Source organism: Sphaerochaeta associata (genome assembly GCF_022869165.1).
Taxonomy (GTDB): Bacteria; Spirochaetota; Spirochaetia; order Sphaerochaetales; family Sphaerochaetaceae; genus Sphaerochaeta; species Sphaerochaeta associata.
Window position 1 is genome coordinate 1,266,776 of record NZ_CP094929.1, and the last position, 230,686, is coordinate 1,497,461.

Annotated in this window: 213 protein-coding genes, 8 tRNA genes, 3 rRNA genes and 1 pseudogene (2 of these 225 cut by a window edge); 118 read left to right on the plus strand and 107 right to left on the minus strand. The window is 51.1% G+C overall.

Annotated features, from left to right (window positions below; genetic code table 11):
* The 12 genes from MUG09_RS05810 to MUG09_RS05865 all read left to right on the plus strand — a co-directional run.
* Positions 1-649: the 3' portion of a DeoR/GlpR family DNA-binding transcription regulator gene (locus tag MUG09_RS05810; RefSeq protein ID WP_244774425.1), read on the plus strand. The gene continues 116 nt to the left of window position 1, outside the view; the window shows 649 of its 765 coding nt (coding positions 117-765); its start codon lies beyond the left edge, outside the window; it ends in the stop codon at positions 647-649.
* 2 nt (positions 650-651) lie between these two features.
* Complete coding sequence (locus MUG09_RS05815) at positions 652-1,572, plus strand: TIM barrel protein (protein ID WP_244774427.1); 921 nt, start codon at positions 652-654, stop codon at positions 1,570-1,572.
* 3 nt (positions 1,573-1,575) lie between these two features.
* The gene (locus MUG09_RS05820; RefSeq protein WP_244774429.1) at positions 1,576-2,406 is read left to right on the plus strand and encodes a hypothetical protein; all 831 of its coding nucleotides are present in this window, start codon (positions 1,576-1,578) and stop codon (positions 2,404-2,406) included.
* A 160-nt stretch (positions 2,407-2,566) separates the two neighbouring features.
* The gene (locus MUG09_RS05825; protein ID WP_244774431.1) at positions 2,567-3,553 is read left to right on the plus strand and encodes an ABC transporter substrate-binding protein; all 987 of its coding nucleotides are present in this window, start codon (positions 2,567-2,569) and stop codon (positions 3,551-3,553) included.
* A gap of 68 nt (positions 3,554-3,621) precedes the next feature.
* The gene (locus tag MUG09_RS05830; RefSeq protein ID WP_244774433.1) at positions 3,622-4,740 is read left to right on the plus strand and encodes an ABC transporter ATP-binding protein; all 1,119 of its coding nucleotides are present in this window, start codon (positions 3,622-3,624) and stop codon (positions 4,738-4,740) included.
* Positions 4,740-6,485, plus strand: a complete 1,746-nt coding sequence (locus MUG09_RS05835) for an ABC transporter permease (protein ID WP_244774435.1) — start codon at positions 4,740-4,742, stop codon at positions 6,483-6,485. Before MUG09_RS05830 ends, MUG09_RS05835 begins: the two co-directional genes overlap by 1 nt.
* Before the next feature lie 49 nt (positions 6,486-6,534).
* Complete coding sequence (locus MUG09_RS05840) at positions 6,535-7,773, plus strand: AGE family epimerase/isomerase (RefSeq protein ID WP_244774437.1); 1,239 nt, start codon at positions 6,535-6,537, stop codon at positions 7,771-7,773.
* 16 nt (positions 7,774-7,789) lie between these two features.
* Complete coding sequence (locus MUG09_RS05845; RefSeq protein WP_244774440.1) at positions 7,790-9,388, plus strand: hypothetical protein; 1,599 nt, start codon at positions 7,790-7,792, stop codon at positions 9,386-9,388.
* Between the two features lie 20 nt (positions 9,389-9,408).
* Entirely contained in the window at positions 9,409-10,602 is a 1,194-nt protein-coding gene (nagA, locus tag MUG09_RS05850; RefSeq protein ID WP_244774442.1) for an N-acetylglucosamine-6-phosphate deacetylase, read from the plus strand.
* Between the two features lie 28 nt (positions 10,603-10,630).
* Positions 10,631-11,374 carry a 6-phosphogluconolactonase gene (locus MUG09_RS05855; protein WP_244774445.1) on the plus strand — a complete coding sequence of 248 codons (744 nt, stop codon included), beginning with the start codon at positions 10,631-10,633 and terminating at the stop codon, positions 11,372-11,374.
* A gap of 142 nt (positions 11,375-11,516) precedes the next feature.
* Entirely contained in the window at positions 11,517-14,177 is a 2,661-nt protein-coding gene (locus MUG09_RS05860; protein ID WP_244774447.1) for an EAL domain-containing protein, read from the plus strand.
* Between the two features lie 97 nt (positions 14,178-14,274).
* On the plus strand, positions 14,275-16,890 hold the full coding sequence (locus MUG09_RS05865) for a tetratricopeptide repeat protein (protein ID WP_244774449.1): 2,616 nt from the start codon (positions 14,275-14,277) through the stop codon (positions 16,888-16,890).
* 132 nt (positions 16,891-17,022) lie between these two features.
* On the opposite strand, the gene MUG09_RS05870 is transcribed toward MUG09_RS05865, so the two are convergent.
* Positions 17,023-17,295: an RNA recognition motif domain-containing protein gene (locus MUG09_RS05870; protein WP_013606721.1), complete on the minus strand. Its 273-nt coding sequence runs from the start codon at positions 17,293-17,295 to the stop codon at positions 17,023-17,025.
* 326 nt (positions 17,296-17,621) lie between these two features.
* Between MUG09_RS05870 and MUG09_RS05875 the strand changes: the two genes are divergently transcribed.
* The 3 genes from MUG09_RS05875 to MUG09_RS05885 all read left to right on the plus strand — a co-directional run bounded on the left by MUG09_RS05875 (position 17,622) and on the right by MUG09_RS05885 (position 19,215).
* Positions 17,622-18,014 carry a (deoxy)nucleoside triphosphate pyrophosphohydrolase gene (locus MUG09_RS05875; protein WP_244774452.1) on the plus strand — a complete coding sequence of 131 codons (393 nt, stop codon included), beginning with the start codon at positions 17,622-17,624 and terminating at the stop codon, positions 18,012-18,014.
* A 55-nt stretch (positions 18,015-18,069) separates the two neighbouring features.
* Positions 18,070-18,975 carry an alpha/beta fold hydrolase gene (locus MUG09_RS05880; RefSeq protein ID WP_244774453.1) on the plus strand — a complete coding sequence of 302 codons (906 nt, stop codon included), beginning with the start codon at positions 18,070-18,072 and terminating at the stop codon, positions 18,973-18,975.
* 72 nt (positions 18,976-19,047) lie between these two features.
* On the plus strand, positions 19,048-19,215 hold the full coding sequence (locus MUG09_RS05885; RefSeq protein WP_244774454.1) for a hypothetical protein: 168 nt from the start codon (positions 19,048-19,050) through the stop codon (positions 19,213-19,215).
* Positions 19,216-19,262: 47 nt separating this feature from the next.
* Here MUG09_RS05885 and MUG09_RS05890 read toward each other — a convergent pair whose 3' ends face one another.
* Entirely contained in the window at positions 19,263-20,615 is a 1,353-nt protein-coding gene (locus MUG09_RS05890) for a COG3014 family protein (protein ID WP_244774455.1), read from the minus strand.
* Between the two features lie 165 nt (positions 20,616-20,780).
* Between MUG09_RS05890 and MUG09_RS05895 the strand changes: the two genes are divergently transcribed.
* From MUG09_RS05895 to MUG09_RS05925, 7 genes are all read left to right on the plus strand, one after another.
* Positions 20,781-21,392, plus strand: coding sequence for a penicillin-binding protein activator LpoB (locus MUG09_RS05895; RefSeq protein ID WP_244774456.1), 612 nt, complete (start codon positions 20,781-20,783; stop codon positions 21,390-21,392).
* 8 nt (positions 21,393-21,400) lie between these two features.
* Entirely contained in the window at positions 21,401-22,426 is a 1,026-nt protein-coding gene (locus MUG09_RS05900) for an LPP20 family lipoprotein (RefSeq protein ID WP_244774457.1), read from the plus strand.
* Between the two features lie 13 nt (positions 22,427-22,439).
* Positions 22,440-23,024 carry a hypothetical protein gene (locus tag MUG09_RS05905; protein WP_244774458.1) on the plus strand — a complete coding sequence of 195 codons (585 nt, stop codon included), beginning with the start codon at positions 22,440-22,442 and terminating at the stop codon, positions 23,022-23,024.
* A 3-nt stretch (positions 23,025-23,027) separates the two neighbouring features.
* A complete protein-coding gene (locus MUG09_RS05910; protein WP_244774460.1) occupies positions 23,028-23,789 on the plus strand; it encodes a hypothetical protein in 762 nt (253 codons plus the stop codon).
* A gap of 10 nt (positions 23,790-23,799) precedes the next feature.
* On the plus strand, positions 23,800-24,360 hold the full coding sequence (locus MUG09_RS05915; RefSeq protein ID WP_244774462.1) for a hypothetical protein: 561 nt from the start codon (positions 23,800-23,802) through the stop codon (positions 24,358-24,360).
* 117 nt (positions 24,361-24,477) lie between these two features.
* Positions 24,478-24,888 carry a rhodanese-like domain-containing protein gene (locus tag MUG09_RS05920; protein ID WP_244774465.1) on the plus strand — a complete coding sequence of 137 codons (411 nt, stop codon included), beginning with the start codon at positions 24,478-24,480 and terminating at the stop codon, positions 24,886-24,888.
* Positions 24,885-25,505, plus strand: coding sequence for a hypothetical protein (locus MUG09_RS05925; RefSeq protein WP_244774467.1), 621 nt, complete (start codon positions 24,885-24,887; stop codon positions 25,503-25,505). Before MUG09_RS05920 ends, MUG09_RS05925 begins: the two co-directional genes overlap by 4 nt.
* Here MUG09_RS05925 and MUG09_RS05930 read toward each other — a convergent pair.
* The 4 genes from MUG09_RS05930 to MUG09_RS05945 all read right to left on the minus strand — a co-directional run bounded on the left by MUG09_RS05930 (position 25,482) and on the right by MUG09_RS05945 (position 32,353).
* Positions 25,482-28,244, minus strand: a complete 2,763-nt coding sequence (locus MUG09_RS05930) for a diguanylate cyclase (RefSeq protein ID WP_244774478.1) — start codon at positions 28,242-28,244, stop codon at positions 25,482-25,484. The genes MUG09_RS05925 and MUG09_RS05930 overlap by 24 nt on opposite strands.
* Positions 28,231-30,471, minus strand: coding sequence for a putative bifunctional diguanylate cyclase/phosphodiesterase (locus tag MUG09_RS05935; protein WP_244774479.1), 2,241 nt, complete (start codon positions 30,469-30,471; stop codon positions 28,231-28,233). The genes MUG09_RS05930 and MUG09_RS05935 overlap by 14 nt, the downstream gene beginning before the upstream one ends.
* Positions 30,472-30,542: 71 nt before the next feature.
* On the minus strand, positions 30,543-31,601 hold the full coding sequence (locus MUG09_RS05940) for a 4Fe-4S binding protein (protein ID WP_244774480.1): 1,059 nt from the start codon (positions 31,599-31,601) through the stop codon (positions 30,543-30,545).
* Positions 31,598-32,353, minus strand: a complete 756-nt coding sequence (locus tag MUG09_RS05945; RefSeq protein WP_244774481.1) for a tryptophan-rich sensory protein — start codon at positions 32,351-32,353, stop codon at positions 31,598-31,600. Before MUG09_RS05945 ends, MUG09_RS05940 begins: the two co-directional genes overlap by 4 nt.
* A 116-nt stretch (positions 32,354-32,469) precedes the next feature.
* Here MUG09_RS05945 and mgrA point away from each other — a divergent pair, with 116 nt between their 5' ends.
* Genes mgrA through MUG09_RS05965 form a run of 4 tightly spaced genes read left to right on the plus strand, consistent with a single transcriptional unit; the run spans position 32,470 to position 35,058 of the window.
* Positions 32,470-33,495, plus strand: a complete 1,026-nt coding sequence (mgrA, locus tag MUG09_RS05950) for an L-glyceraldehyde 3-phosphate reductase (protein ID WP_244774482.1) — start codon at positions 32,470-32,472, stop codon at positions 33,493-33,495.
* Positions 33,496-33,552: 57 nt separating this feature from the next.
* On the plus strand, positions 33,553-34,029 hold the full coding sequence (locus MUG09_RS05955; RefSeq protein ID WP_244774483.1) for a glutathione peroxidase: 477 nt from the start codon (positions 33,553-33,555) through the stop codon (positions 34,027-34,029).
* Positions 34,029-34,502, plus strand: coding sequence for a MarR family winged helix-turn-helix transcriptional regulator (locus MUG09_RS05960; protein WP_244774484.1), 474 nt, complete (start codon positions 34,029-34,031; stop codon positions 34,500-34,502). Before MUG09_RS05955 ends, MUG09_RS05960 begins: the two co-directional genes overlap by 1 nt.
* A gap of 1 nt (position 34,503) precedes the next feature.
* Positions 34,504-35,058 carry a lipocalin family protein gene (locus MUG09_RS05965; RefSeq protein WP_244774486.1) on the plus strand — a complete coding sequence of 185 codons (555 nt, stop codon included), beginning with the start codon at positions 34,504-34,506 and terminating at the stop codon, positions 35,056-35,058.
* Positions 35,059-35,124: 66 nt separating this feature from the next.
* Here MUG09_RS05965 and pflA read toward each other — a convergent pair whose 3' ends face one another.
* Complete coding sequence (gene pflA, locus MUG09_RS05970) at positions 35,125-35,889, minus strand: pyruvate formate-lyase-activating protein (protein ID WP_244774488.1); 765 nt, start codon at positions 35,887-35,889, stop codon at positions 35,125-35,127.
* 11 nt (positions 35,890-35,900) lie between these two features.
* A complete protein-coding gene (pflB, locus tag MUG09_RS05975; RefSeq protein WP_244774490.1) occupies positions 35,901-38,111 on the minus strand; it encodes a formate C-acetyltransferase in 2,211 nt (736 codons plus the stop codon).
* 114 nt (positions 38,112-38,225) lie between these two features.
* On the opposite strand from pflB, the gene MUG09_RS05980 reads away from it, so the two are divergent.
* Positions 38,226-38,945, plus strand: a complete 720-nt coding sequence (locus tag MUG09_RS05980) for a Crp/Fnr family transcriptional regulator (RefSeq protein ID WP_244774493.1) — start codon at positions 38,226-38,228, stop codon at positions 38,943-38,945.
* On the opposite strand, the gene MUG09_RS05985 is transcribed toward MUG09_RS05980, so the two are convergent.
* Together MUG09_RS05985 and MUG09_RS05990 are read right to left on the minus strand one after the other, a co-directional pair.
* Positions 38,942-39,478, minus strand: coding sequence for a permease (locus tag MUG09_RS05985; protein WP_244774495.1), 537 nt, complete (start codon positions 39,476-39,478; stop codon positions 38,942-38,944). The genes MUG09_RS05980 and MUG09_RS05985 overlap by 4 nt on opposite strands.
* Positions 39,475-39,960 (minus strand): permease, encoded by a 486-nt coding sequence (locus tag MUG09_RS05990; protein WP_244774498.1) that lies wholly within the window; start codon positions 39,958-39,960, stop codon positions 39,475-39,477. Before MUG09_RS05990 ends, MUG09_RS05985 begins: the two co-directional genes overlap by 4 nt.
* A gap of 226 nt (positions 39,961-40,186) precedes the next feature.
* On the opposite strand from MUG09_RS05990, the gene MUG09_RS05995 reads away from it, so the two are divergent.
* Complete coding sequence (locus MUG09_RS05995; protein WP_244774499.1) at positions 40,187-40,630, plus strand: CBS domain-containing protein; 444 nt, start codon at positions 40,187-40,189, stop codon at positions 40,628-40,630.
* Positions 40,631-40,732: 102 nt separating this feature from the next.
* The gene (locus tag MUG09_RS06000; RefSeq protein ID WP_244774500.1) at positions 40,733-41,956 is read left to right on the plus strand and encodes a DUF438 domain-containing protein; all 1,224 of its coding nucleotides are present in this window, start codon (positions 40,733-40,735) and stop codon (positions 41,954-41,956) included.
* 28 nt (positions 41,957-41,984) lie between these two features.
* On the opposite strand, the gene MUG09_RS06005 is transcribed toward MUG09_RS06000, so the two are convergent.
* The 3 genes from MUG09_RS06005 to MUG09_RS06015 are packed head-to-tail and all read right to left on the minus strand — an operon-like array spanning position 41,985 to position 45,373.
* On the minus strand, positions 41,985-42,257 hold the full coding sequence (locus MUG09_RS06005; protein ID WP_244774501.1) for a hypothetical protein: 273 nt from the start codon (positions 42,255-42,257) through the stop codon (positions 41,985-41,987).
* A gap of 8 nt (positions 42,258-42,265) precedes the next feature.
* The gene (locus MUG09_RS06010) at positions 42,266-43,252 is read right to left on the minus strand and encodes a polyprenyl synthetase family protein (RefSeq protein ID WP_244774502.1); all 987 of its coding nucleotides are present in this window, start codon (positions 43,250-43,252) and stop codon (positions 42,266-42,268) included.
* A gap of 6 nt (positions 43,253-43,258) precedes the next feature.
* On the minus strand, positions 43,259-45,373 hold the full coding sequence (locus MUG09_RS06015; RefSeq protein WP_244774503.1) for an NAD(P)/FAD-dependent oxidoreductase: 2,115 nt from the start codon (positions 45,371-45,373) through the stop codon (positions 43,259-43,261).
* A 470-nt stretch (positions 45,374-45,843) separates the two neighbouring features.
* On the opposite strand from MUG09_RS06015, the gene MUG09_RS06020 reads away from it, so the two are divergent.
* Both MUG09_RS06020 and MUG09_RS06025 read left to right on the plus strand, forming a co-directional pair.
* Complete coding sequence (locus tag MUG09_RS06020; protein ID WP_244774504.1) at positions 45,844-47,151, plus strand: hypothetical protein; 1,308 nt, start codon at positions 45,844-45,846, stop codon at positions 47,149-47,151.
* A 98-nt stretch (positions 47,152-47,249) separates the two neighbouring features.
* Positions 47,250-47,855, plus strand: a complete 606-nt coding sequence (locus MUG09_RS06025) for a LysE family translocator (protein ID WP_244774505.1) — start codon at positions 47,250-47,252, stop codon at positions 47,853-47,855.
* A 219-nt stretch (positions 47,856-48,074) separates the two neighbouring features.
* Here MUG09_RS06025 and MUG09_RS06030 read toward each other — a convergent pair.
* The 8 genes from MUG09_RS06030 to tig form a co-directional block, all read right to left on the minus strand.
* Positions 48,075-48,159 (minus strand) — tRNA-Leu (locus MUG09_RS06030).
* Between the two features lie 100 nt (positions 48,160-48,259).
* Positions 48,260-50,038, minus strand: coding sequence for an oligoendopeptidase F (pepF, locus tag MUG09_RS06035; RefSeq protein ID WP_244774507.1), 1,779 nt, complete (start codon positions 50,036-50,038; stop codon positions 48,260-48,262).
* Positions 50,035-50,640: a non-canonical purine NTP pyrophosphatase gene (locus tag MUG09_RS06040; protein ID WP_244774509.1), complete on the minus strand. Its 606-nt coding sequence runs from the start codon at positions 50,638-50,640 to the stop codon at positions 50,035-50,037. The genes pepF and MUG09_RS06040 overlap by 4 nt, the downstream gene beginning before the upstream one ends.
* 4 nt (positions 50,641-50,644) lie before the next feature.
* On the minus strand, positions 50,645-51,643 hold the full coding sequence (locus MUG09_RS06045) for a hypothetical protein (RefSeq protein ID WP_244774511.1): 999 nt from the start codon (positions 51,641-51,643) through the stop codon (positions 50,645-50,647).
* A gap of 51 nt (positions 51,644-51,694) precedes the next feature.
* A complete protein-coding gene (locus tag MUG09_RS06050) occupies positions 51,695-52,681 on the minus strand; it encodes a DHH family phosphoesterase (protein ID WP_244774512.1) in 987 nt (328 codons plus the stop codon).
* Position 52,682: 1 nt separating this feature from the next.
* A complete protein-coding gene (clpX, locus tag MUG09_RS06055) occupies positions 52,683-53,912 on the minus strand; it encodes an ATP-dependent Clp protease ATP-binding subunit ClpX (protein ID WP_244774513.1) in 1,230 nt (409 codons plus the stop codon).
* The gene (locus MUG09_RS06060; RefSeq protein ID WP_425314089.1) at positions 53,912-54,499 is read right to left on the minus strand and encodes an ATP-dependent Clp protease proteolytic subunit; all 588 of its coding nucleotides are present in this window, start codon (positions 54,497-54,499) and stop codon (positions 53,912-53,914) included. Before MUG09_RS06060 ends, clpX begins: the two co-directional genes overlap by 1 nt.
* 111 nt (positions 54,500-54,610) lie before the next feature.
* Positions 54,611-55,960: a trigger factor gene (gene tig, locus MUG09_RS06065; protein ID WP_244774515.1), complete on the minus strand. Its 1,350-nt coding sequence runs from the start codon at positions 55,958-55,960 to the stop codon at positions 54,611-54,613.
* A gap of 268 nt (positions 55,961-56,228) precedes the next feature.
* Between tig and MUG09_RS06070 the strand changes: the two genes are divergently transcribed.
* Positions 56,229-56,600 carry an arsenate reductase family protein gene (locus MUG09_RS06070; RefSeq protein WP_244774516.1) on the plus strand — a complete coding sequence of 124 codons (372 nt, stop codon included), beginning with the start codon at positions 56,229-56,231 and terminating at the stop codon, positions 56,598-56,600.
* Here MUG09_RS06070 and MUG09_RS06075 read toward each other — a convergent pair.
* A complete protein-coding gene (locus MUG09_RS06075; protein ID WP_244774517.1) occupies positions 56,578-57,129 on the minus strand; it encodes a GNAT family N-acetyltransferase in 552 nt (183 codons plus the stop codon). The two genes, MUG09_RS06070 and MUG09_RS06075, sit on opposite strands and share 23 nt — an antisense overlap.
* Positions 57,130-57,235: 106 nt before the next feature.
* On the opposite strand from MUG09_RS06075, the gene MUG09_RS06080 reads away from it, so the two are divergent.
* Complete coding sequence (locus tag MUG09_RS06080; RefSeq protein WP_244774519.1) at positions 57,236-58,189, plus strand: pectinesterase family protein; 954 nt, start codon at positions 57,236-57,238, stop codon at positions 58,187-58,189.
* Between the two features lie 2 nt (positions 58,190-58,191).
* Here MUG09_RS06080 and MUG09_RS06085 read toward each other — a convergent pair whose 3' ends face one another.
* Positions 58,192-59,217, minus strand: a complete 1,026-nt coding sequence (locus MUG09_RS06085) for a YeiH family protein (RefSeq protein ID WP_244774520.1) — start codon at positions 59,215-59,217, stop codon at positions 58,192-58,194.
* Between the two features lie 116 nt (positions 59,218-59,333).
* On the opposite strand from MUG09_RS06085, the gene MUG09_RS06090 reads away from it, so the two are divergent.
* Complete coding sequence (locus tag MUG09_RS06090; protein ID WP_280529388.1) at positions 59,334-60,182, plus strand: LysR family transcriptional regulator; 849 nt, start codon at positions 59,334-59,336, stop codon at positions 60,180-60,182.
* A 72-nt stretch (positions 60,183-60,254) separates the two neighbouring features.
* Here the strand turns inward: MUG09_RS06090 and MUG09_RS06095 are convergent, their stop codons facing one another.
* The 8 genes from MUG09_RS06095 to MUG09_RS06130 all read right to left on the minus strand — a co-directional run bounded on the left by MUG09_RS06095 (position 60,255) and on the right by MUG09_RS06130 (position 64,657).
* Positions 60,255-61,085 carry a Fic family protein gene (locus tag MUG09_RS06095; RefSeq protein WP_342345921.1) on the minus strand — a complete coding sequence of 277 codons (831 nt, stop codon included), beginning with the start codon at positions 61,083-61,085 and terminating at the stop codon, positions 60,255-60,257.
* Positions 61,056-61,127: transfer RNA gene (locus MUG09_RS06100), tRNA-Gly, on the minus strand. The genes MUG09_RS06095 and MUG09_RS06100 overlap by 30 nt, the downstream gene beginning before the upstream one ends.
* A gap of 42 nt (positions 61,128-61,169) precedes the next feature.
* Positions 61,170-61,251, minus strand: a tRNA-Leu gene (locus MUG09_RS06105).
* Between the two features lie 37 nt (positions 61,252-61,288).
* Positions 61,289-61,361: transfer RNA gene (locus MUG09_RS06110), tRNA-Lys, on the minus strand.
* 34 nt (positions 61,362-61,395) lie between these two features.
* Positions 61,396-61,469, minus strand: a tRNA-Arg gene (locus MUG09_RS06115).
* Positions 61,470-61,487: 18 nt separating this feature from the next.
* Positions 61,488-61,559, minus strand: a tRNA-His gene (locus MUG09_RS06120).
* Between the two features lie 138 nt (positions 61,560-61,697).
* On the minus strand, positions 61,698-63,959 hold the full coding sequence (locus MUG09_RS06125) for an AAA family ATPase (RefSeq protein WP_244774524.1): 2,262 nt from the start codon (positions 63,957-63,959) through the stop codon (positions 61,698-61,700).
* Positions 63,956-64,657 carry a hypothetical protein gene (locus MUG09_RS06130; protein ID WP_244774526.1) on the minus strand — a complete coding sequence of 234 codons (702 nt, stop codon included), beginning with the start codon at positions 64,655-64,657 and terminating at the stop codon, positions 63,956-63,958. The genes MUG09_RS06125 and MUG09_RS06130 overlap by 4 nt, the downstream gene beginning before the upstream one ends.
* 64 nt (positions 64,658-64,721) lie before the next feature.
* Here MUG09_RS06130 and MUG09_RS06135 point away from each other — a divergent pair, with 64 nt between their 5' ends.
* A complete protein-coding gene (locus MUG09_RS06135; protein WP_244774529.1) occupies positions 64,722-66,074 on the plus strand; it encodes an MATE family efflux transporter in 1,353 nt (450 codons plus the stop codon).
* Between the two features lie 53 nt (positions 66,075-66,127).
* Positions 66,128-66,838 (plus strand): Bax inhibitor-1/YccA family protein, encoded by a 711-nt coding sequence (locus tag MUG09_RS06140; protein ID WP_244774531.1) that lies wholly within the window; start codon positions 66,128-66,130, stop codon positions 66,836-66,838.
* Between the two features lie 45 nt (positions 66,839-66,883).
* Here the strand turns inward: MUG09_RS06140 and MUG09_RS06145 are convergent, their stop codons facing one another.
* The 3 genes from MUG09_RS06145 to MUG09_RS06155 are packed head-to-tail and all read right to left on the minus strand — an operon-like array spanning position 66,884 to position 68,859.
* Positions 66,884-67,597: a PHP domain-containing protein gene (locus tag MUG09_RS06145; RefSeq protein ID WP_244774534.1), complete on the minus strand. Its 714-nt coding sequence runs from the start codon at positions 67,595-67,597 to the stop codon at positions 66,884-66,886.
* On the minus strand, positions 67,581-67,931 hold the full coding sequence (locus MUG09_RS06150; RefSeq protein WP_244774543.1) for an iron-sulfur binding hydrogenase: 351 nt from the start codon (positions 67,929-67,931) through the stop codon (positions 67,581-67,583). The genes MUG09_RS06145 and MUG09_RS06150 overlap by 17 nt, the downstream gene beginning before the upstream one ends.
* Before the next feature lies 1 nt (position 67,932).
* Positions 67,933-68,859: a CBS domain-containing protein gene (locus tag MUG09_RS06155; protein WP_244774552.1), complete on the minus strand. Its 927-nt coding sequence runs from the start codon at positions 68,857-68,859 to the stop codon at positions 67,933-67,935.
* 104 nt (positions 68,860-68,963) lie between these two features.
* Here MUG09_RS06155 and MUG09_RS06160 point away from each other — a divergent pair, with 104 nt between their 5' ends.
* From MUG09_RS06160 to MUG09_RS06170, 3 genes are all read left to right on the plus strand, one after another.
* Positions 68,964-69,701 (plus strand): pseudouridine synthase, encoded by a 738-nt coding sequence (locus MUG09_RS06160; protein ID WP_244774555.1) that lies wholly within the window; start codon positions 68,964-68,966, stop codon positions 69,699-69,701.
* Between the two features lie 13 nt (positions 69,702-69,714).
* Complete coding sequence (locus tag MUG09_RS06165; RefSeq protein ID WP_244774557.1) at positions 69,715-70,824, plus strand: aminopeptidase; 1,110 nt, start codon at positions 69,715-69,717, stop codon at positions 70,822-70,824.
* Between the two features lie 165 nt (positions 70,825-70,989).
* Entirely contained in the window at positions 70,990-72,678 is a 1,689-nt protein-coding gene (locus tag MUG09_RS06170; protein ID WP_244774558.1) for an ammonium transporter, read from the plus strand.
* A 59-nt stretch (positions 72,679-72,737) separates the two neighbouring features.
* Here MUG09_RS06170 and purU read toward each other — a convergent pair whose 3' ends face one another.
* The 7 genes from purU to MUG09_RS06205 all read right to left on the minus strand — a co-directional run bounded on the left by purU (position 72,738) and on the right by MUG09_RS06205 (position 77,251).
* Positions 72,738-73,610, minus strand: coding sequence for a formyltetrahydrofolate deformylase (gene purU / locus MUG09_RS06175; protein WP_244774559.1), 873 nt, complete (start codon positions 73,608-73,610; stop codon positions 72,738-72,740).
* A gap of 14 nt (positions 73,611-73,624) precedes the next feature.
* Positions 73,625-73,831 (minus strand): exodeoxyribonuclease VII small subunit, encoded by a 207-nt coding sequence (gene xseB, locus MUG09_RS06180; protein WP_244774560.1) that lies wholly within the window; start codon positions 73,829-73,831, stop codon positions 73,625-73,627.
* A gap of 2 nt (positions 73,832-73,833) precedes the next feature.
* Positions 73,834-75,030, minus strand: coding sequence for an exodeoxyribonuclease VII large subunit (gene xseA / locus MUG09_RS06185; RefSeq protein ID WP_244774561.1), 1,197 nt, complete (start codon positions 75,028-75,030; stop codon positions 73,834-73,836).
* Complete coding sequence (locus tag MUG09_RS06190; protein WP_244774562.1) at positions 75,023-75,688, minus strand: hypothetical protein; 666 nt, start codon at positions 75,686-75,688, stop codon at positions 75,023-75,025. Before MUG09_RS06190 ends, xseA begins: the two co-directional genes overlap by 8 nt.
* A gap of 67 nt (positions 75,689-75,755) precedes the next feature.
* Complete coding sequence (locus tag MUG09_RS06195) at positions 75,756-75,923, minus strand: DUF362 domain-containing protein (protein ID WP_013606780.1); 168 nt, start codon at positions 75,921-75,923, stop codon at positions 75,756-75,758.
* Positions 75,924-76,445: 522 nt separating this feature from the next.
* Positions 76,446-77,012 carry a 4Fe-4S binding protein gene (locus MUG09_RS06200; protein ID WP_244774563.1) on the minus strand — a complete coding sequence of 189 codons (567 nt, stop codon included), beginning with the start codon at positions 77,010-77,012 and terminating at the stop codon, positions 76,446-76,448.
* Complete coding sequence (locus MUG09_RS06205) at positions 77,009-77,251, minus strand: 4Fe-4S binding protein (RefSeq protein WP_244774566.1); 243 nt, start codon at positions 77,249-77,251, stop codon at positions 77,009-77,011. Before MUG09_RS06205 ends, MUG09_RS06200 begins: the two co-directional genes overlap by 4 nt.
* Before the next feature lie 161 nt (positions 77,252-77,412).
* Between MUG09_RS06205 and MUG09_RS06210 the strand changes: the two genes are divergently transcribed.
* The 9 genes from MUG09_RS06210 (at position 77,413) to MUG09_RS06250 (ending at position 87,770) form a co-directional block, all read left to right on the plus strand.
* Positions 77,413-79,737 carry a DNA topoisomerase III gene (locus tag MUG09_RS06210; protein WP_244774568.1) on the plus strand — a complete coding sequence of 775 codons (2,325 nt, stop codon included), beginning with the start codon at positions 77,413-77,415 and terminating at the stop codon, positions 79,735-79,737.
* 415 nt (positions 79,738-80,152) lie between these two features.
* Complete coding sequence (locus tag MUG09_RS06215) at positions 80,153-81,205, plus strand: TAXI family TRAP transporter solute-binding subunit (RefSeq protein ID WP_244774569.1); 1,053 nt, start codon at positions 80,153-80,155, stop codon at positions 81,203-81,205.
* Between the two features lie 79 nt (positions 81,206-81,284).
* Positions 81,285-83,189, plus strand: coding sequence for a TRAP transporter permease (locus tag MUG09_RS06220; RefSeq protein ID WP_244774570.1), 1,905 nt, complete (start codon positions 81,285-81,287; stop codon positions 83,187-83,189).
* Between the two features lie 117 nt (positions 83,190-83,306).
* Entirely contained in the window at positions 83,307-84,323 is a 1,017-nt protein-coding gene (locus MUG09_RS06225) for an aspartate-semialdehyde dehydrogenase (RefSeq protein ID WP_244774575.1), read from the plus strand.
* A 34-nt stretch (positions 84,324-84,357) separates the two neighbouring features.
* Positions 84,358-85,533, plus strand: coding sequence for an NAD(P)/FAD-dependent oxidoreductase (locus tag MUG09_RS06230; RefSeq protein ID WP_244774577.1), 1,176 nt, complete (start codon positions 84,358-84,360; stop codon positions 85,531-85,533).
* A gap of 12 nt (positions 85,534-85,545) precedes the next feature.
* Positions 85,546-85,839 (plus strand): (2Fe-2S)-binding protein, encoded by a 294-nt coding sequence (locus MUG09_RS06235; RefSeq protein WP_244774579.1) that lies wholly within the window; start codon positions 85,546-85,548, stop codon positions 85,837-85,839.
* Positions 85,823-86,149 (plus strand): (2Fe-2S)-binding protein, encoded by a 327-nt coding sequence (locus MUG09_RS06240; RefSeq protein ID WP_244774581.1) that lies wholly within the window; start codon positions 85,823-85,825, stop codon positions 86,147-86,149. Before MUG09_RS06235 ends, MUG09_RS06240 begins: the two co-directional genes overlap by 17 nt.
* Positions 86,146-87,237, plus strand: coding sequence for an NAD(P)/FAD-dependent oxidoreductase (locus tag MUG09_RS06245; RefSeq protein ID WP_244774584.1), 1,092 nt, complete (start codon positions 86,146-86,148; stop codon positions 87,235-87,237). The genes MUG09_RS06240 and MUG09_RS06245 overlap by 4 nt, the downstream gene beginning before the upstream one ends.
* Before the next feature lie 5 nt (positions 87,238-87,242).
* The gene (locus MUG09_RS06250) at positions 87,243-87,770 is read left to right on the plus strand and encodes a 4Fe-4S dicluster domain-containing protein (protein ID WP_244774586.1); all 528 of its coding nucleotides are present in this window, start codon (positions 87,243-87,245) and stop codon (positions 87,768-87,770) included.
* Here the strand turns inward: MUG09_RS06250 and dapB (MUG09_RS06255) are convergent.
* Both dapB (MUG09_RS06255) and dapA (MUG09_RS06260) read right to left on the minus strand, forming a co-directional pair.
* On the minus strand, positions 87,767-88,990 hold the full coding sequence (dapB, locus tag MUG09_RS06255; protein WP_342345922.1) for a 4-hydroxy-tetrahydrodipicolinate reductase: 1,224 nt from the start codon (positions 88,988-88,990) through the stop codon (positions 87,767-87,769). The genes MUG09_RS06250 and dapB (MUG09_RS06255) overlap by 4 nt on opposite strands.
* Positions 88,991-89,172: 182 nt before the next feature.
* Positions 89,173-90,033, minus strand: coding sequence for a 4-hydroxy-tetrahydrodipicolinate synthase (gene dapA, locus MUG09_RS06260; protein ID WP_244774590.1), 861 nt, complete (start codon positions 90,031-90,033; stop codon positions 89,173-89,175).
* Between the two features lie 188 nt (positions 90,034-90,221).
* On the opposite strand from dapA (MUG09_RS06260), the gene MUG09_RS06265 reads away from it, so the two are divergent.
* From MUG09_RS06265 to MUG09_RS06290, 6 genes and pseudogenes are all read left to right on the plus strand, one after another.
* The gene (locus tag MUG09_RS06265; RefSeq protein ID WP_244774592.1) at positions 90,222-90,971 is read left to right on the plus strand and encodes an FCD domain-containing protein; all 750 of its coding nucleotides are present in this window, start codon (positions 90,222-90,224) and stop codon (positions 90,969-90,971) included.
* Positions 90,972-91,379: 408 nt separating this feature from the next.
* On the plus strand, positions 91,380-92,153 hold the full coding sequence (dapB, locus tag MUG09_RS06270; RefSeq protein ID WP_244774595.1) for a 4-hydroxy-tetrahydrodipicolinate reductase: 774 nt from the start codon (positions 91,380-91,382) through the stop codon (positions 92,151-92,153).
* On the plus strand, positions 92,150-93,061 hold the full coding sequence (dapA, locus tag MUG09_RS06275; RefSeq protein ID WP_244774597.1) for a 4-hydroxy-tetrahydrodipicolinate synthase: 912 nt from the start codon (positions 92,150-92,152) through the stop codon (positions 93,059-93,061). The genes dapB (MUG09_RS06270) and dapA (MUG09_RS06275) overlap by 4 nt, the downstream gene beginning before the upstream one ends.
* A 5-nt stretch (positions 93,062-93,066) precedes the next feature.
* Positions 93,067-94,224 (plus strand): annotated as a pseudogene (locus MUG09_RS06280) (LL-diaminopimelate aminotransferase); the annotation flags it as partial.
* Positions 94,225-94,292: 68 nt separating this feature from the next.
* Entirely contained in the window at positions 94,293-95,558 is a 1,266-nt protein-coding gene (locus tag MUG09_RS06285; RefSeq protein WP_244774601.1) for a diaminopimelate decarboxylase, read from the plus strand.
* Positions 95,555-95,974, plus strand: coding sequence for a YbgC/FadM family acyl-CoA thioesterase (locus MUG09_RS06290; RefSeq protein ID WP_244774604.1), 420 nt, complete (start codon positions 95,555-95,557; stop codon positions 95,972-95,974). Before MUG09_RS06285 ends, MUG09_RS06290 begins: the two co-directional genes overlap by 4 nt.
* On the opposite strand, the gene MUG09_RS06295 is transcribed toward MUG09_RS06290, so the two are convergent.
* Positions 95,967-96,956 (minus strand): hypothetical protein, encoded by a 990-nt coding sequence (locus tag MUG09_RS06295; protein WP_244774606.1) that lies wholly within the window; start codon positions 96,954-96,956, stop codon positions 95,967-95,969. The genes MUG09_RS06290 and MUG09_RS06295 overlap by 8 nt on opposite strands.
* A 118-nt stretch (positions 96,957-97,074) precedes the next feature.
* Between MUG09_RS06295 and MUG09_RS06300 the strand changes: the two genes are divergently transcribed.
* Complete coding sequence (locus MUG09_RS06300) at positions 97,075-97,662, plus strand: carbohydrate-binding family 9-like protein (RefSeq protein ID WP_244774608.1); 588 nt, start codon at positions 97,075-97,077, stop codon at positions 97,660-97,662.
* Positions 97,663-97,685: 23 nt separating this feature from the next.
* On the opposite strand, the gene MUG09_RS06305 is transcribed toward MUG09_RS06300, so the two are convergent.
* The 4 genes from MUG09_RS06305 to MUG09_RS06320 are packed head-to-tail and all read right to left on the minus strand — an operon-like array spanning position 97,686 to position 100,159.
* Positions 97,686-98,486 carry a tRNA threonylcarbamoyladenosine dehydratase gene (locus MUG09_RS06305; protein ID WP_244774609.1) on the minus strand — a complete coding sequence of 267 codons (801 nt, stop codon included), beginning with the start codon at positions 98,484-98,486 and terminating at the stop codon, positions 97,686-97,688.
* Positions 98,443-99,114 carry a TatD family hydrolase gene (locus MUG09_RS06310; protein ID WP_244774613.1) on the minus strand — a complete coding sequence of 224 codons (672 nt, stop codon included), beginning with the start codon at positions 99,112-99,114 and terminating at the stop codon, positions 98,443-98,445. The genes MUG09_RS06305 and MUG09_RS06310 overlap by 44 nt, the downstream gene beginning before the upstream one ends.
* A gap of 35 nt (positions 99,115-99,149) precedes the next feature.
* Entirely contained in the window at positions 99,150-99,461 is a 312-nt protein-coding gene (locus tag MUG09_RS06315; RefSeq protein WP_244774614.1) for an AzlD domain-containing protein, read from the minus strand.
* On the minus strand, positions 99,458-100,159 hold the full coding sequence (locus MUG09_RS06320; protein WP_244774615.1) for an AzlC family ABC transporter permease: 702 nt from the start codon (positions 100,157-100,159) through the stop codon (positions 99,458-99,460). The genes MUG09_RS06315 and MUG09_RS06320 overlap by 4 nt, the downstream gene beginning before the upstream one ends.
* Before the next feature lie 76 nt (positions 100,160-100,235).
* Between MUG09_RS06320 and MUG09_RS06325 the strand changes: the two genes are divergently transcribed.
* The gene (locus MUG09_RS06325; RefSeq protein ID WP_244774616.1) at positions 100,236-101,000 is read left to right on the plus strand and encodes a hypothetical protein; all 765 of its coding nucleotides are present in this window, start codon (positions 100,236-100,238) and stop codon (positions 100,998-101,000) included.
* On the opposite strand, the gene MUG09_RS06330 is transcribed toward MUG09_RS06325, so the two are convergent.
* The 5 genes from MUG09_RS06330 to MUG09_RS06350 form a co-directional block, all read right to left on the minus strand.
* Positions 100,997-101,986, minus strand: coding sequence for a bifunctional methionine sulfoxide reductase B/A protein (locus MUG09_RS06330; RefSeq protein ID WP_244774617.1), 990 nt, complete (start codon positions 101,984-101,986; stop codon positions 100,997-100,999). The genes MUG09_RS06325 and MUG09_RS06330 overlap by 4 nt on opposite strands.
* Before the next feature lie 19 nt (positions 101,987-102,005).
* Positions 102,006-102,899, minus strand: coding sequence for a DUF1295 domain-containing protein (locus MUG09_RS06335; protein ID WP_244774618.1), 894 nt, complete (start codon positions 102,897-102,899; stop codon positions 102,006-102,008).
* A gap of 37 nt (positions 102,900-102,936) precedes the next feature.
* Positions 102,937-103,359 (minus strand): hypothetical protein, encoded by a 423-nt coding sequence (locus MUG09_RS06340; RefSeq protein ID WP_244774619.1) that lies wholly within the window; start codon positions 103,357-103,359, stop codon positions 102,937-102,939.
* 2 nt (positions 103,360-103,361) lie between these two features.
* Positions 103,362-103,760: an FMN-binding protein gene (locus MUG09_RS06345; protein ID WP_244774620.1), complete on the minus strand. Its 399-nt coding sequence runs from the start codon at positions 103,758-103,760 to the stop codon at positions 103,362-103,364.
* A 131-nt stretch (positions 103,761-103,891) separates the two neighbouring features.
* Positions 103,892-105,772, minus strand: a complete 1,881-nt coding sequence (locus tag MUG09_RS06350) for a DeoR family transcriptional regulator (RefSeq protein WP_244774622.1) — start codon at positions 105,770-105,772, stop codon at positions 103,892-103,894.
* Between the two features lie 213 nt (positions 105,773-105,985).
* On the opposite strand from MUG09_RS06350, the gene MUG09_RS06355 reads away from it, so the two are divergent.
* The 4 genes from MUG09_RS06355 to MUG09_RS06370 are packed head-to-tail and all read left to right on the plus strand — an operon-like array spanning position 105,986 to position 110,340.
* Positions 105,986-107,440, plus strand: a complete 1,455-nt coding sequence (locus tag MUG09_RS06355) for an L-fucose/L-arabinose isomerase family protein (protein ID WP_244774624.1) — start codon at positions 105,986-105,988, stop codon at positions 107,438-107,440.
* 11 nt (positions 107,441-107,451) lie between these two features.
* Positions 107,452-108,012, plus strand: coding sequence for a TRAP transporter small permease (locus MUG09_RS06360; protein ID WP_244774632.1), 561 nt, complete (start codon positions 107,452-107,454; stop codon positions 108,010-108,012).
* Entirely contained in the window at positions 108,009-109,292 is a 1,284-nt protein-coding gene (locus MUG09_RS06365) for a TRAP transporter large permease (RefSeq protein ID WP_244774634.1), read from the plus strand. The genes MUG09_RS06360 and MUG09_RS06365 overlap by 4 nt, the downstream gene beginning before the upstream one ends.
* Before the next feature lie 37 nt (positions 109,293-109,329).
* Complete coding sequence (locus tag MUG09_RS06370) at positions 109,330-110,340, plus strand: TRAP transporter substrate-binding protein (RefSeq protein WP_244774636.1); 1,011 nt, start codon at positions 109,330-109,332, stop codon at positions 110,338-110,340.
* Positions 110,341-110,400: 60 nt separating this feature from the next.
* Here the strand turns inward: MUG09_RS06370 and MUG09_RS06375 are convergent, their stop codons facing one another.
* From MUG09_RS06375 to MUG09_RS06385, 3 genes are all read right to left on the minus strand, one after another.
* Positions 110,401-111,117 carry a metallophosphoesterase family protein gene (locus MUG09_RS06375; protein WP_244774638.1) on the minus strand — a complete coding sequence of 239 codons (717 nt, stop codon included), beginning with the start codon at positions 111,115-111,117 and terminating at the stop codon, positions 110,401-110,403.
* 128 nt (positions 111,118-111,245) lie between these two features.
* Entirely contained in the window at positions 111,246-111,863 is a 618-nt protein-coding gene (locus MUG09_RS06380; protein ID WP_244774641.1) for a lysoplasmalogenase, read from the minus strand.
* A gap of 195 nt (positions 111,864-112,058) precedes the next feature.
* Positions 112,059-112,132 (minus strand) — tRNA-Pro (locus tag MUG09_RS06385).
* A gap of 177 nt (positions 112,133-112,309) precedes the next feature.
* Between MUG09_RS06385 and MUG09_RS06390 the strand changes: the two genes are divergently transcribed.
* From MUG09_RS06390 to MUG09_RS06460, 15 genes are all read left to right on the plus strand, one after another.
* Positions 112,310-112,879 carry a TetR/AcrR family transcriptional regulator C-terminal domain-containing protein gene (locus MUG09_RS06390; protein ID WP_244774643.1) on the plus strand — a complete coding sequence of 190 codons (570 nt, stop codon included), beginning with the start codon at positions 112,310-112,312 and terminating at the stop codon, positions 112,877-112,879.
* 94 nt (positions 112,880-112,973) lie between these two features.
* The gene (locus MUG09_RS06395; RefSeq protein WP_244774645.1) at positions 112,974-113,738 is read left to right on the plus strand and encodes a fimbrial biogenesis chaperone; all 765 of its coding nucleotides are present in this window, start codon (positions 112,974-112,976) and stop codon (positions 113,736-113,738) included.
* Positions 113,739-113,780: 42 nt separating this feature from the next.
* A complete protein-coding gene (locus MUG09_RS06400) occupies positions 113,781-117,083 on the plus strand; it encodes a hypothetical protein (RefSeq protein ID WP_244774648.1) in 3,303 nt (1,100 codons plus the stop codon).
* Positions 117,084-117,159: 76 nt separating this feature from the next.
* Positions 117,160-117,489, plus strand: a complete 330-nt coding sequence (locus MUG09_RS06405) for a hypothetical protein (protein ID WP_244774650.1) — start codon at positions 117,160-117,162, stop codon at positions 117,487-117,489.
* Entirely contained in the window at positions 117,486-118,580 is a 1,095-nt protein-coding gene (locus MUG09_RS06410; RefSeq protein WP_244774652.1) for a V0D/AC39 family V-type ATPase subunit, read from the plus strand. Before MUG09_RS06405 ends, MUG09_RS06410 begins: the two co-directional genes overlap by 4 nt.
* On the plus strand, positions 118,577-120,568 hold the full coding sequence (locus MUG09_RS06415; RefSeq protein WP_244774653.1) for a V-type ATP synthase subunit I: 1,992 nt from the start codon (positions 118,577-118,579) through the stop codon (positions 120,566-120,568). Before MUG09_RS06410 ends, MUG09_RS06415 begins: the two co-directional genes overlap by 4 nt.
* A 24-nt stretch (positions 120,569-120,592) precedes the next feature.
* Positions 120,593-120,943, plus strand: coding sequence for an ATP synthase subunit C (locus MUG09_RS06420; RefSeq protein WP_244774654.1), 351 nt, complete (start codon positions 120,593-120,595; stop codon positions 120,941-120,943).
* A 3-nt stretch (positions 120,944-120,946) separates the two neighbouring features.
* Entirely contained in the window at positions 120,947-121,249 is a 303-nt protein-coding gene (locus MUG09_RS06425) for a V-type ATP synthase subunit F (RefSeq protein WP_244774655.1), read from the plus strand.
* 9 nt (positions 121,250-121,258) lie between these two features.
* Entirely contained in the window at positions 121,259-121,855 is a 597-nt protein-coding gene (locus MUG09_RS06430; RefSeq protein WP_244774656.1) for a V-type ATP synthase subunit E, read from the plus strand.
* Positions 121,852-123,630 (plus strand): V-type ATP synthase subunit A, encoded by a 1,779-nt coding sequence (locus tag MUG09_RS06435; RefSeq protein ID WP_244774657.1) that lies wholly within the window; start codon positions 121,852-121,854, stop codon positions 123,628-123,630. Before MUG09_RS06430 ends, MUG09_RS06435 begins: the two co-directional genes overlap by 4 nt.
* Positions 123,620-125,041, plus strand: a complete 1,422-nt coding sequence (locus MUG09_RS06440) for a V-type ATP synthase subunit B (RefSeq protein ID WP_244774658.1) — start codon at positions 123,620-123,622, stop codon at positions 125,039-125,041. Before MUG09_RS06435 ends, MUG09_RS06440 begins: the two co-directional genes overlap by 11 nt.
* A gap of 9 nt (positions 125,042-125,050) precedes the next feature.
* Positions 125,051-125,749, plus strand: a complete 699-nt coding sequence (locus tag MUG09_RS06445; protein WP_244774659.1) for a V-type ATP synthase subunit D — start codon at positions 125,051-125,053, stop codon at positions 125,747-125,749.
* Complete coding sequence (locus tag MUG09_RS06450) at positions 125,733-126,215, plus strand: universal stress protein (RefSeq protein ID WP_244774660.1); 483 nt, start codon at positions 125,733-125,735, stop codon at positions 126,213-126,215. Before MUG09_RS06445 ends, MUG09_RS06450 begins: the two co-directional genes overlap by 17 nt.
* Before the next feature lie 10 nt (positions 126,216-126,225).
* The gene (locus MUG09_RS06455) at positions 126,226-126,678 is read left to right on the plus strand and encodes a PTS sugar transporter subunit IIA (RefSeq protein WP_244774661.1); all 453 of its coding nucleotides are present in this window, start codon (positions 126,226-126,228) and stop codon (positions 126,676-126,678) included.
* 127 nt (positions 126,679-126,805) lie between these two features.
* A complete protein-coding gene (locus MUG09_RS06460; RefSeq protein WP_244774662.1) occupies positions 126,806-127,792 on the plus strand; it encodes a hypothetical protein in 987 nt (328 codons plus the stop codon).
* Here the strand turns inward: MUG09_RS06460 and MUG09_RS06465 are convergent.
* Together MUG09_RS06465 and MUG09_RS06470 are read right to left on the minus strand one after the other, a co-directional pair.
* Positions 127,783-128,973, minus strand: coding sequence for an iron-containing alcohol dehydrogenase (locus tag MUG09_RS06465; protein WP_244774663.1), 1,191 nt, complete (start codon positions 128,971-128,973; stop codon positions 127,783-127,785). The genes MUG09_RS06460 and MUG09_RS06465 overlap by 10 nt on opposite strands.
* An 11-nt stretch (positions 128,974-128,984) precedes the next feature.
* The gene (locus MUG09_RS06470; RefSeq protein ID WP_244774664.1) at positions 128,985-129,665 is read right to left on the minus strand and encodes a lactate utilization protein; all 681 of its coding nucleotides are present in this window, start codon (positions 129,663-129,665) and stop codon (positions 128,985-128,987) included.
* 121 nt (positions 129,666-129,786) lie between these two features.
* On the opposite strand from MUG09_RS06470, the gene MUG09_RS06475 reads away from it, so the two are divergent.
* On the plus strand, positions 129,787-131,466 hold the full coding sequence (locus MUG09_RS06475; RefSeq protein ID WP_244774667.1) for an MBL fold metallo-hydrolase RNA specificity domain-containing protein: 1,680 nt from the start codon (positions 129,787-129,789) through the stop codon (positions 131,464-131,466).
* On the opposite strand, the gene MUG09_RS06480 is transcribed toward MUG09_RS06475, so the two are convergent.
* Entirely contained in the window at positions 131,463-132,065 is a 603-nt protein-coding gene (locus MUG09_RS06480; RefSeq protein ID WP_244774676.1) for a GNAT family N-acetyltransferase, read from the minus strand. The genes MUG09_RS06475 and MUG09_RS06480 overlap by 4 nt on opposite strands.
* 497 nt (positions 132,066-132,562) lie before the next feature.
* On the opposite strand from MUG09_RS06480, the gene MUG09_RS06485 reads away from it, so the two are divergent.
* The 6 genes from MUG09_RS06485 (at position 132,563) to MUG09_RS06510 (ending at position 139,715) form a co-directional block, all read left to right on the plus strand.
* Positions 132,563-134,103 (plus strand): 16S ribosomal RNA (locus tag MUG09_RS06485).
* A 133-nt stretch (positions 134,104-134,236) separates the two neighbouring features.
* A tRNA-Ile gene (locus MUG09_RS06490) sits at positions 134,237-134,310 on the plus strand.
* A gap of 87 nt (positions 134,311-134,397) precedes the next feature.
* Positions 134,398-137,331: ribosomal RNA gene (locus MUG09_RS06495) — 23S ribosomal RNA — on the plus strand.
* 71 nt (positions 137,332-137,402) lie between these two features.
* Positions 137,403-137,515: ribosomal RNA gene (gene rrf, locus MUG09_RS06500) — 5S ribosomal RNA — on the plus strand.
* Together the 16S, 23S and 5S rRNA genes with 1 tRNA gene alongside form the textbook arrangement of a ribosomal RNA operon.
* Positions 137,516-137,614: 99 nt before the next feature.
* Positions 137,615-138,340 (plus strand): sulfite exporter TauE/SafE family protein, encoded by a 726-nt coding sequence (locus MUG09_RS06505; RefSeq protein WP_244774678.1) that lies wholly within the window; start codon positions 137,615-137,617, stop codon positions 138,338-138,340.
* Positions 138,341-138,518: 178 nt separating this feature from the next.
* Positions 138,519-139,715 (plus strand): ATP-binding cassette domain-containing protein, encoded by a 1,197-nt coding sequence (locus tag MUG09_RS06510; RefSeq protein WP_244774687.1) that lies wholly within the window; start codon positions 138,519-138,521, stop codon positions 139,713-139,715.
* Positions 139,716-139,773: 58 nt separating this feature from the next.
* On the opposite strand, the gene MUG09_RS06515 is transcribed toward MUG09_RS06510, so the two are convergent.
* From MUG09_RS06515 to istA, 3 genes are read right to left on the minus strand one after another with little or no spacing between them, the layout of a single operon-like run.
* Positions 139,774-140,139, minus strand: a complete 366-nt coding sequence (locus MUG09_RS06515) for a hypothetical protein (protein WP_244771476.1) — start codon at positions 140,137-140,139, stop codon at positions 139,774-139,776.
* Positions 140,129-140,920, minus strand: a complete 792-nt coding sequence (gene istB, locus MUG09_RS06520) for an IS21-like element helper ATPase IstB (RefSeq protein WP_244771475.1) — start codon at positions 140,918-140,920, stop codon at positions 140,129-140,131. The genes MUG09_RS06515 and istB overlap by 11 nt, the downstream gene beginning before the upstream one ends.
* The gene (gene istA, locus MUG09_RS06525) at positions 140,917-142,380 is read right to left on the minus strand and encodes an IS21 family transposase (RefSeq protein WP_244771474.1); all 1,464 of its coding nucleotides are present in this window, start codon (positions 142,378-142,380) and stop codon (positions 140,917-140,919) included. Before istA ends, istB begins: the two co-directional genes overlap by 4 nt.
* A 181-nt stretch (positions 142,381-142,561) precedes the next feature.
* Here istA and MUG09_RS06530 point away from each other — a divergent pair, with 181 nt between their 5' ends.
* From MUG09_RS06530 to typA, 8 genes are all read left to right on the plus strand, one after another.
* Positions 142,562-142,945, plus strand: a complete 384-nt coding sequence (locus MUG09_RS06530) for a P-loop NTPase family protein (protein WP_244774689.1) — start codon at positions 142,562-142,564, stop codon at positions 142,943-142,945.
* Between the two features lie 54 nt (positions 142,946-142,999).
* Positions 143,000-143,302, plus strand: coding sequence for an ArsR/SmtB family transcription factor (locus MUG09_RS06535; RefSeq protein WP_244774691.1), 303 nt, complete (start codon positions 143,000-143,002; stop codon positions 143,300-143,302).
* Entirely contained in the window at positions 143,293-144,297 is a 1,005-nt protein-coding gene (locus MUG09_RS06540) for a permease (RefSeq protein ID WP_244774693.1), read from the plus strand. Before MUG09_RS06535 ends, MUG09_RS06540 begins: the two co-directional genes overlap by 10 nt.
* A gap of 15 nt (positions 144,298-144,312) precedes the next feature.
* Positions 144,313-144,612, plus strand: coding sequence for a thioredoxin family protein (locus tag MUG09_RS06545; RefSeq protein ID WP_244774695.1), 300 nt, complete (start codon positions 144,313-144,315; stop codon positions 144,610-144,612).
* Positions 144,609-145,019 (plus strand): arsenate reductase ArsC, encoded by a 411-nt coding sequence (locus MUG09_RS06550; protein ID WP_244774705.1) that lies wholly within the window; start codon positions 144,609-144,611, stop codon positions 145,017-145,019. Before MUG09_RS06545 ends, MUG09_RS06550 begins: the two co-directional genes overlap by 4 nt.
* Before the next feature lie 42 nt (positions 145,020-145,061).
* Entirely contained in the window at positions 145,062-145,952 is an 891-nt protein-coding gene (locus MUG09_RS06555) for a DMT family transporter (RefSeq protein ID WP_280529390.1), read from the plus strand.
* Between the two features lie 165 nt (positions 145,953-146,117).
* Positions 146,118-147,314, plus strand: coding sequence for an MFS transporter (locus MUG09_RS06560; protein ID WP_244774706.1), 1,197 nt, complete (start codon positions 146,118-146,120; stop codon positions 147,312-147,314).
* 18 nt (positions 147,315-147,332) lie between these two features.
* Positions 147,333-149,174 carry a translational GTPase TypA gene (typA, locus tag MUG09_RS06565; protein ID WP_244774715.1) on the plus strand — a complete coding sequence of 614 codons (1,842 nt, stop codon included), beginning with the start codon at positions 147,333-147,335 and terminating at the stop codon, positions 149,172-149,174.
* Between the two features lie 54 nt (positions 149,175-149,228).
* On the opposite strand, the gene MUG09_RS06570 is transcribed toward typA, so the two are convergent.
* Both MUG09_RS06570 and asnA read right to left on the minus strand, forming a co-directional pair.
* Complete coding sequence (locus MUG09_RS06570; RefSeq protein WP_244774728.1) at positions 149,229-149,981, minus strand: exodeoxyribonuclease III; 753 nt, start codon at positions 149,979-149,981, stop codon at positions 149,229-149,231.
* Positions 149,982-149,989: 8 nt separating this feature from the next.
* Positions 149,990-151,024, minus strand: coding sequence for an aspartate--ammonia ligase (gene asnA / locus MUG09_RS06575; RefSeq protein WP_244774729.1), 1,035 nt, complete (start codon positions 151,022-151,024; stop codon positions 149,990-149,992).
* A 91-nt stretch (positions 151,025-151,115) separates the two neighbouring features.
* Between asnA and MUG09_RS06580 the strand changes: the two genes are divergently transcribed.
* From MUG09_RS06580 to MUG09_RS06595, 4 genes are all read left to right on the plus strand, one after another.
* The gene (locus MUG09_RS06580) at positions 151,116-151,736 is read left to right on the plus strand and encodes an HAD family hydrolase (RefSeq protein WP_244774730.1); all 621 of its coding nucleotides are present in this window, start codon (positions 151,116-151,118) and stop codon (positions 151,734-151,736) included.
* A gap of 177 nt (positions 151,737-151,913) precedes the next feature.
* Positions 151,914-153,242: a GH1 family beta-glucosidase gene (locus MUG09_RS06585; RefSeq protein WP_244774731.1), complete on the plus strand. Its 1,329-nt coding sequence runs from the start codon at positions 151,914-151,916 to the stop codon at positions 153,240-153,242.
* 955 nt (positions 153,243-154,197) lie between these two features.
* Entirely contained in the window at positions 154,198-154,959 is a 762-nt protein-coding gene (locus MUG09_RS06590) for a ParA family protein (protein ID WP_244774732.1), read from the plus strand.
* A 738-nt stretch (positions 154,960-155,697) separates the two neighbouring features.
* Entirely contained in the window at positions 155,698-157,314 is a 1,617-nt protein-coding gene (locus MUG09_RS06595; RefSeq protein WP_244774733.1) for an alpha-amylase family glycosyl hydrolase, read from the plus strand.
* Here MUG09_RS06595 and MUG09_RS06600 read toward each other — a convergent pair.
* The 4 genes from MUG09_RS06600 to MUG09_RS06615 all read right to left on the minus strand — a co-directional run bounded on the left by MUG09_RS06600 (position 157,309) and on the right by MUG09_RS06615 (position 163,057).
* Positions 157,309-159,429: a glutamine synthetase III family protein gene (locus tag MUG09_RS06600; protein ID WP_244775368.1), complete on the minus strand. Its 2,121-nt coding sequence runs from the start codon at positions 159,427-159,429 to the stop codon at positions 157,309-157,311. The genes MUG09_RS06595 and MUG09_RS06600 overlap by 6 nt on opposite strands.
* A gap of 88 nt (positions 159,430-159,517) precedes the next feature.
* Entirely contained in the window at positions 159,518-160,591 is a 1,074-nt protein-coding gene (locus tag MUG09_RS06605; protein ID WP_244774735.1) for a hypothetical protein, read from the minus strand.
* Between the two features lie 61 nt (positions 160,592-160,652).
* Complete coding sequence (locus tag MUG09_RS06610) at positions 160,653-161,723, minus strand: hypothetical protein (RefSeq protein ID WP_244774737.1); 1,071 nt, start codon at positions 161,721-161,723, stop codon at positions 160,653-160,655.
* Positions 161,724-162,130: 407 nt separating this feature from the next.
* Positions 162,131-163,057, minus strand: coding sequence for a hypothetical protein (locus MUG09_RS06615; protein WP_244774739.1), 927 nt, complete (start codon positions 163,055-163,057; stop codon positions 162,131-162,133).
* A 313-nt stretch (positions 163,058-163,370) separates the two neighbouring features.
* Here MUG09_RS06615 and MUG09_RS06620 point away from each other — a divergent pair, with 313 nt between their 5' ends.
* Positions 163,371-164,525 (plus strand): hypothetical protein, encoded by a 1,155-nt coding sequence (locus MUG09_RS06620; RefSeq protein WP_244774741.1) that lies wholly within the window; start codon positions 163,371-163,373, stop codon positions 164,523-164,525.
* Here the strand turns inward: MUG09_RS06620 and MUG09_RS06625 are convergent.
* The 4 genes from MUG09_RS06625 to MUG09_RS06640 are packed head-to-tail and all read right to left on the minus strand — an operon-like array spanning position 164,522 to position 168,944.
* Complete coding sequence (locus MUG09_RS06625; RefSeq protein ID WP_244774743.1) at positions 164,522-166,540, minus strand: ATP-dependent helicase; 2,019 nt, start codon at positions 166,538-166,540, stop codon at positions 164,522-164,524. The genes MUG09_RS06620 and MUG09_RS06625 overlap by 4 nt on opposite strands.
* Before the next feature lie 6 nt (positions 166,541-166,546).
* Positions 166,547-167,029 carry a COG2426 family protein gene (locus MUG09_RS06630; RefSeq protein ID WP_244774745.1) on the minus strand — a complete coding sequence of 161 codons (483 nt, stop codon included), beginning with the start codon at positions 167,027-167,029 and terminating at the stop codon, positions 166,547-166,549.
* Positions 167,030-167,040: 11 nt separating this feature from the next.
* Complete coding sequence (locus MUG09_RS06635) at positions 167,041-168,159, minus strand: DUF362 domain-containing protein (RefSeq protein WP_244774747.1); 1,119 nt, start codon at positions 168,157-168,159, stop codon at positions 167,041-167,043.
* Positions 168,156-168,944 (minus strand): RsmB/NOP family class I SAM-dependent RNA methyltransferase, encoded by a 789-nt coding sequence (locus MUG09_RS06640; protein WP_244774749.1) that lies wholly within the window; start codon positions 168,942-168,944, stop codon positions 168,156-168,158. Before MUG09_RS06640 ends, MUG09_RS06635 begins: the two co-directional genes overlap by 4 nt.
* A 62-nt stretch (positions 168,945-169,006) precedes the next feature.
* On the opposite strand from MUG09_RS06640, the gene MUG09_RS06645 reads away from it, so the two are divergent.
* The gene (locus MUG09_RS06645; RefSeq protein WP_244774751.1) at positions 169,007-169,678 is read left to right on the plus strand and encodes a cytochrome c biogenesis CcdA family protein; all 672 of its coding nucleotides are present in this window, start codon (positions 169,007-169,009) and stop codon (positions 169,676-169,678) included.
* A gap of 9 nt (positions 169,679-169,687) precedes the next feature.
* Complete coding sequence (locus MUG09_RS06650) at positions 169,688-170,362, plus strand: TlpA family protein disulfide reductase (protein WP_244774753.1); 675 nt, start codon at positions 169,688-169,690, stop codon at positions 170,360-170,362.
* Here the strand turns inward: MUG09_RS06650 and trhA are convergent.
* From trhA to MUG09_RS06680, 6 genes are all read right to left on the minus strand, one after another.
* Positions 170,349-171,014, minus strand: a complete 666-nt coding sequence (gene trhA / locus MUG09_RS06655) for a PAQR family membrane homeostasis protein TrhA (protein ID WP_244774755.1) — start codon at positions 171,012-171,014, stop codon at positions 170,349-170,351. The genes MUG09_RS06650 and trhA overlap by 14 nt on opposite strands.
* A gap of 127 nt (positions 171,015-171,141) precedes the next feature.
* Positions 171,142-171,885, minus strand: coding sequence for an amino acid ABC transporter ATP-binding protein (locus tag MUG09_RS06660; protein WP_244774758.1), 744 nt, complete (start codon positions 171,883-171,885; stop codon positions 171,142-171,144).
* Positions 171,878-172,738 (minus strand): amino acid ABC transporter permease, encoded by an 861-nt coding sequence (locus MUG09_RS06665; RefSeq protein ID WP_244774760.1) that lies wholly within the window; start codon positions 172,736-172,738, stop codon positions 171,878-171,880. The genes MUG09_RS06660 and MUG09_RS06665 overlap by 8 nt, the downstream gene beginning before the upstream one ends.
* A gap of 167 nt (positions 172,739-172,905) precedes the next feature.
* Entirely contained in the window at positions 172,906-173,688 is a 783-nt protein-coding gene (locus MUG09_RS06670; RefSeq protein ID WP_244774763.1) for a basic amino acid ABC transporter substrate-binding protein, read from the minus strand.
* Between the two features lie 175 nt (positions 173,689-173,863).
* Positions 173,864-174,613, minus strand: a complete 750-nt coding sequence (locus MUG09_RS06675) for a basic amino acid ABC transporter substrate-binding protein (protein ID WP_244774766.1) — start codon at positions 174,611-174,613, stop codon at positions 173,864-173,866.
* A gap of 93 nt (positions 174,614-174,706) precedes the next feature.
* Positions 174,707-175,171 (minus strand): divergent PAP2 family protein, encoded by a 465-nt coding sequence (locus MUG09_RS06680; protein WP_244774768.1) that lies wholly within the window; start codon positions 175,169-175,171, stop codon positions 174,707-174,709.
* Between the two features lie 82 nt (positions 175,172-175,253).
* Here MUG09_RS06680 and MUG09_RS06685 point away from each other — a divergent pair, with 82 nt between their 5' ends.
* The 3 genes from MUG09_RS06685 to icd all read left to right on the plus strand — a co-directional run bounded on the left by MUG09_RS06685 (position 175,254) and on the right by icd (position 179,671).
* A complete protein-coding gene (locus MUG09_RS06685; RefSeq protein ID WP_244774770.1) occupies positions 175,254-176,441 on the plus strand; it encodes an MFS transporter in 1,188 nt (395 codons plus the stop codon).
* A 63-nt stretch (positions 176,442-176,504) separates the two neighbouring features.
* Positions 176,505-178,442 carry an aconitate hydratase gene (locus MUG09_RS06690; RefSeq protein ID WP_244774772.1) on the plus strand — a complete coding sequence of 646 codons (1,938 nt, stop codon included), beginning with the start codon at positions 176,505-176,507 and terminating at the stop codon, positions 178,440-178,442.
* On the plus strand, positions 178,442-179,671 hold the full coding sequence (gene icd / locus MUG09_RS06695) for an NADP-dependent isocitrate dehydrogenase (protein WP_244774774.1): 1,230 nt from the start codon (positions 178,442-178,444) through the stop codon (positions 179,669-179,671). The genes MUG09_RS06690 and icd overlap by 1 nt, the downstream gene beginning before the upstream one ends.
* Here icd and MUG09_RS06700 read toward each other — a convergent pair.
* Complete coding sequence (locus MUG09_RS06700) at positions 179,663-180,349, minus strand: HAD family hydrolase (protein ID WP_244774777.1); 687 nt, start codon at positions 180,347-180,349, stop codon at positions 179,663-179,665. The genes icd and MUG09_RS06700 overlap by 9 nt on opposite strands.
* Positions 180,315-181,610, minus strand: a complete 1,296-nt coding sequence (locus tag MUG09_RS06705) for a citrate synthase (protein WP_244774779.1) — start codon at positions 181,608-181,610, stop codon at positions 180,315-180,317. Before MUG09_RS06705 ends, MUG09_RS06700 begins: the two co-directional genes overlap by 35 nt.
* Positions 181,611-181,783: 173 nt before the next feature.
* On the opposite strand from MUG09_RS06705, the gene MUG09_RS06710 reads away from it, so the two are divergent.
* On the plus strand, positions 181,784-182,110 hold the full coding sequence (locus MUG09_RS06710) for an ArsR/SmtB family transcription factor (RefSeq protein WP_244774781.1): 327 nt from the start codon (positions 181,784-181,786) through the stop codon (positions 182,108-182,110).
* Between the two features lie 4 nt (positions 182,111-182,114).
* On the opposite strand, the gene MUG09_RS06715 is transcribed toward MUG09_RS06710, so the two are convergent.
* A complete protein-coding gene (locus tag MUG09_RS06715) occupies positions 182,115-182,585 on the minus strand; it encodes a nucleoside deaminase (protein WP_244774782.1) in 471 nt (156 codons plus the stop codon).
* 84 nt (positions 182,586-182,669) lie between these two features.
* On the minus strand, positions 182,670-183,893 hold the full coding sequence (locus MUG09_RS06720) for an argininosuccinate synthase (protein ID WP_244774783.1): 1,224 nt from the start codon (positions 183,891-183,893) through the stop codon (positions 182,670-182,672).
* Positions 183,894-184,111: 218 nt separating this feature from the next.
* Here MUG09_RS06720 and MUG09_RS06725 point away from each other — a divergent pair, with 218 nt between their 5' ends.
* Complete coding sequence (locus tag MUG09_RS06725; protein ID WP_244774784.1) at positions 184,112-184,852, plus strand: ABC transporter ATP-binding protein; 741 nt, start codon at positions 184,112-184,114, stop codon at positions 184,850-184,852.
* The gene (locus tag MUG09_RS06730; protein ID WP_244774785.1) at positions 184,849-186,504 is read left to right on the plus strand and encodes an ABC transporter permease; all 1,656 of its coding nucleotides are present in this window, start codon (positions 184,849-184,851) and stop codon (positions 186,502-186,504) included. Before MUG09_RS06725 ends, MUG09_RS06730 begins: the two co-directional genes overlap by 4 nt.
* Here MUG09_RS06730 and MUG09_RS06735 read toward each other — a convergent pair.
* From MUG09_RS06735 to hflK, 3 genes are all read right to left on the minus strand, one after another.
* Complete coding sequence (locus MUG09_RS06735) at positions 186,486-187,157, minus strand: haloacid dehalogenase-like hydrolase (RefSeq protein ID WP_244774787.1); 672 nt, start codon at positions 187,155-187,157, stop codon at positions 186,486-186,488. The genes MUG09_RS06730 and MUG09_RS06735 overlap by 19 nt on opposite strands.
* Positions 187,158-187,234: 77 nt before the next feature.
* Positions 187,235-188,239: a protease modulator HflC gene (hflC, locus tag MUG09_RS06740; RefSeq protein WP_244774789.1), complete on the minus strand. Its 1,005-nt coding sequence runs from the start codon at positions 188,237-188,239 to the stop codon at positions 187,235-187,237.
* Complete coding sequence (hflK, locus tag MUG09_RS06745; RefSeq protein ID WP_244774792.1) at positions 188,236-189,219, minus strand: FtsH protease activity modulator HflK; 984 nt, start codon at positions 189,217-189,219, stop codon at positions 188,236-188,238. Before hflK ends, hflC begins: the two co-directional genes overlap by 4 nt.
* 131 nt (positions 189,220-189,350) lie before the next feature.
* Here hflK and metG point away from each other — a divergent pair, with 131 nt between their 5' ends.
* On the plus strand, positions 189,351-191,570 hold the full coding sequence (gene metG / locus MUG09_RS06750) for a methionine--tRNA ligase (protein WP_244774795.1): 2,220 nt from the start codon (positions 189,351-189,353) through the stop codon (positions 191,568-191,570).
* 72 nt (positions 191,571-191,642) lie between these two features.
* On the plus strand, positions 191,643-192,680 hold the full coding sequence (locus MUG09_RS06755; RefSeq protein ID WP_244774797.1) for a lipid II:glycine glycyltransferase FemX: 1,038 nt from the start codon (positions 191,643-191,645) through the stop codon (positions 192,678-192,680).
* Here MUG09_RS06755 and MUG09_RS06760 read toward each other — a convergent pair.
* A complete protein-coding gene (locus MUG09_RS06760; RefSeq protein ID WP_244774799.1) occupies positions 192,646-193,971 on the minus strand; it encodes a Mur ligase family protein in 1,326 nt (441 codons plus the stop codon). The two genes, MUG09_RS06755 and MUG09_RS06760, sit on opposite strands and share 35 nt — an antisense overlap.
* A 505-nt stretch (positions 193,972-194,476) precedes the next feature.
* On the opposite strand from MUG09_RS06760, the gene rpsF reads away from it, so the two are divergent.
* Genes rpsF through dnaB form a run of 6 tightly spaced genes read left to right on the plus strand, consistent with a single transcriptional unit; the run spans position 194,477 to position 198,562 of the window.
* Entirely contained in the window at positions 194,477-194,758 is a 282-nt protein-coding gene (gene rpsF / locus MUG09_RS06765; RefSeq protein WP_244774802.1) for a 30S ribosomal protein S6, read from the plus strand.
* Positions 194,759-194,781: 23 nt separating this feature from the next.
* Positions 194,782-195,270, plus strand: a complete 489-nt coding sequence (locus tag MUG09_RS06770) for a single-stranded DNA-binding protein (protein WP_244774804.1) — start codon at positions 194,782-194,784, stop codon at positions 195,268-195,270.
* Positions 195,271-195,312: 42 nt separating this feature from the next.
* Positions 195,313-195,603 (plus strand): 30S ribosomal protein S18, encoded by a 291-nt coding sequence (gene rpsR / locus MUG09_RS06775; RefSeq protein WP_244774806.1) that lies wholly within the window; start codon positions 195,313-195,315, stop codon positions 195,601-195,603.
* 15 nt (positions 195,604-195,618) lie between these two features.
* The gene (locus MUG09_RS06780) at positions 195,619-196,587 is read left to right on the plus strand and encodes a DUF115 domain-containing protein (RefSeq protein WP_244774808.1); all 969 of its coding nucleotides are present in this window, start codon (positions 195,619-195,621) and stop codon (positions 196,585-196,587) included.
* Positions 196,588-196,599: 12 nt separating this feature from the next.
* Positions 196,600-197,172, plus strand: coding sequence for a 50S ribosomal protein L9 (rplI, locus tag MUG09_RS06785; protein ID WP_244774810.1), 573 nt, complete (start codon positions 196,600-196,602; stop codon positions 197,170-197,172).
* Between the two features lie 4 nt (positions 197,173-197,176).
* The gene (dnaB, locus tag MUG09_RS06790; RefSeq protein WP_244774812.1) at positions 197,177-198,562 is read left to right on the plus strand and encodes a replicative DNA helicase; all 1,386 of its coding nucleotides are present in this window, start codon (positions 197,177-197,179) and stop codon (positions 198,560-198,562) included.
* Here dnaB and rseP read toward each other — a convergent pair.
* The 9 genes from rseP to MUG09_RS06835 all read right to left on the minus strand — a co-directional run bounded on the left by rseP (position 198,552) and on the right by MUG09_RS06835 (position 207,663).
* Positions 198,552-199,937: an RIP metalloprotease RseP gene (rseP, locus tag MUG09_RS06795; RefSeq protein WP_244774814.1), complete on the minus strand. Its 1,386-nt coding sequence runs from the start codon at positions 199,935-199,937 to the stop codon at positions 198,552-198,554. The two genes, dnaB and rseP, sit on opposite strands and share 11 nt — an antisense overlap.
* Positions 199,934-201,049, minus strand: coding sequence for a 1-deoxy-D-xylulose-5-phosphate reductoisomerase (gene dxr / locus MUG09_RS06800; RefSeq protein ID WP_244774815.1), 1,116 nt, complete (start codon positions 201,047-201,049; stop codon positions 199,934-199,936). Before dxr ends, rseP begins: the two co-directional genes overlap by 4 nt.
* Positions 201,050-201,056: 7 nt before the next feature.
* The gene (locus MUG09_RS06805) at positions 201,057-201,896 is read right to left on the minus strand and encodes a phosphatidate cytidylyltransferase (protein WP_244774817.1); all 840 of its coding nucleotides are present in this window, start codon (positions 201,894-201,896) and stop codon (positions 201,057-201,059) included.
* Complete coding sequence (uppS, locus tag MUG09_RS06810; RefSeq protein WP_244774819.1) at positions 201,893-202,591, minus strand: polyprenyl diphosphate synthase; 699 nt, start codon at positions 202,589-202,591, stop codon at positions 201,893-201,895. The genes MUG09_RS06805 and uppS overlap by 4 nt, the downstream gene beginning before the upstream one ends.
* 1 nt (position 202,592) lies before the next feature.
* A complete protein-coding gene (gene frr, locus MUG09_RS06815) occupies positions 202,593-203,147 on the minus strand; it encodes a ribosome recycling factor (protein WP_244774821.1) in 555 nt (184 codons plus the stop codon).
* A 60-nt stretch (positions 203,148-203,207) separates the two neighbouring features.
* A complete protein-coding gene (tsf, locus tag MUG09_RS06820; protein WP_244774822.1) occupies positions 203,208-204,059 on the minus strand; it encodes a translation elongation factor Ts in 852 nt (283 codons plus the stop codon).
* Positions 204,060-204,070: 11 nt separating this feature from the next.
* Positions 204,071-204,961, minus strand: coding sequence for a 30S ribosomal protein S2 (rpsB, locus tag MUG09_RS06825; RefSeq protein WP_244774823.1), 891 nt, complete (start codon positions 204,959-204,961; stop codon positions 204,071-204,073).
* Between the two features lie 178 nt (positions 204,962-205,139).
* A complete protein-coding gene (locus MUG09_RS06830; RefSeq protein WP_244774824.1) occupies positions 205,140-205,721 on the minus strand; it encodes a Maf family protein in 582 nt (193 codons plus the stop codon).
* Positions 205,714-207,663 carry an ABC-F family ATP-binding cassette domain-containing protein gene (locus MUG09_RS06835; RefSeq protein ID WP_244774825.1) on the minus strand — a complete coding sequence of 650 codons (1,950 nt, stop codon included), beginning with the start codon at positions 207,661-207,663 and terminating at the stop codon, positions 205,714-205,716. Before MUG09_RS06835 ends, MUG09_RS06830 begins: the two co-directional genes overlap by 8 nt.
* Positions 207,664-207,775: 112 nt before the next feature.
* Here MUG09_RS06835 and aroE point away from each other — a divergent pair, with 112 nt between their 5' ends.
* Positions 207,776-209,260, plus strand: a complete 1,485-nt coding sequence (gene aroE / locus MUG09_RS06840; RefSeq protein WP_244774826.1) for a shikimate dehydrogenase — start codon at positions 207,776-207,778, stop codon at positions 209,258-209,260.
* A 1-nt stretch (position 209,261) separates the two neighbouring features.
* Here the strand turns inward: aroE and MUG09_RS06845 are convergent, their stop codons facing one another.
* From MUG09_RS06845 to MUG09_RS06865, 5 genes are read right to left on the minus strand one after another with little or no spacing between them, the layout of a single operon-like run.
* Entirely contained in the window at positions 209,262-211,163 is a 1,902-nt protein-coding gene (locus MUG09_RS06845; protein WP_244774828.1) for a hypothetical protein, read from the minus strand.
* Positions 211,151-212,812, minus strand: coding sequence for a DNA repair helicase XPB (locus MUG09_RS06850; RefSeq protein WP_244774830.1), 1,662 nt, complete (start codon positions 212,810-212,812; stop codon positions 211,151-211,153). The genes MUG09_RS06845 and MUG09_RS06850 overlap by 13 nt, the downstream gene beginning before the upstream one ends.
* Positions 212,812-213,861: a chorismate synthase gene (gene aroC / locus MUG09_RS06855; protein WP_244774832.1), complete on the minus strand. Its 1,050-nt coding sequence runs from the start codon at positions 213,859-213,861 to the stop codon at positions 212,812-212,814. Before aroC ends, MUG09_RS06850 begins: the two co-directional genes overlap by 1 nt.
* 1 nt (position 213,862) lies before the next feature.
* The gene (locus tag MUG09_RS06860; protein ID WP_244774835.1) at positions 213,863-214,390 is read right to left on the minus strand and encodes a shikimate kinase; all 528 of its coding nucleotides are present in this window, start codon (positions 214,388-214,390) and stop codon (positions 213,863-213,865) included.
* Positions 214,391-214,392: 2 nt separating this feature from the next.
* Positions 214,393-214,866, minus strand: coding sequence for a hypothetical protein (locus MUG09_RS06865; protein WP_244774837.1), 474 nt, complete (start codon positions 214,864-214,866; stop codon positions 214,393-214,395).
* A 65-nt stretch (positions 214,867-214,931) separates the two neighbouring features.
* Here MUG09_RS06865 and MUG09_RS06870 point away from each other — a divergent pair, with 65 nt between their 5' ends.
* The gene (locus MUG09_RS06870; RefSeq protein WP_244774839.1) at positions 214,932-216,083 is read left to right on the plus strand and encodes a deoxyguanosinetriphosphate triphosphohydrolase family protein; all 1,152 of its coding nucleotides are present in this window, start codon (positions 214,932-214,934) and stop codon (positions 216,081-216,083) included.
* On the opposite strand, the gene nrdR is transcribed toward MUG09_RS06870, so the two are convergent.
* Complete coding sequence (nrdR, locus tag MUG09_RS06875) at positions 216,080-216,544, minus strand: transcriptional regulator NrdR (protein WP_244774841.1); 465 nt, start codon at positions 216,542-216,544, stop codon at positions 216,080-216,082. The two genes, MUG09_RS06870 and nrdR, sit on opposite strands and share 4 nt — an antisense overlap.
* A 249-nt stretch (positions 216,545-216,793) precedes the next feature.
* On the opposite strand from nrdR, the gene MUG09_RS06880 reads away from it, so the two are divergent.
* From MUG09_RS06880 to MUG09_RS06890, 3 genes are read left to right on the plus strand one after another with little or no spacing between them, the layout of a single operon-like run.
* Positions 216,794-217,453, plus strand: a complete 660-nt coding sequence (locus MUG09_RS06880) for an ACT domain-containing protein (protein WP_244774842.1) — start codon at positions 216,794-216,796, stop codon at positions 217,451-217,453.
* A gap of 10 nt (positions 217,454-217,463) precedes the next feature.
* The gene (locus MUG09_RS06885) at positions 217,464-217,943 is read left to right on the plus strand and encodes a nucleoside-triphosphatase (protein ID WP_244774843.1); all 480 of its coding nucleotides are present in this window, start codon (positions 217,464-217,466) and stop codon (positions 217,941-217,943) included.
* Positions 217,927-218,631, plus strand: coding sequence for a queuosine precursor transporter (locus MUG09_RS06890; RefSeq protein ID WP_483315930.1), 705 nt, complete (start codon positions 217,927-217,929; stop codon positions 218,629-218,631). The genes MUG09_RS06885 and MUG09_RS06890 overlap by 17 nt, the downstream gene beginning before the upstream one ends.
* On the opposite strand, the gene MUG09_RS06895 is transcribed toward MUG09_RS06890, so the two are convergent.
* Positions 218,624-219,430, minus strand: a complete 807-nt coding sequence (locus MUG09_RS06895) for an inositol monophosphatase family protein (protein ID WP_244774844.1) — start codon at positions 219,428-219,430, stop codon at positions 218,624-218,626. The genes MUG09_RS06890 and MUG09_RS06895 overlap by 8 nt on opposite strands.
* A gap of 43 nt (positions 219,431-219,473) precedes the next feature.
* On the opposite strand from MUG09_RS06895, the gene mfd reads away from it, so the two are divergent.
* Positions 219,474-222,761, plus strand: a complete 3,288-nt coding sequence (gene mfd, locus MUG09_RS06900) for a transcription-repair coupling factor (RefSeq protein WP_244774845.1) — start codon at positions 219,474-219,476, stop codon at positions 222,759-222,761.
* Between the two features lie 8 nt (positions 222,762-222,769).
* Entirely contained in the window at positions 222,770-223,507 is a 738-nt protein-coding gene (trmB, locus tag MUG09_RS06905) for a tRNA (guanosine(46)-N7)-methyltransferase TrmB (RefSeq protein WP_244774846.1), read from the plus strand.
* A 96-nt stretch (positions 223,508-223,603) separates the two neighbouring features.
* Here the strand turns inward: trmB and MUG09_RS06910 are convergent, their stop codons facing one another.
* From MUG09_RS06910 to MUG09_RS06930, 5 genes are all read right to left on the minus strand, one after another.
* The gene (locus tag MUG09_RS06910; protein WP_244774848.1) at positions 223,604-225,688 is read right to left on the minus strand and encodes an elongation factor G; all 2,085 of its coding nucleotides are present in this window, start codon (positions 225,686-225,688) and stop codon (positions 223,604-223,606) included.
* Positions 225,689-225,859: 171 nt separating this feature from the next.
* On the minus strand, positions 225,860-226,183 hold the full coding sequence (locus MUG09_RS06915) for a helix-turn-helix domain-containing protein (protein ID WP_013606915.1): 324 nt from the start codon (positions 226,181-226,183) through the stop codon (positions 225,860-225,862).
* Positions 226,184-226,347: 164 nt separating this feature from the next.
* On the minus strand, positions 226,348-228,378 hold the full coding sequence (gene fusA / locus MUG09_RS06920; protein WP_244774851.1) for an elongation factor G: 2,031 nt from the start codon (positions 228,376-228,378) through the stop codon (positions 226,348-226,350).
* A gap of 53 nt (positions 228,379-228,431) precedes the next feature.
* A complete protein-coding gene (locus MUG09_RS06925; protein WP_244774853.1) occupies positions 228,432-230,537 on the minus strand; it encodes a heavy metal translocating P-type ATPase in 2,106 nt (701 codons plus the stop codon).
* 79 nt (positions 230,538-230,616) lie between these two features.
* Positions 230,617-230,686 carry the 3' end of a chloride channel protein gene (locus tag MUG09_RS06930; RefSeq protein ID WP_244774855.1) on the minus strand. Its footprint extends 1,244 nt past the window's final position, so 70 of the gene's 1,314 nt are visible here — the last part of the coding sequence; its start codon lies off the right edge, out of view; its stop codon occupies positions 230,617-230,619.

Consider the following 230,686-nt stretch of genomic DNA (forward strand, 5'->3'; position numbering starts at 1 on the left):
CTTGGATGAATTGGAGACGAAAGGATTGCTGGTACGAACCCATGGGGGAGCAGTACCTGCGGAAACACAGGGAAGTTCACGATTCATTTCCCAAACCATCAATGAATATACCAACCAGAAGATAGCGATTGCCAAGCTTGCATCTACGTTCATTAAAAGTGGACAGTCCATTATCATCGACAATGGAAGCACTACACTGCACATAGCTCAGTATATTGCCGATCTGCCCATCACCGTTACTACAAGCTCCTTATTGGTTATGCAGGAGTTGATGCACGCTGAGAAAGTAGACCTTTTAATGGCTGGCGGCATTCTCCGAAGGCCGTCGATGGGGTTGATGGGAAATTTCTCCAAGGAGTTTTATCGACAAATCCATGCTGATTGGTGTTTTCTTGGTGCTGCCGGGTATTCTTCCAGGCATGGTGTCTATTGTACGAACCTCATTGAGGCCGACACGAAACAAACCATGATCCAAAGTGCTTCCAAAGTCTGTCTCCTGGTCGATAGCTCCAAGATGGAGCATCTTTCCCTGGCAAAAGTGTGTGATTGGAATTCCATCCACTACCTCATCACCGATTCCATTTCTGAAGAGATCAGAACGGTCATTGAAAGCCAGGGAGTGAAAGTAATGGTTGTGGATGAAGCCTGATTATGCAAAAACACGTAATGTCTCTCGTTGGATTTTCTTCTGCATCAGAAATTGCAGCATATAAAACTGCATTCCCGTCGATGCATTATGAACTATCCTATAAGATGAGCGAGCAACTCTTATCTGAAGTCAGTCCCATGCTTGCAGGTCGCATCGCATCGGTGCATGCTTGTTGCCCGGCCCTTCCCATTTTTCCAAATTTTGGAAGTCATGATGAGCAAGTAATTGCACAAAGCTATGATGCCATCTGCAAAAGCTTTGAAACTGCACGGTCCTGCAATGCCGATATTGTGGTGCTCCATCCGGGATATGTCTGTGATCGGGCAATGCCGTCATCCAACGCTGCAAGGAAACAACTGCTTGACGACCCCTCTTTTTCCCGGTACATAGTGCATGCCGATGGTGCCATTTGCGGCGCTGACTATCCGAACCAGGACATCTACCGCTACCATGCCGTTCAGGCTTTCAAGCAACTTGAGCATGTCGCGCAGGTTGCCAGAACCTATGGAGTCAAACTGGCCGTCGAGAACCTGAATCCTCGTGTGGGGTATCTTTTCCAAACCCCATGGGAAATGGAGCGGCTTGCTGCCCTTCAGGATGTGTATCTGTGTTTGGATGTCGGCCATTTATGGATATCAAGCTTTGTTTATGATTTTCCTTATCTACCTGCTATTCAAAGAATAATTGAAACCGACAAGGTTGTTAACTGTCACTTGCACAGTAATGCCACCAATACGGCGGCAAAGCATTTCTCTGATGACCACCATACATTCGATAAATACGGTTTTCCTGCACGCCAAGTGCTTGAACTGTTGGCAGGAACCCATGCAAACCTGACACTGGAGATGGTGGAGGATTTTGACTATAACACCCGCTTTCTCCTTAAGGAAATTGCTGCAATACAACACGGTGGACAGGAGTAGGGGATGCAAGTTCTAGAGCAACTGTGTATTGGCAAAAGAGGTAAGGCTGAATTATGCGAGGATGGCGTGTTCGTCAATGCACACTTTGCCGCTGTTGTTGATGGATGTACCAGCCGTCTCCAGTTGGTTTCTACACAGCGAAGTAGTGGGATCATTGCAAAAGAGAGTATACTCTCCTGCCTATCCACATTGGACCCTGCAGCGACTATGGAGCAGGCATTTCATGCAATGAACGCATCAATACTCTCTTGGTATCAAAGCCAAGGGGTAGAGGAGGAGGCCTATTCCAATCCTGCAAAGCGTTGCTCGGCATATGTTTCTCTTGTGAGCAGGTTCCATAGGCAGGTATGGGTGCTCGGCGATTGCCAGGCTCTTGTCGGCTCTGTTTTAACGACGCGTCATAAGGCTGTCGATACTCTTATGGAGGATGTTCGTGCACTGTTGGTTGAACATGCGATGTTGCAGGGTCAAACCGTTGAATACCTTTTGGCAAATCCGCAGGTGATCCAGGCAAAACTTGAGGAATTCATGCAACTGCAACCAGCTTTTCAGAATTCCGTATTTCCATCATCTTACAGATACACTGTGTTGGATGGTTTTTTCTCTGATTACCAACACGTACAGATTGTGAACCTCCCCGATGCTCCGACCATAGTCGTACTGGCAAGCGATGGGTATCCTCAGCTCCATCCAACCCTCGCAGCGACTGAAGAAGCGCTGGAACTGCAATTACGCCAGGATCCCTTGATGGTTTCCACCTTCAGAGCGACAAAACCACTCATTGCAGGAAATCTTTCGTTTGACGATAGAAGTTTTTTGCGTATTATTGTTTAAAATTGCTATTTCTGATTGTATATCCGGAAAAGAAAAGTTGATATGCGTTAATAGATAAAAAAAGAAAAATAAAACTTGCGTTTTCTTTCATGTCGCCCATATACTATGGAAAATTTACTTTCTTGGTTTCAAGAACGTACCAACACATAGGAGGCATGGTATGAAAAAGGCGCTTATTGTTTTCTTCACTCTGATTCTTTTCTTCAATCCCTTGTTCGCACAAGGTGCAAGTGAAACGAAAAAGGTTGACAAGCTCACCATCTGGAGTGGAGCCAGCGAGGATGAGGCAGAAGCTCTCGTAAAGAAGTTCAACGAAAAGCAACCGGGTATCAATGTAAGCATTATCCGGGCTGGCTCCGGGGAATTGGTGAATCGGCTCTATTCCGAACAGCCAAAACCAGATGGAGATATTCTTTTGATGGTTGCAAAGGAAAATATGGAGCTTGCCTATGATTTCCTGGCACCGTATAAATCCATCAATCATGCCAAGATTGATGTATCGGTTCGCGATAGTGCAGACGTGCCGAGATTCTATGGATCCTCCATGCCGCTTCAGGCGATTATGGTAAATACCAATCTGTTGAAGAGTTCGGACTATCCAAAGTCCTGGGCCGACCTTGTCGACCCCCGCTTCAAGGGTGAAATCATTCTTGCAAATCCGGCTCTCTCGGGTTCTGCCTATGCTCAGGTCTACATGCTCTACAAGTTGTATGGGAATGATTTCCTGGCAAAACTCGCAAAGAACGCAGTATTTACAGCAAGCTCCACTGCAGGTCCGGAGTCTGTAGCGCGCGGTGAGTATGCAATCACCGTCACAGGTGAGTCCAATATCGGTAAATATATTGGCGAGGGTTCTCCTGTCACCTATGTCTATCCTGCGGAGGGAACAGGTGCACGCTTTGACGCTACCGGAATTATTGCAAACGGACCAAATCCCGAGGCTGCAAAATTATTCATGGACTTCATCACCAGCTTGGAAGCGTACGAAATCATTCGTTCAACACGTAACAGAAGAGTAGTGACCACCGAGTTGCCCGGACCTGAGAATCTGCCGGCGCTCAGTGAAATAAAGCTCTTCCCCTACGATGATCTTGAAGCAAAGAACATCAAGGAAACCTTGATCAACGATTTCTCGAATATGATGTAATGTTCATTCCTGCCTGGGGATTCACCCAGGCAGGAATAGTCAAGTAACTACAGGAGTACCTACCAATCATGAGTCTGAACCTGACATATAAACACGTGAATAAAATCTTCGGGGAACAATCCAAGAATCCCGTACATGCTTTGAAGGATGTTTCCTTTGCCATTGAACCCGGTGAGCTCTTTTGTCTTCTCGGTCCCTCCGGGTGTGGAAAAACCACGCTATTACGCTCAACTGCGGGATTGGAGTCGATTACAGACGGTCAGATACTCTATGGAGATAAGGATATGACCCTTATTCCTCCTTTCAGAAGAAATATTGGCATGGTATTCCAGAGCTTTGCTCTGTATCCACATATGAATATTTTCGAAAACGTAGCCTATGGGCTGCGTGTTCGAAAGACTGCGGATGACATCGTCCGGAAAAAAGTCACAGAAGTGATGGAGTTGGTCGGCCTGACCGAGGAGTTGAAGCGCAACCCCTCTCCAACAGGACTTTCCGGTGGCCAGCAGCAGCGTGTTGCAATCGCCCGGGCGCTCGTGTATGACCCGGATATACTGTTGCTTGATGAACCGCTCGCCAATTTGGATGCCAAGCTTCGTCGTTACATGAGGGCTGAGATAAGAAGAATTCAAAAGGCTACCAACATTACCACCATTTTTGTTACTCATGACCAGGAAGAAGCAATGGCTATCGGAGACCGGTTGGCTGTCTTGCGCAAAGGTGTAGTGGAGCAGATTGGTTCTTCCAATGAACTCTATACCCGCCCGAACAATGCTTTTGTATCAAACTTCATTGGCAAAATGAATTTCTTCAATGCAAAGCTTTCCGGACAAGGAAAAGCCACTATTGTAGGTACTCAAACGACTATTTCAGTGCGTCCTGAGAACATTCGATTCAGCAACAAAAAGATTGTGGAAAATGGAGCCTCTGTTCTGCTCGGAGCACGTCCCGAACAACTGGAAATCTGCAGGGAGAAGACCCCTGAAGGCATCAGGGGAACCGTACAGATCATACAGCATCTGGGACAATTCGTCAGATACGAGGTGGTTCTGGATTCGAGTATAAGCGATGCCTCGATGGAGATCGATATGCCCTATATGGTGGAAGGTGTTTTCGAACGTGATTCAGTGTACGTAAAAGTGAAGGAAGGCTTGCCGTTCATGTTCCTGCCGGAGGTTCGAAACTAATGAATATCAATAAGTCCACACCTCCAGTCAACATAAAGGGCAGTGATGAGAAAAGCTTGAAGAAGTTTTTGCAGAAAGATCTGACTCCCTATCTTGTTTTTGCAGTTCCTCTTGCCTTTATGGCAATCTTCCTTGTGTACCCGATGGTGGTGACCATGCTCAGGGCATTCATGCCTTCGGGGAACAAGTTGGTTCTGGGATCCTTTTCTTTGCAGGGATTTACCAAATTCTTTGAAAGTGCGATGTATCAGAAGGCATTGCTCAATTCGTTTATTGTAAGTCTTGCAGTTACGTTCTTCTGTGTTTTGATCGGTGTTCCTATGGGCTATTTTGTGGCTCGTGTGAAAATGCCCGGTAAAAATTTGATGCTGAGTCTAGGAATTCTCCCGATAATCATGCCTTCCTTCGTTGGAGCTTTCACCTGGGTGATTCTTTTGGGCAGACAAGGGGTGGTTCGTCACTTCCTGAATTTCATATTTGCTCCTCTCGGCATAGAAGTACCGACAATTTATGGTATGTTCGGCATGATTCTCTGTATGACGCTGACGTATTACCCGTTTGTGTTCCAACTCTCCTACGGTGCTTTTGCCTCGGCAAACTCATTGTTGGAAGAAGCAGGCATGCTGATGGGTGCCGGTCGATGGCACATCTTCAGAACCATCACCTTTCCCTTGATTCTCCCCAGCCTAGGCGCAGGTGCTTTGCTGGTTTTTGTCAGGGCAATTGGAAATTTCGGTATCCCTGCGATTATCGGCGGAGACAAATATGTACTTCCTACGTTGATTTATTTCCGGGTCAATGGTTTTTGGGACCTCAATGGTGCTGCTTCCATTGCAGTTGTCAATGTGTTGATTACCGCCTTGGTTTTGTATCTTCAGAAAAAGGTGATCAATAGACACGAGTATGAGACCATTTCGGCAACACACTCGGAAATCAAGCTACATGAAGGAAAGGCTATCAGAATTATTGCCATCGTGTATTGCATCATAATTCTTGTGGTTTCACTCTTGCCTCAGATTACCATCATCGTGATGTCTTTCTTTGAGAAGTGGGTAGGTCTCTTCCCTGAAGGTTTCACATTCAGAAATTATCTTCGGATTCCCCAATATTCAAACAAGGAGCTCTTCAACACCTTCTACCTATCTATCCTGGCAACGGTATTGGCAGCGGTATTGGGAAGCCTTATCGCCTACATCACAGAAAGGAAGAAGCCCAAGGGGGCTGCCTTGCTCGATCTATCGATCATGGCCCCATTCATTCTTCCTGGTACTGTTGTCTCTGTTGCCCTGCTTTCGGCTTTCAGCGGCAATAGTCTGATCAAATTGACGGGTACCTATACCATCATCGTCATCTCTTACATGGTTCGTCGCACTCCATATGTATATCGCTCGGTTGCAGCCAGCCTTTCGCAATTGAATCCTTCGCTGGAGGAAGCCTCCACCATTGCAGGGGCTAACTGGTTCTATACATTCCGCAGGGTTAGTGTTCCTCTCATAATGCCGGCGATTATTAGTGGGTCGATTCTCACCCTCACAACGTTGTTGCAGGAGTTGAGTACTACCATTCTGCTCTACAGCTCACGAACCAGAACGGTTCCCATTCAGATTTATGGAGCCGTAGCTGATGGCAAGCTTGGAGAAGCAAGTGCACTCTCGGTCATCTTGTTGGTGGTCGTATTTGGAATCGTCTACCTGATGAATCATAAGCAAGGGAAATCCATTGCCTCAAGTTTCAAAATGGGTTGACCCGTATTTCGGTACCGAAGGAGACTTCGGTACCGGGTTAGGACTTACTATGGACATCGATTTCTCATGGTTCAAAGACCATCTATTGTCCCAGATTCTTCCATTTTGGGATTCAGCATTTGATGATGCATACGGTGGGGTGTTTACGTGTTTCACGAATGATGGAAAGCAAAAGGTTTCAGATGACAAGTTCACGTGGTCCCAAGGAAGGATGTTGTGGTGTCTTTCGTACCTTTTGGATCACCCTCATTGTTCTGAAGGCCTTGATGACGCAACGCTCATGCGCTACAGAAAACGATGCGATGCACTCTACAGCCTGCTGAGCGAGCATGCACTGCTGGGCGGTGAGGATGAGGTCTGTGCTTTCTTGCTTGATCGTACGGGGCAGGCAAAGCCATGCGCCTCCGATGGCAGCAAGTATGCAAGCATGTATGCCGACTGTTTTGTAATCATGGGTTTCTCCCGTTATGCCCTGCTTGCCAAGCGAAAGGACATTGGTTTGAAAGCTCTCGGCATCTATAACAAAATGAAGCAGGTTATGGCACGGGGTATCATCAGAACCGAGCCCTACCCACTTCCCCCTGGCGCGACTGCGCAATCGATTCCCATGATTATCTGCAACACCGCTCATGAGCTGGCAACGGTCCTTCGAGCGCTGGGATTGCCCGAAGCCTCTGATGTCCACAAGGATGCCCAAACTGCAGCCCATTCCGTGCTTCAGGTTTTTGCACAGAATCGAACCATGCAGATTCGTGAGGTGGTCTACAAGGAAGCTGGCAAGGAACATGGATTGCTGGCCAGGCATCGCAATCCCGGGCATGCAATTGAATGCATGTGGTTCTGCCTTGATGCGCTTGGTGACGAGTATTATGAGGTGCTTTCTCCCTATGTATTATCATCGCTCGAACTAGGATGGGATGAAGAGTGGGGAGGTTTGCTGCGCTATGTGGATACCGATGGGGGAGAACCGAAAGGAGTGTGTGATGGTTCGGCATTCTCCCGACTCGTGGCGTCCACTTGGGATCTGAAGCTCTGGTGGCCTCATGTAGAAGCACTCTATGCATGTGCCCGTTTTTATAGGGTTGCCAAAGATGAGCGTTTTGCTCTTTGGTATGAGCGTTTGAAACAGTACACCTATTCCACCTTTCCTTCTGACAGAGGAGAAGAGTGGATTCAGATACGTACACGGAAGGGGTTGCCCCAAGAGCGAATCGTCGCACTTGGGGTGAAGGATCCCTATCATATACTTCGTATGCATCTGCTTATATTGGATATGAATGTAGAGTAATTCAAGGATATTGACCATGAAATATGAAGAGTTGTCGGAAATTGAAAGAAAAGCGCTGAACACGAGCATGTTCAAGGCATATGATATCAGAACAAAAAGTGCAGAGCTTCATGCACCATTGATGCTGCGTCTTGTCAAGGCCATCGGCCGGTACTTCATCGAAGTCCTGCAGGTGTCTTCTGTTGTTGTTGGAAGAGACGCACGACTGGCAGCTCCACCATTACTAGAGCTTGCCATTGAAGTATTTGCTGACATGGGTTTGGATATTGTCGTAAATCCATTGCAGATTTCCACCTGTCAGTTTTATTACAGTTGTATGCAGAACCCCCAATCAGCAGCAGTCATGTTTACTGCAAGCCACAATCCGGGAAGCTATATAGGAATGAAGGTAATGGCTCCTGGATTCCAGACCTTGGCTATGGGAAGCGGCCCCAAAGGAGGTATTACCTGTATCCGGGAATTCTATTGCGATAACTCCGACCAATGGTCCTCATCGAAGAAGAGAGGGTTGGTGAAGGTGCACCGTTATCTGGATGAATACATCTCATACTCCCTGAAACTCGCCGGCTTGGAAAAAGATTCTCTGAAGGGCACTTCCATTTTAGTAGACTACCTGTGTGGAGCTGCAGGCACCGAGGTTACCGAGGCTCTGCAATTTGCAGGTGCTGCAGTGCGTGCAAGGAATCTGATTCCAGATGGCCGGTTTCCCGCAGGTGATCCGAATCCTATTATCGCACAAAGTATTAAGCCGACATGGGACATGATGAGAAGTGGGGAATTTGATTTTGGATTCTGTTTTGATGGTGATGGTGATCGAATGGACATCATGACCAAGGAGGGTGAACAAATTACCCCATCGTTCAACCTCTCAATCCTGATTCCACATATCAATGAGTTCTTCAAGAAAGTGCATGCCTCTGGTTTCTTTGGAACTTCTGCATGGGACCCTCACATGTATTACGATGTGAAGGCAAATCCTCTCTCTGTCGTGTATCAAGCGAAGAGCGGCATTGGGGTTCATATCATTCGAAACGGACACTCCTTTATCAAGGAGGCACTTCGAAGGAACCTGAAGAAGCAGTATTTTGTGGCCAGTGAGGAATCCGCTCATTATTATATGAATTTTCCCTATAATCTGGACGACTTTTCTCAGGGCTTTGCCGCAACTGAAAACACGTTGTACTTCACCTTGCTCACTGCCAAAGTATGGGCTGCTTCTCCCGAGCTTTATATGCTAGCCCTTAAGCGGCAACAGAGTATTTTTAGAGAAAGGGAGTGGCCGTGCCATTTCTTCTCTGATGAGTACCTGGAACCGGTTGTTGCAGAAGTGGAAGACTTGTTTCGTAAACAAGGTCTTAAGGTTTTTACTGCAATGGAGGATGGAAGCAGTTTGGACGCGACACTCATGCGTCGCGGGCTTCCGGAGCACATTGATGTACAAACCGATCTAACCGGGGATTGGCTGCAAATAGCCCAACGCATCAGTCGTAGTGAGGAAGGAATGGCTCGCTGGGAAGTTGCTTCAAACAGCCAAAAGTGTTGTGAACAGGCGGTTGCCGACATTAGAAGCATTACTGATCGCTATGTAAACGCAAATCTAGCCATCTACGAATGAGCCAAGGAGGGCTTTGGCCGATGCAACTCTTCATCAATGCCAGTCTTATCTTGGAAGATAGGATTGAGGAAAACGGATATTTGGTGGAAGAGCAGGGGCGCATCCTTGCATTTGGACCGATGTCTGCTGCTCAAACCTGGGCAAAGAAAGCAGGCTCCACCATCGATTGCCGCCACCAGTACCTCTCCCCCGGCTTTGTGGACATCCACACCCACGGCTCGGGAGGCTTCGACTACATGGACGGGACGGTCGAGGCCTTCGAGCAGGCTGCGAAAGCGCACCTGCGCTACGGGGCCACGACGATTCTGCCCACCACCCTTGCCTCCACGGACAAGCACCTCTATCAGACCCTTGATGTATTCAAGCAGGCAAGCGCATTGACCGAGGGAATGCCGCACCTGCCGGGCCTTCATCTGGAAGGGCCGTACTTCAGCCCGCTGGAGAAGGGTGCGATGGAACAGCGGCACCTGCGCCTGCCCGACGAGCGGCACTACCTGCCGGTTGTCGAGTACGCCGAAGGGCTCATCCGCCGCTGGTCGCTCGCCCCCGAGCTTGAGGGGGCCCTTGCCATGGCGGACAAGCTTGTTCCGATGGGCATCCATCTCTCGGCTGCACACACCGCCGCCACCTACGAGCAGATGAGCGAGGCCTTCGACCACGGCATCAACCACCTGACGCACTTCTATTCGGCGATGTCCACCATTACCCGAAGGAACGGGTTCAGGATCCTGGGGGTCGTGGAGAGCGGCTACCTCATCGACGGGCTGACGCTGGAGGTGATCGCCGACGGCATGCACCTTCCCCCGGCCCTGCTCAGGCTCGTCTACCAGGCCAAGAAGAGCGAACAGATCTGTGCGTGCACCGACAGCATGAGGGCCGCCGGCCTGCCTGAAGGGCCCTCCATCCTGGGCCCGATCGAGGGGGGCACTGCGGTGATCGTCGAGGACGGGATCGCCAAGATGCCGGACAAGAGCTGCTTCGCCGGCAGCGTCGCAACGTGCGACCGGATGGTCCGCGTCCTCATGCGTGATGCAGGACTTTCCTTGTGGGAGGCGGTGAGGGCGTCGTCTCTGCTGCCTGCTTCCTTCATGGGGCTGGGCGACGTTACCGGCTCGATTGTCGTCGGCAAGCAGGCCGACCTCCTGGTCTTCGACCGGGACATCACCATCGAACGAGTATTTGTATCAGGAAAAGAGGTGCAGCCGAGAGGCTGACCGAACCAAGAACCAGAGGAGACAACGTATGAGCATTACCATTACGATCGCCGAGACGGCGCAGGAGCTGGGCCTGAGGGCGGCTGCGAAGATAGCCGACCTGCTCAACCAGGCGATAGAGGCGAGGGGGGAGGCGAGGATCATCCTCTCCACCGGGGCGAGCCAGTTCGAGACGATGGAGGCCCTGACGCAACAGGCCGTCGACTGGAGCAAGGTGGAGATGTTCCACCTGGACGAGTATGTGGAGCTGGGCGAGAGCCACATCGCAAGCTTCCGCAAGTACCTGAAGGAGCGCTTCGTATCCAAGGTGAACCTGAAGGCCGCCCACTTCGTCAACGGGGAGGGCGATGTGCAGAAGAACATCGCCGCCTTGAGTGCCGAACTGAGGAGGAAGGTGGTGGACGTGGGGGTCATCGGCATCGGGGAGAACGCCCATATCGCCTTCAACGACCCGCCGGCCGACTTCGAGACCGACCTTGCCTACAAGGTGGTGGAGCTGGACGAGCGGTGCAAGCAGCAGCAGGTGGGCGAGGGGTGGTTCAAGTCCTTGAAGGATGTTCCCAGGCAGGCCGTCACGATGTGCCCCCGCCAGATCATGGCGTGCCGGCATGTCGTCTCCTCGGTCCCTCATGCAGTGAAGGCCGAGGCGGTCTACAACACCATCACCCGGCCTGTGGACCCGATGGTTCCGGCAACCCTGCTGAAGACCCACCCGGATTGGAATTTGTTCATCGACATCAATTCCGCCTCAAAATTGGTTGCTTTAGCCTGAATGTATTCTTGATAGGACACTCTTGGAATATTCAATAATATTCCAGGAGTTCTTTGCTTCACGCTTCCTCCATCGCTTCTGCTGTGGTATCCTACTCTCGTAGTGATTCAGATGCCCCGCTGGTGTGTACAAGGGAGACGCAATGGTCCTGCATGGAAAGATACCCAGGCGCATTCTACGCTTGATGTTTTTACTGGTCCTTCCGATAACGTTGGTCTGTTTCACCCTGCTCTTTGGATATGAGCGCTCTCTCAAGGCACAAGCCTCGCTCACCCTGCAGGCAGAGCAGCAGAAAGGCACACTCATCATTACCAATCAGATCGAGTCGGTATTTTCACAATACGTGTCTGATTTATTGGTGGTCTACAACTCAAATGAGTTCTCGGACTATGCACAGGATCCCAACGAGACGACGCTTTTGGATTTGGCCAGGCTGTTTGTCAGAATAACAAATCAGAAAGAGTATATTTTTCACCAGCGATTCATCGACACGCAAGGGAAGGAGCTTATCCAGGTGGATCGAAACCCCGGTGGTCTCATTACCTTGGTAAGTGAAGAGCAATTGGAGGACCTGCATAAGTTTGAACTATTCTTGTCTGTTCGCAATCTAGCCCCACGGGTGCTCTATATATCCAAGGTAACCGCTGAAACGGATGAGAAGGGGAATCAAAAATCAGTCATCACCCTTGCATTGCCCGCTTATCGTGGATCGGTGTTTCTCGGTGTGGTAGCCATCGATTTCGATGCATGCCATCTACTCTCCTTTATGGCAGCCTATCAGGGTACATTGAACAAGGATCTGAGCTTCTCCCTTATAGACCCGCAAGGAAGAGTGCTTCTCAGCGGTGAAAATTCATGCCTGGCCCTTTACGAGACCAATAGGAATCTTTTTACCGAAATCCCGGAACTTCGCTCCTCCCTTTATGATTCGGATCAAGGTTCGGTTGTAATAGGAAATGTTATTTACACCTATCAAGCCGTCTATCCCAGAACCTACGAGCGGCTCTCCTGGAACCCGGGTCGTGTTCGTCTTTGGACGCTGGTAAGCTCATTCAACACCGCCGATGTTCCGCACCTGACCCACGAATTCCTGCTCTCCCATGGTTCCGTTAAATATGCAATTAGTGTATTGGTCTTTGTATTGGGCAGCATATTGGTTGTCTTTTTTCAGGTACGTGCAGGTGACAAACAGCAAATGCGCATCAGCTCCCTGATTGCAGAGTATGCCACCAACGGCATTGTCGTGTGTGATGCGCAGCAGAACATCACCTTCTGCAACCAGGCTTTCGAGGAGTTGTCGGGGTACACGCAGAATGAGCTGATAGGCAGGAGCTCCCATCGATTGAGGCAGGATCTTCAAGTGGTCACGCATACTCGGCATCAGGAAGAGATACATCCGGCGTGGGTGTTTCATCGCTCCGGCAACAAGTTCTTGACCAGCCTGTCCATAACCCATCTCTTCACCAGGGGGAACAAACTCGAGTACAGTGTAGAAGTGTACAGTCCCTCCCAGTGGACACCCTCTGACATCAGCGAGCTGTGTGAGTTGGCAAACCATGACCCCTCGCAGTGTTTTTCATCGGTTTTTTCCTTATTGAACCATAAGACCACGGTGAGTTGTCTGTGCATCAGGGTGCAGAACAGCAAGGAATTGGGTATGCTGCTCAATCAGAGCGAGCGTGTCAAGTTTTCTCAAAGTCTGGCCGCTACGCTTTCAACGCTTCTGGGCACGACAATAGGAGTCCATGCTTTCTCCTTTGATTCCTATTTCGTTTTCCTTAAGGACACCGAACTGGATGAATCAATGTCCAAGAAGATTCAATCACTGGTAAGAACGTTCCAAGAGCCTTACAACACCTTGGACATCCGCTTGGATTGCGGAATTTCTCATTACCCCTCCACCTCCTCAAATATCTTCGATCTTTTGGTGGATGCATATCTGGCAAGCCAGATGGTGGAGAAACTGAAGAACGGGCGGTATGTTTTCTATACAAGTGATGTCAAAAAGCGTTACCAACGACATACAGCAATCCGCGATGCGCTTTCGACTGTCTTCAATACCGATCAGATGCGGTTGTACTATCAGGCTCAGCTCTCCGTTGAAAGTGGAACCATCATCGGGGCGGAAGCCTTGATCAGATGGGAGCATCCGGTTCTAGGAACCGTTAGCCCCGACGAATTCTTGCCGATACTTCAAGAGCAGCAACAACTTGACCATTTGGGACGATTTGTTATCACAGAGTCCATTCAATTTCTCAGCCGAAATCTAGCATTTCTGCGAGCAGCCTGTCCGGCCTTCTCCCTGTCCATCAATCTGAGTCCCGAGGAGTTTTCCAACCCATCCCTGATTGATCTTTTGGGTTCCCAACTCAGGGAGCATCGTATTCCCGACAACTTTCTGACTGTTGAGTTGACAGAGCATACCGCAGTAGAGAACCTGACTTCTGCAAACTCAACCTTGGACAAACTGCATGCCCAAGGCATAGCCATCGCCATCGATGACTTCGGAACGGGCTTCTCTTCCCTCTCGTATATCATGGAACTGTCGATTGATATGATCAAGATCGACCGTTCATTCATTTCCCGTTATCCGGACTCACAATCCATCACCATCTACAAGACGGTTTTGCTCCTGGCCAAGGAAGTTGGGGCCACGGTGCTGGCCGAAGGTGTGGAGAAGGCCGAGCAACTGGCATTTCTCGCTGAGATCGGATGTGATCAGTATCAGGGTTACTATTTTTCCAAAGCCGTTGATGAGGCAGTATTTCTCAAGCAAGTTGAACAAGTTACCATAAAAACATAAAACCAAGAAGGTGCCTATGCATAAAAGCAGGTTGCTTTGCGTATGTGGGTTGGTTATTGGGTCCTTACTCTTTGCCTCTGTACCGTATCGTGAACTTATGGCCGGTTACGGCATGAGCGATGAGGACATAGAGTTTGCAATGCAGTACATGGACGATGCCGGTATCGGGCAGAGCGGGCATGCAGAACCTGAACCCTTGGAATATCAGCCATTTGTCGATGAGTACCAGATTCCGGATTTTGATGAAGGGACCGAGGACCTGTTGCTCTTGCAGGCAAAGAAAGTGTATGCAGAATTGACCAGTCGACTCACTGCGAGGGAAACTGGTGCGCTTCGTTCCCTGTTTCCTCATTCTCCAACCTTTGACGGCCAATCCATGCCGGGTTTCTCTCTGCAGGATATTTCGCTGATGACAAGCACACTGCTTGGATCTGCTGTTGATGCTCATTTGGCGGCAGCCCTCTGTACGGCGGCCTTTTCCTTCTGGCCTGATGAGAGTGCCATAATTTCGAATTACGCAGTCTCACTGGCCTCGCTCGTACAACGCGGTCATTCTCTACCGCTCGGAGAGGAGGAGATCATTACCATTGCCTCCTATGCAGTCAATCGATCCCTTGACCATGGACGTTGGAGCGGGGCAAGTGTACGCAGGCTGCTCAATGTGGGACAACTCTTAAGTGGTTTCGGTCGCTATGATGAGGCCCTGGCGGTGTTGGAAAAGGCGTATTCACTCGATGCCAGCGACAGTGAAGTCTGTGTCGCCCTTGCAAGCATCTACCAAAAGCTGGGACAAACGCAAAAGGCGAAAAACCTGCTTGCCAAGCGGCAGTTCCTGCCGTCTGCAACCATGCAACAGAGCAAGGCCGTCAAAGCGGATGCCGATATTGTAGCTGATTACCTCGGGCTTGGAGCCTCCGTGCCTGTGGAAGCGATGGAGCCTGCATTTGCTGCTTTGGAGAGTCAGGAGATTGTCACCGCTGCTGATTTCCTCAAGGATTTGGTCCCCCAAGAGGCAGAGAAGGTACGCAGGTTTGTCAGCTCTTTGGTCCACGAGCAAATCTACAAGCTCCCCAATCCTGTATTACTTACCCAATACGCCACCGTACAGGCGGTCAACGCCCCTCTGGGAAGCAGCGCCCTGGTAGAATTCACCCAAGCACTTGCAATCTATGCTGTACGAAGTGTTGCTGCGACGGCGGCTTATCAGGCAAAGATGTTTGAGAATCTGGGAGTTGATTTCAGGCTGAAGGTCGACCCGATGAAGATGCTTGCAAATCCTCAAGCGTATGAGCATTACACCGAGGATATGGTCATCGAGTACGATGATGCCGCACTTGATGAGAAGATTGCTGAAATCGAAGAGGCCGCCATGGATTTTGAATCCCTTATTGCGCAAGGCAATGTTGGAGCGGTAATGAGAACCCTCTCAACAATCGATCCTTCCTACGGACTCTTCGACCTGCGTCCCCACGACTACGCCGATGCGCAGAATATTGTGTTCCAACAGCAGAATTTTCTTGCAATGCAACAGGTGTACCAATTCTACACATCCTATATCGGGCGATTGACATTGGAAACGCTCAAGGTCGTACAAGATAGCCTTCATGCATATGATGAATCATATAAAGCACTGTCCATGAAAGAAAATGCAGATCTACAGAAAGCCGAGGGCATCGAGGATGATGATCAGCGGGCTCTGGCCGTCCATAAGGTGCATACCACCTATATTCCGCAATACAATGGGATTGCAAACCGATATTTCATGCAGGCCTCGAACGCATCGGTTCCCGCATATAAGAAACTTGAACGGATGGTCCAGCCCATGTACCAGAAGGTGTTTTCCCACATTCTTCTCATCAGCGACCCGCACGTACGCGAAGAGAAAGAGCTGATGCTTCGCTCTTTCATCCTCACCTATGTTACGTTGGCTTTGGAAAACATCCTGAGCAGCTACGCCGGGTACGAGTACAAGGATCCTTGGGACTGCGGGTGTGATTTTGCATCCTTGCGCCAGGCAGCCGATCGAGAACAGAACGAGCGCGATAAGCTGGAGAAAGAGAGGGAGGCGCGCGAACGTGAAGGAAAGAGGCAGTTTGACTCCAAGGAAATACCTCCGACTTCACCGCTTTACAAGAAATTGGATGCCTATGGCACCGACCTTTCCATCCCATTCATTCCCAGCCTCAAGGGGCGCATCAGCTGCGCCCGTACCGAAGCTGTTTTCACCGCCGACTTCTCCCCTGTCGGGGGGCCGAATCTTGACTACACCTTCAGTCAGAGTGCCAATAGCGGGGCAACCAATCATAGCGGCGGTCTGAGCATGGAGCTCGCCGACGGAAAAGCCTCCCTCTCGCTCAGAACATCGGTTTCTACGGATGGGAAGGGGGTGGTGACCGATTACCAGTTCAAAGGCAATCTGGATGTATCCGCATCAGCAGGACCTGCAAGCGCAGGCATAGGAGCAGAACTTTCCTACGGTTCTCAATCTGGATGGCAAAGTGATCTCCAGGCAAACGCATCGTTATCCGCCCAGACCTTTGCTGGCTCAGCCAAGGCTGGATATACCACATCGGTGAATGCTGGCAGCAACCTCACCGCTTCGTTTGAGAGGAATTTGAATCCGTTGCAGTCTCTCAGTGAAAGTGCATTCAATCAGTTGTCCGACATCGATGATGCTCCTAAACCTATATGGTCGGGCAGGTTCACTGAATAATGGAATACTAGGGTTGTAGAAGGTAAGATATACAAAATACCAAGATAGGAATAAACATAGTGTTTGGTTTAGCATTTGCTGAAAGAAAAAGGGAATCCCGAAGGATTCCCTGATGTGCTCGATCAAGCGCTCTTAGTAGCGGTTGAAGCTCGGGCGGGGCTTGGCGATGGCTTCGTTGACACGAAGGTTACGACCACCAAAGTCCTGGCCGTCAAGCTGGCTGATGGCGGCGATAGCAGCAGAATCGTCTTCCATCTCTACGAAACCGAAGCCCTTGGGGCGGCGGGTCTCGCGGTCAATGATGATGTTTGCACTCAGTACGGTGCCGTACTGTGCGAACAGGTCGCGAAGTTCCTCTTCGCTGGTGTTGTAACTCATGTTACCAACATAAATTTTCTTTGCCATTCAAAGCATCCTTCACAGGCCATTGCCTGTACAATAGAGTATTTGCTCTTTTTGGCGCAGTCTCGAACGTTTAACCTGTCTGCTAGTGGATTCAGTGAAGAACGCATACATACAAAGATAGGATAAGGGACTAGCTGCAACGCAAAAACCAAAGCAACTGTACGGTAGCATGCCCAAATACTCTTGTCAATGAAGGCCCTCCGCCTCTTTAAACATTTTTTGCAAATATGTAAGAGAAAAGTGCGGCAATATGTGCCGAAAACAGTACAGGGGGTAAAGACTTTATCCTGCTGGAAACCCTTTGCTTGAAATGATACCATCACTGTATGAAACACATCGAAGTAGCTGCAGCGGTTCTGCTTGAAGATAATGCAGTCTTTGCCGCACAACGCGGCCATAGTGGTCCGCTTGCCGGTCGTTGGGAGTTCCCTGGGGGAAAGCTGGAGGAGGGAGAGGATGGTACAGTTGCCATCGTCAGGGAGATCGAGGAGGAGTTGAAGACACAGATCGAGGTTGTACGTCATTTAATCACCGTCGAGCACCAATATCCGACATTTTTTCTGACGATGCATGCCTATCTTTGTAGACGGATTTACGGAGATCTTGAGCTGTCGGAACACATAGCCTCGTGCTGGATCGGCAAGGATGATCTTCTCACGCTTGATTGGGCGGAGGCGGATATACCGGTTGCCCGTGAGGTGGAAAAACTGCTCCGTTGAACTGCCCTTGATTCCTGCCGGTTCTCCAGCGATACTGAAGTCAAGAGAGGGTTTTGTGGAAAGTGTCCTGATTCCATCATTCGACAAGTTTTTTATCTCCTGCAACCTCTATAGGGTTGAACCAAGCAAGGCTGTAGTGCAAATCATCCACGGGGCTGCAGAGTACAAGGGCCGCTACCATGTCTTTGCAACCTATTTGCAAAGTCAGGGATACAGTGTACTGGTCAGCGATCAAAGAGGACACGGGAATTCCATCGATGCGCGTTTTGTGCGAGGTTTCATGCCGTCTGTAGAAGTATTGGTCGAGGACCAGTGGTATATAACCCGATTCCTCAAACAAGAGTTTTTTGGACAACCCATTCATCTGCTGGCACACTCGTTTGGTTCAAACATCGCCCGTCTCTATCTGCATTCCCATGATGAGCATATCGCTTCCTTGGTGATGACCGGTTCTCCGTGTTACGTGCCGGGAATCAGGATCGGGATGGCCTTTGTCAAATTGCTGATGCTGTTTCTTTCACCACACGGCTATGGCTTCATCTCAGGCAAACTTACTACCAGCGCCTCCTTGAAGTGGGTTTGTTCGGACCCGTCCGTCATCGAAGAGCGAAGAATTGATCCGTATCGGAAGAACTTTCGCTATCAGCTGGCGGCCATACATACCATTTTTAACTCGGTGAATGCATTGCATACGTATCCAAATCGCCCGATCAAGCATCCATCACTGCCGATTCTCTGTATATCGGGCTCTGAAGATCCTGTTCCGGGTTTTGCAAAAGGCTTGGCCGATACCCAAGCCTCGCTGAAGCGGATAGGGTATACTCGGATCTTCATGAAAGTATTCCAGGCGATGCGGCATGAGGTGCTGATGGAAAGGGAGAAAGAGCTGGTATTTACCCTGATCACCCAATTCCTGGACGGTAAATATCAGGGCGCAAGGCTTGACGATTGGCAGTTGTGATACGATTGTATAAGAAAGCATTGTTTTCTTTCAGGGCAAAGCCCGATTTCATCTTGTAAGGAGCGATGGATTATGAGAAAGAACACACGAGAAACGATTAGAAGGCCCAAGGATTGGGAAAGCGACCCGGCGTGGGATTCTGATGGAAAAGAGGTTTTCACGGAGGGGGGCAGGAAGCCTAAAACCAAAACAATAGAAAAAGATGAGGTGTTCGAGGCTGATAGGGGGGAAGATTCCTGACTGCAGTCAAATACACATGCATCCTCCCAAGCGATTGGGAGGATTTTTTATGGGGCGTAATAGGTTTCACACAGGTTCAAGGCATTCAGCTTCACTTCTTGGTTGGGAAGGGTCATGGTGTGCAATACCCGTCCGGATGCATTGAGGAAGGAGAACTCCAGGTCATAGACACCAGGATCCAGGTCGATGGAACCTACCCATGCCTCTGAAGGCAGGAAATGAGTGGAACGTACATCAGCACGCTCAGAGACATCCTGGGCGACACGGAAGATCAAGCCCAACAGCTCCTCGGCGGCTGTTACCTTTTCATCCTGTTGAGCAACAGAATCATAGATGGCGATACCCACCGCTTTGGCCATGGCACGCAAGACTGCCTTGGTCTTGGCTAATTCACTCTTCGATCGGAAGGTATCGATCGCAACATCACTGATGGATTCAATCTTTTGCAGGACGGTCTCTTCCTGTCCCGTTGCCTTGACCCTTATGCTCTGCACGTTGGAGTATCGTCCCACCAGAACAGGGTAGGCGATTTTGGCATGATTGGTCGGGCTGACAGAGAAGTACTCCCACCGCTCCTGTTTTTGCGGAGCCTGTCCGCTGAATGAGAGGAGATGCAGCCGTGCCTTACCCTCTTGAGGATCGCTTTGCTCGACCGAAGAGGGAAGGGAGAAGCGGTATAACTGCGGTTGGGAGGCAAACGCATGCTTTACTTGCTCCTTGGCGTAATATGCCGTTGAACTCTCACCTAATGACTGAGCAACAAGAGAGGCCAGGTAGTTGGTGAGTGCGCTTGTTGAGAAGGAGGCTGCAAAGGTTTCTGTATTGACACCCCCCAAGCCTTGCTGCGAGGCATAGTCACGAACCTGTTTTCTGTACTGTTCGTATTTCTGCTTCAGCAACGCCTGCTTCTCCATGCTGCGGTTGAGTTCAACCAAGGCGGACTCTTCCTGGCCGAGAGCAAGGAAATTCAAAGCCTTGAACAGGTTCAGGTAGATATCTTCATACTCCTCACCTTGATAGGCCTTGGTGTTGTCGTTGACGATGAAGGAGGCGATATTGGCTGTGATGCTCTGGGTATAGGCTTCACGGATAAGCCGTTCCGATTCGGAGAGCAGGTTGTTCGACTCCTGGTAGTTTTTATTCAGACGGGCGAGCATGCCTAAATCGTAGTTGACGATGATCGGTCCCTGGGCTTTCAGCAGACTGGGGGCCTGCATCTGAAGATTTTGGTAGGCTTTGTCATAGTTCCCTTGCATGATATGCATTTGGGAGCTGGAGAGATCAACATAGGATGAACATCCAAGGAACAAGGTTGGACAGAGCAGCAGCAGGCAGAGCAAACGGGTCGTAAAAATCATGTGGTGTGTAGTTCTCATACCTTGGTTTGTTCCCTTCGCCATGGCAACAATGTAGCATTCCTGCCTCATGCACGCAACAAGACAGTACTCAAAAAATGGGGCATTTGTATGTTTAAACCTCTTTTATTCTACACAATGGGCCGCTTATCTGGTACACTTTGTAACGAAACACGCCCTTTATGGGTTTTGGAACAAGGAGAGCCTGAAATGAAACGAACCTTGTATGGGAGCCTGCTCCTTTTTATTATGATGATGTTGCTTCTCTCCTGCCAATCGGGCGTTTCGGTGAACCGGCTCAGCGCTGATGCCGACATCGATTTGAGCGGGAACTGGAACGATACCGATATCCGTATTGTCTCTGAAGCCTTGGTTGAGTCGAGTTTCTCCTCACCGTGGATAACGCAGTTCCGGATGAAGCATCCAGGAAAGAATCCGGTGGTCATCGTCGGCACCTTCCTCAATCGCAGCAGTGAGCACATCGATACATCCATTATTGCGAAACGTTATGAGATGTCGTTGATCAATTCCGGTAAAGTCGACATGGTCGCCGACCAGTCCTTCCGTGCCTCTGTACGCGATGAACGGGAAGAGCAGCAGTACTTCGCAAGCGAAGAGACCGCCAAGGCCCTGGGTAAGGAAATTGGTGCCGATTACTTGTTGCAGGGAGCGGTTCGAACCAATCTCGACCAGAGTGGGAACCAAACAGTCCGGACCTACTATGTCTCTGCCGAGTTGATCGACATCGAAACCAACCGCAAGGTCTGGGTTGGTGAAGAGACCATTAAGAAGCTCATTAAACAGAGCAAGTACAAGTTCTAGGAGGCCCGATGACCAAACTTGGCAGATTCGCACTCCCGGTCTTGGTTTTCCTGATGCTCGTCTCCTGTACTCAGTTGGATGGCTCCCGTTCTGGTGCTCCGATGTGGTTGGATCGTGCATATGACGGAAAGTATAATGAAGAGACATACCTGTGTGCGGTCGGTTCAGGTTCGACCAGGGAACGGGCCGTCGAATCGGCGCTCTCCTCATTGTCCCAGATTTTCAACGCCCAGGTTCGTTCGGTCACCGAGGTGACCAGTCTTTCCAGCAGGGAGACCGATGTTGCAGGAAATGTCACCTTCGCAGAGTCTTCAGATATGTTGGAGATCGGGTCTGTCACTTCCCGGACGGAGCAAATCATCGGAGCGGAGGTCGTCGGCACCTATACCGACGCACTGGGAAGGGTGTATGCCCGGGTAGCCTTGCATCGAAAGCGCACTGCAGATCTCTATCAGAACCGTATAGCAGATCTTTCGACCTCGTTGGCGCAAGCGCGGACGAAGAGTGCTCTCGCCTCGGATGACGTACGTTCTTATTTACTGTTGTTGCAGGCCAAGAGTCTTGCCCGCGAGCAGCAATCGCTGTATGACCAGTTGCAAGTGCTGCTTCGTCAGCCTCAGAAGCAGGTACTGCTCGGCTATGAGCGCGAGCTTGCAGCCCTCGCAGAGCGAATACAGGTCAAGGTGGAAGTCTCCTCTGACAGCCTCAGCACTCCAGTATTGCAGGCGGCCTTCGAGAAGGGACTGCAAGATTTTGGATTCAGGATTTCCGATCAAGGACAGGGTCCGGTCCTCACGGTTGTGTATACTGTAGAGCCCCTTGAGATGGCTGACAGCCCGTATCGATATGCCAGATACACGCTTGCTGTTCAGTTCAAGCGTGGCTCCGAGACCTATCTTTCCTACGAAAAAAGTGAGCGGGAAGCAGCTCTCTCACAGGTCGATGCGGTGGCAAAAGCCTTGCGGTCGGCTGGTAAAAACGGTGTTGAAGAATTCTTTAGCCTCATGCTGACAACGCTTGGGGATGAAACGTAGTGGAGGTTTCACAATGAAAACAAAGTATGCGGTAATCGCACTCGTATTGCTGGCACTTATCTTAACCGGATGTGCATCAACCAAAGTAAAAGACGCTCCGGCTCCCGCCCGTCCTGTGATAATCGGTGCTGAAGGCATCCCCCAGCCTGAGTGGGTGTACAAAACCATTTCCACCCAGGATGTCCATTTTGAGACCGGGTATGGAAAGATGAGCGACAAGCAGAATTCCATCAAGCGTGCTACCGTTGAAGCGAAGAACAAGATTGCTGCATGGGTGAGTACCACCGTCAAGGAAGTGGTGGTAACCTATGTCAATGATGCAGGCAGCGGGGACAACCGTCAGGCCCTCGATGCCATGGAAGTAATCAGCCAGCAGGTTGCGGAGGCCACGCTCAGCGGAGTCACCACCGAAGAGATTTGGGTTGATGCAGAAGGGGCTGTGTGGGTTCTCTGTTCCATCCCGATGGCTAACATAGAGAAGAATTTTGAACCCGCTGCCGATGCTGTAGCGGAAGCCTTTGTTGAAAGCGACGCAGCAGCTGCTGCAAATGCAAAAATGAAGGATGCGTTCGCCAACCTGCTCAAGGGAGCAATGTAAGCTTTGGCGGCTAAGAGTGGCCATGTAATGCTCTCTTTGCTCATACTCCTGGCTTTCAGCAGCTGTGCTACGGTTGGCCGGGAGGGGGGCTCTGATGTACTTGCTTCGCTGGATGTCAGCAAGTACCCGGGCAATGTATATGTAGGCATCTCAGGTCCCTACTCAACAAAGGAGAGGATGGTTGAAGAGGCCATCCTCTCTGCTGCAAAAAGCATCCATCTCAATCAGGCCATCGCCTTGGACAGTCGTCTGGTTACCTCCTATCACTCAAGCGTTGGACTTACCTCCTTTGCTGTGGATGAGGCCGCATACTTTGACGATACCGCCATGGCACAGACCATTGAGGCCCTCAAGGTCCTCTCGGTTCAGTTTGACGAACAGGCAGGGGCAGTGGTTTTGGTTGCCTATCCAGAGCAGAAGGAGCAGAAGCGCATCTATCAATCGATATATGATGACCAAGGAAGACCCACTTGGTTGAAAACCTACCCAAAGGTTGAAGGGTATCGATTTGGAATCGGGTCTGCAAAGCGCTACTACTTTCTCAATGACTCATTGGAAGCGGCCGACTTCGCCGCCGCCCAGAATTTACTGGATTTGAAGACCGACCATGCACTATCGGTGGAGAAGGTCAGCACCCATGATGAGGTGATGCAACGCGATCTCTATCAGGCCCAGCGGGGTCTTTTGTCCGGTTTTACCATCCTTGCCCGCTATTATGACAAGGAAACGCAGACATACTGGAGCTTGGCCTCCTGCTATGAATAAGGATGTATCCATGAAACGAAGTGTTGTTGTAATCCTGCTTGGCGTATTGCTTCTTGCAAGTTGCGCCACTCCCAAAATTAATCCTGATGGATCGCCGTACTGGACGACCCATACCCCTAAGAGCACTCGGACCATGCACTACGAAGTAGGCTCGGCAAAGCAATCTACGCCTCAGTTGAGTCAGCTGCGTGCCGAATCAGCAGCCAAGGATGCCATCGGTCGATGGGCCTCCACCAATGTGGATAATGCATTGGTGACCTTCATCGAGGAAGCCGGAGAAGTGCTGAAGACGCAGCAGATGCTGGAAGTCCTTCAGAACCTGAGTATCCAGACGGTCAACATCGGTCTCAGAGGCGTTACCTTTGAAGAGCGCTACACCGCACCCGACGGTACCGTATGGGTTCTTGCCTCCTATCCGGTCAAGAACCTCAAGGATGCCTACAAGCAGCAGGCGGTCGAGCTTCAGCAGCGCATGGCCCTTGCCGAGGCACAGGCACAGGCTCAAGTGCTCCAAGCAGAAGCCATGCTTGCATTCCTTGATGCACAGCTTGAGAAAGAAATCGAAGAGTAACCAGTCCATTGCATGTTTCAGGAGCCGGGAGGATTTTCTCTTGGCTCTATTTTTTTGTGTCCACCAGTTGACGTATTGTCGGTATTTTGCCATCTTGAGCAGAGGAGAACCCAGTAAATGAGTAAGATATATATCATTCTGCTAATCATTCTTGTTGTGGTGCTGTTCGTTTCCTTCAAGAATCAGCAGGCAAAAACCGTGCCGGCAAATGCTGCACCATATAAAAAAATATCAGCCGATGAGGCTATGAACATGATGCAAAGCGGTCAAAAGGTGACCATCGTCGATGTCCGCACGCCCGCTGAATTTGCAGGCGGTCATATCCAAGGGGCCATCAATGTTCCCAACGAGAACATTGCCTCCAGCACAGTGCCCGCACTTCCTGACTTGGATGCAACCATTCTTGTCTACTGCAGGAGCGGTTCACGCAGTGCGCAGGCTGCGAGGAAATTGTTGGCGGTCGGATACACGAATGTCATTGATTTCGGCGGCATCATCAATTGGCCGTACGGGGTGGTTCGGCAGTGAACGGAACACTGTTTCTCAAGCATCCCGAGTATCTGACGGTACAGGATGAACAAGGCGCTCTTTACCACGGTGCCGACCAGGAGTGGTTCGGCCTGTTATGGCAACGTAAAGCCGGCTGCGGACCAACCACCGCCAGCCACTTGGTGTTGTACAACCGATCAGGCTCTCCTCCAATCCAAAAAAATGATATGGTTGGCTTGATGGAAGCCATGTGGACCCATATTACACCCGGCATCATGGGGGTTCATCTGGTGAGCCAGTTCACCAAAGGCCTTAAGGAGTACCTCGATGAGCAATCGCTTCTTTACAGCATCACCAGCCTGAAGGTATTGAAGGATCGTTCCCGAAGGGTCTCGTTTGAGCAAATCACCGCCTTCATCGAACAAGAGCTGCAAGCAGACCAGCCTGTGGCGTTTCTTAATTTGTCGGCAGGGGAGGTGAAAAACCTTGACTCCTGGCATTGGGTCACCATTGTGGGGTTGGAACGACGTGAGAGCGAAACGTACATTCATGTATATGATGGGGGTACACAGTGGGTCATCGATCTGAGGCTATGGTACGAAACGACAACAAGGTCGGGAGGCTTTGCCAGCCTACAGAGAGGTGAGAATCTGTGAGACCATGACAGGATCGACTTCAGTTCCTGCCAGCTTGTTCAAGACAGCTTGTTTTGTCTCCATGGACGCTTCATCCAAGCCTTCACGCTCCCAAACCTCGGCGAGTCGGAGTACTCGGGAGATATAGGGTATTTCCTCACCATGCAAACCTTTCAGATAGCCCGAGCCATCCCACCGTTCATGGTGGTGCAGCACCAAGGGAGCCAAATCGATGGTTTCCTCGAAGGTATTGAGAATCCTGAAGCCGGAGATGACATGCTCCTGATACTGGCGCTGCATTGCTGAATCCCTGCCCTTGGCGTTGATTAGCTTTGTGTCCAGTACAACCTTTCCTATGTCGTGGTAGAAGCCGGCACGGGTTATCAGGCTTACATCCTCGCTGCTGGCATGCAGCAGCTCTCCAATACGCTTGGCATGTTGTTGCACCCGTAGTGCATGCTCCCTCTCCTTGGGTGCCTTGGTAAAGAGCATATTGGTAAGTACTTCCAACTGCTGGCGCTGGGTTTCGGTTCTCCCGAGGGTTTTTTGCCGGTACATTCTATCCTCGGCGGCATCGAACAGGTCGTGAATCCTCTCTTCCTTGAGCGTTTTTGTCGCCCAACCAAGGGCAATGCTTCTTCGCCCTGCAAGTACTCCTTTGGAGTCGAGATTGTGCAGGATCCGATCTACAATTTCTTGTGCTGTGTTACTACCGGTATTCGGAAGGAGAATGACAAACTCATCCCCACCGATACGGCTGATGATATCGCTGCTTCTGCAGGATGAGGAGAGAACCTTTGCCACATCGGTCAGCAAGGTGTCTCCTGCAGTATGGCCGAAGATATCATTGGTGAGTTTCAAACCGTTTACGTCTCCGACAATGATTGATATCGGATATGCTCTCTTGTGATCGATTGCGACGAGCGTCTCGTCGAAATATGCCCGGTTGTATAATCCTGTCAGCTGGTCATGGAAGCTGAGATACTCAATTTTTGCAAGGTTCGCCTTGCGTTCGGTGTTGTTGGTAAAGGTGACGACGGCACCGACTACTGCATCTTCCTTGATCTGAGGGTAGGAGTAGCACAGCACATCGAAGCAGGACCCGTCCTTTCTCCAAAATACTTCATCTTCCATCTCCACCCCAATCCCCGTAAGAAGTGTCTTTCTGATCGGGCAGTCGTGTTCGTTGATGAGAGTCCCATCGACAGTACTGTGGTGGATGAGCGCATGGATGTTCTTGCCCAACAACTGCTGTTCACATTCGTATCCGAGCAATGAAAGACAACTGGCATTGCAGAAGGTGCACAACCCTTGTTGGTCGATGCCGAAAATACCTTCGGCGGTGGAGTCGAGGATCAGGCGCAGACTCTGCCGGCTTGCAGCAAGTTCCTCCTCCTTTTGCTGTTTAATCATGGATGTATGAACACTGCCGAAGAGTAGTTTTATTTGGTAGCTGTCCTGCTCCTTGTAGCCGACAGGACTGTTTGCAAGCAGGACGATGCCTGCAAGTTCATGATCGACGGTGTAGGCAACGGTACACAGGGAAGTCAGCTCATTACAGGAGATGTCAAAAAAGTCGAAAAGAGGGCACTTGATGGGCGCATGGTTTTGAATCAAGGCGGAATTGTCTGCAAGCATGGTTTGAAAAAGTCGGGTGACTTCCAGCGGCAAATCCTTAACCGCAGGGTTTTCAATCCCGTACCATGCCTGGATATGCAATGCACCATTCGAAGAGTCGGAACGCAGCAAGAGCCCGATGGGGCTCTTTGTGAGTTCTGATACTCTGACAAGGGCTACCTCCAACTGGTCTTGAGGCTTCTCATACGAGGAAAGTACATCCACCAATAGAGCCGAGCGTTTGAGATTTTGCTTCAAATCCTCTTCCTGACCGACCTGTTCGGTGATGTCCATCACAAAGGTTCCCAAGCCGGGATTGCCATCGGGAAGGACAAGAGGGAACTTGCTGATTCTATATATGCATTTGTTCCAGGCTATGTCCTCCTCCATTCTTCTCTGCCCGGTTGTAACCTCCTCATCAAGATGTTCAAGCTTGATGGCGAAATCAGGGTCCACGAGGCTCGCAATCGTACTTCCCAGCATTTGGTCGGTATGTTTTCCGATGAACATCTCAAGGGCGGCATTCACGAACATGAGTCTTCCCGTCTCATCCTGTACATAACTGATTCGCCTGTCGGAATCCAGAAAATTCTGCAGCAGCTTGATTGAATACACCTGCTTCTTTTGCTGCTCCTCCAGCTTATGCATCAACTTGATTTGGAGAACCAGAAAGAGGGCGATGAAGAGGACGGAAACGATGAGCAGGGTGAACAGTGAGATGGACAGGATCCTGCTTCTTGTCAGTTGATGTTCCTGTGCTGTTCTGTCCTGCAACATGACCAGATAGAAATAGGTGCCGTCGCTGACCAAGCTTTGAACAGAAGCTTGCAGCTTCCGGTTCGGTCCATCAGCCTGGGGAATCGACAGGATCTTTCCATGCAGATCGACGATGCTCTGATTCTTCAGACCTAGCAGTGAGAGGAGCGAACGACCGTTGAGACGGTCGTGGGGGATGGAAAAAAACGTAGAGGTTATGGGATTGGCATGGACAATCGATTTAGTCTGCGCTTCTATGAGCAGCACCGGGCTGCTCATGTGCTTTATTGCCTCGTCGAGGGTCGGCAGGCTAACCGACCACAGGGAGAGAGGCGTAAGGAAGAACATCAAGAGGATAAGCAGAATCCTGGTTTTACGGCTGTTCATCATTGTTCTCTGCAGCAAGTAGCAGGTCCAAAGCCTGTTCGGCGGGTACGGGTCTGCTGTACAGGTAGCCCTGCATATAATCGCAGCCGAGCTTTTGCAACTCTTCTTCCTGCTCCTCCGTTTCAACGCCTTCGGCGATAACCAGTTTGTCTATATGGTGTGCCAAGGAGATGATATCGCTGACGAATCCATGCTCACCGGAATTCTGCAACTTCTCAACAAACGAACGGTCCAGCTTCAGATAGTCGATCGGCAGGGTTTCCAAGCGGCTCAGTGATGAGTATCCGGTTCCAAAGTCATCGATGGCAACCAAAATACCGAGGGCTCTGAGCTCTTCCAGTTGGGTGGCGATGAATTGAAGATCCTGAGCGAAGACCGATTCGGTCAATTCGACTTCCAGCTGGGTGAGCGGTATCTGCTTTTCTTTAGACAAATTAACAATATGGCTGATGAAGGAGTCTTCCATCAACTGCAAGGCGGATACATTGACTGCGACCGATACCTCGTATATACCCCGCATTCGTAGCTGCGTGATGAAGTCACAAGCCAAGGATAGGATTTTCTGTCCCAAGGCAATGATGAGCTGCCTTTTTTCGGCAATCGCAATGAATTCAAGAGGATGTATCACTCCCAGTTTCTTGCTCTTCATCCTGGCAAGGGCTTCAAAGCTGACGATTTGCCCGACATCGCCATCGTATATCGGTTGGAAGACGAGGCTGATGATACCCTCTTCTCCGCCCAGCGCCTGTTTGATTTCCTGCTCTATGGCATCGACTCTGATGAGTTTTTCCTCAAGCTCGGTGTTGTATGCCTGAATCAGGTGGGAATCTGAGGTGCTGTTCAAGGCGATGAGGGCTTCCTTCAGTAACCGTGTTGCATCGTGGGAAGGCCCTGTACTTTGCACAAGCCCGATCGAAACTGCAATCGATCCGACCAGGTTCGTATCTTCCTTGATGCAAAGCAGTTCCTGACAGATGGCGAGCAAGTGATCCAAGGAAGCCTCGTCCTTGATGACCACGAGAAATCGGTCGTCGGAGAGTCTGAATGGCTGTAGATTCTGTTTTTGCATCGAAATTTCTCTCAGATGCCGGCCAATTTGGATAAGGACACTGTTGCCATGGTCATAGCCGTAAAGGATGTTGACCAATCTGAAATTCAATGGATTTAGGACTATCAGCGCAAGATGCTGACAACGCAGTTCCTCAAGATACGCATGGTAATTTCTCAAGTTCGGCAGACCGGTGAGTTCGTCGAGATAGGCGAGGTGTAGAATGCGTCGATTTTTCTTGTAGACGGTAAAGAGGGAATATGCGAAGAGAAGATAAAATACCAGCAGGGTGAGACTGATGATGATGGTCAACCTCAGGATGAGCTTCTCCATCTGTGTCAAATCATAGTAGAGAACCAAGGAGCCTGCAAAGGCCTCCTTGAGGGTGATAGGAAGATGGAGCGCAAGGTAATTTCTGCCTTCCCAGCCGGTCTTGATGTAGGAATTCGCGGATATCGGCAGGCCAATGGTATCAGGATGGAGTACAGAGCCTCTGAGCGAGGAGTCAGTAGCAGCAATGACCTTTCCTTCAGGGCCGAGAAAGGCAAGGCGGGTATGTGTTGCATCCTTGCTCAACCGCTCGACGATGTACTGAGGCTCAAACTGGGCGTAGAGCTCTTCGATGTTGGATGCCAGAATACCGACCTGCACCATTCTTCCATCATCGAAGCGATAATAGCCGTACTTGTAGAGAACCCCGCTCTCCGTATCGGCCCTGATCTCCTCGGCACGGAATTGTTCTGTACTCTCATAGAAGTCTCGTACCGGATGGGATGCAGGGGTGATCCATCCTATATACTTGTCGTCGCTTGAATGGGTGATTGTTAAATTACTGTCATATAGATAAATGACATCGATATCAAGATTCTCTGCCATTGTTGCCAGCTGCGCATTCGAAATAGGCTCGGTATATTTGCTCATGATGACGCCCGCTACCTTCAGAGTGCTACGCAACTGCAGGTCAAGCTGGTGTTCGGCATCGATGACCGTGCTCAGGACACTGGTATAGCTTTTTGCAAGAAGCGAGGCTTCTTGTACTCGTTCTTGATAATAGAATGTCGAAAGGGCGTTGATCACCAAGAGGCCTGCCGCTAAAAACAAGACAAGGATGAGCAGGGAGGGTACAATGAAAGACTTCCAAGAGCTGAGAGTTTTCTTGTTTTTAGGAAAGTCTAGCACACTGAATCTCCCTTGGCATATGTCTTGCATCCTACCATCGGCTTAGGTATGCGTCAACAACGAGGCTTCCCCTATTTGTCGTTCTTCAAGGCTCTAAGATAGGACAAAAATGTTGTTTCATACCGGAGTGTCTGCTTTGGGCAGGCATCGATGCAATGGCCGCATCCTACACACCGGGAAGAGAGAACAGGCAAGCCCGATAATGCCTTTTCCTGTATGGATATCGAGAGGGGACAGGCTCGATCGCAGGCCCCACAGCCAATGCATGAACCGACATCGGTTTGTATGCGCATTCCCCCCAGCTTCGCCAAGGCGGAGAGGGTGGTCCCCAAGGGGCACAGATGGCAGTAAAACCTTCCGTTGACGGCAACCCAAAAGGCCATTGCGAGTATCAGGTTGGCTCCAAGATACCAGAACAATTCAAGCATACGTACAGCACCCATATGGTGTTGCAGTTCGTCGAAATAGGGAATGAAGATCCAAAAGAACGTGAAAGCCAGGGCCAAGACTAGGTAGATGATTCTTAGATGGGTCAGTAGCTGTAACGATTTCTCGCTTTCTCTTCTCTTTTTCTTGGAAAAAAGTGGAATGGCAGGATCAAAAATCTCAGCAGCGAAGCCGTTGAAGAGACAAAGGGAGGAACATTGCAGTCTTCGCCCCAGCAACACGGTGCCGATTGCGATGAAAGCACTGTAGATCCAGAAAAAGCGAAGTGCGAACCGTATGCCCCCAAGACCGAGTGTCTGCAAATGGCTTTGGTAGAAGGCCGAACCTTCATAACCGGCCTGCAGCGGCAGTGTCGTCCAGGGAAGCGGCATGGCAAAGAAGTAAAGCTCGGGATTGCCCGTGGCGATCGGCAGGGTGATATGCAGGATGAGGGCTGCAAGGAAGAACCTCTTGAGGTTCTTCGATCGCATGGTGTTCCGGCCCTTACGACCCGTGATGCGATAGGTAAGGAGGCCGCAGATGAGAATCAAGAGGGTTTTCCCCTCGTTCTCATAGGCATGCCAATAGGGGGCGACGACTTTCGCCAACTCCTTGTCCGGTCCCTGGTTGAGCCCGGCAAGAATGAGGCAGAAGAGGATGTAGAGAAAGAGGAGCACCCTAAGGATTGTTACATCCCGTTTCATACACGCTTGGGTTGTCTGAAGAGGAGACCGAGCGAAACTACAAAGGCGGCCAAAGCAAGACATACTACGACAATAACCATCGTGTACTGTGAGGCGAAGCCTTCTTGCGAAGTATGCTTGATCAGGATGCCTGTGTACGCCCAGATAAGGGTTATAAGATACGCTTTTTCCTTGGCCTTGAACGCCCAAGCCAGGCCGATGAGTACTCCTGTCACCAAGATTACCGCCGTCCATACTGGTTCGGAGATTCCGAATCCTGTGAATTTGGCTGAAACCAGCAGTGTTGTTACATTGGCGATGGTGGCAACGGTGATCCATCCGAAATAGACGGCAAAGGGGATGCGCACCGACCAGTGAAACATCCTGTCCCCCTTCATGTTCTGAATCAAAAGATTGATGCGGATCAGAAGCCCGAGAATGCACAGCATCAACACTACCGAAAGGCCGATCTTACGATAGTGCCAGCTGAAGATCCACAGTGCATTGGCTACCGAGGAGAGGGAGAAAAGCAGACCGATGGTGTCAAGTTTTCCCTCCAGTTTATTGGTGAACTGGTAGAGCGTATGCAAGGCGAGCAACAGGTAGATGACACCCCAGATGGAGAAGGTGATGCCTGCCGGTGCGAACAGGTTGGGGTAGGAATCCGAGACAGCACCGGTATTCATCCCGGCTATCGGAAGAATATTTGCAAGGGCGTTTACGGTAACCATGATCAGGTAGCTGAGGGCGACAAGAACGGGAACTCGTTTCATACAACCTCCAATTGAACATGCCTTATGCTGTCAGTCTATCAGCGAATTTGGAGAAGTCAAAAGAAATAGAGTTGTTGCTTGGTTTATTGTATACTTGCCCATACAAGGAGTTGTGTATGTATAAACCAAACCCTCAGCGCTACGATGCCATGTTGTACAATCGGTGTGGCAAAAGCGGATTGAAGCTGCCGGCCGTCTCCCTCGGGTTGTGGCAGAATTTCGGGGACCAGACATCTTTGGCGAATGCAAGGAAGATGTTGCATACGGCATTCGACCTCGGTATAACCCACTTTGACTTGGCCAACAACTATGGTCCTCCCGCAGGATCGGCTGAGCTGAATTTCGGTAAGCTTTTGGCCCAGGATTTCGCCTCCTACCGCGATGAGCTGGTGATTTCCACGAAAGCCGGATATTTGATGTGGCCCGGTCCGTATGGAGAGTGGGGGAGTCGCAAATACCTGCTGTCCAGTCTCGATGCAAGTCTCAAACGGATGGGGCTTGAATATGTGGATATCTTCTATTCGCATCGCTTCGACCCCGATACACCGCTTGAGGAAACCATGGGAGCCCTTGCTTCTGCCTATCGAAGCGGCAAGTGCCTGTATGTGGGAATCTCATCCTATTCGGCTGCAAAGACGAAAGAAGCGTATGCCATACTCAAGCAGATGGGCATTCCCCTGTTGATTCATCAACCATCCTACTCCATGCTCAATCGTTGGGTGGAGGCTGATCTGCTGGGTACACTGGATGAGTTGGGCATGGGAACCATCTGCTTCTCCCCCTTGGCACAAGGTATGTTGACCGACCGATACCTGAAGGAAATTCCCCAAGGCAGTCGTGCTTCCCGTCAAGGCAGCTCCCTCTCTCCGGCCATGCTCAGTGAAGAAAACCTCGCAAACATCCGTTCACTCAATGAGATCGCCAGGCAGCGCGGCCAAAGCCTGCCTCAAATGGCTTTGGCTTGGTGCTTGAGACGCAAGGAGATCACCAGTGTCCTCATCGGGGCAAGCTCGCCCGAGCAGATCATCGAGAACGTCGGAGCGTTGCAAAACCTGGTGTTCAGCGAGGATGAACTTGCCGGAATCGATTCCTTTGCAAAGGATGGAAATATCAACCTCTGGGCGCGATCGAGCAAGGATTGACAAGAATATTTGCTTCTGTTATATTGTTCGCAACTTAATTGATTGAAAGGAATGCGTATGCTGACCATATATGATTTCAAGGCGGTTGCGAACAACCAGAGCGAGTTTGATTTTGCACAATTGCAGAACAAGACGCTATTGATTGTCAACACAGCCAGCAAATGCGGTTTTACACCGCAATATGATGATTTGGAGAAGTTGTATCAGCAATACAAGGACTCCGGTCTTGTGGTCATAGGTTTCCCTTGTGACCAATTCGCCCATCAGGAGCCCGGCAGTGATGCCGATATCGCCGAATATTGCAGAGTCAACCACGGAGTTACGTTTCCCTTGATGAGTAAAATTGATGTCAATGGAAAGAATACCCATCCCGTCTTTGCCTGGCTGAAAGAGCAAGCCTCGGGCAAATTGGGGAGTTCCATCAAATGGAATTTCACAAAATTCCTGGTCGAGAAGGATGGACTTACCGTCCACCGCTATGCTCCTACAGAATCCCCACTCGCTCTGATTCCAAAACTCCAGGAGGTACTCTAATGGCCTATGATCAACTCTTGCTGTCCAATCAACTCTGCTTTCGCTTCTACGCCTTGGAACGGGAGCTCATGGCTGCCTACCGACCGCTGCTCGACCACCTGGGTTTGACCTATGCCCAATACATCACGCTTCTCTATTTGTGGGAGCATGAAAAAGCGACGGTGGGGGAACTCTGTACAGCATTGAGCCTGGATACCGGGACCATGTCGCCACTGCTCAAGCGCCTCGAATCTGCACATTTGATCGAGCGTCACCGCCTTCCCAGCGATGAGAGGACGGTGGAGGTGTTGCTTACCAAGAAAGGATGGGAGTTGGAACAGAAGGCTGTCTCCATCCCAAGTCATATAGCAACATGTCTGCTCAGCAACGATCGTGATGAACAGGGCAGAAAGTATGTAGAGTTGAGACAGATGCTCGACCAGACGCTCGAACAACTGAAGCAGACCCGCAAGGAGCGGGAAGAAGGCAGGTAACATGAAACAGGTGCAAAAAGTTGCGATGATCTGTGTTGTAGCGGCTGCATTGGCATCCCTCGTCGGGTGTGCAACCACAATCCCTGAAGCGGATCGCCTTACAACCGTCGATGCTTTGGACTTGGATCGGTATCTTGGGTCTTGGTACGAAATTGCTCGGTACCAACACGGTTTCGAGAAGAACCTGGTTGGGGCGAAAGCCGATTACTCCCTTCGTGACGACGGACGCATACAAGTGGTGAACAGTGGATTGAAAAAAACATTGGACGGAAAACTCACCTCGGTCAAGGCGGTGGCTTGGAGGCCCGATGAAGCACAGCCCGGGCGGCTTAAGGTGAAATTTTTCGGTCTGTTCACTTCCGACTACCTGGTGTTCGGTTTGGATGAGCAGCAGTACCAGTGGGCGTTGGTGGGCAATGATTCGAGAGACTATCTTTGGTTCCTGTCCCGAACGCCTTTCGTCAGTGATGAGCTGCTCTCCACCATGAAGCAGCTGGCCCGGGAACAGGGCTATGACCTGGAGAACCTCTTTTTAGTACCCCAGAAAGAGCGATGATCGTACTTCCTTTTCGTTTTCGTTTTTCAAGCAAGGGCTTGCCACGTACGGCAAGCCCTTCTTGGGTCAACCGACCTTGCTCTCCTTCTCATCGGTAAGGTTGGTCATCAAGACCCTATGACCTTGTTCCTCGAAGATCGACCGGGCCATCAGCAACTCACGTTTCGTAGGCTCGGGGACGTCCTTGAAGCTGTAGTGCAGCTTCAGCTGCTCCCACTTGTACTGACCCATCCTGTGGTAGGGCAGCAGTTCGACCTGTTCGATGCAGCTGAAGGCTTTCAAAAAGTCAGCCAGCTCTTTCAGCATCTGTTCCTCAAGCGTCCAGCCAGGAACCAATACATGTCGTATCCACACCTTCTTGCCGATGCTCTGGCAGTAGGCGAGGGTGGACAAGGTGTTTGCGTTGCCCATGCCGGTAAGACTGAAGCACATCCTGTCGTCCAGGCTCTTGATATCCAGAAGGATCAGGTCGGCGGCATCGAGCACCGGCTTGGCCAGTTCCAGCGGGACGCTGCCGGCAGTGTCGAGGGCTGTGTGCAAGCCTTCCTGCTTCAGTCGCTCGATTACGTCAAGTGCGAACTCGGGTTGCTTCAGCGGCTCTCCGCCGCTGATGGTGACCCCGCCCTTGGCGATGAAGTTCCGGTATCCCAGAATCTCCTTTACCAAGTCCCTGCTGTCGGTGCTCTTTCCTCCCTTCAAATTCCATGTATCGGGATTATGACAATAGCGGCATCTCAGCGAGCACCCTTGCAGGAAGACCACATAGCGCAGCCCCGGACCATCCAAGGTCCCGAGACTCTCCACCGAGTGTACAGATCCGATTACCGACATGGTTTGCCTCCTTACAGGGATTCGTGGAAGGTGCGGTGAATGACGTCAAGCTGCTGCTCGCGGGTGAGCTTGATGAAGTTGACCGCGTACCCGCTGACCCTGATTGTCAGCTGGGGATACTTCTCAGGGTGATCCATGGCATCCAGCAGGGTGCTTTTCTCCATGACGTTCACGTTGATGTGATGCCCTGTCTGGGCGAAGTAGCCGTCCATGAGGGTGGTCAGGTTGGCTGTCTGCATCTCCTTGTTCTTTCCAAGGGTGGAAGGAACGATGGAGAAGGTGTAGCTGATGCCGTCCTGTGCATAGGCGTACGGCAGCTTTGCCACGCTCTTCATGCTGGCGACACAACCCTTCTTGTCACGACCGTGCATCGGGTTCGCTCCAGGAGCGAACGGTTCGCCCGCCTTCCTGCCGTCGGGGGTTGACCCGGTTTTCTTTCCATACACCACATTGCTGGTGATGGTCAGTACCGAGAGGGTGGGGATGCTCTGCCGATAGGTGGTATGCCTCTTCATTTTCTGCATGAATGATTTCACCAACTCCCGGGCGATGGAATCGACGCGGTCATCGTCATTGCCATACGAGGGATAATCTCCCTCGATCTCAAAGTCGACGGCGAGGCCGCTCTCATCCCTGATCGGTTTGACCTTGGCATGCTTGATGGCTGACAGGCTGTCGGCAACAACGCTCAGCCCCGCAATGCCGCCCGCCATGGTTCTGACTATCTGTTCGTCGTGCAAAGCCATCTCCAATCGTTCATAGCTGTATTTGTCGTGCATGTAATGGATGACATTCAGCGTGTCGATGTAGAGCTTTGCAAGCCAGCTGCTCATCGCCTCGAAGCGGTCCATCACCGTTGCATAGTCGAGGTACTCATCCGTGATGGGTGCCAAGGTGGGACCGATCTGCTCTCCGCTCTTCTCATCACGGCCGCCGTTGATTGCATAGAGCAACGTCTTGGCAAGATTCACCCGGGCGCCGAAGAACTGCATTTGTTTTCCGATGCGCATCGCGGATACGCAGCAGGCGATGCCATAGTCATCCCCGTAGTCCGCTCTCATCAGATCGTCATTCTCATACTGGATCGAAGAGGTTTCGATGGAGAGCTTTGCACAGAAGTCCTTGAAGTCCTGGGGAAGTTTCTGACTCCACAGTATCGTGAGATTCGGCTCGGGAGCAGGCCCGAGGTTGGTCAGGCTATGGAGGAAGCGATAGCTCATCTTGGTGACCATGTGTCTTCCATCATGGCACATGCCTGCAATGGATTCGGTTACCCAGGTGGGGTCGCCGCTGAACAGCTGGTCGTAGGCCGGAGTTCGGAGAAATCGGATGATTCTGAGCTTCATGATGAAGTGGTCGACCAACTCCTGGATTTCCGCCTCGTTGAACGTTCCTGTCTTCAGGTCCTGCTCGGCATAGATGTCAAGGAAGGTGGAGACGCGCCCAAGGCTCATCGCAGCTCCATTCTGCTCCTTTGTTGCTGCAAGAAAGGCAAAGTACAGCCACTGAATGGCCTCCTTGGTGTTCTTGGCAGGTCCGGAAATGTCATAGCCGTAGGAGAGCGCCATTTCCTTGAGTTCGACAAGGGAGCGGATTTGCTCGCTGAGCTCCTCTCGGTCGCGAATAACCGCTTCAGTCATCGCGTCGAAGGTGTACTGTTGTTTGGCCTGCTTTTTCTGCTCGATCAGGAAATCGACACCATAGAGAGGGACGCGGCGGTAGTCGCCGATGATCCGTCCCCTCCCGTATGCATCGGGAAGTCCGGTGATGATTCCACTGTGGCGGACTTTCTTCATTTCGGTGGTATAGACATCGAAAACACCGTCGTTGTGAGTCTTTCGGTAGGAGAATACCTTATCCACGTCCTCGGGCAAGGTCCTGTCATAGGCCTGCAGTTCGGTATGCACCAACCTGATGCCTCCGAATGGCATGATGGCTCGCTTCAGGGGCTCGTCGGTCTGTAGGCCGACAATCTGTTCGAGCTCCTGGTCGATATAGCCGCTTCTATGACTGGTGATGGTGGAGATGGTTTTTTCGTCGATATCGTACATGCCGCCTCGTTGGCGTTCGACTGCAAGCAATGCCTTGAGCTTGTCCCAAAGCTTACGGGTGCGTTCCGTAGGCCCTTGCAAAAAGGATGCATCTCCATCGTACGGTGTATAATGCTCAACAATGAAGGATCTCGTGTCGATTTCGTACTTCCGGTCTTCTCTATCGTTCATGGTGTTTCCTCTTTCACACGTTTCTCGTATACTTTTCTTGACTTTGGTATACCATGTTCACAGTATTTGTACTGTGATTGAAATCACAAATTGAGTATTTCACTAGGAGTTGGAATGGAAGCCGCCAGTCAGTGCCAGAATTGCACAAACGACCGCTGTATACGCAGCGTCCCCCTCTTCGCCTCCCTGGAACCGGAGGCGGTGCATGCCCTAACCGCCCAGATGGAGCATCGGAGCTTTCAGAAAGGAGAGATACTGGTGAGGGAGGGGGATTTAGCAAAGGGTTTCACGGTAATCCGCGAGGGTAGTGCCAAGGCATACCGGACCAATGCCGACGGCAGGGAGCAGATATTATACATCTTTCCTGCAAACGACTACTACGGAGCACGATTTCTGTTTACCGAAGAGAGGGTTCCCTACACGGTCGAGGCGTTGGAGGAGACACACGTCTGCATCCTCAGCAAGGCGCAGTTCGCATCGTTGCTTGAAAAACACAGCTCGGTTGCACTGCAAATCATCGAGGCGATGGCGAACCGGATGAGCCGCCTTGAAACGGCGATGCAGAGCATGGGAGGCAGGAATGCCGACCTCAGAATTGCAAGCCTGTTGCTTGAATTCAAGCAGCCCTACGGCCGTTACAACGGACCTTATCTTGAAATAACCCTTCCCCTGAGCAGGGAAGGGTTGGCTAATTATCTTGGGCTGGCCCGCGAGACGCTCAGTCGCAAGCTGGTTCAGTTCGAGGAAGAGGGCTTGGTCGAGCTCGTCGGGCAGAAGGTGGTACGCATCCTGGACCTTGAGCGTCTGGTCGGCCTCTCGGTTATGGTCGATTAGCTGTTTTGCATCGCTTTCGTATAGATGCTCTCTATCTCCTTTTTCCCCATCAATGCCTGAAGCAGGTAGGCGATGATGATGATACCCGGAATATCGACGAGCAGCCGGGTTAGGGCGAAGGGAAGACCGAGTGCAGAGAATTCAAACAGGATCATCGGAATCTTGGTGGTGGACCAGGCTCCGAGGAAGATCAGGATGTTGGAGAACTTCACCCCTTTTCTCATGAACACGGCAGCCACCGGGAAGGCTCCGTAGAGGGGACCTGCTGCAGCTGAACCGATGAAAAGGGCGAGCAGTATTCCTTTCAAGCCGCTGCCTTCCCCCATGTATTTGACCATGGTCTGCTTGGGAACCCAGATGTCCAGAAGCCCGAGGAGCACGAAAATGGGAGGAATCACCAACAGCATCTCCTTGAGTTGGTATGCCGTTGTGCTCAGTACCTGCTGTCCAAGCTCCTTATTGAAAAGACCGGCAAGCAACAGGACCACCGATACAATCAAGAATGAGCGATAGCGCTTCACAAAATGCTTCATACTACTGCCTCCATGACCTGCCCGATGACGAAGGCCACAAGGAACGAAAAGACAAACGCAAGAGCGTTGCGATAGAGTGCAAGCTTTTTGCCGAAGTACTGCATTTCCACCGGAAGGGTGACGATGCCGACCATCATCAACGTTGAGATGAACGCCCCGATTTGCATGTACCCGGCTCCTCCGTTGACTAAAAGAGCCGCAGTGGGGAAGGCGACAAATCCGGGAATCAGAGTGACCGCCCCTACGATGGCTGCAAGCAGCACTCCCAGCCAACCGGATTCAGAACCGATTATTCTGAGAATCATCCGGTGGTCGAGCAGGCTGAGCAACAGACTGACGAGCAGGATGACGACCAGAAACTGGGGAAGAATGTTTTCAAACGCCTTCCATGCTTTCAGTAAAGCCTTGCGGGTTTTCTCTCGGTCTTTTACAAAAGAGAGAAGCAGCAGTGCAGCGGTTGCACTATATAAAATGATGTTCATCGATGGTATTCCTTTCTCCTACCTATATAACAAAAATATTTGCCTATGGCAACAATATACCTGTATAATGTTACATCATATATTTTTCTATAGATAGAAAAATAGCTATACTACTAAATTAGTAGGAATTTTAGTCGCACTGAGCACAATTATCTTGCGTAATTGAAAACGGTGGGGTACGCTTGAAATAGATAAGACGCGTAGATTGACATAGTGGAGGTAATGTATGGCAAATGTACAATCGATTCTGGATAAAAAAGGGAGTACGGTAATCAGCATCGGACCCGATGATGCCCTTTCTCATGCACTCTTGAAACTGACCGAGCACAAAATCGGTGCATTGTTGGTACTCAACGAGCAGGGTGACATCAAGGGAATCCTCTCTGAAAGAGACATCATCCGGCATTTCTCCAAGAGACTTGAGCATCTCAATACTGGTTCCATCAAGGTGCGCGAAGTGATGACGACCGGAGTAACCTATGTCAAGCCTCATCAAAGCAGTGAGGACTGCCTGCAGCTCATGACCGCAGGTCGCTTCCGTCACCTTCCGGTTGTTGATGGAGAAAAGGTCATCGGCATGATATCCATCGGGGATGTGGTCAAGGCGGCCTTGGAAGAACGCGATTTCCAGATCGGCGAGCTTGAGCACTACATCACGAATGCCTACTGACCTGAACCAAACATTCTGCTCTTTTTTAGGAGAAAGCGCTTCCCTTGCGAGGCGCTTTTTATCATACTATAATAGTAGGATATTAAATGAGAAGGAGAAATCATGGACGATAAGAAAATTCAGAGGCTGAAGGAAATCATAGAAAGACTGCACAGTGGCGCTTCCAGTGATGAAGTGAAGAAGGATTTCGAGGCTGAATTCGGCACGGTGAGTGCAGAGGAGTTGGCTGCAGCCGAACGCAAGCTCATGGAAAGCGGTGCCATTGTTGTAGAGCAGGTCCAGAAGCTCTGTGATGTACACGCCTCGGTCTTTGGCGGCAGCATTGAAGAGATTCATCAGGGCAAGCAAGCCGACAAGACTCCCGGTCATCCGGCATTTGTTTTCATCAAGGAAAACGAGGGGCTGACGAGTTTCATCAATACCGAGTTCAGCAACGCTGTAAAAGCCTACAAACAGGACAAGAGTGAAGCCGCCAAAGCGAATCTGCTTGCAGAGCTGAAGAGCCTGAGCAAGCTCGACAAGCACTATGCCCGAAAAGAGAATCTCTTCTTCCCCTATATGGAGAAAGCCGGGATCACTGCTCCTCCGAAGGTTATGTGGGGGGTGGACGATGAGATTCGCGATCTTTGGAAATCCTGCATTCGCAGTCTTGAGACTGAGGGGACTGTACAAGAAGCCTCACTGGACAAGTTGATCGAACAGGTACTGGGCATGATCAACAAGGAGAACAACATCCTCATGCCGATGCTCTCAGGTGTAATGGATGGTGATTCCTGGCTTACGGTCGCCCGCGACAGCGCTGATATCGGATACTGTTTCAACGGAGGAATCGAGGGTGCAAGTCCTTCTGATGCCTTGACCTGGTACCGCTGGAATGCAAGTATGAGCGGCAAAGAGGACTTTGCTCCAAAACAGGAGACAAGTGGAGAGATCGTGCTGCCCAGCGGCCATCTTAACCTCGAAGAGTTGACTTGGATGCTCAACACGCTTCCAGGCGATGTCACCTTTGTTGGTGCCGATGACAAGGTCCGCTATTTCAGCGAAGGAAAGGACAGGGTTTTCCCACGTACCCGCAGCATCGTTGGACGCGAAGTAGCTCACTGCCATCCTCCCAAGAGCCTGGCTGTCGTCGAGAAGCTGGTCGAGGATTTCAAGGCCGGTCTGAAGGACAGTGAATCCTTCTGGATCCAGAAAGGCACCATGTTCATCCTGATTCGTTACTTTGCAGTCCGCAATGAGAAGCAGGAGTATTTGGGAGTCGTGGAAGTGACGGAAGAGATTTCCTCCCTGAGGAGTCTGGAGGGACAGAAGACCCTGCTCAGCTGAGCAGTCAGAGGGCTGTAGGAGAGTGCTCCTATAGCCCTTGCTCCTTCTTAAGTTGATTCATGAACGCCAGATAGGCGTAGATTTGCCCTTGTATCTCTGCATTTTTCAATACGCCCCTGCCTCCCCAATCCTGACCTTCGTAGACGGTCAGGTGATAATACTCACCTTCAAGGTCTAACATATTCAGGGGGCTGATTTTCTGTCTGGTTCTCAAATAATGCAGCGTAGTATCATACGCCTCATGGAAAGCACGCTGCTCTCCGGTGAGGTCCGGGTCGTGATCATCGTGTATCGTGTTCATGCAAATCCTTATACAGAGCGCTTCGATAATTTGGTAAAGAGATTGCCAAGCTGTCTCTCAACCTGAGGATGCGCAAGCCGCTTGATGTCCGAGAGCGCACGCATCTTGTATGATTCTGCAAGAATTTCTGCTTTTTGTACACCACCCAAAGATTCAACCAAGACCAGCGCCTGTTTTACGGTTTTTTCTTTTAATGGAACTGTAGAACTAAGCAGTAGATCCCGCAATTCCGCTCCTCCATTCCGTTGTTCCTGGTCCAAGGCATAGATGAGCGGCAGGGTGGGGATCCCGCACTTCAAGTCATTGCCTGTCTGCTTACCAAGCTTGGATGAACTTCCTGCATAATCGAGAACGTCGTCTTGGATTTGGAAGGCCATACCCATGCAGTACCCGATTCTATGACACAGCATCTGCTTGACCGGAGGTGCTTCCTGCAATGCAACACCCGAATAACAACTCAATGCGAACAGACTTGCCGTTTTTCCTGCAATCCTTCGGAGGTAGGTGTGTCGAGAGATGAGGAAATCACCTTGCCCTGCATCCTGGTCAAGCTCGCTTTCACACAAGCGGGAGAGAGCGGCAGAGACCACCCTGCTGTCCATTCCCCGTTCTTTGCCGCTTGTCAGCAGCAAGGCTTTCGCCAAGAGAAAATCACCGGCGAGGACTGCCTGCTTGGCTCCTACCTTGGCGTAGACCGTGGATTTGCCTCTGCGCTTGGAGGCGGAGTCAATAATATCGTCATGCACAAGAGAGGCCAAATGAATCAGTTCAATAACCGACCCAACCCTGACGGCATCCTCGGTGATCGAGTGCTCGCCTAGAGCGCTTGTAATCAAGACCAGTGCTGGTCGCAGCATTTTTCCCACCGACTGGACATGGTCGAGTAAAATCGGACGGATAAAGCCATGAGCAGTGGCCACCGTATTTTCGATGGTACTGCTCACGTGTAGAAGCTGCTCTTTGAGTTCCTGCTCATCGTTCCAGAAATCGGTCATGCCTTCCTACTTTTTCCCCAATTTCCGTTCCATCTGGCGTTTGGTGAACTCGGGTTCATCAAGATAGAAGTAGGTTTTCTTGGCAAGCGGAGTTTTATTCCACAACTTCTTCAGATAAGGCATCACCCAGTAGTCCAGACCGAAGGCCTTGCCTGCTCCTCCGAGCATGACAATCGATACCGCCATATACCAAAGAATCTCTTTGCCTGCCAATGCCCCGATCAGGAACATGACCGACAAGCCCAAGGATACGATGGCGGCAGGGAAGGTAAACAGACCGGCAAAGAGGGCAAGTCCGATACCAACTTCAGCCAGTACGATCATCAGCTGGAACAGATAGGGAGCCTGGGCTACAAATGTATTGTTGATCCAGGTGAAGATTGCCAAAGGCTGGGAGAGCAGGGGAGGAGCAAACTGCTCGACTGCACCGCTCTCAGCAATCGATTGGCTGACGGCTGCGACGGTATCAACAACCGTCTGGCTTGCAGAGGCTGCGGTCTCGACAACCCATTGGGTTGCCGATGATGCAGCTTCCACTGCCGGCTGGCTGGCGGAAGCCACGGCTTGCACTGCCGGTTGACTTGCCGATGCTACAGTCTGATACGCAGTCTGACTGACCGAAGCTACGGTGTCGGCTACCGCCTGACTTGCCGAGGCGACTGTTTCAGTAACCGCTTGGCTGGCAGAGGCCCATGCATCGGAAACACTGCCGGCAGGAGCTCCCCAATATACCTTTGAGCCGGTTGTATCGGTAAGCCAGCCTTTCTGTATTTTCCCAACTCCCTCAATAAACCACATTACACCCAGATACATTCTGAGGAAGGTTGTCCAATAGGAGGGAACCTTGTAGGCAGCCAAACCACCGATGAGGGAGCGGTTGTGCTTTATTTCCAGTATCTCATGCTTGATGTACGCCCAAGCACCGTTTACGCCACATACACCGCTCTGGTAATAGATGTTCACCATATGCTTGAGGGCCATGGCGAAGAAGCCTGAGAGGGACATGCCGGCGGTATGACTCACTGCATACTTTCCACCGATGGAAACCATGAATCCGTGGAAGTTCGACTTGAACGGCTTGGGGTGCTCGGCTTTGAGGCCGAGTTCACTCTTGACTGCATAGATTACACCATCGGCCGCAGTCTTTGCAGTCTGTTCGGCGGCTTCAACTATCTGGGGAACTGCACGGTTATTCTCCAAAAACCACATGCCGTCACCGACGAGGTAGACGTTCTGGTAATCGGGGCTTTGCATATATTCATTGACGAGTTTTCTGCCGATCTTACCATCGGTAAGCGGAAGCTTCTCGCAGAATTCCGTTCCGCGAACGCCGCAGGTCCAGACCAGCGTCTTTGTTTTGATCACTTCGCCGCTTTTGGTGGTGAAGCCTTCGGCATCGACTTGGGTGATCAGGGAGTTGAGCTTAATCTCAACGCCTTGTTTCTCCAGGTATTTTACAGCCTTTGCCCTGGGTTTCTCCGGAAGCATGTTCAAAATGCTTCCCAGTGCTTCTGCGCTGATAAGCCTGCCTTCCTTCTTGAAGTCAATGCCGTTTTCCTTGCACAGGATCGGTAGCCATTCAGTGAGTTCACCCACCAGCTCGATGCCGGTGAATCCACCGCCGGCAACCACGAAGGTAAGCATCTGTCTGCGCTTTTCACTATCGGCTTCACGGCTTGCATCCTTGACAACCTGTTCGATATGGCAGCGGATGCGAAGTGCATCCTCAAGACTCCACAAGTAGAATGCGTGCTCCTTGACACCGGGTATGTTGAAGTCGGCGGTGGTGGCACCTGTCCCGATGATCAGTTGGTCATATCCGTAGCTTGCACGATCGCCTTTGAGTGTCTGGTTCTTGAAATCGATGTCGATAATGGTGTCCTGTACGACATTGACCATTTTGCCGGAGAAAATGCGGTCGAAGGATATTTTTACGGAATCCTCTTCAACACGGTTACCGGCGACTTCATGCAGCTCAGTCATGAGAATGTGGTGACGGTTCTTGTCAATCAAGGTTATTTCAACCTTGTCTTGATGCTTCTTGAATGCTTTGTGCAAGGTTTTTGCAGCGTGTACTCCGGCGTATCCCCCGCCCAATACCACAATCTGTTTCTTGTCCATGGTTCCTTCCTTACGGCGGCCCTTGCTGACAAGGGCTTGCAATATACGAATCTTTGTATAGCGTTGCAACAAGGATTTTTGCGGATGTACAGTCACGCTACCTTACTGCGTTGGTAGAAAAACACTCTAGCACAGAAGTAGGAATTTATGCAATTGTGTCATTTTTTATCGAATATAGTTTTTCACATTTTTTACATTAACACCATACTGTAGGAGATGAAAAAATAAATAAATCTCTGTGGGAAACGAATTATTGGTAAAATAGTGAAAAAAAATGTATCGATATTTTTATATCTAAGTAAAGCAATCGGATTACTTGCCTATGGAACTCTTTATAATATAATTACATATCAAGATAATCTCGTAATTGCGAATGACTATTGATAATTTTAGGACGATATTGCAAAACTGTAATAGTTCTGTATATGATTATATCAACGAATGATGAAATTACCTAGGAGTTAATGACCATGAGAAAGAACGTGTTGGCTGTACTTGCAGCTGTTGTTTTGATCTCTCTGTTCGTCTTCACCGGCTGCTCGAAGTCTGAAGCGAAAACCGCAACCCCGGCACCTGCTGCTGCACCTGCTGTAGCTGCACCTGCTCCCGCCCCGGCCCCGGCCCCGGCTCCTGCTGCTGCAAAGTATGCCGATGGCATCTATTTTGCCGCCGACGATGCGTTCGCTTCCTCCGGCTGGAAGGAAACCGTAACCTTGACTGTCAGTGGTGGAAAGATTGTCGAAGCTGACTGGAATGCAGTAAACATTTCCGGTGGTGCCGACAAGAAGACCTATGACAAGGCTGGGAAGTACAACATGGTGAAGTTCGGCAAAGCCCAGGCTGAATGGTATCAGCAGGCCGAGAAGGCCGAGGCCCACCTCCTGAAGACCCAGGATCCTGCAGCAATAAGCTATAAGGACAGCGAAGGTCACACAGATGACATCGCCGGTGTCTCAGTCCATGTGGATGCATTCTTCGAACTTGCTGCCAAGGCTCTTGCAGCCGGTCCTGTCGGTCGCGGTCCGTATGCCGATGGTGCTTACTTTGCCATCGATGAGGCCTATCCCTCCTCCGGTTGGAAGGAATATGTCTCCCTGACCGTTCTCAACGGCCGCATTGCAGCTGTCAACTGGAGTGCCGTGAACCGCAATGGGGATGACAAGAAGGCCTATGACAAGGCTGGAAAGTACAACATGGTGAAGTTCGGCAAGGCTCAGGACGAGTGGTATGTACAGGCTCAGAAGACCGAGGAGTACCTGCTCAAGACCCAGGACCTCAATGCCATCACCTACAAGGATGATGCCGGTCATACAGACGACATCGCAGGGGTCTCCGTACACGTAAACTCCCTCTTTGATCTGGCCAAGAAGGCACTGGACAACGGTCCTGTCGGGCTTGGTCCCTTCTCCAACGGCGGCTACTATGCAACCGAGGAAGCGTTCGGTTCGTCAGGCTGGAAGGGATTTGTTTCTCTCTTCGTAAACAACGGCAACCTCGTCAATGTCTACTGGAGTGCAGTGGATAAGGACAATCGTGACAAGCAGACCGTTGCAGCTGAGGGTGGTTACGGCATGATCAAGGCCAGCAAGATCGGGAAGGAATGGAATGAGCAGGCAGTGGCGGTTCAGAACCACCTCCTCTCCACCCAGGACCCCAAGAAGATCACCTACAAGGACGATGCCGGTCATACCGATGACATCGCCGGTGCCAGCGTGCATGTAAACGACTTCTATGCCTTGGTTGAGAAAGCTCTCGCCAATGGAGTAAAGAAGTACTAATCGTCCGAAATCGACAGTATCAGGACCCCGGGGATTGCTCTCCGGGGTTCATTAATTATGTTGGGCAAAATTGGTTTTTACTGATACAATCCAATGGTATGCAAATCGACATGCTTGCCACCCTGACCTTTGCCTTGATAACCACATTCACCCCTGGTCCCAATACGATCAGCAGTCAGGCAATGGGGCTGAATTACGGCTATCGCAGGTCCCTGCCGTATTTCTTCGGAATTGCCACAGGATTCTTCTCGATCATGCTGCTCAGTGCAGTGCTCGCTGCAGCGCTTACTCAATTGATTCCTTCGGTGGTAACCTACCTTACCATAGCCGGCAGCCTTTATATTCTCTACTTGGCCTACCACGTTTTTACAAGTTCATATTCGTTCTCCCAAACGATTGTAAAGCCGCTCGGCTACAGCAACGGCCTGCTCTTGCAGTTGCTTAATCCGAAGGTCATCATCCTTGGGCTGACCGTCTACTCGACTTTCCTCAGGGATATGGCACGCACTCCGTTCAATCTCGCGGCGAGTGCCCTTTGTTTTACGCTGATGAGTTTTTCAGCCCTCTCAACCTGGGCCTTGTTCGGGATGGGGATATCACGCCTGCTCAGAACCGAGCATACTCGCAAGGTTGTCAATGCAGCACTTGCACTATTGCTGGTGTATACAGCGGTGAGGATGGTGTGGAGCTTGTTTTCAGCCTGATGTTAAATAGGCGATCTCTTCAAATGCATGATAATGCGATTTTATACTACCAGTTCTCCGTTTTCATATATGAAGTGAATTATTCAGAATAACGCATTCATGGTCTCAATGATAATGGTGTCACAACTGGTGTCACGTTCCATTTCCAGGTTTTTAAGGGGAGGGAAAATAAAAAACAAACCCTCGCTAAATTATTTATTAGCAAGGGTTTATTTTGAGTGCGGTAGACTGGACTTGAACCAGCATGACCTCTCGGACACTAGCACCTCAAGCTAGCGTGTCTACCAAATTCCACCACTACCGCATTCTGAGGTTGTTCAGTTCTCTCAAACCGAACGTGGCAACAATACAACACCGTTGGGTTTTGAGTCAAGCCCTCTTTTGAAAAAGAAGGCTTGAATTTCCTAGAGTAACGCTTCAAATTGATCGAGCAGGCTTTCAAACGTTTTCAAAGCCTCCTGCACCGGTTTTTCACTCTCCATATCGACACCAGCCTTGCAGAGGGAATCGATGGGATAGGAGCTGCCGCCGCTAGAGAGGAAAGCGAGGTAGTCGTTGCGCTGGGCTTCACCACCGCATAGGACCTTTTGACTCAATGCGATTGCGGCACTGATGCCGGTTGCGTATTTATATACATAGAAGGGGCTGTAGAAGTGTGGTATTCTCAGGCCTTCAAGATCGCTCTCATCCTCAAACTCGACGGCGGGTCCGAAGTAGGCTTCAAGCAGCTTGCGGTACTCTTGTCGCAACACCTCAAGCGTCAAGGGAGTACCTGCTTCAGCCAACTCATGCGTGACCTTCTCATACTCGGCGAACATTGTCTGCCTGAAGAGCGTGGCAACGATATCGTCGATCTGCTTGCCCAAAATATAGGCCTTGGTTTTGTTGTCCGATGAGGTCTCGATCATATACTTGGCCACCAGCTGCTCGTTGAAGGTGGAGGCCACTTCAGCTTCAAAGATGGTGTAGTCGTAGTGGAAGTAGGGATTGTTCTTTGCACTGTAGTAGCTGTGCATGGAGTGTCCTCCTTCGTGGGCTACGGTGAACAGGTCGCGAAGTACATCCTCCTTGTAGTTGAGCAGAATGTACGGCTTGGACGTATAGGTTCCACTGCTGAAGGCTCCACTGCGCTTTCCTTTGTTCTCATACCGGTCGACCCAGCGCTCGGTGGTAAGCCCTGCCTTGATGGTCTTGACATATTCCTCGCCAAGGGGCTTGAGCGACTCACAGATGATGTTGACCGCCTGCTCATAGCTCGTATGGGACTCGATGCCTTTGACCAAGGGGACATAAACATCGTAGTGGGCAAGCTTCTCCTGTCCCAGCAAACGAGATCTCAATGCATAGTAACGGTGCAGGGCAGGGAAGGCCTCATGCACCGCCTTGATCAGGTTGTCGTATACAGACAAGGGTACCCTGTCACCGAAGAGAGCCATGCTCCGGCAGCTTTCATAACCGCGAGCCTTGCTGCGGAATATATCCTGCTTCACCTGGCCTTCGTAGAGTCTGGCGATGGCATGCTTGCTCTTCTCATATACTGCATAGAACTGTTTGTACGCCCTCTTCCTCAAGTCCCTGTCATCCTGCATCAAGAAGCTGCTGAATGAGCTCTGGGTGAGAGGTTTCCCGTCAAGCTCGCCGAAATCGAAATCTACGTTGGTCAAATCGCCGAAGGTGGTTCGCATCACCGAGCCAACCTCTCCCTGCAGTGCCATCAGGCGCTCTTCCGACTCGCTGAGTATATGTTCCTTGAATCTGCGTGCTTTCTTGATGAAAATGGCATAGGGAGCAAAATCCACATCCTCGAGATAGGTTTCGATTACCTTGTCCTCAATGCCGAGCAATTCGGGATCGAAGAAAGCCATGGCAGCCGATAGCAGGCTCAGCTGCTGGGATGCCAGCGAGTAGCGCCTGACGTTGTCGTTGTCAGAGGCATCTCCTGCGTAGAGCAGAAAGGCGTAGTTGTACAGCCGCTCGGCAAGAATCGAAGTCTGTTCGTACCACTGCATCGTTGATAAAAAGGAATCCTTGCCCGCTGAAAGGCTTCCTTTCAGCTCAGGGGCCTCCTCGATGCGGGTTTTAAGCTCCTTGAGTCCTTCGTCCCAGCTTTCGTTGTTCCCAAAGAGACTGCCAAGGTCCCAGGTATCTTCAATTTTCTGCTGTGCTCGGTTGAGTGTCTTCATGAAATTTCTCCTAACAGGGTGATAAGGTGCCGTGTTGCGCGACCGCGGTGGCTGTAGTGGTCTTTCTCATCATCGGTCAGTTCGGCCATGGTTTTTCCGGCCTCCGTGACGTAGAAGACAGGATCATAGCCGAAACCGCCTTTCCCGTACCCGGTGGCGGCGATCTGTCCATGCACCGATTCACATATGGTAAAGATGCGATGCTTATCCACAACCAGAGCCAAGGCACAGACAAACTGTGCACTGCGTTCAGAAGGGGACTTCAGATGTGCTAAATTTTCCAACAGGAACGTATTGCGTTCATCACTTTCCAGCTGCCTGCCGAATGTTTCCATTCCGTAGCGGGCAGTCCTGACTCCCGGACCGCCGCCCAATGCATCCACGCAAAGTCCGGAATCGTCGGCAAGGACAACCATATTTTTCGGAGCAGATTCAGCGAGTGCCAATGCCTTGCCCAAAGCATTCTCGGTGAAGGTCGGCTTGTCTTCCTCGAAGTCGAAACTCAGACCCAGCTCCTTAGGTAAAATGATGGTATGGGCGCCGAGCATGCGGGAGAACTCCTCCCGCTTATGGGTATTATTTGATGCCAAAAGAATATTCATGGGTCTAAAGATACTCATTGTCCTCTTGTTCGTCCATATACTGAGAGAGCAGGCGCTTCATATAATGTACAGAACTGTCGATGGTGCCTTTGGGTATGCCAAGCAGGGCACCCAATTCACTGTGACTTAGGTTGAGTTCCATTGCACGAATCTGATTGATCTTGGTTTTATACACACGCTGGGTCCAGATACGAAGCTGCTCTAGTTTCAGCCTCTTCGTCTCATCCTCTTCGCGAAGGAGTTCTGCTTCAATTTCCAGCAACCTTCTGAAGTGCCGATGACTGATTGTTTCGAACTCTTCCTTGCATGCCCTCTTTTGTGCAAGAACGATATCGGCTGTATTCAGATACTCGGCCAGCAGGGTTGTATTCACTTCCAAAAGTGCTGCCAAGTCCTCCAGGAGATAGTGCCCGGCCATGTGCGGAGAGAGGGTGAGCATGATCAGAAATCGCTTTCGATTCACCTGGTGCCGAAGTAAGCCTTGCAATTCCAACAACTTTCCATCGTTTACAATCGATGGCTGGCTCCTATGCTCAAGCAATTCCTTGAAAAGGGCAGGGAGAGTCTTGATGTCTTGTTGCACCACTGACGAAAACCTGCAGTACATGGCATGTTCCAAGGTTTCCTCAGGCATCGGGTTTGCCTGCTGATGATAGAAATCACTTTCGGCGACTAAAAGCTCTTTCTTTCTTTGTATCTGCTTTTGGGCGATGAAGTACCGACTACGCTTACGTACGACCTGACTCAGATACCCTATATAGGATAGTCGACCTTCCCGATAGGTGTTCAGATAATACGGAATGGCGTCGTAGCAGAAGAACAGGAACTCGCAACAGTCCTCCTCGTCAATGAGGTGCAGAAAGGATGGGAGCTCATACATCAATTGTTGGGTTTGTTCGTGCAGTGATTGATAGAGCACTTGGTCGTCGTGTTGCTTTTGGTAGCTTATTACTGACTTGGTCAGTTGAAGTGAAGCGCTCTCGGAGAGAGGTAACAGATACATCGCATACTCCTTCGGTGTTGTATCACCTATGTATGCAATGTGTATGCCAAGTCAGCTGTTCAGCAGTTCCCCAACAGCATCGATCAGTTTCTGACGCACCACCTCGATCTTTTCATTGATGGTGGCTCCTGCGGCTTTTTTATGTCCACCGCCGCCGAACCGTTCAGCCAAGGCTCCGACATCGACACTGCTTTGATGGGAAGAACGGAACCCCACCTCGGTTGCACCGCCTTCGAGTTCCTTGAAGAAAAGTACCACCTCAACATTCTTAACCGAAAGCAACATTGCATAGAGCGAATCGCTGGGTTTGTCGGAGGTGATATAGGTGTCCCGGTCCTTGAGGCAGGAGGAGGAGAACATAAGCCTGCCGTCATAGAGGCTTTCGCTCCGGTCGATAAGCTTGCCCAGGTACTTTACATAGCCAAGGCTTTTACCGCCGGTCATGCGGTCAGCCATGGTATTGGGGGATACCCCGAGGTCTACAAGCTCAGCGGCGAGGCGCAACGTCTCGCCGCGATATGCGTTGATGAAGCGGAAAAACCCTGAGTCGGTGGCGAAACCGAAGAACAGATGCTCGGCGATCTCCTGGGAGATTTCCACTTCAAGGGCCTTGTACAGCTGCATGATGATGAGTGTGGTGGAAACTGAACGGGGTACGATGTAGCGATGGGTTCCGAATTGTTCTCCACTGCTGTGGTGGTCCAGAACTATGGTGGTCAGCCCTTCGATCTCCTGGGCCAAATGGCCAAGTCTCTCGGGCGAGGAGCAATCGACCACGACAACAATGGGATCGCGGTCGTAGAGCTCCTTGTCGATATGGGAAAGAAAATCTGCTCGTAAATGGGAAATTTCAGAACGGTCGAACGGGCCGGCGTTGGCCAAGTGGACCGTCTTGCCCATTTTGAGCAAGAGCGATCCTGCGGCCATCTGACTGGAAAGGCAATCCCCATCAGGGCTTACGTGTCCTAGAACGATGAACTCGTCCCGACTTCTCAACAGATCAAGAATCTGTTCGTCGAATGGGGGGTAACTAAACATATCACGCTCCACGAATGACCTCGGGTTGTTTGCCTTCAAGCACACACTCCCGTCCTACGATTACTTGTTTCACCTGTTGGATGGAAGGAATATCGTACATGATACCCATCATGATGTTCTCAACGATGGAACGCAAGCCTCTGGCGCCGGTCTTTTGTTCGAACGCCTTCTCGGCAACCGCTTCTATCGCTTCACTCTTGAAGATGAACTCGATACCGTCGAGACGGAAAGCCGCCTCGTACTGGCGAATGATGGAATTTTTCGGTTCGACGATGATTCTCATCAGGTCCTTCTTGGAGAGATTGTCAAGAGCGACGTGGATGGGAAGCCTGCCGATGAACTCGGGAATCAGGCCGAACTTGATCAAGTCGTCCGGCATCATCTTGCTGTACAGGGCGTGCAGGTCCTTTTCCTGGGCATTGACGATAGTCGCGCCGAATCCCATGGCATGGCTGGAGACACGCTTCTCGATGACCTTGTCCAGACCAACGAACGCACCGCCGCAGATGAAGAGAATGTTGCGCGTATTGATCTTCAGCATCTCCTGGTTCGGATGCTTTCGTCCCCCTTGGGGAGGTACGGATGCATCGGTTCCTTCGATGATTTTCAGAAGAGCCTGCTGAACACCCTCACCACTGACATCGCGTGTGATCGAAGGGTTCTCACCCTTCTTGGCAATCTTGTCGATCTCATCGATGAAGATGATTCCGTACTCAGCCGCCTTGATGTTGTCGTTGGCGTTCTGGATGAGTTTGAGCAGGATGTTCTCAACGTCTTCACCGACATAGCCAGCCTCGGTAAGAGTGGTTGCATCAGCGATGGCGAAGGGGACCTGCAGCTTCTTGGCAAGGGTGGAGGCAAGCAGGGTCTTGCCGGTACCGGTGGGCCCTACCATCAGGATGTTGGACTTATCCAGCTCCACTCCCTGTTCAGCGATTTGCTTTTGGAACTTGACCCGCTTGTAGTGGTTGTATACGGCAACTGCGAGCACGCGCTTTGCGTCGTTCTGGCCGATGACATACTCATCCATGTACTCCTTCAATTCCTGCGGAGTGGGGATACGGTCGGGAAGTCCCACCGCGTCCTCCTGGAACGTAGGATCACCTGCAAGCATATCGTTGCATACCTTGATGCACTCATCGCAAATGGCAACACCCGGGCCGTTGATGAGCCTTTTTACTTCTTCCTGGCCTTTGCCGCAGAAAGAACAGACTTTTGCGTTTCGTGCCATTAGTTACTCCTTCTCATGACGCTGTCGACAATACCATAAGCAACCGCATCATCGCTTGAAAGGAAGAAATCCCGTTCGACATCCTTGGACACCTGCTCAAAACTCTTGTGGGTATGACGGGCGATGATATCGATGGTAAGTTTCTTCAATCTGCTGATCTCCCTGGCATGGATTGAAATGTCGGAGGATTGCCCCTCGACACCCCCCCACGGCTGGTGGATCATGACTCGTGCCGAGGGAAGCATGAAGCGCTTTCCCTCAGAACCGCTGGCAAGCAGCAGTGCCGCCATACTGGCGGCTTGTCCCATGCAGATGGTCTGCACATTGCTGTGCAGGTACTGCATGGTGTCGTAAATAGCAAGACCGGCGGTGACTGATCCGCCGGGGCTGTTTATGTACAGGCTGATATCTTTGGAGGAGTCTTCGGAATCAAGGAAAAGCATCTGTGCTACCACAAGGTCCGCATTTGCATCGTGGATCTCGCCATCAAGGAAAATAATGCGATCCTTGAGCAGACGGCTGAAAATATCGTAGGCACGTTCGCCGATTCCTGACTGCTCGACGACCATCGGTATGGTGGATTGCATCCTAAAAGGATGGATATTCATGGCAAAAGCCCCCTTTCTCTCCTGGGATTGAAAAGGCGGAACCTGTGTGGACCCGCCTTTTCACAACGTAAAACACTGTCTGATGCGTTCTTACGCACCGTAGGTCTGACTCATGAAGGTCTCGTAGGCAACCTCTTCACCTTCAACGAAGGTGTTGTTTTCCTGGAGGAACGGAGCAATCTTCTGGAATCGCATGTCGTCCTCGATCATGACCTTGTAGTAGTCACGCTGCGCGGGGTCGGTAACGTCCTTCAGCTGCTCTTCGAGCGTCTTGTTCAGTTCTTCCTCGTCCACGGCGAACTTCTCGGTATCCTTGATCTTGTCCATGATCAGCTGAATGCGCAGGCTCTTCTCTGCAGCTTCCCTCCAAGGAGCGGTGATGTCTTCCTTGGTTTTCTGTTGGAACTGGAGGAACTGAAGAATCTGCTCTTCACTGAGGCCGGTCTGCTTTACATAACGGTTCCAGCTCTGCTCGATCTCCAGATCAATCATGCTGGCAGGAACTGCGATGGTGGTTCCCTTGAGCAGCTCTTCGCTCAGCGCATTGAGTTTCTCCTGCTCAAGCTTTGCCTCAAGAGCCTTCTCAAGCTTTTCGCGGGTAGCCTTGGTCAGGTCGGCAACGGTCTTGTACTCTTCCTTCACATCCTGGGCGAATTCGTCGTCGAGAGCCGGCACATCACGGAATTTCACAGCTGAGACAGCTACCTTGAGGGTGATGGTTTTACCTGCATAGCCTTCCACGGTGGAGTCCTCGGCATAGGTCTTGGAGAAAGTCTTCTCTTCACCGGCCTTCATGCCGACCAGGTCGCTGTCGATCTGATAGAAGTTGTAGGTGCTGCCGAGGGTGAATACGAATTCCTTGCGCTCGGTTCCTGCAACCTCATTGTTCTGTTCGTCAAGTTCGACGTAGTCAACGGTGACGATGTCACCCATCGCTGCCGCATCCTGCTTGTCGATGACCATGGCGTTCTGGTCGCGAAGCTTGTCGATTTCGGCATTTACAGCCTCATCGGTCACCCGTACCTTCGGATAAGACACATTCAGACCCTTGTAGGTGGGAAGCTCGAATGTGGGCAATACATCGTATTTGACGGTAAAGGTCACATCGGTATCGGCCTTGAAGGGGAGCAGGGACTCTTCGTCCTGCAACTCGGGAGTGCTGAAAGAGAGGGGCTTGTACTTGTCCTCAACTCCCTCCAGAGCCTCCTTAAGGGCGGCCTCGATGGTGTTGAAGGTGCTTTCCTCGCGGATAGCCTTGCCGAATTTGCCTTCCAGCACAGAAACAGGGGCCTTGCCTTTGCGGAAACCCTTGAGTTGGATGGTGGAGGCATACTTCTGCAGTGCAGCCTTGTAATCATTCTCGATGGTGGGAGCGGTCACGGTGACCGTCAGTGCGACGGAGGAGTTCTCCAATTCTTTGATACTCTTATCAGCGATCATCCTATGTTCATCCTTTCGGTCCGATTTCGGACCATGTATATCCTCAGGCAAAGCCCTTTCTTTGTTTCCTTATGCAATCAGGCTACCTTGGCAGTATACTACAACCAGAAAAGCTCGACCACCCTATAGAGGGCAGATTGAGAAAACCCTTTTACCGGAAACATATTGTATATAGCAACTTTTTCCTCTTTGGTCTAGGGGAATGCACAATTTTGTCCAATTGCAGGGTGGCGTTTCATCTGCTACCATGGCATGCAGGAGGCCGAATATGACTATCTTTTGTTATCCCAACTGCAGCACCTGCAAGCGTGCAACTGCCTATTTGGAGCGAAAGGGCATTTCCTATACGTATCGGAACATCAAAGAAAACCGACCGAGCAAAGAAGAACTTGAGAAGATAGTCACCCAAAGCGGTAAGGACAGCAGGAAATTCTTCAATACCAGCGGACAACTTTACCGCAGTCTCGAGCTCAAGGACAAGGTTCCAGAGCTGAATGATGATCAGATCCTGGACCTGCTCGGCAGTGACGGCATGCTGGTTAAGAGGCCTTTGCTCGTCAGTGAGAAAGGGGTGCTCGTCGGATTCCGTGAAGCTGAATGGGATGCCTTCTTTGGAGCTAATCCAACCTGCACATCATGATGTCCAGGTCTGCATAGGTACCGTCCTTGTATCTCATGCCCCGCTGTATCGTGCCGCATGTGGTAAACATAAGCTTCTTGTACAGATTGACTGCTCTGGTATTGGAAGAGACCACTTCCAGCTCCATCTGCTCGTAGCCAGCGTTCCTTGCAGTTTCCAAAAGGATGCGCATCAGCAGTTCACCGATGCCCTTATGTTGGAATTCCGGTGCAACGGAAAGGCCGCATTGGGCCCGATGAGTCATGCGCCTCAACGTGGAAACAGGGGAGAAGTCACATAAGCCTGCCAACTGCCCGTTGCATAAGGCACCGAGGATGATGCGCTTGTCATCGTTGTTTGCCTTGGTCAGCCATTCGGCTTCCTCCTCGACGGTGATGGTCCACTCCTCGACATCACGTGCAAGGAAATGGGAGGAGGCGTACATGGTCTGCATATAGGCAACGGCAAGGGATGCATCCTTGCGTTCCAGGTTGCGCACGGTTACCACCATTCCATGTTTCAATCGGTGTTCGGAAGCTTCACGTTTCATACAGCAAGCATAGCAACTCTTCTTTTTTGGTACAAGAAGCAGACAATGATAAAACAGTTCCTCTTTCCATCTGTCGTATTTATGAGAGTTGATATACTATGGCAATATGTACACATTGACAGTCGACCAATCCGGAAATGGGCACTACTGCAGCATCCAGGAAGCATTGGATGCCGTTCCCTATGCACAGGAGGCCCGAATCATCATTGAGGAGGGCGTGTATCACGAAAAGCTCTTTTGTGACAAGCACAACATACACCTCATAGGGAACGGTGATGTAATTATTACCAATTCCGAGGGTGCAAAACAGAGAATCGATGCGCTGCCCAAGCGCGGTACCTTCCGCACCTATACAGCCTTCTTCAGTGGTGAGTTCCTAAAACTGGAACATATCACCATAGAAAACAGGGCAGGAAAAGGAAGCGAAGCCGGGCAGGCTGTCGCCTTGTACCTCGATGTCGATCGCGCCCATCTCTTTCAGGTCCGCCTGTTCGGCAGTCAGGACACCCTTTTTATCGCACCGCTACCCGAAAAGGAGCGTGAACCCAATGGTTTTTTTGGACCGAGATGTTTTGCCAAGCGAAAGCAGAATGCTGCGTTCTTCGAACAATGCTTCATCCAAGGGGGAGTGGATTTCATCTTCGGCGGCGGTGATGCCCTCTTCAGGAATAGTGAGATCAGCAGTTGTGAAGCAGGATATGTAACGGCACCCTCGACCTGTGCAAAAGACATCGGACTGGTCTTCGATCGGTGCACGTTCACCGCCAAGGACCATGTCGATGCCGGATCGGTGTATCTGATGCGCCCATGGAGAGAGGATGGCAAGGCTGTGTTTCTCCATTGCAGCTTCAAAGAGCACATCCATCCAGCGCTGAGAATCGATTGGCCGGGTCATGAAGGGCTTGGAGAGGGAACGCTTGCCTGCCATCGATGTCGTTCTTGGAATGGGGCGGGCACCGAAGAGGCGTTTGAAATTTCTGCCGTTGAAGCCATGGGTGTGCTCGATGCCATCGAGCAGCGCTGCCGAATTTTCCACCAAAGCCCCTATGAGGGCGTGTAACATCAGGCAAACATACCCGTGGCAAGCTGCATGCGGATGGCCAGCAAGGCTACAAGCACCACCAAGAGCGAGATGATGAACCCGTGCAACATCGGAGCCGCTCCCTCCTGTTTCATCTCCTTGAAACTGGTGTTCAAACCGATTGCCGCCAGTGCTGTAACCATGCAAAACTTGCTGATGGACTTCAACAGTGAAGCAATGCTTGTCGGTATAAGTCCAAGACTGTTCAAGCAAGCCATGACCAAAAACAGGCCGATGAAGTAGGGGACGATTGAGGACACCTTTACGGCAATCCTCCCTGTTTTCGATCTCTTCCGGGTCTGGTGGAATTGGACGGCGCTGAATATGAGCACGGTGGGTATGATGGCAAGGGTGCGGGTGAGTTTCACCATTACGGCAAAGTCTCCGGCACGCTCGCTGAATCCATATCCTGCAGCAACCACCGACGAGGTGTCGTTGACTGCCGTGCCTGCCCAAAGTCCGTAGGCGGTGTCACTCATGCCAAGCCACGAGCCGAGAAGGGGGAAGAGCACAATCATGACCATGTCGAAGATGAATGTTGCGCTCATGGCAAAGGCTATGTCACGGTCCTCGGCTTCTATGACGGGTGCGATGGCCGCAATGGCCGATCCCCCGCAGATGCCGGTCCCTGCAGATATCAGGTTGGACATCTTCCAATTGAGGCCGAATGCCTTCCCTACAAAGTAGCCGACGCCAAAGCATGCTGTCAGCGTGAATAGCATAACGAAAAGGGAGATCCTGCCTACTTGAAGGATGGTGGTGATGTTCAGGCTTGCTCCCAGCAGGATGATGGCGAACTTCAGCAACATCTTCGACGAGAACCGTATTCCCTTTTGAAACTCAGGATCCGGTCTTCTGATTGTATGGAGCAATATGCCGATGAATAGGGCAATGACCGAGGCGCTGATGAAGCCTTGCCCCATCAGGCTTTCAATCCATTTTGCAGCTGAAGCGATAACGACGGCGAGCAGTATTCCCGGTGCATATGCCTTGATGGTTGTATTCATTGGTAGGTAATCTTCCTTTGTGCGTGGTATCGATGTTGATACTACGAATTTTTACTGATAAAATCCAATGAAACATTTCTATAGTACAATTCCATAAAGTTATCAAAGGATCATAGATGGATACCAGGCTCAGAACATTCTTATCACTTTGTGAAACAATGAATTACCGAAAGACTTCCGAACTAGTGAACCTTACGCAACCTGCTGTTACCAAGCAAATCCAGTCGCTGGAGGAGGAGTACTCCACCAAATTGTTCGAGTATAAGGGGCGCAGTCTGCACATCACCGATGATGGCTTGCTGCTCAAGCAGTTTGCTGAATCCCAGCATTACAATGAAGTGGAACTGATATCAATGCTCAACCGTACCGAGCGGCGAGTCTTGCGCCTGGGTGCGACCAAGAGCATTGGCGACAGTGCCTTGAACGAGTACCTGCAGCGGTATCTCCAGCAAGATCAGCACAACTTGTCTCTTGTTGTTGCCAACACAACCAGGCTGTTGTCGTTGCTTGATGCCGGTGAACTGGATTTTGTCGTGGTGGAAGGATTGTTCGAGAAGATCAAGTATGAAGTCCGTCTGCTCAAACGGGAACGGTTTGTCGGAATATGTGCGCTGCAGCATCCATTTGCAGGTACGAGCGTCCCTGTACAAGCCTTGGCTGGTCAGAATCTGTTCGTCCGGGAACCGGGATCGGGTACGCGGGATATCTTCGAACGTGAATTGAAAGGTTTGGGATATGACCTATCGCTTTTCAACAGGGTAACCGAACTATCGAGCTTCCAGCCTCTGAAGAAGATGGTTGCAAGCTCGCTGGGCATCAGTTTCTTGTATCAATCGGTAGTGGATGCCGATTCTCATATCGCGCAATTCAGTCTTGACGATACGGTGGAAGAACATGAGTTCAACATCGTGTGGTTGAAGCATACAACAGCTTTACGGTATGTTGACGCTTTCTTTCAAGAATAACAAAAGCAGCCAGATTTTCTGACTGCTTGAGAAATCTCAAGAAGAACGTACAAGTCAGCATGCAAGTCGCAGTTATTCCAGCCTTGCACAATATGTTTGGAGTCGACTGTTAGGTTTGTCCGGAATGGTCATCTGCACAAGGCCTAGTTCAAGAGCGGGATGCAGATACACTTGCATGAAGGATTGGCGGTTGGTCAGGCCCAGCTCCCGCATGATTTCTTGTGCTGAGAGCATTCGAGTTCCCATAACTGAGAGAAGCTTTTCCACATAGGGAGAAATGATTTCCTTGGTGGGTGTCAGCTCATCCAATGCCTGGTTGATTGCTTCCGGCATGAAGGTGACAAATGGAGCTGAGTCGTTTTGCAACGTGGATTTATTAATGACATCATAGTATTGATGTTGCCGGTCTTTTACTATTTCCTCGACCGCCAGGCAGGAGAAGAGCGGATTCCAGCTTGTGAGCAAGAGAGTCTGCCACATGCGTCCCATGCGACCGTTTCCGTCAGTAAATGGATGGATATACTCGAATTCGTAATGAAAGATTGCGCTTTTTATAAGCATTGGATATGCAGACTCTTTCACCCATTCCAGAAGATCAGAAACAAGATGGGCAACCATTGGGGCTGGAGGAGCGATATGAATAACTTGCTCTTCTTTCATAACACCTACAGCAGTTGATCGGAAACTACCGCATTCTAATACCAATCCATTGGTCAATAGTCCGTGAATCGCGAGCAAGTCCTTCACACTGTATGGTTTTTTTTGAATAGAGCACTTGGTAGGCGGCAATCGCATTCTGAACTTCCAATACATCTTTTTTGGTCCGGCAATGACAGAGAAAAAAAAGCAGCCAGATTTCTCTGACTGCTTAAGAGCGAAAGACGGGACTTGAACCCGCGACATCCACCTTGGCAAGGTGGAGCTCTACCACTGAGCTACTTTCGCAAAAAACCTATATTCGTCAGACAGCCCTTTCGGATTGTCCTTTGCGAGAGAGGGGACTTGAACCCCTACACCGTAAGGTACCAGATCCTAAGTCTGGCGTGTCTGCCAATTTCACCACTCTCGCGGTGCATGCCTTGCCCCTTACGAGGTTCGCCATGTTTTGAGCCGCAAAGGGATCGAACCTTTGACCCGCAGATTAAGAGTCTGCTGCTCTACCAGCTGAGCTAGCGGCCCATGACAAAATACAATTTCAAAAAACCAAAACCGTTGCGCCCGGAAGGATTCGAACCTTCGACCTACGGATTCGAAGTCCGGCGCTCTATCCAGCTGAGCTACGAGCGCGTTCACGACCCGATCAAGGGTGAGAGACGGGGCTCGAACCCGCAACAGCCAGATCCACAATCTGGTGCTCTACCATTGAACTACTCCCACCATGGTAGCTGAAGCAGTGGCTACTCACCAGTGCGTTTCAACGTTGCATACTATGCCCTAAAGACTTTTGTTTGTCAACAACCCTTGCTGAAATTTTGCAAAAATTTGAGGAGGCCGATACAACTGTTTTTCCTGCAATCAATTGCCTCCGTGCACCTTTTTGACAACAGCGGCAAAAGCCCCGGTGCCCTTTTCATCCCTCTCAACGATTGTTATCGGTTGTCGTGAAGCATGGACAAATGCCAAGTGATGTCTCCAGTGCAAGGCCCTGTTGGCCAACAGATCCTCCAGCCTCCTTTGCAATGCAGTGGCATCAACTTCAAGCCCCAGCTTCTCGAACGAAGGCAGATAGGAAGAGATCATATAGCGCCTGATGTCATCAGATCCCATCATCCGCTGTTCGGTCAAGTCCAGCGAAGTAACCACAGCCAAAAGATTCTCGACCTCGAACATGGACTGAAGGTATTCTTCATCCCAGTTGGTCAATGCATTGGTAGGCTCGCCGTACAAGAGCTGCTCAGCTTGGATGAACATAGGCTTAAGGTCTGGAGGCAAAAAGTCAGAGAGCCGGGAGCCCTTGCTTGGTACGCTCTCGCAGAGATGCAGCGAACCTTGCCTCGCCAAGCGGGAGGCTAAAGCCGTACACAGCTGTTGCTCTTCCCTGGCACGGGAGAATACATTGCGGCCGATGATGATCTCGAAGCGCATGTCCTCTTCCAACGAGGCTACAAGCTTCTTGAGATCGGCAAGATGCACCTGTGGTTTTTCCAGCTCAGGCAGTGAATCTGCATAGTGATTGATATGATCCAACTGGTCCTTGCTTCGTACCTGGGCGACCACCAATCCCTCGGCTGTCTTGCGGAAAGCTTCCCACAGCAAGAGCCCGTGGCCCGCATTGCAGACCAACACCCGGTCGCTTCGGCGAAACTGCACCGATTCGAACAGCGTTGTGCGAACGGTTGATAAAAGCTTTCCGCGCTCGCTTACCGTTCGATTGACCCACTGTTGCCGCTGTTTGTCACCAGGGGAGAAGGTGAGATTTTCCACAAAGGCGTCCACCTCGACGCTTTCAAGCTGCTCTTCGCGATGACGTTGTACTTTCTCTTGGATGTTTTTCTCATACCCCTGATTGCTCGGCTGGTAAAACACCTTGCCCTGAAGTCCGGAAGGAAGGTATTGCTGGGCTACCCAGTGGTCCTGATAAGAGTGCGGATACAAGTATCCTTGCCCATGACCGAAACCTTTTGCATCGCGGCTTGCATCGCGCAGGTGGTTTGGCACCTCGTCCTGAGCCTGTTGTTCAACACCTTTGAGGGCGTCGAAGAAGGCCAGGGTGGAATTGCTTTTCTCGGTTGTAGCCAGATAGAGGGCGGCATGGGTAAGATGGAATCTCCCTTCGGGCAGCCCGATGCGTTCGAAGGCCTCTGCATCAGCCTGCACCACAACGATGGCGTTGGGATCGGCAAGTCCCACATCCTCACAGGCGCTGATGAGCATCCGGCGAAAGATGAATTTGGGATCTTCACCGGCGCTTACCATTCTTGCCAACCAGTAGAGCGTGGCATCAGGGTCGCTTCCTCTGACGCTTTTAATGAATGCACTGATGACGTCGAAGTGATAGTCCCCCTCCTTGTCATACAGTACCGCTTTTTTCTGGATGGATTGCTCGGCGGCATCCTTTGAGATAAAGATTTCCTTCCCGTTGGCGGGAGGAAAGTGCTCTGTGGATGTTTCTACAGCAAGTTGAAGCGCATTGAGCAGGCTGCGTGCATCCCCGTTTGCAATCTCCACCAGATGCTCGAGAGCCTGGTCCTCAAACGTCACCCGGTAGTTTCCATAGCCGCGCTCCTTGTCCGCCAGCGCTTGTTTTGCGATGGCAAGCAGGTCCTCATTTTCCAAGCTCTTCAGCTGAAATATCCTGGATCTGCTGACCAAGGCGGCATTCACTTCGAAATACGGATTTTCGGTTGTCGCTCCGATGAGAATGACGGTTCCGTTCTCTACCCATGGCAACAGGGCGTCTTGCTGGCTCTTGTTCCACCGATGCACCTCGTCGATGAAAAGTATGGTACCCCGGTTGTAAAGTTCCAGGCGCTGACGTGCTTCCTCGATTTCATACCGCAGTTCCTTGACACCTGACAATACTGCATTGAGGGTCGAGAAGTGGCGCTTGGTTGTATTGGCGATTACACGGGCAAGTGTTGTTTTTCCTGTTCCGGGAGGGCCGTAGAAAATAACCGAGGAGAGCTGATCGGCCTGAATGGCCCGTCTGAGCAGGCGGCCCTTGCCGATGATGGCATCCTGGCCGATGTACTCGTCCAAGGTTCTCGGGCGCATCCGATAGGCAAGGGGTTGGTTGGCACTTTGATCCTTTTCACTGGCTTCGGTAAAGAGATTCATTGCTGGCCGTCCTGTTGGAAAAGCTCCAGGAAAGAGCCGCTGCCCTTGGGTACCGGGGTGGTCCTCAATCGTTCTTCCTGTGATCCCAACTCATCGAGGTATGTGGTTACGAAGAAGGAGTAGATGTGCTCGAACGGATCGGTTGCAACGGCGGGAAGCCCCTCACGCCCCCAAAGGGCTGTACCTTTCTGCCAAATGCTGTAACGGTCGAGAATAAGGTTCCATGTAATACTGCTGGTCTGCAATGCGTCCTGCAGCATGCTTCTTACTTGCTGGGCAAGTGCGGTGCCTTGCTCGGTGACCAAGGCCGTAGTTGCACTTCGATTCCCTGCTTTCAGAAGAGCCTCGCCATTCTTCCAGACAACCGTTGAGACCGAAGTTTCAACAAGGGAAGGCAGTTGCACCACCACTTGACGGAAGGCACTCAGCACCTGTATTCGCCATACTTGGAGATGGTCATGAAACAAGGGAATTTCCTGCATCTGGAGAAAGTGTGCAGTCTGTGGAGGCAGCAGTATCTCAAGGGCCGTTTCCGCATACAGGTTGACATCGATTGATTGGCTGGCAAGTTTCACCACCTCGGTAAGGGCATACTCAGTATCGGGAGTACGCAATGCTTGGTCTTGCTTGACAGAGGAGCATCCCGTAAAAAGGAGAGCCAATCCAAGCAAAAGGTATACATATGACGTCCGTTTCATGGTTGATACTATACCATCCGACTTCTCTCTTGCATAGCAGAATGGACATCTGTACAATCGCAGCATGCTTAGCCAATATAAAACCATGAACAGGCAGATTCGTGCCATGAGTCTGCCGACTATGTATGGAATGCTGTTCACTGCGCTGTACGACATGGTCGACATGTTTTGGATAGGCATGTTGGACAAGGAAGCGGTTGCCGCAATCACCATCTATTTGACCCTCTTTCTGGCATTGGAAATTCTCAATGAGGTGGTCGGTACGAGCAGCGTCTCCTTGCTCAGCAGAAGCTGGGGCTCGGGTGACATCGATCTGACAAGGACAATCGGAGAGCAGACTTTTGTCTTCAAGGCTTTGCTGGGAAGCCTGGGCGCCATTGTGCTCATTCTGGTCCTTCCTCATTTCTATCGTCTTTACACCGATGATGCAAAAGTGCTCTCCCACGGCCTGCAGTATGGCTATCTGCGTTCGGTGTTCGTTCCGGTATTTTTCTCCTCCTACACCGTCAATACCATCCTCAGAAGCACTGGGGATGCAAAGACTCCCATGAGGCTTCTGTTGGCCTCTGCCGTACTGAACATGGTCCTTGATCCAATTTTCATGTTCAGCACCATCCCTGCAACCTCATTGAAAGGATTGGGATGGGGAATGTTCGGAGCAGCGGTCGCCACCTGCATCTCCTATAGCTTTGCCTTCATTGCAGGATTCTGGTATCTGCAAAGCGGCAAGGCCCCCCTGACCATAAGAGTCAAAGGACTTTTACACCTCGATTGGACCATAGATAAAAAATTGCTTACCATCGGCCTGCCCAGCGGAATCAACATGCTGCTCAGGTCCTTGATTACCATCATCTTTCTCAAGCTCGTCGCCCTGTATGGTACGGTTGCCATTGCCGCCCTGGGAATTGCAAACCGGATATACCAGTTTTGCGGCATGCCCTCCAACGGCCTGAGCATGGGCTCGGGTATCCTGGTCGGTCAACGCCTGGGTGCAAAACAGTTCAAGGAGGCACACGATGTCACCTTGCTGTCCTCTGTCAACGGCCTGATCTTTTCTCTTCCCTTCATTCTGTTGCTCCTCCTCGCTCCAAACCAGTTGCTCAGTCTTTTTCTTGGTGGTTCATCGGTCTCCTCCGAGGCTGCTTCCCTGTTGCGTATCTATGGATTGTGCCTGATCTTCATGTCCATCTCAGGCGGCTTGGGTTCGGCCTTCTTCGGATCGGGCCACACCCGTCCCATTCTCTATACCTCGCTGATCAGCGGCTGGTTGGTCCAACTTCCCTATGCACTACTGGTCGTTCTGGTCCTCAAGTTGCCGCTTCCCTGGCTGTGGGCGGCGTACCTTACGGGAGACTTCCTGGAGTGCCTGCTGCGGTATCGGTATTTCCTATTAGGCGGTTGGAAGCAAGAGCGTTGACGTTTGTTCGATTTATTGCGACATTATATGTGATAGCACAGGAGGCTAGTACTATGTCAGAACGAAACTCTTCAATACTCCAGAATGTGGCGACGCGTGAGCGAACCATCCTAAAAAATGTATACCTTTGGATGACTGCAGGCCTGGGTCTTACCGCCTTGGTTGCCTTCTTTGTGGCCAGCAATCCCTCTCTACTCAGGGCCCTGGTCGGAAACACCATGGGATTTCTTCTAATTGTCGTAGGACAATTCGCCTTGGTATTCTACCTCTCGGCACGGTTGGACAGAATGAGTCAGGCCAGTGCCATCGGAGCATTCCTGGCATATTCCGCCTTGAACGGCATTATGCTCAGTACCATATTCGCCGTCTATGCCGGAGTGGTGATTTACAAGACCTTCTTTACCACCGCCCTTATGTTCGGCGGGATGAGCCTCTATGCAATGACCACAAAGCGCGATCTGAATAAGTTTGGTTCGTATCTTGTCATGGGCCTGTGGGGTCTGATCATTGCATCCCTGATCAATATGTTCTTGGGCTCATCCGGCCTGGATTATCTGATCAGCTTCATCGGCGTCGGTATCTTCCTCGGTCTTACCGCATGGGATACACAAAAGATCATCAGAATGAACGAGCAGTATGGTTCGGGAATCGACGAAGAGACCTTCACAAAGCTCAGCATCATCGGAGCTCTTACGCTCTATCTCGACTTTTTGAACCTTTTCCTTTTCCTTTTACGAATTTTCGGTCGTTCGAACAATCGATGATCCAGGGAAGACTCTCAGAACGGGCTGCAGCGATGCAGCCTTTTCTTATATCCGGTGGTACGTGACCGAGGATGGCAGCGCAAGGCTTCTCTTCAAGGCTTCATAGCTGATTTCCTCCATCTCAAGGAAACAACTTCGTCTTCCCACCTGCTCGAGGCAATGGGCGTCCGAACCTGTAAGAATCGCCAGATTATGGGTATCGGCATGGACGGGGAGATGGATTGCCTCCAGCGCCGAGTATCTCAGATCGGGGAGAAATCCAAGGTTTGCAAGCACACTGTTGGCATATCGGTCGATATGGGCGGGGATTACCAGGGCATCCCTGCTGAGCGCTTCCTCCACTACATCGCTGAATGCAAGGGAGGTGGAACTGACCAAGAGCTTGTCCACCGTCTCAAGTACTTTCCCCTCGATATCCACCACCAGCTGATTACCGAATATGTCCGGCCGGTTTTTTTGGGCGGGCAGCAGGAACTCGATGAACGACCCAAACTCGAGTGCGTCCTCGATCCGGGAAAAGAGGGTAAGTACATGCACGTCCTCAACAGTGGAAACTTCCAGGCCGAATAAGGGAAGTATTTCGCACAATTGGCAAGCCTCACTGAAAGCGGGCAGATTGCGGGCGCTGTTGTGGTCGGTCAAGGCAAGAATCTGTATCCCTTGTTCCATCGCCTCCACTGCCAGCAGGGCAGGGGTAAAATCGTCGTTCGCACAGGGTGAGAGGCAACTGTGATTATGGAGGTCAAGCTTTACCTGCATTGATCCTTCCCAAGGCTGCTGCAATACGGCAGCTTGCCTCGAATTGAGTCACCGCTGTGGTGAAAATAGCGATTCCCTCATCTTTTGCCGCTTGAAGCATATCAGAAGGAATACTGCGGTTGTTGCAAATAACCAACGCACGGATACCGGCAAGCGAGGCTACCGCCACCGTATTCTTATGAGCCTGGATGGTTATCAGGACACTCTCTGCAGGGGCGTTCCCCATCACATCACTGAGCAGGTCGCCGGTATAGGCGTCCTGGATCGTCAGCGAACCATCTCCCATGCAGTGCTCGGTAAATCCTTCCAATTGAGCCAAATCCTGAACAACCATCCTATGTCTCCTCTTGTTTCGGGTGTAATGCAATGCTGCAAACCACGGTGGTTCCGCTTCTATTGCTTTCAATGGTAAATTCATCGGCAACCGACTTGACGTTGGGAAGACCCATGCCGGCACCGAATCCGAGGGAGCGGATCCACTCGCTGGCAGTCGACCATCCCGGTGTCATTGCCGCTTCGACATCGCTGATGCCCGGTCCGCTGTCTTTTGCCGTTATCTGCATCGTTTGCGGGGAGTATTCGGCGATCAATTCGCCTCCGTCGGAGTGCACCACCAGGTTCATCTCCAATTCATAGCTTGCTATCGCCGCCCTGCGTATGATGTGCGGTGCAATCCCTGCACTCTTAAGCCGTTTCTTGATTTCAGTGCTGGCGTAGCCTGCATTCTCAAAGTCATTCTTCATGATCGAGTAGGTGTGAATCTCCCCGCTCATCTCCTCGCTGAGGCTGGTGGTGCGGGTCCGTTTCTCCAGCTCCTCGATCTCCCTGTTGATTTCCACCAGCAACGTGCTGGTGATATCGCGGCTGGTAATCATGCCGACCAGTTCCTTGTGCTTGTTGAGCACCGGGAACCGATGGTAGCTGAAACGGTCGAAGTAGCTGATTGCAAATGAGATCGGCATATCATCTTCGAGGACGATGAGGTTGCGCGTCATATGATCCTGCGCTTTTTCTTCGATATACCCTTTGTCGAGGGCCTGGATGATGTCATCCATGCTCACAATCCCTATCAAGCGCTTGCCGACCACGATGGGAAGCCCGGTAACCTGCTTTTCGCGCATGATGTACTGGATCTGTCTGAGTGTGGTCTCCTTGGTGGCGGTAACCAGGTCTGTGGTCATGACATCCTTCACCTTCAGTCGGTAAATCAGTTCAAGGATGACATTCGGTGAGGTAATGGTATTGATAGGTATCTCTTGCATAGGTTGAGTATACAACAGCTTTGCATGCGTGCAAAGAAAGGTTGGTTCTCAGTTTCATGTTTTCCTACTGCCAAAACACGATTTCTTTGCTATATTGAAGGGGTATGAATACTGTCCCATCCTTGGCACTCGTGTATGAAGACCCCTTTCTTCTGATCGTGGATAAACCTGAGCTGTTGCCTACAGTCCCTCTCAAGGATGATCCATTGGATAAACCAACCCTGTTGGGACTGGTAGCCTCTTCATACCCTGAAGTGCTCTCGGTGGAAGGCAAGAATGCCTGGGAGGGCGGAGTGCTTCACCGCCTTGACACCCCGACGAGCGGCTTGGTGGTCATAGCCAGAACCAAGGAAGCATACACTGCACTGCAGGCGATTGGAAAAGCCGAGCTCTTTGTAAAGGAGTATCGGTGTCGCAGCTCGCAGAGACCCGAAGCACAGCTTCCCGCTTTCCCCCCGTTTCCCTATGAGGATCCGGTCTCTTGTGGTGGTCGGGAGGTGACCATTGGAAGCTTGTTCCGTCACTACGGCGACAACCGTAGACAGGTGAGGCCGGTGCTTGCAGACAGCCCAAAGCATCTGCTTGATAAGTCAACAGGAACCTGGTACATGACCAAGGTGTGGTATACAGGAGAAGAAGAGGGAGCCTCGACGTTCACCTGCCGGCTCACCTCGGGATTTCGTCACCAAGTCAGGGTGCATATGGCATGGAGCGGTCATCCGATAGACGGCGACGCCGTCTATCATGGGAAAGTGCAGCAGCATCTCGCCTTGCGGGCGGTTGCCGTTGAATTCCCTCATCCGATAACATCGCAAACCATGGAAATTCGAATAGATTCTTAAGAGAGGAGTACACATGGCAGATCCAAGAGAACAGAAGTTGGCAGAACTTCTCGTCACATATTCGGTACAGCTTCAGAAAGGCGAATCGTGTCTCATCAACGCTGTCGATATTCCCACCAGCATGACTGAAGCCCTCATCAAGGCTGTCTATGCCGCTGGGGGGTACCCGGTGGTAAACCTATGGAACCAACGCATCGAGCGGGCGATGTGTGAAGATGCAACCGAGCATTCGCTTGCCAAGTGGGCCGATGTCGACACCTACCGCATGAAGCAGATGGATGCCTTCATCGGCATCCGCGGTATCGCAAATGTACGCGAGCTTGCAACCATTGCAGAGAAAACGAACTTGGCAAGCAAGTATTACAATACCCCGGTACACATGAAGACCCGCCTTACCCAGACCAAGTGGGTGGTGCTTCGCTATCCGACCGAGGTCATGGCGATGCAGGCGGGAAAGGGTACGGTGGAGTTTGAAGAGTTCTTCTACAAAGTCTGCACCCAAGTCGACTACAATGCCATGGCCGCTGCGATGGCGGAAGCCAAAACCTTCTTGGACACCGTCGACCGGGTTCACATCAAGGCGAAGAACACCGATCTTACCTTTTCGGTCAAAGGCATGCCATGGGTTCCCTGCGCCGGGAGAATGAATATTCCCGACGGGGAGATCTACTCCTGCCCGGTCAAGGACTCGGTCAACGGAACCATTACCTACAACGCCGAGAGCACCTATCACGGCCATTGTTTCAAGGATGTGAGCTTCACGTTCAAGGATGGTAAAATCATCGAGGCGCATGCCGATGACGATGCGCTGCTCAATGACATTCTTGACATCGATGAAGGTGCGCGCTACATCGGGGAGTTCGCCCTGGGGTGCAACCCTGGTATTCTCGAACCGATGGACAACACGCTGTTTGATGAGAAAATTTTCGGATCGATTCACTTTACCCCCGGCAACGCATATGAGGATTGCGACAACACCAACCGCAGTGCAGTGCACTGGGATCTGGTGCAGATCCAGAGACCTGAATACGGCGGAGGGGAGATGTATTTTGATGATGTTTTGGTCCGAAAGGACGGAATATTCGTCCATCCCAGGCTTACCTGTTTGAATCTTTCTCTCTAGAAGCGATTGACAGATAAGGCCAAGCTCTGGTACAACAAGGCAAACGTCAAGGGCGATGTGGAGCAATCCGCATCGCCCTTTGTTGTTTCAGGCCCGTTGGGCTTCGTACAAAGGTGTGCGGTGATTTTCACTGCACGCCTCTTTTTTTGTTTTTGGAGGGAACGTATGTACGTATCGGTGGACACGCTCTGGGTCTTGTTGGGGACGGTGCTCGTGTTTTTCATGCAAGCAGGTTTTGCCATGGTGGAGACTGGTTTCACCCGGGCGAAGAATGCCGGCAACATCATCATGAAAAACCTCATGGACTTTTGTCTGGGTAGTGCTGCGTTCTGGATCATCGGCTTCGGACTGATGTTCGGGTTGAATGGGGGAGGCAGTGCCCTGCCCTTGGTAGGAGTGCCGGATTTTTTCATCCTTCGCGATTACGGATCGGCCGTGCCCTCCTATGCCTTCATTATGTTTCAGACAGTCTTCTGCGCCACGGCGGCAACCATTGTCAGCGGGGCAATGGCTGAACGAACCAAGTTCGTCTCCTACTGCCTCTACTCAGTTGCCATCAGCGCCTTGATCTATCCGATAAGCGGACATTGGATCTGGGGCGGCGGTTGGCTCTCAACGCTTGGGTTTCATGACTTTGCCGGTTCTACTGCAGTTCATATGGTAGGTGGAGTTGCAGCCTTCTGGGGGGCGAAGATCATCGGACCGAGAATTGGTAAGTACGACAGCAATAAGAAAGCACAGGCGATTCCTGGTCACAGCCTCACCTTGGGAGCCTTGGGTGTGTTCATCCTCTGGTTCTGTTGGTTCGGTTTCAATGGTGGTTCGACGCTCAGTCTCGATAGCAGTGAAAGCCAAGTCAGTGCGGCAATGATTTTCTTCAATACCAATCTGGCCGCAGCCTTTGCAGCCATTGCAACCATGCTCCTGACGTGGTGGAGGTATAAGAAACCCGATGTATCGATGACCCTCAACGGAGCACTCGCCGGCTTGGTTGCAATAACCGCAGGCTGTGATGCAGTCTCTCCTTTCGGCTCTGCCATCATTGGGATCATCAGCGGCATAGTCATTGTATTCGCCGTTGAATTCTTTGAAAAGGTTGCTCACATCGATGATCCGGTCGGTGCCATTTCGGTGCATGGAATCTGCGGGGCGCTCGGAACGCTTCTTGTTGGAGTATTCGCTGTAGATGGAGGTCTGTTCTACGGCGGAGGGTTTGCAATGCTCGGTATTCAGGCACTGGGAGTCGGATCGGTCATGCTGTGGGTATCGGTGACCATGATCGGTTTGTTTCTGCTTCTGAAGAAGACCGTAGGGCTTCGTGTATCTCATGCAGAGGAGATAGCAGGACTCGATCTGAAAGAGCATGGGCTCTGTTCAAGCTATGCCGACTTCATGCCCGCCGTACCATCGGTGCTCGGCACCCTTGTGACGGAGGAACTTGCAATTCCTGTAACAGAGGTTCCTCCTGTACAGAAACCCAGCCGCGAGGCTCCGATGACCAAGGTGGTCATCGTCAGCAGGCAGAGCAAGTTCAATGAGCTCAAGGAAGCCTTGAATGCAATAGGAGTCATGGGTATGACGGTAACCCAGGTCATGGGCTGCGGAATGCAAAAGGGCCAGAAGGAGTATTACCGAGGTGTTGCGGTCTCCCCGACCCTGTTGCCGAAAATGCAGCTTGAGACGGTTGTCAGCAAGGTCCCTGTACGGGCGGTCATCGAGGCTGCCAAGAAGGCACTCTATACCGGTCATATCGGCGATGGCAAGATCTTTGTGTACACGGTGGACAATGTGGTCAAGGTTCGTACCGGCGAAGAGGGCTACGACGCACTGCAGGATGAGATTATTCCAGAATAATGGAATAAGAAGAGTGAACAGCACATCAAGAGGGGGCCGGTCGGCCCCCTTCATACTTGCTATCTCTCCACATCGAACACAATGGTGCGGTTCTTGTACATGATGATCCTGCTCTCAAGGTGGGCCTGCACAGCCTTGGCCAACACCCTGCGCTCGACATCCTTTCCCACGTCCCTCAGCCCGTTGGGACTGAGTTCGTGGTTCACCCGTACCACATCCTGGTCGATGATCGGGCCCTGGTCGAGTTCCTCGCTGGCATAGTGGGCTGTCGCTCCGATCATTTTAACCCCACGTTCATATGCCTGCCGATACGGGTTGGCCCCTTGGAAGGCAGGGAGGAAGCCATGGTGGATGTTGATGATTTTCCCATGCCATTGGCTGGTGAAATCGCTGCTGAGAATCTGCATGTAGCGCGCCAGGACCACCAAGTCGATATCAAAGCGCCTCAGCAATGTCATTACCTTGGCCTCCTGTTCTGCCTTGGTTTCGGCTGTGACCGGCAGGTAATAAAATGGAATGCGGAATTGGTTTGCAATAATTTCCAAGTCAGGGTGATTACTGATGATCAGGGAGATGTCGCACTTCAAGTCGCCTTCATTCTTGCGGGCGATCAAGTCGTAGAGACAGTGGCTGGTTTTGCTTACCATGATGGCCACCCGCGCGTTGTAATCACTGTAGTGGCACTCCCACGTCAGGTTGTACTCCTTGGCGAAGAGACCAAAGTCCTCTTCAAGCTCCTTGCGGGTTGTCTTGAGGTCGAGCATGTCAAGCTCGATGCGCATGAAGTAACGTCCTTCGATGTTGTCGGTGTGCTGCTGGCAGTGGACGATATTGTAGCTCCGCTGGAAAAACCATGTGGAGGTGGCGCTGAGTATGCCTTTTCGATCCTCACACTGGATGAGGAAGATTATCTTCTTCTGGTTGTCTTTCATTCCTGGATCCTCTATTACAGGGCTTTTATTTCAGCTTCCCGGGGGTCTTCTCCCAACACAATCTCTACGCTGCGCTTGGCCTCGGCAAGGGCTTTTTCCAAAGCCTTTGCAAGCCGCATTCCTTCTTCGAAGAGTGCAATGCTCTCTTCGAGGGAGGTGTCGGAGGCGTTGAGCTTTTGGGCGATCTCCTCGATTCTGGAAATATCAGTTTCAAAACTCATCGTTACTCCTTTACAAGCGCCTTTCGGCATCCATCGGTGAATGTCAGCGTCAGCAGAGATCCAGGCACGGCTTGCTCTTTGGATGCAACAAGCCGTCCTTCCTGGTTTTGTACGACCGCATAGCCTCGGGCAAGTATAGCAAGGGGGCTGAGGGCTTGCAACTCTCTGATGGCCAGTTCGGCCCGCCCGCTATAAGATTTCAGCAGTTGGTTCTGGGCTGTGACTATATTATTAGTGGCATTTGCCAGTAAATACTCCTTGGTATTGATGATGTTCTTGATCCTCATCCCCATCGCCTTGGTGTCGAAGCGCTTGAGTTTGCTCTCTGCCAGCGCAAGTCGACTCTCCATGCTTTTCAGCAACTGCGTACGTAGGTTCCCCACTTGGTTGCGAGAATCCAGATAGCCTTGGCTGACCAGCTCTGCAGCAGCAGAAGGGGTGGGGGCACGTAAGTCTGCGACGAAGTCCGAGAGAGCCCAGTCGATCTCGTGCCCGACAGCACTGACGATGGGAATCTGGGATTCGTGGATGGCCTTAATCACACACTCCTCGCTGAAGGGCAGCAGATCTTCAATCGAGCCGCCGCCGCGCCCGACGATCAGAACATCGCAGAGCAGCAGATTATTGGCTTGTTGGATTCGATTTGCAATGGAGGGGGCTGCACTCTCCCCTTGGACGGTGGCAGGAAGGACCAGCACATCGACCGAGGGTGCCCTTCTCTGCAGTATATTCAGAATATCCTGCAAGGCTGCTCCAGTGGGACTGGTCACCACCCCGACCCGAAGGGGACGCTTGGGAATGGGCTTTTTATTTTTTTCGTCGAAATACCCCAATGCAGCATACTGGCGCTTACGCATCTCCAGCATGGCGAGAATCTGCCCGAATCCGGCTTTTTCCATGCTGTCGCACTTCAGCTGATAGGTTCCCCGCGCCCCGTATACATCCAGGCCGCCGGTGACTATCACCTTATCCCCTTCCTGAGGGGCGAAGTCAACCTTCCACGTCGAGCCTTTGAACATGACTGCACTGATGGAGCAGGACGCATCCTTGAGGGTGAAGAACCAGTGGCCGGTGGAGGATGGGCGGAAGTTGGAAATTTCACCGCTGACCTTCAAGCCGTAAAAACCCTGCTCGAGGGTTTGTTTGATCAGGCCGGTAAGCTCGGAGACAGAGAGCTCGGTTTGCAGCAGGTTATCCATTCTCCTGCTCCTTGTCAGGCTTCGGTCGTCCAAGCCTGTGCAATTGGTTGAGGATTCCCAGGAAGGCGAGTATCGCCCACATGGTGAAAAAGAGCCAGAACTGCAGATACCAGAATTGGGAGAGCAGATAGGAAACAATCAAGGAGCCTGCAACGGCGCTTTCCAAGGCCATGTAGGAGTCGAACCGGATGAGGCTGTAGGCGAGGATGATGACCTGCAATACAAGAAACATAACAAAGCTGGTTTGCAGGGGAAGAAAACCTAGGATGAGTAGAAAGATTACCAAACCCATGCTCAACCCGGTAAATGAGGCTACAACCAGCCGAGGGAGTGCCGCCTTCCTTCTGGATAGGTAGAACAGCAGCAAGCCTCCGAAGCAGAAGGAGAGCAGGTTGACCAGAACCCCCATATAATCCTGGGTGGTGAAAATGATATTCCACAGCTCGGAAAGGGGTGAGGCAGAGGAAAGGCCTACCAACAGCGATTGTTGGTGGAAAACGAGCAGTACCAGGGCAAGAAAGACGAGACTGCCTGCAAAAACACTGCGTATGCTTACCAAGAGTCGTTTTGCAACATAGCCATAGAAACAGAGGAAAAAACCCGTCAACAGCCCGATGAACATCACCGCCGCTCCGATTGTACTTCCATCACTTTGCATGTACGTTCCTTATCTTCAAAAAAAAAGAGACAGCACAGTACGCTGTCTCTCAACCTAACTGGTTGGCTTAGCCTTGGATGATAGCTGCTGTGGGGCAGACATCGGCACAAGTGCCGCAATCGATGCATGCATCAGCGTCGATTACATAGATATCGCCTTCAGAGATAGCACCGGTCGGGCATTCGGGCTGGCAGGTACCGCAAGCCACGCAAGCATCAGTGATTTTGTAAGCCATGATATTGACTCCTTACTTCGTTTTCGTTGCTTTTGACTATATACCGCCTTTGCATGCAAGTCAAGGAATTTGAATAATCTGTACTAAAAGTACAGAATAATGAAAATATAAAAACTCACAGTAAAAGTTATATTTGTATCAGAGAGCCATTTTCCCATTACTTCCTACTATATAAGTATCTCATGAATTTCTTTATTGCAATAGGGATTGTACACTACTTGAATCTAACTTTGAAATGTACTGTATTCGCTGTACAATACTCTTAACGGCGAAGACCGGAGGCTGGTACGCCTTCCGAGTAGCCTGGGGTCCTCTCTGGTGGAGGGCCTTATTTGTATTTCAGTATGCATATAGCATGGAGAACGTGATATAGACATCGTTATTGTTCTGGGTGATACTGGTGATGGTCGGCGAAGTGGTTAGGTCTGCGAACCTTTCAAGTACCCGGTCCAATGAGGGGCGCACTCCGAAAGGGGTGCGTTTTTACTTACCGGCATTTCGGCGTTCTTTCGTTGCTTGATCTCAAGTCCTCCGTTCCAATCGGAGCGCAGAATCGCTGAGCGTCCCGATCGGGCAGACAGCACACCAGATTCTGGGTCTGTAGATGCGTGAAAGCACCAACGCCAATAGGGTTGTCGATGCCATCATTCCGTAGAAGCGATAGGAGAGATGGATAAGGAAAAGAGGGGCCTGGACGGTGAGAAGCTGAGGCAGGCTGAAGAGCTCGATGGCGATGAAAAGCCTGATGTACGGCATCGCTTCCATTCTTCCCAGTGCCACTTGGACGGTTGAGCCGGTGATGAAGAGCAGGTTGAGCCCGAAGTACCAGATCATGATGCGCCGGAGTCTGCCGTTGGTGATGAAAGCTGGATTCTTTCTCCAGTTCTTCCTTCTCCCTGCTGCATTGAGCAGACTTGCACGAGGGCAGTAGCTTTGGCACCAAAGCTTCTTCTTCGCCTTGGCAAGCAGGATGAATGGAAGTGCCATGCACAAGAGTGCAAGATTGGCAAAGAGTATGGAAATAATGCCGAGTGCAAAATAAGCCAAGGTGATGAAAAAGAGGTTGGGCAGCAATCCCTTTCTGTTCATGCTTTCTCCATCACCAATGCCTTGGGGAAGCAATAGCGGGTGCATTTTCCACAGTTGATGCATCGCTCTCGGTCTACGGTGGGCGCTTTCTGTCCCTTCTGGCTCAACGCTCCGACCGGACATGCCGAAACAGCTGGGCAGCGATGGTTCTGCGGGCAGCGGTGCTTGAGAACCACCAGTGTTTTGGGTGTGGTATCGTGAGTTTTCAATCCGAACAGAGATGCAAGTGAGAATGCCATAGAGTTCCTCCCGTGGTTTTGTACGTACCATACCGGAAAGGAAGGCTTCTGTCAAACTATTGTTAATAGCAACAATTGTGAATGACAATCAACTATCCATCTTCGCCCTTGCCACTCCCGCAATCTTGGTTATATAGTCAAGCAGAGTGGAGGAGTGAGCATTGAAAAAGCTTGTACTTGCGGAAAAGCCGAGTGTTGGGAGAGAGTTGGCGCGTGTTTTGAACTGCTACAGACGGGAGACCGGCTATATTGAGGGCGAACACTATATCGTGACCTGGGCGCTGGGGCATCTGGTGGAGCTTGCCCAGCCGGCCGCCTACAGTGAACGGTACAAACGGTGGTCACTGCGCGATCTTCCCATGCTTCCGCCTGTGTTGCAACAGGAGGTCATCGAGCAGAGCAAGGATCAGTTTGCAGTGGTTAAAAGCCTGATCGGGAGAGCGGATATTGAGAGCGTAGTCATCGCCACCGACGCCGGTCGGGAAGGCGAGTTGGTCGCCCGCTGGATTATGAAGCTTGCCGATTACCAAGGTCCCGCCCACAGGCTGTGGATCAGCAGCCAGACTGAAGGCGCCATCAAGGAGGGGTTCGCAAACCTCAAGGATGCAAGCCTGTATGACAACCTCTATAAAGCCGCTGAGAGCAGGGCCGCCGCCGACTGGTATGTCGGCATGAATGTAACCAGAGCCCTTACCTGTCATTATGATGCAAAGCTTTCGGCAGGCCGGGTGCAGACCCCGACCTTGGCACTCATGACCCGGCGCGAGGATGAGATTGAAGCCTTCAGCGGACAATTCTACTGGACTTTGAAAGCTGATTTCACCCAATTCACCGCCTCCTACTATCCGAGTGAGGATTCGATCAGAATCACCGAGGAGGCATCGGCCAAAGAGAAGGAAAGCTCACTGGTAGGAAAGACGGGAAGGGTTGTGAGCTTGGAAACCGTTGAGAAACGTGAGCAGCCGCCGCTTGCCTATGACCTTACCGAACTGCAGCGTGATGCAAACAACCTGCTCGATTTCAGTGCAAAGCAGACCTTGGATGTACTGCAGGCCCTGTATGAGCAGCATAAGATAGTCACCTATCCGAGAACCGACAGCCGCTACATAACCACCGACATCGTCGCTACCCTGCCACAGCGACTGCGCAGCCTGCAGGACACTCCCTTCAGTCCCCTATGCGCCCGTTTTGTCAAGGATGGGTTCCGCGTCGATGAGGAGCGCTTTGTGCAGGATCTGCAGGTAACCGACCATCACGCCATCATCCCGACCGAACAGCGGGTTGACCTTTCAAGGCTCAGTGCACAGGAGAAAGCCCTGTGGGAGTTGATCGCCCTGCGCTTCTTGGAAGTGCTCAGCCCCGATTATGAATATCGGACCACCACCTTGACAGCCGAGGTCGAAACGTGTCGGTTCAAGACACGCCTTACCATCCCTGTAGAGCAAGGCTGGAGAAGTGTTGCCGCCTTGATCGGTAAACGAAGCGCCCAAGGCTCACTGGGTGATGAGGATGAGGCAAGTCCCTCCTTGTTGCGGGTCAAGGAGGGTGATGCTGTCACCATCAATTCTGTCAAGCTCAGAAAGCTCGCAACCGCCGCTCCCTCCCGCTATACCGAGGCGACCCTGCTCTCGGCCATGGAGCATGCCGGACGCTTTGTCGAGGATGCAAAGCTGAAGAAGCGGCTGACCAACGGACTTGGAACGCCGGCTACCCGTGCAGATATGATAGAGAAGCTGATCCAAAACCACTATATAGAACGGGTTGGCAAGGAGCTGGTTCCCACTCCCAAAGGCAGGGAGTTGGTCCGCCTTGCCCCTGAAGAGCTGCGTTCGCCCGAATTGACCGGGCGTTGGGAGGAGCGGCTTGGCAATATTGCAGAAGGCAAAGAGGATGGTGATCGTTTCATCCAAGACATCAAGCAGAATGCCTCAGCCCTTGTCGCCCAGGTAATCGGCAGCAGTGATGTGTTCTCACCGCATTTCCCTGACTCCAAGAAGTGCCCGTACTGCAAGACGCCGATGATGAAGGTCGTAGATGAAATCGGGCAGAGTCACTTTCTCTGTCAGAAACTTTCATGCAGCTATGAGGAGATGGAGGTCAAGAAGCGGGTGCCTAAGCCTCAAGCCGAGAAAACGACGGAGCCGAAAAAGAAAGTCGTGGTGAAAGTCGCTCCCGTCGAGGTCGATGGAGTCAAGAAGCGCGTGGTTCTAAAAAAGAAACCTCCGGTTCAATCCTTCTCCCTGCCCGATGAGGAGGCTTCACCAGCCTATACCTGGGAGACTGTCATCGAGGTTGTAAGACCGAGCAAGCTTGCCTATCGATCTGAACGCAATGAACGAAGCAGCGATACCAGAGGAGGGTGGAAACCACCGGTACAATCACAGCATATAGTCGACCAGACTCCTTCGGAAGGCGGCAGCTTCGCCGATTTCTTGAAGGCCAATGAAGAAAGAAAGAGACGAGACCGGGAGAAAAGGCGTACATAAGCCGTCTCTGGACCAGTTCCTCGTTCTTGCGGGATCCCTGCCTCCTTCATAGCTTCCAAGTACCTCCAGGAATCTATCCGGCCGAACCAGCAGTCCTGATTGTTGCATCCCTTGCATGCCCACGGTTGCACGTGAGCCTGCAAGGGATGTCTTTTCACTCGCTGATAATTTCTCATGGCTATATTTCTTCAAACGTGTCCTTCGCATCTGCTGCCAAGCCCTCTCATTGTGCTACTTCAGGTGGGATTACCATACATATGGATAGCAGGAAAAGTGCGCATTTTCTTGGCTATCCATTGTAGGTTTTGGAATTATTGCGTTGACAACTGGCTCAGCCATGGTAAGATATAGTCGCTACTCATACTATAAGAAGTAGCAAAGATGCACTCATACGTCACTACTATAGGAGGGAGACATGAAAAAGAACCGAATAGGGTTACTGGTGCTTGCGTTGATACTGGTATCGGGTTTGCTCTTTGCAGCTGCGCAGGCGGAGACCTCTGCTCCGACGGCAGGAGGAATGGAACCTCTCAAGGCAGCCACGTATTCGTGGACGGCAGGTGGAATGGGAGGCGGCTGGTATACACAAGCCGGAGCCATGTCGGCAATCGTGAAAAACACATTCCCCGAAATTACCATCAAGGTCATTCCTGGTGGTGGAACAGCTAATCCGCTGGCCGTTGATCAGGGAAAAGATGACATTGGTTGGGGCGTAGGATATGTCGACAAAGCTGCATACAATGGTGTAGCACCTTTGTATGACAGGGAAGTGAAGAACATCAGGGGCCTGCTCGGTGGATTCTCCGTTGACTTCTATCACTTCTTGGCTGCAAAATCGACTGGAGTAACCACAATCGACGAATTCGCAGCGAAAATCAAGGCTGGAGAGAAACTCAACGTTGCCGCTCCGATGCCGGGAACCAGTGAACGTGCCCTTACCACGTTCATCCTTGAGAACTACTACGGTATCTCCTATGAACAAATCGAGAAGAACGGCGGCAAGTTGTTCCAGGCTGTCTATGGTGACATGGTCAACTATTACAAGGACCGACACGTTGATTACGTTATCGCTTGTCTTGGCCTTCCCGGAGCAGCAATCACCGAAATGACGATTTCAAGAGATTCCACCATCCTTGAAGCCAGCGACGATTTGATCAAATGGAGCGCGAACACGTATGGTACCGTTGCTCTTGAAAGCGGTTTGAATGTGATTCCTGCCGGAACCTACAAGGGCATTGATGTGAACAAGAAGGCTATCGGGCACTCAACAGAAATTATTGCTTCCGCAAAATTGCCTGAGACGGTTGCCTACCATTTCGTCAAGGCTCTCATTGAGAACATTGGTGAAGTCAAGTCCATCAATCCTTCGTTCAATAAGTATTTCACCGCTGAAACCGCTCCTGTTACCATGGTTCCTCTTCATCCAGGTGCCGAGAAGTATTACAGAGAGGTTGGTTTGTTGAAGTAAGTGTACATCGACCATCAAAAACGGACCTTCCGTACAAGGTCCGTTTTTTAAAAACTAATACGAAAGTGGAGTGAATACTATGCGTGAATTGAAAGGTTGGTTGAAATGGGTCGTTAGTTTTTGCCTCGTTGCGGTGGCTGTCTTTCATTTATATACCGCGATATTTGGAGTATTCCAGCCCAGAATTCAACGGGGTATTCACTTGATGGTTCTCTTGCCGATGGCCTTTATTCTGTTTCCTGCATCAAAAACAAAGTCGCCTACCGATCGACCATCGGTTTTGGATGTAGTATTGGCCATTCTTGCAATTCTCCCGCCGTTGTATCTCATGCTGATGGATGCGAAACTGAACCTGCGGTATGAGTTGATCGACCCAGTTACTCCACTGCAGACTATTCTTGGCCTCATCAACATCATATTGCTGATCGAAGCCGTCCGTCGAGTCGTCGTACCAGCGATGGCCATCCTCATCAGTCTCTTTCTTGTGTACCTGGTCACAGCTCCGTTTCTTGGCGGTATTTTTTACTCCAAGCCGATGGCTCTCAGCCGCATGGTGGAGATTCTCTACCTCTTTACGAGCGAGGGCATCTACGGTTCCATCATCGGAGTTACTGCGACACTGGTTGCTGTATTCGTCATCTTCGGTGCCTTCATGCAGAATACGAAGACCGGCGAGTACTTTACCAATCTGGCAGTCTCGCTTGCAGGAAGATCCATTGGAGGTCCTGCAAAAATCGCCGTCATCTCAAGCGGCTTGTTCGGTTCGATCAGCGGTGTGGCTGCAGCAAATGTGTATGCAACCGGTGTGTTCACCATTCCCCTTATGAAGCGCCTGGGCTATCGCAAGCAATTTGCCGGAGCAGTTGAATCAGCCGCCTCCACCGGAGGATTGATCATGCCTCCGATCATGGGAGCCGGAGCGTTCGTCATGTCAGAAATCACCGGTATTGCCTATGTTCATATCATTAAGGCAGCAGTTATCGGTGCAATTTTCTACTATCTGAGTATTCTCATTAAAGTTCACTTCGAGGCCAAGAAGGAGAATCTTCGTGGCATGGATGAGAGCGAAATCATATCGACGAAACAGGTCCTAAAAGATTCGTATCAGTTGATACCCCTTATCGTTCTCGTCATTTTCCTGGTCATCGGGTATTCACCGTTCATGGCAGCAGTCTACGGTATATTGGCGACCTTCCTGATGACCTTCCTCAAACGCGACACATGGATGACTCCAAAAAAGCTGTACGAAACCTTCGAGTTGTCGGGAAAGAACCTGATCATGCTTGCAGTGACGTGCGCCGGAGCCGGAATGGTCATAAGCATCGTAACGTATACCGGCCTCGCGTTGGGAATAGCTTCGGTCATCCAATCGTGGTCGGGCGGGTTTTTACTCCCTGCATTGATGCTCATCATGGTTACCTCGATTCTGATGGGCATGGGCATGCCGTGTACGCCTGCCTACATCGTTGCCGTGACCATCGGTGGGCCCGCCCTTCAGGCATTGGGTATCGATGTTCTGACCGCACACCTGTTTGTATTCTATTTTGCAATTCTGGCTGAAGTGACGCCTCCTGTGAGCATCGCCAGTTATTGCGGGGCTGCCATTGCCGGTTCCGATCCTTTGAAGACTGGTTGGGAAGCGCTTCGTCTGGCATTGGTAGGGTTCATTATCCCGTACATATTTGTATATAACCCTGCTTTCCTGATGAGAGGAAACTTTCTTGAAATAATGGCTCTTTGTATTATCGTATTTTATGCTATTATAACTATGGCATCATCGATGCGCGGCTACTTCAATAGGATTCTGAAACTATGGGAACGATTAGCATTAGGAGCCTTGACGGTAGGTATGGTCATCGTTGCATGTACACCAAAAATCATGCACTCGTATACGGTTGATATTGCCCTGATCATTTCGGCGGTCGTCATCCTCGTGTTCGTTGTATTGGCAAAACTGAAAAAGAAGGTTCTCTCTCCGGCCTGATGTTGAGAGTGTATTTCTAGGGATTAACGCCATCGAGCAAGATGGTTCAGCTGGTTACGCGATTGGTAAAAGACATAAAGGAAGTACTATGCGTAACCGGCAGGGAAGGTGGTATATATGAGATCATATCGAGTTGCGGTTGTAGGTGCATTGGGAGCGGTAGGCCAGCAGATGGTGAGAATCCTTGAACGGTCCTCTTTGGCCGTATCTTCGCTCAAGCCGCTGGATATTGAAGAGAATGCGGGAAAGCAGGTCTCGTTCAGGGACAAGATGTGGACGGTCGAGACATCGGGCAAGGGCAAGTTCATTGACGTCGACATCGCTTTGTTCTCCGCTGGAGCTGAAGCGAGTGAGATCCTGGCTCCGATAGCGGTTTCGGAAGGGGCGGTCGTCATCGACAACTCGAGTCAATGGCGCATGACCGATGGTGTCCCCTTGGTGATTCCCGAGGTCAATCCCGAAGCCTTGCGCTCGCATAAGGGCCTGATAGCAAACCCCAACTGCTCGACCATCCAGATGTTGGTCGCACTGAAGCCGTTGCATGATGCATTCACCATCAAGCGTGTTGTGGTTTCGACCTATCAGGCCGTCTCGGGCAGCGGCGCTGCTGCGATTCGCGAATTGCGTGAGCAGACGCAAGCGGTATTGGACGGCAGGCAAGCTGTCGCACAGGTGTATCCGCATCCAATAGCATTCAACGCATTACCGCAAATTGATGTCTTCTTGGAGAATGGATATACCAAGGAAGAGATGAAGATGGTCAACGAAACACACAAGATGCTCGATCCAAATATTCTCGTCAGTCCGACTGCTGTCAGGATTCCAGTCTTCAGAGGCCACAGCGAGTCCATCAATCTTGAGTTTGAAAAACCATTCGAACTTGAAAAGGTTTTTGAGCTGTACAAGCATGCTCCGGGGGTCCGGCTCGTAGACGATCCTGGACACCTGGCGTATCCGTTGGCCCTTGATGCAGAGGATCGTTACGAAGTCTTTGTTGGAAGACTCAGAAGAGACCCGTCGATCGAGAATGGTCTGAATATGTGGGTGGTTTCTGATAATCTCCTTAAAGGAGCAGCGCTCAATACTGTACAGATCGCCGAGAAACTGGTCGAGATGGATTTGATTGGTCGTTGATCGTGCTGTCGACGCTATAAAGGAGATGAAGTACATGACACGTTCTGCCGACGTATTGGTTATCGGTGGGGGCATAATCGGCCTTTCCTGTGGGTTTTACCTCTCAAAGCGGGGTAAGCGGGTGTTTGTACTCGATACCGGCGGGTTTGCCGATGGAGCATCCGGTGCATGCGATGACATGATACTATTCCAGTCCAAGAAACCCGGTATCAATCTTGAACTGACATTTGAGAGTTTGGAGCTGTATAAATCGTTACTTACCGAATTGGGTGGTGATCTTGGATTTGCGAACTTGGGAGGAATGGTCCTGATTGAAAACCAACAGGAGTTGGAGATCATGGAGGAATTCGTTGCACAGCAACGCTCCTACGGTCTTGATGTCGAGGTGATCGATAAGCGTGAGATGCTCAAGAAGCAACCCTTTCTCAGCGACCATATCATAGCTTCCACCTACAGCAGGATGGATTCCCAAGTCGATCCTTTTGCGGTTATGCGAGGCTTTGAACGTAAAGGTACCTCCTACGGAATGAAAGTCTTCAGGCGCAACGGGGTCGTAGGGATCGATCGCATCGGTACAGGTGATTTTCAGGTAGGTACCGTAGATGGTACTATCTTCCAGGCTCCAGTGGTTATTAATGCTGCTGGAACGTGGGCTGGACAAATCGGTGCGATGGTTGCGGCCAATGTGCCGATTACGCCCAAACGTGGTCAGATTGTCATAACCGAGCGTGTACCGCCGATAGGCGATACCAATATTTGGAGTGCGAAATATCTGGTGACCAAATTACGAAGTGATGTTGTTGTCGATTTGAATGAAGACGAGCGGTCCCTTGGCTTGTCCCTGGCATTAACCCGCTCTGGTGGTGATACGTATCTGATAGGCAGCACCCGTGAATTCGTAGGCTTTGATAAGCGTACCACAATTGCAGGAATCAGGGCGATCATCAATCAGACGCTCAAGGTTGTGCCGAAGCTACGGGAAGTCAACTTCATCCGCTCGATTGCAGGCTTGAGGCCTTCTACGCCGGACGGTAGGATGTTGTTGGGTGAGCATGCCGGCATCGAAGGCTTTTTTACTGCAGCAGGGCATGAAGGCGATGGTATCGCACTCGCCCCGATTACCGGTAAACTCTTGGCATCGATGGTATGCCACGATCCGGTTGACCAACGATTGGACGAGTTGTCGCCCAACAGATTCGCAAAATCCTAAGGAGGACCAAATATGACCGACGATAAGGACATGTTCATCTGTCGTTGTGAGGAAGTCACCCTGCGTGAGATTGAACAGGCGATAGACGAAGGTTTTGTAACCGTTACGGATATCAAGCGAGTAACGCGTGCAGGAATGGGCCTCTGCCAAGGGAGAACCTGCACCAAGACCATTGCAAGAATCATTTCCCAGCGTACCGGTAAACCGCTTGATGAGGTCCTGCCAAAATCCTACCGATCGCCGGTGCGACCGCAAAAGATGCAGGCAGTCGAGAATGAGGAGTTTAACGATGCAAAGAATTCTTGAGCATCCGATACTTGGTCCGCTCCCCGAGGAGGAGAAGGTTACCATATATGTCGATGGAGAACCTGTCGAGGCGAGAAAAGGGGAGATGATAGCGGCAACGCTCATGGCTACAGGCAAGCCTTATTTCCGCAAGACGGTCAAGCGGCATGAACCGCGTAGCATCTTTTGCGGCATCGGGCGTTGTACCGATTGCGTCATGACAGTCAACGGGATTCCTAATGTCCGCACCTGTGTAACGGCAGTCGAAGACGGGATGGTGATCGAGACTCAGATGGGATTCGGCGATTGGGGAGGAAACGATAGCAAATGATGGAACGTGATATAGTTGTTATCGGATCTGGTCCGGCTGGATTGTGTGCGGCCATTGAGGCTGCCGAGGCCGGGGCAAAGGTGCTGTTGGTTGACGAAAACGCAAAACCAGGCGGGCAGTTGTTCAAGCAAATACATAAGTTTTTCGGTTCACGAGAACATAGTGCAGGTGTACGTGGGATCGATATCGGAACCTTGTTGCTGAAGAAGGCCGAGGACCTGAATATTGAAGTCTGGCTCAATACTGAAGCCTGCGGAATATTCGATCAGGATAAGGTCTGGGTGGTGCGGGATAAAAGCAAATCCATGACCATTCATGCAAAGCGCATCATCCTGGCTACCGGAGCCAATGAGAATGTGGTCAACTTCCCCGGCTGGACACTTCCGGGCGTTATGGGAGCCGGGGCGGCACAGACCATGATCAACCTTCACCGGGTTCTTCCAGGGAAGAAAATTCTCATGATCGGCTCGGGAAATGTCGGCGTCATCGTATCGTATCAGTTGCTTCAGGCGGGAGCGGAGGTCAAGGCGGTTGTAGAGGCAGCCCCGCAGCTCGGCGGCTATGGCGTCCATACGGCCAAGGTAAGGCGGGCGGGAGTCCCTTTTTATACTGGACATACCGTACTCGAGGCGAGGGGAACCGATCACGTCGAATCAGCGGTGATTGTACAGCTTGATGCTTCTTGGAAACCGATTCCAGGTACTGAATTTGAATTGGATGTCGATACCATCTGCATTGCCGCAGGTCTCACTCCTGCAGTGGAATTGGCCTTTGGAGCCGGTTGTCGTTCAGTGAATAGTCCTGTATTGGGGGGATTGGTGCCATGGCACGACCAGAGGATGTGTACGAGCATACCCTCCATCTATATTGCAGGAGATGTTTCAGGAGTTGAAGAAGCCAGTACTGCAATGGAAGAAGGACGCATGGCCGGATTATCAGCCGCTGATTCGCTTGGATATCTTGAGGAATCACGGTATAAAGCCCGATTTGAAGCGATCAACCATAATTTGTTGGCGTTGCGATCAGGGATGTTCGGACAAAAAAGACGTGATGCGAAAGAAGCCATCATGGCTGCCAGCAAAGGATGAACGAGATGGACAACCACAATGAGACAGAAGGGAGACTCAAGACTACCGGTGCGGCAAGCCTCGCCGAATTGCACGCAACAAAGGAATATATCCTTCCCGACGAGCATATGAAGCATCCTGTCGCAGTCATCGAATGCATCGAGGCAATCCCCTGCAATCCATGCGAGACGGCGTGCCCCGTTCATGCCATCACCGTAGGTTCAGAGATCACCAACCTGCCGGTGATCGATATTGAAACCTGCACCGGCTGCGGCTTGTGCGTTGCGGCATGTCCTGGCTTGGCCATCTATCTCAAGCAGAAGGAGTATGCGAAGGGTTTGTCCTTTATCGCTTTCCCGTTCGAATATGTGCCGCTGCCCGAGGCAGGCCAAGTAATAGATATGGTCGATCGCCACGGCAGGGTTGTATGCAAGGGGACTGTGATCAAGGTTGCAACAATCAAGAAGTTCAATAGAACGGCAATCATCCATGCAACCTACCCGGTCGAGCAATACGAACAGGTGGTGAACATGCAGCGTTTGGCCCGAGACTAAATGGCAAACTCTTCCTTGATGATCCTGATCGCCTTATCAACGTCGGTGGAATAGATTGCATACTCAATCTTGTTCTCCGATGTTGTAACAGCGAAAATTGAAATATCCGCTTTCGCCATACAAGAGAATACCTTGTACGCTACACCCGACTGGAATTCCATGCCGGGGCCTTCCACGGACAGCTTGGTGATATTCTCCGAAATTGTTGCCTTGGTCTCTCCCTGAGTCTCCGTCAACGTGGCGATTACGTCCCTGGTCTTTATAAGATCCTTCCGATTAATCGTAAAGGCAATTGCAATATGTCCGTTGGTTGCCCCGGTATGGCTGATCATGTCGATGAATACATCGTTTGATGCCAACGCCCCATACAGGTCGGTGACGATGGACATGTTCCTTGGGATATTCTCTATCGATACAAGTACTTGATCCGGTTGTGCCAAAAGTGTCGTAATTGCGCTTTTTGCGGTAATCATATCCTGCATCGTATACATGCCGGGCTTTTGTTCAAAGATGTAGGAAGCCGCCAACACCGCACCGGTTGCAAATACCTGTCGTGAAAAGGCTTGATGGGCGATGGTGATTACCTCGTCCTTGCCTGCAAAGAACACTTCGTGCTCTCCGACGATTGTTCCGCCGCGCAGTGAATGGATGCCCAGCTCATCACTGCTGCGCTGAGCCTCTCCTCCCTGTCTGCCGTATACATATCTCAGTTTCTTGGTCCTGCCTTCATTGACCGAATCTGCTAGCATCAACGCGGTTCCGCTGGGAGCATCCTTTTTCAGATTATGATGTTTTTCGATGATTTCCACATCGAATTGTTCTCCCAGCACCTTTGCTGCATGCTTGATCAGCTGCTGGACAAGGTTGACTCCAAGTGACATGCTTCCGCTGCGGAAAACAGGGATTGTATCAGCTGCCTTTGCCAATAAATCCAATTCCAATGTTGCAAGTCCTGTAGTTGCGACAACAACGGCAAGTCTGCGTTCGATGGCGACATCGAGATAGTCGTGCAGCGATTTGGGTGAAGAAAAGTCAAGTAGTACGTCTGCTTCGACGGGGCAGGCGAGCAGGCTCTGATATACCGGATAGGCTCGCTCGCTTGGATATACATCGATTCCCGCAACGATGGATAGATTGTCCAGCCGCTCTGTCATCGATGTAATGACTTGTCCCATTCTTCCACTGCAACCGTATAGAATTACTCTCACCATACAAAACATCCTGTTAGTAAATTTGTATGTATGTTATTCTAAAAACAATAATGAATCAATAATAACATAAAAATATTTTGCATTAGTTTATGAATGGTTGGTGTAATGAATGCCCCCTGACAAATAAAGTCGGGGGACATGTTCTCATTGGATTCGCGGGTCTCTTTTCCAAGGCCTGCTGCCATGAACCGCTACTTGAATGTGGCCAGAAGCTTTTCCTTGTTTACTGCCTTAAGCGGTACCAACGGAAGTCTGAATACCTCTTCAAGCATTCCCTTGGAAGCCATGTAGGTCTTTACAGGAACCGGGTTGGTTTCGATGAATTGATTTACAAAGAACGGATAAATCCAGTTGTACATTTCCAGAGCTGTCTTGTAATCACCAGCGGCGGCAGCGTGTGTCATTTTCACCATTTCGGCAGGAAACATGTTGCTGGCCACCGAGATGATGCCTTGTGCACCGCATACCATCATCGGCAGAGTAAGTGCATCGTCCCCGGATAACACTGCAAAATCAGCGGGTCTTTTATGAAGCAGGTCCTGTATTTGGCCCATACTTCCACACGCTTCCTTATCAGCAACGATAAGAGGATGCTTTGCCAGCTTCAGTACAAGATCCACCGACATGTTGATCGCACTGCGACCCGGAATGTTGTAGAGGACCACAGGCAGGCCGCCATGTTCGGCAACTTCGATAAAATGTCGATACAGGCCTTCCTCGGAGGGCTTGTTGTAATATGGGGCTACCTGCAGGGTATAATCGGCACCGGCATCCTTTGCTTTTTTAGTTGCTTCTATTGCCGATTTCGTGCAGTTGGAGCCACTTCCGGCGATGATGGGAACCTTTCCTTTAGCAAGGAGCGCAACGGTCTTGATGATCAACTCTTTCTCTTTGTCATCGAGGGTCGGACTCTCTGCGGTTGTACCTATGGGTACCAAGCCATCGATACCTGATTCCAATTGTTTTTGAACGATTGCCTTGAGCGCACCGATGTCAAGATCCCCATTTTTGGAAAATGGGGTAACAAGCGCAGTAAAAACTCCATGCAACATGGCGATTCTCCTTGATTTTGTCATTCTCGCTACTCATACTGTGAGTGGTAGTAGTTTAAACCGCCGAATTGCTGCAGTCAAGTAAAACCGCTGGAAGAACTTAGCAGGGAGGGAAGCAACCGATCGGGATTGGAATCAAGCCTTGCGAGAATGCTGTAGATTGGTTAGACTGTAAGGGAGGTACAACAGTGGAAATTGCAAAGGATAAATGGAAAAAGCCAATTCTGGAACTTATCGGAAATTCGAAGGAACCGGTTGGATCATGGTATATTGTCAATAACTTCAAGAAGAACGGCATCGAAGTAAGCAGTGCAACGGTTGGACGGGAGCTCAACGAGTTGGAAACACTCGGATATGTCGAAAAAATCGGATTCAAAGGGCGTTTAATCACACCGTTGGGAAAGAAAATCATCGAAGATGCGAACACTACGCTCGAACTCGATTATTACAAGAACAGCTTGGAATCTCTCTTGAGCAGCCATGTGCTGGAAAATTTCATCATGGTTCTTGAAGCGCGATCCGCCATCGAACGTCAGACGGCGCGCCTCGCCGCAGAACGTATTACCGATGAGGAATTGGCGGAACTCAAACGCTGTTATGCAAATCAGCAGATGCATTCATCCGACAGGCAGAGTATAGCAAAGGATGATATTGCGTTTCACAGTTGCATTGCCAAGGCATCGAAAAACAAGGCGCTCGTATCCCTGTATATGATGCTGTCCACCATGGGCCAACAGTCGGAATTGTTTGAGCAACTCAGGCATCGAGTAGGGGACAACTACCGGACGTATCATCTCAGCATTTTAGAAGCCATCGAGAAGCATAACCCCGATCAGGCTGAAGAGAGTATGATGGACCATCTTCAAAAACTGACGCGCGACGTCAATCAGTATTGGAACGAATATATGCGCAAGCGCAAAGATGGTGATGGAGTGTGATTCCTGCATATCTGCATAACGGTTTCTGCGGTAACAGCCTTTGCCTATACGCTGGTTGAACGCCTTCTTGTCCCGATCGACGGGAAGGCGGATTGTCAAGGCATGACCTGCTGCTGATCGGTTGGGATTTCGACAGCCTCTCCCTCGGTTGTCCGCCTGACACTCTATGCTTATCGGATTTTCCATGCCTGCCGCCTCGGCGGCATGATCACCTATAGAGTTTTATCATTTGGTATTCGTGCTTCTTGGTCTTTCCCTCCGTCAAATCATGGTTTTCTCTTGGTATGGAAGCGAGTGAATGATGAATTTTAGTTCAGAGTAGTTGTATTAGAAACATTTTGTTGTGATTATAGACAAAATGTTATGAGAATGATACACTCCAAAACAATTCAAACATAGGAGAACTGAATGCACATTGCAATAGTAGGATTTGGAAAAATGGGTAGGCAATTGCATGAGGCGGCAATTACCGGCGGGCATGAGGTTGTTTCCATAATCGATCCCCATGTTGCCGATCCGAAGGTGACCCATCGTACGCTGACTGCACAAGCTCTCGCTGGTGTGGATGTAGCAATCGAGTTCTCCGTCGCAGACGGAATTGAAGAACGGATGCAGTTGTACTGCGATACCTCGACGCCTGCAGTCATTGCAACCACCGGATGGTACGATAAGCTGGATGCCCTCAAGCCGCTTGGTTCCCATCCTGGATGCGCAATCATCTGGTCTGGAAACTTCTCGATCGGCGTGCAACTTTTTTTCGCCATCGTTCGCAAGGCTGCAAGCCTGATGAATGGCTTTTCCGAGTACGATCCGTTGGTCCGGGAATGGTTTCATGCGGCAAAAGCCGATAGTCCTTCAGGTACCGCTGTGATGCTGGGAAATATTCTGACAGAAGAGCTTGCAGGGAAGGAAAAGCTTGAGACTGCACGCCTGGACCGCAAGCGGGAACAACGTGAAATACATGTATCATCGGTGCGCGGCGGGTATAGTCCCGGTGTGCATTCGGTTCTTTTTGATAGTCCTGTCGATACAATCGAGCTGATCCATACCGCCCGAAACAGGGATGGGTTTGTATCGGGAGCACTGAAAGCCGCAGCATGGATCACCACCAAAAAGCACGGCTTCTTTTCAATCGATGACATGCTTGGCGATGTATTTCTGTCAATGGAGAAAAACGTATGAGAGAGTTAAGTTTCAAAGGGGTTCATACTGCGTTGATCACCCCGTTCACCAGAAAGGACAATTTGGATGAAGAGCGCCTCGAGCAGATCATCGAAGCACAGATTCAAAGCGGTGTCGACGGTTTGGTTCCTTGTGGAACAACCGGTGAGAGCCCGACGCTCAGTCATGATGAGCACGACCGAACCATCGCCCTTACGGTCAAGTACGCCAATGGAAGGGTTCCCGTTATTGCCGGCACCGGGTCCAATGCCACCAGTGAAGCGATCAGGTTGTCACGCCATGCCCAGCAGGCAGGCGTCGATGCCGTGCTGCTTGTGAATCCCTACTACAATAAACCCACGCAGAAGGGTTTGTACCTCCATTTCAAGGCGATTGCCGAGAGTGTCGACATCCCTTGCATCCTCTACAACATCAAGGGGAGAACGGGAGTGAACATCGAGACTGAGACCGTCAAGGCCCTCAGTGATGCCTGTTCAAACATCGTGGGAGTGAAGGAAGCCAGCGGCAGCCTCGAACAGATGCGGGCGGTGATCGAAGCCACCCATGGAAAGTTCCATGTGCTCAGCGGAGATGACAACCTCTCCCTGCCCTTGATTGAAAGTGGTGGCGATGGCGTAATCAGTGTTGGTTCGAACATATGCCCCGCATACATCACCAAGATGATCCACCTTGCCTTGGAAGGCAAGTTTGAAGCAGCCAGGGCGATGGAAGCAAAGTTGGCAGGATTCTTTAAAGCGTGTTTTCTGGAAACCAATCCCATCCCGATCAAGACAGCCATGGCCCGGTACGGATGGTGCGAGGAGTCGTTCAGGCTCCCGATGTGCAGCTTTGAGAATGAAAAAAACAGAGCCCGTCTCTATGCAGAGCTTGATGCATTGGAAGAGATCGGGGCGATTACAAGGAGATAGCATTCATGGCAACGATAAATACCAATTACCAAAAGCTTGCAAGCGGGTACCTCTTTCCCGAGATCGCCCGCCGAACGAGTATCTGGCAAAAAGCCCATCCTGGAGTGCCTGTACTGCGTCTGGGCATCGGCAATACCACCGAGGCCCTTCCAGAGGCAGTCTGCAGTGCAATGAAGGAGAAGGTTGATTCCCTCTCCGACCGCAGCACCTATACCGGCTACGGCGATGAGCAAGGGGATACCTACCTGCGCGAAGCCTTGGTCGCCTACTACAAGCGGTACGGGGTGGAACTTGAGAGCACCGAGTTCTTCGTGAGCGATGGAGCTAAAAGTGATGCAGCCAATATTCAGGACATCTTTGGGGAGAACAACATCGTTGCCATCCAGGATCCTGCCTACCCGGTTTATGTGGACAGCAATGTCGTCGGTGGCCGTACAGGACGCTTCAACAAGGAGAAGGGGTGTTACGACGGCTTTGTCTACCTTGCCAGCACCGAGGAGAATGGATTCATCCCAGAGCCACCGAAGCAGAAGGTCGATTTGATCTACCTGTGCAGCCCGAATAATCCCACCGGTGCTGTGGCGACCTATGACCAGCTGAAAGCATTTGTCGACTATGCCAGGGAACATAAGAGCGTTATCATTTTTGATAGTGCCTACAGTGAATACATCACCGAAGCCGGATACCCTCGTTCCATCTATGAAGTGGAAGGAGCGAAGGAGTGTGCCATCGAGATCAACAGTTTCTCCAAGTTCTCCGGTTTTACCGGCGTACGGCTTGGTTGGACCATTGTGCCGAAAGCCCTTTGCTGCGAGGATGCCCCTCCTGCAGTGCTGAACGCCATGTGGAACCGCCGACAGTGCACCTTCTTCAATGGTGCAAGCAATATTGCCCAAAAAGGCGGGTATGCAGCATTGTCGGGTGAAGGGTATGAGCAGAGCAGGGCACTGGTAGCCTACTACCTGGAGAACGCCAGGATTATCCGTGAAGGGCTTTCAAAGGTGGGCTTGACGGTCTATGGTGGAGTAAACAGCCCCTATATCTGGGCGAAGACTCCCAAGGGTATGGAGAGCTGGGATTTCTTCGACCTGTTGCTCGATACCTGCCATGTTGTGGTGACACCGGGAAGCGGCTTCGGTCCTGCCGGGAGGTCTTATGTCCGGGTTTCTTCATACGGCCATCGCGAACAGGTCGTACAGGCAATGCAAATGATTGAGGAGAATTTGAAGATATGAGTGAGAAGAAACTGCCTATCGGCCATGGTCAGATGCTCGAGTTGGCCTCCCATATGGAAACCCCCTTCTATTTGTATGATGAGACGGCCATCATCGAGCACGCACGAAGATTTAGGAAACTGTTTGCCTGGGCGCCGGGCTTTTGCAACTACTATGCAGTGAAGGCCTGTCCGAACCCTGCAATCCTCAAGCTCCTCGCTCAAGAAGGCTTTGGTGCAGATTGCTCGTCGTTGCCTGAGCTGTTGCTCAGCAAGGCAAGCGGGATAACCGGGAAAAAGATCATGTTCACCAGCAACGACACCCCGCCCGAAGAGTTCAAGGCCGCTTATGAAGCGGGGGCGATCATCAATTTGGATGATATTACGCACATCGAGGCACTCGAGCAGGCGGCGGGAACACTGCCCGATACCATCTGCTTCAGATACAATCCAGGGCCGGACAGGACAGGCAATGCCATTATCGGCAACCCTGTTGAGGCAAAGTACGGGGTGACCACCTCCCAGATCGTCGATTGTTATAAGATTATGAAGGAGAAGGGAGTCAAGCACTTCGGCCTGCACACCATGGTCGCTTCCAACGAATTGGACGGGACCTACATTGTTGAAACAGCGCGCATGCTCTTTGCCCTTGCAATCCGCATCCAAAAGGAGGCGGGGGTTCGCATCGAGTTCATCGATATGGGCGGGGGCATCGGCATACCCTACCGCCCAGACCAAGAGGTGATGGACTTGGCGAAGGTAAGCTCGGAAATGCAGGAACTTTACCAGGGCATGATTGTTCCCGCCGGCCTCGATCCTCTTCAGATTGTGTTTGAGTGCGGACGGGTGATGACCGGTCCGTATGGATACCTGGTCAGCAAAGTCCTGCATGTGACGAAGAAGTATAAGGACTATGTGGGTCTCGATGCTTCGATGGCCAATCTCATGCGTCCGGCCCTGTACGGGTCCTACCATCATATCACCGTGGTGGGAAAGGACAAGATGCCTTGCGACCATACCTACGATGTGACCGGTTCACTGTGTGAGAACAACGACAAGTTTGCCATCGACCGCAAGCTTCCCGAAGTCAAAAAAGGTGATGTGGTCGTCATCCACGATGCAGGGGCCCACGGTCACAGCATGGGGTTCAATTATAACGGGAAACTTCGCTGTGCCGAGTATATGCTTAAACGTGACGGCTCGGTGGTTATGATCCGCAAAGCACAGACCTGCGATGATTATTTTTCCACCCTTCGTTTTGATGGCGCGGAGGTGGTGATTTGATACACCGTTTTCCGATTCGGGTGTATTACAGCGATACCGACTGTGGTGGCATTGTCTACCACGGCCGGTACCTTGATTTTGCAGAGCATGCACGCACTGAGATGCTGCGGGAACTAGGGGGCAAACAGAATGTCAGCGGTTCCCATACCAGTCTCTTGGAGTCGGAGGGGCTGGTCTTTGTCGTCAAATCGATATCGGTGGACTACCAAAGCCCGGCCCGTCTTGACGACCTCTTGGAAGTACAGACCACCCTCGAAAGCGCAAAACGCTTTTCCATCGTCTTCCGCCAGACTGTCCTTCGCGACGGGCTGAGCCTGTGCGTTCTTCTGGTCAAGGTGGCTTCCATCAATATGCAGACGCACCGTCCGATGCCGCTTCCTGCATGGTTTGTCCCCGCCTTCACATCCGCTACCTAGGCATGTCAAGGAGAATGGTTGAGGAGCCGAGGCTTCCCAATCGTTCGTGGTTGACGATGACATCATAGCGATGCACCCCGGCGAGCGGGAAGCTGGTGAAGTCGGCATTTGCCTCTTGGACCAGGATACCTTCGCAATACCAATCAATCTGCAGGCTGTCGACGTTGACTCCTTCGGGGAGGTTGTTCGGCGTATAGCTGAGCGTAACCTCATCGCCTGCCTTCGCCTCGGCCGGACTTGCAGTGATGATGCCTTCGATGGGAAGCATGGTGTTGTTCACAACCATGATGGTGTAGGCGGTACTGAGGTCGCCGATGACAAGTTCTGTGCTTCCACTGCTGGTCACCCCGTCCAGGATTCTCAAGGCATGGGTGGCTCCACTGACCAGGACATTCTGGCTGTAGAGCTGTACTTTAAGGAAGTAGGAGCCGGCGGGAAGTGTCTTTGCCAGGGTGACTGTCCCCTCGGTTGTGTTCAATGCTCCAACATTCAGGGCAACGGTTGTTCCATTTTGGTCGAAGAGCTGGGCTTCAAGACGAACGTCGGAGGCCACCTGATCGGGATCCCAGGAGAATTGGATGCTCAAGCTGCCTTCACCGACAAGCTCGGTAAGCTGCAATGTTGCTTCATTGGTAACCGAAGAGAGCAGGGTTGTCAGATTTCCGCTGACCAGTGCGACTCCTGAACTGTTGGATCCCACTGCATGCAGCGTCCAGGTGCCGATGGTCAGGTTCCCGATTTCAACAACCTGATCTGTAGATTGCACGTCGATGGTCTGGCCTTTCGGTCCTGTTCCCGTGATTCTCACCGATGCAATGGTCAGCTCTTCTGCAGTCGGCAGCAGGCTGCGTGATGTCCGAAACCTCTCTGAGGCAAGGTTCAGTCGTAAGGTGGTGCTTGTAGCCTCGCCGCTGTTCTCACACCCAATGACCAAGGCGAGCAACAGTATCAGTCCAAGCAGGGGCAATGTTCGATGTTTCATGCGATATCTCCTCAATTTGTGATGCTAACCAAGGAGCAAAGCCTGATGGTTTGCTTCACAATCCCCCTAGGCTTGACTTGTACTCTCGTCTATACTACAGCACAGGGAGTATGAAATCATGATTACCATCTACAGCCGTCCACTTGAACAAACGCTTCCGGTCAGCCTGATTCCGCTTTGGGGTGAGTATGAGGGTGTGCAGGCCTCTGTGCGCATGATGTGGGAAAACAAAATGTTGAGGTTGCGCTATCAGGTCAGGGAGCCCCAGCTCAGACGCATGGTGACCGAGCACAACGGCAGGGTCTGGGAAGACAGCTGTGTTGAGGTTTTCTTGCAGCGGGAAGGCCGGGCAGAGTATGTGAATGTCGAGTGCAGCGCCAGTACCAGCATTTTGGTCGGCAGGGGGGAAGGACGGGCGAACCGTACGTTGTTCCCGCTTGAATTCATCAATGCAATCGAACACTCGGTCGAGATTTTGGAAAATTCCAACAAACAGAGCCGTTGGACCCTTGATGTGAGCCTTCCTCTGGTTTCCTTGGGCCTGGTGGAAGAAGGCGAGGACATCAAGGCGGTGCAGCTGAAGGGGAATTTCTATTGCTGCGGCGATAAGCTTGCCAAGCCTCACTTTCTTGCTGTTTCAGAAATTGGTACGCTGAAGCCGGATTTCCATGCTCCGTCGTTTTTCTGTCCTATACGGTTTGCCTGAAAACCAGGAGTTGCGCAATGGCCTCAGGGCTTGTTCGAATTAGGGTTGAATGCCTCTTCTCCTGAGAGCAACGTGCCATCCAGGAGTTTGCTGAGGGCCAAGTGCGCCAATTGCTGGCCGAAGACGGCGGTGACGGTGGGAAGGCTTCCCAGTACGTTGCGCTTTCTTCCCCTGTCGATGATTTGCTCATTGAAGTCAGCGTGTTCTTCTTCCTCAGGCTTTCTGTAGGTGAATTGGACCAACTCTGGGCTGTAGATGACATCGATTCCCCTTCCAACACCTCTTTTTCTGAGGTTTGTCCGCACAGCTCGTGCCAACGGGCAGCCATAGGTATCCATCAGGTCGGCTTTTCTTACTAAAAACGGGTCACGTCTGAGGGCCGCCCCCATGCTGCTGATCACCGGTATGTTGCGATTGTATGCCTCCTGCAGCAAGGAGCATTTGGGATTCAACGAGTCGATGGCATCGATGACGAGGTCTATGTCGCCTTCCAGGATTTGGCCGAGCGTCTCTTGTTGCACGAAGAGGGGAAGAGCCTCCAATTTGCAGTCGGGGTTGATCGCCTTCACCCGCTCTGCGGCCACCTCGGTCTTCAACCTGCCCAGACTATCGTAGGTTGCAAGAATCTGTCGATTGAGGTTGGTGATGCCTACGGTGTCGAAATCGACGATTCGAATAGTACCGATGCCGCTGCGTACCAAGGACTCGAGGCACATGCCTCCCACAGCCCCCAGTCCCACCAGTACGACATGTTTCTCATGCAAGGAGTGGACGACATTTTCACCGAGAAGTCTGGTTATGCGTAAGAATTGCTCTGATTTCATCGTTGTGTTTCTCCAGTTGTTCTTCACTGCAGCCGCTGAGGCTGCAAAAGGCTTGTATGTGCTCGGTAAACATCCGCTCATAATCTCCTTCATCGCCAGTAAAGTCGGATTCCAAAGCGAAGGGCAGCGTTTTGATGTGCTGCATGTGCCCAACAAGACGACTGTTGTAGATATTCGGACCATAGGAGGGGATGACGCCGTAGCCTACCGCTTCCTTGATCGTTTCGATGCTTGCCGTACAGCCGTGCCACAAAAGCGGCGGAAGTCTTCTACGCTGGGCCCTGAGCAGCGAGAGAAGCAAGCCGTCCTCCCGTACACAGTGCAGGCTGATGCTTCGCCCCAGCTCGAAGCCGATGTGCAGTATTTCTGCAAGGAAAGCCAGCTGGCCCTCCCTGTCGGGAGAGCGACGGTCCAAGCCGACCTCTGCAATTAAAAATCCGGGATTCGCCACCAGATGGTCATAGAGTACAGTGGCATCAAAAGGAAGTTCTGAAGGCAGGACTCCAATGCCACCGAGCGCCAAGAGCCCCCTGTGCTGCAACCTCGGCCATTCGGAAGGCTTGCTGGTGGCATAGAGTGCATTCTTTGTTGCTTGCTCGTTGGAAAGGTGTCGGTGGGCGTCAAACATGTCTTATCGTACGGCTGGGGAAGCAGGAGGTCAAGCTAGACCAGAAGAGCCAGATACGTCACCCCGATGGAGAGCAGGATGGGAATCACCATCCCCCGCCTCTTGTAAGCGAATATTGATGCGGCGGCGATGCCGAGCAATCCTGCGTACCAGCTTTCGTTGTAGTCGAGGATGACTGAGGGGAAAATGAGGGGACCGAGGGCTGCTATCGGCAGCAGCCTGAGGCTCTTGGAGAGAAACTTCGGCAGACGGTCGAGAAACGTTGCGTAATAGGGCAGGGCGCGTACCAGAAAAGTGGCTGCGGCGCTGAGCAGGATGGGAACGAGGAATGGATGGCTTTCAGTCATACGTACTCCTGGACTTCTTCGGTGATCGCCGCACCGATGAAACTGGCGGCAAGCATGGAGATGACGAATGCCCAACCGACGCCAAGGTCGAAGAATACAATGAGGATGCTGTTGAGAACAGCCGATATTGCAGCAATCAAAAGTACTTTGGAGCCTTTCTGGCGGAACTCCTGGGCAAGAAGGGAGCTGAACATGGCATACAGGGTGACGCCGACAGCCAGCTGCAAAGCCGTGGGGAGAACCATGCCGACCAAAAACCCTGCGGCGGTTCCACTTACCCAGCCTGCATAGGCTGTCAGCTCCAGACCTGCCAGATAGTGTTTTGTTATGGGTTGGTTATGGAGTACCGCAACACTGAAAACCTCGTCAGTGGTACCATGGGCGAGCAGCGGCCGCTGCCAGCCTCCGATTCCCTTTTCCAGGTTGCGTGAAAGTTCAGCGCCCATGAAGGAGTACCGAAGGTTGACCAAGAGGACGCTGATGAAGATTTCGGCGAGTATGGCCCCTTTTCCCATGAGATTTGCTGCAAGAAACTGGCCGCTTCCGGCAAAATTGGTGAGTGAGAAGAGCACAGCCTCCCAGATTCTCAGTCCCAGATCCCTGCACACCAACCCGAAAGCCATTGCGGTCGGGAAGTATCCAACAAAGATGGGAAAGCCCTCTTGGCAGCCTTGTTTGAAGGTAAGTTCTGGTTGCATGAGCGTCAGAGTATTCTTTTACACCCTTTCTTGCAAGCCTTGGGTGTGCTATCATACCTTACTTTCGGAGGTGCCTATGGCTGTTTATCTTGCAAATACCGGCTTGGAGATTTTGCTTAAAGACGGGTCTCTCGACCAGAAACAAATGCTCGCTTGGTTCGAGGATGCTGTACGAATTCCCACCAGCTATGGGTTTTATGCCACCAAGGTGCTCGATAGCGGGCTTACCCTGGTGTACCGCGTGCTTGCCAAGGGTGCAGATATGGAGATCGCCGGCCTGGATATGCATATGAGCGGTCGTTGTCTATGGTCGGCCAAACCCTTGGTACGCATCGGAGAGACAGAAGCCCTCTCGATTACCCTGCTCATGACCAACCCCTCGGAGCGAAGTGCATTTATTGCAACGCTTGTTCATGCAGCAACCTTGGACCATATTGATGAGGATTCCATTCTCAATCTGCAGGTCTGTGCATTCCCTCAAGCCCTTGATGCCTTTGACAGCCGTCAGGCGTATGAGGATGTGACCGATGAGAAGGGAAGGTTGGAGGACAAGAAGCTTCTGCCGTTCAATTACATCATGGCGCGTGATGAAAGCCTCAGTGATGAGGACCGCCAGAAGTTCGCCAAACAGGAGCAGATGGTTCTGCTCTGCGGTCCGGTTCTGGCGGTTCAGCAGCGAGTACATGGTTTTCGTGATACGCAGTGCATGGTGGCGACCATTGCAACGGAGATGGGGCATCTGGACCTGGTTTACTCGGCCAAGCAGCTGGCCAAACCCCTTCAGAAAGGCTCCTATGTGGTTGCCAGCTGTGTGATCAGTGCTGATGTGTTGACCGACTAGAACCGTTTGACCCACGCATGGCAATACGGTTGTGAACCCTTGCGTACGTAGTAATCCTGATGATACTCCTCGGCAGGGTAGAAGATTGCCGCCCCCCTGAGCGTGGTTGCAATCTTCAATCCTTTTGCTTCGAGAATCTCGATCAGGCGGACTGCGGTATCGAACTCGCTTCTGCTGCGATAGAAAACCGCTGAGAGGTACTGGTTGCCGATATCCGGGCCCTGCCCGTCGGTCTGCGTCGGGTCATGGATTTCGAAAAAGAACTTTGCCAGATCTTCATAACTTACTTCCAGTGGATTGTAGTACACCTTCACTGCTTCCAGGTGTCCGCTCGTATGAGTCAGCACATCCTGATAGGTGGGATCGGCCAACGTTCCCCCGGTATACCCGCTCACTGCAGAGTACACTCCCTTCTTCTGTTCAAAGAGGTGTTCAACCCCCCAGAAACAACCTCCCGCGAAAACCGCCTCGGCAACGGGTGTTTCCTGACGGAAAACCAGGGAGATGGAATTGACGCAGTGACGGGTATTCTTCTCGGTGAATCGTTCGCCGGTAAACACATGACCCAGGTGACCTTGGCAGGTTGCACAGACAATTTCAGTCCTGCTTCCGTCGGCGTCGGGATAACGCAGGACGGCATTGGGGATTTCATCATCGAAGGACGGCCAACCGCAACCCGAGTGGAACTTGCTCTGTGAGCTGTACAACGGCGAGTTGCACCACCTGCAGTAGTAGGTTCCCTCTTCCTCGGTATCGGTATAGGCGCCGGTGAAAGCTCGTTCGGTTCCCTTGTTGATTATGACCTGGGACTCCTGGGCATTGAGTGTATTCCTAAGGCTCTGGTCCAGTGGTTGAAAAGTAAAGCGTTGTTGGGTTGTTGCCATGGTTTCCTCTATAAGCGGTTGTGCTTGGGCTTTTGGTCTGATGATAACGATGATGACGGCTAGAATGAGTATGATGATCAGCAGTACAAGGTAGCGACTCATAAGCATCCTCCTTCTGGGTTTACCAGAATTTGAGTAGAATCGGGGGGACCTTTTGCTGGTACGCCTGATACGCAGGATATTTGCTCTTTGTAATACTCTCGGTGAAGATGGTCGATCCGATGAACAGCAAGGTCAGAAGAAGCGGACCTATAAGCGTGTAATGAAGCAGCGATTGCGAGAATGATACGCAAAACAGGTAGATGGAGAACCACACGCCAAGCTCTCCAAAGTAGTTGGGATGACGGCTGAATCTGAACAAGCCGGAGGTCCTGAATCCCCGTTCGTAATCTTCTGCATGCTCCTCAACCCTGGGCAGCAGGTTATACTTTGCCTGTTGGAATGTGTATTGCTGTTGGTCTGCAAGTGTCTCGATGCCCAGACAGAGGGCGAACATCAGGATTGCTGCAAACGAAAGAGGTGTGAAGGTTGGGTTTGAAGGCTCGACAAGCAGTACCAGCGGACTGGTGAAAGCGATGAAGAGCATCTGTTGGTAGCAGGCGATGAAGAGGAAATTGAAGATCAGCCACAACACCGGATTGTTGATTCTCTCCCTGAGAATCGTCCAGCGGTAGTCCTCCTCGCCGCTGTAGCCTCCCCGACGGGCGAAGTTGAATGTGAGTCTCGCCCCCCAAAGGGTGATGAGCACCGATACGGTGACAGCAGGTGCATTCAGCCCGGCGGAGAATGCATACATCCAAGCAAGAGCAACAGGGAGTGTGCTCCAAAGCCGGTCCGTCCATGAGTAGTCTCCGGTGATCAGGGAGAAGAGAAAGGTGACAACAATCGAGCAGGCGGTGATGACGCCTGCTTTAACCAAGGGAGCTGTATCGAAAGATGCCTGCATGAGCGTGAAAGCGATACAGGCGGCGATGATGATGAAAAACAGAAGGATGCTTGTCTTTGTTGCTTTCATGCACTCACTATAGCAAAGCGGGCTCCAGGTCGGCAAGCTAATTGATCAGCTCCCTCAAGAGATAGGCCAAATCGCCGCTTTGGATCAACTGCCACAAGGAAAGGCCCGTCTGCACCAAACCGACTACGAGAAATATGATATGCAACGCAACGATGTCCTGAAGAATCACACACTGGATGACAATCCATGCACTGAGAGCGAATCCCAGGGCGAAGCTGGCGAGTGTTCCGACGATTGAATACCGCCAGACCAAAATACTGCATACGATGTTTCCCAACCCTATGAGGCCGAAGAGGAACAACCCAGGGATGAAATAGGATGTGAAAGGGGAGTTCTCCAAAAGGGAGAGGGGTGCTCCAAGGGGGTTGTAGATATCTGAAAGGCATCCATACCCTCCGGCCATGCCTCCGATTCCTACGATGCTGTGAAGAATGAAGAGTGTCTTTCGAATCCGGTTCATGCCTATTGCGCCTTTTTCATAGCATCCTCGATGGCTTTGAGGATGACGATGCTGCTGTATGTTGCACCACTGATGGTATCGACATCCAGCTTCTGTTCGGTCAAGACCGGGGCCAGGATTGCCTCCGCCGGCTGACCCTGTCCGCTTCTGTGTTCCAACAGTTGAAGATCGGAAATGGTTCCTTCCTTGATTGTTGCAGCAACCTTCACTTTGACAGGAAACATTGCAAAGCCGCCCTCATAGGTTCCATCCTTGATGGAAGACAGAGGCGGTGTAACAACAGAAAGGTCTTTCAGCCCTTCCAGGTTCCTCTGTACACGCTTGAAGGTGATTTGTCCAGCGATGATCAGAATTATCAAGCCGGCTACGATGATCAATGCAATGAATACTCCCTTAGGCATATCGGCTCCTCCCCGTTGCAACCATATACCAATTCAGTGTTGCATTGAAGCCATGAATACCTACATTTGTAGTATATTGTACAGCAATAATCGGACATGTAACTATGAGGCAAGAATTATTACTCGATCAATCAGGAGTTACTTTTTCTAGCTATCCAGGTAAGGGTGGTGTAGTTGCGCTGCTGCACGGTTCCCCCGTCCAACAAACGAAGAGCCAAATCCATGATATTTTGCCCGTAAGCTTCGGGATTGTAGTGAACACACCCAAGTATTGGAGAGTGACCTATTTTCATAAGTTCTTCGATTTGCTTCGTATAATTATGCCCGACAATGATTGTGTTCGTACTTTCCCGATATTGCAGGATCAACTCATATGATGCAAGCAGATGCCTCAGGTTGAAAGCGAGGATGAGCATTGGCTCCTCATTGGGCGTCTGTTTGAGTAACTTGACCAATGCTTGGGTTGGATTGATATCCGGGTGCCCCCATTCGATGGTATGAATCGTTTCAGGTAGTCTGGATACATTCTTCTGCAAGTGTTCCAATGCGCTCGATATTCGTAGTTTCGTTATCGGTTCATAGCCAAATTTGCCAAGAACCAGCAGATGGTCTACGCTGCTATTCCAGTGTTCATTGATATAGTGAGAAGCCTGCTCTCCGGCGATCCTTCCTGCACAGGCGTTGTCAGCCCCGAAGTAGATGCTTCCCGGTGCCATGTAGTCTACGGAAATGAGCCGGATATTGTGTGAAAGGCACTTCTCTCCGATATACATCAAAGACTCCATGCACAAGCTGTAATCTATCACCAAGTCCACACTCTCTTGGAGAAGCAGATTCAGTGCCTGTACTGCTGAAGCATAATCACCATCACACTCCCTGATGACCAGGGAGACGTACTTACATGCGGATGTTGCTTCCAGTAGGCTGTTGTGTACTGACTGAACAAAGTAGTTTCGGTCCTTGTTGACCAAGAATCCGATGCGGTATTGATGTTTGCGTACATTCCGATATGTGTAATCAGGACCGCAGATAATCAATGGATCCTGACGGGAAAAGAGTAAGCTCGCTCGATACCTGCCGATACCGTCATCGATAAGGACTTCCTGAATTTTTGCGAGGTATCGTTTGTACGGAAAAGGAAGCTTGCCTTGGATGTCCAGGAAGTGGGAATCCAGAATCACGTAGATTTTTTCAGCCTGACGGCATACAGCTTCGATGGTTGCAAGGTCTTCGTCCTCAGAGAGGAAGAAAGTGTTGCCAGCATAGGAACTGCAGCAGATGAAAGCCTTGTTGATTATCAATGAATTGGGAAGACCTTGATGATTGGAGAGGGAAAATCGTTGTTTTTCCATACTTAAGGCGGAACCGGTGACCTGTATCGGATATGCATACCTGTTTTTCCGCAGTACATCAAGAATCATCAGATTATTCGTCCAAATTGAGAGATTCGTTAATGGAGGCAGTGAGGATGCGACGCATTGCGATACTTCCCCGCCATCCAGAAAAACAGTGTCATCAGGCTTGATATGCATGATTGAATGTTTCGCAAGAATGTTGGCTCGTGATGAGTATTCAGAAAAATCACTGGATGAACCCTGGCTGATGGAGGGCTCGAAAAGAATGGCGCTTCCATGTTTTCTCAATACCTTGCCCTTGAGTTCCAGGGCGGATAGGTCATTACGTATAGTAAGAACAGACACCTTGAGTTTAGTTGCAAGAGTGGATATGCGCACTTCCTTATCTTCAGTAAGCAATTGGAGAATTCGTGCTTGACGCTGTTCCTTTGAGAGAACCCCCGATGATTCGAGCAATGCGGCATTTTGCTGAGTATCGCAAAATCGAATTTTTCCTCGCTCGCGGATCAGGATGCCTGCCTTTTGCAATGGAACAAGTTCTTTGCGGATTGTTTCACGGCTGAGCTTGAGACGCTCAGCCAAATCGCTGATTGTACAAAACTTTCGCAGTGTAATGATTTTGAGCAGTGCCAATTGCCGTTGACTCATTTCTTCCATATAGCAATCATAGCATGACTTTTTTATGTACACAATTATAAATATTACTATATATAAAAGATAATAAAAATTATAAATATATATATCAAATATAAATATAATGTATAATACACAATAATTATGCAAACATATTGTAAATATATTGTTTGACTGCTCTCGTTTTCACGCTAATAATGAACTTGATCAGACAAGTAGAAGATTGGAGGAACATACATGCGAGTCGAGCGAAGAAGGCCCCTTGCAGCGAACATTGGACTCTTGGGAGTAGGACATGCAACCTATTGGGATCAATTTGATGGGTTGTTGCAATTCATGCATGAGAAGCAAGAGAAGCTTAGGGCCAAGTTGCAGAAATATGAAAAGAACATCATCGACTTTGGCTTGATCGACACCTCTGAAAAGGCGTATGGCGCATTGAAGGCGATACAGGCAGCCGATCTTGATGTGTTGTTCATCGATATGCTTACGTATGCGACAAGCGAGACGTTCGCTCCGTTGGCGAAAGCCTTGCAGATTCCCATGATCTTGGTTGCACTTCAACCGCTGCAAGCGATGGATTATACGAAAAGTACCACCTTCATCCAACTTTGCAATGACGACATCTGCAGTGTTCCCGAATTCTGCTCGGTTGCGATCCGTATGGGTAAACGAACGCCTCCGGTCATCATTGGAACCCTCGAAGGAGACTCCGAGGCTGATGCGGAACTGGCTTCCTGGTGCAGGATAGCCCATGTCGTGCATGATCTGAAGCATGCTCGAATCGGGTTGATGGGCCATGTTTTGGAAACAATGTACGATATGCATGTTGATCCGGCGCTCATAACCAAAAGCTTTGGTTGTCATGTGGTTCCTATCGAGCCTGATGATGTCATGAAACAATACCGTCTGGTAAATGACGAGGAGCTGCTGTTGATGAAAGAGAGGATCCGATTGTTCTTCGACACCCCGGACCCTCAATCCGATTCCATTACTTTCATGCTGCGCGAAGAGGATTTGCAGCTTGCAGCAAAGACTGCAATTGCACTGGAAAAGATGATTGACGCACGCAACCTAACTGGTCTTGCATACTATTATGAGGCAGAAGAGGGATCTGAAATGCGCCGTCTGGTTACAAACTTCATTGTAGGGAATTCCCTGCTTACCTCTTCGGGTTTTCCCATGTGTGGTGAATACGATTTAAAAACCTTGATGGCTATGTTGATTCTCGATCGATTGGAGATTGGGGGAAGTTTTGCAGAGTTCCACCCGATGGACTTTGCCCGTGATTCAATTCTGGTTGGGCATGATGGACCACATCACATCAATATTGCTGACGGAAAACCGGTGCTTCGCTCGCTGAGCAAATACCATGGCAAACCTGGAAATGGGGCGGGGGTGGAATTCAAAATCCAGGAGGGACCGATCACCATGCTTGCCATCACCATTTCCAGACAAGGTGATTTGAAGTTCGTTGTAGCTGAAGGACAATCGATGGACGGGCAGATTCCGGCAACGGGAAATACCAATACCCATGGGCATTTCAAACCTGATCTTAAAACATTCTTGCGACGATGGATGGATGAAGGCCCTACTCACCATTTCGCGTTGGGAATTGGTCATCATAGTGCAGAATTAGCAAAAATTGCAGATGCTTTCGGCATAGAATGCGTCATCATCGCTCAAGAATAGGAGGATTTGACATGCGACATGTGAAACGAATGCTTGAGCTGATTATGGGTGTCGAGCTGCTCATAGGTGGCCTTTTAATTATTACAATGGTAGCAATCATGGTATTGGAAGTCATCATGCGCTACGTGTTCAACAATTCAATCATCTGGGTGCAGGAGTTTGTCATTATGATATTCATTTGGATGGTCATGCTTGGTGGAAGTGCGGCATCTATGACCAAAACACATGTGACAATCACCACGTTCAGCCAGAGGTTGCCCGAGAAGTGGAAAGTAGTTCTTCAGGTTTTTGTCTCTGTAATCATCCTTGCTGTGTTGTTCTATCTTCTACAAACGCTACCGGCTTCAATTTCTATACAGAATAAAACTAAAACATCCTCCCTGCCATTGAATATCGGAAAGGGGCATTTCTACTCGACCCCGCTTTTTGCAGCAGTGATTTTAATGAGTATTACCGAGCTCTACTATCTCTTTTATGAAGTTAGAATGCTGTTGGGGAAAGATATACCGGAGGATTATGTACTGAAAGGGTACCAGTTTTACAAGAAAGCAATCACTGGAGGCAAGGTATGAGTTTCCTTTGGATGGTGATATTTATTTTTGTTGCAATTTTCCTGGAAGTACCCGTTGCCTTTTCTTTCATCGCTGGAACGGTAGCTTATTTGATCATGGGACAAACCTTTCCCATTACGGTGGTTGCAGGGAGACTTGGTCCCGGACTTGATAGCTTTCCTCTGCTGGCTCTGCCGCTGTTTGTATTTGCCGGGAACCTGTTGGGCGGATCGGGAATTGCGAAGCGAATATTCAGTTTTGCCAACAGTTCGGTCGGCCACATTCCTGGTGGACTCGGCCACGTAAACGTCCTTTCCAGCATCGTTTTTGCAGGAATGAGCGGAGTCGCCATGGCAGATGCAGCCGGGTTGGGCAAGATTGAGATGGAGGAGATGGAGCGGCATGGTTATCCCATTCCCTTCAGTGCTGCAATTACTGCTGCTTCGGCAACTATTGGTCCGATTATTCCTCCAAGTGGTCAGATGGTAATCATTGCTGTATTGGCGAATATTGCATTGGATAAGCTGTTTCTCGCCGGTTTCATCCCGGGCTTGATGCTCGGTGGATTCTTGATGATTACCATTTATATCATGGTGAAATCGGGGTATGTAAAAGTGGCTGTGCTCCCCAAGGAGCCCATTTCGGTTCGATTCTCCAATTTCTTGAAAGCAGCTCCAGCCTTGGCTATTCCAGTGTTGCTGATTGTTGGCTTGATCACCGGAGTTGCTACTCCCACTGAATTGGGGGCCCTGACTTGTTTGTTTGCCATCATACTGGGCTTTATCTACAAGGACTTGACGTTACGCTCGTTCCTCGACTGTGCCTTGGAATCTGCAAAAACTACGGGAGTTTTGGGTGTTCTGCTATTGGTTGCAAGTCCATTCACCTGGCTTATGGGTGTAGGCAATGTAGGTTTGCAGCTGCAAGCTTTCATGCTCGATGTGACAACAAATCCCATTGTATTCCTGCTGATAGCCAATGTCGTGCTGCTTATTGCTGGAATGTTCATGGAGACTACGGTTGTGGTTCTTATCGCCGCCCCGATTCTATTCCCAATCGCTGCAAGCTATGGAATCGACTCCATCCATTTTGCGATGGTGATGTTGATCAATCTTTTGATGGGGACTCTGACCCCGCCGTTCGGTTCCCTGTTGTTTGTGATGATGAACCAAACAAAACTCACCCTGGCCCAGATGTTCAAGGCCGTTGCTCCTTTCTATTTTCCCTATTTGGCTTTCTTGGTGCTCATCACGATGGTTCCCTCGATAACCACCTTTGTTCCTCGCTTGTTCGGGGCGTGACCCTGTATATATATCACATGTAAAAAAGGAGATACGTATGAAAAGGATGTTGGTGATGGTGTTGATCGCACTTGCGATGATATCAGGATTGTTTGCTGCAGGATCTGCTGAGCAGAAAACGCAGGCTCAACAGGAGAAAACCATAACCTTGGCAACCGGAGATGCAATCGGAACGCTGAGAAATCGGGCTGGGGAGTACTTCAAGGCAGAATTGGAGAAACATCCCGAGCTAAATCTGAAGGTCAACCATGTGCAGGGAGCTGTATTGGGTACCGCCAACCAAATTCTCGATCAGGTTGTAGAAGGTTCTGTACACCTGTTCGGCAATGATATTGCTTGGATTGTTCCCTACGATGCAGACTTTCAGCCGATTAGTTTCGGATTTATGTACCGTGATGTTGATCATATGAATGCCTATTTCAAGAGTAGTACATTCCTCGATCTCGCCGACAAGGTTGCTTCCAGCAGTGGATTGCGCATTATTGCACCGGTACCCATGGCTTCACGCATGTTTTTCTCAGTGAAGCCGTTGAACACCGTAGCAGATTTCAAAGGATTGAAGGTAAGGGCTCCCGGCCTGGAGATGTTCGTCAAATCGTATGAGGCATACGGTGCAAGCCCGACGACCGTTGCCTGGAACGAGATTTTTCTTGCCTTAAAAACCAAGCTTGTTGAAGCCGCACATGGACCAGTGGCCGATGTTATTGCAAACAAGTGGCATCTTGCAGCACCATATATCACCCGCACCGAGGATATGTATGCCGCGAACGCCTGGTATGTGAATGAAGCTTTCTGGGATGGGCTCAGTACCGAACAACGCAAGGGAATTGAAGAGGCTCTGGATGCTACCAATGCATGGTCGTTCAATGAGTCAAAGGTATCAGAGCAGAGTTTGATTGATCAGATGGTGGCTGAGGGCGCCGTATACAATACCTCATTCGCTGACCGCGAGAAACTTCGCACCCAAGCCATCGAGGCCGTCAAGAAGCTCGAAGCCTCCGGAAAGTGGTCTCTCGGTTTGGTAGATAGAATTCAAGCTATTAAATAGCAAGAAGATACAACACAACGCTTTTGCCGCAGGACAGCTACTGTTCTGCGGCAATCCCTGTCACACCCCAAACGTAATGATTTGGGAGGATATCTGTTTATCGAGATTGATTATTCGATACCCGAACGGCTTGTCATCCTTCTGCAGTGTTTCTGAATATTTCTGGATCTGGTAGAAAATCGATGGTGTTATGTATTGGTGGATGTTGCCGTCACTTCGTTCATCGGTGGTGTGATAGTGCCCGCAAAAAAGATGGATGTTTTTATGCGTTGCTTGTAGTGCCGACCTGACTGTCTCTCGATTTTTGAGTGCATACTTCCGGTCCATGAACGAGTTGTCGCAATCCAGGACGGGGTGGTGCAGGAAAACCAGGATGGGAAGCGTACTCGCTTCAATCTCCTTTACCAACCAACACAGCTGCTCCTCGTCCAAATAGGCCTCCCTGCTGTCACAGAAGAGCAGGCAAGCCTGTTCGGAGGGTGCTTTGTAATAGTAGCGACCGGCATGCACATGCTCATAATGCAACTCCATTGCCTGTGGATTGTCATGATTGCCAAGTGTTATATACGTCTGAAATCCATACTCCTTGATGGTCTTGAAAAACCAGGGAGCCTCTTCATCCTCTGCAATATCGCCGGTAACGGCAAGGTGTGTGATGCCGCGCAGGCGGATATCCTGCAGTACTGTGATGAGGTTCTTTTTACTATCCACACCAAACTTCTCGGCAAAACGATGTCCAAGGTGTATGTCTGTCAGGTGAGCAAATCTCACGGCCATCCTCGCTTTTCTGTAAGGAATTTTGATTATTGGACGAGAAGGGTAAAAAGTAAAGTGATTTTCCGGAATACCATTACAAGTCATCCTGAAACTTCAATCGTTACGCTATAGTTGGTGAGCAATGCAGGTCAACGTACAAACTGCAGGCTGAGACCAATCATGAGCTGTCCAATATAATACAGTGAAAGGTTTGTCACCCGCAGGCTTTGCCGTTGCTTGGGGCCGAAGGTGTTGAGAATCAGGACTATATCGCTTACCAAGAAGAAGATTGCACCAATAACGAACACAATGCTGTGAGTGGATGGGGAAGCTGTCAAAACGCCGACGGCGATACTGTTCATGAGCATGATGGCCCCGATATAGAACACACCAAAGATTTTAAAGGTCAGGCTTACCGTAATTTTGCTGAAAAGCCAGATCAGGACCAAGACTGTCAGTGCCACCCCGATTGCGATGCAAAGCAAAAGGGAGGTGCAGTTCGGTATCAGTGCAGCAAGATAGAGGAGATGGCCGCTCAAAAAACAGAGAATTCCTACGAGAAATATTTTCTTCCCATATGTTTCGAAAACGAAACGCAGATTAAGCAGTATGTCTGCGACACCGCCCAGGACGAGACCGATGACGATGCGATTCACAAAGAGCGTGTCAGAGGCAAGAGAGCCTGATAGTACGCCGAAAGCTACAAAGCAAAAGGAAGCCGCCCCTTTCAATGCAACAGCTGCAACGAACTTCTTTTTGTATTCCACATACATGAAACCAGAAGCTAAAACCAATGACAAAAAAGCAATAGGCATATACCTCATCGGATGATCTCCCTTGCTTGCAGTATAGGGATATAGTGCCCAAAAAGCCAAGAAAAACCCATTGTGAGAAAAATCCTACAAAGTAGTGTGGAATTGGCATGAAAAAAGGAACCGCTTTATCAGCAGTTCCTTGCAGAGTCGGGCTGGACGGATTTGAACCGTCGACCCCTAGTCCCCCAGACTAGTACGCTAAACCCCTGCGCTACAGCCCGAACATATTATCGGTCACCCGACAGGAACGAACCTTAGCATAGAAGCATACTTGTGTCAATAAATGGATAATAGGTAGTCAAAGAAAGATTTTTGGAGTAGTATTAGTACTAATTTTTAATAACACTTCAAGAGTTGAGCTGTAAATATACGTACGCAGAGTAATGTGAGGGATACCCATGGCACAGATGACAAAACTAGCACTCGCCCAATCGCTGAAACAGCTGATGGCTGAACGAACCTTGGATAAAATCACCGTAAAGGAGATTGTGACTCGTTGCGGAGTCAATCGGCAGACATTTTATTATCATTTCAAGGATATCTATGATTTGCTCGATTGGATGTTCGTCAATGAGGGACAGGAGTTCTCCCGCAGATACCCCGACAGCAGATCGAACGATGATGGTGAGTCCGCAATCCGCAATATGTGCTCATACCTCAGGGAGAACAAGCAGATGGTTGTCAACATCTACCATAGTCTTGGTCGCGAATTGCTTGATCGATATCTGTGTCGTGAGATGGCCAAGCTTTTGCATACTACCCTCGGTTACCGGGCACAAGTCTTTGGTGCTACAGAAGATGATCTTGCTTACTTGATTGCATTCTACAAGCATGCGTTTGTAGGATCCCTGCTCGATTGGGTGCATGACGGCCTGCCTGGCGATATTGACGATATCGTGCAGAAAATGGTTCCAATATTGCAAGGAACCTTCGATGCGGCCCTGAAAAGGATGGCTTTGAGACGTTAAATAGTGATATTGCTTTTGATTCCAGTCTTGATGAATCCAAATCGATGGCGTACACTGTCACAAAAGTCGTTCTTGTAATGAAAGAGAGAAGAATATGAATCAAAGTGCGAAAAAATCAACGAAGAGGGTAGTGCTGACGCTGGGGTTGCTCTTGCTCCTGCTCTCTTCTGTTCATGCGTATCAGTTTTCTCCGTTGGAACAATCCTTCCAGCCAACCGGTGCAGAAAGTACAAAGACGTACACCATCGTAAATGACAGTAACGATTCAATCGCCATCAGCATTTCAGCTCTCATCCGCGATCAAGACGCACAAGGGAATGAAGTGAACACCCCCGCAGACGCCTACTTCTCCATCGTTCCCAACAAGCTGGTGGTTCCACCCCAGAGCAGTTGGGTCGTTCGAGTGCAGTATCGTGGACCTAGAACCGTCACCAATGAACTATCTTTCAGGCTTAAGGCTGAACAAATCCCCTATTCACAGGGTAGGGCAAGCACTGACAAGGGAATGTTCAATTTCCTGTACATCTATACAACCAGTTTGTATGTGCTTCCCTCCCGCGTAGTTGAAAACGTTGCAATCCGATCGGTTGCCGCCTCCACCATGGACGATGGTTCTCCCGCTCTAGGCGTTACGTTGGCTAATCTCGGCACCGTACACCAATTGCTTATTTCAGCAGTTGTGGAAATCAAGGACAGCAAAGGAAATTCTGTAGTATTGCAAGGTGCTGAAGCTCTTCCCGGCATTGATGGCATGAATATACTGGCTAAGAAAACCGTAACCAAGAAGGTTCCTTGGCCCGAAGGGCTTTCCCGTGATTCAGGGGTAACCTATCAAGCCACCATCAAGTATACAAAGTAGTTGAAGGAGTCTTCTCCTTCCTGATTAAGAAAGGGCTTTTAAATGAAGAGAAGAGGGTTTGCACACGCAGTGTTCCTGTTGGTCTTGCTTGTGCTCATGACCCTCTTTCTTTCTGCCTTTATATGGACTTGTTTCCACCAACCGGTTGGAATACATCAACCCGCTCCAATACAGGTTGCCTCTCCGGTCTTGCCGGAACCCAAACCCGAAGTTGAACCATCGGTGTTGCTGCCCGAAGAGCCTCCTCTCCCACGCGTTCCCTCCCTTCCACGGTTCAGCGGCCAACCGGTTGTTGAGCAGATCAAGGCGGAAATCAAACCGCTGCCGCCACCGGTTCATCTGATTTCCCTTCCTATCATCAAACCAATTGAGAAAGTCGAGGTCCCGCCGGCTCCCTCCTTTGCAGGCCCGCCCACCGTCAAGGCTTTTGTACCCGATCCTCCCTACATGTTTGAACCCTTGGTACTCTCCGAGGAAGAGTTTGACATGTTCTATCCTCAAAGCCCTGCAATCGATTCGACTTCAGATGATTTTTGGGCCGATTTCTTCGTAGTCGGCCAGGATGCAACGATTGCATTCGAGGATGGCTTCTACTTCCTCAATCTGTTTGTGAACGACGAACGGGTGGGGGATATCGAGGTAGAGTTCGCACAGGAGCAGAGGCTTCTCAGTACCGAGGACCTTACCTACTATGTCGGGACCTATATCACCAAGGACGCTTACGAGCGTATCTTCGGGGATGGATTGACGTATCTTTCCTTGGAAGACTTGATGAATCGGGGGGTTGATGCCCGCTACGATGCAGTGGAATTTGCAGTGTATTTGAATTTCAGCATCGCCGATATGCCCGAACGCTCGGTCAGCGTGACTTCTTCCTCCATCAACCGCCGGGAGCAGTACGGCATGAGCGGGGCCATCGTACTCAAACCGGCCAAATTTGCCTTGGCAAGTTCGTTGAGCCTCTATGCAATGATGGATTATCCATCCGATTTCACGCAGATCAACAACCAACTCGTCTCGCTTTCAGTCTCCAACAGGGCATCGCTGTTGGGAATCGGCCTGAACTTCTACTTCTCGCTCTCTTCGAAAGCCCCGGTGTATAATCCAGGCAGCTGGAACGGCTTCTATGATTTTGTTGAATCGAACCATCGGCTCAGCTTCGGCAATGTCGGAACCAGCCTCAGCTCGGTTGGCAGTGCTTCCACCAATTTCGGGTTCACCTTTGAAAAGAACTACGCATTCGGAACCGGCAGTGCCAAAGGCAACCAGTTCGAGTACCGAATTGTGTTGGTCGAAACATCCACGGTGGACATTTCGATAAACGGGGAGATTGTATTCAGCCGCAAGTTTGCGGCGGGTACCTATCGGCTTCGTGATTTCGTATTTACCCAGGGTGCAAACCAGATAAAGATTACCATCACACCCGAGGCCCACCCGGATGATATCCAAGTCGAGTATGTCGACATGGGCTATGACTACCGCCTCCTGGGCAAGGGTGATACGCTCTATGGCTTCGGCTTCAGTGTTCCCAAGGTAAAGAGTACAAGTGCAGGGGCGTTGATCAACCTGCCATGGCTGGATAACCAATACCTTTCTTACTATATAGATAAATTCACGGCAACCTATTATCAGCAGACCGGCTTGACCGATACCTTCACCTTCACCACCGACCTTGCGTTCAGTCCGGGTGTTTTCAGTGGTACGGTGAATGGAGTACTTGCTTCCTTGGTCGGGACTTCTCAGATTCAGCTCACGCTCGGCCTGGATGCAAGCAAGCGCACTCCTTCGTTTGCAGGAAGTTTGAGTCATAGAATGAGCGGCAGGCAGGATGGCAAGCTGGGTACCATCAGCGCGACCTTGAACCACAGCATACCCGCCCGAACGGCCACCGACGCCTACTCTTCCGTTTCAACGCTATCCCTTTCGTATTCGGGCAGTTTCACCGAGAAAATCCGCTACACACTCTCGGGAAACCTGATCTACAATACCACTTCTGCAAACCCCAGCTGGAGTCTTTCGTTCGCCTCGGGCTTCTCCCCCTTCAAGGGCTTCTCCCTCAGCGGTTCGATAACGGCGAATGGTAGCAACACAGCCCCGCTCAGCCCAACGGTATCGGCGCAGATCAGCGGCAGTTACTCCTTCAGTCCCAAGCTCAGCGCCAACTCTTCGACGAGCATCCAAAGCGGGAGTCCTTTCTTTGACGTATCGGCCACCAGTTCCGCCGGTTTGAGTTGGAGGCCCACAAGCAATGACAATCTCAACCTTTCAATCAGTTCCTTCAAGTTCGACGATCCCAAGAACCACTCCGTCGTCGGCTCATGGTCTCACAGCGGCAATCTCAGCTCATTCTCTCTCAGACAGCAAATCTCCAACTCTTATCAGAACATGTCCACTACTTTTACGGCCAACACCTCGTTTGCGTATGCCGATGGAGCGTTCGCAATCGGGAAGGCTGTGAATGAATCCTTCCTGCTGGTTAAACCGGTCGGTGAATTGAGCAAGAGTGATGTGTCGGTTGCCCGCAGTCTTGATAGTGCTCCTTCATATCTTCCGAGGCCGCTGGGCAGTGCGTTGTACAACAACATCTCCACGAACGTAAAGAACAGCGTGGTTGTTTTCTCAAGCGGTGCAACCGAGTATTCGACCGGTTCTTCCTTCGTCTACGAGATTACGCCCAGAAGCCGGCAGTCTTTTGTCGCAAAACTGGATGTCGAGCCTGCTTTCACGGTAAGCGGCGTACTGCTGATGGCTGATGGTAGTCCGTATATTCAGTATTCATCGCCTGTCTACAAAGTGGCGATCGACGAGACCGCTGGTGAGGAACTCATCCGTGATGATGCCTTGTATCTCTTCACCGATCAGGAGGGCCGATTCATCCTCAGCGAGGTGAAGAGCGGTACCTATCTCTTTGATCTGCAAGTCAAGGATTTATGGTATGCCGTTCGGTTCACTGTTCCTGAGATACAGTCTGAAAAACTGGGGTTGGACCGAGTTCTCCTGCTTGAGGATTTCTGGGTCGCCGACCCGGCATTCGAGCAGCGGATAGTCGTAACGGATGTCTTCACCGGTGAGCAGGTCGAAGAGGAGGAGGACGTGTTCGGTGCCGAACTTACAGTAGGCTACGATGCAGAGGTGACACTCGATGTTGTCGACCGAATCAGTGAAGAGACCTTCTGGACAATTATTTTCCCGCCGTTTGATGAAAGTGATTTCAGCTTTGAGATGTTTGATGAAAGCTACGTAACCGATGCCGATTTCCAGTTTGATGAGAGCCTTTTCGACGAAATGATCGATGAAGGCGAGCAGGATGCAACGGCACAACAGGTGTTTACCGCCGCCCCCTAAACCTTGCTTGACACTCATTGTCAAAAGGTAGAGTATAGGGATGTTATTGTACGAATTCAATCAAGGAAGTAACAACGTGCGGAGCGATATAATCAACGAGGTCTTAACAGTTGAGGATAGAGCGCAGAAGATCATAAGAGACGCCGAACGAACAGCAAGAGACTATCTCACCGACGCCCAGACCGAAGCCAATGAAATAGTACGATCCTCCCTCAAGCAGGAGCGGGAGCGTTGTCAGGCCCTGCTCCAGCAAGCCGAGGCAGACGCCGCTTTGCAACTCTCTGAATTCGAGGCGGGTTTGACGCGTGTAGAGACGCTGCAAGAGGACACTCTTGATCGAATAGCCCAAGCCATCGTAGAGAAGGTGTGCAATACCGATCTTGCAAGTTATCTGGTGCTGCAATGAGCAGGAATCCGGTAACCGTGTATGGATTCATCAACGCCAAGCTTCGTGCAAAGATTGGCTTGATGCGTCAGGACCGCCTTTCTGAATCCCTTCTCAAGGCGGCTTCCCTGGTGGAGGCTGTAGGGGTTTTACGCGACAGCCGTTACCACGATGTCGCACAGGCCTACGACCAGACCGGTGATTTGCAGCAAATGGAGCTGGTCCTTTTACAAAAAGAAATTGAAATGTATCGGGAAGTCCAGAAATATCTGGAAGGCAGCCCTTCAGACTTTGTCCGCCAGCTGCTGGGAAAAATTGAGGTGGATAACCTGAAAAACTGCATCAGGCTCTGGTACAGCAGTATCATCAGGCACCGACCGATCAGACATAGAAGCGGGTATTTGTTCAAGGATGAAATGTTGCATCAGATTGATTGGACCGCCTTGATCAATGCAACCGCCTGGGATGGCGTACTGAGCGCAGTCAAGCAGACTCCATACTGGGATTTATTGAAGGCGTTTACCGTACAGAACCTGGAGCAGGACGGGCTTTTTACGTTGGAGTGCAGGTTGGATCGCTTCTGGTACGATTCGGTCATGCAGAGTACCAAGGCCTTATCCAAGCAGGACAGGGAGGTGGCAACCTCGATATTGCTGCTTGAGATAGATGTGCGAAATCTCACCATCCTCGTTCGCCATGGCTGGTATCATCACATGGAAGCCGAGAAACTTGCAGTGTTGTTGCTTCCCTACGGTAGTGTGTATGCAAGTCCCGACACGCAGAAGTATCTTGCACAGTCAACAGAACAGCGTAGTCCGCTTCCCATCATCAACCGCTATTTCCCCTCTCTTGAGCAGGTGCAGGTGGAACAAACACACCTGAATGTGCATCCCGATGAGGCAAGTGTGTTGGAGAACCTGAAAATTGAGGGATTTCTTGCAGCCAGACGGCAGTCAATGTATCAGAAACTGCTTGCAACCGATCCCTTCACCATAGGGTTGAGCCTGGCTTATTTCTTTCTCTGCAAGGAAGAATCAACCATGATCAAGGCGATATTGAACGGCAAGTATTACGGGTATGAAGAGGAATACATCAGGGGGGTGTTGGGATGAACTTGTTCACAAGGCCGATGAAATTGCTCACAGCTGTCGTACTGGAACAGACCAGTGAGGCGGTGGTGAAGGCACTGCTCGAGTTGGGTGTGCTGGATTTTGTCCACATCAATAAGCTGGATCCACAGCAGATGGAAAAGCTTTCCAGCAGGCCCAGTTCGATCAACAGGGCGAACTTGGAAGAGATGCGCAAGCGTGTGGAGGCTTTGCTCAGGCAAGGCCACCTGGATATACCCACCAGTGAAGTCCTTGATGTAAAGAAATTGGAAAAGCCGCAGCTCGAGGAGTATAAGCGGATTCTGGACGTTCTCACCTCTGACTTGCTTTCCTTGAAGGATAAGCAGAAAGAGAGCAACCAGCAGTTGATGGGCCTTGAAGAGATGAGACGGTATATCACCGAAGGCAAGGGTGAGTATCTGGATTTGAGGGTGGGGGAGATCACCCACGGCAAGAGCGAGGACCTGGGAGGAAAACTGGCCGTCTACGGCGGGTTGTTGGATAGGGTTCCCGAGAGTGCCAAATTTATTTGTCTGACATTGCGGCGTGATGTCTCGCAAGTCGATCCTTTGCTCGAGAAGTTCGGATGGGTCGAGTCCAGTGACGTGGATTTGCAAAAGAAGGCGATTTCACTCATCAAGGAACGTCTTGATGCCGAACACCAGCGGGCGTTGAAGAGCAGAACTGAAGTAGAGCAAGCTGTCGATGCAGTGGTGAAACAACAGCAGAGCCAGCTGTTCACCATTTGGTCGAATCTTCGTCTCAACGAACTTTGCGACCAGATTCGTTCATATTTTGCCTATACCCGTAATACCACCTTATTTTCAGGATGGGTCCCCTCCGATCAGGCTGACAGGGTCAGGGATGCAATTATCCAAGCCAGCGAGGGTCAAAGTGTCATTGAGTGGACGAATGCCACCGAGGTACCCCGTCAAGATGTACCCGTTGCCGTCGCATCGCCCAAAGCACTCAAGCCCTTTCAGAATATCGTCAACAACTACAGTACTCCCGAGTATGGAACGGTCAATCCTACAATTTTCGTCATGATCGCCTATCTGTCGATGTTCGGACTGATGTTCGCCGATGTCGGCCAAGGGCTGGTGCTCCTGCTTGTCGGCTTGCTCGGTTCACACGCATACAAGAAGAATCCCCTGAAGCCGGATGGAATGCTCAGCCGCAACGTCACCTCATTGTTGGTGTACCTCGGCCTTTCCTCCATGGTCTTCGGAGCCCTGTTCGGTTCCTACTTCGGACTGCCGCTGCTGCCCGCCCTGTGGTTTAACTATGAAGCGGCGGTTGCCGGCCATGCCGAAGGAGCGTTGATTCATGATGTATACGGAATACTTGGTCTTACAATAAAATTCGGCATCATCATCATTTATACGGGATTGGTTCTCAACTGGATCAACCTGATTCGCAAGCGCTCCTACCTGACCTTGCTGCTGGACAAGAATGGACTGGTCGGTGGTTTGTTGTTCGGCATCGGCCTGTACATGGGCTTCGGCTTTGTAGGAAGCGGATATCGCCAGTTCCCCCAGACAAGTTGGGTCGGCCCCGTTGTGACAGTCTGTCTTATTCTGCTCTTCGCCCGTGGCTTTCTCTCCTATTATCTCTCGGTTCGCAAGGGAGGGGCGAAACACGAACCGGGCAAGCTCATTCTCGATGTAGTCATGGAGTGGCTGGTTGATGTATTGGAAATCTTTACCGGGTATATGTCCAACACACTCTCCTTCATGCGGGTAGCCGGTCTTGGCATCGCACATGCATCGCTGATGGAGTCCTTTAAAATGCTTTCCTCCTTGGTCGATGGATTTGGCGGAATCGCCATCTTTATTCTCGGTAATGTCTTGGTAATTGTGTTGGAAGGCTTGAGTGCAGGCATCCAATCGCTTCGTCTGAACTATTATGAATTCTTCTCAAGGTATTTTACCGGAAAGGGTATTGCGTACAAGCCGGTGGGGCTCAACTCAAACACTTCCGAGAAGAGATAGATATTTTTTTAGGAGGGTCACAGTATGACCAACATCGAATTCAGAAGAAAAGTATCGATGACCTTTGTTGCAACGGCTCTTGTGTTGCTTGCATCCGCCTTTGTATTCGCACCCGGTGCCTATGCTGCAACAACAGAAGCTGCACAAGCCGGTAACGATTACAACCTTGCCTTGGTGTGCTTCAGCGCCGCTATCGCGTTTGCCGTTGGAGCGCTTGCAGCAGGTATGGCGATCGGCAAGGTTGGAAGTGCTGCCATGGGAGCAATCAGTGAAAGGCCGGAGATTGCAAGCCAGGCCTTGATTTTCATCGCCCTTGCCGAAGGCTTGGTAGTGTTCGGTTTCATTACCAGTCTGATGATTCTGGGAAAGGTATAATACATGAAATATTTTGTCATCGGTGACGAAGACACTGTGTTGGGGTTTTCCCTCGTCGGTGTCTTCGGCATGCAGGCGACAAATGCCCAACAGGCGATGCAGGCTTGGGACAAGGCACTGGAGAGCCAGGAACATGGCATCATCATCATAACCGATGAGGTTGCAGATATGATCCGAAGCGTAGTCAACCGGTACCTTTTCAGTGAAACGTTCCCGCTCGTGGTGGAGATTCCTTCACCAAACTCAAAGCAGGGACGCCCGGATTTACGTTCCCTGGTCAACCAAGCGATCGGGGTATCGTTATAGGAAGATAGTATGGAAACAACTGACAGTCGCCTGCTGACCGGAATTCTTGAGCAAGCCGAGCAATCCGCAAAGAAGACACTGCAAGAGGCAAAGCAACAAGCATCGGCCATTGTAGGGGATGCAAAGAAAAAGGCTGAGTCCGAGATGGAAGGCCTGCGGAGGGAGCTAGCCCAAAAGCTGAAGCAGATGGATCTGCGTCTCCAGGCGAATATGACCAGCGCCAAGCGCAAGGCCATTCTCCGCCAAGGGGATGAAAAGTATCAGCAAGTACTAGCCCGGGTGCAATCGATGTTGGATGCAAAGACCATTGAGCCCTATCTTCCCCAGTGGATTGCAGAAGCTGCATTGGGTCTCGACCTGAAGGAGGCGAAGGTTGCATGCAGTCCTCAGTGTCCTGTCACCGAAACTCATCTCAAGACGGCATCCGAGCTGGTTGAGAAAGCTACAGGCAGCAGCATTGTCCTGCATCTTGAAAGCAAACCGATCCGCGGTCTGGGAGTGGTCGTTTCTTCGTTGGACGGCATGGTTTCGTTCAACAATCAGGTCGAAATCCGTCTCAGACGGCTCGACCGCGTACTTAGGGCTATGATCCAGGAACATACATGAAAGAGAGAATTATTGGACGCGTCAAACGAGTAAACGGACCTATTCTCATCGTCAAGGACATCAAGGATGCGATGATGATGGAGATGGTACGCATCGGTGAGCAGCAATTGGTCGGAGAGGTCGTCAAACTTTATGATGGGTTGGCTACCGTTCAGGTCTATGAGGATGCCACCGGCATTTGCCCGGGTGATAATGTCTACGGAAGCGGTATGAGCTTGTCCGTCGAGCTTGCACCCGGTCTTATTGGAACGATTTACGACGGAATCCAGCGTCCGCTCGAACAGTTGATGGCAGCAAGCGGAGCATTCATCTCCCGCGGTCTGACCTTCGATGCCGTCAGCCACCAAACACGTTGGGGCTTTACTCCCTCCGTCGAGGTCGGTGCAACAGTTACCGCCGGCCAAATTCTTGGCTCAGTACAGGAAACCAGCAGAATTGAGCATAGGATTCTTGTGCCTGTACACATCAAGAGTGCTGTGATCAGTGAAATTGTCGAGCCGGGTGACTACACCATCGAGGATGTCCTGGCTACCGTCGTCCTTCCCAGCGGCCATCAAGAAACGATATGCATGCTGCAGCGTTGGCCGATTCGCCTTCCCAGACCGGTCGGCAAGCGCCTGGCCCTCAAGCAACCGCTTATTACCGGCCTGAGGGTTATCGACACCCTCTTCCCCCTTGCAAAGGGAGGCACGGTCGCCATCCCCGGTGGTTTTGGAACGGGAAAGACCATGACCCAACACTCAATCGCCCAGTGGTGCGATGCAGATATCATCGTCTATATCGGCTGTGGAGAACGCGGAAATGAGATGACCGATGTACTGAAGGAGTTTCCTCTTCTCATCGATCCCCGGACCGGTCATTCGTTGATGGAGCGAACCATCCTCATCGCCAACACCTCGAACATGCCGGTCAGTGCTCGTGAAGCCTCCATCTATACGGGAATCACGATGGCCGAGTACTATCGAGACCAGGGCTATCATGTCGCCATCATGGCCGACTCAACAAGCCGCTGGGCCGAGGCCTTGCGTGAGTTGAGCGGTCGCATGGAGGAGATGCCGGCGGAGGAAGGATTCCCTGCCTATCTTCCAACCCGCATCGCCCAGTTCTATGAACGGGCCGGGTTCATGCAAACCTTGTCGACAAGCAATGGGTCGGTCTCCATCATCGGTGCGGTAAGCCCTCCGGGAGGAGATTTCTCCGAACCGGTGACCCAGCATACCAAGCGCTTCGTCCGTTGCTTCTGGGGCCTTGACCGGCAGCTAGCAAGCAGCCGCCACTATCCGGCGATCAGCTGGCTGGAATCCTACAGTGAGTATCTGGGTGATGTGAAGCAGTGGTGGAATGATCACAGCGAGGGTTCGTGGTATCTGAATAGACAGAAGATCATGGACTTGTTGCAGAAAGAGGTTCGACTCCAGCAGATTGTCAAGCTTGTCGGCCCCGATGCACTGCCTGACACCCAAAACTTCATTCTTGAAGTGTGTGCGCTGTTTAAGACAGCGTTTCTGCAACAGAACGCATTCGACGAGGTCGACCGTTTCTGTTCAGTGGAAAAACAGGTGAAGATGCTCAGTGTCATTCTCGCCTATTACGAGAAAGGTCTTGAAGCCATCACCAAAGGGGTCCCCATGGTCAAGATTCGCAGGCTCAAGGCTGTTCAGGAGATGGCACGCATGCGATTGACCGTCAAGGGGGATGAACTGGAAAGCATTGACAGACTGCAATTGCGACTTGAACGCTCGATTGATCAGATTGGAGGCATCTATGAGAACTAAGGCTGAAACCTTGCTGGCCCAAACTGACCGTCGGCTTCTCAGTGGACGTGAGTACCGCGGTGTGAGCCGTATCGATGGGCCTCTGGTATATATGCGAAACACCCATCCAGTTGGTTTCGGCGAGCTTGTGGAGGTGATTGCTCCCGACGGATCGCGTCGATCCGGTCAGGTCCTGGACACCAGTGATGAAGCGGTGGTTGTGCAGGTCTTTGAAGGAACCGATGGTTTGACGTTGCCCGGCAGCGGTATGCGGTTCATGGGTGAGCCCTTGACCCTCAGCGTCTCAGAGCAGATGCTCGGCCGTGTCATGAACGGCCTTGGCAAGAGCCGTGATGGATCCGGGGCTGTTCACGGAATGTTCGAACGGGATGTGAACGGTGAACCGATAAACCCGACTGCCCGGGAGTATCCGAGGGATTTCATCCAAACCGGTATATCCGTTATTGATGGGATGACAACGCTAATCCAGGGCCAGAAGCTTCCCATCTTCAGTGGAAACGGACTGGACCACAACCAATTGGCAGCCCAAATCGCCAGACAGGCGAAGGTACGCGGGAGTTCGGGGGATTTCTGCATTGTGTTCGCCGCAATGGGGGTCAAGTACGACGTAGCCCGATTCTTCATCGACAGCTTTGAGGAAACAGGGGTCTTGGACAATGTAGCTCTGTTTCTCTCCCTGGCCGATGACCCGTCGATCGAACGAACCATCACACCCAAGACTGCACTGACTCTTGCAGAGTACCTGGCCTTTGACAAAGGCAAGCAAGTGCTTGTAATTATGACCGATATGACCAACTACTGTGAATCCTTGCGTGAAATCGGCACCATGCGCGGTGAGATTCCTTCGCGCAAGGGCTATCCGGGGTATTTATACTCCAACCTTGCAGAAATTTATGAGCGATCGGGAAAGATCAGCGGCCGCAGTGGTTCGATCACCCAATTGCCCATTCTTTCCATGCCCAACGATGACATCAGTCACCCGGTGCCCGACCTCACCGGGTACATCACCGAGGGCCAGATTGTATTTGAGCGGGGTATGCAGGCCCGTGGCATCTATCCGCCGATCAATTGTCTTCCTTCTCTTTCACGCTTGATGAAGGATGGAATCGGGGAGGGGATGACCCGAGGTGACCATCCCCACCTGGCCAATCAGCTGTTCGCTTCCTACAGCCATGTCAAGGATGTTCAGAACCTCGCCTCGGTTATCGGTGAAGAGGAGCTGACCAGTCTGGACCAGCAGTATCTGGAGTTCGGCAGCTTCTTCGAGAAGAAATTTGTGAATCAAGGCTTCGGTGAGGACCGCAGCATTGAGCAGACGCTCGATTTCGGCTGGGAAGCGCTGAGCAAACTCCCCAGTGAGGAGTTGCAGCGTTTGACCGACGAGGAGATTGCCCAGTACTACGGCAAGTAAGGAGGAAGGGTGAATACCACGCTTGCTCCTACGAGGAGCAACCTGCTTAAATTGATTGAAGACCTCAAGTTCGCCCAGCTCGGTCATGAGCTGCTCGACCAGAAGCGCTCTATTCTTGTAGTGGAATTGCTTACCTTGGTCGACCAAGCCGTTGATTATGAGCAGAGGGTGGTCATAGCGCTTGCCGAGGCCCAGCTCTCTCTCAGTGATGCCATCATGCAGATGGGCAGATTGAGAGTCGGCAACCTTGGTGGGGCGGTGAACATCGATTACTCCATCAATCTTGGCAGTAGACGTGTCATGGGAGTCTCGGTTCCCAAGGTGGAGACCACCTTTGTTGATAAGAGCCCCTATTTCAGCAGTGAGGACACGAGCATACTCAGCGAGCTCTCCATCGACCGCTATCGCACGACCTTGCAATTGATGGGAAGGCTGGCCGAGCTTAAAGTATCCATCATGCGCCTTGCAAAAGAAGTGAAAAAAACGATTCGCAAGGTTAATGCTCTGGAAAAGATAGTGATTCCTCAGAACAAGGAAACCATCGCTTGGATGCGAGGACGCATCGAGGAGCAGGAACGTGAGAATTTCATTCTGCTCAAGGTTGTGAAAGATCGGATGGAACAGGCCAAGTCTCAGGTGCAGGCTTTGACCTCTTCATCCGATAATGATACGATGGATAAGGGAGGCTTGCATGGGAGTTCCATTTAAGCAGATTGTCGTGTATCTGGATGGCTCGGAAAGTTCAATGACCGCCATCATGTATGGGATCAAGCTGGCAAAGGAACATGATGCGAAGCTGACAGCTGTGTACGTAATCAATACAAGGGCGCTGAGCGAACTGGTCAAGGCCGGTATTTTTGTCGCCATTGAACGGGACGAATACCAGAAAGACCTCCAGCAGGATGCCGACCGCTATCTCAGGCATGCTGCGCGGCTTGCATCCCAGAAAATGGTAGCTATTGAAACGGTCAAGCTTGAAGGCGCGGTGCACATGGTAATGAAGGATCTGTTGAAAGCACAGAAAGCTGATTTACTTGTACTCGGAGGAATTACTGATATTCGATCCCGCCGTGAAGAGCTTGCCAGCGAGACTGATAGGATGATGCGTACATCCCCCTGCCCGGTGTTGGTGGTTCGGGATGATGACGATATCTGGCTAGAGTTTGAAGCGTAAGGAGCTCTGCATGAATGTACTGGATGTATTGGACAAGAACCTGGTCAAAGTGCCGCTTATGCACACCGACAAGCGTGGCATCATCAATGAGCTTGTTGAAGTGGTAGCAAAAGCCAAGGGGTATTCAACACAGCAGTTCGAACAAATTTTGGATGCTGTCCTCAACCGAGAGAGTCTGGGATCGACGGGTATCGGCAATGGGATTGCCATTCCTCACGCCAAGACCGATGTCGTAGAGCAGGTTGCCATGGTGGTGGGTATCAGCCGGTTTCCGGTAGATTTCGACTCCCCCGACGGTCAGAAAAGTAGAATTTTCTTTTTGGTTCTGGCTCCCTCCAAGCAAGCCTCAGCCCATGTCGAATTGCTTGCATCCATTGCACGAACCTGCACCAGCCAGGTATTCAGACGAATGCTGGAGCAAGCCAGGGATAATGAAGAGGTGGTGCGTCTTTTCATGGAATAAGGGTTGATGGGAATTTTATTGAAACAGGCACTGCTTTCCCCGAGGTGGTGCCATTGCTTTGTTCTGGACATTTTCCTGTTTCCATCCTATGGTTTGAACATTACAAATCCATCGAGGTATGTGCTCTGTGAGCGATATCATTGCCTTTACCGAACAGGAAATCAGCTTGCTCTCCGATTGTCGTGAGTTGCTTTATGTGCATGAGCCGAATCTTGCCTCACTTTTGGATTCCAGGGTGGAGGATTTGGAGATGCTTGCCGGCATTGTCGGTCGATCTGCTTCGCTGATCATCGATCTAGGATTTTCTCCTTTGGCACGCAGCGTGGATACCCTTGCCGCCAAGTTGAGTAATCAGGGCATCGAGGAAGTGGTCAATCTTCCTGCGAAAGCTTCCCTTGGGAGGTCTTACACCATATCCAAACTGCATCTCTATGGATTTCTTCGAAAAATCGCACAGATGCAGGAGTATCTGTCAGTTCATCGTGAGAGGATTCTCGTTTGTTATCACGCCATCCTGTTCTCGTTGATGGCCGAGGACCTGTACATATCGATCATATCGGACAGCCTGGGCAACGAAGAGTGGGCCCGAAGGGCGACCAAGGATCTGGTTCTGATGTGGGAGCAGCGCAGTAACGCACAAGCTGATTCCTTCGCTCCGTTGATGCAACAGCTTTGGGAGGTCAGACACACCCTGGTTCCGGTTCTCGGCACACTGCTGGGGACCGTGGAATTACTGCAGCTTTCGTTCCGCCTACCCCCGATGTGGCATGATTTTCTCCACGATCGCGGAAAAGACGAAGAGGTGGTCTACGCTTTGGATGAGTTTTTATTCTCTCTCAGTTACGAACAATTGAATAACCTGCAGGAGATTATGCAAGAACAACTGCTGAACGCGGTCAGCAGGGAGGAGGCCCACCGGCTTCTTGGGCTTCGGCCTAACCAATTGCTGGAAGGCCCTGATGAGGAGGACCTCCCGGCAATACGGTTGTATCGATCATTTCTCAGGCGCAACGCGCTGGCCAGACTCCGGCGGGACTCAGCACGTCCGGGTCCCCGCCGAACACTTGAGCAGCTGCTCTTGCTCTACCTCTGGTCGAAAGACACTCAGTTCTGAGCTGCCAGCAGGTAGATCTCCCTGATCTGCTCCTTGCCGAGCACCATCACATCACCAAGGGTTCTCTTTCCCCAGAACGTGGCTTTCTCGGTCATTTCCTCGATTTGGGCGGCAGTTGGGTGAATACCAAGCTCTGCAAAGTTTGTCGGCATGTCGATGCTTCTGAAAAAGAGGCGCATGGCCTCGATGGTGGCTTGGGCATCCTTGTCGGCATTCCCGCTTCCGGATAATCCCAATACCTTCCGGCCGAACCGTGCAAACCGCTGCTGATTCTGCTGGTAGACATAGTTTGCCCACGAAATCCAGATCGCCGAGAGGCCGGCACCATGGGCGACATCAAACATGCCTCCCATTTCATGCTCCAGCTGATGCGGAGCCCAGTCTCCCCTATGGCTGTGGCCGCAACCCATCAAGCCGTTGTGCGAGAGGCTGCTGGCCCACATCAAAGTGGCCCTGGCATCGTAGTCGTTGCCATCCTGTTTCAGCGTTTTTGCGGCTTCCATGACTGAGCGCAGAAGTGCTTCGGCCATCTGATCGGTAAGGTCCATGGTCGAGCCCTTGATGAAATAACGCTCGATGGTGTGCATCATTATGTCGACCGCCCCGCTCATGGTCTGATAATAGGGCAGGGTATAGGTCAATTCTGGATTCATGATGGCAAATTTACAGCGGGACGAATCATGGTTTGCACCTCGTTTGAGATTTCCATTCTCATTGGTGATGACCGAGGAGTTGCTCATCTCGCTGCCGGCGGCGGCGATGGTCAATACCGCCCCTACAGGGTAGCATCCTTGGATTTGGCGTGTCTGGTCGTAAAAATCCCATACTTCGCCGCCGTGATACAGACCGTAGCCTATTGCCTTTGCTGAATCTATTACAGACCCACCTCCAACAGCCAACAGGAAATCGACTCCTTCCTTTTTGCAAAGCTCGATACCCTCATGGACTTTGCTCAACCTGGGGTTGGGGACAACACCGCCGAGGGTGACATACTCGACTCCCTGTTTTGCAAGGGATGCAGTGACTCTATCAAGTAAACCGGATTTTTTGGCACTCTCCGATCCATAGTGGACCAAAACCTTTTTGCAGCCCTCTTTTGCGACCAGGGAACCTACTTCCGATTCTGTATTCTTTCCGAAAATGACTTTTGTGGGGGTATAGTACGTAAAATCCGCTATCATGCAATCCTCCGTTAGTATCCGATGCTCTCACCGACGATGAGTACTTTCATTCTTCCCTGTATCTGCTGATGGGAAAAGACAACATAGTTGGAGCAGATGGTATGCTCGCATGCTCCGGCTCCGAGTGCCATCAGATGCTTGTCATCACAGCCGGCATTGATGCACTTACCGCTTTCGGTGCAGTAGGCGCCGGTAGAGAGGCGCTTGGCATTGGCCGGAGCGGCGATGTTTTTCACCCTCAGTATGGCGCTGATAATATCGGGGACGATTTTATCCCAGGAGACAACCAAAATCACCTGCTTCGGCCCATAGAGCATTGCAGAGACCCGGTTCGATCTGCCATCGACGCAATAAACCTCCCCGTGCTCTGTAAGCGCATTGGCGCTGCTGAGGTAGGTATCGGCAGAGAAGCTTTTCAAAAAGACTTCGTCCAGTTCCTCTTTTGAGATCCCTTTTTTGTACCTGTCATAGAAGACATACGAGCCGTTTCTCAGATACTCGAGCACTCCGGTCTCGTCGAGGGTCACCGAACCGCCTACCGCTACACTTTCTCCCTCTTTCATCAGTGAGGCTATGGTGGGAACCACCTCCGCAATAGAGGAAATGAAGCGGGCTTCGATGTTGTTCTTTGCAAGTGATTTGATGGTTCGTTCCACCTGCAGATGTTTTATGGCTTTTTTGTGTGCGTCCATTGCCTGTCTCCCTTTTGCTTAGGATACCCAATCCATTGGCTCTACGCAAGCTCACTCGGATTTGGAAAATAAGTTGCATCGAACGTCCATCAATCGTATCTTTGATGGTAGGAGTCAACACATGCATATAACTTTCTTCGGAGCAGCACAGATGGTGACCGGCAGTTGTACCATGGTACAGGTCAATGGTAAGTACCTCTTGGTGGATTGCGGCCTCCCCCAGGGCAACGACGAGCGTGAGGTGGGCTTGGATTTACCCTTCCGTGCAGATGCCATCGACTATGTATTTCTCACTCATGCCCATATCGACCACACCGGACGGATTCCCCTTTTGGTAAAGGAAGGGTTCAGAGGAAAGATTTTTGCCACCTCTGCGACAGCCCAATTATGTGAGATCATGTTGGCCGACAGCGGCCATATCCAAGAGATGGAGGCCGAGTGGAAGAGTCGAAAGGCTGTTCGGGCGGGGAAAACGGGAGTTGAACCGTTGTATACGGTCAAGGACGCACAAAAAGCACTGCAGTTTTTTGAAAGTTGCGTCTATGATGAGATCTGCGATATCGACGAGGGCATAAAGGTCCGCTTCAACGATGCCGGGCATCTGCTGGGGTCGTCTTCCATCGAGTTGTGGCTGAAAGAGGGGAAGGAACGGCGCAAACTGGTTTTCTCAGGTGATATCGGTAATTTCGATCAACCCTTGATCAAGGATCCCGACTATATCGATGAGGCGGATTTCGTCATCATGGAGTCCACATACGGGAACAGGGTTCACAAGAAGCCTGAAAATGCCGTAGGAAACAATGTTCCCACCCATGTTAGGGCGCAGGAACTTGCTGATATCATCGAACGGACATTCAAGCGGGGCGGCAACGTCATTATTCCCTCTTTTGCGGTAGGAAGGACCCAGGAAATCCTCTACCTGCTGAGGGTTGTCATCGAGCATAAGCTTTGCCCCACCTTCTCTGAGATTCCAGTATTTGTGGACAGTCCTCTTTCGGTTAAGGCGACGCATGTATTCGCTGGAAATCTATTCGGGTATATGGACGAGGAAACCATGGAGTTGGTGAATAAGGGGATCAACCCGATTTTGTTTCCCTCCTTGGTAACCATCACCGATGTGGCTGATTCCATAGCCTTGAATAAGCGAAAGGAGAGCTGCGTCATCATCAGTTCCAGTGGTATGTGTGAAGCAGGAAGGATCAAGCACCATCTCAAGCATAATCTCTATCGCAGCGAGTGCTCCGTCCTGTTCAGCGGCTATCAGGCGGGAGGTACCCTCGGCCGGTCGATTCTCGACGGGGCCAGGCACGTTACTATTTTTGGTGAGCAGATTGATGTGCGCTGTGAGGTGTGCGAACTTCACGGCATCAGCGGTCATGCCGACCAAGAAGGGCTGGTCAAGTGGCTTACCTCCTTCAAGAAGGAACCGAGAATGGCATTCATCGTCCATGGCGATAAGGAAGTGGCCCCATGGTTTGCTTCGTTTGTGCATCGGACCTTGAACATCAAGGCGTATGCCCCGACGGCGATGCAACGCTTTGATCTGTTGGATGAGGCTGCCTTGCCGGTTTCCGCAGTGGTTGATGACAAGGTCGTTCCTTATATCAGGGAGCTGCATGAGGCATTGGAGGAGTTGAAGAAACAAGAGGTGACCCTGCGGTCGGTGGTCCAGCGGATGCAGGATTCGGGAAGTGAACCTCACCTCGATGAAAAACGAGCAGTCCGACTCACGAACGCCATCAATCGTCTTGCCAGCGATTTGGAGTATCTGAAAATCAAGTGGGCATCCGATGCGGATTAAGTGAGCATTTTGCCGAACAGGGAGCCCCAGTTCTGCTGTTCGAGGATCTCAAAGCCCATCCTCTCATAGAAACCGTAGGCACGGGTGTTTCTGCCGTCCACTCCCAAATGGACGCCTGAAGCACCCTTTTTCTTGATGGCTTCAAAAAAAGTGAGCATAAGGCTCTTTCCAATTCCTTTGCCTTGCAGGTGTTCAAGGATATCGATGTGCAGGTGGGCCGGATAGCCCAGGTTTTGCCATATCCCTTCACCGGGGCCTTTGAGCAGTGTCTTGATCACCGATTGCTCGGCTTCACTTTGAAACTCTTTCACCTGGCTGTATTGTTCTTGAAGAACTGGAAGCCATGTCTGGTACATCCATGTATTGAAAGCCCGGGTATCGCTGGTTCCTACAATATACCCTGAGACACGACTGTTTTCGTCAAGTGCAATGAAACATACATCCGGTTCAAAAAACAGGTATGGGGCGGCATAGTAGTGGCCGACGCACCACCTATCATTGAAATACGGTGTTCCGTCCAAACCTGCGAATGCTGTTTGCAAGGCAATGGAATAAATATAGGGTAGGTCCTGCGGCAGGGCTTGTCGAATGTATTGCATAGATTGTCTTTCCTCTTTTATTACCACAATATCGCTGATTCCTAAAATTCTCAATCCTATGATATAATGTATTTATTTTATTGTATAGAATCATTTTAATAAACATTCTACAATTTTCTGAAAAAAGTGCTGGACAAAAAGGGAGTTAGGGTGTAATATCCCATCTCGTTCGGCAACGAGAACAGAATCACTCAAATACGACGGGTACCGCAAGGCACTTGACGGAATATGAAAGTATCGAGTACTCTGAAAGAACGCCCGCTTTGAAAAAAGAGGGAGATTAAAAAGGCCTGCAAGGCCTCGATAATCGGTTTATTGACAAGCTAAGCGTAGGGAAGAATAAAGAGATTGGAATAGTGGAAGACCACCGAGATGGGCTTCCCAGTCAATTACCTAAGAAAATGATGAACAGTAGTGAAAAGCTACGTTCGTTTGCGAGGAATGACAGGGCGAACTATTGAAGAAGTAGAGCCCGCACCTTCGGGTGCGGGATTCCTATGACGGAGAGTTTGATCCTGGCTCAGAACGAACGCTGGCGGCGCGTTTTAAGCATGCAAGTCGAGCGGCAAGGGCCTTCGGGCCCCTAGAGCGGCGGACGGGTGAGTAACACGTGGACAATCTGCCCCCCGGCCCGGGATAGCCCAGGGAAACCTGGATTAATACCGGATGAGACGGGACCCGCGATGGCGGGATCCGGGAAAGGCGCTGCGGCGCCGCCGGGGGATGAGTCTGCGTCCCATTAGCTAGACGGCGGGGTAACGGCCCACCGTGGCGACGATGGGTAGCCGGCCTGAGAGGGTGGACGGCCACATTGGAACTGAGACACGGTCCAGACTCCTACGGGAGGCAGCAGCTAAGAATCTTCCGCAATGGGCGAAAGCCTGACGGAGCGACGCCGCGTGAACGAAGAAGGCCGTGAGGTTGTAAAGTTCTTTTCGGGAGGGGGAACAACCGTGGCAGGGAATGGCCGCGGGATGACGTGAATCCCGGAATAAGCCCCGGCTAACTACGTGCCAGCAGCCGCGGTAACACGTAGGGGGCGAGCGTTGTTCGGAATCATTGGGCGTAAAGGGCGTGCAGGCGGTCCTGCAAGTCCGGCGTGAAAGACCCCGGCCCAACCGGGGGGACGCGCTGGAAACTGCAGGGCTTGAGTACAGGAGGGGATGCCGGAATTCCAGGTGTAGGGGTGAAATCTGTAGATATCTGGAAGAACACCAATGGCGAAGGCAGGCATCTGGCCATGTACTGACGCTGAGACGCGAAGGTGCGGGGAGCAAACAGGTTTAGATACCCTGGTAGTCCGCACAGTAAACGATGTGCACCAGGTGGCGGGGGGTCGACCCCCGGTACCGTAGCTAACGCATTAAGTGCACCGCCTGGGGAGTATGCTCGCAAGGGTGAAACTCAAAGGAATTGACGGGGGCCCGCACAAGCGGTGGAGCATGTGGTTTAATTCGATGGTACGCGAGGAACCTTACCAGGGCTTGACATACGCCGGAAGCGCATCGAAAGGTGCGTGCCGCTTGCGGCCGGCGTACAGGTGCTGCATGGCTGTCGTCAGCTCGTGCTGTGAAGTGTTGGGTTAAGTCCCGCAACGAGCGCAACCCCTGCTGCCTGTTGCCACCACGTGAAGGTGGGGACTCAGGCGGAACTGCCGGTGACAAACCGGAGGAAGGTGGGGACGACGTCAAGTCATCATGGCCCTTATGTCCTGGGCTACACACGTGCTACAATGGCCGGTACAGAGCGCAGCGAGGCCGCGAGGCGGAGCGAATCGCTTAAAGCCGGTCCCAGTACGGATTGGAGTCTGCAACCCGACTCCATGAAGTTGGAATCGCTAGTAATCGCGCATCAGCATGGCGCGGTGAATACGTTCCCGGGCCTTGTACACACCGCCCGTCACACCATCCGAGTCGGGGGTACCCGAAGTCGCCAGCCCAACCCGCAAGGGGGGGCGGTTCCGAAGGTACGTCCGGTGAGGGGGGTGAAGTCGTAACAAGGTAGCCGTACCGGAAGGTGCGGCTGGATCACCTCCTTTCTGAGAAGAAAGGCTGGATGCGGCCCTCACAGCCGCGTCCGTCAACGGTCGTCGACCAGCAGGTGCAAGTCCTGCAACAAATCGCCCTTCAGCTTCCAATCAACTCTTCTCTTCTCTGATATTTCTGTTAACCGGGACTGTAGCTCAGGTGGTTAGAGCGCGTGCCTGATAAGCACGAGGTCATAAGTTCAAGTCTTATCAGTCCCATTTTCAGTTGCGTTGGCAACTTGTTTTTTTACAGAGCATTTGCGAATAGAGCAAGTCAACATAGCGCAGGGATTGGAAGAATGATATGGTCAAGTGAATAAGGGTCCACGGAGGATGCCTAGGAGCTGCCAGGCGAAGAAGGACGCGATAAGCTGCGATAAGCCGCGGGAAGGGGCCAATACCCGAAGATCCGCGGATTTCCGAATGGGGTAACCCGTATGTCTGGATGACATGCACATGCACGCGAATAAAATACCGTGCATGGGAGATACGCTGGGGAGTGAACCATCTAAGTACCAGCGGGAGTAGAAATCAAACGAGATTCCCCCAGTAGCGGCGAGCGAACGGGGAGGAGCCCAAACCGCGTGCCCTCGGGTGCGCGGGGTTGTAGGGATGCGGCGGGGGTTGCCCCGTGCAGTGAGAAACCGCAAGCGTAGCGGAACGGACCTGGGAAGGCCGGCCAGAGCGGGTGAAAGCCCCGTACGCGAAACGCTTGCGGCTGCATGGCCGCGTTACCTGAGTACGGCGGGACACGAGAAATCCTGCCGGAATCCGGGGGGACCACCCTCCAAGGCTAAATACTCGGCAGCTACCGATAGCGCATAGTACCGTGAGGGAAAGGTGAAAAGGACCCCGGGAGGGGAGTGAAAGAGAACCTGAAACCGTGGACCTGCAAGCGGTCAGAGCCCGAGAGGGTGATGGCGTGCCTTTTGTAGAATGAGCCTGCGAGTTACCGTATGCGGCGAGGTTAAGGGATGGGAGTCCCGGAGCCGCAGGGAAACCGAGTCTGAACAGGGCGTTCAGTCGCGTGCGGTAGACCCGAAGCCAAGTGATCTAGCCATGGCCAGGCTGAAGCAGGAGTGAAATCCTGTGGAGGGCCGAACCTAAATCCGCTGAAAAGGGTTGGGATGAGCTGTGGCTCGGAGCGAAAGACTAAACAAACTTGGAGATAGCTGGTACTCTCCGAAATAGCTTTAGGGCTAGCGTCGCATGGACTGTCGCGGAGGTAGAGCACTGGATAGGTGAGGGCCCGTCACTGGGTACCGAGCTTAACCAAACTCCGAATACCGCGATACAATGTGCGGCAGTCAGACGGCGACTGATAAGGGCCGTCGTCGAGAGGGAAACAGCCCGGACCGCCGGCTAAGGTCCCCAAGGCGTGCTGAGTGGGAAAGGAAGTATGATTGCACAGACAGCCAGGAGGTTGGCTCAGAAGCAGCCACCCCTTCAAAGAGTGCGTAACAGCTCACTGGTCGAGTAGTCATGCGCCGATAATGTAACGGGGCTAAGCACGCCACCGAAGCCGCGGGACAGCAGTGATGCTGTCGGTAGGAGAGCATTCCGTGTACGGAAGAAGCGGGGGCGCAAGCCCCCGTGGACGGGACGGAAGAGAGAATGCAGGCATGAGTAACGAAAAGACGGGTGAGATCCCCGTCCGCCGAAAGCCTAAGGTTTCCAGGGTAAAGTCAATCTACCCAAGGGTCAGTCGGCCCCTAAGGCGAGGGCGAGAGCCGTAGCCGATGGGAAGCGGGTCAACATTCCCGCACCTCCCAGGGTTCCGATGGGATGACGCATAGGGCGAAACGCAGCCGGGCGACGGTAGTCCCGGCCGAAACGGCGAGCCGACGAGGCCCCCAGGCAAATCCGGGGGCCGAGGCGAGCCGCGAGCGAGCCGCACCACGGTGCGGTGAAGTGCGCGTAGTCGTCGTGCCGAGAAATAATCCCTAAGGAACGGCCCTGGGGGACCGTACTACAAACCGACACAGGTGGGCGAGCTGAGAATGCACAGGCGCACGGAAGAATTCGCGTTAAGGAACTCGGCAAAATGCATACGTAACTTCGGGATAAGTATGGCCCCCGCGAGGGGGTTGCAGAGAAACGGCCCATGCGACTGTTTACCAAAAACACAGGTCCATGCGAACCGGCAACGGGAAGTATATGGACTGACACCTGCCCGGTGCTGGAAGGTCAAGAGGAGTTGTCAGAGCGATCGAAGCAGCGAATCCAAGCCCCAGTAAACGGCGGCCGTAACTATAACGGTCCTAAGGTAGCGAAATTCCTTGTCGGGTAAGTTCCGACCCGCACGAATGGTGTAACGATATGGGCGCTGTCTCAACGCGAAATCCGGTGAAATTGAAGTCCAGGTGAAGATGCCTGGTACCCGTGGTTAGACGGAAAGACCCCGTGAACCTTTACTTCAACTTGGCATGGAGACTTGGGCAGGGATGTGTAGGATAGGTGGGAGGCCGCGAGGCGTGGGCGTCAGCCTGCGAGGAGCCGTCGGTGAAATACCACCCTTGCCTGTCCAATTTTCTAACCGCGGCCGTCATCCGGTCGCGGGACAGTGCCAGGCGGGAAGTTTGACTGGGGCGGTCGCCTCCTAAAGAGTAACGGAGGCGCGCGAAGGTCACCTTAGGATGGTTGGGAATCATCCGGCAAGTGTAAAGGCACAAGGTGGCTTGACTGCGAGGCAAACAAGCCGAGCAGGTACGAAAGTAGGTCTTAGTGATCTGGCGGTAGCGAGTGGAAGCGCCGTCACTTAACGGATAAAAGGTACTCCGGGGATAACAGGCTGATCTTGCCCAAGAGTTCATATCGACGGCAAGGTTTGGCACCTCGATGTCGGCTCATCGCATCCTGGGGCTGGAGCAGGTCCCAAGGGTTTGGCTGTTCGCCAATTAAAGCGGTACGCGAGCTGGGTTCAGAACGTCGTGAGACAGTTCGGTCCCTATCTGCCATGGGCGTTGGATGTTTGAGGGGTTCTGCTTTTAGTACGAGAGGACCGAAGTGGACGAACCTCTGGTGTACCGGTTGTCGTGCCAACGGCAGCTGCCGGGTAGCTACGTTCGGAAGGGATAACCGCTGAAAGCATCTAAGCGGGAAGCCCTCCCCAAGATGAGACATCCCACCCGCACAAGCGGGCGTAAGGAAACAGGGAGACTACCTGTTCGATAGGCCGGGGGTGCAAGCGCGGCAACGCGTTCAGCCCACCGGTACTAATCATCCGAGAGGCTTGACCATATCATCCTTCCAGTCCCAGGGCTGCCAAGGCCGGTCGTACGGATCCATCCGTGCTCCCAGGCGTTGGCCGGCCCGGTGGCCACAGCAGGGTGGACACACCCGTTCCCATCCCGAACACGGAAGTTAAGCACCCTCACGCCGATGGTACTACGGTTAGCCGTGGGAGAGTAGGTAGCCGCCGGGCCTTCTTTTTTCTCCTCTGCAACCCTCCCTTTGTGGAGGGCCTTTTTATTTTCCCAACCATCGTCCCTTGACTGTGATACACTACTTGGGGAGGCAGAAAGTGTTGTTGTTCTTTGTAGTTCTGATTGTGTTGGTTGGTTCCTTTCTCCAAGCAAATATTGGATTTGGCTTTCCCATTATAGCCATGATCTTCTTCCCTTCTCTCTTTCCCTTTTCCACAGCGGTAACATTGAACCAGGTCATAGCCATAGCAAGCACCCTCTTTGTATCAATACGGTATCGTGCGCACATCAGGTGGTGTATCCTCCTGCCTCTTCTCGTTTCATCAATACTCGTAGCCCAGCTGGTGATTCTCTTCAGCCTGAGCATCGATGCCTCCTCGCTGACGATAGTCCTCGGACTCTTTTTGGTCTTGCTTTCCCTGTATTTTGCCCGTTTCAGTGAACGCATCCGTATTCGGGCGACAATGACCAACGGATTTCTCATGGGTCTTTTCGCTGGTATAGGAAATGGCTTCTTCGGTATCGGAGGACCACCGGTTGCACTCTACCTATTTGCATCCGTTCCGGATAAGAAATCCTATCTGGCAACTATTCAGGCGTATTTCCTCTTTTGCAATATCCACAGCATCCTGGTTCGCAGCCTTCATGGATCTTTGCAGGTTTCCCACATCCCCATCATACTCGTAGGTTGGGTATCCATCGCAATCGGAACATATACCGGACTCAAACTCTTCAGTAAAGTTCCAGAATATGTATTGAAACGAATCGTTTACTTATTTGTAGGCTTAAGCGGTCTCTGGATTGCATTACAGCAACTGTTGTAGGTCTTGATGCATCCTGCGAACATTGGTACACTACCATCATCCAAGGAGCTTGTAAGCGCATGAAGAACTGACGAACACCCATCAACGCAACAAACCGAATCACAATCGATTGTATGCGTCACCGCGTGTTCTCAGTGTAGTATCATCATTGCGTGTGACGCCTCAGACAGGAGGCCGTATGAGTATCCAAACCTTGGAGTTCCAATATATTACATTTCATTATCCCCAGCAGAGCGTAGACCTGTTCTGTGACCTTTCTCTTTCTGTAGGTCCTGGATGGACTGCAGTCATCGGAGCCAATGGAGGAGGAAAAAGTACGCTCCTCAAGCTTGCATGCAACCGCCTGGAGCCTTTGGCGGGGTCTGTGCTGCATCCCGGCCTCTGCCTCTACGTACCACAGCGGACCGATGAGATACCTCCCTCATATGACGAATTTGCATACTCCTACGATGCGTTGTCCTGCAAGCTGCATGGACAGCTGGGCCTTCATCGTGACTTCCTGAATCGATGGGACCAGCTTAGCCACGGCGAACGCAAGCGTGCGCAAATCGCTTGGGCACTGTATGAGAAGAGCGACCTTTTATGCATCGATGAGCCGACCAACCACCTTGACCGCGACGCCATGCACGTAATCGTCAAGGCATTACAGAATTATCGTGGAATAGGGTTGCTGGTAAGTCATGATCGTGAAGTCTTGGATGCTCTCTGCACAAGTACCGTCCACGTACAGTCACCGTTTGTAAGTAAGCTTTCCTGTCCCCCAAGTCAGGCCATGGAGGAGATGCGAAAGCAAAGGATTGCAGCAGAGACAGCCTATGTGGAACAAGGCAAACAGCTGAAGAGGCTGATGAAGGAGAAACAGCGTCGCAGCGCTATTGCCGGTGTTCAGGATAGTCGCAACACCAAAAGACATATCAATCCAAAGGATCATGATGCAAAAGCCAGAATTGATGGATTTCGGGTCAGCGGGGGAGACAAGGTAGCCGGGCAGCTATCTCGACAATTGGACAGCAGGGTCTCAAGTGAGCTTGCGACTACCCAGTCGTTGCACAAAACGCTTGGTGAGAAACGAGCATTGGACCTATCCAAGTCAAGTGGGGGCATCACGCTGCAAGGAGTGAAACATGCTGCAAGGGTGCTACTCGATACTCAGCAAGCCGTACTTTCACTCGGCGGTGACCGCAAGCTCTTTCTTCCACCCTTGGCGCTCTCGCACACGGACAGGGTTGGCATCCGCGGGCCCAATGGGATTGGCAAGAGTACCTTGGTCCGCCATCTTTTACCCCTGTTTGCAGAAAAATCCATACGTTCATGGTATCTTGTGTTTTGTCAAGCAAAAATCCTTGGTCTAATCACCAGGGAATCCCGTGTCTAATCACGGGAAATTCCCGGGTTTTATCATCTGCACAGGAATCTATGCAGATATCCAGAAACTATGGCTTGTAATCAGGGACATCCTCATATTCATCCTCAATCACAAAGATCACGTTTGGATCCGTTTCCCCATGCAGCTGATGTGCAATTTTACCTTTCAGGTAGGCAAGCTTGTTGCCCAGGTAAGCCATCTCGTTCTCGATCTTGTCCAAGCCGTACAACAGTCGAAGCCTTCCTTCAGGGCTTTGGTACTGCATTACTATCTTTCTGGCCTGCTCATGCAGGTCCTGTTCCGAGTATTCATGCGGGCTGGGTTCTATCCCCAACCGGTCCAATATGATCTGCTCGAGCTCCTCGGTGAATTTTGTACCGTCGTATCGGTAACACGAACGCAATTCACGCAAGTATTGTTTGTCAACGACCATGTTCGTCACCCCCTTTCGACCGCTCGGATGCGGTCTTCCGCATCAATGCATGCTCCATCCGGTAGCTCTGCCCCTCGAACACAAGCAGGTGCCCATGGTGGATGAGCCTGTCGATCATTGCTGCAGCCATCTGCTGGTCGGTGAAGATGCCACCCCACTTGGAAAACTCGAGGTTCGTCGTAAGAATGAGGCTTTTGCTCTCGTAGCTGTCGCTGATGATGCGGAACAGGAGCTGGGACCCCTCCTTGTCCACCGGTACGTACCCCCACTCATCAAGAATGAGCAGATCCAGTCTGCGTATGTCCGACACCAAGCGTTCCAAGACTCCGTTCTTCCGTGCCTCGGCCAGTTTCAGCACCAGCTCGGTCACCGTATAGAACCGGGCTGCAAGGCCCATCTCGCAGGCCTTCATCCCCAGTGCTATGGCCATATGCGTTTTCCCGGTTCCCACCGGTCCATAGCAGACCAGGTTGGTCTTCCTGCCAATGAATTCGCAGCCTTCCAGTTCCACCCTGGTAATGGAAGGCGGCAGGCGCACATGAGAATAGTCGTAGCCTTCCATGCTCTTGGGCATGGGAAACCGGGCCCGGTTGAGCAGCCTGGAGCGTTTTGAGCGTTCCCGGCTCTCCACCTCCATTGACAGCACGTCATGCAGGAACTCTTCCTGCCTCGGCGTTGCCTGCTGGCACAACGCTACCAGTTGTTGGGAAAGGAACAGTTTCCGGCACATGTCCGATATCTCTTCCCTACGTTGGATGCGGATGGTTGAAGTCATCATCATGGCTGCACCCTCCGTTGTTCCAGAAGCTGGTCGTACAACGAAAGGTCGGGACCGGCGTCCAGGTCGGTTTGGTCCCCGAACTCCGCCATCCTCGCCGCAAACACCATTGCATCGCTGAACGGGGCGTTGCCGGGGTTCCTCAGCACCAGGTCGAACGCATCAAGTGCTCTTTCGAAGCTGTAGCGCTCGCTCAGCAGGTTCATCGTTCGCAGGGCATCCTTCAGCGATTCCCTGTCCAGCGCATCGAGATAATCGCGTACGGGGGAGGACACCATCTCCCTCACACCGCTGTTGGGCCACGCTCCCACATTTCTCATGAGTACGGCCATGGAGGTTCTTGGGTCGACGCTGTCGGACCGCTCCTTGCCGAATTTGCGGACGTGGCTCACCAGGATCTTGCGCTTCTCGTCATAGATGTCGACGGTGTGGGCCCGGATGCCCACCAGCACTTCGCTTCCCCGGTATTCGGGACGGGTTGAGTAATGGTGGTTGCCGTCAATCTCCACCTTCCCGTACCCGTCGGCCTTGGCGTACACATACCGACAGACATCAAAACGGTGTCGGGGCAGCGGCAGCAGTGCCTCGCGGTCCTGTTCGAAAAGCTCGCCTATGATTGTGTTCTTCTTGTAATGGGTATTTCCCTGAAAGCTCGTCGCCTGCTCCAGCAAGCCCTTGTTGTATTGCTGCAGGTCGTCGAACTCGGGCAGGGGAACGAACCGGTTCCTGCGGACCGTGCCGATTTTATTCTCGACGCACCCCTTTTCCCATCCACTACCCGGACTGCAGAATCGTATGGAGAAGCCGTAGTGAGCCCTGAATTGGGCGAAGAGCTTCGCTTCCCGTATCTCCTGCCCGATGCGACGACCTGCTCCGGTGGCATTGTCTATCACAACCAGGGGGAAGACTCCGCCGATGAACTCAAAGACGTCCTGAAAGCCCTGGCAGATGCATTCGCTGGTCTCTCCGTTGAACATCTGGGGAAAATCCGCATTTGAATTCGGAAACACGCAGACAAGATAATGCTTGCGCTGCTTGACGCCTCTTTCATAGCAGTCCGCCTCGCCGAAGTCCCCCTGGGCCTCACCCGGATGCCATACCAGCTCCTGGCAGGCCCTGTAACTCGAGCGTTGTGCACGTGTTTTCCTCACATACCGCGATACCGTTGGGTAGGAGCAACCGAATTCCGGATGCAGCTCCACCAACCTGTCATAGACGCGCTGGGCGGTATGGCGCTGTTTCGAATTCTCCTTTTCATCGTTGGAAAGCCATCCGTCTATCTGCGGCTTGTAGGGGTCCAGCTTGCTGGGCAACCCCTCCTTCTTTTGAGGCGGCTTCGGTGAGAAGTCTTCCATGCAGAGGTACTTCCTCGCCGTCTTCTCATCGACCGATACTTCCCTGGCAATCCTTGCCACTGAGTATCCCTCTTTCCTCAAATCTCTGATACAATTGATTTGGGACATGTTGAGCACTTCTCCTTTCTCCTTTAATGTATTTGTTTCTACATCAAAGGTTACTTTCCAAAGGGCAGCTTCTCAACTGTCCCTTTGAACAATCCCGGGAATTTCCCGTGATCAGACCAAGGAAGATGAAGTGATCTTTCTAGGGATTTTTAGTTTACGCTACACATATCTCGAGCAGGAGATGGATCTCGAACAAAGTCTTGCATCCTATCAGGCGTTTGAACTACTCGAGCCTCAGGTCAAAGGACGTATCGTCTCCACGGTGGTGCGCTTGGGCAGCAATGCCCAGCTCTTCCTTCTCTCTGCGTTACCGAGTCCGGGTGAATTGAGAAAACTCCTGATAGCCCAAGCTTTGGAGAGTAATCTCTCCTTGCTGGTGCTTGATGAGCCGACCAATCATCTCGATCTTCCCTCCCGTCTTGCCTTGGAGATAGAGTTGAGATCCTTTGCCGGAGCCTTGTTACTGGTAAGCCACGACCAAGACTTTCTCGAGCAAGTCTGTACGACGTGGTGGGATCTGTCCTATCGACCAGGGTCGCAAAATTCGGAGCTTCTCGTGCATTGACAGAGATTGCACTCTTTCTTATTATATAGATAGTCATCGATATGAGAGGGAGCTATGGTAATTGCAGAGTACGTACCGATATTGAAAGCGTTGGCCGATCCGAACAGGCTTGCCATCATTGAACACCTTACCCGGGGAGAGGCCTGCGTCTGTGAGCTGCTGGAGCTCTTTTCAGTCACCCAACCTACCTTGAGCCACCATATGAGGATTCTTTCAGAAGCCGGTCTGGTTTCTGGAAGAAGGGAAGGAAAGTGGATACACTACTCGATCAATGTGCAGCGTCTCCAATCGTTCAAGGACTTTATAGCTTCAATCCAAATTGTCCCTGAGGCGAAAAAGGGGTATGTATGTCAATGATATTCGATTTCCTTCAATATCAGGTGCTGGGTATGCGTTGGCTCAATGATGGGGTGGGAAGCCTGCTCGCCCTCTTCGGTATGGATGCTGAAAGCAGAGTAACCCTCAGCCTGCAATTTTTCATCTACGATGTAATTAAGATTCTGATACTGCTCTCCTTCTTGGTTTTTCTCATCAGTTACATTCAAAGCTATTTCCCTCCGGAACGTACCAAACGCATTCTCGGCCGTTTCACCGGATGGAAAGCCTATACGTTGTCTGCTTTGCTGGGAACGGTAACCCCGTTCTGTTCGTGTTCTTCCATTCCCTTGTTCATCGGCTTCACCGCTGCAGGGCTGCCTCTGGGGGTAACCTTCTCCTTTCTCATCTCCTCTCCCCTGGTGGACCTCGGATCGCTGCTTTTGCTTTCCAGCATATTTGGCTTTCCGACTGCAATCCTGTATGTAGCGGTAGGGTTGGTGTTGGCGGTGATAGGCGGCAGCCTGATCAATCGCTTTGGTCGGGAAGAGGACATTGAAGGATTCATCAGAAGCATCCAAATACAAGAGTCCGCTGAAACGACCATGACAAAACGAGAGCGTGTGGAGTATGCCAAGGGCCAGGTGAAGGCAACCGTACATAAGGTGTTCTGGTATATCATCATCGGCGTCGGCATCGGCGCTGTCATCCACAACTGGATTCCATCCTCGCTCATTCTTGCCGTCCTGGGCTCTTCCAATCCCTTCTCCGTCATTATCGCCGCGGTTGTCGGCATACCCATGTATGCAGATATTTTCGGCACACTCCCTATTGCCGAAGCCCTCTGGGCGAAGGGAGTGGGGCTGGGAACCATCCTGGCCTTCATGATGGGTGTTACAGTGCTCTCGCTACCCTCGCTCATCATGCTACGCAAGGCTGTGAAACCCCGGCTGCTCGCGCTCTTCTTCGGCATTGTTACAGTTGGTATCATTCTTATCGGATACGTATTCAATGGTATCGGACCATTCCTCTTCTAGGAAAAGGAGCAAATCATGGCACTCTTTGGATTCGGGAAAAAGAAAAAACCCGGGGATGAGCAATCCTCGGCGATCAAGATCCTTGGCTCAGGCTGTGCTGCCTGCAACGCATTGGAAGCAAACACGGTAAAAGCATTAACGCTGCTTGGCCAGGAGACAGCGGTGGAACATGTCACCGACTTCTCAAAAATTGCCGCTTATGGGGTGATGACCACTCCGGCCTTGGTGGTTGACGGAAAAGTGCTGGTTTCTGGTAGGGTAGCCGAAGTTGATCAGATTGTTGCACTTCTTAAGGAAGCAAGGAATCCATCATGAAGAAAATTTCGGTCGCATTCATCTGTGTACATAACTCCTCTAGGAGTCAGATGGCTGAAGCCTTGGCGAAAGCGAAGTACAGCCAGCTGTTCAATGCATATTCTGCAGGGACAGAAACCAAGCCGCGAATTAATCAAGATGCTGTAAGAATAATGAAAGAATTGTATAATATCGATATGGAAGCAACACAGAAGTCAAAGCTGTTGGATGAGATTCCACCCATCGATATTGTAGTTACCATGGGATGCAATGTGAACTGTCCCTATCTTCCCTGCAAAAGCCGGGAGGATTGGGGTTTGGATGACCCCAGCGGCAAGGATGATGCAACCTTTAAACACACAATCGGCATCATAGAGGAAAAGTTGGATGATTTGGCTAAAAGGATTCAACAAGGTTTAGGCTCCTGATACCTTGACAGGAATTGGTGTCTGTTCCAGCATGCAACCATTATGAAGTTGGATTCCCAAAAAGTGCTGGGGTATGCTCTGGTAGCACTCTCCGCATGTTGTTTTGCCCTTATGCCGATATTCGCCCGAGTCGCATACGATTCGGGTGTGGATACCACAACCCTGTTGCTGGGACGATTCCTCATCGGAGGTATTTTCCTCTCCTTGCTTGCATGGGCCAAACGCTCGCCGCTTCCTCCAAAGAGTTCATGGCCGATTTTGTTTTTGCTCGGGCTCGTTGGGTATACAGGGACTTCGTTTTGTTACTTCACTGCGCTCAATCATGCTTCGGCGTCCCTGGTTGCCCTCTTGCTGTACGCATATCCTGCTTTGGTGATTTTGCTCGGCTTTGCCATCAGCGGCGAGAAACTTTCGCGAAACAACCTTTTGGCCTTGCTTTGTGCGAGTGGCGGCTGCATGTTGGTAATAGGACTCTCAGGAAAAGGGGACTGGAGAGGTATTGCCCTGGCTCTCTGTGCAGCATGTGCATACTCTCTCTACATTATCATCAGCTCCCAGGTAGTGGGTACAAGGACTGCAATGGCAAGCAGTGCTTTCATCATACTCAGTGCATCGCTGTCATACTGTTGCATCGCCTTGTTCAAAGGGGTTTCGCTGCCGCAGACAACCTCCGGTGTTGCTGCAACGCTTGCAATCGCCTTCTTTTCAACCGTAGTGGCCTTCTGGTCGTTCTTTGCAGGACTGGGGATCATCGGGTCCGCCAAGGCTTCCTTGGTCTCGACACTCGAGCCGTTGGTCACCGTGCTGAGTGCGGTTCTCTTCTTGGGTGAGTCATTGACCATCTCGATTATTGCCGGTGGTTTTCTGATTGTTGCTGGTTTGGTGATCTCGGCTTTACCAAGCAGGCTGCACAAAAAAAATGAAGGTCTGTAGTCGCCTGTCCAACATGCTGTGAACTGATTTCCATGCCAAGTACAGCGATGCTGTATTCTTCCTTGCATAGTTTCCGACACTAGTGGACATTTCTGCCAAATAACGGTATTACATAGGGGTACCTATCACCGATACCTTTCGTATCGAACGTTCCAGGAGAGGATAATGAACTCATTGGCATCCCTGCTCAAGGTCAAACGGGATGATGTGCCCTTGATGTATACCATCTATTTCGCCTTCTTCACCAGTGGGATGATGAGTACCCTTATCGGAGCTCTGCTTCCCTTCATGAAAACCGAGTACAACATGAGTTATGTACTCAGCGGTGCAGTTATCTCAGCCCATCAAATCGGCAACTTTTGCGCCCTCCTCATCGCAGGGTATCTGCCATATCTGATCGGCCGAAAGCGAAGCACCATCACCCTGTCTTTGGGAATTGTCATCGGGTTCTTGTTGATGACCCTCACCTCCAATCCAGTCCTGCTGCTCATCGCTTTCGCCTTCACCGGCATCGGTCGTGGAACCATGAGCAATATCACCAATGTGGTGATGAGTGAAATCGCCGAGAACAAGACAGCCAGCCTGAATCTGTTGCACGCCTCCTTTGCCGTAGGAGCTTTCCTGGCTCCCTTCCTTGCAATCCTTTCCACTTCGGTTTTTGGAGTCTACTGGCGGATCAGTGCATGGGTTCTGGTGTTTTTTGAGTCGGCTGTATTGTTCTTTCTCGGAAGGTCCTCGCTTTCAGGCAAACCAAAGGCAAAGAATAAGGACGGCGGCACGGACTTTATGAAAAGCGGCCGGTTTTGGCTCAATACCTTCATTCTCTTCTTCTATCTCTGCGGGGAAGCCTCGGTGATCGGGTGGCTTGTCACCTATTTCACCGACACCGGTCGTCTCAGTCCGGCACTTGCCCAGACAACCAGTTCGGCCTTATGGATTTTCATTCTCATCGGCAGGCTTGTTTGTGCCTCGCTTTCGGTGAAAGTGAATAAAAACCTTCTTTTGGTGGTTTTGGGATTCCTCCAAATTGTCTTTTTTGTCATGATGATCAGCGTACAACATGTTGTACTGATTTATATAAGTCTGTTCGGGTTCGGGCTTGCAATGAGTGGGACGTATCCAACTACGCTATCCACCATGGATAGGAAATTCAACGCTTCCACCATAGCAACAGGAACCTGTATTGCCACTGCAACTGTAGGGGCAATCACCATGCCGATAATCGTCGGCTCGGTTGCACAAGCGGTAGGTATAGCCGGGGGACTGGCTACCATCAGCTTGAGCATCCTATGCATGTTCTCTCTTATCCTGGTCAAATATGTTCTCGCAAGAAAACACAACACAGAAAGAGGGGAGGCATAGGCTCAGGTAAGGAATTGCATGATTACTCAGAATACTAAGATTCGGAACATCGCCATCATTGCACACGTCGACCACGGCAAGACCACGTTGGTCGACGGGCTGTTCAGACAGAGCGGCTTGGTCAAGGATGGCGGACAGGACCGGATAATGGACAGCGGCGCCATTGAACGGGAACGCGGTATAACCATCAGCGCCAAGAATTGTGCCATCTCATGGAAGGGTGTGAAGATCAACATCATCGACACGCCCGGACACGCTGATTTCGGCGGCGAGGTGGAACGGGGGCTGTCGATGGTCGATGGCGTGGTATTGCTCGTTGATGCCGCCGAAGGCCCGCTTCCTCAGACACGTTTCGTGCTGGAGAAAGCGCTCAGGCTCAATCTCAAACCGATTATCGTCATCAACAAGGTCGACCGTCAGGATGCACGTGGTGAAGAGGTGCTCCAAGAGGTGTATGAACTGCTGCTGGAGCTCGCCAATGACGAGTCCATGCTTGAGGTGCCCATATTTTACGCCATAGGCAAGAGCGGCCGCTGCGGACTCTCCGCCGACACCATGGGCGAAAACCTGCATCCGCTGATGGATTGCATACTTTCCTATGTCCCTGCGCCGGTGTACGACGATGAGCAACCGTTTCAGATGCTTGTCAGTGATTTGTCATACAGCGACTATCTGGGCAGGCTCGCAGTTGGAAAAGTCGTGAACGGCAGTGCATCGATGTACGATAATCTTGTGTGTGTCCAGGAAAACAATGTGCATAAGGCCCTTCGCGTCACCAAGCTGCAGACATACAACGGACCCACCTTCTCTGAGACTACGCTGGTTCAGAGCGGTGACATCATCGTTCTCAGCGGGGTTGAGGATGTCCATATCGGTGATACCATCTGTACAGCAGAGTTCCCCAAGGCTTTGGATCGGATTCACATCGATGAACCCACCGTATCCATGCAGTTTTCCAAGAACATCAGTCCATTGTCCGGCAAGGATGGCACGCAAGTCACCTCGGCGAAAATTTGGGAGCGATTGCAGAAGGAAAGCCTGAGAAACGTCTCGATCAGGGTGGAGAAGAATGCCGATGACACATTCAGCGTAAAAGGGCGCGGCGAATTCCAGTTGGCCATCATCGTTGAGCAGATGCGGCGTGAAGGTTTCGAACTTTGTGTCGGGCGTCCCCGTACGATTTTCAAGACCGACGAGCAGGGCAGAAAAACCGAACCGGTAGAGTACTTGTATGTCGATTGTCCTGAAGAGAACAGCGGGACGGTCATGGACAAGCTCTCCAAGCGCAAAGCACAGATGCGCGATATCACCTATACCGGCAACGGAAGGGTAAGAATGAAGTTTGAGATTCCCGCCCGCGGTTTGATCGGTTATCACGACGAGTTTATGACCGATACCAGGGGTAATGGAATCCTCAATACGTATATGAAGGGCTATGAGCTCTACAAGGGCGATTTTCCCGATCGCCTCAGCGGCTCGTTGATCAGCGACCGAAGCGGAAACGCTGTCGCTTACGGGCTATGGCAGTTGGAGGACCGCGGTAGATGGTTCATCGTCCCCGGCGATCCCATATATGAAGGCCAGGTTGTAGGAGAGAGGAATCGTGACGGCGACTTGTTGCTCAATCCGACGCGTACCAAGAAGTTGACCAATATGCGGGCAAGCGGAAAGGACGATGCAGTGACCCTTACTCCGGTATCCAAGCCGACATTGGAACAAGCTATCCAGTTCATCAAGGATGACGAGCTTGTGGAGGTCACTCCCACGGCGATTCGAATGTGCAAGAAAATCCTTGACGGCCAGCAGCGCAAGGTATTCGAGAACCGGGGAGAAATTCCTCAGTATTTGCTTAATAAATAGGGAAGTGGGAGTATATGGAGAAGGGAGCCTGATGGCTCCCTTCTCCATTGCCGCTCAATCCTTGAGATAGAGGATCACCGGGGCATGGTCGCTGCCGGTGGTCTCTGTGTCGATGGTACTGTCGATGATACGGTCCTTGAGCTCCTCACTGACCAGCCAGTAATCGATGCGCCACCCTGCGTTGTTCTCTCGCGCCCTGAATCGATAGGACCACCATGAGTAGATTCCCTCACGATTTGGGTAGAGATAGCGGAAAGTGTCGATGAATCCGGCTTGCAGCAGACTGGAGAACTGGTTTCGCTCCTGGATGGAGTACCCGGCATTCTGTTCATTGGCCTTCGGGTTTTTCAAGTCGATGCTTTGATGGGCGACATTGAGATCCCCGCAAATGATTACAGGCTTTATCGAGGACAGTGAAGCGACGTAGGTGCGGAACGCCTCATCCCAATCCATGCGTGTCTCCAAGCGGGCCAGTTCTTCCTGGCTGTTGGGTGTATAGCAACAGACCACATAGAATTGATCAAATTCGGCAGTGACGGTTCTTCCTTCGCTGTCCAATGGATGCCCGATCCCGTGCTCGACGGATAATGGCTCCCGGCGGCAAAAGAGCGCAGTCCCGCTGTAGCCTTTTTTCTCTGCAAAACTCCAGTAGGTATGATACCCTTCAGCTGTCAGGGCGACTTGCTCCTGTTGTAGTTTGGTCTCCTGCAAACAGAAAATATCGGCATTGCTTTGCTGCAAATACTCCTCGAACCCTTTCTTCTGTATAGCCCTCAGACCGTTTACATTCCAACTGACGAGTTTCATGACTCCTCCTACATCAAAAAGACCTGCATTTCCTTGGCTTCAGCGATGACATCTTCCGGCCATACCGAGGCTTGTACTTCCCCGATGTGGGCTTTTTTCAGCAAATACATGCACAGCCGGCTTTGGCCGATGCCTCCACCGATTGTCTGGGGAAGCTCTCCTGCAAGCAGGCGCTTGTGCCAGTAAAGTTCAGCCCTCTGCTGTGCATTACGAATTTCCAGCTGTCTGAGCAGGGTCTCCTGATCGACTCTGATGCCCATCGAAGAGAGTTCCAGAGAGTCCTGGCGTATCGCATCCCAGACGATGATGTCACCGTTCAATCCGGTATGCTGGTCATCGGTTTTAGTGGACCAGTCATCGTAGTCGGGAGCTCTTCCCCCCTGACTTACACCGTCTGCCAAGGGAAGACCGATGCCGATCAAGAAAATCGCTCCGTATTGCTGAGCCAGAGCCTTTTCGCGCTGTTGCGGGGTGAGTTGGGGATACATCTGCTGGGCATCTTCTGTATGGATGAATGTTATCTGGTCAGGTAGCGTTGGAGGACAGGAAGCGAACATTTCACTGACCAAGAATTCGGTTCGTTTCATCGCCGAAAAAATCTTACGCACCACCTGTTTCAAGAATTCAAGATTACGGTCATGCTTGCCCATGACCAACTCCCAGTCCCACTGGTCGACATAAATCGAGTGGATGGCATCCAAATCATCGTCGGGACGGATTGCATTCATGTCGGTGTAGAGCCCGGTGCCATGCTTGAATCCCAAGTCCGCCAAGGCCATCCGTTTCCACTTCGCCAGCGATTGCACAATTTCCATCTCTCGGTTTTTGAGATTCCCGATCTGAAACCGCACCGGTCTTTCAATTCCGTTCAAATCGTCATTGATGCCCGATCCCCGGGGAACGAACAACGGGCTGGTGACTCTGCTGAGTTTCAAACCACCACTGAGTTCTCGTTCAAACGTATCCTTGATGTACTTAATCGCTTTCTCTGTCTGCTTCTGCTCCATGGCAGGGACGTATCCTTCTGGGAAAAACCTCGGCATACAAGACTCCTTATTCGTCGAAGCATACTGTATTTTCCTAAAGAGGAAAAGCACTGGAATGAAGCTGTTTGCTATGCTATCATCGATTTCCATGAACAATACATTTGCACTGGTCATGGTTGATATGGGCGGGGTGCTTGCCTTGCATACCGATAGCAGTATGGAAAAACGCCTGCTTCAGGACTTCGGCATCGAATCATACTCCAGCTTCTCGGAAATCGATCCAAGTTTGGTCGATGTATTGCAGGAGCATAGCAAGAACAATATCACCGAAGCACAAATGTGGGAGCAATTCACCCATAAAACCGGAATAGTTGTTCCCCCTTACAAAGGGTCGCTCTGGGCAAAATACTTTAAGCCCGATCTTGATGAGGCTATGCTTGGTCTGCTACGCGAATTAAAAGAGAAAGGATTCCGTATAGTCTGTGCAACCAATACAGAGCCGGCTCATTACGAGCATCACAAGGCTATGGACCACTATGCGGTTTTCGATACGGTCTATGCCTCGTGCGAGATGGGAAAGGCCAAACCGGAACCAGAGTTCTTCACCCATATTCTCGAAGCCGAGGCGGTGCTGCCCCGGCAGGTGTTGTTCATCGATGACTATGCGATCAACTGTGAAGCAGCCGCCGGACTTGGCATCCATGCATATCGGTATACCGATCCTGCTGATTTGCGTTGGGCTCTTTATGACTTAGGAATGATACAATAGTTATACAGTAATTATTTGAAAAAACAAGTATCTATACAAAATATATATAAAAACCAATTAGTTTGTACACCGAAAGAACTTTGTTCTACAAATTACATAAGCTTGTCTAGTGAGTACGTGCATGCTAGCATGCCTACGATCAATGATCATTACTCTTACATGTGAGAAGGATATACCATGCAGAAGATTGAATTCGATAAGGACTTTTTGTGGGGATGTGCTACTGCCAGTTATCAGGTGGAAGGAGCCATCGACGAAGATGGTAGGCAACCTTCCATTTGGGATACCTTCTGCAAGAAAGACGGTGCCATTTTGCATGGGGATGACGGCAGCATCGCCGCCGATCAGTACCATCGATACAAGGAAGATGTGCAGCTTATGAGCGAGCTCAATTTCCAGGCGTATCGGTTCTCCATCGCATGGCCGAGAGTCCTCCCCGAGGGTCGTGGTGAAGTCAACCAAAAAGGGTTGGCGTATTATATCAATCTCAGCAAGGAACTACACCTCAAGGGGATCAAGGTAGTGGCTACGCTGTATCACTGGGACCTCCCGCAGATTTTGCAGGATGAAGGAGGGTGGGCGGTTCGTTCCACCGCCTATGCTTTTGCCGATTATGCAAAGGTATGCTTTGAAGCATTGGGACCGTATGTCGACCAATGGATCACCCTCAACGAGCCGTTCTGTGCTGCCTATCTCGGGTATCTGTATGGTGAGCATGCCCCGGGCATCAAAAACCCGCAAAAGGCATTCCAAGCCGTCCACTATCTGAATTTGGCGCATGGTCTTGCGGTGAAAGAATATAAGAAGAGTGGTTTGAGGGTTCCCATCGGCACCACGCTCAATCCAAGTCTCCCAAGGCCTGCATCAAGAAAAGCAGAGGATGAAAAAGCGGCTCTGTATGCCAGATCGATTTTCACCGATGTATTTCTCTATCCCCTGGTAGGGAAGGGTTATCCAAAAGAAGTCACCGAGGACATGCATATCAGTTTCCCCATCCTGGATGGCGATATGGAAATCATTGCCCAACCCATCGATTTCATCGGTATCAACTACTATATGGAAAGGGCGGTCGTACTTGATGAGACAAAGCCCTTCCTGCACAGGGAAGTTCCCTCATGGCAGAGAGCCACCAATCAGGATTGGCCGATCGTCCCGTACGGGTTGTTGAGAATTCTCAAGTACTTCGATCAAGTGACAAACGGTCTTGCCTTGTACATCACAGAGAACGGCTGCGCCAATGATGACGTACTGCAGGATGGTAGGGTTCATGACCATTTCCGCTGTGATTATCTCAATGAACATCTTGCAGCCTGTAAGAAGGCAATTGACGAGGGAGTCAATCTTAAAGGCTATTTTGTTTGGTCGTTCATGGATAATTTTGAGTGGGCTTGGGGTTACAGCAGGAGATTCGGTATAGTCTACGTAGATTATGAGACACAAGAAAGATTCCCAAAAGACAGCGCATACATGATGCGGGATATCATATCAGGTTACTGTGAGTATTAAATAGAAATACTAAAAAACCTATAATAATTGTAAAACCCTGTAATATACAATAGCATTACAGGGTTATTTATACATTAAAAACATATTAAAAAAAATAAAAAAGATATTAAAAATAAATAGAAAAAGTAATAAATGATATTAATATAATATAAATAATAAATTAAATACAAATCACTTTAACGACGAAACAAAGTAGAAAAATTAGGAAATAAGTAGATACTATATAAATTATATATTGTAACCAAATAAGCAAAGTTTTGCCGCATCGTTGATATTATGGCAATAGCATGTATGATATGAATAGAAAAATTATATTAAAATATAATTAATTATATATTGGAACCAACTGAATAGTATGCTGTTCCAAATTGGAACAATATCATTACAATATATAGTAAGAGATTATTCAACAAATGTGTCAGTAATGCCTGGCTGCTTATCCTGGTATGATGATAGGCTTGGTTTGTGAGCCGATACGTATGCTTCATGGTAAGTCGGTGTATGCACTATAAGGAGCCTGGCTTCTGGTAATGGGAATCAAGTACATACGATTATTGTATAGGATTGCTCGGCATTATTGGGCTAGAACTTTAACGTACAGGACAAAGGATGAAAAGGACGACCTCATCTACCGCTCTACCAAGGATCAACTTGTATAACTGGGAATGAACCTTCTCGTCCAGGGAAATACGCAGCAATCATAATGTATTTCCTCTTGTTCAGGCATTAACGTAAACATGTTTCACAATATACAAAATATATTTATAAATGTATTAAATAAATACAAAAACAATATAATTATAGAATATAAAAGATATGTAATAAAATAATATTTGTATTGAATATTAGTGATAATATAGTATTTATATAGTATTATGCAGCTATAGTTACAAGATTCAGAATAATACTTGTACGATGAAATAAGTCGGTATATACTAGATGGTAAGGGTAATTCATGGCAAAGACAATATCTTTCCACCTTCAGAAAGGTGGTGTGGGAAAAACTACCATCTCTGGGACGTTAGCATGCCAATCCGCATTGGATGGGTATCGTACGTTGTTGGTTGATGTCGACCCACAAGGTAATGCTTCGTCATGGTTTCTCAATGCAGCTCCAACCTATGAGTTGGCGGATGTTGTCCAAGGCAAGTGCTTTATCCAGGATGCAATTGTCCCGATTCCACAAATACCAAATCTTTTTGTTCTTCCTACCTTCGGAATTGGAGGAACGCTCAAGCTCTACTCTGAAACCAAGTTGGCAGAGGAGCCATATGTTCTCCAGGATTTGATCAAGGAAGTATCTGACACATATGATCGAATCATTCTTGACCTATCTCCAGGTTTAGGTCGTTTGGAACGTGCTGCTCTCATATCCAGCGATGAGGTGATTACACCTATGACTCCTGAAGTCTTCAGTCTGGATGGTTTGGAGATTTTCATTGATGAACTGAATAAGTTGAGAAAAAACTTACGTTCACCAGTCAGACATACAAAGATTATCATCAACTCCTTTGACAATAGGATCAAACAACATAGAGATATATACACGGCCGCCTGTGAAGGGGTTTTCACCGTATATAAGATTCCTGTTGATCCATTGTTTCGTAAAGCACAAGAAGCAGGTTGTGCACCTCAACTGTTCAAGGTACGAGGCAAAGGATTGAAAGAGAGCACCATTGATTCGATTAAGACACTTAATAAAGAGATTTGGAGATAGGTATAGCACTGAAGAGAAACCCGGAAGCAGAGAACGAAGTAGTCCCAGAAAACAGCATCAGCGGACAAAAAGCAAAACAACTATTCTCGCAAGAAACGAGGACTCCGAAAAAGGAAAACAAGGTTCTTACTACGTTTTCCATTGAACCGTCCTTCAAGCGGGAGTTGGAAGAATTGTTTGCCAGCATGGGATTGGGGTGGGCTGCAGGTATACGGTTCTCTTTGAAAGAATTCTCTAAAAAACATGCGCAAGAGTAAATGTTTCATATTCTGATGCAATGAATACAAAAATTAGTTATATTCAATATATTTTGAATAGTTCATATTTATGCATTTAGAATAGTATTAATACAGTTAATTATAGAAAAAGTATCAATATTATATAAAAATAATTTGTATGAAACGTATAATACATACTATAAAAGTATTGTTGCTAAACGATAATACATAAAAAACGATACAATAAATACACAAGATGGAGATTTTATCCATGTCTAACAATTTTGAGGAATACGAATAGTAATAATATAAAAATTATATGTAATAAATATTGTAATACGATATTGTAATATTGGATATAACAATTATGATAGTCAAATAAAGACTATATTACATAAAAATCAATTAGAACATATCAATTAAATTATGAATTTGATATATGCTGATGGTTCTCATTGTATGAAATAACTTTTGTTCTCTACAAGAACCTGCGGTATACTGACAGACAGCGAGGTTGAGCATGGCAGAGAACTGGTGGCAGGATTGTGTTGTCTACCAAATCTATCCAAGGAGTTTTCAGGATAGCAACGGTGATGGAATAGGGGATATTCCAGGTATCATCCAGCGTTTGGATTACCTGCAGACACTATTGATTGATGCAATCTGGCTCAGTCCGATTTTTCTCTCTCCCATGGCTGATTTCGGCTACGACATTTCCGATTACTGCAGCATCGATCCAGTCTTTGGTACTATGGCTGATGTTGAGAGACTTATCTCGGAAGCACACAAGAGGAACATTCGTGTAATATTTGATATGGTTCTCAATCATACTTCCCTCGAGCATCCTTGGTTTGCTGAAAGCCGGTTGTCGCGACAGAGTGAGAAAGCTGATTTTTATATTTGGTCTGATACGATACCGAACAATTGGCATGCTGCTTTCGGGGGAAGAGCCTGGACGTATGATTCAACACGCAAGCAATATTACTTGCACTCATTTCTTCCTGATCAGCCCGACCTCAATTGGAGGAGTTCCAAGACGGTTGAAGCGATTTTTAATCAGCTTGCCTTTTGGTTGGACAAGGGAATCGATGGGTTTCGGCTGGATGTCATCAATTGCATAGTCAAGGATGAGGCATTGCGAAATAATCCAAAGATTATCGGTTCGCGTCCCCGTCCCTACGATATGCAACGCCATATATTCGATCGGAACAGGCCTGAATCACACCAAAAGTTGAAAATGTTGCGTAAACTCATTGATGGGTATGACCAACGTATGCTGGTCGGTGAAATCATGGTTGAGCTTCCAGGTGAGCCTGAACTTGCCGCTTCCTATCTGGGTAGGTTCCAGGATGAACTGCATCTATGTTTTGACTTCTCCCTGGCCTATACTCGGTTTTCTGCAGTGAAGTGGAAAAAGGTTGCAAAGCGTTGGTATGAAGCTGTGGGAAAACATAGGGTTCCGACATGGGTATTAAATAATCATGATATTCCAAGAATAGTAAGCCGATTGCACGGCAATGAAGAAAAAGCACGCTTAGCCGCTCTGTTCCTCTTGACCCAACGCGGTGCAATTTTCTTGTATTACGGAGAAGAGTTGGGCTTACCGAATTCCAAGATATCACGAGCTGCCATGCATGATCCGCTGGGCAAGAGGTATTGGCCGTTCCATCCAGGCAGGGACCCCGAGCGTGGTCCCATGGTATGGAGTACCGGAGAGGGGAATGGTTTTACCACCGGTGAGAGCTGGCTTGCAAGTGCGAAAGCGGCAAACCGGTATTCAGTGGAGAACCAAGAACTGGAACAGGATTCGATGCTTCATTTCTATCGCCGACTGCTTTCGTTGCGTAAGGAAGATGAAGTGTTGAGGAACGGGTTATGCACCTTTATCGATACCTCTTGCATGCATATTCTGGCCTATTGCCGGGAAATCGGATCCGACCAACGCTTGATTCTTTTGAACATGAGCAATAAGAACCAAATTTGCTCAGTACCGTTGGTGCAAACCAGTGCAATGCAATGTGAACTCATCTTCAGCACTGAAGCTCGGTCTGGACGGATGGATGATCTGCATGCAATACAAATCGGCCCCTTCCAGGGCCGAATCTATCGCTTGCTTGTCAAGGATTCCAATCTATAGCCTGAAGAGCAAATCGTCATAACTAGGGAACGGCCAATATGACTTGTCTGTATAGGTTTCCATGAGATCGAGGTGACTTCGAAGGGTTTGCATTTGGGCGACCACTTCATCGCGGTAGATCTGGGCCTGCTTGAGTACCTCATCCTTGTAGGATAATGCCTTGGCAATGCAGACATGCAGCAATTCTGTGCCTTCAATCGCTTGGTTCAAGGCATTCTGAACGATGGAAATTGTCTGTCTCTGAATTGCTACGTCAAAGCCCAACGATTCTTGCCTGGCAATTGCATCACAGAGGTTGCCGATGTAGCGGATAACCGATGGAATGACATGCTTTCTGCACATCTCAACCATAATGGAAGCTTCCACATTGATTTGTTTGCTGTACGTCTGCAGATTGATTTCCAAACGGGAGGATATCTCGGATTTGGTGAATATGTTCTGCTTTTCAAACAACTCGATGCTCTTCTCGGTTACCAATTGCGGGAGGGCACTGACTGTATCCTTGTAATCGGGCAAGCCTCTGAGCAGTGCTTCTTCCTTCCATTCCTTGCTGTAACCGTTTCCGTTGAACACAATCCGCTTATGGCCCTGATAGAAATCGCGGATGATATTGTGTGATTCGAGTTCAATATCCTGTGCCTTCTCCAGTCTTTGGGCGACTTCTTCAAGAACCTGAGCAACGGCTGCGTTGATATAGATGTTGGGATCGGCCATTGATTGTGAGGAACCTACCATGCGGTATTCAAACTTGTTTCCCGTAAATGCGATGGGACTGGTACGATTGCGGTCGGTCAGATCCTTGGGCAGCTGGGGCAGCATGGTCATTCCCATTTTGACAAACTGGCGGTCGCTTTTAGTACAGCAGCCTTCCATGGTTATGGTTTCGAGAATTGAGGTCAGTTGGTCTCCAAGATATATGCTGATGATGGCAGGCGGCGCCTCCGAGGCTCCCAGTCGGTGGTCATTGCCGGCGGTAGCAGCCCCGCAGCGGATCAGGGGGGCGTATTCATCCATCGCCTTGATGAATGAGGTAAGAAAAATGAGGAACTGAAGGTTGTCCTCGACATTATTGCCCGGTGCAAGCAGGTTGGTGCTGTCATCGGTGGAGAGCGACCAGTTATCGTGTTTTCCCGACCCATTGACTCCTAAAAATGGTTTTTCATGCAACAGCGCTACCATGCCGTGACGCAAGGCAACCATCTGCAGCACATCCATTAGAAGCTGGTTGTGGTCGGTTGAGAGGTTTGCCGCATCGTAGACGACCGCAATTTCAAATTGATTGGGAGCGGCTTCCTTGTGCTGGGTCTTGCTGCTGATGCCCAGCTTCCAAAGCTCGTAGTTGAGCTCGCTCATGAAGACGGTGACACGATCGCCGATTGTGCCGTAATAATGGTCGTTGAGTTCCTGGCCTTTGGCGGCTAGGTTTCCCATGACAGTCCTTCCCGACAGCCTGAGATCGGGACGCTGGTCGTAGAACTTCTTATCCACCAAGAAGTACTCCTGCTCAGGCCCGATATTGATGATGATGCGTTTGGCTTTTGTGTTGCCCAAAGCCCTTAGAACCCGTAGCGTCTGTTTTTCAAGGGCTTGGTTGGAGCGTAGCAGGGGAACCTTCTTATCCAGCGCTTCTCCGTTGTAAGAGAAGAAAGCGGTGGGGATGTAGAGTGTTTTGACTCCGTTCACATCCTTGAGGAAGGCTGGCGAAGACGTATCCCATGCTGTATACCCCCGTGCCTCAAACGTCGCCCTGAGGCCTCCGTTGGGAAAGGAGGAGGCATCGCCTTCGCCTTTGATCAACTCCTTGCCGGAGAACTCAAGCAGAACCTTCCCTCCCTTGGTAGGGCTGATGAAGGAGTCGTGTTTCTCCGCCGTCAGACCGGTCAAGGGCTGAAACCAGTGACAGAAATGGGTGGCTCCCTTGGAAAGAGCCCATTGTTTCATCGCACTTGCAACATAGTCGGCCAGCTCGCTGGTTAGTTCGCGTTGTCCACGCTGCACCTCTTTCAGTTCCCTGATGGTAAGGTCACTGAGATATTTACCCATCTCTACTTCTGTAAAGCAGTTGATGCCATAGAAATCGGTAACCGGAGTTTTTGCGTAGTCGATGTCGAACATAGTGCCCATCCTCTCCTCTGTGGTCGTTTATTCTTGACAATACACACTTTCACGGGAGTTTTGCAAGGAGAGAAGAGTGCAAGTGGGACTAGATGGTATCGATTGGGGTGATATTGACGGTGATGGTATCAGAATAGATGCCAGCAGGGGCCATCTCAGCCTTGAAGCTGTCCACTCGTGTCACTTGAATATCCTTGGTGAAAGTTCCTTCGCCCAGCCCTGTCCAACCAATAGGCGATCCGCCCGTTACATCCTGACCGTTGAACCGCAAGGTATAGGGGATTGCATATAAATTGGAAAGTCCATCCAGATGCAAACTGAAGTGAGGACTGTTGGAGCGGTTGCTGAACACCACATGCACCCCGTAGGTGGTGTCGGCAGCTGCATTGGTTATCACCAATTGGGCGCGGGCCACACGTGCCACGTTCGACCCGTATGCCTGGGATATGGTGAAGCTCTGATTATCGTATATGGAGAGCAGGTAACTGACAGGTGCAGAGGGCTGACCGAACGGGACTGGCTGGGGTGGGGCGGACGTTCCGCTGGACAGAAGCGGAGTTGTCACTTGCGGGTCATTGTTGTTGACCGGCACAAGCGTTTCATTTCCCGGCCAATAGCCGCTTCCGCTATTTGCTACCGCTACTTGAAAGCCTCCAAAGGTTCCACTAGTCAGCGTGTACTGAGCCCCGCTCTTATATCGCCACCAATCCTGGTCGCTTACCAGATAGAACTCGGCAGTGAATGTCGAAACGTTGAGATTGCCGTTCTCTGTGCGCAGCGGCTGCGATCCATCACTTTGCCACAGCGGGTTGGCTTGAGTGACGCCTTTGACGGTGGACACTGCATACAGCGTGAAGTATGTCGCCTGATTCACATAGACTGGAAGACCTGTCTGCCAATCATTGCTCCAGGTGATCGGGCCGGTGAACTGGAAACTGGTGGAAAGGTTGACATTGAGGATGTTCGGATCAAAGAGCTGATTGCCCACAGGCTTTATGGTCAGCGTACCCATATGCGCCACCAGTTTATTAGTATTCAAGGGACTGAATCCCTGCTCAAAATAGAGCGAATCCTTGGGTACCCAGGTCGCAGTAATTTGAGCTGACAGCTGAAAGGATATCGCTGAGAGAAATACCAATAAAAGTGTCCGAATTTTTCCCATACGCAAATGCTATAGAAGACTTGATGGTTAGGCAAGAGTGGTAGCTCAGTGATAAAAAATCCTACAGTGGCGTGATGGTTACCGTAATGGTATCGACATAGGTTCCTTCGACCGCCCGTTCGGCGATGGCCTGGCTGACAGTCGGGATTCGGACGCTGATGTCCTTGGAATTGATATTCACTTTATCCAGATTCAACCAGTCATAGGAAACCGATGGTTGGATGGCAATGCCGCCGAATACCAGGGAATAGGGGATGAAATATACGAAGGCTGGAGAAGCATCCTTGTGTTGCAGGCGGAAATAGTCCGGGGTATCGTTTGCCCCGGTAAACTTGACCTGTACCTTGTAGTCATACTTGTCGGGGTCCGTGCCCACCAACTGCAAATTGGCCGTTGCGATGGAAATATTGTTCGTGTATGCATCAGTGAGGATGAAATCAGGCTTTTTTACAATGGAAAAGTCATACTTGGTATGATAGACAGGCGGACCATAGGGAAGCGGCTCGGGTACAGCAGTCCCCGTAGCAAGGAAGGGCGCCGGTGCCGCTGGGGGATCGCCGTTCTCCGGGATGACTTGCCCGTTTACGGGAATGAAATCATAGGTGTTTGTATTGGTTGTCTTCTTCGTTTGGACGTTGAAACCACCGAAATCGCCGGAAACCCACGTATAGGTTGCGTTGTAGATGTAACGGTTTGCGCTTTGGTCGCTGATCAGATAGATCCGTACTTCGTACGTTGTCGAATTGATATTGCCGGAAATATTGGTCAACGGGTTTACATTGTCGCCATGGTCGAGGCGCATCCATTCCTCTTTGTTGTTGTTGCGATAGGCGCTTGCCAATCGAAAAACCGAGTTTTCCGGTCCGTTGTCCATCGGCCCGTAGAATACAAAATTGACATTGGTGGAGATGTTGATCATTCTTGGGTCGAACAGCTGCCCATCCGTTGAGTGGAACGTCAAGGTTCCCAGGTGTGCGACAAAGTACGTGGCCGACGTATCATTGGGAGAAGCTTCCATGAAATATGGACCTTGGCCCTTGCCGCGGTAGAACCGAAGCATCGGTTCAGGAACATAGGTGGCTTCCACCGCCGACCATAATGAGGTGCAGAGAAAGAATATTAAGGAAAACATGATAAGATTTCTTTTTAAATTCATTGCTCATAGATAATAGAGAAATACATAAATGTTTGCAATGTAAATAAAAGAAATTAAATAAATTTATACAAAAAGGATAGGGTGTCTAGTGATAATGTTTCTTAATATAGGTTAAATAGGATATCAGAACCATGAATGATGAACTTTATTGGAAGACGTCAGGGTGAGAGCAGCACAAATGACAAGTAAAAACGGAGCTCAACCATTTTCCAGCTGCAGGTAAAGAAGCAATGTCTTGGGTTCTGGGAGTGTGCTATTTGGATATATATAAGTATGATATTGAAAATATGTCATAAATATATAATAAATATTTACAATATAATTCAGAAAGCGTGATTGCATACGTTGCAGAACGACATTCGAATGGATGTCCCTCATGCCAATTACAGTGTATCGAGGGGAATGATGATTACCGTTACCGTATCCTGATAAACTCCTTCAGGAGCAGCATCGACCATGTCCACTGCTGATATCAATACTGTAACATTCTTTTGGGCACTTGCAACATTGCTTGATTGAGTGAGCAGGTCCCTCCATATGTTCAGTTCGTTGTTATAGATTTCATCATTGCCTAGAAACATTCGGTAGGGGATTCCATGTTTGGATAGATCCCCGTCCAAATGAAGGGTGAATCCTAAGGGATTCCTGCTGCTGAAATCAATCTGGACGCCGTACTCCTCATTGATCTGGGCGTTAAATACTTGCAGTTGCAGTGTTGCAATGGTTGGGCGGATTCCAGCAAGTGCATCGCCGAGGATGAATGAAGCAGGATTCGTCACAATGGAGAAGTCAAAATAGTGGTTGAAATCGAAATCTCCTTCATAGGGAATATCGGGTGTGTCTCCTGCTCCACTGCCGATGAACGGAGCGTCCGGTGCCGGAGGATCCCCATTTACAGAGATGGGGATATCTGCCGGAGGTGTATTTCCACCGCTGTCGGTTGCTTCAAGTTCGAATGTTCCTACATTGCTGCTATCTGTCAATCTGTACACCGTTCCAGGAACGAAATAGTTCGCTATCGTCGGCTCATTCACCAATATCAGATACACATACAGGTTGTCCGTTCCTCCAAGAACATTTCCAGGGTTTTTCCCAAGGGTGAGATGGTTCCCTACAATGATGGCACTTTTAATGACTTTGTTCTTTGCCACACTCACTGCCCGGATATAAACCGGTATCTGGGTATTGTATTGGATGGATGTGGAATTTGGTCGTACATATCCTTCAATGGTCAGATTGGTTTCTATCTGCATATCAACCAATGCAGGATCAAAAAGTTGTCCATCCGATGAAATCGTCAAGGTTCCCATAGGCAAACTGGAGAGGGGATTGTTGAACATAATCGGAGAAAATAGCCGCAAAAAGTTGTACATTCAGTATGCAGTGTAACACGAGGAGAAATACTGTATATCGATTTCTTCTCATAGATAAAGTCTAGTTATGACACAACAATTCTGTCAAGTGCATTATGTCGATGAGGAACAGAATGTAAATATTTCGCTGTAATTTGATTGATACTGGGGGTTGGACATACAATGGTATGCTAGTGTATAATAGTTTGACCAATGAAGGGATGGTGAAAGAATTCTTTTACCGTATCTTCTCGAGAAGGAATTAAAACGTATGACATATCATGTGCGTCGTGGCATCCTTACCTTGAGTCTCATGCTGATCTCCGCTTTTCTTATGGCGGATCCCATCATTACTGCATCCTATACCCCGCAATCTCCGATCTATCTTGAAATATCACCGGGTGTCTTTACCCATCCAACTGTAATCGGGGCGAGGCTCGGTCGGTTTGCAATCACATCACCGAACAACAAAATATACACCCCTGCTTTCGTCAACACCGGTGAAGTTGCAGAGAATATCCAGTTGACCGGTTTGTACAAGAACTGGGCGGGCGGAGCGTATTATACCAAGACGGATTTGAATTTCAAGGTGATCAGCGTAGCCTACCCTTATGGACTGGGTGGAACGCCGTTATTGCAGACCATCTTCGGTGGTCGATGGCCGATAATCAGCTGGGATCCGATAACCATCACTGCCAACCCTTTGTTTGTGGATCTTTATCTTGTCAACACCAACAGCCTCAACCCAAACAGCTCAGCAAGTTTGAATTCAAACGGTCAGTTCTATCGGCTGGACACTCCTTATACCTTTACGACCAGCTTCAATCCGATATTCAGTTTGGCCGTTGCCGATGATCCGAATACAGGTGTAGGCGACTATGCCCCAGGCAATGGTGAAACCATTAACTCATCCGGCTCGTATGTTGTCACCGAAGGGCAGTCAGGACCCAATATAACCCCGATTCTGGATGCAGGAAGTCTGACATCCCCCGATGGCGATGGTTTTTTCTACGGTGATGCCCCTTTGGTTCCGACATTCTCGTTTTCATTCTTGGCAAACACGGTGAACTTCGAACTTGCGACCGCATATGGTGTCAATAAAGCAACCATCAACCAAGCACGACTGGAAGTTATCAACGGTGTGGTAGGACAGACGTACAGCCAATTGCTAACCTTCACCGATGGCGATGTCAGCCCGGGTTTTCTCCTCAAACCAAGTGTGGGCACGAGTTCTCCGATCGGGTATCTGCTTTTTATCGATGATGCTCCGATTACGGAAGGTGTTGCGCTGCCCTGGGGGAGCTTGAACCCAGGAATGAATACCAAGAGTCTGAAAATTGGCGGCATCGTAGAGTCGGAGGTTGCCAATAAAGTGAGCGGTACATATCAAAGCACCATCACGGTGACAATCACAAACCCGAACTAAACGTTGTTTCTGGCAGCAAGTCGTTCCCTCAGGAGCCTGAGTTTATCGACCACCTGCTCGCTGGATAGCTGCTTGGCCGGGTCCTCCTCGTCAAACAGCGCCTTGGGAATCTCTTCCAGGAAACGCGAGGGTAGGCTGGCCACCTCATCGTGCCCTCTCTTGCGTTTTTCACAGCTGCTGATGATCAGCGACCTTCGGGCACGCGTGATCGCCACATAGAAGAGCCTTCGCTCCTCATCGATGTTGGCAGGATTGTCCTCGATCGCCCTCGCATGAGGAATATATTGGTCTTCCACTCCTGCAAGATAGACAGTATCAAACTCCAGCCCTTTTGAAGCATGGATGGTCATGAGGGCTATCTTGCCTGCACGTTCCTCATCGACGTTCTCCTTGCCTGCAAGGCTGATACGATTCAAATAGTCGAAAATCGATGCCTTGGAATTCTCCGGATTACGTTCCCAGCGCCCAAGCATATCACAAAGCATGGAGATGCCCTTCATCTTAAAGGCGACCACGTTCTCATTATCAGGATGTTCGGCCTCCAGATACGCCTTGTACCCGATCTCACCGATCAAGGTGCGCAGCACCATATTTCGTTGCGTCCGTGTTTCGAAGAGTTGGTGATGGTAGTTTTCTATCATATCGGCGAAGCGCTTGAGGGTCTTTTGCATTCCTTCCTTGATCTGTCCATCGGTGGCAACCGACATCAAGGTCAGGGCGCTGAAAAGCGAGCACTTGTGCTCGTCTGCTACCTTGCGCATTTTCTCAAGGGTAGTACGCCCGATGCCGCGCCTTGGAGTGTTGATGACTCTAAGCAGATTGATATCATCGTCCTGATTGGCGATGACCTTCAGATAGCTGATGATGTCACGAATCTCCTTCCGGTCGAAAAAGCTCTGGCCGCCGGTCACCTGCGAAGGAATCCCCCGCTCGGTGAACTTGGTCTCCAAGGTATCGATGAGGCTGTTGGTTCTCACCAATACACCGAAATCGGAGAAGGGACGGTCCTCCTTTTTGTGCGTCATCAGTATTTCATCGGCAATAACGGCTGCCTCATCATCATCGTTCGCAGGATGAATCAGGCGAATCGAGGATCCCTTGCCGCTGTCTGTCCAAAGCTTCTTTTCCTTGCGTATCTGGTTGTTGACGATCAACGAGTTCGCCGCTTCCAAAATGGTGCCGGTGGAACGGTAGTTCCGTTCGAGCTTGACTTCCAGACGTTCGGGGAAATCACGCTCGAACATCACCAGGTTTTCGTAGTTCGCACCCCGCCAGCTGTAGATGCTCTGATCGTCGTCGCCGACGACACACAGGTTGCGGCTCTCTTGGGCCAAGAGCTCCACCATACGATATTGGGAGAGGGAGGTGTCCTGAAACTCATCTACAAGGATATGGGTATAACGCTTTCGCAACGCCTGGAGAACCTCGGGTTTCTTTTCAAACAGGTCAAGCGGTTTCATGATCAGGTCATCGAAGTCCACGGCATTATATGCTTTCAGATGCTTCTCGTATTCATTGTAGAGATTGCGGATCTTGTCCGATGCATTAGCTCCGAATACTTTACGCTTGGTCTTGATATCGCTGAAGAGCGTGGAAAGTTCATAGAGGTCGAAGGTTTCAACCACATAGTCGAGATTCTGGATCACCTCCTTGATCAAGGCCATGCGGTCGTTCGTATCGTAGATGGTGAAGTTGTTCTTGAACCCGAGATGCTGGATGTACTGTTTCAATACCCCCATCCCAAAGGAGTGAAAGGTGGTGGTTGTCAATTTCTTCAGTGGAAGATTTGTGAGGCTTCGTATGCGCTCTCCCATCTCCTTGGCCGCCTTGTTGGTGAACGTCAGGGCGAGAATCGACTCTTCGGCAATGCCGTTTTGCAGCATATTGGCGATGCGATAGGTGAGCATACGGGTTTTTCCGCTCCCGGCTCCTGCAATGACAAGCAGCGGGCCGTGAAGGGTTGCAGCAGCTGTGCACTGCTGGGTATTGAGTTCCTTGGCTAAATCGAAATACATGCTACCTCAGATTCGTTTGATGAACACCGAATCGATTCCTACCCCAAGGGCTACCAGTGAGGTGACAATCAGACCGGAGACGATGACTCCGCCGAATACTGCCATCATGGTCTTTCGCTTGTCAAGACCTAAAATCCAGGATCCCAAGGTCCCGGTCCACGCCCCGGTTATCGGAAGAGGGACCGCCACAAAAAGCAAAATCCCCCAATAGCCGTACTTATCCACTTTCGGGCTCACCCTCTGTTGGGCCCTGGCGACAAAGCGATCGAAAAAGGAAGCATACCAGTGCCAATGTGCATGAAAAATCGTATGGAAGGTGGCCAGGAAAGTATAGGCGATCGGAGCCACCATTGCATTGACGAGAATGCAAAGCGGGGCGGCGATAAACAAGGATACGCCATTGAAATAGGCATAGGGAATCGCTCCGCGGAGCTCACTGATGGGCAGCAGGGAGAGCAGGATGGTGACAAACAATGTGTATGGTTCCATATGGCAATCCTTTAGGAGTTTATTTCTTCATCGACAGCGATGGCCGAAGCCGGACAGACTTCGTGGCAGCAGTAACAACGGATACAGACGCTTGGGTCGATGATGATGCGTTTATGTTGCATCGTCAAGGCATTTGCCGGGCAAATATCGATGCATTTACGGCACAGGATGCAAGGATCGGAAAGAAAGACGGGGGCTTTGCGCTCTCTCTTGACCTTCCAGCGGATGTATCTGCTCAGCACAAAGGGGATGATCAGGGAGTGGAAAAACCGGGTCTGCTTTTGCATCTCGATGCGCAAGAAATCGTGTTGGACCAGGTCCCCGGCATTCAGCTTGGGGTACAGGGTGGGGGCGGACCCCAAGCTCCTCCTCAAACCTTCGGCGATGATGGGGATGCTCTTGGGCTCGTATCCCATGATCTGCGCCTGCGCATAATCGAGGGCGAGGGCGTCGCAGCTTGCAAGCAGCAGACCCATATGTCTGGGCCTTCCGTTGGCAGGTCCCGGACCTTCCATCCCTATGATGCCGTCCATCAGGCTGAAGGAAGGTTTCACTACTGCGGCTATTCCCACCATCAAGGATGCAAACTGTTCACGGCTGGGAAATTGGACATGACAAGGGCTCTTGTAGAGGTTGGGAACCAGACCGAAGAGATTCTTCACAGCTCCTGTGGTATACATGAGCTGATGGGTCTTGAACTTTGGAAGGGAAAACACCATATCCACTTCACCCAGGATGGAGGCCAGAGGAAGTTTTTTGCCCCGCGTATAAGGGATGGTCGTCAGAGTCGGTTGCTTGGTAAAATCAACCCAGTCGACACCCTCTTCCAAGCATACGCGATGAATACCGCTTGCCTTGGGGAGGAAAGAGGGTTTTTGCAGGCCTGGAGAGTCTCCTATGAGAATCCGCTTTGCGCCCTTGCCCTTGAGCAGCCTGACCACCGAGCGCACCACCTGTGAATGGGTGGTTATGCATCGGTCTTCCTTGGCATCGGAGAGGATGTTGGGCTTGAGCAGGATGCTCTTGCCCGTTACTTCGGGCATGCCTCCAAGCAGGCACGCTTCCTCGACGGCGGCATCGACCAATGCTTGGTCATAGCTTTCACAATGTACAATGGCGACACAGCTCATGCTGTCCTCCTGATCAGACAAAAATAGAGAGGGCCCCGTCCCGAAGCAGTATCGGGCAGGATGATGGAGCCGTGACGGCGGCTTTCACTGAAGGGATCTGCAACAGGTTCGATGACAAAGCGACCATCACGTTTGTCGAAGAGCTTGTCGATGACCATCTCATTCTCCATGGGATTGATGGAACAGGTACTATAGAGGATGCATCCGCCTACCTTCGCAGCCTCCAAGGCGGAAGCGAGCATGGCAAACTGCTGGATGGCTAAATGCTTCGGCCTTGCTGCCGTCCAGACGGCTAAAGCCTTCGGGTCGGAAAGGACGTGCCTTTCGCTGGAACAGGGAGCATCGAGCAGGATGCGGTCGTACGTATTCTGCTCGTACAGCGACCAACGCGTTGCATCGTGGCCGGTAACGGTAATGCGGCTGTACACATCATCGCAAAGATGGCCCTTCAACACCAGCTTCAAGCGACCCCTGCGTGTAGCCGAACGGTCATTGGCAACCAGCGTCCCGCTTGTTTTCAAAGAGGATGCAAGGACCAGCGATTTACCTCCGGGGGCTGCACACATGTCTAGTACACAATCGCCCTCCTGCACACCCAAGAGTTTCGCTGCAATAATGGAGGCCTCATCCAGGTAGTACGTCTGTTTCAATGCATCGCTGAAGGCAACCGGTTTACGGTCGACCAGCAATGCCTCTTTCAGGGCAATCCACCGCCCTTGATAGATTTGTGCATAGTAGGACTCGAACGCGTCGCCGCCTTGCTGTTTACCCTTGTGTTTGGCCATGGACTGACTGTACCAAGTTTTAGGCCTCTTGTGAACCTTTTTGACCTATGCTATGCTCAGCCATGGCATATTTCACCGCCTTCCTGGAAGGAATCATCAGTTTCATCAGTCCCTGCATTCTTCCCATCCTGCCGCTCTACTTTTCGTATCTGGCAGGCGGGGTGGCCCAGAAGGATGAGCAGAGGAATGTGTTGTTGAAAAACAGCATCGCCTTTGTCATCGGTTTTACCATACTGTTCGTCGTTCTCGGTGCCGCTTCAACCTCAATAGGAAAGTACTTGAGCGCGAATTTAGCCCTTCTGAACCGCATCGGAGGGGTGCTGGTCATTCTTTTCGCCCTCAACAACCTGGGCTTCGTTCTCATACCGGCTCTCAACGACAACCACAAGTTCCAGATGAAGAGCCTGAAGAACATGAACATTCCCAAATCGATGTTGTTTGGTTTGGTGTTTGCAATCGGCTGGACGCCCTGCGTCGGTCCGCTTTTAGGCTCGGCGCTCATGATGGCTGCCAATGCCGAGCTGGTGCATAAGGGCATGCTCACCCTTTTCTTTTACGCGATGGGACTGGCCATCCCGTTCCTCTTTTCAGCCTTGCTGCTCGATCAGGTACAAGGGGTGTTTACGACAATCAAGAAGCACTCAAAGCTCATCACCATCATCAGCGGCCTGTTCTTGTTGGTCTTCGGCGTTGCCCTGACCCTCGGATTCAATCCGGCTGCACTTTTCCTGTAGGAGTTCCCCATGCAAAAGAAATCTCGAAATCTCATCATATTGGTTCTCTCGTTTGTTGTCCTGATTGTTGTTGCCACTGTAGCCTATAATGCCCTTCGCGACAGCACTCCTGCTGTTTCCTTTGTTCCTCAGATTGAGGCTCTTCCTCAAACGGAAGCGAAGAAGCAGGTGCAAACCAGCATCGAACCCGCTGCAGTGCAGGAGGCATCAGAGCCCGAGCCTGCAGTCCCCGCCGTCGAGGAGGAGCTTGAAGAGGGCGCCCCCAGAATGCCGAACATTCCTCTTTTCAATCTCGATGGCAGCGAGACGAGTTTTGAGGATGTCAGGCTGGGCAAACCCGCTGTCATCAACTACTTCGCCTCATGGTGTCCTCCCTGCAAGCAGGAGCTTCCCCATTTCCAGAAAGCCTATGATACCTATAAGGACCAGATCAGTTTCATCTTCCTCGATGCTCTGGACGGCCAGCGTGAAACCTTGGAGACGGTGAAAGCCTTCATCCGCGATTTCCCGTTCACCGGTCCGGTCTACTACGACGAAGGCCTGTTTGCCTACATTTTCCAGACAACCAGCCTTCCCACCACGGTGTTCATCAACGCCGACGGGACCTTGGCAAACGGGTATTTGGGCTATGTGAGTGAGAGTGTCCTGCAACAAAATCTGGATATGCTTCTTACAAGAGAGTAATCATGTAGCCGAAAAAGAAGAGTGCGCTTCCTCCGATGCAGAACAGATGCCAAATGGCATGATAGTGGGGGATGCGCTTGCTTGCATAGAAGATGACCCCGATGCTGTAGGTCAGTCCTGCAGCAATCACCCAGCCAAGAAGTCCTTCAGGCAGGAAGGGAACGATGTCCTTCCAGAAGAAGACGATCAGCCATCCCATCGCCAGGTAGAGCAGAACATGCAAGGCCTTCAGTTTCCCCCAGAAAACAAGGGTGAAGATGATTCCCAGCAGGGCGATCGCCCACACGATACCGACAAGCATATGAGCAGTTCCCGTACCGATTGAGAGCATCAAGGGTGTGTAGGTTCCGGCGATCAGGAAATAGATGTTGCTGTGATCGAGAATCCGGCAGATGCGCTTGGCATTGCCGTAAGGCAGGCTGTGATAGAGAGCCGACGCCCCGTAGAGCATGATCATGGTGAGGGCCCAGATGACCATGCCCACCTTCAGCGAAGCAGACTCAATGGAGGGGAGTTTCAGCAGAATTGCCACAAAGGCAACCACGGCCAAGGCGACTCCCACTACATGGGTAACTGAGTTTTCCCGTTCCGCTCTTGGGTCGTCATAGGTATGCAATGTGATATGGTTTTCAAGCCATTGAGTGAATTTCATGGTGCACAATCTCCTCATACAAGCAGACGATAGTATCCAGTGCTGTTTGGTTCAATGGTAGATTTGCACTGTTTCTTCACTAGTAGAAATCTATCAGGTGTGAAAAAAGGGCCTTGCGGCCCTTCAATCAGAGGATATGCTCCAAAAAGAGTTTGGTACGTTCATTTTGTGGATTGCTGAACATCTGATCAGGCGTGCCGACTTCAACGATGTTTCCTTCATCCATGAATACAACCTTGTCCGCCGCCGCTTTGGCGAATCCCATCTCGTGGGTCACCAGAAGCATGGTCATGCCGCTTTTGGCCAGCTTGAGCATGACATCCAGTACTTCCTTGATCATTTCAGGATCAAGGGCGCTGGTCGGTTCATCGAAAAGCATCACTTTCGGTTGCATGGCCAGTGCCCTTGCAATGGCTACGCGTTGCTGCTGGCCTCCGGAGAGTTGGGGAGGGTACACCATAGCCTTCTCCTCAAGTCCCACCATCTTCAACAACTCCATGGCCTTCTTGTCAGCCTCTTTCTTCGAGAGCTTCTTGACCTTCAGCGGGGCGAGGGTGATGTTGTCCATCACCGAAAGATGCGGGAAGAGATTGAAGGATTGGAATACCATGCCGACTTCCTCGCGAATCTTTCTGAGGTCTACTTTCGGATCGGTCACTTCATCGTCATCGATGAAAATATGTCCCCCGCTGGGGTGTTCAAGCTTGTTTACACTGCGAAGCAATGTCGACTTGCCGCTGCCCGAGGGGCCGATGATCACCACGACCTCCCCGTGCTCGACCGTCAGATTGGCATGTTTGACGGCCTGTACCGTTGTATGGTTGGTGGTTATATAGTCTTTTGAAAGATCTTCTATGCGTATTCTAGCCATTTTCGTGCAACCTTTCCTCCAGGATGCCTACCAGACGGGAGAGCAGGAGGGTGATGATGAGATAAATGAGGGCGACAACCAACATGGTTTCCAGTGAAAGGAACGTCCGTGAGATGTACTCCCTTCCTTTGCGCAGGATATCACTCAGTGCAATGGTGGATACGAGCGACGAGTCCTTGAGCATGGAGATGAACTCATTGCCGATTGCAGGCAAGACAACCTTGATGGTTTGCGGGAGGATGACGTAACGGAACGCCTGAGAGCGGGAGAGACCCAGCGCGATGGCGGCCTCCATCTGTCCCTTGGGGATGGCCTGGATGCCGGCGCGCACGATTTCGCCCATGTAGGCTCCAAAACAAATGGAGAGGGCTACCACCGCTGCAATCATGCCTTCAATCTTGAAGAACCTTCCCATTGCATAGTAGATGAAAATCAATTGAACGAGCAGGGGAATGCCCCTGATGAGCTCTACGTAGACGCCGCTTACCACGTTTATCCAGCGTCGTTTGCTCACCGACCCAAGACCGGTGACCGTGCCGATGACCATCGCGCCCAAAATGGCAAAGATGGTTGCCTGGAAGGTGACGGGCGTGCCTTTGATGGTCACTAGAAAGATATCCCTGTAAGGCTTGGGTTGGAAGATTACCAATGATGCCAACAGGGCGATGGCACTGAAGAACGTAATTCTCCAAGAATTAAGGATGTGCCCGTCATCCTTGCGCGGAATGAGCACACCGTCGGTCATTTGGATGGTGATAGGTTTCTTTTTCTGTGCATTCGGGTCGACGGAAACAACTTTTTTTCGAACTGCCTGCAGTTTGTATTCGTCAATATCAGTAGGTGTATGTTCCATATATACTCACAGGAGAAAATTTTTCGATACAGGGTAGTACTACATAATTATACAGCTAAAGTCAAGCTACGATGCATAATTATTCAGACAATCCCAAGATTCTTTGCTTCATCATGCAACAAGCCGCCCAATGGCGGCTTGTGCTTGAAACAATTGCAATCAAACAATTACAGAATGTTCCACTTCTTCTTCAACTCAGCCATCTTGCCGCTCGCTTCTATTTGCTTCAGGCCGTTGTTCACAAGGTCGAGCACTTCCGTGTTGCCCTTGAGCATGGCAATCGCAATCGGTTCCGGGTCGCCGAGGTCGCTTGCGCTCCCTGCAACCTTGAGTTTGCTTGCATAGTTGGGATTGGACAGGACGAAGTCACTGGCGATTACACTGTCGGTCACCACAGCCTGAAGGTTGCCGTTGAGCATGTCCTCGATGGCAAAACCGATCTCGTCATATGCCTTGATGGTGGCCTTGAAGGAGGGATTCTTCTTCATGAAGTCATCAAGGAAGATATGGCCGGTGGTTCCCAGCTGAACACCTACCACCTTGCCGTTGAGGCTTGCCGTGTTGGAGAGTGAAGTATCGGCGATCGGAGCCAGGATAGCCTGGGTGATAATCATGATCGGAGTGGAGAAATCCATGGTGGCCTTGCGTTCTTCGGTTACCGAGACGCCGCTGGCAACAGCGTCGTATGCGCCGTTTGCAAGACCTGCGAAAATGCCTTCCCATGCCACGTTGCGGATGGTGATCTGTACATTGTTCACCTTTGCAATTTCATTGACCAAATCGATTTCAAAACCGACGATGTCCCCATTCTCATCGACGAATTCGAGCGGAGGCCACGCACAGTTGGCTGCAAAGACATACGATTTTGAGCTCTCTTTCTGCCCTTGGGCGAAGAGAAGTGCCGAGGCTGCGAGCAACATGACCAGAACAAGGGTTCCAAGCTTTTTCATACTATATCTCCTTCTTTATGGATATGCGTATAATGAATACTTATACATTGATTGTCAATCATTAAAGAATAAATATACAGAAAAAAGTGAATTATTTGAATAATCTTTCATGCCCAAGGGAACTATATGCAGAAAAAAGGGGAGCCGAAGCCCCCCCAATGGACGTGAAGTCTGCTTACAGCAAATTCCACTTCTTCTTCAGTGCATCGAAGCTGCCATCAGCCTTTGCAAGTTCAAGACCCTTGTTGATCAAGTCAAGCAATGTCTTGTTACCCTTCTGCACGGCAATGGCGATATCCTCTTCAGTGAAGGGAGCGCCGGCAACCACCAAGCGATTCTTGTAGTTATCGTTGGCAAGCACAAAGTCGCTGGCGATGAGGGAGTCGCATACTGCTGCATCAACGTTGCCGTTCAAGAGGTCCTCGATGGCAAGGCCGATGTCGTCATAGGCTTTTCTCTGGACCGGATAGTTTTCCAGGGCGAAGTCACCGGTAGTGCCGATCTGCACTCCGATTTTCTTGCCTGAAAGATCGCCGATTCCCTTGACCTTGCTGCTGTCGCTGCTTCGGATGATCACCACTTGGCCTGCAGTAAGGATGGGAGTTGAGAAATCCATGGTTGCCTTGCGTTCTTCGGTGACGGTGACACCGCTTGCAACACCGTCGTACGCTCCATTGGCGAGACCTGCAAAAATGGTGTCCCAGGGAATATTCTTTACACTCATCTGTACGCCCACTTTCTCCCCGATGAGCGGCATCAGCTCAACCTCAAAACCGGTAAGCTGTCCGTTTTCAACGAACTCGAGGGGAGGCCAGGTGGCATCGGATGCAAAAATATATCCGCTTTTTTCTTCTTTTTTACCCTGAGCAAAGGCCAAGGAGGCCGCGAGGGCGATGATGAGAATGGTGAGTATGGTTTTTTTCATGAAAAAACTCCTTGTAGTGCTGGTATACAAGGCATCATGCATACATATGCAACGAAAGTCAAGCAAAGGTGAATAACTATGCAAGAAACGAAGCTAAAGTCCAACGATGGAGTTTGTCACCAACAAACCCACGACAAGTCCAAGAACGACTCCCCCGAGCACTTGGCTGAAGGAGTGACCCAGCATGGTCTTCAGATTTTCCGGGGTGAACTGACCTTCACGGTGGATATCGCTGAGAATTCGACTCCACTCGTTGATGACCTCGGCCTGCTTGCCCGCCGCCCGCCTGATGCCCATGGCATCGTGGATGACTACCGCTGCAAAGGTGGCGGCTATGGCGAAGTATACAGTCCCGATGCCTTGGGTGAAGCCGATGCTGGTCACCAATGCAATGACTCCGGCGGTATGGCTTGAAGGCATTCCACCGGTGCTGACGAGCAAATGCCACGCAAAACGACGCTCGAACAAGGCATTGACGAACGGCTTGAGCAGTTGCGCAAGGAAAAATGAAAGGGCTGCCGATAAGAAGGGGGCATTGCCAAACAAGTCGTTGTTCATACCCTACAGTAGCCGTTTTTCCCTGCTTGCGCAAGAATCACTGTTCGCTATACAGTGCACACATCACCTTCTGGAGCCAATCATGCATCTTTCCCCGCAAAAAACGGACACCATTCAATTCTGGGTCCTGAACGTCGCTTCATTTCTTGCACAGTTGACCATTGCCATGGTCAACCTCGCCCTGGTCTATCACCTCAGGCGGGTGTTTGCACTCGGGGCGGACGGGATCGGGCTGGCTGCCTCGATCGGTCCCGCCACCTATCTGGTATTCTGCATTCTTCTCGCGCCATACACCATCCATTACCGACCGCGTCATCTGGTCCAGCTGTCGTTGGCGGGGATGGGCTTTTCCGTGTTCCTGTTCGTCTCCACCCATACCTTGGTCGTTGCCTATATCGCCCTTGCACTCTACGGAGCCTTCATGAGCCTGCTGTGGCCGCAGATTGAAGGCTGGTTCTCCCGGGGAAAAGAGGGGGCGGGGCTCAATCGGGTGGCGAATGCTTTTAATTTCTCATGGTCGTTCGGGGTGGGAGTAAGTTCCTATATAGCAGGGCTGTTGGTCGAGCTGTCCACCACCATGCCGTTCTATGTATCGTTGCTGCTTTTCGCCGTAGTGTATCTCATCATATTCATCAGCAGCGCTTTGGTGCCCGGCATACGGGCTGTACAGAGCGAGCACTCCGACAACAAGGCAAACGCCAAGGTTGACCAAAGCACGCCGCTCAGGTTCTATGCCTGGGCCGGCATCATCGCCTTATACAGCGGCATGAGCGTCATCCTCACCATATTCCCTTTGTATGCGCAGGATGAGCTGGGAATCAGTGAAAGCCAGACGGGTCTCTTATTGCTCATCCGAGGAGTGGCAACCTGTCTCTCTTTCCTGGCGTTGGGCAGGCTTGAGTTCTGGCACTTCAAGAAACGCTACATTTTTCTCGTCCAGATACTGTTTGCCTTGTTCTGCCTTCTGGCTGCAGGCTTCACTTCCCCGATTCCCTATGCCTTTTTCTTTTTGGTCTTCGGCTTTCTCTTTGCATTCGCGTACGACCAGAGCATGTTCCATGGGGCGAGCGGCAGCATCAACCGTTCCCATCGGATGATCATCCATGAAGTATTGCTGACCATCGGCACCATCCTAGGAGCCGTCGGGGGAGGGTACATCTATGAAAAGCTCTCCTTTTCGAGGCTTCTTTTGGTTGTTGCGTCTTCTGCCCTTGTCCTGGTGAGCATCGAGATGGCGATTGCATGTGTATGGCGTCAAAGAAAGCAATAGGTTTTACACAAGGCCTCCGATTCGTATACAATAGGGTAATCATCTGCACAAGGAGTTGGATATATGGGCAAGACACTGACAGAAAAGATACTGCTTTCACATCTGAAGGAAGGAACGCTTGAGACGGGAAAGCCGATCGGCATCCTCATCGATCAGACACTGACCCAGGACGCCACAGGCACCATGGCCTATCTCCAGTTTGAAGCGATGGGATTGAAGCGGGTGCAGAACGAGCTTGCAGTGAGCTATGTCGATCACAACACGATCCAGGTCGGCTTCGAAAATGCCGACGACCATCGCTATCTGCAGACCGTCGCTGCCGCCAAGGGTGTCATTTTCTCCCGGCCGGGCAATGGAATCTGCCATCAGGTGCACCTTGAGCGCTTTGGAAAGCCGGGCAAAACGTTGCTGGGCAGCGACAGCCATACCCCGACCGGGGGTGGCATCGGCATGATCGCCATCGGAGCCGGCGGGCTGGATGTGGCTGTTGCCATGGCAGGAGGCCCTTTCCATCTCATCAGTCCCAAGGTGATTGAGATCAGGCTCACCGGTAAACTCAGACCCTGGGTTGCCGCAAAGGATGTAATTTTGGCCGTCCTTGAACGCTACGGGGTGAAGGGAAATGTTAATTGCATTTTCGAGTATACCGGAGACGGGGTTGCAACCCTTGAGGTCCCCGAGCGTTCGACCATATGCAATATGGGGGCGGAGTGCGGTGTCACCACCAGTATTTTCCCTTCCGATGAGAAGACCCGATCCTTCCTCAAGGCCCAAGGCAGGGAAGAGGACTGGACTGCCTTGTCTGCAGATGAGGGCGCTGTCTACGACGGTCTTTTTGAGATCGACCTTTCCACTCTCCAGCCAAAAATGGCGTGTCCTCACTCTCCTGGAAATATCGAAAACGTCTCCAAGCTTGCCGGCAAGCGGGTTGAGCAGGTGCTCATCGGTTCCTGCACCAATTCCAGCTATGCAGATATGAAGAAGGTCGCCGATATACTGGACGGGCACACTGTCGCCGAGCATGTGAGCCTTGGCATTGCACCGGGAAGCCGCGAGGTATTTCTGATGCTCAGCCAGGATGGTTCACTGGGCAAGTTCATCCAAAGCGGAGCACGCATTCTGGAAAGCGCCTGTGGATTTTGCATCGGCAACCACCAGAGTCCGGGAACGGACGGGGTGAGCTTGAGGACCAGCAATCGCAACTTCGAAGGCCGCAGCGGCACGAAAAGCGGACAGGTCTACCTGGTCAGCCCCGAGACCGCCGCTTTGGCCGCCATTACCGGAGTGTTCACCGACCCACTCTCAGATCATGGTATCAGCTATCCCCAGGTGGTGCATCCGACGCAGTTTCTGATTGATGATTCAATGTTCGTGTTTCCTCCCGAGGATGGTTCGAATATTGAGATTTTCCGAGGTCCCAATATTGGGGATCCCCCGAAAAATACAGCCCTCAAGGATAACCTGGAGGGGTATGTCACCATCAAGGTGGGGGATAAGATTACCACCGACCATATCATGCCGGCTGGAAGCCGCCTCAAGTACCGCTCGAACATACCGGTGTATTCCAAGTATGTCTTTGAGCCTGTCGACGAGCACTTCAGCCAGCGATGCACCGAGAATCAGGATAGGGGAAAGGACAACTTCATCGTTGCCGGCGCCTCCTACGGGCAGGGATCCAGCCGCGAACATGCTGCAATTTGTCCGATGTACCTCGGCGTCAAGGCTGTCATTGCCGTTTCCATCGAGCGCATCCACCAGAACAATCTCTGCAATTTCGGCATCATTCCGTTGACCTTCGTCAACGAGGAGGACTATGCAAAGTTCGATTCCAACGATGAGCTGTTGCTGGAGAATGTGAAGGAGCAGATCAAGGGTGGTGAGGTGGTGCTCAAGAACAGGACCAAGAGCACCGAGATCGTCCTGCGATGCGACATCACCGACGAGCAGCGAAGCATGCTCATCAGCGGCGGTTTGCTCAATATACTGAAGGAGAGGAATTGATGGATACGGCGATCAGCATTGAAAACGGCAGGCTTTCGGTACCCGATCGGGTCACCATTCCCTTCATCGAGGGCGATGGCGTAGGTCCGGAAATTACCGCTGTAATGAAAAGCGTGGTCTCAAAGGCCGTCCAAAAAGCCTATCAGGGTAAACGTTCCATAGACTTTCTTGAGGTGCTGGCTGGCCAGAAAGCCAAGGATAGGGTGGGAACCTACCTCCCTGATGAAACCTTGGAAGCAGTCAACACCTACAAGGTTGCCATCAAGGGACCGCTTACCACACCCGTCGGCAAGGGCATCAGGTCGTTGAATGTAACGCTTCGCCAGACTCTGGACCTCTACGTCTGTCTCAGGCCGGTTGAGTACTTCAGGGGAGTTCCTTCCCCTGTAAAACATCCTGAGAACGTGGACATGGTGGTGTTTCGTGAGAATACCGAGGACATCTATGCCGGCATTGAGTGGGAAGCGGGAAGCAGCGATGTGCAGAAAGTATTGGATTTCCTCGCATCGGAGATGAAGGTGAAGAATATCCGCTTTCCCCAAAGCAGCGCACTCGGCGTCAAACCGGTGAGCCGCGAGGGAAGCGAGCGTCTGATCAGGGCCGCAATCACCTATGCTCTTGAGCATAATCGACGCAGTGTTACACTGGTGCATAAGGGAAACATCATGAAGTTCACCGAGGGCGGGTTCAATGCCTGGGGCTACGAACTTGCCAAACGAGAGTTCGGTGCCAGCTTGGATGAGAAGAAGCGTACTTTCATTGTGCGCAAGGACGGCAAGCCATTATACATCCAGGATTGCATCTGTGATGCCTTTTTGCAGAACATCCTGCTCAAGCCGGAATCCTACGATGTGATAGCCACGCTGAACCTCAACGGCGACTATGTCTCTGATGCCTTGGCTGCAGAAGTCGGTGGTATCGGCATCGCCCCGGGTGCCAATATCAATTACGAAACCGGCTATGCCATTTTTGAAGCCACTCATGGCACCGCACCTGATATTGCCGGTAAGGATATGGTCAATCCGCTCTCATTGGTATTATCGGCTGTGATGATGCTTGAGTATCTGGGATGGGGCGAAGCTGCCGCGATGATCAAGAAAGCGGTCAGTAAGGCGATCGAGCAAGGCAGCGTCACTTCCGATTTCCATCAGGCGATGGTCAAGGAAGGAAGACCCTGCACCGCTGTAGGGACGGAAGCCTTCGGACGGCAACTGGCAGCTCTACTGTAGTTTTACCTGGGAAAATTCGTCGATCAAGCCATGGACACCCTCCATGGCTTGCATTGTCTCTCGGTCGCTGCCGGGGCTTGCAACCGCCCAAATGGTTCCAATTCCTGCCGATTTCGCCGAAAGTATACCCGCTTTAGTATCCTCGAAGACGGTGCATAGCGCCGGTTCGATCCCCAATGCCTTGCATGCATCGAGGTAGATGTCTGGTTCGGGTTTGCTTTTACGCACACCGTTGTCGTAGATGATCAGGTCCTCTGCTATGAGATTGCATAAATCGAACCATTTTTTGTATTGTTCGATATTTGACTTGCCCGCACTGGTGGCAATGGCCATCGGAATGTTGAGCTGTTTTGCACGGGCGGCCAGGTCCAGAAAGCCGGGGGCGAGCCTCAGCGGTCGATTGCGTATACAAATTGTTCGATAGAGCAGCTCTTTCTCCTCGCCCAGGCGTTCCAGTTCCTTTTTCTCGGGCATGTATCCCAATATATAGGCGATGGTTTCTGCGTTGGTCCTTCCGTTCAGATAATAGCTTTCTGAAAGTGAAAGGGGTTTACCCCGATACAATACGGAAACGCTGCTCCAAGCCTCACGATGGTAGTCGGAGTCCCAGAACAGCGTACCGTTGAAATCGAAAATCAAGGCCTTATCGGTCCTCAAGCGGTACCACCTTGCGTACATGGGGTCCCGAGTATACTTGTCTCGGCCGGCCGATCTTCTGATACGGATCGTGCCTCCATTCCAACCAGTGTGCTATCCAGCCGGGGAGCCTGCCCATGGCGAACAACACGGTGAACATCGATTCGGGAATTCCCATGGCGTGGAAGATGATGCCGGTATAAAAGTCAACGTTCGGATAGAGATTGCGCTCGATGAAATACGGGTCCTTCAGGGCAGCCTGTTCAAGCTCCATGGCTATCTGCAACAAGGGGTCGGTCTGGCTGTCGGCTCTCAGGATCTGCTGACACAGTTTCTTGGCGATCTTGGCCCTGGGGTCGTAGGTCTTGTACACCCGGTGTCCGAATCCATAGAGCAGGAAAGAGGAGTCTTTGCTCTTGGCAAGTTCCAGCACCTTCTCAATACTCAGCCCCTCGGAGTAAATCTGGTTGAGCATCTGCATGACCGCCTGGTTGGCTCCTCCGTGCTTGCTACCCCACAGGGCGCAGCAACCGGCAGCCACCGATGCATACAGGTTGGCCTCGCTGCTGGCCACCAAACGTACCGCACTGGTGGAACAGTTCTGTTCGTGGTCTGCATGGAGGATCAAGAGGATGTTCAATGCCTTGACGTGCAATGGATCGGGTATATATGCGTTGACCGGGGTGTGAAACAGCATGTTGAGGAAGTTCTCGCAGTAGGAGAACTTGTATGAAGGATCGACGAAATCCAAACCATTCATCTGCCGATAACTGAAGGCCGCAATTGTTCTCATTTTGGAGAGCAATCGGCTGACGGTCAGGTCGACGTTTTCCTCAGGGTCGGCATCCTCGAGTTCGGGGTAGAATGCCGAAAGAGAGGCGACCATGGCCGAAAGAATCGACATCGGATGAGATTCCTGCGGGTAATCCCGGAAGAAGTTGCGCATATCCACATGCAGCAGTGAGTGGCGGTTGAGCATTTCTGCATAGGTGTGCCGTTGGGCAAGCGTGGGAAGCTCGCCTTTGATCAGCAGGTGTGCAACCTCAACGAAGTCGCAATGTTCCACCAAGTCCTCGATATCGTATCCTCGATAGCGGAGGATGCCGCGTTCTCCATCGACAAAGCAGATGGAGCTCATGCAGGATCCTGTGTTCACAAAGCCGGGGTCATACGTTATGAAACCGGTCTGCTTGCGCAGGGAGGTTATATCAATCGATTTGCCTCCCATATTGTCCGTGATGACGGTTAAGTCCACTTCCTTGTCGCCAAGTACAAGCTTGGCAGCTTCTTTCTGGATTTCCATATACGTGCCTCCTTAAGGGGGTCTGATGCATATAATTTCGAAAACAGCGAGAACCGTCTGCCTTCGATTACGGACAATATGACAAAAATGTATCGTATATTCCCCTTTTTGGAAATACAGCGACACAGAAACCTTTACTTTTCATTTCACTTTGCGCACTATATACTATTACCATGCGTAGCCCAGACAACCGCTCGGAAGAGATAGTTCTCCCCTTGGAAGAGGAAATCGTCGATATTGCCGATTTCTTCAAAGTTTTCGGCGATCCCACCCGCCTAAAAATCCTCTTCCTTCTCGAACAAGGAGAGAGGGGAGTGAATGCAATCAGTGAAGAACTGGGCATGCAGCAGAGCACCATCAGTCAGCAACTCAAACTGCTGAGAGCATGTCGTTTGGTACGATTCCGCAAGGACGGCCGCAATGTGCTCTACCGACTGAACGATGAGCATATCCACGACATCCTTGCGTTGGGTATCGAGCACTATCAGGAGTTGCAGTAACGTTTCAATACAGCTCCTTGTCCATTGCCTGGTACTCCTCGAAGAGAGGAAGGCAGGCCGATCGATCGCTCTGATGCAGGGAGAGAACCGAGGCATCACTGCATCCTCTGTTGATGTACCGATAGATGAAATCATCGCGGAAGCCAATCGCCTGGGCATCCTGCGGTGTGCATCCATAGTATACCTGCTTGATGTTTGCCCAGATGCAGGCTGACAGGCACATGGGACAGGGATAGCAGGTAGTATAGAGGACGCTGCCGCTCAGGTCATGAGTCCCTTTTTCCTTGCAGGCTTGTCTGATGACATTCACTTCAGCGTGGGCGGTCGGATCGTGACTTCCGAGGACAGTGTTCGATGCAATAAACACCTCTCCTTGATCATCCACCAGCAGGGCTCCAAAGGGACCACCCAGATTTTCTTGCATTGTCTTACGCGCCTTCTCTACTGCTTGCAGCAAGTATGCTCGATCATCCATAACCACTCCTCACCAGCATAGTGTAGCATAGAAAATCTCTATGGACCTTGAAAAAAACCGCCTCCATCGGAGGCGGTCGGCTGCCTAGTTGGTATCCCGTTTGGCGCTTGCCATGAGTCGGATGGCATTGATATTGATGAATCCCTTGCAGTCCACCGGCTGATAGCCCCCGGCCTTGTCCATGGAGCCCAGCGCCTCATTGTAAAGCGAGACCGGACTCGAGACTCCTGCGAAGATTACATTGCCCTTGTAGAGGACCACTTTGCTTGTACCGCTGACATTCTTTTGGCTCTGTTCAAAGGCGGCTGTAAGCATTTCGAATTCAGGGGCTCCCCAGTACCCGTTGTAAATGAGCTGGGCATACTTGGGCATCAGCGAGTCACGCAGGTGCATCACTTCCTTGTCCATGGTGATGCCTTCCAGATTGTGATGTGCCTTCCAAAGGATCTCACAACCAGGGGTTTCATACACACCGCGGCTCTTGATGCCGATATAGCGGTTCTCCACCATGTCCACACGGCCGATGGCATTGTCGTGACCAAGCTTGTTCAGATAGAGAATCATCTGCAAAGGATCGGTGACGACCGTCTTGTCCTCTTCATTGGTAACAGAAACCGGAAGGCCGTTCTTGAACTCGAAGGTCAGAAGCGTCTCCTTGTCCGCAGCCATCCTGGGGCTGAGCGTCAGGCTGAACACATCTTCTTCGCACCGCTTGGAGGGGTCTTCCAGGATGCCCGCCTCGTGGCTGATGTGGATAAGATTCTCATCCTCGCTGTACGGTTTCTTGGTGGAAGCCTTGATGGGAATGCCGTACTTTTGGGCGTAGGCTATCATATCGCTTCTTCCTTCGAATTGCGTCAGCCACTCGGGGTCCTTCCATGGGCTGATGATTTTCACCTGTGGCATGTGCATGTAATAACCGAATTCAAAGCGGACCTGGTCGTTTCCCTTTCCTGTTGCACCGTGGGCAACATAAACCGTTCCTTCCTTGCGGGCGATTTCAATCTGGCGTTTGGCGATGATGGGCCTGGCCAGTGATGTTCCCAGCATGTAGGTGCCTTCATAGATGGTATTCGCCTTCAGCGCAGGGAAAATATAGTCGGTAACCAATTCCTTGCGCAGGTCTTCGACATAGACCTTGGAGGCACCGGTAGCCAGTGCTTTCTTCTCGATGGCGGCAAAATCCTCGTTCTGACCGACGTTCGCAACATAGGCGATGACGTCAAAGCCCTTGTTTGCCAGCCACTTGAGGATTACAGAGGTATCGAGACCTCCACTATAGGCAAGAATGATTTTTTCCTTATTCATATTGCTTCTCCCTGCTCGGTATGTTCAATCTGGATGCAGTGTAGTGAACGTACACAGGAATGACAAGAGGTTTTGTATAAATATTCTATAAAATACTGAAATATGCAAGAAAAGAGTGAGTTTGGTCCAAATATGGTGAATTAATATTCATAAAAACTAATTCGAAAAATATCGAAATAGAACTTGTCAAATTTCTTGTTCCCTCGTATACTGCAACTATGTTGGAATGTAAACACCTCTATAAACGGTACGGAAATCAGAAGAAAAATGCGGTCGACGACCTTTCACTCACTATTGAAAGCGGCCGGATTTTCGGCTTCCTCGGCCCCAACGGAGCCGGCAAGAGCACCACGATCAAAATGCTGGTCGGCCTTTTGAAACCCGACCAAGGAACCATTCAATTTGACGGTAAGAACAGTAAAACCGACGCACTCTCGTATAAGCAGAGCATCGGGTATGTTCCTGATGAGCCGGTTTTCTATGAACGGATGACCGCTTTGGAGCATCTTACCTTCATTGCAGATATCTATGAGGTGGAACAGAAGGTGCGCAAGGCACGCATCGATGAGCTGTCCAAGACACTGTTGCTCTCAGATGCCCTTTCCGATCAGATTTCCAGCTATTCGCACGGGATGAAGCAAAAGCTGTCGGTCATCGCCGCGTTGCTTCCATCCCCCAAGCTCCTGATACTCGATGAGCCGATGGTGGGTCTGGATCCCAAGGCCTCATACATCCTCAAGCAGTTGCTCAAGTCGTACGCTCAGGCTGGAAATACCGTGTTCTTTTCCACCCATGTGTTGGAGGTCGCCCAGCAACTTTGTGATACGCTGGGCATTATCAAGGAGGGCAGGCTGCTGTACTGCGGAACGTTCGAGCAGCTGCAGGCCGATGCAGGGGAGGGGACGGAGAATCTGGAACAGCTTTTCCTGGAGTTGACCGATGAGGGAACACCCTCATGAGCTGGAGAACCATATACCTGTTGGTCAAGGCCTACTGGCTGGGCAACAAGCCGATCGCCAGCGCTCTTGAGCGTTTGAGTTTTCAGAGGAAGGGAAGCAGGTCCTCTCTGCTTTCGGTCGTGATTGGCTTGATGCTTCTGGTGATGTTCGTCTACTTCTCCCTGTTGCTGGGCCTGAACTACTATAGCTATCAAATGCTGGGAGTTTTGATCGATCAGCCGCTGATGGGGTTGTTCATTGCATCGGCCTTATCCTTTTTCGGCTTGCTTTTGTTCAGTTTCACCTCCATCCACGATTTTCTCTACACCGCCAAGGACATCCTCATGGTGCGTACGCTCAAAGTAGGGGACGCCTCCGCTTCTCTGAGCCGCTTGATTCTCCTCTATCTGCACTATGCACCACTGTATTGGTTTTTAACCCTCCCGGCTCTTGTGGTGGGCTCGTTCATCCAAGGTGTTTCAATTTCCTATGTACTGTATTCTCTTCTTTACCTGCTGTTCGGACCGATCCTCCCGCTCTGCTGCTCCGTCCTTGTCGCCCTTATACTCATCGGTGCCAGCAGAGGAAAAAGATTTCGGTTCCTTGAAGAGATTGCACCCATGATTCTTTTGGTCCTGTTCATTGTAGGAATTAGTGCATCCTTTACCAGGAATCTCGGCGAGGATTCATTGCTGGACTTCCAATACGAGGCGATGCTGGCCACTGTTGCACCGCTGCTCACCTCCTTATTGGAAAAACTGCCGCTGTTCACCCTTCAGGCAAAGCAGATGTTCTCGTTTTCCTCTTCCCTTCTGATGGTGGCTATAAACGGTATTTTTGTACTGCTGACGAGCATTGCTGTTGTACGCACGTATCAAGCAAATTTTTCCAAATTGTTGAGCAATCAGAGTACACGAAGCAGACGCAAAAGAGCGTATGAATTCAAGGCGAACAGCCAAGTATCTGCCCTGTTGAAGCGTGAGTTGGTGGTTATACGGTCCAATTCAAGTTTTCTTTTCGAGTTGGTGGGTGAGCTTTTCATCCCCGTCATCCTGATAGTTGTCTATATGCTTACCGGGGTGATGGATGAGATGGCCGTTTTGGCAGATACCCTCAAGGATTTCCCCTTCTTTGAGCAGATCCTGTTCTTAATCATGCTGTTGGTTGCGAATCTGGGGATGCTCAGCTCCACCAGCGTCTCCAGACAGGGACGTATGTTCGTCTACGACAGGCTCTATCCTGTATCCGCTGCAGTCTATGTACAGGCGAAGCTGCTTTTGCACATGTGTCTGGTGGGTTTTCCCAATATAATCTATCTGAGCTTGTCTCTGATGTTTTTCGGTCTGAATCCGTACCACCTCCTATGGATGGTCCCCCTCTCCCTCACCCTTATCCTGCTTAGTGCAACCCTGCATCTCTGCATCGATTACCATAATCCGAAGCTCGATTGGACCTTGGCGCAACAGGCTATGAAAAGCAACCCCAACGGCTTGATAGGTTTGGCTCTTTCGTTTGTCCTTGAAGTGGTGGTTGCCGCCTTTCTGGTGCTACCCGTCCTGTTGGGCCTTCCGTTCATCTACTTTGCAGCAATCCTCTGTGCTCTTGCACTCCTGTCGTTGAGGTATACCTATCGGTTGGTCGTAACCCAGGCTTCTCAAGCGCTTGCAAGGTAGGATGCCAGGCGGGAGCAAACATCGGCAAGACTGGTGTGCGTCTCAAATGGGTAGGCTCTCTGCGACTGGTTCCAGTTGATGACCAAGCCCAGGTCAGCGGCCTTCAGCATGGGAATGTCGGTAGGCCCATCGCCGACCGCCAGAATTGTAGGGTAGTCACGCCTCAGCTGCTCCAAGGCCTTTGCCTTTGCCTGCGGCTCGTTGATATCGACAACCATACGGGCTCTTCCTGCCTCATCCCAAACCAAGCGCTTGCCACGAATGAGAAAGAAGTGCTGTTTCAGTCCGATCTGCTGCAGAAAAGACTCGACGAGGTTCTCCGTACCACAGGTCAATACGGCAAGGTCTGCAATATTACCAAGGGAAGCCAATGCATGGATGTCTTCAGTAGAGAGAAACAAGGAAATGTCACGGGCAACCTCGTCGATCATACCTGCATTTGCCGTTCGTACCAAATCGGCATATCGCTTGTGGAATGCATCACCGATCAAAGTCCCTTTCTGGTCTTGCAGGATGAGGCGTTTGGCCCTCTGTTTGAAAAGCGTTCCTTTGGTGGAGGCGACCTTTCGTATCAAGCGCTGTTCGCTGTCGTATGGGGCAATGGGGTAGAGTGTTCCATCAAAATCAAAGGTTATGCATGCTCTCTTGCTCATACAAGAGAGTGTAGCAGGAGAGTATAAAAAGAGGAAGGGATACCCTCCCTTCCTCCAAATTCTGGGAATGAGATATGCTAGATGAACTCTTTTCCATAGAGCATATCGAAATACTGCATATCCGTGCTCAGAATCTTGTTCAAAGCCGGAATGGTCTTTCGATAGGACTCCAAGGTTCTCCACAGTTCGAAGAACTCCGGATCTGCTTCATACGCCTTGGCATAAATCTCTGCTGCACGGGCATCGGCGATACCCTTGGTCTTCTCACTGGTCGCATAGGCGGCGGAGAGGATCTGACGCTGTTCGCTCTCGGTCTTGCCTTGCCACTGGGCGAGCTGGCCTCGTCCGTAGGAGCGGTAAGCTTCGGCAATCTGGTTTCGTTCCTTGATCATCCTCTGGTACACGCTTTCAGTCAGATCATCGCTGTAGCGGATCTGACGGACCACGATATCAATCAATTCGATGCCGAATCCATCAGTGAACTGCTTGGCTTGGTTGAACATTCTGGTCGACAGTCCATCACGACCAATGAGGATGGTCTCCTGCCTGGACTGGGTGACTGTCAGGTTTCTCAGCGTTTCGGCATCCTCATTGCTCTCCACTTCCAGGTTTTGAGTCTGCTCCTCAACTTTTATTGAGTTGATCTGGTTGGTGTTCCGAACGGCCTCATTGAGATAGTTCTCGCTGATGATGGTGCGGATCGAGGAGTCCAGGATGTCGTTGAGCCTGGAAATACCATTGTTTACGGTGTTGACCGTTTCATAGTACTTGGCAGGATCGGAGATTCTCCAACGAGCGGTGGTATCGACCCAGATGAACTGATTCTCCTTGGTGGGGATGCGCTGTGCCGCACCATCCCAGCTGAGGATCTTTTTCGGGTAGATGATTACGTTGTCGATGAGCGGCATCTTGAACTTCAGGCCGGACTCTTGTTCTGCATTGACAATCGCTCCGAAGCGGGTGATCACCGCCTGTTGCCCTTCGTACAGGATGTAGAAAGGTCCGAGCAGGATGAATACCACCAAGAATACGACTACAACCACCAAGGTGGTAATGAGTTTCCTATTGGTTTTCGCCTTCATTTCGTACCTCCTTCAAGCATTTGTATCGGAAGGAAGTTTGCCAGGTTCTTGTCAACCAAGGTCACCGAACCTTCGCTGGTCGGGTTGATGATCGACTCCATGGCTTCAATATAGAGGCGGGTTCGTGTAATGTTCTTGCTCTTCTCGTAGACTTCCCGCACGCTGTTGAAGCGGGCTACGTCGCCGGTTGCCTGGTTGACACGCTCGCTTGCATAGCCTTCGGCGACCTGGATGATCTGGTTTGCTTCACCACGGGCCGAGGGGATGATTCTGTTGTAGTTCTGCTTCCCTTCGTTGATCAGACGGTTCATGTCCTGGATGGCCTTGTTGACATCCTCGAAGGCATCCTGCACCTGACCGACCGGGGGTACGATGTTTTGCAGCTTGACGGTGACCACCCTCACGCCCAAACCGAATGCGTCGAACAGTTTTTGCATATTGTCCTGGGCCTCGACCTCGATGCGGGTTCTTTGACTGGTCATGACTGCAAGGATGGGAAGGTCTCCGACCAATTTATTCATGACGCTCTGACTGATGTCACGAATGGTGGTCTCCCTCGATTCAACGTTGAACATCCATTTCACAGGATCCTCGATCTTGTATTGGACGATCCACTGCACATCGATGATATTCAAGTCCCCGGTTAGCATCAGCGACTCATTCGTGTAGTCGGTGTTGCCGAACAATGGTGAGGTGCTGTTGTTCTGGCGATACCCGAAGGTCATGGTTTGGACGACCTGTGTGGGTACATTGTAACTAGCCTCGATTCCCAGGGGAATCTTGGTCTGAAGGCCAGGGCCTACGGTGCGGTTGTACTTGCCGAGGCGAAGCACGACTGCCTGTTCAGTCTGGTCGACGACAAAGAAACTGCTGAGAACCAACATGACAAGCACGATTGCGACAATAATCCAGATTACAAGCTTCGGACTGATATTGTTCACTTTTCGCGCAGGCCTCGGTGGTTGCTGCATGGTATCCATAATAACTCCTGTTGGTGCCGTAGCACTCTATCAATGTACCCACACAGAGTGGTATCGTCAAGCTCGCAATCTTGGCAACAATGTCCGGTTTGCCATTGAAATAAACGCTTTTGAGGGCTATGATGTCCCCTATGAAAAAGAGACTTGTAACCAGTGCACTCCCCTATGTAAATAATATTCCGCATCTGGGTAATTTGACCCAAGTGCTCTCAGCCGATGTTTTTGCCCGTTTCTGCCGCTCCAAAGGGTATGAGACCCTCTACATCTGTGGTACTGATGAATACGGTACGGCTACCGAGACCCGCGCCTTGAAAGAAGGGCTGAGCCCCCGGGAACTTTGTGACCGCTATCATGCGATTCATCGGGATATTTATGCCTGGTTCAATATTGCTTTTGATTACTTCGGCAGAACCAGCACGGAAATGCAGACGGCGATAGTGCAGGACATTTTTACCAAAGTCGACGCAGCCGGGTATATCAGCGAGCATGAGCTTGAGCAGCTCTACTGTCCTTCGTGCCAGCGTTTTCTTGCTGACCGTTTTGTCGAAGGCACCTGTCCCCACTGCCATTCAGAAGGTGCAAGAGGGGATCAGTGCGACAGCTGTCAGACCCTCCTTGATCCTGTTGAGCTGATCAACCCCCGCTGCGGGGTGTGCGGCACCAGGCCCGTTCCGAAGAAAACCAAGCATCTGTACATCGACCTTCCCAAGGCTCTGCCTTTGCTTGAACAGTGGATGGAGCAGGCGAGCAAAGAGGGTTTCTGGGCAAACAACGCCATTCAGGTGACCAAATCCTGGATTCGCGACGGTTTGAAGGAGCGCTGCATCACCCGCGACTTGAAATGGGGCATTCCGGTACCCAAGCCCGGCTATGAGGACAAGGTCTTCTATGTCTGGTTCGATGCCCCGATCGGCTACGTTTCCATAAGTGCCAACGCGACCAAGGATTGGAAAAAATGGTGGCAGGAACCCAAGAACACCGAGCTGTTCCAGTTCATCGGAAAAGACAATATTCCCTTCCACACCGTGATTTTCCCCTCATGCCAGTTGGCCAGCGGCGAGGACTGGACGATGCTGCATCATATGAGCAGCACCGAGTACCTGAACTATGAGGGGGGAAAGTTCAGCAAGAGCCTCGGCATCGGTATTTTCGGCAACGATGTACAGGACACCGGCATCCCGGCCGATGTCTGGCGCTTCTATATGTTTTACAACCGTCCGGAAAAAAGCGATGTCACTTTTACCTGGACCGATTTTCAGGAGAAGGTGAATGGAGAGCTGATCGGCAATCTTTCAAACCTCGTGAACCGCACACTCACCTTTGTGAAGCGCTTCTATCCCGAGGACGCCTCGTTGCTCGATGCTTGTATCGATGAAGAACTTTGGAAACAAGTCTTGGAAAAGGAAGCGGAAATCGACGCCCTTCTCGAGCGTGCTGAGGAACGGGATGGCCTTCGCCAGATTCTCGCCCTCTCTTCCGTAGGAAATAAAGCATTCCAGGACGGGGAGCCTTGGAAGCTCAAGAACACCGATCCCGAGAAAGCGAAGAGCCTGCTCAAGACGCTGATGTATCTCATCAGGGATCTGGGTATTATGGTTGAACCGTACATGCCCACCACAAGCGCTCGGATTCTCGCTTTCCTGGGTTCTGAAAATGCCCGTTGGACGGATTTGGGGAAGACGGAAGGCATCGAGCATCTCAATCAACCTGAATTGCTGTTCTCCAAGCTGGAGGATGTAACCATCGACAGCCTGAGGACTCGTTTCAGCGGTTCTCAGGAAGAGCGTAAACTCAAGGAACAAACCATCAAGATGGAGAAGGAAATGGAACATACAGAAGACCAGGTCGGCCTGGCAGAGCAGTTTGCAAAGAGAGTCATTCTCAAGGTTGGAAAGATTACTACCGTTGAAAAGCACCCTCAGGGTGATAAGTTGTACATCCTCACCCTCGATATGAAGGAAGAGGAGAGCAGGACCATCGTCAGCTCGATTGTTCCCTACTATACAGCCGAACAGTTGCAGGATCAGCACATTGTGGTGGTGAGCAACCTGAAGCCGGCAAATTTCCGTGGCGTTAAGAGTTATGGAATGTTGCTTGCCGCAAGTGATCCGAAAGCCGAGGAGCATACCACCTGTGAGGTGTTGTTTGCACCACAGTTCGAAGTGGGCACCATGCTCACTCCCGAAGGGTATGAAGCCCCGGTAGAAGCCCTTCCCTATGTGAAGGCGGATCATTTCTTCTCCATGCCCATCGTAACTGAAGGGGGAGTGGTGAAGATCGACGGCAAGCCGGTCGGCAGGGATGGGGTGTATCTTACCTCCAAGCAGTATCTGGATGGTCCGGTGGGTTGATCGCCTGCCAGGTGTTCATAGATTGCAAGGGGGCCGTGGGGGCCCCCGTTGTTTCATAAAGGGAAGGTGGGAATGATGGTTGTCCGGTCGATTGATTACAAAAAATTCGTATGTACCGGATCGGTGATGCAAAGCAGCTACTGGGCTGCAGTCAAGCATGGGACCGGCTGGAAACCGTATGCCTTTGAAGTCGAGGATGACCAAAGGCGTTTTTCCGTATTGGTGCTCGTCAAGCAGGTCCTCCCGTTGTGGCAGCTTGCCTATATACCGTTCGGTCCCCCTCTCTCCTCCCAGGTGGGTGAGTTCCTCAGGCAACTGGCGAAAGAGCTGCGTAAAAAGCTTCCGTCCTCTGTCTTCGCCCTGCGATACGATCTTCCTTTCGATGAAGTCAATGATCAAAATGTAATGGTTATCAACGCCCCCCGCTTCAGAACCTGCAAGGAGAGCGTGCAACCTGAAGGTACCGTGAGAATCGACTTGCACTGGGGCTATCATGCGGTGACACTTGGCTACCGTGACAGGGCTAAACGTGCACTTCGCAAAGCAAGCCAAACTTTTGAAGCGGGCCTTTGGAGCGGTGATGACGCTTCGTTCAAGCGATGGTATGAGATTTATCTGGAAACCGCAAAGCGTGATGGTTTCTCCCCGCGCTCGGCTAAATATTTGAAAGCCCTTTTGACTCTCGACGGCAAGGTTGCCGGCGATGTGGAGTGTAAACTGCTGCTGGCCACGGAAAAACGCAAGATTGTCGGGGGGATCATTGTTCTATTCTCCAAAACCGAGGCTGTATACCTTTATGGTGCTTCCATGCGCTTCGATTCACTTTCCTGTTCCCATGTGTTGCAGGACTATGCAATCAGGATGGCTTGTGAGAAAGGGTGTGCCATCTACGACTTGTACGGGATCTCGGGACCGAAAGGAAGGGGGAGTCACTTGGCGGGGCTGGAGGTATTCAAACTCTCATTCGGCGGGCAGGCGTACTACCGCAGTCCTTCGACCGACTACGTCTATTCCTTCATTCCGTGGAAAATCTATGCGATTACCGAGTACATTCGATATCGATTGAAACGAAGAATCAAGCCTCAAGAAGGAGTCCAACCAAATTCTTGAATTGATTGCCTCGGTCGAATTCATTGGCAAAAAGTTCAAACGATGCGCTTCCCGGTGAGAGCAGGATGGCCTGTGGAAGATCCGGAAGGTCTTGTTGTTTCGCCTGGGCTGCGTCGAAACTTGCCTGCAAGGCATCACCCATGGACTTGAAGGGCCCCATGTATGAAATGGAATTCGCCTTAAGCAGCGGCAACAGCTTGTTCTGAGTGAAACTACCGTCCAACAACGAGATGCTGCTCGCATGTCTCACTTCCTCCAGCATGGCATCGGCTTTCAGGTTCTTGTCGGTCCCCCCGCAAATCAAGTGTACAGCCATGGACCGGAATTTCGCATAGGAGAAATGGACAGCCTCGGGGATGGTTGCGGCACTGTCATTGACGAACAGGATGGAACCGAGTGTTCCCACCTGCTCGATACGGTGAGGCACACCCTGAAAACTTTCCAGCGCCTTGAGGATGCTCTTGTATTTGAGTCCCAAGGCCAACAGGATTGCATAGGCGCTCTGCAGGTGCGGTTGTTGCTCCAGCTCCTTCGGGCAGGAACGGTCGATACCCCTGATGTGCCGGCGGTCGAGTTTTGTCTGTTTCTGAATTCTTTTCATCATGACGTCGGGTACAACGGCGGTATGTATGCTTGGGGTGAACAACTCCAGTTTGTCCTCGAGATACTGCTCGATGGACTGGTAGGAGTTGAGGTGGTCGGGATAAAAATTCGTGAGGGCGCATACCTCCATTATCGGCAGTTGCCCATGCAGGGATTGAACTGAATCCCTGATCTGCCAGGAGGAGAATTCAACCACCAAATAGTCGGGGAGCCTTCGTCCTTGCTCATGCCTCCGTTCCCACTCCTTGAGAACGGTGAAGGCGCTGATGCCCATGTTGCCGCACTGCATCGCTTCATATCCGAGGTGGGTTAATACGTGTGCAACCGCAGCGCTGGTGGTGGTTTTCCCCTTTGTTCCCGTTATACCGATGATTTTCACTTGCTCGCACCAAGGGGAGGAGAAGAGCCAGGCGAAGTCGTTGACCACCATGCGGGCATGGGAGAGCATTGGATGATTGGGGGGAATAGCGGGATTCTTGACGACGATGTCGGCCCACAGAAAATCTTCGCTTCGGTGTGTTCCCGATATACACAAGGCACCTCGAAGTGTAAGGGATTCCATCTCGGAGCCCAAGTCACACGCACCCTTGAGATCGGTTATCCTCACTTCATCGCCATGGTCGAGAAAATAGGACGCAGCCGCATAGCCTCCACCGTGCATCCCCAATCCGAAGATGAGAACCTTCATACTACCTCCCCTTGGCTCTATAGTAGGAAGAAAGTGCAAACAGGGCAAGACGAATCGGTGCGATTTACGAGGGAAATCGTGTTCAGAAATAGCAATGTTTTTTCTACTCATCCCCCTTGACCTTGGTTTGGTATACTCGCATAATGGTACGGTAATTACAAAACCGCCCGGATTCGGCCAACACCGAAAAAAAAGCCGGTAGGTAAGGAGCTCTACAGTGCCTTGTGGAAGAAAAAGAAAAAAGCATAAGATTGCTACTCATAAGAGAAAGAAAAAGCTCAGAAAAAATAGACATAAGAATAAATAGTTTTTTCTGCTAATCTTACGCTTGGTGCCAAAGCAAGAAAACCGTCGGTCGCTCCGGCGGTTTTTTCTATCCAAGCTCTTATGGCATTGTAGGATATGCTGTCCGTTTTGTTGACCTTGTTGTACAAAGTATGGTATTCTACTGAGAACCTCTTTATCCGCTCTTGAGGGCGGATCATTTAGTCCGTAAGGAGGAACCATGAGAAATTATGAGTTCACCGTTATCTTCAATGCAAATGAAGAAAACACAACCGCTGGCCTGGAGTATGTGACCAGCACCTTCGCAACTGCCGGGGTAGAGATTACCAAGCAGGAAGACATGGGCGTCAAGTATCTGGCCTATGACATTAAGAAACAGGAAAAAGGGCACTATGTCTACTTCGAACTGAAGGCAGATCCGAGCAACATCCTCGAATTCGAACGGGGATTTCTCTTGAACGCCAACATTTTGAAGTATCTGTTTGTAAACACTGAGAAATAATCTTAAAGAAATGGAGCAAAAGAATGGCAAATGACTTGAATGTAGTCGCGTTGGTGGGTCGGCTTACGAGGGAGAGCGAACTTCGTTATTCCAATGGAGGCATGGCCATCTGTCGTTTTTCCATTGCTGTCAACCGTAGAAAGAGGACGGCTGATAATCGATGGGAGGATGAGGCCAACTTTTTTGACTGCACGATGTTTGGTAAGAGCGCTGAGTCCATCAACCAGTATTTGGAGAAGGGCAGGCAGGTCTCCATCATCGGAGAACTGAGGCAGAGTCGCTGGGAACAGGACGGACAAAGCCGAAGCAGGGTTGAGATTGCCGTTAATTCTTTACAGCTCCTTTCAAGTCCCGCTTCTACCGATGGTAGAAACGAGAGAAGCTACGGCGAACAGCCTGTAGCGAGAAATCAGGGGTCGTACAACCCTCGTCCAAGTGCAAGGCCGGAACAGGTTCCTGTTATGGATATGTCCGGTCCCGAGCAGTTTGACGACGACCAGATCCCATTCTAAAACGCTGCCCGAGGGCAGCCGATGTTGCAAGGAGAAATATGCATGCGTGATGACGATAATGATTCCATGATGAATGATATGGATGGAAAGGGTGGAAGAGACAGACGGATGGGGGGCCGCAAGCCTGCTTTCCGTAAGAAGGTTTGCAAATTCTGCACCCAAAACCTTACTCCCGACTACAAGAATCCTGAGATGCTCCGGCGCTATATCACCGAGCGTGGAAAGATTCTTCCTGCCCGCATCACTGGTTGCTGTGCAAAGCACCAGAGAGCAGTTACCAACGAGATCAAGAAGGCCCGCGTACTCGCGTACCTTCCGTTTGAGAAGAAGTAATCTGTGTTGGGCAGCATGAACCAGAAGAATCGTGAAGCAGTAAAGTACTTGTTGATTGCAGTGGGTGTTAGTTTTGTGCTCTCCCGCTTGATGGTCGGCAATTTTCTCTTCACCATTCCCTTGATGGTTCTTGCCCCAAAGTTTTCCGATCGTAAAGGAGAACTGCTTCCTGTCATATTGGTAGGTGCATTGATTCTGCTTACCGAGTTGATTCGCTCGAGGAATGCCTTGAGCAGTGAGGAAGGAAGAATTCTGCTTGTGATTGGATTGTTCATCCCCTCTGTGTTGCTGGTTGCTTCTGCGGTATGGATCGCATCGGTTAATCAACGGACAGTGTACCGCTATCTGGCCTCATGCCTCTTTGGGGTGGTTGCCTCTTTTGCGGTGGTTATCTGGTTTTCAAAGCCGACCGAGCCGTTGATGCGGGTGAACTCAGTAATGTATGAGACATTCCGCCTTATTCTCGGACAGGCTTCCGGTACGACGGATTCAGTCCTTCCGATGGCCGAGGATGCCATCAAGGGAGTGTATCATATGTCGGTATTGATGATAGGAGCTGTACTTGCTCCGCTGTGTATGGCATTGGTGGGATTTGCCAGTTTTCTGGCGATGAGCTACCAGGCACGGTTTGATGGCGGCTTCTCCGTCCGGGTTTCGAAATGGAAGGTCCCCGATCACTTGATTTGGATTTTCCTGGGCTCCTGGACAGTGGTATTGCTGCTGATTCTTGCCAAGGCAGGGTATTTGGCAAGGGCTTTGTCCCTGCAGGTTGCCCTGGGCAGTGCCGTGTTGTATGCTGTGCAAGGTATGGCCATCGTAACACATTTCATGTTGCGAAAAGGCATCGCCGTCAATACTGGAAGGTTGGTTACCACCACGTTCCTGCTGGCTTTTTTGATTCCCGGGGTGAACCTGCTGGTTGTCTTTGTACTGCCTTTGTTGGGTGTTACGGAGACTTGGATTGTGTATAGACGTAATGAGTAAGGAGTTTTCCCTATGAAAATCATTCTCAATCAGGATGTCGTCAACCTCGGTGAAGAGGGAGACGTTGTAGTTGTAAAGGACGGGTATGCCCGTAACTATCTGCTTCCTACCGGCATGGCTGTGATGTTCAATAAGACCAATCAAGCCATTTTTGCTTCCCGTACCGCTGCCATCGAGAAGCGTAAGATCGAGAAGCGCAGTGCCAGTGCAAGCATGAGGGAGAAACTGAACAAGGTTGTCCTCACCATGGTTGTGTCTGCTGGTGAAAGCGGCAAGCTTTTCGGTTCGGTCACCTCCTCCATGGTTCAGGATGCCCTTGCAAAGCAGGGTATCGAGGTCGAGCGCAAGAAAATCGAGGTTCCCACCCATGCAATCAAGATGGTCGGCAATTACTCGGTTCGCGTACGCCTCTATGAGGACGAGAGTGCCGAGGTGAAGTTGGTCGTCGAGAGCGAGGCTTCAGTGAAGGCTCGTCAGGCTGCCGAGGCCAAGGCTGCCGCCGAAGCTGCAAAAGCCGCCGCCAAGGCTGAAGCTGAAGCTGCCAAGGCTGCTGCCCAAGAGGCACAGGCCGAAGCCAACGAGTAAGTAGATGGCATCGAATAGCATGCTGGGGCGCGTTCCCCCTCAGAATGAAGAGGCAGAACGCGCTGTATTGGGCGCAATTCTGCTCAATGAGAAGGTCCTTGTAGAAGTGACCGACTTTTTGGGCAAGGATGACTTCTATAAAGTCGCCCATCAGCACCTGTTCGGGGCCATTGTTGCATTCAGGCAGGAGAGTTCGGAAACCCTCGACCTTATTACACTCAGTGCCTATCTGAAGCGTAAAAGTCTTGTCGAGCAGTGCGGCGGACTCTCCTACATTTCCACCCTCACCAGCGACGTTCCCACTACGACGAACGCCGCGTATTATGCTAAGATCCTGAAAGCCTTGAGCCAGAGGCGCAAGCTGTTGTTGTTTGCCTCCAAACTCAAGGACAATGCTTTTGATGAGTCGCAGGATATCCAGAAAGTCATTGATGAAGGCGAACAGTCTCTGTCAACCTTGAGCAATGAGACCGCAGGCAGCGACAACTACTACTCGATCAAGGATCTGATCACCAATACCATCAGTGATATCGAGATGCGCAGCACCAGCGGCATCAAGAATGGTTTTGAGACGGGCTATCTTCCTCTGGACTCCATCACCGGCGGGTTCAAGAAGCAGGAGTTCATCATCGTAGGGGCGCGTCCTTCCATCGGTAAGACAGCCTTCGCCCTCTCCTTGACGTTGAACATGATCGTCAAGAAAAAGTATCGAGTCGGGTTTTTCTCGCTTGAAATGAGTGCAGCCAGTCTCATGGAACGACTACTGACCGGTCACAGCCGCGTCGATTTCTCACATATCCGCAAGGCAACCCTGAAGAACAGTGAAATGAGCGCCATCATTGATGCCTCCGGAGCCTTGTATGAAGCTGAGCTCTACATCCAGGATACTCCCAACATGAAGTTGATGGAGCTCAGGGCGCAGGCCCGAAGGATGAAGCTTGAGCATGACATCCAGGTGATATACATCGACTATATCGGATTGATCGATGCCGAAGCCGATGCCCGCATTCCCCGTCATGAACAGATTTCCATCATCAGCCGTTCGCTCAAGCAACTCGCCCGTGAACTCGATCTGCCGGTGGTCTGTCTTTGTCAGGTCGGTCGTCAGGCGGACGGTGTCGAGCCCAAGCTCAGCGATTTGCGTGACAGTGGTTCCATCGAACAGGACGCAGACGTTGTCATTCTGCTCCACCGCGATGTCGGCAAGAACCGTACCGATGATGAGTCTGAGCGTGAAAAGAACAATATCCAGGAAACCAAGATCATCATGGCCAAGAACCGAAACGGTGAAACCGGTGTATTCTCCCTTGCTTTTGTCAGCAACATTGTTCGCTTTGAGGAGATGGAGTTCAGCCGCAAATATGTGGCCGGTAATAATCCTAATGCCTGATTGCCAGTAGATGGCGAACATCAACAACGGTCAAGAGCAGGAAAATCCCAATAATACAGACAACACCCAGCAACTGAAGCACGTAGTACGTCTTCGGCCGTATCTGTTTTTTCCTCACCCATTCACCCAAGGCTATGAGAACCTGTCCCCCATCGAACGCCGGCAGGGGAATGAGGTTCGCTATCGCGAGGGAAATGGAGACTCCTCCCATCAAGTAGAAGAGTGCATACAGGCCGCTGTGTGTATTCTGCTCAAGCCCCAGGGTGGTGATATCACCGATGAGCAAGGCCGAACGGGCCATCCCGGTAACCGAGCTGCGAAGATTCTCCTCATCACGCGAGAATAAACCTGCTATCATTGCGAAAGTCTGTTCTACGATGAGCTTGGTGCGGTTGTAGCCTTCCAGCAGGCTGAAGGGCTTGCCGCCTCGCTTCACCGTCCGCGCGGCGATGGAGAATTGGAAGTCCTTCATGCCTCGTTCATCATGTCCGGGAGTAAAACGGATGAGGACTTCAGTGGTACCGCGAAGGACAGTCAACTGAAGAGAGGGCCCGGCGGCATTGATCAGCTCCAGTAGTTCCAGATGATTGGAGACCGGTACGTCATCAACGGCAATAATCAAATCGCCATTTCTCATGCCTGCGCGATACTCCTCGGAGTCGGGTCTGACACTTCCTACCAGCGCCTGCTGGAGTGCCGTCAGCCCATACCGAAATGAGCAGTCCTGGGTTTCTTGGCCTGCAACGGTGAACTCCAATTCGGTATCCCCGCGCATGACCGTGAAAACTTCAACGCCCGACGATTCCCTGAGCATGGACTCCAAATCCTCCCAATCGGCAACATCCACACCATTGAGTTTGACTACAAGATCTCCGCTTTGTATTCCCGCCTCGGAAGCAGGGCTGGAAGCATCGGCGAATAAGGTTGGATAGTCGTCCACCGTTGCAACGATGGATGGCGTCGACACCACCTGCATAGGAAGAGTGGCTAGAGAGGCGTAAAGGAGAATGGCGAACAAAAGGTTTGCCAAGGGTCCTGCAAGGTAGGTGACCACCCGTTTGGAAGGATGGACGGAGAACAACGAACCTTCTTCGGTGTGGGTGAATGTGCGCTGTCCATCGATGAGGGCTTGACTGAGGTCGTCCGATCCTTTGAGACGGCAGTAGCCGCCCATGGGAAACATGCTGATGCGGTATTCGGTTCCCTTATACAGCTTGCCCAACAGCTTCGGTCCAAGACCGAAGGAGAAAACCTCAACTTCTATCCCGTGGATTTTTGCAGCTGCCAAGTGCCCGATTTCATGGATGACCACCACAATGGTAATCCCCATCAAGCCGATGAGGTACTTCACCAGAAGGGAGGTGAATTCACTCATAAAAGACTGCTTGCAATCTGTCTGGCTTTCGCATCCAGAGCCAGGATCTGAGAAAAGGAGGAAACCTCTTCATCCCACCGCTGGTCGAGCGTTCGCAGGACCACTTCAATCAATTTAGGGTAGGAGATTCTTTGCTGCATGAAGGCATGCACCGCCACTTCATCGGCTGCATTGAAAGCCAGGGCGCTCGAGCCTTTGCGTCTGAGAATTTCGAATGCGAGACCGAGCAGGGGAAAGCGCTTGAAATCAGGTTGTTCAAAGCTGAGGGACAAACTGGTGAAATCCAGCGGCCTGACCAGCGAGGTCGCTCCCTCGCACAGTGCATTGATGATGGGCAAGGTCATGTCGGGATTGCCAAGCTGGGCATAAACGGCACCATCGAAGGTACGGATCATTGAATGGACGATCGATTGGGGATGAATGACCACTTCGATGTGATCGGCATCAAATCCGAAGAGATGGGAGGCTTCAATGACTTCCAAAGCCTTGTTCGCAAGGGTTGCACTGTCGATGCTGATTTTCTTTCCCATATTCCAGGTTGGATGGGCCAGTGCCTGTTCCACGGTTATCCCAGCAAATCGTGAGGCATCGAGTGTCCTGAAAGGCCCACCGCTGGCTGTGATGATGAGTGACTGTACCTGCTTGCGGTCATGGCCCTTGAGCAGTTCAGCCAAGGCCGAATGTTCGCTGTCCACCGGAATAATCGAGGCATTATGTTCCTTGGCAACCTCAAAGAGGTAGGAACCGGCACATACGACGCTTTCCTTGTTGGCAAGCGCGAGGTCGAAACCACAAGAGAGGGCTGCAAGGGATGCGCGAAGCCCATCGAATCCGGATATTGCATTAAGAACGATATCGGCATCCAGAGAATGTAGCATCTGCTCAAGCCCCGTAAAATTTGAGTATGTCCTCAAACCGGAAACCGATTCGATCGCCATACCGGTAAGGCATATCGCTTCAGATGAGAACTCACGGGCCAACGCAACCAATTGCGGTGCATTGGAGTTGGCTGACAACCCAACTACCGTAAGGTCGAGATGCTTCGTTCTGATAGCCTCGAGTGCGGTGCTGCCTATGCTTCCCGTACACCCGAGGATGATGACCCGTTTCATACAACTCCTAGAAGAACGAAAGCAGAATCCAGAAAATCGGAGCGCTGGCCAACATTGAGTCGATGGAATCCAATAAGCCGCCGCGGCCGGGGACCAACGTCCCGCTGTCCTTCATATGGGCGGAACGTTTGAACGCGCTCTCGATCAAATCACCGATATTTGATGCAGTACTGGTTGCCAGACCGAGAAGAATTGCCTGAGACAAGGAGACCTGATCCTTGATGCCGGGTACGAATGCACAGAAGAGCACCGACAGGAGTACTGTTGTTGCGGTTCCTCCCACGAAGCCGGCCATGCTTTTGTTCGGACTGACTTTAACAAAACCCTTGTTGTTTTTCCCAAAGGACATGCCGAAGACAAAGGCAAAGATGTCGTTGCCGAATACAAGCAGAAAGAAAAGCAAAAATGATTGCGTCGGGTAAGCGAGCAATGAGATTCGTTGGATGAAGGTGATCAAGAGGCCGGGGTAGAGCAGAAGCAGGCTCTGAGCGGCGATGCGAGAGAGTGACTTCTGAAACGAGTCCTTGACCCCATAATACAATTCATTGGAAAACAGACCCAAAGCCATCAGTACGACAGCCAAGTCAACCAAGGGAAGATTGGGGTAATAAGCCATCTCAAGCCACTGTGCAAGCGGAAGCAATCCTACTACATACGAGGGGAGATGGACTTTGACGTTTTCACTTTTTTGATAGAGATCTTTCAACTCCTTTGCTCCCCAGCCTGCCGTAAGCATTGCGAGAAAGGAGAGGGCCATATAAGAGTTGTGCGGAAGAAAAAGAATAATGCAGAATAAGGTTGGAAGTGTAACTACGGTGGTAAGAACCCGCTTCGCCATTGATGTCATTCTACTCCCCCAAATTTCCTTACCCTCTGGCTATAATCGTGGCAGACTTTTCGGATATCTTCTTCGTTCCAGTCAGGCCAAAATTTTTCATAGAAAGCAAGCTCAGCATATGCGCTGTCCCACAAGAGAAAATTGCTCAGTCTCTTCTCATTTGCGCTTCTCACTATCATATCGACAGGAGGCACCTGAGGCAAGTCCAAATTATCAGCGATGGCGGTCTCTGTAATGCCCTGTCCTGGATTCTTGGAGAGGAATTTGTTTACAGCGCGACAAATTTCATCCCTTCCCCCATAGTTTATAGCGACTATGGCGGTAATGGTAGTGTTGTTACTGGTTTCAAGAACGGTTTGCTCTATTGCATGCCGAACCTCTTCGGGCAAGCCATTGAGATCGCCTCGAGCGAGGATGCGGATACCATGCTTGTTGTAGAAAGCGAGTTCGCCGTGAATCTTGGAAACGAAGAGATGCATCAAGTACTTTACTTCCTGCTCGCTTCGTTTCCAATTCTCGGTGGAGAAGGTATAGAAGGTGACATACCCGATGCCCTGCCTTGCTGCTTCGCATATCACTCGCTTGAGGGCCTTCAAGCCTTCAGCATGTCCGGCAGTGCGAGGAAGCGACCGCTTCTTCGCCCATCGGCCGTTTCCATCCATGATGATGCCAAGATGGGCAGGGACAACGGGTTTATCTTCCATCCTAAATCTCCATGATTTCCTTCTCCTTCTCATCAGAGAGGGAGTTGACTTGGGCGATGTAGGAATCAGTCATCTTCTGGATCTTGCTTTCTGCATCCTTGAGCTCATCTTCGCTGATGTCTCCGTTTTTCTGCATTTTCTTCAGCTCGTCCATAGCCTCGCGCCTGATGTTACGCATAGCCACTCTGCTCTGCTCCGAAGTCGCCTTTGCCGTCTTCACCAGCTGCTTGCGGCGGTCCTCGTTCAATGGGGGGAAGTTGAGACGAATCAGCTTGCCGTCATTGTTCGGTGGGAGACCCAGGTCGCTCTTCAGGATAGCCTTCTCAATAGCGCTCAATACGCTTTTGTCCCAAGGCTGGATGACGATCATCCTTGCCTCCGGCACGCTGACGGTCGCGACTTGGTTGATGGGTGTCTCAGATCCATAGTAGTCGACACGAATCTTGTCCAGAAGGGAAGCCGAAGCTCTACCGGTTCTAAGGCCGGAAAAATCCTTGGAAAGACTCTCAAGACTCTTAAGCATCTTGCTTTCGCACGTATCAAGTACCTGTTGCATAGATATCTCCAATAAAACTACCGCTCACAGGGGTGAGCGGTGGGTATAGAACGATTGCAGTTAGTTACTGCAGGAGGCGACGCCGGCTCGAAGGAAGGAGAAGTTGACGATCTCGAGCTTGCCGCCCGCACTCTTTCCAACTTCAGCGACCTTCTTCTCAACACTCATGGAGTCGTCCTTCACGAACGGCTGCTGCAGGAAACAAATTTCTGCGAGGTGCTTGCTCAGCTTGCCCTTGACAATGCCTTCCAGAACCTTGGCGGGCTTGTCGAGTTTTGCAGCCTGAACGGTGAAGATCTCGGTCTGCTCCTTGATATAAGTCTCATCAACGGTGGAGATGTTGAGATAGGAGGGAGTGAAGGCAGCGACGTGCAGTGCACAATCGTTGGTCAACTCCTTGACCAGCTCGTTCTCGAACAACTCGGCCTTGTCGGCCTTGAACATGACCAACACGCCCAAGGAACCGTTGCCGTGGATGTAGCTGGAAGCATATTCATTCGCACCAAGGTCAAAGACGCACAGGTTCTTGAGACCCATGTTTTCCTTGATGATGGCGATCAAGTCATTGACCATGCCGGTCAACTCATCGTTTATTTCGGTATAGCCCTTTGCAAGAGCGACGTCACAAATCTTGTTTCCAAGCTCGGCGAACTGTTCGTTGGTGGCAACAAAGTCGGTCTCGCAGGAAAGCTCGGCCATTACAGCCTTGTTCTTCTCTACTTTAACAAATACACGACCGTTGTCGGTTGCCCGGTCCTGGCGCTTTGCAATTGCAGCAAGCCCCATCTCCTTGAGTAATCTTTCAGCAGCGGCGAAATCGCCGTTTGCCTGGGTCAATGCCTTCTTGCAATCCATCATCCCTGCGCCGGTAATCTCACGCAGCTTCTTTACTTCATCAGCAGTAATTGCCATGCTAGTCCTCCTTAGTCTTTGTACAGTGTCTCTTCATCAACGAGAAGGTCCTCTTCTTCGCCGTCCTCTTCATCCTTCTTCTCTACATCCTTCTCCTCGAACTTGGAAAAATCTGCATTCTCGTCGGTGGAGAAGACAATGGCTTCCTCTTCCTCATCCTTTTTTGCTACTTCTTCGCTCTCATCCTCGTTGCCCAGAGTCTCGATGATCTGGATGCCGGCTTCATTGTCAGCGTCAACCACTGCGTTGGCGATGATCTCGACGAAGAGGCTGATGGCACGAATTGCATCATCGTTGCCCGGAATGGGGTAGGTGATATCGGAAGGGTCGCAGTTGGTGTCGACGACGGCAATGACAGGAATACCAAGACGCTTTGCCTCAGTAACGGCAATGGCTTCCTTCTTGGTATCGATGATGAACAGGGCTCCGGGGAGATCCTTCATGTCCTTGATGCCGCCAAGGTTCTTCTCCAGCTTGATCTTCTGCTTGGTAAGCAGGGAAACTTCCTTCTTGGTAAGGGAATCGAAAGTTCCATCGATTTCCATCTTCTCAATCTTTTTCAGGGTTGCAATGGACTTCTTGATGGTGGTGAAGTTGGTCAACATACCACCGAGCCAACGATTGTTGATGTACGGCATGCCGCATCTCTTGGCTTCTGTTTCAATAGCCTGCTGGGCCTGCTTCTTGGTTCCGACGAACAGAACCGTCTTGCCCTGCTTGACGACTGCACGAACAGCGTCGTAGGCTTCAACGATGCAAGCAGAGGTCTTCTGCAGATCGATAATGTGAATTCCGTTTCTCTGGCTGAAAATGAAACGGGCCATCTTGGGGTTCCACCTCTTGGTCTGGTGGCCGAAATGCACGCCTGACTCAAGCAGGCTCTTCATGGTAACTACGGACATAATCCTCCTGTCTGACGACACACCTCTCCCAACGGGACAGGTTTGACTGTGCGTCACCCTTCTACTCTTACTCACCCCTGGGGGCGGAGATTCCGTTCTGCATACGCAGACCGGTATCGATAAGTATTTCAGAAATTAAAAAGTATGACAAGTATCATGGAAGCCGTAGCTGCAACTGTCAGGCTTTTTCTCCTAGAATTCGTTGTATTTGTTCCACAGGCAAGCCGATGACCGTCCCCCTGTCTCCTTCGATGTGGTCGATCAATTGTTTTCCCAAACCCTGAATCCGGTAGGAGCCTGCAGCTCCTTCCCATTCTCGGGTATCCAAGTACGTCTCGACATCTTGCTCATCCAATTGCTTGAACCATACCAAGGCCTTGTCAGCATCGCAGAATATCTTATTCCCATACCACAACGCCCAGCCCGAGTATACCTGCTGCGCCTTTCCGCTGAAGTCGAGCAGCTGGCTTTTTGCCTGTGTTCGATCCTCGCTCTTGCCGATGAGCCTGTCCTCGAAGAAGATGAGCGTATCGCAGCAGAGCACCGGCAGGGTATAGGCCGGATGCTCCTTGCGGTACGCTTCCAGTTTTCGCCTGGCAAGCATGGCCACCACCTCTGCAGGATGGGAGAGCTCGAAAGACTCATCACTGTGGGTGGGGCAGGTGGTGACTTCAATTCCCAACTCCTGCAGAAGAGCCCTGCGTGCCACCGACTGGCTGGCAAGGATGAGACGGGGAAGCATGTACGCTAAATCAGGCAAGTTCGTCCTCCAATTCCTCGATTTCCATCGTCAAGGAGAGCCAAGCCTCTTCCTGCTGCTCCATCGTCGTGTGCAGTTGCTCCTTTTTCTGGACCAAGGCGGTTATCTTTTCGGCATCGCTGTAGTTTTCCACAAGCGCCATCTGCTGCTCGGTATGCTGAATTTTCTCCATCAGAAGCCGATGGGTCTTCAACAACTCCTCGCTCTGTCTGCGTAGGCTGCCAAGCCGGTTCTTTTTACGGTTTGCTTCCTTGTAGGAGAGGGCGGCTTTCGCTGCAACAGGTTGTGAAGCGACGGATGTAGAGCCTTTCTTGGGATCTTCGACCTTCTCCTTCTGCTCAAGCTTGTAAATGAAATATTCATAATCCCCATCAAACAGCTCAGGGGGATTGTCTTCGGTCAGATAGAGAATCTTCGTGGCGATATGTTCGATGAAATAGGAGTCATGGCTGACAAAAACCATCGTTCCGTCATACTGTTTCAAAGCCTTGAGCAACATCTCCTTGGCGTTGATGTCCAAGTGGTTGGTCGGTTCATCGAGGATGAGCAGATTCACCGGATGCAGCAGGATCTTGAGCAGGGCGAGCCTGCTGCGCTCTCCACCGCTGAGCACCGACACCGGTTTGAATACATCATCACCGCTGAAAAGGAATGAGCCGAGGTAGTTGCGCAGCTTCGGAAGATCTGCAGTAGCGGCAATGCCGGAGACCTCCTCCAGCACCGAATTATCTGGATTGAGTGTTTTCTCGGTATCCTGGGCGAAGTATCCGACACTGACATTGCTTCCCAGCCGTACGACTCCACCGTAGTCGGAATCCTGTCCGCTCAGGATTCTCAGCAACGTCGATTTACCGGCCCCGTTCTTTCCGGTGACAGCTAGCCTTTCGCCTTTATTGATCAGCAGGGAGAAATCTGAAAAAATCTCCAAGGCGGGGTAGCGTTTGACAAGGTGCTCGATGATCAGCACATCGTTGCCGCTGTGGGGTGCGGGGGGGAAACTGAAGGAAAGTTGCTTCAGGTGCGACGGAACTTCAACGATTTCAAGTTTTTCGAGCATTTTGATTCGGCTTTGCACCTGCTTGCTCTTGGTTGCCTTATACCTGAACTTCTCGATGAACTGCTCGGTCTTCTCCAGCTGGTCCTGCTGCAGCTTGTAGGCAGCCTCGAGTTGGGCGATTTCCAACTCCCTCTGTTTCACATATTGGGAGTAGTTGCCGCTGTAGCGGTGCAATTTTCCTTGGAACAGTTCGTAAACCTCGTTGACCGTCTCATCGAGGAACCCTTGGTCGTGGCTGACGATCATCACACCGCCTTCGAAGACTTTCAGATAGTTCTTCAACCAGTAACGAGCCTCGATGTCGAGGTAGTTGGTCGGTTCGTCCAAGAGCATGATCGTAGGGTTTTCCACCAGAATTTTTGCCAAGGCAATGCGCATCTGCCAGCCGCCGGAGAACTCCTTCGACGGGCGGTCCATATCGGTATTTGAGAATCCCAGTCCGAACAGCACTTGCTGGATGAACTCCTTCCGGCTGTAGTACCCGTCGTTGAGCAACACCTCCTGGATCTCATGCAATCGGAGCAGATGCGATTCGGTCTTATCCTCCTCGCTTGCGCTGGAGAGTTTTATTTCCAGATCGTGCAACTCAAGCAGCATCTCATCAAAACGTGCATAGGCCTTCTCGACCTCTTCGTAAACAGTACCATCCTCAAAGACTATATCGCTCTGCGGCAGGTAACTGATTCTCATGCCCTTGGTAGCCGAGTATGCAAAGTCATCTGCACTCATGTGGCCGCTGATCACCTTCAGCAGGGTGGACTTGCCGCTCCCATTGCCTCCGGCAAGCGCACTACGGCTTTTTTCCGACAAGGTAAAGGAGATATCGGATAAGATATCCCTATCGGCAAAAGCTAATTGGACCCGTTGTACCTGCAAGGTTGCCACACTCGTTCCCCTTTCTCCAAACGGGTGTTGAAAAGCCCGTTGAATGACGTTATGATTACCTTAGCACAAGCGTGTATTCGGTGACAATCCACCCCAAGTCAGGAGGTCTTCAGTGCTTTGCCTTACACTTACCGGCTCAACCTTGGAGGAGAACCGGGCATTAGTTGAACGCAACCGCAAATGGATCTCCATTGCAGAGCTTCGTCTCGATTATCTGCATCCGGATGAGCAGAAGATTGCATCCTCTTTCCCTTCAACCGTAGACCTGCCGGTGATTCTGACCTTGCGGCGCAGCAGCGACGGGGGCATGTGCATGCTTGCGGAAAAACAGCGGCTGCAACTGTTGTATGAAGCGGCCAAAGGCGACTTTGCCTATGTCGACATTGAAGAAGATGTCAAGAAAACCGACCTTAAGTTCAAGGACCCATTGTTCGAGCAGAAGGTGGACCTTGAGCAGAGCCTGAGACAACGCACTATAAAAATCATTCGGTCATACCACAATTTTGAGTGTGTTCCCGCCGATATCTATGGAAGAATCAGCAAGCTGGCGGCGAGAGGCGACATCCCCAAGGTGGCTGTTACTCCTACAAGCATGATGGATGTCATCACCCTGTTCAGAGTGGAGCAGGAACTGGGAAACATCAAGGAGAAGATTGTCATCGGAATGGGCGATTACGGTGTATGCACCCGCATCTTGTATAAAAAATGCGGGTCCATGTTGAGCTTCTGCTCCGACAGCCAAGCCGCTCCCGGGCACCTCGGGGCCCAGACGATGAGCGAATTATACCGAGCGGACAAGCTTGACGGGAACACCCATATATTCGGTATCATCGGCAACCCCGTCTATCATACGGCGAGTCCGAAAATCCACAACCCCGGTTTCGAAGCAATCCGGTACAATGCCGTCTATGTTCCCTTCCTTGTCGATTCGGTGCGTGCCTTCTTCAAGCTGGCTGAGATGCTTCAGATTCACGGCTTCTCGGTGACGGTCCCCCACAAGCGCAGTGTACAACCGTACCTCGGAAGAATCACCCGCGAGGTAAAACAAATCGGATCTTGCAATACCGTAGTGCGCATACAGAACATGTGGAAGGGGATCAACACTGATTACTATGGGTTTTTGGCCCCGATTTCCGAGCCGCTTGGCAAGGGGGAGATCAAGAACGCCCTCGTCGTAGGAGCCGGAGGTGCTGCAAGGGCTGTGGTGTGGGCTCTTCACAACCATGGAGTGAAGGTCACCATCCTCAATCGAAGTCTCGAACATGCCAGAACGCTTGCTTCGGAGACGATGAGCTCGTTTGACACCTTGGAGAACGCCCACCTGTACAACGGCGGTTTTGAGTTGGTCGTGCAGACGACAAGTGTCGGTATGGGAAACAACGGGAACGAGGAGAGCATCCCTTCATTCAGTTTCAGCGGAAGGGAAATCGCCTACGATTTGGTGTACAACCCCAGGGAGACCCGCTTCCTGAAACGGGCCATGGAAGCCGGTTGTACCATAATCGGGGGATCACAAATGCTGATGGAGCAGGGAAAACTTCAGTTTGAAGCCTTTACAGGCTACCACTATCCCCACTGGATCCAGGCGGACATCTGATTCACGAGACATGAAAGCGAACCAAACGTATAAGGAAGATTTTGCTGATAGGCAGGATCTTCACTTCCATGGTGGGCATCACTGCAACTTTCAGCAGGGCCTCCCGTTGGACCGTGTAGGCTACCTCGAGTGCTTGGACGACCAACTCCTGGTCTGTGAGCTGCAATTGCAACGCAACATCCTTGCGGCCGGCCGCCTGACGGGCCAGACTGACCTTGCCTTGGTAATCGAAGCCACCGGCCTCAATGGCCGTATTGATCACCTGAGCTACAATCTGGCTTGACGAGAGAATCAATTTGGCTTGGAAGCGGTGAAGCAAATCCTGCTTCTGTGCACTGGTGAACGGAGCCAGCTCAATTTCCTGTTTCAAGGCCTCATCGGGAGACACCTGGGGCTTTTGTCCGTTCACCTTGGGTAAATCACAGCGTCGACACCGCTCGGAGCCTTGCAGCAGCAAGGAGAACGAGAGAGCCTCCTTACGTTTCTGCACCTCGATTTTCTCATACGACCGGGTCGCCCCCACCAGCAATCCTGCAGAAACCAGTATTTGACGCCATGTCTCTTCGCTCTCGCGTCGCATGAGAAACAGGGTGGGGCTGATGTTCTTGTACCGATGCTCGGCAAGCGAAGGGAGATTCTGCACGACATGCGCGGTTCTCTCGTCGCAGTTGAGCAGCAGCGCATCATACACGGTGATGGCCTGGTATCGTTCATTGAGCATTCCCAGTTGCTTGAGCAGCAATGAGTGCATGGCAGAGCTGCTGTTCTCCTGCAGGTACTGCTCTATTTCCGTGTAGGAAAGGCCTGAGTCCAACGCCCAAAGAAAACTTTCCTTCGTTATATGGTACCGCTTCTGACGGTCCAATACTTCTACGAAGCTGAATCGATAAAGAATATCGTCCTTGGGGCGGCTTCCCTGGTAGCTGATCGTCTGGTCGCTGTCAATCAACAAGGCATTGGACGGCTGTTCGGTTGCAACATCGGCAACCTTCCATACCCCGTCTAGAGAGATCACACCCCAGGTGGACAGATTGGTCAATACCTCGCTGTCATAGGCGATGCCGTGCTTGAGTGAAAGAGCGCGGATCAGGAGCTTGAGCGAGTTTGTGTCCACCTGGGTGAGCGCCTTGAGGTAGGAGAGCAGGTCCGAACAAAACGAGAACGTATTCTCTTTCATCGCCGCACTCGACTGAGAGCAGAGCAACAGGCACAAGAGCTGATGGTCGTCCAACCGCAAGAGAGCGTGGGCTTTGTTGTAGTCGATCGAAACTTTCTTCTCCACAGTGAGAATGAGGTTTTGTGTCAACACCTGGGTGAGTGCATTGAAGAGCTGCTCCAATCGTTCCGGCTCAAAGCTGGGGAACAGACGGGTGTACTCGTCACGGTATGTCGCCTTGGACTCCTTGGCGACAAGCGAGAGGTAGGCCCGTATAAATTCAGTACCGCAATACGGGGAGTCGGATAGTTGTTGCTCACCCTCACCGAACAGGGGCCTGAGGCTGCAGCGCGCAGCGAGTTCATCGCTGAGAATCGGATTGAATATGAGATTGCCTTCATCGGTGAGCAGCACCAGGCGCTCCTGTAGATTGGCAACCCGTCTGAGAACCGTACCATAGCTGTAAGATCCCTTGAGCAGGTCCATGACAGCTTCGGAGGCAAGGGGACCGGTGACCGAAAGCAGGCTGAGAATGACCAAATCCAACTCATCCAGCATTTCGAGCATACGGTTCCGGTGCGCCTTCTGGCTGAAGAACTGTGAGAGCCTTGCAGTCAACTGGGGTTTGTGAAACGGAGTCGTAACGATACCGAGGTAATTCCGCACCAAATAGAAATAGGTGTCCTCGCTGTATCGGCTGAGTATTTTCATGAATTGCTGTTGTGCATGATCAGTCAATTGGTCCATACCTCTATCTCATAGGAATAGCCTTGCTCGGCAAGAAATTTCTGCCTGTTTGCAGCGAACTCCTCCTCATTGGAGTAACGGGTCACCACCGAGTAAAAGAAACTGGAACGATTTTTCGGTCTGAGGATTCTCCCCAGCCGCTGAGCCTCCTCGCTGCGGCTTCCGAAGGTCCCGGAAACCTGGATGGCCACCGAAGCATCAGGCAGGTCGATGGCGAAGTTGGCCACCTTGCTGACGACCAGGATCCTGCAATCTCCTTCCTTGAAGGCCTTGTACAGCTCTTCGCGTTTTGCGTTCGGGGTGCTGCCGGTAATGATGGGAAGGCCGAACGCATCGGCGATCATCTTCAGTTGGTCCAGATATTGGCCGATAATCAAGATGAAATCATCCGGATGCCGGCTTACCAAGTCCTTTACCACTTCAAGCTTCATGGGATTCTCACTGGCCATGCGGTATTTCTCCCGCTTGCTGCCCAGCGCATAGGGAATCTCAAGCTCCTTGGGAAGATCGAGGCGGATTTCGTGGCAGTATGCTTCGGCGATGAAGCCCTGCTGCTGCAGTTCATTCCAGGGTACGTCGAAGCGTTTGGGACCAACGAGACTGAATACCTCGTCCTCCCTTCCATCCTCCCGGACCAGCGTGGCGGTCAATCCGACACGATAGACGGCCTGCAGCTCCGCAGTAACCTTGAATACAGGTGCGGGAAGCATATGCACCTCATCATAGATGATCAGGCCCCACTCGCCCTTGGTAAGGAGTTCAAGATGGGGAAACGGCCCTTCCTTGTCGGGTCGGTAGGTAAGCACCTGGTAGGTGCAAACGGTCACATCCTTGGGTTCCTTGCGCTCGCCGGTATACTCGCCGATCTGCTCTTTCGCAAGGGTGGTCTTGTCCTGGATTTCCTGCATCCACTGGTGCACCGCCGCCACATTGGTGGTTACCACCAATGTTCGGGTGCACAGGCGTTGCATGATCTGCATCCCTACCACGGTCTTTCCCGAACCGCAGGGAAGCACAATCGTGCCGAATCCGCAGCCAGGTCCCAAATCCCCGAGCAGGGCATCGGAGGCCATCTGCTGGTAGGGTCTGACGGAGAAAGGTTTGCCGCCGACTGTTTCAGTCCTCAGGGCGATTTGGACATCCGGACCCTTTTTGAGCGGAACCTGGTCATCGACTGGATAGCCTATTTTGATCAATTGCAGCTTGACTTCACCACGGGCGTATGTTTCCAGCAGAAAGGAGTGCTCATCCTTGACCACCAAAAGCTTGGAAAGCACCTTGCGTTGCATCAGCTCCGTTTTGATTCTTTGGCTCTCAACATGCAACTGATAATAACGGGGGTCGTCGCTTTCGCTAAGGCGCACTTTTCCCCATCGAGATGCAATGTCCTTTACATAGAACAGGATGCTTTCCGGTACCGCAAACCGTGACCATGCCTTGAGACGATCGACGACCGACTCAACCTTGAAGCCGGAAGATGCAGCATTCCAGAGCGAAATTGGGGAGAGTGCGTAGGTATGCATGTGCTCCGGGCTCTTGATCAACTCACAGAATCGTACCAAATCGGCACGACAAGCTTCACTGTCCTTGTGGTGGACATCCAAAAGCAGGGTCTTGTCACTTTGTACAATCAGCGGGGTATCTTGCATTATGTTCTTCCAAATGCGGTGTAATAGAGGTCAAGCAGGGTTATGGCCACCATCGATTCAACCACTACGACAGCCCGGGGGCAGATGCAGGGATCGTGCCTGCCTTCCACCACCAAGGTTGTCGTCTCATTGTTTTTATTTATCGTCTGCTGAGCTCTGGAGATTGAGGAGGTGGGTTTGATCGCCGCCTGCAGCACAATCTCCTGTCCGCTGGATATGCCGCCGAGTATGCCTCCTGCATGGTTTGAGAGAAAACCATTGCTGGTTCTCTGGTCGTTGCACTCGCTGCCGCGCATAAAGGCAGAAGCGAATCCCGAGCCGAATTGAATGCCTTTCACTGCTCCGATGCTCATCACCGCATGGCTGAGCAGGGCCTGCAGCTTGCCGAAGACCGGCTCGCCGAGACCGGCGGGCACACCGTTGACCCTGCATTCAATGATGCCTCCGATGCTGTCGTTCTCCACCCTGACCTGTTCGATCAAGTCCACCATTTGCTGTGCAGCAACCCGATCGGGACAACGCATGACATTGTCAGCTTCATCCCAATTTCGCGCCCGGGCGATAATCGGGCCGACCTGCACCGTCCCTCCTTGGATGGAGATTCCCCGTTTGGCAAGCAATTGCATGGCTAAAGCTCCTGCAGCAACCCGTGCACTTGTCTCCCTGCCACTGGATCTGCCTCCACCGCGAATGTCGCGGATGCCGTACTTCTTGTAGAAGGTCCAGTCGGCATGACCGGGGCGGAATACATCCTTCAGATGTTCGTAATCAGCGGATTTTTGGTTGGTGCTATACAGGATCATGGCAATCGGGGTCCCGGTGGTATACCCTTCGTACACTCCGGAGAGAATCGAGAGCTCGTCGATTTCGTTGCGCTTTGTTCCGGTAGGATTTCCTCCGGGACGGCGACGGTTCATCTGAGCCTGCAAGCCTTCCATATCGATTTTGAAGCCGCTTTCCACCCCGTCTATGATCACACCGAGGGCTGGTCCGTGGGACTCGCCGAACGTGGTGACGGTAAAGGCATTTCCAAAGCTGTTGTGACCCATTTCATACCTCGCTCTTGAGTGTTTTGACAAGGAAGCTCGCTGTATCGCGGATATCGGGATAATTGGGTAATTGTACCAAAACATCACAGATGTTTCCATAGATTGCATGTCTTCTTGCATACAGGGCGTGGAATGAGCCCTTCGGGTCCGTCTCGTCCAGGAAGGGAGGAACCCCGCCGTTGAGGATCCTGGCAAGGAGCACCGATTCCTCGACCATCAGGTAGATGAGCTTTCCGTGGGTTTTTGCAAGGTTCAGCAAGGCTTCGTTATCCGAGGCGCCGCCTCCAAGACTTATCACCGTTCTCTGCGTTTGTAGAGAGAGGAAGGTTCTCAGTGCGGCGACTTCCTGCGCTTGGAATGCCTCCTGCCCCTGCTCTTTGTAATACGAACGTATGCTGGGGTAGGGAGTGATGGCCTCAAGAATCAAATCATCCAAGTCTATCCAACAAAGCTTGTTCGCTTTGGCATACAAGCGGCCGAGCGTGGATTTCCCGCTGTGCTTGATGCCGCAAAAAAAGAAGTGGTCCATACTCATCGCTGGTCGAACAGTTCTGTCCACTGCTCATCATAAGCACCGATTGAAGGAACCGTAGCCGCTGTCTTGGTAACGTACTGTTTCCTGCGTCGCTCCTTCTGCTGATGGATGAGGGTGTCGACAGCCATCTGGTATCTTGCCTCATGCAGGTTCTTGCGCACTTGCTCCTCGTAGTGATTGATGCGGACCGTTTTTTTCAGGGCGAAGTGAAAGGTGACGATCATCGCATACCAGAACAGCGAGAGCAGAAGCGGTTGCAGATCGAAATATGTGTAGGGCAACGTAACTGATGCAGGGTTGCTTGCAACACGGTAGAGCGTGAGGGCGTTCGGCCAGAGGATGAACATGGTCAGCAAAAGCGGGACGATCCAGTACAGGCCCTGTCTGGAAAAGAGAAAGCGCAGGCAGGCGGCGAAGGCGAGAAAGTTCAAGAGCAGGCATACCAAGGGCAGTGCATATAATTCAACCATGGAACCTCCGCTATCCAAAGAGTCTTTTCCTATGATACCATAGGCCAACAATTTGGGGAATAACTATGAAATTGCAGAATCAAATCTCCGATCAGTTGCTGAAGCAGCGAAAAACCGAAAAACAGGAGGATGTGCGCGGCCCTTATTACCGCGACACCACAGCCATCATCCACTCTTCGGCTTTCAGGCGCCTGAAGCATAAGACACAGGTCTTCTTCGCCCCGAGCAATGATCATATCTGCACCCGAATGGAGCACTGCCTGCATGTAGCCTCGATTGCATCAACCATCTGCAGGGGGCTGGGGCTGGATTCGGAGTTGGCCTGGGCAATCGGCATGGGGCATGACCTGGGGCACACGCCTTTCGGCCATACCGGGGAGAAGATCCTCTCTTCCAAAATGCAGCAGGCGGGCTTTGGGGCTTTCGAGCATGAGATAAACAGCCTGCGGGTTGTCGATTTTCTCTCCAACCAAGGAAAAGGCCTCAATCTGACCTATGCGGTACGGGATGGAATCGTCTGCCATAACGGCGAGAAACTGGTGAAGTCCATCAAGCCGACCTTTACTGTCAGGGATTTGGATGTTGTGCATGAGCGCAAGGGCCTGCTGCCGGCAACCTATGAGGCTGCCGTCGTTCGGCTGTGTGATACCATCGCCTATCTAGGCCGCGATTTTGAGGATGCCTGCCGCTTGGGGCTCATATCCAAAAAGGATCTCCCCGGGGATGTGGAGAAGCTTTTGGGCAACCGCAACGCCCAGATCATAGACACGCTGGTAGTTGATGTCATCGAGCATTCAAACAGCGAGGAGGGCATCAGTTTCAGTGACGAGCTGTTCCCTGCCGTCCAAAAAATGATTGCGTTCAACTATGAATATATTTATAAGAGTCCCATGCTTGAGGGCTATGAACGGTACTTCACCCGTTTGTTCTCCCTTATTCTGGACTATCTGGGAAATCTATTGAGAACCTATGAATTCACAGAAGCGTTGTATACCCAGGAAAAAAACATGCTAGCAATGGGTTTTTATCATCACTTGATGGATATGAAGGATGCGTATCTGCAAAAGGACGGAAACCTTGACCGCCTGATCTTCGACTACATCGGGGGGATGAGCGATACCTTTTGCCTCGATTGTGCCAATGAGATACTCAAGCCCGAGCACCTCAACGACAGCATCGAACATTCGCTTACCGGCAAATGGTTTGACGTCCGCTAGGCAAGTTCCTTGCCCAGCTTCTGGATTTCAGCAATGAATTGTCCGAGGTCGTTGAAGGCCTTGTAGACTGCAGCAAAGCGTACATAGGCAACCAAATCCACCTCTCTCAGCTGCTTCAGCGCCTCATCGCCGATATCGGAAGAGGCGATTTCCCGCTTGCTTCCCACCTTGAGCATTATGGCATCCTCAATACTTTGCAGGAGGGTGTCAATCTGACTCTCGCTGATTTTCAATTTCTCGGTGCACGAACGAATTCCTCGTCCCAGCTTGTTCAAGTCGAAGGGCTCGCGCCTGCCGTCACGCTTGATGACCATCAACGGCTTGTCCTCGATTCGCTCGTAACTGGTGAAGCGATATCCGCAGGAGTTGCACTCCCTTCTTCGCCTGATCGACGAACCGCTGGAATTCTGCCTCGATTCCAAAACCTTGTCGTCCATTTGAGAGCAGTGGGGACATCTCATGCAGCTTTCTCCTCAAGAAAACAGTATACACACTGCTGGTAGCGTTCTCAACAAAAATAGTGCCGATAAAGTTCCAAAATAGTGTCACAATGGTGATATTCTCAATGCAATTTCCCAGACCCTGCACTAGATGTGGATAGTGCAGGGCAAAACCATGCGATTTTATATATGTACGATTTTCCAACAATGGTACCTATATTTGTTGTAAAAAATTGCCTCTTGTGATAATAATAACACAACGGAGGCTCTATGGCTGATTCAGTGAGTAGTTGTGTAAAACGGATTGTGGATAAATCACCCTTTATCCACGAGATGCTGATCAATGGGATTCTCTCGTTCAGCAATTACGCATCCTCGATCCAAGGCGAAGTTCAGAAAGCATACGGCAAGGAAGTGAAGGCAAGCGCCATCGTCATGGCGCTGCGGCGCTATGCAGAAGAGTTGCGTAAAGGCAGTCACAAGAAGAGTGTGGGCAATGTGGAATACGGCATTGTCATGAAGACCAATATTTTCGACCTCAATCTGGTACGTCGCGACAGTTTCATCAGCAAGCTGGGAGCCCTGTATGGTCAGATTTCCACTGAAAAAGGTGATTTTTTGAACATCACCCTGGGCAGCCATGAGGTTTCACTGGCCGTCAGTGAGAAGTATCGCTCCTTGGTAAGCGAGCTTGCCAAGGATGAGGAAGTGCTGCACCAAATGGATGATCTGGTCGCCCTCTCCTTGGTGTTTACCGGTGACTTCCTCCAAACCCCGGGCATAGTCTATGAGGCGGTGAGGCACTTGGCTTGGGAGCAGATCAATGTGATAGAAATCGTTTCGACGATGAATGAGCTAACCTTTGTCATCAAGCGTGAGGATTCCATGAAAGCGTTTGATGTGTTGCAGGGCTTTTTGAGTGCAACCTAGGCTGACCCTGGTGGTCGCTCCACTGAACGGGGGAAAGACCACCCACTTGGCGAAACTGATTGATGCCGCAGAACGAGACGGCCTTGTGGTAAGCGGGGTGCTTGCCCTTGCAAATCCTGAAAAAACTTGGTATAGACTCAAAGACCTGTCAACTACAGAATCCAGGCTTGCCCTCAGCGAAAAGCAGGAATTGGGAAAGGGTCGCATCGGCCGCTTCTTTATTGATGATGAAGCGTTTGCCTGGGCGAACGCACTGATCGAACGATCGTTGGCGACTGCCGATGTTGTCGTCTTTGATGAGATCGGGAAGCTGGAGATGGAGGAGCACGGATTGGCTCCTTCGTTTCATAAAGCGCTCGCTCAGGACAGGGCGATCATCCTTGCCGCAGTACGGGATGCTCATGTCGAGGTTGTGATGAATCACTTTGGTCTTGAAGCATCCGCTCTGACTCTGGTGCAGGTGAAGAAGGAAGATGGAACGAATGAATGAACTCTTTTGGTTTGTAATGCTGCTATGTAATTTCACCTTGATCATGTTCGCTTTCCGGCGATGGGGAAAGCTCGGGCTTTTCATCTGGGTTCCCATCAGCGTAATCGTGGCGAATATTCAGGTTACCAAGAATGTCATGCTCTTCGGTTTGGAAGCGACGCTGGGGAATATCGTCTATGCCACCGGCTTCCTGGCAACCGATATCCTCACTGAATTCTATGGAAAGAAAGAGTCGGCAAAAGCGGTGGCCATCGGGTTTTTCAGTCTGCTCACCATGACGGTCCTGATGCAGGTGGCCCTTTTCTTTGAGCCTGCTACCTCGGATATCGCCCAACCTTCCCTGTCAGTGATTTTCGGTTTGATGCCCCGCATAGCCTTCGGTTCGTTGGTGGCGTATGTGATCAGCAACCTGCACGACATCTGGGCCTTCGATTTCTGGAAACGGAAGAGGCCCGGACGCAATACGCTGTGGCTTCGCAACAATCTCAGTACGTTTGCAAGCCAGCTGATCGACACCTTGGTGTTCACCCTTATCGCGTTTTGGGGTGTGTACCCGACCGCTGTCCTGATCCAAATCATGCTCTCGACCTATCTGCTGAAATGGGTGGTTGCCATGCTGGATACTCCATTCATGTACCTTGCCAGGCACTGGTACGAAAACGGAAAGCTGCCTGCTAGCCCTATTTAGCAGGCAGAACGTCCCTCAACGCCTTGATACAAGTCTTTGTACCTGCATAAAAGGAAGGGGAGAAGGGTTTTCGTTCCAAAAGGAATGCATCATCATAGATGAAAGGTGTCCCGTCGACATACTCGATATCCATGCCCACGCTGAGCAGTGCGGCATGAGCGGCAGCAATATCCCACACATAGCAGCTCTGGTTCACACACCCTTGGATGTGGTCATAGAGCATTGGGCTGAGCATGTGCAGTATCGAGGAGCCGAATATTCGGATTTTTCCTTCAAAACGGGAGAAATCCATCAGCCGCTGGCCGCTTGAGCCCATGGTGATCTGGTGGGGGAAATCCTTGTCGGTGGAAGGGGAGAACCTCCTGCCGTTGATGGTCAGCTCCTTGCCCGGATCCAGACGCAAAAACAGCTCCTCCTCGCCGATTCCCCAGCGCGGTGCGCTGATCATGGCCCCGACAGGCTTTCTGTTCCTGTCCAGGATGCCCAGGGCGACAGCCCAGGAAGGCAGGCCTTGCGAGTAGACATCGGTCCCGTCGATCGGATCCAGGACAAAGGTGTACGGGGCATCCTCCCTGAAGGGGGTGAGCGTCTCTTCGCTGATGATGTTCACATCCTCAAAGAGATCGGCTACCACGCCTAGAATCCGACGCGATATGGCCAAGTCCGTTTCAGTGATGACCGTTCCATCGTTCTTGTAGGAACGATGAATGAACATCTGTTGCTGTTTTGCTTGTCTGCCGGCGTCCTGTACAGCGGCAGCCAGTGCATCCAATGCCTTTTGGTCGAGTACTGTATTCATTGTCTTGCATAACCTTCTTGCTCATGATAGGGTAATGGCGCTTATGCAAACGCCAATTTCCACCCTCGTCCAATCGTATATCAAAACCAGCAGTGCATACAAGGCATATGGAGTACAGACCAGACACATCCATATCCAAGGTCTTGAAGGCTATCCCTTGGCCCAGTTTCTCAGGTTGCTCAGCCGCAAGCAGAAGGGCAGGGTGTGGGCGGTCTGTCCAACCGAGGAGAGTGCGCAACAACTGCTCAAGGACAGCGGGTTTGCCGTTAACGGAGGGGAAGTCATGCAGACACCCCTTTCCAAGGATGAAACCAGAATCGTGTATCTGAGCGGCAACGGGCGAACATTGTACACCCCTTTCAGTGCCGATAATGTAGAGTATGACCAGCTTAATCGGCTGATGCAGATTCAGGAGATGAAGGAGGGGATGGTCATCACCCACCTCAGGCCGTTTGTCTCCCCGCTCGTAAGTCCGGCGACGCTGAAGAATGCCTCGCTTACCATCAAGGTTGGCTCCACTTTCGATAGTGCCTCATTTTCCCGGCTTCTCACCAATGCAGGGTATGTGCATACGGTTTCAACCTCAACGATGGGAGAGTACTCGCTGCGCGGAGAAGTACTGGATATATTCCCCTATGAGAGCGAGTATCCCTATCGAATATATGCAGACTGGGATACGGTGGGCAAGATCGCCCGATACAATCCCATCACCCAGGAGAGCCTCAGCACAACAGGCAAGCTCACCCTCTCCTTGGTGGATGCTTCCAGCAATCTGGAAACCTGCTCGATCGGGGAGTATTTGAGTGAAGACGACCTGTTTTGCTTCGTCGGTGACCAGAGGCTTGCCACCAGTTTTCACAGTCTCCAAGTGGAAGCAAAAGCCCTTTACAGACAGGCATTTCTCCAAGACCGTGAGGCCGTCAAGCCCGATGCTCTGCTCTTTGATTTCCCTTCCTTTCAGAAAGAGTGCTCAAGCAGCATGACCATACATGACATTGCAGGACAAAACCCGGAGGCTTTTCGGTTCGATATCGAAGGCCCCCGTTCGTATTTCGGAAACTTCACCTTACTCAAGGAGGACCTGAAGAGTCTTCACAAGCAGGGCTGGAGTGTTGTGGTTTTTACCGAAAACCAGCTGCAGAAACAGCGCCTGATGCAGATGCTCGGCGCCTTTCCGTTCCTCGGTTGGGAGGACAGGGCCATCAGCGGCGGGTTTGGAATCCCCTCGCTGAAAGTGGTTGCCATTTGTGAGCACGAGATTTTCGGACGCAGGCGTCAGGTCGTCAAAACGCTGCAGCATACCCAGACCTCTCCGCTCGACTCCTTCGTGGATCTTAATGAAGGCGACTATGTTGTGCACGTCAACTATGGAGTCGGCCAATTTGTGAAAATCGACCGTGTTTCCAGCTTCGACCGTGAGCGTGACTTCATCAAGATAGCCTATGCCGACAACGAGATGTTGTACGTCCCCATCGAGCAGGCCAACTTGGTTCAGCGCTACATCGGCAGCGACACCGGTCTTCCGAAAAAGGACAAGCTCGGCGGCCAAGGATGGGAGAACAAGAAAGCCAAGGCCCGCAAGAACGCCGAGGACCTGGCCAAACATCTGATATCCCTCTATGCAAAGCGAAAAAACAGCGTCGGATTTGCCTTTCCCAAGGACACCGACTGGCAATTGCAGTTCGAAGCCTCCTTTCCCTTTGATGAGACGGCGGACCAACTCACCTGTATCGAGGACATCAAGGACGATATGGAAAAACCCATCGTCATGGACCGTCTGGTTTGCGGTGATGTGGGGTATGGAAAAACTGAAATTGCATTCCGCGCTGTTTTCAAAGCAGTGATGGGCGGCAAGCAGGTGGCCTTTCTTGCTCCCACCACCATTTTGGCGGAGCAGCACTACCAGAACTTTCTCAAGCGATTGGGAACCTTTCCGGTACGCTGTGCGCAGTTATCGCGCATTGTAGCGAAGAAAGAGCAGAAGCAGACACTCCTTGGTGTTGCAGAAGGCAAGGTCGATGTTTTGTTTGGAACCCATAGGATTTTACAGAAGGACATCATCTACCGTGACCTGGGCCTGTTGGTTGTGGATGAGGAGCAGCGCTTCGGAGTCAAGGACAAGGAGCGGATCAAGACTCTGAGAGCCAGCATCGATTCGCTGTCGCTGAGCGCAACCCCGATTCCCCGAACCCTGTATATGTCGCTGCTCAAGATCCGTGATATGTCCCTGCTTGCCACTCCTCCCATCGCACGAAGGCCCATTCAGACGTATATCGGCGAGTATGACGAGCAGACCATTGTGCGGGCCATCCGTGACGAAGTCGAACGGGGTGGACAGGTTTTCTTCCTCCACAATCGCATCGAGAGTCAGGACGAGGTGGTTTTCCAACTGACCAAATTATTGCCCGATGTCATTATCGAGAGCGCTCATGGGCAGATGGACAGCACCAAGCTCGAGGATACGATGCGCAGGTTCATCCATGAGGGAATCCAGGTGCTTGTTTCCACTACCATCATTGAGAACGGCATCGACATTCCCAATGTCAACACCATCATCATCGATCGTGCCGACCGTTACGGACTGAGCCAGTTGTACCAGTTGCGCGGTAGAGTGGGGCGAAACGACAGCCAAGCGTATGCTTACCTCTTCTATCCTCAAGGCAGCGCTCTCAGTGAGATCGCTTTGAAACGGCTGAAGATCATCAGCGAGCACACCGAGCTCGGCAGCGGGTTCAAGGTGGCTATGAAGGACATGGAGCTCAGGGGGACTGGAAACCTGCTCGGCCGTGAGCAGAGCGGGCACCTGGCTTCGGTCGGTCTTGACATGTATATCCGCATCCTCGATGAGGCGATCAGGGACCTGCAGGCAGAAGGCGTCAGGGAAGAGGACAAGGAAGTGTTTCTGGAGCTTGACTATACAGGCTTTATTCCCGATACCTACATCAAGGCTCCCTCGGTTAAGTTTGACATCTATCGCAAGATTTCCTCCATTGTCAACGATGAACAGCTGCAGGGCCTTGCGAGTGAACTGTCCGACCGCTTCGGACCTCCTCCGGTCGAGGTTGCAAACCTGCTCTATATAGCCGAGATAAAAATCATCTGCCGCAAGCTCTCCATCATCCATCTTTCCGACCGCAAGGGTGTGGTTTCCGTAGAGTTCGGCAAGGTAGCGGATTTGAATGTGAACAAGGTCATGAATCTCATCGCCCTGAGCAACAAGAGCGTATGGCTTGATATGAGGCGCATGAATGTCATGTATTTGAAAACCGATGCGGTTTCACTCAAGGACAAGGCGTTGTTCCTGATGGAGAAGCTGCAAAGGTTGCTATAGGAGTAATGATGCAGGAAAACCAAGGAACGATTTTCCATGATATCCCGGAGTTGGAGTGGGTGGAAACCAAGGAGGAAGGGAAGGCGAGACCCATCAAGAGCTATGTGCTCAGGGGGGCCTACCTTCGTACCTACCAGACGGAGGCCATCCGTCGCTACTATACCACCTACGGCATCCCCTTCAAGCCGGGCCTGCTCGATTGGAAGCAGGTTTTCGGGAACGACAAACCCGTTGTAATCGAGATCGGCTTTGGGATGGGAACGGCGACCGCACGGATTGCGAAAGAGCGCAACCAGTACAACTATCTCGGCTTGGAGGTGTTTCTATCGGGGTTCGCCAAGCTGCTCCATGCCGTGGGAGAAGGAAAACTGGATAATGTAAGATTGATGCGTTTTGATGCCGTAGAGGTGCTGACCAACATGGTTGAAGACGCAAGTGTTGCAGGGTTTCATATATTCTTCCCAGATCCTTGGCCGAAGAAGCGCCAGCAAAAACGGCGCCTGATCCAAGCGCCATTTGCGCGACTGCTTGCTTCCAAGCTCAAGGCGGGAGGCTACATCTATTGCGTCACCGATTGGGAGGAGTATGCACAGCAGATGCTGGATGTTCTCTCCCATACCGAAGGACTGTCCAATCCCTACTCAGGGTTCTGCCCCCCCGTAGGTTGGAGGGATACCACCAAGTTTGAACAAAAGGGGCTCGCCAAACAGCATCCCATCAACGAGGTTTGGTTCGAGAAGCGGTAAAAAAAGAGGGAAGGGAGCTTGCCGCCGCACGCTCCCTTCCAAGGTTCACAAATTCACTCTCAAGCAATCAGAATCCTTCTGATTGTCCCACCTTGCCTACTCCTGTTCTTCCTTTACGGAGTCCTTGTAGGCCTTGATCACTTCGTCGGCCAATTTGCCGCTCAGTGGTTCATAATGGTCGAATTCCATTTCGAAACTTCCTGTTCCACTGGTCATCGACTTTAGATCGATGGCATAGTTGAGCAGTTCGGACTGGGGTACCAATGCTTTGACCAACTGCAGATGCCCCATATCCTCTTGACCTAGCACTCTTCCTCGTTTGCCGCTGAGGTCGGAAAGGATGTCGCCCAGATAATCGTTCTCAATATATACACTAAGTTTCATAATAGGTTCAAGTAGTACAGCCCCGGCTTTCTCAAGTGCGGCCTTCATGGCTCCTTTTGCAGCGAGTTTGAAAGCCATTTCACTGGAATCGACGGGATGCTCCTTGCCATCGATGAGGGTGATTCCGATATCCATCATCGGATAGCCGGCCAAGAAACCTTCCTCCATTTGCTCATGCAGTCCCTTTTCAATACCGGGAATATAGCCCTTGCTTACCGATCCGCCCTTGATGGCATTGGTAAACGAGTAATAGGTTCCCCGTTCAAGCGGTTCAATTTCAATCAGTACACGAGCATATTGGCCATGCCCGCCGCTCTGCTTCTTGTGTGAATACTCGGCAATCCCACTCTTACGGCTGATGGTTTCACGATAGGCAACCCTTGGAAGCTTGGTCTCGATGTTGATCTTCTGCTTCTCCCGCACCTTGTCGAGAATCATATTCAAATGCAGCTCACCCATTCCGGCCACCACATTTTCCTTGGTCTCCTCATTGAACTTGATCCTGAAGGTAAGGTCCTCTTCGGTGACCTTGTGCAGGGATTCGTTCATCTTCACTTCACTCTTCTTGTCATCACTGCTGATGGCCAGGCTGTAAATGGGTTGGGGGAAGGCCAGAGGCTTGAACTTGAGTTTCTGATCGGTTCCCTCTACGAGCGTGGAGTTGGTGAAGGCGATGTTGCTCTTGGCGATCACACCGATGTCACCGGCAGGCAGACTATCGGTTTCGACTAACTTTTTGCCGACCATGCGGTATACCTTGTTGGGCCGTTCTTTCTTTCCAAGATCCGGATTATACAACTCTGTATCGCCCTTGACCGTGCCCCTGAGCACCTTGATGAAACTGAGCTTGCCGCTGAATTGATCGATGGTGGTCTTGAATACGACGACTGCAGCGCTTCCTTCGGTGGTAATTACAAAGTCTTTGCTCGAGCCGTCCTCTGCGATCGTCCAATCGATCTTTCCAAGAGGTCTGGGGAAGTTGTTCCGGATGAAGGTGAGGAGGCTGGTGATTCCGCTGCCGCCCTCTGCACAACCGCAGAACGCAGGGACTACACGGTTGTCTTGCATACCTTCACGAAGACCCCGGCGAATCTCCTCGCTGTCCAGGGTGCCGGCATCGAAATACTTTTCGATCAGGTCATCGGTGCCTTCGGCAGCATTCTCAATAAGGGCATTGCGGTACTCTTCTGCAAAATCAGCATATTCGGCAGGGATGTCCCCGATGGTTTCCTTGCCGCCTCTGTTTATGAAATAAGCTTTATTTTCAATCAGGTTGATGATTCCCTTGAAGTCCTTACCGCTTCCCATCGGGATGGTAACAGGAACAAAGGTTGTTTTGAACGTCTCTTTCAGGTTGTCCAATACATGCGTGTAGTCCGCACGTTCACGGTCCATCTTGTTGATGAACACAGCGCGCGGCTTGTTGCGCTCGTCAAGATAGCGCCAAAGCTTGATGGTCTCTATCTGTGCACCATCACGTCCGTCTACGACCATGAGGGCTGATTCGCAGGAGCGGAATCCGCAAATGGTCTCGCCGATGAAGCCGGCGGTTCCCGGAGTGTCAAGAATATTGAGGGTCCTGCCATCCCAGGTCAGGGAAGCAAGTGAAGCGTGAATGGAAATCTTGTGGTTGATCTCCTCTTCCGTATAGTCACTGGTGGTCTTACCGCTTGCAACGGTTTCTGCCCGGGAAATCACATTGGCATAAAACAACATCTGTTCAACCAAGGTGGTTTTCCCGGTTTCATTGTGGCCGATGATGGCAACATTCCTTAAGTCAGTGCTGACAACGCTCATAATTCCTCCTTCGATCACCTCTGTGTCTTGTGTGGTGATCCAGAACGCATGCATCAATGGTACGCCCCATAATCTCATATGTCAAAAGAATTCTTTGGACGAAAAAAAGGCAGACACCCAATAACGAGCATCTGCCTGGAAATGCAGGGAAAAGGAAATGAGAATGTATGGTCAGCGGGTCAAGCTTACATTCACATCGATGATGTGGCTGATATCCTGTTTCAGTTTGTAGGCAAACTGATCCATCACCGTGACATCATTGGGAAGCTTGTCGCCATCCTCGCAAAAGAACGTCCAGCAAGGTACATCCAATGCAGCACTGATTTTCTCGATGGTGGCAAAGGAAGGAGCCTTTCTCGAAGTTTCGATTTCAGTAACGAAGGAAGTGGAAACCCCGATTTTCTCAGCAAGCTGAGCCTGGGTCAAGGAGAGCTTTCGTCTGCGCTCCTTGAGATTGCGCGCGAAAATGTCCTGCAAATTGTAAGTTCTAGCCATGTTGTACTCCTCTTAAGTAATTGCAATACCAGAGATCTATGTTCAAAGGAGTATGTAAACATGCTCCTTCAGTCTAAAAATCTGAACAGTTTCAATACATTTTAGGCATGGAACGACTCTTTTCGCAAGGTTTCAACCCGACATTTTTCAAGTATTCCATACCCTTAGCGGGTTTTTTGTTCGTAATGGTCGAACTCCATGGAGAATGTACCTCTGCCTTGTGTGGCTGACCGCAGGGCTGTGGAATACCCGAAGAGCTGGGAAAGTGGTGCCTGTGCATGGATGTGCTCGCTTGCAGTCCTGCTCTCAATGCTGTGTACCAAGCCTCCACGGCTGGTAATGCTTGAAATGGCTTCACCGACATATTGGGAGGGAACCACGACGGTGACTTTCATCACCGGTTCCATCAACATCGGTCCTGCCGACTGGGCCACCTTGTCAAAGCACATGGCGGCACATGCCTCAAAAGCGAATTCGCTTGCCGTCAGCTCGTGATAGACAAGGTCTGTGACCTCCACTTCGAGATCGCACACTTCATAGCCGAACTGGATTCCGCCTCTGAACGCATTGGTGACACCCCGCTTGACCGCCTCGAGATAGATTTCATCGATGCCGCGTGTCTTGGCGCTCAGTCGATATTTCGTTCCACTTCCCGAAGGCAGCGGTTTGACCGTCATGCTGATTCCTGCAGCATGTTCCTTGCCCGCCAGCATCTTGGAAAAAGTGTCCGAGCCGCTGGCGGTCTTGCTTACTGATTCACGGTATGTCACCTGGGGCTTGCCGACCCTGGCCTGGATTTTCATCTCCTTGGTCAAGCGGGTGACCAACACATCAAGGTGCAGCTCTCCCATGCCGCTGATGACCAGCTGGCCGGTTTCCTCATCGTCGCGATAGGTGAAGGTGGGATCTTCCTGGGCGAGGGTGGAGAGTGCTGCACGCAGCTTGTCTCCGTCGCTGAGGGTGTTCGGTTCGATGGCGACTGAAATCACGGGGATTGGGAAATGCATCTCCTCAAGCAGAATCTGGGCTCCTTCGCTTCCGATGGTATCGCCGGTCCTTCCTTCCTTGAAGCCGATGATCACCCCGATGTCGCCTGCTTCAAGCTCGCTGACTTCTTCCACCCGGTTCGCATGCATCCTGAGGATTCGATTGACCCGTTCACGCTTCTTCTTGGAGATGTTCATCAAGGCCGTGCCCTTGCGGATGACTCCGTTGTACACACGGACGAAGTCCATGGCACCGGCTTCACGATCGACCTGTATCTTGAAAATCAGGGCCAAAGGAGGTTTATCCTTGGCGTAGGGAACCTCGACCTGTTTCTCGGTCTTGAGGTGGATGCCCATGATCGGCGGCACCTCCGAGGGCGAGGGAAGATAGTCGATGACCCCATCGAGCAAAGACTGAACTCCGATGTCCTTCAAGGAAGACCCCACAAAGACCGGCAACGCCTGGCGGGCGATCGTCGCCTTCTTCAAGGTTCTCTTGAGCAGATCGCTGCCGATCTCCTCTCCCTCGAAATACAGCTCGGTTATCTCGTCGCTGAAGGAGGAGACGCTGTCGATCAAGCGCTCATACCAAGCATCCACTTCGCTCTGCATCGAGGAGGGAATATCCTGCTCGGTGATTGTCTTTCCTTGGTCTTCATTGCTGAAAACCAGGTATTTTTTCTTGATCAGGTCGATGATGCCGCTGAAATTGCTCTCCGTGCCGACAGGAATGAACACTGGAATGGGATTGGCCCCCAGCTTGACCTTCAGTTCATTGACTGCTTCCTCGAAGTTCGCACCAAGGCGGTCCATCTTATTGATGAAAGCAATACGGGGAACCCGGTAGGTATCGGCCTGCCGGTAGACGGTCTCGGTCTGCGGTTCAACCCCGCCGACGGCGCATACCACCATGACGGCCCCATCCAACACCCTGAGCGAACGTTCGACTTCGGCGGTGAAGTCCACATGGCCCGGAGTATCGATGATGTTGATTTGGTGCTCCTTCCAATAACAGGTAGTGGCTGCGCTTGCAATGGTGATGCCGCGGTCCTGCTCCTGCTCAAGAAAGTCCATCGTTGCTTCGCCGTTGTCCACCTCCCCGATCCTATGATTCTCCCCTGTGTAAAAGAGAATCCTCTCGGTGGTGGTGGTTTTGCCTGCATCGATATGTGCCATAATGCCGATATTGCGTGTCATCTTCTCGTTCATGCTATAAATCCTTCAAACAATCTGTGCAACAATACCATAGATGGATTCGATAATCAACGTGAAGGACGGTAGAGGAGAATCCTCAAGGCATTGAGAATTGCGATGATCGTGACCCCCGTATCGGCAAGTACCGCTATCCACATGGAGGCATAACCCAATGCTCCAAGGCAGAGCGCCAAAACTTTCACCAGAAGGGCGAAGACAATGTTCTGCCTTACGATGGCTGCAGTCCTCCTGCTGATTTGCAAGAGATTGGCAACCTCGTGCAAATCGTCGGCAAGGATGACTACATCCGCGCTTTCCATGGCGGCGTCACTGGCTTTGCTGCCCATGGAGATACCCACTTTGCTTGCAGCAAGGACAGGTGCATCGTTCATCCCGTCTCCAACGAAGACTAGATTCTCCCGCTCTTTTGCAATCTCGAGCATACGTTCCTGCTTCTGGTGCGGCAGCAGGGCGGCGTGCACCTCATCCAAGCCAAGCTCTGCCGCCACACGCTCGGCATGCACCTGGCTGTCTCCGCTGATCATGGCCAGGTGCTTGACGCCCAAGGCCCGCAACTGCTTGATCAAGGGTCCTGCCTCAGATCGTATTGTATCCTGCAGGATGAAGGAGGCCTCATGGCGGCCGTCTACGGCCAGCAGGACCGTTGCTTCGTCCTCTGATTGAGTCGACACCTCGATTCCAAGATCCTGAAAAAGTGCTCTATTGCCCGCTACGACGAACCTGCCGTCGACGTAGGCTGACAGGCCTTTTCCCGCTACCTCCTGTACATCCATGGCGGCATAGGGAGCATCGAGGGAGAGGAAGGCTTTTGCCAGCGGGTGGGTGCTGTGCTTCTCCAAGGAGGCTGCAAGCTCCCGGATGTACGTTGCGTCAAGGCTCGCCGATGCAATCAAGCGGACGTCAATCAGGCTGAACATACCGCTGGTAAGCGTTCCTGTTTTATCGAAGACAATGGTATCGGTCTTCGCAAGGGCTTCCAGATAGTTGCCTCCCTTGACCAGGATGCCCCTCTTTGCACTTCTTCCTATACCTGCAAAGTAGGAAAGCGGAACGCTGATGACCAGAGCACAGGGACAGCTTACCACCAGAAATACCAGGGCGCGGTAGATCCAGGTCTGCCAGGCTCCGGTTACCAGTGAAGGAATGACGGCGAGCGCCAATGCCAGGAACACGACGACAGGGGTGTAGTATCGGGCAAACGACGTGATGTACCGCTCGGTCTGTGCCTTTTTGCTTGCACTCTCCTCAACGAGGCGCAGGATTTTGGCTGCAGTGCTCTGGTCATACTCCTTGCTGACCTGGATATCAAGTGTTCCTCCGAGGTTGATGGAGCTGCCCAGCACCTCCATGCCTGCTTTCACGGACCGGGGAATCGACTCGCCGGTCAAATGCTGCATATTCACACTTGAGCTGCCGCTGACAACGATGCCGTCCAGAGGGATTTTCTCGCCTGAAAGTACTCTGACGAGAGCTCCTGGAACAACGTCCTCGACCCCGATCAAGGTGGTGTCCAGACCCTGTACCAGCCTTGCCTGCTGCACCTTTAGGTCAAGGGCCCCAAGGATGGATCTTCTGCTCTGCATCACCGAACGGGCCTGGAAATACTCCCCGATCAAATAGAAGAGCATGACAGCTGCAGCTTCTCCTGTTTCTCCGATTGCCAGGGCTCCCAGTGTAGCGACGCTCATTAGAAAATTCTCGTCGAAGATTTTACCGTGCACTATGTTCCTGAGGGCCTTGAGCAGTACATCGTAACCACTGACAGCAAAGCTGAGGAAGTAGAGATGGGGAATATTAAAGAACATGGCTGCACCAAAACCGAGTATCGATACTACGATCCTGGTCAGTGTGAAGGATAGCGAGTCCTCCGGGTTCTTGTCCTGCTTTTGCAACGGTTTGACCCGCAGCGACGGCTCGACCCGCTTGGCTTCTTTTATGAGGTTGTTGTAAAAGGAATCCTGCTGCTTTTCCTCGGTGGTAATACGTATCTGTTTACGGGAAAAATCCACACACACCGAAGCAACCCCTCCGATTTTCTGGATGCGGTCCTCAATCTTTGCAGCGCAGACAGGACAGTCAACACCCTCAAAGGTATATGCCTGTTTGCGGGTGCAGGCGGGACTCTGGGTGTCGTTTGCGTGTGGTATAGCCATGAGTGAACTCCTAATATATCAATATATGAATAGATATTCATATATTAGGCAGTATTGGTTTTCCTGTCAAGCGGTTTAATCAGACATCCCATGCAGGATCGATTACAACCGGAACAATCTGCCTTTCATAGATGGAGAGTCTTCCGCTG

What these genes read in the sequence shown, in the direction of transcription:
- MUG09_RS05815 (WP_244774427.1), top strand. Translation starts at nt 652, where the DNA reads ATGCAAAAACACGTAATGTCTCTCGTTGGATTTTCTTCTGCATCAGAA.
- MUG09_RS05820 (WP_244774429.1), top strand. Translation starts at nt 1,576, where the DNA reads ATGCAAGTTCTAGAGCAACTGTGTATTGGCAAAAGAGGTAAGGCTGAA.
- MUG09_RS05825 (WP_244774431.1), top strand. Translation starts at nt 2,567, where the DNA reads ATGAAAAAGGCGCTTATTGTTTTCTTCACTCTGATTCTTTTCTTCAAT.
- MUG09_RS05830 (WP_244774433.1), top strand. Translation starts at nt 3,622, where the DNA reads ATGAGTCTGAACCTGACATATAAACACGTGAATAAAATCTTCGGGGAA.
- MUG09_RS05835 (WP_244774435.1), top strand. Translation starts at nt 4,740, where the DNA reads ATGAATATCAATAAGTCCACACCTCCAGTCAACATAAAGGGCAGTGAT.
- MUG09_RS05840 (WP_244774437.1), top strand. Translation starts at nt 6,535, where the DNA reads ATGGACATCGATTTCTCATGGTTCAAAGACCATCTATTGTCCCAGATT.
- MUG09_RS05845 (WP_244774440.1), top strand. Translation starts at nt 7,790, where the DNA reads ATGAAATATGAAGAGTTGTCGGAAATTGAAAGAAAAGCGCTGAACACG.
- nagA (WP_244774442.1), top strand. Translation starts at nt 9,409, where the DNA reads ATGCAACTCTTCATCAATGCCAGTCTTATCTTGGAAGATAGGATTGAG.
- MUG09_RS05855 (WP_244774445.1), top strand. Translation starts at nt 10,631, where the DNA reads ATGAGCATTACCATTACGATCGCCGAGACGGCGCAGGAGCTGGGCCTG.
- MUG09_RS05860 (WP_244774447.1), top strand. Translation starts at nt 11,517, where the DNA reads ATGGTCCTGCATGGAAAGATACCCAGGCGCATTCTACGCTTGATGTTT.
- MUG09_RS05865 (WP_244774449.1), top strand. Translation starts at nt 14,275, where the DNA reads ATGGCCGGTTACGGCATGAGCGATGAGGACATAGAGTTTGCAATGCAG.
- MUG09_RS05870 (WP_013606721.1), bottom strand. Translation starts at nt 17,295, where the DNA reads ATGGCAAAGAAAATTTATGTTGGTAACATGAGTTACAACACCAGCGAA.
- MUG09_RS05875 (WP_244774452.1), top strand. Translation starts at nt 17,622, where the DNA reads ATGAAACACATCGAAGTAGCTGCAGCGGTTCTGCTTGAAGATAATGCA.
- MUG09_RS05885 (WP_244774454.1), top strand. Translation starts at nt 19,048, where the DNA reads ATGAGAAAGAACACACGAGAAACGATTAGAAGGCCCAAGGATTGGGAA.
- MUG09_RS05890 (WP_244774455.1), bottom strand. Translation starts at nt 20,615, where the DNA reads ATGGCGAAGGGAACAAACCAAGGTATGAGAACTACACACCACATGATT.
- MUG09_RS05895 (WP_244774456.1), top strand. Translation starts at nt 20,781, where the DNA reads ATGAAACGAACCTTGTATGGGAGCCTGCTCCTTTTTATTATGATGATG.
- MUG09_RS05900 (WP_244774457.1), top strand. Translation starts at nt 21,401, where the DNA reads ATGACCAAACTTGGCAGATTCGCACTCCCGGTCTTGGTTTTCCTGATG.
- MUG09_RS05905 (WP_244774458.1), top strand. Translation starts at nt 22,440, where the DNA reads ATGAAAACAAAGTATGCGGTAATCGCACTCGTATTGCTGGCACTTATC.
- MUG09_RS05915 (WP_244774462.1), top strand. Translation starts at nt 23,800, where the DNA reads ATGAAACGAAGTGTTGTTGTAATCCTGCTTGGCGTATTGCTTCTTGCA.
- MUG09_RS05920 (WP_244774465.1), top strand. Translation starts at nt 24,478, where the DNA reads ATGAGTAAGATATATATCATTCTGCTAATCATTCTTGTTGTGGTGCTG.
- MUG09_RS05930 (WP_244774478.1), bottom strand. Translation starts at nt 28,244, where the DNA reads ATGAACAGCCGTAAAACCAGGATTCTGCTTATCCTCTTGATGTTCTTC.
- MUG09_RS05940 (WP_244774480.1), bottom strand. Translation starts at nt 31,601, where the DNA reads ATGAAACGGGATGTAACAATCCTTAGGGTGCTCCTCTTTCTCTACATC.
- MUG09_RS05945 (WP_244774481.1), bottom strand. Translation starts at nt 32,353, where the DNA reads ATGAAACGAGTTCCCGTTCTTGTCGCCCTCAGCTACCTGATCATGGTT.
- mgrA (WP_244774482.1), top strand. Translation starts at nt 32,470, where the DNA reads ATGTATAAACCAAACCCTCAGCGCTACGATGCCATGTTGTACAATCGG.
- MUG09_RS05955 (WP_244774483.1), top strand. Translation starts at nt 33,553, where the DNA reads ATGCTGACCATATATGATTTCAAGGCGGTTGCGAACAACCAGAGCGAG.
- MUG09_RS05960 (WP_244774484.1), top strand. Translation starts at nt 34,029, where the DNA reads ATGGCCTATGATCAACTCTTGCTGTCCAATCAACTCTGCTTTCGCTTC.
- MUG09_RS05965 (WP_244774486.1), top strand. Translation starts at nt 34,504, where the DNA reads ATGAAACAGGTGCAAAAAGTTGCGATGATCTGTGTTGTAGCGGCTGCA.
- pflA (WP_244774488.1), bottom strand. Translation starts at nt 35,889, where the DNA reads ATGTCGGTAATCGGATCTGTACACTCGGTGGAGAGTCTCGGGACCTTG.
- pflB (WP_244774490.1), bottom strand. Translation starts at nt 38,111, where the DNA reads ATGAACGATAGAGAAGACCGGAAGTACGAAATCGACACGAGATCCTTC.
- MUG09_RS05980 (WP_244774493.1), top strand. Translation starts at nt 38,226, where the DNA reads ATGGAAGCCGCCAGTCAGTGCCAGAATTGCACAAACGACCGCTGTATA.
- MUG09_RS05985 (WP_244774495.1), bottom strand. Translation starts at nt 39,478, where the DNA reads ATGAAGCATTTTGTGAAGCGCTATCGCTCATTCTTGATTGTATCGGTG.
- MUG09_RS05990 (WP_244774498.1), bottom strand. Translation starts at nt 39,960, where the DNA reads ATGAACATCATTTTATATAGTGCAACCGCTGCACTGCTGCTTCTCTCT.
- MUG09_RS05995 (WP_244774499.1), top strand. Translation starts at nt 40,187, where the DNA reads ATGGCAAATGTACAATCGATTCTGGATAAAAAAGGGAGTACGGTAATC.
- MUG09_RS06000 (WP_244774500.1), top strand. Translation starts at nt 40,733, where the DNA reads ATGGACGATAAGAAAATTCAGAGGCTGAAGGAAATCATAGAAAGACTG.
- MUG09_RS06005 (WP_244774501.1), bottom strand. Translation starts at nt 42,257, where the DNA reads ATGAACACGATACACGATGATCACGACCCGGACCTCACCGGAGAGCAG.
- MUG09_RS06010 (WP_244774502.1), bottom strand. Translation starts at nt 43,252, where the DNA reads ATGACCGATTTCTGGAACGATGAGCAGGAACTCAAAGAGCAGCTTCTA.
- MUG09_RS06015 (WP_244774503.1), bottom strand. Translation starts at nt 45,373, where the DNA reads ATGGACAAGAAACAGATTGTGGTATTGGGCGGGGGATACGCCGGAGTA.
- MUG09_RS06020 (WP_244774504.1), top strand. Translation starts at nt 45,844, where the DNA reads ATGAGAAAGAACGTGTTGGCTGTACTTGCAGCTGTTGTTTTGATCTCT.
- MUG09_RS06025 (WP_244774505.1), top strand. Translation starts at nt 47,250, where the DNA reads ATGCAAATCGACATGCTTGCCACCCTGACCTTTGCCTTGATAACCACA.
- pepF (WP_244774507.1), bottom strand. Translation starts at nt 50,038, where the DNA reads ATGAAGACACTCAACCGAGCACAGCAGAAAATTGAAGATACCTGGGAC.
- MUG09_RS06040 (WP_244774509.1), bottom strand. Translation starts at nt 50,640, where the DNA reads ATGAATATTCTTTTGGCATCAAATAATACCCATAAGCGGGAGGAGTTC.
- MUG09_RS06045 (WP_244774511.1), bottom strand. Translation starts at nt 51,643, where the DNA reads ATGTATCTGTTACCTCTCTCCGAGAGCGCTTCACTTCAACTGACCAAG.
- MUG09_RS06050 (WP_244774512.1), bottom strand. Translation starts at nt 52,681, where the DNA reads ATGTTTAGTTACCCCCCATTCGACGAACAGATTCTTGATCTGTTGAGA.
- clpX (WP_244774513.1), bottom strand. Translation starts at nt 53,912, where the DNA reads ATGGCACGAAACGCAAAAGTCTGTTCTTTCTGCGGCAAAGGCCAGGAA.
- MUG09_RS06060 (WP_425314089.1), bottom strand. Translation starts at nt 54,499, where the DNA reads ATGCAATCCACCATACCGATGGTCGTCGAGCAGTCAGGAATCGGCGAA.
- tig (WP_244774515.1), bottom strand. Translation starts at nt 55,960, where the DNA reads ATGATCGCTGATAAGAGTATCAAAGAATTGGAGAACTCCTCCGTCGCA.
- MUG09_RS06070 (WP_244774516.1), top strand. Translation starts at nt 56,229, where the DNA reads ATGACTATCTTTTGTTATCCCAACTGCAGCACCTGCAAGCGTGCAACT.
- MUG09_RS06075 (WP_244774517.1), bottom strand. Translation starts at nt 57,129, where the DNA reads ATGAAACGTGAAGCTTCCGAACACCGATTGAAACATGGAATGGTGGTA.
- MUG09_RS06080 (WP_244774519.1), top strand. Translation starts at nt 57,236, where the DNA reads ATGTACACATTGACAGTCGACCAATCCGGAAATGGGCACTACTGCAGC.
- MUG09_RS06085 (WP_244774520.1), bottom strand. Translation starts at nt 59,217, where the DNA reads ATGAATACAACCATCAAGGCATATGCACCGGGAATACTGCTCGCCGTC.
- MUG09_RS06090 (WP_280529388.1), top strand. Translation starts at nt 59,334, where the DNA reads ATGGATACCAGGCTCAGAACATTCTTATCACTTTGTGAAACAATGAAT.
- MUG09_RS06095 (WP_342345921.1), bottom strand. Translation starts at nt 61,085, where the DNA reads ATGTCGCGGGTTCAAGTCCCGTCTTTCGCTCTTAAGCAGTCAGAGAAA.
- MUG09_RS06125 (WP_244774524.1), bottom strand. Translation starts at nt 63,959, where the DNA reads ATGAATCTCTTTACCGAAGCCAGTGAAAAGGATCAAAGTGCCAACCAA.
- MUG09_RS06130 (WP_244774526.1), bottom strand. Translation starts at nt 64,657, where the DNA reads ATGAAACGGACGTCATATGTATACCTTTTGCTTGGATTGGCTCTCCTT.
- MUG09_RS06135 (WP_244774529.1), top strand. Translation starts at nt 64,722, where the DNA reads ATGCTTAGCCAATATAAAACCATGAACAGGCAGATTCGTGCCATGAGT.
- MUG09_RS06140 (WP_244774531.1), top strand. Translation starts at nt 66,128, where the DNA reads ATGTCAGAACGAAACTCTTCAATACTCCAGAATGTGGCGACGCGTGAG.
- MUG09_RS06145 (WP_244774534.1), bottom strand. Translation starts at nt 67,597, where the DNA reads ATGCAGGTAAAGCTTGACCTCCATAATCACAGTTGCCTCTCACCCTGT.
- MUG09_RS06150 (WP_244774543.1), bottom strand. Translation starts at nt 67,931, where the DNA reads ATGGTTGTTCAGGATTTGGCTCAATTGGAAGGATTTACCGAGCACTGC.
- MUG09_RS06155 (WP_244774552.1), bottom strand. Translation starts at nt 68,859, where the DNA reads ATGCAAGAGATACCTATCAATACCATTACCTCACCGAATGTCATCCTT.
- MUG09_RS06160 (WP_244774555.1), top strand. Translation starts at nt 68,964, where the DNA reads ATGAATACTGTCCCATCCTTGGCACTCGTGTATGAAGACCCCTTTCTT.
- MUG09_RS06165 (WP_244774557.1), top strand. Translation starts at nt 69,715, where the DNA reads ATGGCAGATCCAAGAGAACAGAAGTTGGCAGAACTTCTCGTCACATAT.
- MUG09_RS06170 (WP_244774558.1), top strand. Translation starts at nt 70,990, where the DNA reads ATGTACGTATCGGTGGACACGCTCTGGGTCTTGTTGGGGACGGTGCTC.
- purU (WP_244774559.1), bottom strand. Translation starts at nt 73,610, where the DNA reads ATGAAAGACAACCAGAAGAAGATAATCTTCCTCATCCAGTGTGAGGAT.
- xseB (WP_244774560.1), bottom strand. Translation starts at nt 73,831, where the DNA reads ATGAGTTTTGAAACTGATATTTCCAGAATCGAGGAGATCGCCCAAAAG.
- xseA (WP_244774561.1), bottom strand. Translation starts at nt 75,030, where the DNA reads ATGGATAACCTGCTGCAAACCGAGCTCTCTGTCTCCGAGCTTACCGGC.
- MUG09_RS06190 (WP_244774562.1), bottom strand. Translation starts at nt 75,688, where the DNA reads ATGCAAAGTGATGGAAGTACAATCGGAGCGGCGGTGATGTTCATCGGG.
- MUG09_RS06195 (WP_013606780.1), bottom strand. Translation starts at nt 75,923, where the DNA reads ATGGCTTACAAAATCACTGATGCTTGCGTGGCTTGCGGTACCTGCCAG.
- MUG09_RS06200 (WP_244774563.1), bottom strand. Translation starts at nt 77,012, where the DNA reads ATGAACAGAAAGGGATTGCTGCCCAACCTCTTTTTCATCACCTTGGCT.
- MUG09_RS06205 (WP_244774566.1), bottom strand. Translation starts at nt 77,251, where the DNA reads ATGGCATTCTCACTTGCATCTCTGTTCGGATTGAAAACTCACGATACC.
- MUG09_RS06215 (WP_244774569.1), top strand. Translation starts at nt 80,153, where the DNA reads ATGAAAAAGAACCGAATAGGGTTACTGGTGCTTGCGTTGATACTGGTA.
- MUG09_RS06220 (WP_244774570.1), top strand. Translation starts at nt 81,285, where the DNA reads ATGCGTGAATTGAAAGGTTGGTTGAAATGGGTCGTTAGTTTTTGCCTC.
- MUG09_RS06225 (WP_244774575.1), top strand. Translation starts at nt 83,307, where the DNA reads ATGAGATCATATCGAGTTGCGGTTGTAGGTGCATTGGGAGCGGTAGGC.
- MUG09_RS06230 (WP_244774577.1), top strand. Translation starts at nt 84,358, where the DNA reads ATGACACGTTCTGCCGACGTATTGGTTATCGGTGGGGGCATAATCGGC.
- MUG09_RS06235 (WP_244774579.1), top strand. Translation starts at nt 85,546, where the DNA reads ATGACCGACGATAAGGACATGTTCATCTGTCGTTGTGAGGAAGTCACC.
- MUG09_RS06240 (WP_244774581.1), top strand. Translation starts at nt 85,823, where the DNA reads ATGCAAAGAATTCTTGAGCATCCGATACTTGGTCCGCTCCCCGAGGAG.
- MUG09_RS06245 (WP_244774584.1), top strand. Translation starts at nt 86,146, where the DNA reads ATGATGGAACGTGATATAGTTGTTATCGGATCTGGTCCGGCTGGATTG.
- MUG09_RS06250 (WP_244774586.1), top strand. Translation starts at nt 87,243, where the DNA reads ATGGACAACCACAATGAGACAGAAGGGAGACTCAAGACTACCGGTGCG.
- dapB (WP_342345922.1), bottom strand. Translation starts at nt 88,990, where the DNA reads ATGTTTTGTATGGTGAGAGTAATTCTATACGGTTGCAGTGGAAGAATG.
- dapA (WP_244774590.1), bottom strand. Translation starts at nt 90,033, where the DNA reads ATGTTGCATGGAGTTTTTACTGCGCTTGTTACCCCATTTTCCAAAAAT.
- dapB (WP_244774595.1), top strand. Translation starts at nt 91,380, where the DNA reads ATGCACATTGCAATAGTAGGATTTGGAAAAATGGGTAGGCAATTGCAT.
- dapA (WP_244774597.1), top strand. Translation starts at nt 92,150, where the DNA reads ATGAGAGAGTTAAGTTTCAAAGGGGTTCATACTGCGTTGATCACCCCG.
- MUG09_RS06285 (WP_244774601.1), top strand. Translation starts at nt 94,293, where the DNA reads ATGAGTGAGAAGAAACTGCCTATCGGCCATGGTCAGATGCTCGAGTTG.
- MUG09_RS06295 (WP_244774606.1), bottom strand. Translation starts at nt 96,956, where the DNA reads ATGAAACATCGAACATTGCCCCTGCTTGGACTGATACTGTTGCTCGCC.
- MUG09_RS06300 (WP_244774608.1), top strand. Translation starts at nt 97,075, where the DNA reads ATGATTACCATCTACAGCCGTCCACTTGAACAAACGCTTCCGGTCAGC.
- MUG09_RS06305 (WP_244774609.1), bottom strand. Translation starts at nt 98,486, where the DNA reads ATGAAATCAGAGCAATTCTTACGCATAACCAGACTTCTCGGTGAAAAT.
- MUG09_RS06310 (WP_244774613.1), bottom strand. Translation starts at nt 99,114, where the DNA reads ATGTTTGACGCCCACCGACACCTTTCCAACGAGCAAGCAACAAAGAAT.
- MUG09_RS06315 (WP_244774614.1), bottom strand. Translation starts at nt 99,461, where the DNA reads ATGACTGAAAGCCATCCATTCCTCGTTCCCATCCTGCTCAGCGCCGCA.
- MUG09_RS06320 (WP_244774615.1), bottom strand. Translation starts at nt 100,159, where the DNA reads ATGCAACCAGAACTTACCTTCAAACAAGGCTGCCAAGAGGGCTTTCCC.
- MUG09_RS06325 (WP_244774616.1), top strand. Translation starts at nt 100,236, where the DNA reads ATGGCTGTTTATCTTGCAAATACCGGCTTGGAGATTTTGCTTAAAGAC.
- MUG09_RS06330 (WP_244774617.1), bottom strand. Translation starts at nt 101,986, where the DNA reads ATGAGTCGCTACCTTGTACTGCTGATCATCATACTCATTCTAGCCGTC.
- MUG09_RS06335 (WP_244774618.1), bottom strand. Translation starts at nt 102,899, where the DNA reads ATGAAAGCAACAAAGACAAGCATCCTTCTGTTTTTCATCATCATCGCC.
- MUG09_RS06340 (WP_244774619.1), bottom strand. Translation starts at nt 103,359, where the DNA reads ATGAACCGGATTCGAAAGACACTCTTCATTCTTCACAGCATCGTAGGA.
- MUG09_RS06345 (WP_244774620.1), bottom strand. Translation starts at nt 103,760, where the DNA reads ATGCCTAAGGGAGTATTCATTGCATTGATCATCGTAGCCGGCTTGATA.
- MUG09_RS06350 (WP_244774622.1), bottom strand. Translation starts at nt 105,772, where the DNA reads ATGGAAGAAATGAGTCAACGGCAATTGGCACTGCTCAAAATCATTACA.
- MUG09_RS06355 (WP_244774624.1), top strand. Translation starts at nt 105,986, where the DNA reads ATGCGAGTCGAGCGAAGAAGGCCCCTTGCAGCGAACATTGGACTCTTG.
- MUG09_RS06360 (WP_244774632.1), top strand. Translation starts at nt 107,452, where the DNA reads ATGCGACATGTGAAACGAATGCTTGAGCTGATTATGGGTGTCGAGCTG.
- MUG09_RS06365 (WP_244774634.1), top strand. Translation starts at nt 108,009, where the DNA reads ATGAGTTTCCTTTGGATGGTGATATTTATTTTTGTTGCAATTTTCCTG.
- MUG09_RS06370 (WP_244774636.1), top strand. Translation starts at nt 109,330, where the DNA reads ATGAAAAGGATGTTGGTGATGGTGTTGATCGCACTTGCGATGATATCA.
- MUG09_RS06375 (WP_244774638.1), bottom strand. Translation starts at nt 111,117, where the DNA reads ATGGCCGTGAGATTTGCTCACCTGACAGACATACACCTTGGACATCGT.
- MUG09_RS06390 (WP_244774643.1), top strand. Translation starts at nt 112,310, where the DNA reads ATGGCACAGATGACAAAACTAGCACTCGCCCAATCGCTGAAACAGCTG.
- MUG09_RS06395 (WP_244774645.1), top strand. Translation starts at nt 112,974, where the DNA reads ATGAATCAAAGTGCGAAAAAATCAACGAAGAGGGTAGTGCTGACGCTG.
- MUG09_RS06400 (WP_244774648.1), top strand. Translation starts at nt 113,781, where the DNA reads ATGAAGAGAAGAGGGTTTGCACACGCAGTGTTCCTGTTGGTCTTGCTT.
- MUG09_RS06410 (WP_244774652.1), top strand. Translation starts at nt 117,486, where the DNA reads ATGAGCAGGAATCCGGTAACCGTGTATGGATTCATCAACGCCAAGCTT.
- MUG09_RS06415 (WP_244774653.1), top strand. Translation starts at nt 118,577, where the DNA reads ATGAACTTGTTCACAAGGCCGATGAAATTGCTCACAGCTGTCGTACTG.
- MUG09_RS06420 (WP_244774654.1), top strand. Translation starts at nt 120,593, where the DNA reads ATGACCAACATCGAATTCAGAAGAAAAGTATCGATGACCTTTGTTGCA.
- MUG09_RS06425 (WP_244774655.1), top strand. Translation starts at nt 120,947, where the DNA reads ATGAAATATTTTGTCATCGGTGACGAAGACACTGTGTTGGGGTTTTCC.
- MUG09_RS06430 (WP_244774656.1), top strand. Translation starts at nt 121,259, where the DNA reads ATGGAAACAACTGACAGTCGCCTGCTGACCGGAATTCTTGAGCAAGCC.
- MUG09_RS06435 (WP_244774657.1), top strand. Translation starts at nt 121,852, where the DNA reads ATGAAAGAGAGAATTATTGGACGCGTCAAACGAGTAAACGGACCTATT.
- MUG09_RS06440 (WP_244774658.1), top strand. Translation starts at nt 123,620, where the DNA reads ATGAGAACTAAGGCTGAAACCTTGCTGGCCCAAACTGACCGTCGGCTT.
- MUG09_RS06450 (WP_244774660.1), top strand. Translation starts at nt 125,733, where the DNA reads ATGGGAGTTCCATTTAAGCAGATTGTCGTGTATCTGGATGGCTCGGAA.
- MUG09_RS06455 (WP_244774661.1), top strand. Translation starts at nt 126,226, where the DNA reads ATGAATGTACTGGATGTATTGGACAAGAACCTGGTCAAAGTGCCGCTT.
- MUG09_RS06465 (WP_244774663.1), bottom strand. Translation starts at nt 128,973, where the DNA reads ATGATAGCGGATTTTACGTACTATACCCCCACAAAAGTCATTTTCGGA.
- MUG09_RS06470 (WP_244774664.1), bottom strand. Translation starts at nt 129,665, where the DNA reads ATGGACGCACACAAAAAAGCCATAAAACATCTGCAGGTGGAACGAACC.
- MUG09_RS06475 (WP_244774667.1), top strand. Translation starts at nt 129,787, where the DNA reads ATGCATATAACTTTCTTCGGAGCAGCACAGATGGTGACCGGCAGTTGT.
- MUG09_RS06480 (WP_244774676.1), bottom strand. Translation starts at nt 132,065, where the DNA reads ATGCAATACATTCGACAAGCCCTGCCGCAGGACCTACCCTATATTTAT.
- MUG09_RS06510 (WP_244774687.1), top strand. Translation starts at nt 138,519, where the DNA reads ATGAGTATCCAAACCTTGGAGTTCCAATATATTACATTTCATTATCCC.
- MUG09_RS06515 (WP_244771476.1), bottom strand. Translation starts at nt 140,139, where the DNA reads ATGGTCGTTGACAAACAATACTTGCGTGAATTGCGTTCGTGTTACCGA.
- istB (WP_244771475.1), bottom strand. Translation starts at nt 140,920, where the DNA reads ATGATGATGACTTCAACCATCCGCATCCAACGTAGGGAAGAGATATCG.
- istA (WP_244771474.1), bottom strand. Translation starts at nt 142,380, where the DNA reads ATGTCCCAAATCAATTGTATCAGAGATTTGAGGAAAGAGGGATACTCA.
- MUG09_RS06530 (WP_244774689.1), top strand. Translation starts at nt 142,562, where the DNA reads ATGGATCTCGAACAAAGTCTTGCATCCTATCAGGCGTTTGAACTACTC.
- MUG09_RS06535 (WP_244774691.1), top strand. Translation starts at nt 143,000, where the DNA reads ATGGTAATTGCAGAGTACGTACCGATATTGAAAGCGTTGGCCGATCCG.
- MUG09_RS06540 (WP_244774693.1), top strand. Translation starts at nt 143,293, where the DNA reads ATGTCAATGATATTCGATTTCCTTCAATATCAGGTGCTGGGTATGCGT.
- MUG09_RS06545 (WP_244774695.1), top strand. Translation starts at nt 144,313, where the DNA reads ATGGCACTCTTTGGATTCGGGAAAAAGAAAAAACCCGGGGATGAGCAA.
- MUG09_RS06550 (WP_244774705.1), top strand. Translation starts at nt 144,609, where the DNA reads ATGAAGAAAATTTCGGTCGCATTCATCTGTGTACATAACTCCTCTAGG.
- MUG09_RS06555 (WP_280529390.1), top strand. Translation starts at nt 145,062, where the DNA reads ATGAAGTTGGATTCCCAAAAAGTGCTGGGGTATGCTCTGGTAGCACTC.
- MUG09_RS06560 (WP_244774706.1), top strand. Translation starts at nt 146,118, where the DNA reads ATGAACTCATTGGCATCCCTGCTCAAGGTCAAACGGGATGATGTGCCC.
- typA (WP_244774715.1), top strand. Translation starts at nt 147,333, where the DNA reads ATGATTACTCAGAATACTAAGATTCGGAACATCGCCATCATTGCACAC.
- MUG09_RS06570 (WP_244774728.1), bottom strand. Translation starts at nt 149,981, where the DNA reads ATGAAACTCGTCAGTTGGAATGTAAACGGTCTGAGGGCTATACAGAAG.
- asnA (WP_244774729.1), bottom strand. Translation starts at nt 151,024, where the DNA reads ATGCCGAGGTTTTTCCCAGAAGGATACGTCCCTGCCATGGAGCAGAAG.
- MUG09_RS06580 (WP_244774730.1), top strand. Translation starts at nt 151,116, where the DNA reads ATGAACAATACATTTGCACTGGTCATGGTTGATATGGGCGGGGTGCTT.
- MUG09_RS06585 (WP_244774731.1), top strand. Translation starts at nt 151,914, where the DNA reads ATGCAGAAGATTGAATTCGATAAGGACTTTTTGTGGGGATGTGCTACT.
- MUG09_RS06590 (WP_244774732.1), top strand. Translation starts at nt 154,198, where the DNA reads ATGGCAAAGACAATATCTTTCCACCTTCAGAAAGGTGGTGTGGGAAAA.
- MUG09_RS06595 (WP_244774733.1), top strand. Translation starts at nt 155,698, where the DNA reads ATGGCAGAGAACTGGTGGCAGGATTGTGTTGTCTACCAAATCTATCCA.
- MUG09_RS06600 (WP_244775368.1), bottom strand. Translation starts at nt 159,429, where the DNA reads ATGTTCGACATCGACTACGCAAAAACTCCGGTTACCGATTTCTATGGC.
- MUG09_RS06605 (WP_244774735.1), bottom strand. Translation starts at nt 160,591, where the DNA reads ATGGGAAAAATTCGGACACTTTTATTGGTATTTCTCTCAGCGATATCC.
- MUG09_RS06610 (WP_244774737.1), bottom strand. Translation starts at nt 161,723, where the DNA reads ATGTTTTCCTTAATATTCTTTCTCTGCACCTCATTATGGTCGGCGGTG.
- MUG09_RS06615 (WP_244774739.1), bottom strand. Translation starts at nt 163,057, where the DNA reads ATGGGAACCTTGACGATTTCATCGGATGGACAACTTTTTGATCCTGCA.
- MUG09_RS06620 (WP_244774741.1), top strand. Translation starts at nt 163,371, where the DNA reads ATGACATATCATGTGCGTCGTGGCATCCTTACCTTGAGTCTCATGCTG.
- MUG09_RS06625 (WP_244774743.1), bottom strand. Translation starts at nt 166,540, where the DNA reads ATGTATTTCGATTTAGCCAAGGAACTCAATACCCAGCAGTGCACAGCT.
- MUG09_RS06630 (WP_244774745.1), bottom strand. Translation starts at nt 167,029, where the DNA reads ATGGAACCATACACATTGTTTGTCACCATCCTGCTCTCCCTGCTGCCC.
- MUG09_RS06635 (WP_244774747.1), bottom strand. Translation starts at nt 168,159, where the DNA reads ATGAGCTGTGTCGCCATTGTACATTGTGAAAGCTATGACCAAGCATTG.
- MUG09_RS06640 (WP_244774749.1), bottom strand. Translation starts at nt 168,944, where the DNA reads ATGGCCAAACACAAGGGTAAACAGCAAGGCGGCGACGCGTTCGAGTCC.
- MUG09_RS06645 (WP_244774751.1), top strand. Translation starts at nt 169,007, where the DNA reads ATGGCATATTTCACCGCCTTCCTGGAAGGAATCATCAGTTTCATCAGT.
- MUG09_RS06650 (WP_244774753.1), top strand. Translation starts at nt 169,688, where the DNA reads ATGCAAAAGAAATCTCGAAATCTCATCATATTGGTTCTCTCGTTTGTT.
- trhA (WP_244774755.1), bottom strand. Translation starts at nt 171,014, where the DNA reads ATGAAATTCACTCAATGGCTTGAAAACCATATCACATTGCATACCTAT.
- MUG09_RS06660 (WP_244774758.1), bottom strand. Translation starts at nt 171,885, where the DNA reads ATGGCTAGAATACGCATAGAAGATCTTTCAAAAGACTATATAACCACC.
- MUG09_RS06665 (WP_244774760.1), bottom strand. Translation starts at nt 172,738, where the DNA reads ATGGAACATACACCTACTGATATTGACGAATACAAACTGCAGGCAGTT.
- MUG09_RS06670 (WP_244774763.1), bottom strand. Translation starts at nt 173,688, where the DNA reads ATGAAAAAGCTTGGAACCCTTGTTCTGGTCATGTTGCTCGCAGCCTCG.
- MUG09_RS06675 (WP_244774766.1), bottom strand. Translation starts at nt 174,613, where the DNA reads ATGAAAAAAACCATACTCACCATTCTCATCATCGCCCTCGCGGCCTCC.
- MUG09_RS06680 (WP_244774768.1), bottom strand. Translation starts at nt 175,171, where the DNA reads ATGAACAACGACTTGTTTGGCAATGCCCCCTTCTTATCGGCAGCCCTT.
- MUG09_RS06685 (WP_244774770.1), top strand. Translation starts at nt 175,254, where the DNA reads ATGCATCTTTCCCCGCAAAAAACGGACACCATTCAATTCTGGGTCCTG.
- MUG09_RS06690 (WP_244774772.1), top strand. Translation starts at nt 176,505, where the DNA reads ATGGGCAAGACACTGACAGAAAAGATACTGCTTTCACATCTGAAGGAA.
- icd (WP_244774774.1), top strand. Translation starts at nt 178,442, where the DNA reads ATGGATACGGCGATCAGCATTGAAAACGGCAGGCTTTCGGTACCCGAT.
- MUG09_RS06700 (WP_244774777.1), bottom strand. Translation starts at nt 180,349, where the DNA reads ATGTACGCAAGGTGGTACCGCTTGAGGACCGATAAGGCCTTGATTTTC.
- MUG09_RS06705 (WP_244774779.1), bottom strand. Translation starts at nt 181,610, where the DNA reads ATGGAAATCCAGAAAGAAGCTGCCAAGCTTGTACTTGGCGACAAGGAA.
- MUG09_RS06710 (WP_244774781.1), top strand. Translation starts at nt 181,784, where the DNA reads ATGCGTAGCCCAGACAACCGCTCGGAAGAGATAGTTCTCCCCTTGGAA.
- MUG09_RS06715 (WP_244774782.1), bottom strand. Translation starts at nt 182,585, where the DNA reads ATGGATGATCGAGCATACTTGCTGCAAGCAGTAGAGAAGGCGCGTAAG.
- MUG09_RS06720 (WP_244774783.1), bottom strand. Translation starts at nt 183,893, where the DNA reads ATGAATAAGGAAAAAATCATTCTTGCCTATAGTGGAGGTCTCGATACC.
- MUG09_RS06725 (WP_244774784.1), top strand. Translation starts at nt 184,112, where the DNA reads ATGTTGGAATGTAAACACCTCTATAAACGGTACGGAAATCAGAAGAAA.
- MUG09_RS06730 (WP_244774785.1), top strand. Translation starts at nt 184,849, where the DNA reads ATGAGCTGGAGAACCATATACCTGTTGGTCAAGGCCTACTGGCTGGGC.
- MUG09_RS06735 (WP_244774787.1), bottom strand. Translation starts at nt 187,157, where the DNA reads ATGAGCAAGAGAGCATGCATAACCTTTGATTTTGATGGAACACTCTAC.
- hflC (WP_244774789.1), bottom strand. Translation starts at nt 188,239, where the DNA reads ATGAAGGCGAAAACCAATAGGAAACTCATTACCACCTTGGTGGTTGTA.
- hflK (WP_244774792.1), bottom strand. Translation starts at nt 189,219, where the DNA reads ATGGATACCATGCAGCAACCACCGAGGCCTGCGCGAAAAGTGAACAAT.
- metG (WP_244774795.1), top strand. Translation starts at nt 189,351, where the DNA reads ATGAAAAAGAGACTTGTAACCAGTGCACTCCCCTATGTAAATAATATT.
- MUG09_RS06755 (WP_244774797.1), top strand. Translation starts at nt 191,643, where the DNA reads ATGATGGTTGTCCGGTCGATTGATTACAAAAAATTCGTATGTACCGGA.
- MUG09_RS06760 (WP_244774799.1), bottom strand. Translation starts at nt 193,971, where the DNA reads ATGAAGGTTCTCATCTTCGGATTGGGGATGCACGGTGGAGGCTATGCG.
- rpsF (WP_244774802.1), top strand. Translation starts at nt 194,477, where the DNA reads ATGAGAAATTATGAGTTCACCGTTATCTTCAATGCAAATGAAGAAAAC.
- MUG09_RS06770 (WP_244774804.1), top strand. Translation starts at nt 194,782, where the DNA reads ATGGCAAATGACTTGAATGTAGTCGCGTTGGTGGGTCGGCTTACGAGG.
- rpsR (WP_244774806.1), top strand. Translation starts at nt 195,313, where the DNA reads ATGCGTGATGACGATAATGATTCCATGATGAATGATATGGATGGAAAG.
- MUG09_RS06780 (WP_244774808.1), top strand. Translation starts at nt 195,619, where the DNA reads ATGAACCAGAAGAATCGTGAAGCAGTAAAGTACTTGTTGATTGCAGTG.
- rplI (WP_244774810.1), top strand. Translation starts at nt 196,600, where the DNA reads ATGAAAATCATTCTCAATCAGGATGTCGTCAACCTCGGTGAAGAGGGA.
- dnaB (WP_244774812.1), top strand. Translation starts at nt 197,177, where the DNA reads ATGGCATCGAATAGCATGCTGGGGCGCGTTCCCCCTCAGAATGAAGAG.
- rseP (WP_244774814.1), bottom strand. Translation starts at nt 199,937, where the DNA reads ATGAGTGAATTCACCTCCCTTCTGGTGAAGTACCTCATCGGCTTGATG.
- dxr (WP_244774815.1), bottom strand. Translation starts at nt 201,049, where the DNA reads ATGAAACGGGTCATCATCCTCGGGTGTACGGGAAGCATAGGCAGCACC.
- MUG09_RS06805 (WP_244774817.1), bottom strand. Translation starts at nt 201,896, where the DNA reads ATGACATCAATGGCGAAGCGGGTTCTTACCACCGTAGTTACACTTCCA.
- uppS (WP_244774819.1), bottom strand. Translation starts at nt 202,591, where the DNA reads ATGGAAGATAAACCCGTTGTCCCTGCCCATCTTGGCATCATCATGGAT.
- frr (WP_244774821.1), bottom strand. Translation starts at nt 203,147, where the DNA reads ATGCAACAGGTACTTGATACGTGCGAAAGCAAGATGCTTAAGAGTCTT.
- tsf (WP_244774822.1), bottom strand. Translation starts at nt 204,059, where the DNA reads ATGGCAATTACTGCTGATGAAGTAAAGAAGCTGCGTGAGATTACCGGC.
- rpsB (WP_244774823.1), bottom strand. Translation starts at nt 204,961, where the DNA reads ATGTCCGTAGTTACCATGAAGAGCCTGCTTGAGTCAGGCGTGCATTTC.
- MUG09_RS06845 (WP_244774828.1), bottom strand. Translation starts at nt 211,163, where the DNA reads ATGGACCAATTGACTGATCATGCACAACAGCAATTCATGAAAATACTC.
- MUG09_RS06850 (WP_244774830.1), bottom strand. Translation starts at nt 212,812, where the DNA reads ATGCAAGATACCCCGCTGATTGTACAAAGTGACAAGACCCTGCTTTTG.
- aroC (WP_244774832.1), bottom strand. Translation starts at nt 213,861, where the DNA reads ATGGGTCACAACAGCTTTGGAAATGCCTTTACCGTCACCACGTTCGGC.
- MUG09_RS06860 (WP_244774835.1), bottom strand. Translation starts at nt 214,390, where the DNA reads ATGGACCACTTCTTTTTTTGCGGCATCAAGCACAGCGGGAAATCCACG.
- MUG09_RS06865 (WP_244774837.1), bottom strand. Translation starts at nt 214,866, where the DNA reads ATGGTTGAATTATATGCACTGCCCTTGGTATGCCTGCTCTTGAACTTT.
- MUG09_RS06870 (WP_244774839.1), top strand. Translation starts at nt 214,932, where the DNA reads ATGAAATTGCAGAATCAAATCTCCGATCAGTTGCTGAAGCAGCGAAAA.
- nrdR (WP_244774841.1), bottom strand. Translation starts at nt 216,544, where the DNA reads ATGAGATGTCCCCACTGCTCTCAAATGGACGACAAGGTTTTGGAATCG.
- MUG09_RS06880 (WP_244774842.1), top strand. Translation starts at nt 216,794, where the DNA reads ATGGCTGATTCAGTGAGTAGTTGTGTAAAACGGATTGTGGATAAATCA.
- MUG09_RS06890 (WP_483315930.1), top strand. Translation starts at nt 217,927, where the DNA reads ATGGAACGAATGAATGAACTCTTTTGGTTTGTAATGCTGCTATGTAAT.
- MUG09_RS06895 (WP_244774844.1), bottom strand. Translation starts at nt 219,430, where the DNA reads ATGAATACAGTACTCGACCAAAAGGCATTGGATGCACTGGCTGCCGCT.
- mfd (WP_244774845.1), top strand. Translation starts at nt 219,474, where the DNA reads ATGCAAACGCCAATTTCCACCCTCGTCCAATCGTATATCAAAACCAGC.
- trmB (WP_244774846.1), top strand. Translation starts at nt 222,770, where the DNA reads ATGCAGGAAAACCAAGGAACGATTTTCCATGATATCCCGGAGTTGGAG.
- MUG09_RS06910 (WP_244774848.1), bottom strand. Translation starts at nt 225,688, where the DNA reads ATGAGCGTTGTCAGCACTGACTTAAGGAATGTTGCCATCATCGGCCAC.
- MUG09_RS06915 (WP_013606915.1), bottom strand. Translation starts at nt 226,183, where the DNA reads ATGGCTAGAACTTACAATTTGCAGGACATTTTCGCGCGCAATCTCAAG.
- fusA (WP_244774851.1), bottom strand. Translation starts at nt 228,378, where the DNA reads ATGAACGAGAAGATGACACGCAATATCGGCATTATGGCACATATCGAT.
- MUG09_RS06925 (WP_244774853.1), bottom strand. Translation starts at nt 230,537, where the DNA reads ATGGCTATACCACACGCAAACGACACCCAGAGTCCCGCCTGCACCCGC.